A 230686-nucleotide genomic window follows, 5' to 3' on the forward strand; every position below is an offset into this window, starting at 1 on the left:
AAGGATGTCGGCGATCAGGTCGCGAAATACGGTTCGCTCAACAAGGTGCCGGCGGAAGTCGTCGGCAACACCCGCAACGACATGTACCTGACCTCGGAAGCGATCCGCTTCCTGATGAAGGACAAGGAAAACGACCTCAGCAAGGAAGAGGTCGCGACCTTGAACGCCTATAAGGGCGGACTCGACAGCGCGACCAAGTTCATCCCGACCTGGGTAAAGGTCGCGGTCGCCATCGCGCTCGGCCTCGGCACCATGATCGGCTGGAAGCGCATCGTCGTCACCGTCGGCGAGAAGATCGGCAAGACCCATCTGACCTACGCGCAGGGTGCTTCCGCCGAGCTCGTCGCCGCCGCCACGATCGGCGCCGCCGACGTGTTCGGCCTGCCGGTCTCGACCACCCACGTGCTGTCGTCCGGCGTCGCCGGCACCATGGCTGCGAACGGCTCGGGTCTCCAGGTCGCCACCATCAGGAACATGGTGATGGCCTGGGTGCTGACCTTGCCCGTCGCCATCCTGTTGTCGGGCACGCTGTACGTGATCTTCTCGCGGATCTTCTGAAGCCGATCGCCTCACTCCAAGACAAAGGGCCCGTGCGATGCACGGGCCCTTTCCATTTGTGCCTTCGGCTTGGCCTTACACTTGACCTTACGCTGCCGCGAGCGATTCCTCGACCAGCTTGACCCAGTACGACGTTCCGTAAACGATCGCCTCGTCGTCGAAATTGTAGGCGGGGTGATGCAGGCCGGCGCTGTCGCCGTTACCACAGAAGATGAAGGCGCCGGGGCGCGCTTCCAGCATATAGGCGAAATCCTCGCCGCCCATCAGCGGCGACATCTCGAGCACGTTGGCCTCGCCCGCGACTTGCCCCGCGATGCGCCGCGCGATCTCGGTTTCTGCGGCGTGATTGTTCACCACGGGATAATTCCGCTTGTAGTGCAGGTCGATCTTGGCGCCGGTGATCTGCGCCACGCCCGCCACAACCTCGTGCACGCGCTTCTCCACCAGCTTGCGCACCTCCGGCGACAGCGTGCGGATGGTGCCCCTCAGCGTCGCGGTTTGCGGAATGACGTTACGGGCATTGCCCGCGTGGAACTCGCAGATCGAGATCACGGCGGATTCCAGCGGATCGACGCTGCGCGCGACGATCGACTGCAGCGCCGTGATCACCTGTGCGCCGACCAGAACGGAATCGACACATTTGTGCGGCCGCGCGGCATGGCCGCCGAGGCCCTCGATCATGATGTCGACCTCGTCTGTCGCCGCCATGATCGGACCCGGGCGGATCGCGAACGAGCCCACTGGAATGCCCGGACCGTTGTGCATGCCGTAGACCTGCTCGATGCCGAAGCGCTCCATCATTCCGTCCTTGACCATGGCCAGGCCGCCGGCGCCACCTTCCTCGGCAGGCTGGAAGATCACCACCGCATCGCCGGCGAAGTTGCGGGTCTCGGCGAGATACCGCGCAGCACCGAGCAGCATCGCGGTGTGGCCGTCATGGCCGCAGGCGTGCATCTTGCCGGGAGTCTTCGAAGCGTAAGGCAGGTTGGTCTGTTCCTCGACCGGCAGCGCATCCATGTCGGCACGCAGGCCGATGGCCTTGAGGCCTTCGCCGGCCGCCTTGCTGCCCTTGATCACACCGACCACGCCGGTCTGGCCGATGCCCGTCACGACCTCATCGCAGCCGAATTCGCGCAGGCGGTCCGCGACGAATGCTGCGGTGCGGTGGACGTCGTAGAGCAGCTCCGGATGCTGGTGGATGTCCCGGCGCCAAGCCTGAATATCGGGTTGAAGGTCGGCGACGCGGTTCACGATGGGCATGGAGGGGTCTCAAGCTTTGTTGAAAATGTAGGCCTGTCTACCATGCAAGCACCAGTCCACCCAACTGCCGGGGGTCTGGGGTAGCTCTGTCCTCTCGTCATGGCCGGGCTTGTCCCGGCCATCCACGTCTGACACTTAGAACGGAAAGCGCGTGGATGCCCGGGACAAGCCCGGGCATGACGCCTGTTGGGTGGAAGCAGAGAATGCCAAGGCGGCTCGAAGGTGAGTTTGACTATATCGTCGTCGGGGCCGGCACGGCGGGCTGCATCGTCGCCAACCGTCTGTCGGCCGATTCCGGCAATCGCGTCCTCGTCCTCGAAGCCGGCGGCGACGACAACTGGATCTGGTTCCACATTCCCGTCGGCTATCTCTTCGCCATCGGCAATCCGCGCTCAGACTGGATGTTCAGGACCGAGGCCGAGCCCGGGCTGAACGGCCGCTCGCTCGCCTATCCCCGTGGCAAGGTGATCGGCGGCTCTTCGGCGATCAACGCCATGATCTCGATGCGTGGACAGGCAGCGGACTACGATCATTGGCGCCAGCTCGGCATGACCGGCTGGGGTTATGACGACGTGTTGCCGCTGTTCAAACGGCTCGAGGATCATTTCCTCGGCGCGAGCGAGCATCACGGCGCCGGGGGCGGCTGGCGCATCGAGGCGCCGCGGCTGTCCTGGGACGTTCTCGACGCCGTCGGCGATGCGGCCGAGGAGATGGGCATCAAGCGCATCCCGGATTTCAACACCGGCGACAACGAGGGCACCAGCTATTTCCACGTCAACCAAAAGCGCGGCCGGCGCTGGTCGTCGGCGCGCGGTTTCCTCAAGCCGGCGCTGAACCGCCCGAACCTGCGGCTCGAGAAGCACGTGCTGGTCGACCGTCTGATCATCGAGCAGGGCCGCGCCGTCGGCGTGCGCTTCATCCAGAATGGCGAGGTCATCGAGGCGCGTGCGAAACGCGAGGTGATCCTCTCGGCAGGCGCGATCGGCTCAGTGCAGGTGCTGCATCGTTCCGGCATCGGACCTGCCGACTGGCTGTCGCCGCTCGGCATCGACATCGTGATGGACAAGCCCGGCGTCGGCCGCAATCTGCAGGATCATCTCCAGCAGCGCGCGATCTACAAGGTCGAGGGCGTGCGCACCCTGAACGAGACCTATTACAACCTGCTCCGCCGCGGCCTGATGGGCCTCGACTACGCGTTCCGCCGCCGCGGCCCGCTGACCATGGCGCCGTCGCAGCTCGGCATCTTCACCCGCTCCGATGCGACGCGCGCACGCGCCAACATCCAGTTCCACGTGCAGCCGCTGTCGCTCGACAAGTTCGGCGATCCCCTGCACCGCTTCCCCGCGATCACGGTGAGCGCCTGCAATCTCCAGCCGACCTCCCGCGGCACCGTACGTCTACGTTCGGCGACGCCGGACGAGAAGCCGATCATCGCGCCGAATTATCTTTCAACGGATGACGACCGTCAGGTCGGCGCCGATGCCATCCGCACCACCCGTCGCCTGATGCAGCAAAAGGCGCTGGCAAAATATCACCCGAGCGAATATCTGCCCGGCCTTACCGTTGGCGACGACGATGCCTCGCTCGCGAAGGCCGCCGGCGACATCGGCACCACCATCTTCCATCCCGTCGGCACCGCGAAGATGGGCGCGGTGAGCGATCCGATGGCGGTGGTCGACGAACGCCTGCGCTTCTACGGTCTCGACGGACTTCGCATTGTCGATGCCTCGATCATGCCGACCATCACGTCGGGCAACACCAACACGCCGACGGCGATGATCGCCGAGAAGGGCGCAACGATGATTTTGGAAGATGGCAAGTAACGCCCCACGATGATTGATCCGCGCCGCTTTTCGATCGGCCCCGCTGATGCGCAGATCGCCATGTTGCAATGGGGCGAGAGCGGAAAGACGCCTGCGCTTCTGCTTCACGGCACCGGCTTCGTCGCCGATGTCTGGGACGAGGTCGCGCGCGAGCTTGCATCGACCTACACCGTCTATGCGCTCGATCGTCGCGGCCATGGCGCCAGCCACAAGCCCGCAGCCTATCATTTCCTTGATTTTTCCGAGGATGTTTGCCGGGTGATCGATGCACTCGATTTGCGCAACGTCTACGGGATCGGCCACAGCGCAGGTGCGACCGATCTTCTGCTCGCGGCGAAACTATTGCCCGGACGCTTCACGCGCCTGTTCGTGATGGAGCCGACCGTGATGGATCCGCGCGCGGCGCGCTCCGGAGGATTGAACGAAGAGTCCCTTGCGCGCGTGCGTGGCACGCTGCGCCGCCGGGTCGAGTTCGAGAGTGCCGACTCCGTGTTCGAGCGCTACCGCGTGGCGCCAACATTTGCCGATTGGACCGAGACGTCGCTCCGGGCCTATGTCCAGCACGGCTTCGTGTCGCTCGACGATGGCCGCGTGCGGCTCTGCTGCACGCCCGAGATCGAGTACGCGATTCTGCGTCCGATCTATGAGGCGATGGAGCAGGTTTACGTTGGCGATGCGCGCGGCAATCCATTTACCTCGCTCGCCGCGATCGACTGCCCGGTGCGTGTCACGACCGCCGCGAAGTCGGGACCGATCTACAAGGAGATGGCGTCGCGCGCCGTGTCGCTGATTCCGCTCGTCAGCACGCTGGTCTTCGAGCACGCCGGGCACTGCGTGGCGCAGGAAGTGCCGGCGCGCGTGGTCGAGGCCGTGCGGGAATTCACGCGTTCGGGTCCGTAGCCCGGATGGACCGAAGCGCAATCCGGGGCCTATCGCGCCGGGAATCCCGCATTCCGCTGCGCTCCATGCGGGCTACAACGCCCTCACGAAAACGTCATCGCAGCCGGGAATAAGTCCCTCCCTCCCCCAATCACCTCCCCGAAGCCCAATTCCGGGCCAGAGGAGACGCGCGATGAGCGGACATGATCACGGCGAGGACGGCTTAAGCCGCCGCAAGGTGTTGGAATGCATGACCTGGGCCGGCACCGGGGTGCTCTGGACCATCACCGGTGGCGTCCCGCGCTCGCTCGGCATCATCGATTCCGCGCAGGCTGCGACCGCGGCAGCGCCCGGAATGACCTTCCTCCAGATCAGCGACAGCCATGTCGGCTTCGACAAGCCGGCCAATCCCAACGCGCTCGGCACGCTGGAGGAAGCCGTCAACAAGATCAACGCGATGCCGGTCAAGCCGTCGTTCATGATCCACACTGGCGACATCACGCATCTCTCCAAGGCCGCCGAATTCGACAACGCCGATCGCATCATCTCGCAGAGCAAGCTCGACGTGCATTACGTGCCCGGCGAGCATGACTTCCTCGACGAGGACGTGAAGTTCTATCGCGAGCGCTACGGCCGCGGCACCAAGGGCGCGGGCTGGTACTCGTTCGACGCCGGCGGCGTGCACTTCATCGGCCTCGTCAATGTCGTCGACCTCAAGGCCGGAGGCCTCGGCAATCTCGGTGCCGAACAGCTCGCCTGGCTCGAGGATGATCTGCGCGGCAAGTCGAAATCGACGCCGATCGTGCTGTTCGCCCACATCCCGCTCTGGACCGTTTATCCAGAATGGGGCTGGGGCACTGAGGACGGCGCCCGCGCGCTGGACCAGGTGAAAGGCTTTGGTTCGGTTACCGTGCTGAACGGCCACATTCACCAGGTGATGCAGAAGGTCGAGGGCAACGTCACCTTCCACACCGCGCGCTCCACTGCCTTCCCGCAGCCGGCGCCGGGAGCTGCCCCCTCGCCTGGACCGATGAAGGTCGAGGACGCAAAGCTCCGCGCGATGCTCGGTGTTGCCAGCATCAACTTCAAGCAGAACGAGCAGCGGCTCGCGATCATCGACACGCCGCTCCAGGGTTGATGCAGGGCTAACGGAAGCTGACAATGAAGACTCTCAATCGCCGCGACTTCGGTGTCGCTGTGGCCGCGGCCGTCCTGCTGCCCATCACAACCGTCCGTGCCGACGACAACATGGAAATACATATCGACAATTTCGTCTTCCAGCCGGCCGAGCTCAAGATCAAGGTCGGCACCACCGTAACCTGGACCAACCGGGACGACATCCCCCACACCGTGGTGTCGGCCGGCAAGTTCAGGTCCAAGACCCTGGACACCGACGACAAGTTCTCGTTCACCTTCACCAATGCGGGCGACTACAAATATTTTTGTTCTCTGCACCCGCACATGACGGGGATGATCAAGGTTGAGTAACATCTCGAACCAAGGCATCAACGTCTTGCCCGGCCGGTGGTCCCACGCCGGCCGGGCTCATGTGCCTTCCGCCACGCACAGGGACGAAACGAACAGGGACGAGACGAAGCAACGCGCAGAACAAGAGGCAAAGCGAGGAGCGATGCCCGCCAACGACGATTTGCAGAAGGCGCAACGCTTCCGCGAGGCGGCGCTGCCCTATCTCGACGACGTCTACACGCTCGCGCGCTATCTCTTGCGCGATGCCTCCGATGCCGAGGACGCGGTGCAGGAGTGCTATCTGCGCGCTCTGAAGCATTTCGACAGCTATCGCGGGCCGGCGATAAAGCCCTGGCTGTTCGCGATCCTGCGTAACGTCTGCAATGCCGAATATGCACGCCGCGCCCACAGGCACAGCGCGATCGAGGATACGCCCGGCGCTGCCGAGCAGACGCCGATCTGGCAGGAGACGGAGGCCAGCCCCGAAACCGAAGTGCTGCGCAGCCGCGATGCGGGCGCGATCCGCAAGCTGATCGACGCGCTCGCCGAGCCGTTCAAGGAGACATTCGTGCTGCGCGAGATCAACAACCTGTCCTATCGTGAAATCGCCGAGGCCGTCGGCGCGCCCGTCGGCACCGTGATGTCCCGCCTCGCCCGCGCCCGCGCCATGCTGCGCGCGGCCTGGACGGCGGATGAGGAGCAAGCAAGATGACCTGCGACGAAGCAAGGATCCTGCTTCACGCGCTGCTCGACAACGAGCTCGATGCCGGCCATGCGCGCGAGGTCGAAGCCCATATCGCCAGCTGCCCGGCCTGCGCTGCGGAGCTTTCGGCCCAACGCGACATGCAGCGCGTGCTCGCGGACGCCGATTTGCGCTACACCGCACCGGCGAGCCTGCGTGCGCGTATCGAGGCCTCGCTGCCGCAGCCGCAGCGTCAGCAGCCGAGCCGCCGCTCCGTGCTGCGCGGCTTTGCGATGGGCTCGGCAGTCTCCGCGCTCGCCGCCTCCGGCGTCGTCGCATTGGTGCTGCGCCAGGACGACCAGCAGCGTATCCTGTCGGAGGTCGTCTCCGCGCATCTGCGCTCGCTCCAGGCCGGCCACCTCATCGACGTGGTCTCGACCGACCAGCACACGGTGAAGCCGTGGTTCAACGGCAAGCTCGACGTCGCCCCGCCCGTGATCGACCTCACCGCACAAGGTTTTACGCTGGTCGGCGGCAGGCTCGATTATATCGACGCACGTGCCATCGGTGCCGTCGTCTACAAGCGCCGGCAGCACGTGGTCAATCTGTTCGTGTCGCAGACATCGAACGCGGAATACCGCGCGCCCAGGACCGAAACCATGCAGGGCTTCAACTGCCGGCGCTGGGGCAATCGCGGCCTGAACTTCTGGGCCGTCAGCGATCTCGGCGCAGACGAGCTCGCCGAGTTCGTCGACAAGTTCGAGGCGGCGATTAAGACGAATGTGGAGGGGTAGTGGCGCAACATCGCACCACGATGTTGATAGACCGAAGTGCCTCCACTTAGTCGTCCTGGCGAAAGCCAGGACCCATTACCACTGGGCAAAGTATGCACGTGGTACTGGCCCCGAGGTCTATTGATAAATCACGCGGCGTGGGTCCTGGCTTTTGCCAGGACGACACCGAGGGCTTGGAAGCATTGGAGCGGCACGCCAGTCTCGCGCGGCAGACCGCGCATTCGGCCTGAGGTTACGCCGACCGCCGCACCGCGTTGTCCACCAGCGTCTTGCCGAGCGACCAGATCGCGCCGGGGACCTTGTGGCTGCCGGCGATGACGTCGTCGAAGGCGCGCTCGATCCAGCCGCAATCTTCCTCGGTGATGGTGAGCGGCGGCAGAAGCTTGATGGTGTGGCTACCATGGCCGGCGACTTGCGTGAGGATCTTGTGGTCCTTGAACAGCGGCACGGTGATGAGCTGGCAGAACAGGCCCTTGTTGGCCGCCTCCAGCACGTTCCAGGACGCCCGCAGTCGCAGCGATTTCGGCGGGCCGAACTCGACGCCGATCATCAGGCCCTTGCCGCGGACTTCCTTCAACAGCTCGTAGCCGGGCACCATGCGCGTGAGCGCGAGGCGCAGCTCGGCACCGCGCTTGGCGGCGGACTCGATGAGCTTCTCGGACTCCATGATGTCGAGCGTGGCGATGCCCGCGGCCATCGCCAGGTCGTTCTTGGAGAAGGTTGAGCCGTGCACGACCGCACGATCCATCTGGTTGAAGATCTTGTCGAAGATGCTCTTACGCGTCAGCACCGCGCCGACCGGCACGTGGCCGCCGGACAACGACTTCGACAGCAGCACCATGTCGGGCTCGACGTTCCAGTGCTCGACCGCGAGGAAGCGGCCGGTGCGGCCCATGCCGGTCTGGATCTCGTCGGCGACGAACAGCGTGCCGTATTTCTTGCAGAGCGCCGCCGCACCAGGCAGGAACTCGTCGGTGGGCATGTTGACGCCCTTGCCCTGGATCGGCTCGACGACGAAGGCGGCTACCTCGCGCGAGGCCAGCGCCTTTTCGAGCGCCGCGAGATCGTTGAACGGGATCGAGGTGCAGCCCGGCAGCAGCGGCTCAAAGCCGGTGCGGAAGTTCGAATCACCGGTCAGCGACAGCGCGCCATAGGTCAGGCCGTGATAGCCGTGGGCACAATAGACGATGCCCGGACGGCCGGTGGCGCCGCGGGCGAACTTGATCGCGGCTTCGACGCATTCGGCGCCGGAATTGGCGAAGAATGCCTTGTCGAGATAGGGAACGTATTTCAAAAGCCGCTCGGCGAGGACGCCGGCAAGCACCGAGACGTCGAACTGGACGAGGTTGGGCAGGTCGGCATCGAGCACGCTTTTAAGCGCCTCGCGCATGACGGGATGATTGCGTCCGATCGCAAACACGCCAAAACCGGACAAGAGGTCGAGATAGCGCGCCCCGTCGCGGTCGTAGAGGTACTGTCCCTGCCCCTTCTGGAAGCCGACATCGTAGCCGATGGTCTTCAGAACCCGAACGAATTGCTCGTTCAGATGCCGATTATGCAGGACGCTGCGCTGGGCCTGGCGGTCCGCGAACAGCTGAGACATGTCTGGATTTGGGCTGTGCATCCGCTACATACTTCGGTTGAGGGCCGTCTCGTCAACTGAAAACGGACCGTTGCCAAAAACGGTCTGTGCGGCCTTTTGCCCTTTTTCGGACCATCTTCGCAAGCAGAGCTTTAGACCATGTTGCACTGCCAAGGAACTATCATGCGTTTAGCCCTTTACACCGGACTAATACTGGCTGGCGGTTACACCTGCCTGACCCCGGCGCTCGCCGCCGATCCGACCGGCGACTGGCGGGTCGCCGACGGCGTTGCCAACATTCGTGTCGCCCAATGCAATGGCAGCATGTGGGGCGCGGTTTCCTGGGAAAAACAGCCCGGCGGCCGCGACGAGAACAATCCGGACGCATCGAAAAAGACCCGGCCCACGCTTGGCATGGCGACCCTGATCGACATGAAGAAAAAGCCTGGCGCCGATCAGTGGGAAGGTCAGGTCTACAACGCCAAGGACGGCCAGCTCTACAGCGCGACCATCACGCCGGTTGGCACCGACCAGCTCGAAATCAAGGGCTGCGTGATGGGCTTCCTGTGCGGCGGCGAGACCTGGACCCGGGTCAGCCCCCCGATTCCCTTGAGCCCCGCCAACGCCATGGCCAAGGGCGCGCCGAAGCTCACCGGCGCGGCGCCGAAAGCCCCGGGAACGACGGGCGCTACAGCGGCGCAGCCTGCACCCGCAGCCCCGAAGGCCGCCGGCACGGCCAAACCCGGTCAGAAGGGTGCCGCCGACCAGGTCGGCGACATCTGCCTACTCCCTGAGATTGCGGGGTTTGCCCATTAGGGCGGGCTGAAACAGCAGCACGGCAGCGAGCGTTGTCACCAGCGACAGCGCGAGCAGCTTGCCCATGCTGGACGTGCCGGGATGGCTCGACAGCCAAAGGCTGCCGAACGCGGTCGCCGTTGTCAGCGCGCTGAAAAAGATCGCACGCGTCAGGCTGGTCTGGAGCAGGTTTGTCCTGCCCGAGCGCCAAGCCACGACATAGTAGATCTTGAAGGCCACGCCGACGCCGAGCAGCAGCGGGAACGCGACGATATTGGCGAAGTTGAGCGGCAAGCCGATCAGCACGCAGATCTCGAGCGTCACCGCGCCGGCCACCAGCAGCGGCACCAACGTCATCAGCACGTCGACGAACCTGCGCAGCGTGACCCACAGCAACAAGCCGATCACCAGCAGCGCATAGATACCGGCATGGATGAACGCCTTCACCACGGTGTCGCCCGACTTCAGGATCGAGACCGGGCCGCCGATCGCGGTCGGCTCGGCAACGAGCACCGCCGCCGCAAATTTGCGCAGCGTGTCGTTGTCGTTGGGATCGCCCTTCGGCAGCGCCTCGACGCGGATGATGCCGTCCTTGCTCTTCCAGGCGCTGACGAGATCCGCCGGCAATGACTTCAGGGTGACCGGCTCGGCCTGCATCGCGTTCCGGAGCTGGTCGAACACGATCTTCATCGGCGAGACGAACACGTCCTGCGCCTTGTTCCGCGTGGCCTCGTCGCCATTGGCGAGTTTGTCCAGTGCGTCCGCGAGCCGACGCGAGGCGACCGCACCCGGGCCCTTGGCATCGCCTGCAGTCCGGCGCAGATTGTCGACCGAGGATTTCAGCGCATCGACGTTTTCCTTGTCCGACGGCGCGGCGTCGATCTGGTCGGGATTGAGCGCGGGGTTCAGGACCTTGGCGCCCTGCGCGAGCAGCTTCAGCTTCGGCGGCTGGTCTTCAGGAACGAAGCTGTTGAGCGACATCACGCGCAACACCTCCGGCACCTTCTCCAGCTTCGCCTCCACCTGCCTTGCCTGCTCTTCCGACGTGGTCATCACGTTGATGGCATTGGCACCCGTGTTGGGATCCTTGCGCAAATCGAGGAAGGTCGCGATCGACTCTGCCTTCGGGTTGCGCAGGTTCATCGGGTTGAAGTCGAACTTCATGAAATAGAGCAGCGGCAGGCCGGCGACTGCCAGAAACATCGTGCCACCGACGACCAGCACGCGGTGCTTCTCCAGGAAGTGATCGAGCGGCGCCAGGAAGGCGTAGCCGACCGGCTCCTTCTCGCCGGGCGGGTTCAACAGCTTCAGCATCGCCGGCAGCACGGTGATGCTGGTGAGGAACGCGACCAGCATGCCGACGCCGGCGATCTGGCCGAGTTCGGCGATACCCTTGTAGTCGGTGGGGATGAAGCAGAGGAAGCCGGCCGCGGTCGCCATGGCCGCCAGCGACAACGGAATTGCCGAGCGCTTGGCAGCCAGGATCAGCGCACCCGAGAGATCGTTGTGCTTGTAGCGCTCGGAGCGATAGCGGACGCTGTACTGAATGCCGAAATCGACGCCGAGGCCGACGAACAGCACGGCGAACGCGATCGACAGCAAATTGAGCGAGCCCACCATCATCAGGCCGGCGGCGGTGGTCAGCGCAAGACCGACGAAGAGATTGACGAACACCGCGAAGATGATCTTCGCCGAATGCAGCGCCAGCCACAGGATGAGCAGCACGACGAGGACCGTGCCGATGCCGTTGACGACGGCACCTTCCTGGACGGTTGCATATTCCTCGTTGGCGATCGGGACCGGTCCGGTGAGCCGGACCCGCGCCTGGTATTTGGTGGCAAAATCCAGATCGGCTGCGGCCTTGCGGATCGCGTCGGTGGCGCCCTTGCCGGGCTCCAGCGCGTTGTAGTCGAGGACTGGCTTGAACTCGATGAAGGCGCGCTTGTCCGAATCCGTCAGCGGCTCGTCACTGACGAGCTCGCGCCAGGAGAAGGTCGCATTGCCCTTGTTGAGCACGGTCTCGACCGTTTGCGCGATCTGGTTGAAGGGCCGTTCGGTGTTGTCGAGCTTGACCTGGCCGCGCTTGACGCCGGCAAGTCCCGTTTCCAGCGCGCCGGTCAGGCCGCGGATCGAGGGATCGCCCGCCATGATCTCGATCAGGGGCGCGGCGGATTCGAACTGGCTGGTGACCTTGCCGACTTCCTCTGTCGGCAGGAACAACAGGCCATTCCTTTCGAAGAACTCGCCGGTGCCGAGCTGCTGCGTCGACTGGAAGTCGGTCTTGTTGTCCTTCAGCTTGGCATAGAGCGCGTCCGACGCTGCGGTCGCCATCTCCGGCGTCTTGGCTTCGACCACCGCCGTAATCGTGGCATCGCGGTCGAAGGCGCGATCGAACTGCTGGTCGCGTTGGCGCCAGTCCAGATTTTGAGCAATCAGCGAATTGATGTCGGTGTTGATGGCAAAGTGCTGGGACGTGTAATAGCCCGCCCCCACCGCCAGCAGGAGCCCGAGAGCGACGACGAGGGGGGCAAACCGGGTGCAGGCCCTGACGATGGCAACGACTACGCTTTGCAGCACTACTTTTCTTTCTGCGGTTAACAGCTTGCCGGAAACGCCCGCTGTTTAACGGAGTTCCCGGCCGAAACCTATTGCTGTTTTGAGGGTTATCGCCGCCAGAAGGCTGGAGGTAAACGGCGACAGACCGTGGCAAAATCATGCGGGACGGTCGGTATAGCCGGGGAGATGAGGCGGGAAAGTGACGAAGGGGCAAACACCGATGTCACCGTTTTGCTGACCAATCATCCTCTACTATAATACCGCAAAATTGATCCAGCTGGGAACCAAAGTTCATTCCACCTTTCCTTGCTGCCGATTTTTTGACACAAAGTGCTGCGCCTCCATGCACCGGAGGCCGGATAGGGGTGGGCGGCTACCGCGTGCGCGAAACTGATGGTGCGGATATTGCAACTCAGCTTCGTGTCGGGGTGTCCCCTGAGACTTGAGAGCGGATTGGTGCAACTTGCGTGATGGGCGTCCAATGGAAGTTTATCTGGCGCAACCGCGCGGCTTTTGCGCGGGGGTGGTGCGTGCGATCGAGATCGTGGAGCGGGCGCTGGAGAAGTACGGCCCGCCCGTCTACGTGCGCCATGAGATCGTGCACAACAAGTACGTCGTCGAGAGCCTGAAGAACAAAGGCGCGATCTTCGTCGAGGAACTGTCGGAGGTGCCACCGAAGGCTGTGACGGTCTTCAGCGCTCACGGCGTCGCCCGCAGCGTCGAGGAAGAGGCGGCCGCGCGCGACCTTCCGGTGCTCAATGCCACCTGCCCGCTGGTCACGAAAGTTCACAATCAGGGGAAGCGCTACATCGCCAGGGGCCGCACCCTGATCCTGATCGGCCATGCCGGCCACCCGGAGGTCGAGGGTACGATGGGCCAGGTTCCCGCCCCCGTACTGTTGGTCCAAAGCGTTGAAGAGGTTAAGGCCCTTGAGCTGCCGGCGGATACGCCAGTGGCCTATATCACCCAGACCACCCTGTCTGTGGATGACACCAAGGACATCATTTCGGCCCTGCAGGCGCGCTTTACAGATATTCAAGGCCCGGATATCCGGGATATCTGCTATGCGACACAGAACCGCCAATCTGCGGTAAGGGACTTGAGCAAGCTGGTCGACGTGATCTTGGTGGTGGGCGCTGCCAATAGCTCGAATTCGAACCGGCTCCGCGAAATCGGCACTGAGGCCGGTGTCGCGAGTTATCTGATTGCCGACGGCAGCGCGCTCAATCCGGAGTGGTTGAAAGATGCCAGAATCGTCGGCGTCACGGCCGGCGCTTCGGCGCCCGAGGTACTCGTGGATGACGTGATCGAAGCGATGCGGCGGATCGGACCGGTCAAGGTCTCGGTGCTTCCGGGCCGCGAGGAAAACATCGAATTCCGGCTTCCGGCCCAACTGGCTGCGAGCTGACCCACCCGAATTTCAAGCCCAGAAAGAAACTTGTAATGGCTATCCCCTTCTTCAAGGAAATGCGTATCGGCGGCTATTTGATCAAGCAGAAGCTGCTTGGCCGCAAGCGCTATCCGCTCGTGCTGATGCTGGAGCCGCTGTTCCGCTGCAACCTCGCCTGCGTCGGCTGCGGCAAGATCGATTATCCGGATGCGATCCTCAACCGCCGCATGACCGCGCAGGAGTGCTGGGACGCGGCCGACGAGTGCGGCGCGCCGATGGTCGCCATTCCCGGCGGCGAGCCGCTGATCCACAAGGAGATCGGCGAGATCGTGCGCGGCCTCGTGGCGCGCAAGAAGTTCGTCTCGCTCTGCACCAACGCGCTGTTGCTCGAGAAGAAGCTCGATCTGTTCGAGCCGTCGCCCTATCTGTTCTTCTCCGTCCATCTCGACGGCCTGAAGGAGCACCACGACAAGGCCGTGTCGCAGAAGGGCGTGTTCGACCGCGCCGTCTCCGCGATCAAGGCAGCCAAGGCCCGCGGCTTCACCGTCAATGTCAACGCCACCATCTTCGACGGCCACCCGGCAGAGGAGATCGCCAAATTCCTCGACCTCACGGTAGAGCTCGGTGTCGGCGTCTCGATGTCGCCGGGCTATGCCTATGAGCGCGCGCCCGACCAGGAGCACTTCCTCAACCGCACCAAGACCAAGAAGCTGTTCCGCGACGTCTTTGCGATGGGCAAGGGCAAGAAGTGGAATTTCATGCATTCCGGCCTGTTCCTCGACTTCCTCGCCGGCAACCAGGAATATGAGTGCACGCCCTGGGGCATGCCCGCGCGCAACATCTTCGGCTGGCAGAAGCCCTGCTATCTGCTCGGTGAAGGCTATGCAAAAACCTTCAAGGAGCTGATGGACACCACCGATTGGGAAACCTACGGCACCGGCAAGTACGAGAAGTGCGCGGACTGTATGGCCCATTGCGGCTACGAGCCCACGGCGGCGACCGCAGCCATCAACAACCCGCTTAAGGCGATGTGGGTGTCGCTGCGCGGCATCAGGACCACGGGTCCGATGGCGCCCGAGATCGACATGACCAAGCAGCGTCCGGCCCAGTACATCTTCTCGGCGGAAGTGCAGAAGCGCCTGTCGGAGATCCGCAAGGACGAGGCCGCAGCCGCCCAGGAGAAGGCTGCGCGGAAGGCTTCGACCGCCGCGTAAGCGCACTGACCTGTAGCTCGGATGGAGCGCAAGCGAATTCCGGGACGGTCCCTCCGCGTTGAAGACCCTGGATCTCGCTCCGCTCCATCCGAGCTACGCACCTCCGAAACAAAAAAGGCCCGGTCGCCATTGGCGATCGGGCCTTTTGTTTTGTCAGATCGACGACCCCGCTCAGGCCGCCTCGGAGACCAGCGCTTCGCTCTCCACGATCTCGGTGCCGATCAGGAAGTCGCGGCAGCCGCGCAAGGAGCGCAGCGCGCGGTTGAAGTCGAGGCCGGTCGAGACCAGTCCATGCAGCGCGGTCGGATTGCGCGCGATGCCGCGCAGCACGGCCAGCACGTCGATCTGGCCGTTCGGCTTGATGGCGGCGCGGGCGAGCGCCGGCAGCGCGCGATGGGCGGGATCGCTGATGACGCGGACCGCGGCGAACGGCAAGCCGGCCTCGGCGGCGTAGGCGGCTGCGATATGGCTTTCCATGTCGACGGCGGCTGCTCCCGTCTCCGAATGCAGCGCCGCCTTGCAGGAGCGCCCCGTGACCACTTCTTCGGCACCGGCGAGGCTGCCGCGCACCACGCGGCGGCGCCCGGACGTCAGGCGATCGATCAGGTCGTCGCCGAGCGAGAGGCCAGCGGCCCAGCGGGTATCGCCCGCGAGCACCTCGGTCGCCAGCACCACGTCGCCGGAGCGCAGCGTCGGGTCGAGCCCGCCGGCCACGCCAAAGGAGATCACGCCGCGAATCGTCTCGGGATCCAGCACCGTCAGCAGCGCCCGCAACTGGGTGGGGCTGCTCGACGAACAAATGACGGCCATGCCCGGCCCGGCCGCGATGCGGGCCTCCTGGACCAGTCCAGTCACGATCAATATCGGCCTCGGATCAACGGTTTGACCCGCGGTAAGATAGTCCCCCGTCCCCAAAGTCACATTCCGACCCCTACCACCCTGCTATTGGTGTTCCGCAAGTTCCGATACCGCGCCAACGCCCACAGCGGGAAGAACTTCGGATAACCATGGTACCGTAGATAGAATACACGGGGAAAGCCTGTGGCGGTGTACCGCTGTTCGTCCCACAGTCCTTTTTCGTTCTGTGTTGCAATCAGGTACTCCACCCCGCGGGCGACGGCCGGGTGATCAACCTCGCCAGCAGCCATCAAGGCAAGCAAGGCCCATGCCGTTTGCGAGGCGGTCGAGGGGGCAGCCTCCCAGCCCCGGTAGTCCAGCCGGTAGCTGACGGCATCCTCGCCCCAGCCGCCGTCCTGGTTCTGGATCGAGGCCAGCCAGCCGGTCGCCTTGCGCATCATCGGATCGTCATGGCGGACGCCGGCCATGTTGAGGGCGCACAGCACCGACCAGGTTCCATAGATGAAGTTCATGCCCCAGCGGCCGTACCAGGACCCTTCGGGGTGCTGGGTCTTGCGGAGGTAGGCGATCCCGTCCGCGACGTGCTTGCTGGTCTTCGCGGTCTCGCCGAGCTGGGCCAGCATCGAGATGCAGCGCGCGGTGACGTCCTCGGTCGGTGGATCGAGCAGCGCGCCATGGTCCGAGAACGGGATATTGTTCAGATAATATTCGAGGTTGTTGACATCGAAGGCGGCCCAGCCGCCGTCGTCGCTCTGCATGCCCTCGATCCACTCCCGGGCACGGTCGATCGCGGCGTCATAGCCGGTCGCACCGTGCTCCCGGCGCATCCGGTCCATCGACATCACGACCACCGCGGTGTCGTCGAGATCGGGATAATGGGCATTGTTGTACTGGAAGGCCCAGCCGCCCGGGCGCACGTCGGGCCGCTTCACCGCCCAGTCGCCCTTCACCTCGAGCTCCTGCTTCGGGATCAGCCAGTCGAGACCCTGCTTGGCCGCAGGCACCGCTCTGTCACCGCCGGCTTCGAGCAGTGCGTGGGCGGTCAGAGTCGTGTCCCACACCGGCGAGACGCAGGGCTGGCAATAGGCTTCGTCGTCCTTGATCACGAGCAGCTTGTCGATACCCCGGCGCGTGATGGCGCGCGGCGGATAACTCTCATTCTTGCCGAGCGCGTCGTACATCATGACGATGTTGGCCATCGGCGGATAGATCGCGCCCATGCCGTCCTCGCCGTTCAGCCGCTCCTCGGTGAAGGCGAGCGCGGCGTCGATGGCGCGCTTGCGCAGGCTTTTGGGAAACATCGGCTCGACCACGCGCAAAATGCCGTCGAGCGCGCGGAACAGCACGAACCAGGCCATGCTCTGGTGCGGCGCCTTGGCGGTCATGCCGATCGAGCGCGGGTCCTGCAGGAACAGCTCGTCGATGCCGACGCCCTTGGGATTCTTCGCCCGCGGCTTCAGCGCGGCGATGACCATCAGCGGCACCATGGTGGTGCGCGCCCAGTAGGAGATCTTGTTGATGTGGAACGGCGACCAGAACGGCAGCAGCACGATCTCGATCGGCAGCACCGGTACCGCGCGCCAGGTCACGACGCCAAACATCGCAAGCATGAAGCGCGTGAAGACGTTGCTGTGAATGGCGCCGCCGCGGGAATGGATCGCCTCGCGCGCACGCACCATGTGCGGCGCGTCGACGGAATCCCCGATCATCTTCAGCGCGAAATACGCCTTGACGCTAGCGCTCATGTCGAACTCGCCGTCATGCACCAGCGGCCAGCCGCCATGGGCGCCCTGCACGCGTCGAAGATAATTGGCGATCTTGGCTTCGAGCACGGCATCGACCGGCTCGGCGAGATAGTGGCGCAGCAGGACGTATTCGGCCGGAATCGTGCAATCGGCCTCGAGCTCGAACACCCAATGGCCGTCGGATTGCTGGAAGCCGAGGACGCCTTCGGTGGCCGACGCAATGCTCGATTCCAAGCTCCTGAATTCTTGGGCTTCGCGGCTGGTCGCGTTCACGGAATCCATCTCGCTCGATTGCTCCGATAGTCGATTGAATTGGCCGAAATTGACCGGGACAAATGCCCGTCAGGGCCGCCTGTCAGTATCCCTTGGCGGCCAGAACCAGATCGGCGGCGCGATCACCGGATCGGACCGATCCCTCGATGGTTGCAGGCAATCCCGTAGCAGTCCAATCGCCTGCAAGAAACAGGTTTTTCAGCGCAGTGACCGGCCCTGGACGCAGGGCATTCTGCGCCGGCGTCGCCGCAAATGTGGCACGGCGCTCGCGCACAATCTGCCAGGGGGGCAGCTCGCCGGAAACACCGCCCGCCTTGCAGACGTCGTTCCAGATCGCTCGTGCGAGTTCCTCGCGCGGCATGTCGACCAGACGGTCGCCGTTGCTGATGGTGACGGACAGCCGGTTCGGGAACGCAAACAGCCATTCCACGACGCCGCCGATCACGCCGAGGATCGGCGCCGATCCCGCCGGCGGCTCGACGCGGAAATGCGCATTCACGATGGCGCGGAATTCGGTCGGCGTCTTCAGGCCCGGCAGCAGGTTGGAGGCAGCGCGTGGCGGCACCGCCATCACGACGACGTCGCCCGCACCGATCTGGATCACATCCTCGCCGCCGAAATTCAGCGCGCCGACCTTCCCGTCATGGGTCGCAAACGAGCGCAGCTCATGGCCGAGTTGAACGCTGTGCCCGCGCTCCTGCAAGAACGTCACGGCAGGCTCGATCAGCACCGCGCTGAGCCCGTCGCGCGCGATCAGGGGACGGCAGGCCTGCCCGCCGGCGAGCAGCGTCTCGCGGACGATCGCGCCGGCAAGCCCCGCCGAGCCTTCGGGAGGATCGACGTTGAGCGCCGCGAGCAGCAGCGGCTGCACCAGGCGCTGATAGAGAACGCCCTCGCAGGGAATGGACTTGCCGACCAGCGTCTGTTCCGAGGCCCAGATCAGCGGCGCCAGCTTCAGATAATCGGTCAACCCGGTGTCGGGGACGCGGCGGCTCTCGTCGAGCACCCAGGTCGGCAGGCGGCCGTCACCGAGATCGATCTGCCAGCGCTGCCCGGTCGTGAGGTCGACGAAGGGAAACTGCGCGCGCTCCGGACCGACGAGGCCCGCCTCGGTGCCGATCGAGCGCGCATAGGCGCGCGCATGGCTGTTGCCGGACAGCAGCAAATGGTTGCCGTTGTCGATGGTGAGATTGGTGGCGCCGTCGAAATAGGAACGGCAGCGGCCGCCGGCCTGCTGCGTCGCCTCGTGCACGGCGATCTTGAAGCCGGCATTGGCAAGCCGCACGGCGGCGGAGAGGCCGGAGATTCCAGCACCGATGATGTGAGCTGTTTTCTGCATCAGATGAGAGCGTAACGGAGCAGGATGGCGATGCGTGTGATCTTCGACACACGCACCGGCTCGCGCGGCGCGTTGAACCCGCGCGCGATCAGGAGGTCCAGAATGGCGTGATAGTATTTCGACATCATCCGCGGCGCGCGCACCGCGCGGCGCCGGTTGCGGTTCATGATCTCGTCCGACTTCTCGAAATACAGCTTTGCACGCTGCGCCAGCGGCAGGCAGACCTTCGACAGCGCGCGTTCGACGATCACGCGGTCCGGATCGTTGGAGGTGATGCCGGCATGCAGCAGCGCTTCGCGCGGCAGATAGAGCCGGCCGAGGCCTGCGTCCTCGTCGATGTCGCGCAGGATGTTGGTGAGCTGGAGCGCGCGGCCGAGATGATGAGCGAGCTCGATGCCGTCTGCTTCCGGCAGGCCGAAGACCCGAACCGACAGCCGCCCCACGGCACTCGCGACGCGATCGCAATAGAGATCCAGCGTCGCCATGTCGGGCGCGCGGATGTCCTGCGGCACGTCCATCTCCATGCCGTCGACAATCGCGAGGAAATCCTCGCGCTTGAGGCCGAAGGTCTTCACCGAGGCGAGGTAGTCCTTCAGCCGCGGCGGCGGATTGCCCTGGTAGAGCGCGTCGATGTCGTTGCGCCACGCCTGAAGCGCGGCGAGCCGCTCGTCGCGCGGACCATCGGAATCGGCGATGTCGTCGACCTGACGGCAGAAGCTGTAGATCTGGAACATCGCTTCGCGCTGGTCGTGCGGCAGGATGCGCATCGCGGCGTAGAACGAACTGCCGGATGCGGTCGAGCCATAATTGGCGCCGGGCGAGGCCGCCTCAAGCGTCATGTGCAGTCCCCGGTCTGGAAATGGCCTTGCGTCCGACCGCGCGGCGGCCCACTTCGCCGATCATGCCGGCGAGGCTGAAGGTGAGGAGCTCGAACTTGTTCAGGTGCACGCGCTCGCGCAGGGGATCGCGCACCTTCAACAGGCGCACGATGCGGTCGGCATAGGCCTGGATCACCGAGACCTCGACGCCGAGGCGGAAATCCCGGATCTCCGCAGCTAGCGACCTGCCCTCCTCGAGCAGCGCTTCGTTGCGCACGGCGAGAGCCTGAAGGCAGGCCAGCATCGCCGGCGGCGACTGCGCCAGTCCGAGCTGCTCGACCGAGGCGCCACTCGCGGCCAGCGCATCGCGCGGCAGATAGACGCGGTTGAGCTCGCGGAAATCCTTGCCGCAATCCTGAAGGTGGTTGTTGATCTGCAGCGCCGCGCAGAGCGCATCCGACGCGGCCCAGGTCGCGGTGCTCTCACCATGGACGTCGAGCATGAAGCGGCCTACCGGCATCGCCGAGTAGCGGCAATAATGGATGACCTCGTCCCAATTCTCGTAGCGCAACTTGGTCACGTCCATACGGAACGCGATGAGCACGTCGAGCGCGTGGCGCGGCGCCATGCCGCGTTCGGCCAGTGCGTGCCGCAAGCTGACGGCCTCGGCCTGGGTATCGCCCCTGCCGAGCAATTCCGCCTCGAGCAGGTCGAGATAAGCGAGCTTCTCGTCCGGCGGCAGCGTCGCGTGGTCGGCGATGTCGTCGGCGGTGCGGACGAAATTGTAATACGCCAGGATCAGCGCGCGATGACGCGGATGAATGATCCAGGACGCGACGGGAAAATTCTCGTCGCGCTCACCCTTGCCGGATCGCAATTCGCTCGCAGAGGTCATCGAGGGCTGGTCTACAATCGTTTGGACAGGAAGGGCTTTTTGGCTCGCGCTAGCCCGTGCGGGCAATGCCGCCGCGGCCCCCATATAGGGGAATACGGCCGCAAAACCAATCCTGTCTCTCGATGGCTGCCCTTTGCGGATCAGGTCCGAAAAGGCGGCCCCGGAGGCCGCCTTTTGTGGGCCAGTGGCCGAGCTTACTGGTTGTGGTTCTTCAGGACCTGGTCACAGGCCTGAGAGATCTTGGCCCGGTTCTCCTTGAGGCAGGCCAGGATGGTGAAATCGCCCTGGTCAATGACCGGACGGCAGAGCTTCTGCACATCGCGCGAGCAGGCCTTCTGCTCGGCGTCCGTGCCGCGCCCTTGCTGGGCGAACGCTGTGGTCGAGAGGGAGGCCGACAGCAAGGTGAGAGCGACGAGAAGCTTACGCATTGTATTCCTTCATTCTGACGGCAGAATCGCACCGATCCCGGACAGCACAGGGCGACGACCGGAAGGATTGTTCTGATGGCAAGTCGCCGCGGGAGTAGCGGCCTCGGAGAAGGCACAAGCACTGGCAAATGCGGCCAAATTGGCGCCGCGTCCACCAAATCAGGTCTTCCCTGCGCCTTCTCTGGCAAATGTAAGAGACTGATACTACGTCATAATCCAGGCACGCCGCGTTTTGCTGCGCACCTGTTGCAGAGCTGCATCTCTCCATCCCGCCTCGGGCGCCAGAAACATGCCGAAACGCAGAGAATCCGGAGGCCAATCATGGCAAGTGCGCTTCGCGATGCCGACATGTGGGCGGCCGGCCATTGAACCTGACACAGGCTCGGAACACTAAACCTTCGATGTGGCGAGACGTTCTTCGTGATACGCGGACGTCGTTCCAAAACGGGATATTTTGAGATGAAATTCTTTGGACGATCTGAACTGGCAATCAAGGCGGCCGGCATCGGCGCTGTGCTGCTCTTTTCGGTTTCGGCAAGTCAGGCTCAGTCGTCCGGACCGTTTGCAGGTTTTGAGGGCGCGTGGACCGGCACGGGTACGGTATCGCTGTCCGACGGCTCCACCGAGCGCATTCGCTGCAAGGCGGACTACAAGGTTGCCGGCACCGGTCTCAGCCTCAAGCAGGCGCTGCACTGCGCGTCCGACAGCTACAAGTTCGACCTCACCAGCGACGTGACCAGCCAGGGCGAGCGCATCTCCGGCAATTGGAGCGAGACCAACCGCAACATCTTCGGCAATCTGCAGGGCACCGCCGGCGGCGGCCAGATCGAGGTGTTCGTCGAGGCCAACGGCTTTGCCGCTAATTTGTCGCTGCGCACCAACGGCACCAAGCAGACGGTGCAGATCTCATCCAAGGGCGAGATTCGCGGCGTCAACATCACGATGACGAAGGGCTGACAGCTCTTACCGCTTCGAAAGCAGCAAGCCCCGGTTCTCGCGAACCGGGGCTTTGTTGTTTTTTCGGAGACGCGGCGCAGTCGCCCGGACCGCGCCGATTCCATGTCCGATGGATGCAGCCGCTCAGATCGCCGGCTTGTCCGTGCCCTGAAGCTTGGCGTGCAGATTGATCAGCCACATCGCCGTCGGCCGCAGGATGAAGAGGTCGGCGACGAGCGCCATCACCATCGAGAAGGCGCTGAGCCAGCCGAACAGCCGCAGCGACGGCAGGTCGGAGAACACCGTGACGACGAGACCGCAGGCCAGCACCAGCGTGGTCAGGATCAATGCCGGGCCGACCAGCACGGTCGCGCGCTCCACCGCGAGCGCCGAGCCGACGCCCGGCTTGCTCTCCAGCCTGAGGCGGTTGAGGAAGTGGATGGTGGCGCTTAAGCCCAGGCCAAACGAAACGGTCAGAGCCACGACGCTGGCGAATTGCAGCCCCTCGCCCATCGCCCACAGCACCGTTCCCGACATCACGACGGGGAAGATGCCCGGCAGGATGCAGGCGAACATCACCACCCAGGAACGGAAGGCAAGGCCGATGAAGATCGCGACCAGCGCGAATTCGACGGTAAGCCCGCGGTTGAGCTTCTCGATCATGCCGGCCGAGTTGCGCGCGGCAATCGCGGCAAGACCCGTGACCGCCACTTCATAGCCGGGATGCTTCTTGCGGACGGCGTCGAGCTCGGAATCAAGCTTGTCGACGATCGGCAGGAGCTGGCTGGAATCCTTGTCCGGCACGCGGCCTGCGACCACGACGGCGTCCTGCTCGGCATCGATGAATCGGCGCACCAGATGCTCCGGAATGACGCTGACATATTCCTTGAGCGTCGCGACGTCGGCGCTGCCGGCCTTGTCCGCGAGCCAGCGGCGCAGGGTCTCGACCGACCAGACATTGCCGACACCGGCCGCCTTCTCCACCGTCGCGTGCACGTCCGCGATGGTCTGCAGCGTCTCCGGCGAATAGAGCGATTCACCCTTGGGGAACTGGATCAGAACGTTGACCGGGTTGGCGCCGGTGAGCTTGGCGTCGAGCCGGTCGCTGGCGGCGACCGCCTGGCGCTTGTCCGGCACCTGGTCGGCGAGTCGGTAGCGCGGCTCCAGATTGGCGTAGATGACGCCGAGGCCCGCCACGAACACCACGGCGATCAGGCTGAACAGGCCGGGGCGGCCCACCATGCGCACCGCGATCCAGTAGCAGAAATTACGCAGCGCCTGCACGCCGGCATCCGCGCTCTGGAACTTGGTCGCAAAGACCTTTTCGTTGCGCACCAACAGCACGCCGAACACCGGCACCAGCGACAACACCGCGACTAGCGCGATGATGGTGGCGGCGAGACCCGCCTCGCCGAACTTGCGGATCAGATCGGAGTCGGAGAACTGGAGCGCGATGAAGGAAATGCCGGCGGTGCCGTGCGTCAGCACGCAGGCCGGTCCCACCACCAGCACCGCGTTCTTGAACGCGGTGAACTTGTCCTGGCCCGCGATCAGCCGGTCGCGCGCGGCGAAGGTGAGCTGCATCGAGTCCGAAAAGCTGATGACCATGATGAGCGGCGTCATCACGTTCAGGAACATGTTGAGATTGAAATTGGCCCAGCCGAGCGCGCCGAGCGCCAGCAGGATCGCGATCATCGGCGGGAACGCCGCCGCCACCATGAACGAGATCTTGCGGAAGAAGATGATGGCGATGACACAGCCGGCGAGAATGCCGAGGATGTTGTAGGTGAGCCCGTCGCGCTCGACCGCATTGCGGATCTCGAGCTGCATCACCGGCACGCCGGAAAGCTGCACATTGAGGCCGGTGTCGCCAAGGTCTTCCTTCATCAGCGCGCGGATCTCGGCGACGGTCTTGGTCAGCTTATTGGAGGCGACCACCTCCGGATCGAGCGACAGCACGATCAGCGCCAGCGTGCCGTCCTCGGACAACAGCTTGCCGCGGATGATCTCGTTGGCTTTGACGCCCTCGATGAACTTGTTGTAGGCCTCGCCCTCGGGCAGCTCGGGCGGGAACAGCGCGGCGGGAAGCTTGCCCGGCGCCGGCGCCTGACGCGCGGAGAACAGCGAGACCAGTCCGCGCGTACCTTCCACCAGCTGCATGTCGGTGACGAAGTCGCGCAGCTTCTCGAGGTTGTTCCGCGCCAGCAGGGTCTTGCCTTCGACCACGACGAGGACGTCGAATTCCTCGGCCGGGAACTTCTTGGTCACCGCTTCGTACTGGCGGAATTCCGGCGTGTTGGACCGGAACAGCTGCGACAGCGAATCGTCGATCTTGATCCGGTGAATACCGAACACGGCGCCGACGATCAGCACGACCAAAACGATGCAGGAGACGATGGGCGCCCGGACTGCGATCAGCCCGATACGCTCCAGCCCGAAGGCGATCGAGGACGCAGGTCCCTGCTCGACCTTGTCGACATGAACCTCACTCTCGCTGTGCTTTTCGAGCATGCCTTGTCCAGTTCCTAAATCGGCTCGGGTCTGTGAGCTTGTCGCGCCCCGCGAACGGCTTGAAAACGCCATACCAATGGGAGGCTTGCCCTTTGAAAATGCGCAGAAAATCGCCGCGAGGGGTTTAGCAGGTCAATCACCCTTCTCGCAAGCAGGCGGAGTGTGGCTGAATCGATCAAGATGTGGAGATTTTGCCGCAATGCCCCTTCATTCGGGCAAAGCCGTGCCAATTCGACGCGGCGCGCGGTCCGCGCTCTCGTCCTTCAGCGCCACACCGCTCACTTCCCGCGCGAGCCCCTCGCGGACCAGCCAGGCGATCTTGAAGGCAGCCTCGTCATAGCTCAACCCGGCCTTGTGGATGTTCGACACGCAATTGCGCTCGGCATCGGTCCGGCCCGGCTTCGGTGCGAAAGTCAGATAGGCGCCGAGACTGTCGGGCGCCGACAGGCCCGGCCGCTCGCCGATCAGCGTCACGACCATGCGCGCGCCGAGAATGGCGCCGATCTCGTCGCCGAGCGCGACGCGCGCGCCTGAGGCGACGACGACATGGCCGATCGCGACACCATCGTCGGCTGCGAGCAGCGGCAGCAGGCGCATCACCAGCGCGACCGCATGGGCGTGGACCGCCGCCGCCGACAGCCCATCGCCAATCACGACCGCGAGCTGGCACGGCTCCGGCGCGCTCCGCGCCAGAGCCTCGACTGATCCGACATCGAGCCGTCTGCCCAGGTCAGGCCGCCGCAGATAGTCCCTGCGGTCGACCGCCTGGCTGTTCGCCTCGGTGACGACGAGGCCAAGTGCGCGGAGATCCGCGACCAGCCGCGGCGCATCGAAGACGGCATGCACGGCATCGCGGGCGCGGGCGTGGTCCAGCGTGAAATCGAGCAGCGCCCGCGTCGGCAGGCTCGCGCCGCTGCGCCCGAGCGCGACTCGCGCGGGCGTGAGCGACCGCAGGTCGAGGGTCGGACGACGCGGGGTGACCGGATCAGACATGTCGCATCATTCGGCGGGAACGGAGGCCTCGCGTAGCCGGATCGAATAGTTCGAGGCGTTCTGCTGGCCGCTGGATGCTGCCCGCGCAAAGGTGATGAGATGGTGCGCGATCAGGGTGCAGCCGATCAGGCCTTCGAGATCGCCGCGCTTGATGCGGCCCAGCGCGAACTTCCAGAACACGCTCTTGTAGTCGCCGAGCACGCCGACCTTCCAGAAGATGTTCCGTAGCATGACGAGGCCGCGCCTGATGTTGGCCCAGGTCTTCATCTCGTCCGGCGTCGGCATCGTCAGGCGGTGCACGTAAACGTGGTCGCATTGATACTGGAAGCGCGCGAAAACCCTCTCGGGCTCGTAGGCGACGCCCATGGTGTGCTTCCAGGATGCGACGACGTCGTCGTAGGGCAACAGGAAGTTGACATTGGAATCGCGGCCGTCGTCCTCGACCAGGCGCCCTTCCCGCTCCAGCCGGTCCCACAGCGGCGTCTTCGGCAGCGCCTGGAGCAGGTTGATGGTCAACAGCGGAATGCGCGATTCCTCGACAAAGGCGAGCAGCGCCTCGGCGGTGTTCGGCTTGTCGGTGTCGAGCCCCATGATGATGCCGGACACCACCTCCATGCCGTAGGAGTTGATGGTGCGCACGCCCTCCAGGATCGGGACCATCATGTTGTGGTCCTTCTGCATCGCCTTCAGCGCGTCGGGATCGGGTGTCTCGATGCCGCAAAAGATCGTGATGAAGTAGGCCTCGCGCATCTTCTCGAGGATCTCAGGCCGCTTGGCGATGTTGAGCGTCGCCTCGCAGGCGAGCCGCACCACATAGCCGGTCCGCTTCTGCCATTCGATCAGATGCGGCAGGAGGTCCATCGCCGCCTTGCGGTTGCCGATGAAATTGTCGTCGACGAAATAGACCGTGTCGGTCATGCCGCATTCGCGCAGGCGGTCGAGCTCGGCGATGATCTGCTCGGGCGATTTGAGGCGCGGGTTGCGGCCGTAGAGGCCGGGGATGTCGCAGAACTCGCACTGATAGGGACAGCCGCTGGAATACTGGATGCTGCCGAGCATGTATCTCTTCACGTCGGCGAGTTCGTAGGCCGGGATCGGAAACTCCGTCATCGGCACACGGTCCTTGGTGGTCAGCACCACCTGGGTCTCGGGACGCGAGATATCGCGCGACAGGATCTCGATCAGCTGGTTGGTGGCATCGCCCAGCTCGCCGACATGGAGATAGTCGAAGGACGGGTAGTAGTCCGGGCAGGCGCTGACGGAGGGACCGCCGAGCGCGACCGGCAGATCGAACTCGTGGGCGCGGCGGCAGATGTCGTTCATCTGCTGGCGCTGGATGTGCATGCCGCTGACGAAGACCGCCTCCGCCCATTCGAACTCTTCCCTTGTCGTGCGGCGAAGGTTCTCGTCGACGAATTTGACCTGCCATTCCCTCGGAAGATAGGCGGCGAGCAGCAAAAGCCCCTGTGGCGGCATGAAGGCGCGGACGCCATCGGTCAGGGGGTAGGAATGCTCGAACGTCCCGAACGACGATGTGTATCGCGGAAACACGCACAGAATCCGCCGAGACGTACCGTTACTTTCAGCTCGCATCAAAGCTCCCCCGCCACGCTCGACTTAGCTGCGGAAATTGCCAGACAGATAGCGTAATGCTGTCGCCGGAATTTCTCAATATTGTGGCATGAGCTTAATTCCCGGAGGCATCAATGGTTTCCTCGAGCCGCCGGGTGCTTCCGCCGCGTCACGCGATTAGCCGTGAGGCAAAATCGGGCAGCAGGCCTGCATCGCCGGCAAGCCGGAAGTCAGCGCCCGCAATCCCGGACCGCACCAGCCAGTCGTCGAACTCCGGCGCACGGCGCAGTCCGAAGACGTCGCGGACATAGAGCGCGTCGTGAAAAGACGTGGACTGATAGTTCAGCATGACGTCATCGGCGCCGGGAACGCCCATGATGAAGGTGACGCCGGCAGCCGCCAGCAGCGTCAGCAGATTGTCCATGTCGTCCTGGTCCGCCTCGGCGTGGTTGGTATAGCAGATGTCGATGCCAAGCGGCAGGCCGAGCAGCTTGCCGCAAAAGTGATCCTCCAACCCGGCCCGGATGATTTCCTTGCCATCGTAGAGATATTCCGGGCCGATGAAGCCGACCACGCTGTTGACCAGGAGGGGCGCAAAGGCGCGGGCCACCGCATAGGCGCGCGCCTCGCAGGTCTGCTGGTCGACGCCGTGATGGGCATTGGCCGATAGCGCCGAGCCCTGCCCGGTCTCGAAATACATCACGTTCTGGCCGACCGTGCCGCGCCTCTGCGACAGCCCGGCCTCTTGCGCCTCTTTCAGAAGCGCGAGGTCGATGCCAAAACTACGGTTGGCGGCCTCGGTGCCGGCGACCGACTGGAAGACTAGATCGACCGGCGCGCCCTGCCCGATCAGCGACAGCGTCGTGGTGACATGAGTCAGCACGCAGCCCTGGGTCGGGATATTCAGCCGCGCAATGACCTCGTCGAGCAGCCGCAGCAGTTGGCCGATCACGGCCGGGTCGTCGCTCGCCGGGTTGATGCCGATGCAGGCATCGCCCGCGCCGAGCAGGATGCCGTCGAGGATGGAGGCGGTGATGCCCCTGGCATCGTCGAAGGGATGGTTGGGCTGGAGCCGGGTGCTCATCCGGCCCTTCAGGCCGATGGTGTTGCGGAAAGCGGTGGTGATCTCGCATTTCCGTGCCGCCAGGATCAAATCCTGGTTACGCATCAGCTTCGACACCGCGGCTGCCATCTCCGGGGTGATGCCGCCTGCCAGCTTGCGCAAGATTTCGGGCGTCGCGGCATCCGACAGCAGCCAGTCGCGAAAGGCACCGACCGTCAGCGAAGCCACCGGCGCGAAGGCTTTTGCGTCGTGGCTGTCGATGACGAGGCGGGTGACCTCGTCGGCCTCATAGGGGATGACGGCTTCCTGCAAGAATTGCCCGAGCGGGACATCGGCCAGCGCCATCCGCGCCGCGATCATCTGTTCGGCACTGGCGGCGGCGATCCCGGCCAGCCGGTCGCCGGAGCGCGGCGGGGTCGCTTTGGCGAGCAGGTCGCGCAAATCCGGGAACGTGTAGGTCGTGGCGTCGATGGTGTGGCGGTAGACCAAGCGTCTCTCCGGGGTTCGTCGGCCAGCGACCGACTCCAGGGCGATCCAAGACTATACCTTCAGATCAAGACGCTGAAATATCTACCTTTCTTTCGGCCGAGGGAAGGAGGCCAAACTCGGCGTTAACGCCGCGTCCATCTTCATTCTGCATAGTTTTGCAATAATTTGCACGACCGCGCTCTCCGGCCGCTCCCGGCCATTCGGGCCCCTGAAAACCATGACAACTGACCGACCTGGGAATGCCACCGGCCTCGCCGGCCGCTTTACGCTTGCCAACAAGCTCTACGCCATCTTCGCGCTGTTCGCGCTGCTCACCGCGGCGATCGCGATGCTGTCCGACTACAACAGCCGCCGCGGCGCCGACCTGACGAGCGCGATCGAGACCGCGAACGCCGCCGCGCTGAACGTCGAGCGGGTCAACTCGCTGGTCTATGCGGTCGTGATGGAATCGCGCGGCGTCTACATGTCGACCGAGCCGGCCGTGGTGAAGAAATACGGCGAGGGCCTGCTCAAGTTCAACGCCCAGATCCTCGACGTCGTGAAGCGCTGGGAGACCATCGTCAAGGCTGACGATGCCGAGCAGTTCGCCACCTTCAAGAAGCGCATCGAGCAGTTCGTCGAGTTTCGCAAGGAATTGGTGCGCCGCGGCGTCGAGATCAATGCGGCCGCGGGCCGCGAATGGGGCGACAACGACGCCAACCGCGCCGTGCGCTCGGCGCTGAACAAGGATCTCGAGGCGCTGTCCAAGGTCTATGCCGAGCGCGCGAGGCAAATCGCGCACGAGACCGAGACCAATCGCATCCTGTCCTTCGTCCTGACCTGCCTCGGCGGCGTGGCGCTCGCCCTCGTCGTGATCGGCATCGTCATCATCGCCCGCTCGATCGCACGCCCCCTCTCCGCCATCACCGCGACCATCAAGCAGGTCGCTGACGGCGCCGAGAACGTCGTGGTGCCGCACTCTGACCGAGCCGACGAGATCGGCGCACTGGCACGCGCGATCCAGATCTTCCAGGACGCGATGGGGCGTAACCGCAACCTCGCCTCGCAGGTCTCGCAGGACTCCGCCGCGCGCGAGGAGCGCGCCCGCCACATCGAACAATCTGTCGACGCGTTTCGCGAGGCGATCGGCGCGATCATGCGCGGCCTCAGCGACAACGCCTCCGTCATGCGCGAGACCGCGCAGACCATCACCCGCGTCACCGCGGACGCGAGCAGCCGCGCCGGCACGGCGGCGAACGCCACCGAGCAGGCCTCGCACAACGTCACGGCGGTGGCAGGCGCGGCCGAGGAGCTGTCTGCGTCGGTGGTGGAGATCGGCCGGCAGGTGCGGCAATCCGCCAGCGCAGTCGAGCAGACCGGCCAGCGCACCGAGAAATCGATTGCCGAGATCGAGAGCCTGGCGGCCGCCACGCAACGCATCGACGGCGTGCTCAGCCTGATCCAGGCGATCGCCGAGCAGACCAATCTGCTCGCGCTCAATGCCACCATCGAGGCCGCGCGCGCGGGCGATGCCGGCCGTGGCTTTGCCGTCGTCGCACACGAAGTCAAGGCTCTCGCGGGGCAGACCGCGAAGGCGACCGCCGACATCAGCGAAAACGTCTCGATGATCCAGTCCTCCACCCGCAACGCGGTCGACGCCGTCCGCGAGATCGGCGGCGCGGTCCGCGAGATCAACGACGTCACCTCGGCGATCGCCGGCGCCATCGGCCAGCAGGACGCCGCCACGCGCGAGATCTCGTCCAACGCGCAATCGGCCGCCCAAGGCAACGAGACCCTCGTCGCCAACATCAGCTCGCTCCGCGACGCCATCGGCGAGACCGATACTGCGGCCTCCTCGGTGCTAAGGGCTGCGAGCAGCGTGACCGAGACGGCGGAGACGCTGTCGCGCGAGGTGGAGAAGTTCTTCCAGAACCTGCGCTCGGGCGCGGCGGACAGCCGTATCGCCAAGGCCGGATGACGGCGCGTCCATCGCCAACAGAGCCGGTGGTGGGGTCGCTCCATCAAAAAACGCGAAAACAACCCCATGCACAGTAGCCGGGGACAGCGATTTCAACGGCTTGGCCATTGACGCGATATTCTGCGGATTTTACGAATCTATTTGCTCCGTCGGGCAAAACAGGGGCATGATGTCAATGTTGGAGCTTTCCGCGCTGGGCCGGCGGATCGTAGGAAGCCGAAGGCTGGCTGAGGCCGCCTCTCATCGCTTGATGACCCATAGACAATGATCCGGAAATTTTAGCGAAACTATCCAGCCACCTCTGCGTCGGTTAGGTGGAGGGATTACAGCATGTCAACAGAGGGCCAATCCGACGAACAAGAGGTAAGGATCTCGTGCTACAAGGCGTTGGAGCGAGAGGTGACTGATCCGCTTGCCGCCGTGCTACTCCACGACATCGTCCAGGATCTCGAAGCCGATCTTCACAGAGACCGCGCGAAGACTCTCTCCGCAATCCCATCTCCCAAGTCATGATCGCCAATCATGGCGAGTTGATCCGTGTTTCGGGCACGGGGATGTCTGCGCACTGAGGGGCGGCAGCTGACGATATATGTCCAGCCATGGAACCATTGGGTTCCCAGTCTATTGCCTCATTGACGCATCACATTTTGGAGAAACACCATGAAATTTTTAACAGCCGCTCTGACGGCCGCAGCAACCACCCTTCTCGTGACCGCTGCTTCCGCAGCCCCGCTGTCTCCCAACCTGTCCGCCACCCCGGACAGCAACGTTCAAAACGTCCGCATGGTCTGCAACGAAAACGGTCGTTGCTGGCGCGAGCGCAGCGAGCGCCATGTTATCATCCGCGATGGGCGCGATTCCTACGGATATGCGCCTCGCGAGCGCTACATCGAGCGGCGCGGCTATGAAGAGCGCAGCGGCATCGGCTTCCGCGCTCCCGGCGTGAGCGTCGGGATCGGCACTGACCGCTACTGAGATACGCATCCTGTGAATGCAAAAGCCGCGGAGCAATCCGCGGCTTTTTGCTGTCGCCACCATCTGGCTTGATCGGGACGTTGCGATCGCCCGGGCTGCCCTGGAAATAGTTGCTTTCCCCTCGCTATTCTGCGGGCGAAGCACCATATCCCGGATATCACCGCGCGCCCCTCGGCTGTTATCGGTGACTGAGAGCAGCGTGCTCCCGCCGACAAGAGGCGGTCAATATGTCAAGTATATCCAGGTTCAGTGTTCGCGAATGGCTGGTGCACCCGGCGCTGCTACCGGTCGTACTTGTACTGCTGGTCGTCGCTGCGTTGCTCGTTCAATGGTAGTTCGCCTCGACGAACCGGCGCCGTCAGCTCAGGTCGACATTTCGCTGGATCCTATCCAACGAACTCGATCGTCGCTAACGGGCGAGTTGGACATCAGGGCGACGGATGCCTTGGACAAAGCTCGCAACTTGCCAGCTGGAGAGCAGCGCGCGGAAGCGATGCAGGAGGCAACGATCCTCGAAAACGCGGCCCAAATGCTCAGGCTTTTCGGCGGAAAACATGCCGGAAAGATCACACGCTGAGTCGCTATAGCGAGCCCAAGTGGGGCGCCATACCGCGCTCCTGGAGCGGCGCTAGGAACGAAACCCGGCGTGGCTTGTTCATCCTCAACGCGGCTTGGCGCTCCTGATTCAATGCTTTCCGCCGGCGCAACATCGTCTCCGCTCCAGATGCCCACGGCAACGATTGCGTAGCCGTCGGGGATGCATCGACTTCGACAGGTTGCGTCATGTTAAGACTGGACGACCTTCCCAAAGATGTGCCGTCCGAACTCACTGGACGTCAACAAACTCGCCGCTTTTCCCGGCCTAGCGAGGAGCTGTGATCAGGCAGCCATTCAAAGCACGAACACCGGAAGAACTGATTTCCCTGTTGAGCGCCGTGGCGATGGCCATTCTCGCCGCGCTCATTATCATGGTGCTGTATTATGGTCGCGAGATCATTATTCCCATAGCGCTGGCCGTCTTGCTCAGCTTCGTGCTGGCGCCCCTGGTTCGACTGGTTCAGCGTCTGCGCATTCCACGCAGTTTGGCGGTGGTGAGCGTGGTCGTGATCGCCTTCGCATTCATATTTGCGATGGGCAGTCTCCTCGCTACCCAACTCGCGCAGCTGGCCGGCGATTTGCCGCGATATCAGTCCACAATAAGCGAGAAGATCCAATCCTTCCGTGAGACCACCGCCGGTCGAGGCACGCTCGAGCGGGCTTCCAGCATGTTGAAGGACCTCAGCAAGGAGCTCGACAAGCCGAAGGAGGCCGCGAATTCGTTGGGGACCACAGCAGCTCCGAAAGCGACCCCGCCGAAACCCGTTCCTGTGGAAGTGCTTCAGCCCGATCCCGGCGCGCTGGAGAGCTTGCAAACGCTGATTTCACCGTTGCTTCATCCGCTCGCAACGACCGGGATCATCGTCATATTCGTGATCTTCATTCTGCTTCAGCGCGAGGATCTTCGTAATCGTCTGATCAGGCTGGCCGGTTCGGATGACCTGCAGCGCACCACGGCTGCCCTTGATGACGCGGCGAGCCGCCTCAGCCGGCTTTTCCTTATCCAGCTTCTCGTGAACGGGGGCTTCGGCATCATCATCGGAATGGGTCTCTGGCTGATCGGCGTTCCAAGCGCGATCCTGTGGGGTATTCTGGCAGCAGTGCTGCGCTTCGTGCCTTACATCGGGGCGGTCATCGCCGCCGCCTTTCCTCTCGCTCTCGCGGTCGCGGTCGATCCAACCTGGACGATGCTGCTGTGGACGATCGCGCTGTTCGTGGTGGTGGAGCCCGTCGTCGGCCATGTGCTGGAGCCGATGGTCTATGGACACAGCACCGGACTGTCGCCAGTGGCCGTTGTGGCTTCTGCGACGTTCTGGACGGCGCTCTGGGGTCCGATCGGCCTCGTTCTGGCAACACCCCTGACGGTGTGTCTGGTTGTACTGGGCCGCCATGTCGAGCGCCTGGAATTCCTGGACGTCATGTTTGGAGACCGACCAGCGCTCTCTCCGCCCGAGATATTCTATCAACGGATGCTCGCCGGCGATCCGACCGAAGCATCTGCCAAAGCCGAGGAGTTCTTGAAGGAGCGATCTCTCAGCTCCTATTACGACGAAGTCGCCCTGCGAGGACTGCAGCTGGCTCAAGCGGATGCTGACCGCGGCGCTCTGGATCCCGACCGTCTGACCAAAATCAGGGATGCGGTCCAGGAATTTGCCAACAACATTTCGGAACAGGATGAGCGTCAGCCGCCGAAGGTCAACCCGACCACAGATGTCGAAGCTACATCTGCCATAGAGGGCGTGGCTGAGGACGCGCCTTATGAGAGTCTGCGGGTGCTCCGCAAGGAGGACTTGCCCGCTGAATGGCAAGGCGAACATCCCGTCCTCTGCGTGGCCGGGCGAAATCCGATCGACGAAGCCGCTGCGATCATGCTGGCTCAACTGACCGGCGCGCATGGCTTGTCGGCCAGAGTCGAGGCAGCGGAAGCGCTATCGACGGCGAATATCTTCCGGCTGGAGACCGCCGGGGTCGCCATTGTCTGCCTCGTCTATATGGATGCAAGCAGCCCCGCCCATATGCGTTACTCGGTGCGACGGCTTCGCCGTAAATTGCCGAAGGCTACAATCATTCTGGGTTGCTGGATGAAGGACATCGACCCGGCGGCGCTGGAAAGCCTGCGGGAAGGCGCCAAGGCGGATCTGGCTGCTGCAACTCTGGGCGGGGCGCTTAAACTCTGCATAGAGGCGACGGGTGTGGACTCCCTTGGCACAGGAGCCGAAGGCCAGATCTCGAAGATCACGGCCGCTTGATAGTCCGTATGCATAGACACGGCTGCTGCAGGCGCAGCACACCCTGTCGGCTTTCGGAAAGCAGCCCGCTGAGCGCTTGCTGCGCGACCTTCTGATGCGACGGTTCAGCCAACAGGTCCGGGCGTCCAATCGCCGCCGGCAAGCGGCCGAACTTTGACATCAGGAATGACCCCGCGCTCCAGGCTCGGATCGAAATGGCGCATCGTCCGCTCATTGAAGTCGATGATGCGGCCAGGCCTCAGCGGTCCCACGTCATTTATCCTGACGATGACCTTCTTGCCGACGGCCTCGACGAGGGCGTATTTCGGCTTCGCGCCAAATTGGACCCCACCGAATTTCTTGCGCAAACTCGTCTTGATGGCGGCCGACCACACCGAGGGGTCATAGCGCTCGCCGGAAGCCGTCTTCGGGCCGCCCTCCTCCTTGCCTGGCTTGAACGGATTGTACATGGATGCCCCGCCAACGATCGCTTCCCCGGAAGCGGCATTGTCGGCAGCGCTTGAGTCAGCCCCACCAGCTTCACATCGCGCAATAGGAACGGAAACGGCAAGCGTAATCACGGCGCCGCAAATTGCGGCGCTCGAGCGGAACACCATTATATCTCCTGTGATCTTCGATTGATCGGTTCCGATGCCGCAAATCGTTTTGCGAGTCGAGCCAACCCCTGGCCCCGGAACCGTTGTCGGAACCGCAATGGCTCCGGCACGGTGTTTAGTTGCCGCCGTCTAAGACAGACATTGCGTCAACAGCATGACGACGAGAGCCGCGGCGAAATAGCGCGACATGACTCTCACAGCGCCACCAATCAGGATAATCGGTGCGCTCGCCTGGCTGACCTTGTTTTCATTCTCATCGGAGTTGTTGTTCGCAGAAGCGATCATCGCAGCGACGCTGCGGCGGCCGCCGTAGCCCCCTTCTTCCTCAAGCAGAAAAGGAAAGGAGAGATCGTCCCTAAGCCATCACCCCGCCGCGCTTGATCAGCTCCTTCCCTACCGCTGCCAGATGCACCTGATCCGGCCCGTCGCCGATGCGGATGAAGCGGGCGTAGACGTAGGCACGCGCGAGGAAGGTGTCCTGCGAGACGCCGGCGGCGCCGTGGATCTGGATGGCGCGGTCGATAACGCGGGCGGCCATGCTGGGCACCACGATCTTGGCGGCCGCGATCAGGTCGCGCGCGGCCTTGTTGCCTTCGCGGTCCATCCTGTCGGCGGCTTGCAACGTGAGCAAGCGCGCCTGTGCGATCTCGCAGAATGAGTGCGCGATGTCCTCGCGCACCGAGCCCTGCTCTGCGAGCGGCTTGCCGAAGGCCGTGCGGGAGACCGCGCGCTGGCACATCAATTCCAGCGCGCGCTGGGCGCAGCCGATCAGCCGCATGCAATGATGGATGCGGCCGGGACCGAGTCGGCCTTGCGCAATTTCGAAACCGCGGCCCTCGCCGAGCAGGATGTTCTCGGCGGGCACGCGAACGTTCTCGTAGACGATCTCGGGATGGCCGACCGGGGCGTCGTCATATCCGTAAGTGAGCATGTCGCGGACGATGCGCACGCCGGGCGTCGCTCTCGGCACCAGGATCATGGATTGCTGGCGGTGGCGGTCGGGATCGTCGGGCGCGGTCTTGCCCATCACGATCAGGATTTCGCAATCCTCGTTCATCGCGCCGGAGGTGAACCATTTGCGGCCGTTGATGACGTAGTCGCCGCCGTCGCGCCTGATCTCGCATTGAATGTTGGTGGCATCGCTGGAGGCGACCTGCGGCTCCGTCATCGAGAAGCCGGAGCGGATGCGCCCCTCCAGGAGCGGCTTCAGCCAGCGCTCCTGCTGTGCGGGCGTGCCGTAATTCGCCAGCACCTCCATATTGCCGACATCGGGCGCGGAGCAATTGAAGACCTCGGGCGCCCAGAGGATGCGGCCCATGATCTCCTTCACCGGCGCATATTCGAGATTGCTGAGGCCCGGACCGTGCTCACCGGAGAGGAACAGGTTCCAGAGCCCCTGCTCGCGCGCCAGCCGCTTCAGGTCCTGAAGGACCTGCGGCGTCTTGTAGCGCGTCGCTTCCGGCTTCACCTGCTCGTAATAGAGCTCCTCGACCGGCTCGACATGCGTCCGCATGAATCGGCGGACGCGTTCCTGCAGCTCCAGCGAACGTTCGGAGTGGTGAAAGTCCATAGCGGTCTCCTGTTCGCCGAGGGTGATCGCACTTCGTCTTCCGTGGTAGGTGGAGCGCACGCCTCGCCCTTCGAGACGACCGCTGCGCGGTCTCCTCAGGGTGAGGCTAAGCGGCGTTCGCCCGGTTGAACCTGCCGCTACGCATTCCGCCCTCATCCTGAGGAGCCCGCGAAAGCGGGCGTCTCGAAGGATGCGCCATCGTCAACCGCGATAGCCGGCTTGCCATCACGTGCCGCGCAGCAGCTCGCTCGCGACGATCCAGTCGTTGCCGTTGAACTGGAGCATATAGCCGTCCTTGATCGGGCGAAAATCCTGCGGCGTGGTGTTGAGCGTGATGCCGGGCATCAGCAGCGACAGCGGCACGTTTTTCAAATTGGCCGCCTGCGCCATGATGTTCTCGCGCGTCAGATTGTCCTTGCACTGCTTCAGCAAGACCACCAATGCCTCGGCGACGGTGTAGCCGTAGAGACCCGCGACGTTGTTGACGTCGGCATTGGGCAGGCGCTTCTTCATGAAATCGATATAGGCCGTCATCGCCGGATCGTCCTTCGGCGCCTCGACGAACGGCTTGAGCGAACCGAGCGAGAGCACGCCCTTGCCGGCATCGAGGCCGGCCGGGACCATCACGGTGGCCTTGTTGGCGCAGCCCGAGGCGAGGAAGCGCGTCGCCTGCCAGCCGACCTCGTGGGCTTTCCGGATCGCCTGGGCGCAGGCGCGCGGCGTCACCGAATAGATCATGAACACGTCGGCCTTGGTGTTGGCGAGCGTCAGCACCTGGGAATCGACAGTGGGGTCGGCGACCTCGAAGCTCGACGCCATCGCGATCGCCTTGTCGGCGTCGGCACCAAGTGCCTCCTTGACGCCGCGCAGATATTCCTTGCCGGCATCGTCGTTCTGATAGAGCACCGCGAAGCGCGCATTCGGGTTCTTGGCGCGGGCATAGGCGACGTCGATGGCGGCCTCGCTGGTGTAGTTCGGCGCCCACGGCAGCGCCATCGACCACGGCATGTTGGCGGGGTCGTTCCACTTCGAGGCGGAGCTGATCAGAAACAGCTGCGGCACCTTGTTGCTGTTGAGGTATTTCGCGATCGCCGAGCTCGGCGCGGTGCCCATGGTCGCGAAGATGAACGCGACGCCGTCGCCCTCGACCAGCCGCCGCGCCGCTTCCATGGTCTTCGGCGGCGAGAAGGCGTCGTCGAGCGACAGGAGATTGAGCTTGCGGCCGTTGATCCCGCCCTTCTCGTTGACGTCGTCGAAATAGGCCGAGATCACCCTGCCGGTGATGCCGAGCGGCGATGCGGGGCCGCTATAGGGCATGGTGTTGCCGATCTTGATCTCGGTGTCGCTGACGCCGGGACCGTAGGATTTTTGCGCGGAGACAGGCGTGGACAGGCAGGCAGCCAGCGCTGCAGCCAGGACCAAAGCGGCTTTCATGGTTTCTCCCGGTGATGATCGCCACGACTCGCAAGGCGCGACGTGCTGCTTTTTGCCAGCACGTCAGATCAGCGGAGTTCCACAAGACGGTCTTGCGTCGAGTTGCTGATCGGTTAGTGGCGTTGCCGCAAGCTGAAGCCCAAGGAGACCCAACCCGCACCCGCCATGATCAGGTCAATGCCGAGGAACAGGCCGAGGATGTAGACGCTGTTCACCGGCCAACGCGCTACGATCAGCAGACCGAGCAACAACGTGATGGCGCCCGAGAGCGCCACCCAGACCCACGGACTTTCACGTTTCATGCTGAAAGCGAGAAACAGCCGGACGGCGCCGGAGGCGAGCAGCGAGGCACCCAGGAACAGAGTCAGCAAAACTGCAGCAAACAGCGGGTTCTCGAAGGTGAGAAAGCCCGCGATGACATAGAGGACGCCGAGCAAGGCCCAGATCACGAACTTGCCCCAGCTCTTCATCTGAAATGCACCGATGATTTCGGCCGCGCCTGCGATGATCATCATGGCGCCAACCACGAGCACGCTCGCCACCGTTGCCATGACCACGCTGCCGAGCGCGACGAATCCGGCAATGAGATAGACCACGCCGAGAGCGACGATCCATCCCCATTTGCCATGCAAGGCCGCGATGCCGGAGCCCAGGCTGGAAGGATGGGAGATATCCGAGGCATTTGTCATGATGGCCACTCCTGCACGGGAAGCCAGCGAGCACAGGCCAGAATTGGGCGCGCCGCACCGGGAGACAGCCAGCACAGCAGCCCTCGCGGGCAGCAACATTGACGCAAATCAAGTCGGATGCGGTTCCTCAACCGCGCGTCCGTTCCATCTCCAGCTCGGCCTTGAGATTGTCGAGATCGCGATAAATTGAAGCAATCGCAAGGACGCGGCCACCCTTGCGATACTTCAGCAGGCAGTCCTTGCCGGAAATGCTGCCGTCGATCGCGATGTCGTCGAAGCTCTCGGCGTGGCCGACGTAGTTGATCGGCACGTCATAGTGCTGCGACCAGAAGAACGGCACGGCCTCGAAGCGCTCGCGCTTGCCGAGCATGTTGCGCGCAGCGGTCTGGCCCTGCCGCTCCGCCACCACCCAGTGTTCGACGCGGATGGTTTGCCGCGAATGCGGATCGGGCCAGCGCGCGATGTCGCCGGCCGCGAAGATGCCGGATATGCTGGTCTCCAGATATTCGCTGACGCTGACGCCCCGGTCGGCCGCAAGTCCCGCTTGCTCGGCGAGCGCGAGGCGCGGCTTGACGCCGATGCCGACCACGACCAGGTCGGCCTCGATCACGACGCCGCTCTTCAACGTGGCGCGCGTGCCGTCCAGCTTCTCCACCGTGTCCTCGAGATGGAAGTTGACGCCATTCTCCTCATGCAGCGCGCGCACGAAGTCGCCCATCTCGGGACCGAGAACCTTCTGCATCGGCCGTTGGTCCGGCGCGACCACGTGCACCTCGATCTTGCGTGCCCGCAAGGAGGCCGCAACTTCGAGGCCGATGAAGCTCGCGCCGATCACCAGCGCGCGCTTGGCGCTGCCGGCCGCCTTGATGATGGCGCGGCTGTCGGCGACGGAGCGCAGGGTGTAGACATGAGGCTGGTCGGCACCCGGAATCTGCAATCTGACCGGCTCGGCGCCGGTCGCGAGCAGCAGCCGGTCGAACGGCAGCCTGTCGCCGTTGCCCAGCGTCACGCTGCGCGTCTTCGCCTCGATCGCGACGACATTCGTGTTGAGTCTGAGATCGATGCCGGCATCCCGATAGTAATCCTCGCCCCGCAGCGGCAGCCAATCCTCCGGCGCGTTGCCCGCGAGGTAATCCTTGGAGAGATTGGGCCGGTCCACCGGCATCGCGCTGTCATTGCTGAGCATGGTGATGGCGCCGGCAAAGCCCTCGCGACGGAGCGTCTCGGCCGCCGTGAAACCCGCCGCGCCGCCGCCGATGATGACGAATTTTTCCGGCGTTGGCGCTGTCCGGTGAGGCGCCGGAGGCTTCGGCATCTCGCGCTTGCGCTGGACGACGATCTTGTCCTGATCGCGCGAGACCTCCCACACCGCCAGCGCATTCAGCGCGGGCGGACGAGTCGCCTCGCCTGACCGCAAGGAGAAACAGGCGTGATGCCAGGGGCAGCGGATGGTGTCCCCAACCACCAGCCCTTCGGCGAGCGGGCCGTGATAGTGGCTGCAGGTCGGCTCGATCGCAAAGATCTCGCTGCCGGCCTGCACCAGCAGGACGTCTTCCTCGCCGACATGGCCGAGCAATTTGCCGTCCTTGAACGCGGCGAGCGTCACGCCCCGGCTCAGGTCGGGCCCGCTTGGCTTCTTGTCTTCGGTCATGGCGTTACCTCCTTGAGCCGTCGCGGTTCAATCGTCCGAATTAGCCAGCCCCAGCAGTTCCTGGCGTGTCAACGCATTGTCGCGGAATACGCCGAGCATGCGGCTGGTGACGAGATCGGTCCCGGGCTTGTGCGCGCCGCGGGTGGTCATGCAGTGATGCGTTGCCTTGATGATGACCCCGACGCCTTCGGGCCTCAGCACATCGTTGATCGTGTTGGCGATCTGCGCGGTCATCTTCTCCTGGATCTGAAGCCGCTTGGCGTAGATGTCGACGAGACGCGCGAGCTTGGAGATGCCGACGACGCGCCCTTGCGGGATATAAGCGACCCAGGCGCGGCCGACGATCGGTGCCATATGGTGCTCGCAATGGCTTTCGAAGCGAACGCCGCGCAGGACGATCATCTCGTCATAGCCTTCGATCTCCTCAAACGTCTTTTGCAGGATTTCGGTCGGATCCTGCGCATAGCCGGAGAAATACTCCTCGAAGGCGCGCGCGACGCGGTCCGGCGTGTCGCGTAGACCGTCGCGCGCGGGATCGTCGCCGGCCCAGCGGATCATGGTCCGGATCGCCTGCTCGACCTCCGCCCTCTCAGGCCGGTCGCTCGGCGCCTGCGCGACCGCGACACGTTCCAGCCTGCGCGTTTGTGTCTTCATCGAGAACCTCCCCTGCAACGAACCGCATGCAGAAAGCGGCCCCACAGCTTGGACGGCTGCGATTGGAAAAGGTTCCCGGAATCAGGAAAAATTGGAAGCTGCGAGGGCGGCAAGACCGTCGGACGAGAAACCCGGCTCTACGAGGCCGCTTTCCGCACATCGAGCACGGCCTGGGCCCATTCGGTCGGCCGCTCCTGCGGCAAATTGTGACCGGCCCCTGTAAAGACGCGCCGCTCGAAAAAGCCCTCGAATTTGCCTGCGTGGTGAGCGGTGCCGGAATTGACGCCGTCGCTGTCGCCGTCGATCGCGATGGTCGGGACACGAACCGGCGGCTGGGCGGCGAGCTTCGCCTCGATCGCGGCATAGGCGGGATCGCCCGCGACCAGCGCGTAACGATGTCGGTAGGAGTGGATCACGACATCGACGAAATCGGGATTGTCGAACGACATAGCGCTGGCCTCGAACGTCGCGTCGTCGAAGGCCCATGTCGGCGACCACATCGACCAGAGCTGGCGCGCAAAGCCGCGCCGGTTGCGCTCCAGCGCGCGGCGGCCACGCTCGTTGTGGAAGAGATATTGATACCAGAGCGCCGCCTCCTCCGGTGGCGAAGCCGGCTCCATCGAACGCGCGATGTTCTGGATGTTGTAGGAATTGCCCGAGACGAGGCCGATCACGCGCTCCGGATGCAGCACCGAGACCACGCAGGCCGCGCGCCCGCCCCAGTCGTAACCGCCGACCAACGCGCGCGAGATTCCAAGCGCATCCATGAAGGCCAGGAGATCGGCGCCCAGCGCCGCCTGCTCGCCGGAGCGCAACGTCGCAGCGGAGCGGAACCGCGTCGGCCCGTAGCCGCGCAGCCAGGGCACCAGCACCCGCGCGCCCGCTTGCGCAATGATCGGCGCGGTCTCGGCATAGGCGTTCACATCGTAGGGAAAGCCGTGACCCATGATGCAGGGCCAGCCGTCCGGCGCGCCGTATTCGCGATAGGCGATGTCGAGGATATCGGTGGTGATTGTTTTTTGTTGCATTACAAAGCGGAGTTATTTTTGCGGCCCCGATAGCGTGATGTCACGCTCGGCGCGGAACACATTGCTGTAGAGGTTAGCGATCCACTGGCGGCCAATCTCGGTCTTGTTGAGGTAACCGATCTCGGTCTGGATGTGCGGTGCGACGCTGTTCCAATAGAACTGCGGATAGCGGTTCACGATGTCGGCCGGCGAATCGTAGCCGAGCTGACGGTTCATGCCGACTTCTTCGAATTCGTAATAGAGCGCGTTGGCCTTGCGCAGATAGTTGGGATCTCCGAGTTGCCCGATGAAGTCGGCAGCGCGCAGGATCGAGGCGTCATCGTCGTAGTCCTGGCCTTCCCGGGCCGGAAACCGCGTGCCCTCGATGGCGCGGGCGATGCGCTCGCTGTCCACACCTCGAACTTGCGGCAGCCGCCGCCGCACAAAAAGCTTCGAGCGATCGACGTGATACATCATCAGGCTGGCATCCGAAGCGCCACGCGGCAGCGCCACCTTGGTGCCGGAATCATCGATGATGAAACCGTCTTCGTCATCCTCCGGAAACAGACCGCGGACATAGCCGATGTCGTGCGCGAGGCAGGCGATCAGGACGTTGATGTAGTCCTCAGCCGCAAGATGCGCGTGGAGATTACGTCCCATCAGGATCGCCTGAGCGGCCAGCGTCACCAACATCGTATGTTCGATGTTGTGATAGAGTGCGTCGCTATTCCCGATGCATTCCATCGCCGTGCGGGTCGAGCCTTCCAGCACCCTGGCGTAGGACTCGTCGTACCGACGACGCATGAACGAGCCCAGCAACTTCTCCAGGGTCTCCGCCGCCAGTTTCGGTAACGTGATCATGGATGCAGCCCCGCTTGTCGGTGGTGTCCCACATCAACTCCCGACGTCTCATTATTGTCCTCGACGCAAGCGTCAGCATAACCCATCTTGGGCCGACTGGCCAAACCCGGGAACGAAAATACGGAAATATGTTGCGGTTGTGCTCCGCGATATCGCGGTTGCGGTGCCGGTTCGATACACCCGGGCTAGGACGTCGCCGACACGGCAGGACCCGCAATCATTCGACCAGCAGCACGTCGACGGCCACGCCGAGCTTCTGCTTCGGCGAGCCGACGATGATGCCGTCGACCGGCGAAACGTCGGAAAAGTCGCGGCCGACCGCGAGCACGATATGGTCGCCAGCGACCATAAGATCGTTGGTCGGATCGAAATCGACCCAGCCAAGCTCCTCCCCACACCACAGCGACACCCAGGCATGGGTAGCGTCGGCGCCCTGCAGGCGCGGCTGGCCCGCCGGCGGAATGGTGCGCAAATATCCGCTGACATAGGCCGCGGGCAGGCCCAGCCCGCGCAGGCCCGCAATCATCACATGGGCAAAATCCTGACAGACGCCATGGCGCTTGACGAAGACCTCGTTGAGCGGCGTCGAGATCACTGTTGCCTTGGGGTCGTAGCGAAATTCGGTGCGGATGCGATGCATCAGATCGACCGCCCCGGCGAGGATGCCCGCGCCGGCCGCAAAGCTTTCCGCCGCATAGGCGCTGACCGGTCCCAGCACCGGCACCAGCGGGCTCGCAAAGACATAGCCGACCGGCGAGGACGGCCCGAGGCTCGTCGCCTCGAGGGCGATGTCGCGAATGCTCTCCCAGCCCGGACTGTCGGCATCGCGCGCCCGCGGCTGGCGCGAGACCTTCACGCGAGAGCGGGAGTCGATGCGCAGAGTACGGTGCGCGGCCTCGATCACCACGCTCTCGGTCAGGGTGCCGAAGAAATCGCGCCGGACGCTACGCTCCGCGGGGCGCGGACGGATCTCGACATGGTGCGAGATCAGCTCCTGGCCATGGCCGCTCCTCGGCTCCAGCCGCAGCGTGCAGCGGGCGAAGCTGACCGGGCTCTCGTATTCGTAGGTGGTGACGTGACGGATGTCGTAGATCACGCCAACCCCGTCAGCTTTTCCGGCCGGCTCGCATTGGGCCCGTGCGGGAAATAGTGCTGCCCGACCGCCTCGGCGAGGCTGAGCAGATCCTGCTCCAGTGCGAACAACGTCTTGACCTCGAGCTTCTCGGCCTCCGCGGTTGCGAGCATCGCCTGCATCGCGACCGCAAGCCGCTGCGGCTTCTCGATCAGGCCGTGCTCCTTCAGACTCGGCAGTGCGGCGATGTGCTCGTTCAGCGTCGTCACCTGGAACGCCACCGAACGCGGATTGTAGCTGTCGAGCACGGCGAGGTCGCGCACCGGCGCCAGGATCGGCGCCAGCAGATAACGCGAGCGGTAGGTGATCTGGCAATCCACCAGCGTCAGCAGGATATCGAGATCCTCGTCGCCGGCTTCGTCATAGGCGAACTGCCGGGCAAAACGCGTGGTGTTGATGGCGCGCTCGGTACGGCGGCCGATATCGAGGAAGCGCCAGCCGGCGGCGCGGTTCATGTTCTCATGCGCAAGGCCGGCAAAGCTCGCGAGCTCCTGCAAGGTCAGCTCGGCCGCGCTCAGCACGCTGTCGTCGTCCTCGACCTCGAAGGCCAGCCGCTCCGCCATCTCGGTGATGACTTGCCAGGCATCGGGCGACAGCCGCTCGCGCAAGGAGGTCGCCGTGCGCTGGGCCGCACGGACCAGCGACAGTGCCGAGCCGAAACGCTCCGGGCTCTGCAGCGCTTCGGCGACGATGCGGCCGGGCGCCGCGCGCGAGGTCTGCGAGATCGCGCCCCAGGTCACCAGCAGTCGCTGGATACGCTCGGCCGATTGCAGCGAGGCCGCGGTGCCCTTGTTGGGCCCGCTCGGCGAGCCCAGCGCCCGCACCAGCCGCAGCGTCGCCTCGGCGCGTTCGAGATAGCGGCCGAGCCAGAACAGATTGTCGGCGGCGCGGCTCGGCAGCACGCCGGCGATGCGGCGGATGCGCACCTTGTCGATCGCGGGCAGCAGCGTCGCGGTCGAGACCTGCTTCTCCGAGACCACCCAGACGTCGGCGGAACGCGCGCCGTCGCCCATCGACACCGCCCGCGCATCCGGCTGCTCGGCGATCCGGCAGAAGCCGCCGGGCATGATGGCCCAGCCGTCGGGCGTCGCGGCTGCGAACACGCGCAGCACGAAGGGACGGGGCGTGATCTGCCCCTGCTCCCACACCGGCATGGTCGAGAGCCGCACCACCTCCTGGCCGACATAGTCCATGCCCCGCGCGCTGATGGCGTCGCTCAGGCGCCGGCGGCCGGCGGCATCGAGCTCGCTCGCGAGCACCGGACCGTTGCTGTCGAAACCGGGAACGCCGCGCCGATAAGCGCCTTCGATCGCGACCTCGTCGAGCCGCGACAATACCTCGTCGCGCGCCGAGCGCTGGCCGCACCACCAGGTCGCGATGTGCGGCATCTTCAGCTCTTCGCCGAGCAGACGACGGCTGAGCGCCGGCAGGAAGCCGAGCATCGCGCGCGCCTCCAGGACGCCCGAGCCCGGCATGTTGGCGACGACGACGCCGTCCTTGCGCAGCACGTCGATCAGGCCGGGCACCCCGAGCCGCGAGGAGGCATCGAGCTCGAGCGGGTCGAGCGAATTGGAATCGACGCGGCGCAGCAGCACGTCGAGGCGCTTGAGGCCCGCAACCGTGCGGATGTGGATATGGTTGTCGCTGACGGCGAGATCGTCGCCCTCGACCAGCAGGAAGCCGAGATAGCGCGCCAGCGTCGCGTGCTCGAAATAGGTCTCGCTGAAGCTGCCCGGCGTGAGCACGCCGATCCGCGGCTCGTCGCGGTCGGCGCGCGCACGAAGACTGTCGCGAAACGCCTCGAAGAACGGCGCGACGCGCGGCACGTTCATCGACTTGTAGAGATCGGAGAAGGCGCGCGAGAGCACCAGACGGTTCTCCAGCGCATAGCCCGCGCCCGACGGCGCCTGCGTGCGGTCGCCGAGCACCCACCAGCGGCCGTCGGGCCCGCGGCCGACATCGGCGGCATAGAGCGAGAGATAGCGCCCGCCCGGCGGCGGCACGCCGCAGACGGGACGGAGATATTCGGGGCTGCCGGCGATCGCGGCCGCAGGCAACGCGCCTTCGGCGACGAGGCGGCCCTCGCCATAGATGTCGCGCAGCACGAGCTCGAGCAGCTCGGCGCGCTGGGTGATGCCGTCGGACAGCTGCTTCCAGTCGGCCTCGTCGATCAGCAGCGGCAGATGGCTGATCGACCAGGGCCGGTCGGCGCTCTCGCCGGGCGCGCGATAGGTGACGCCGGCCTCGCGGAGATGACGGTCGGCCATGCCAAACCGCCGCTCGATGTCGTCGGGCGCAAGCGCGCCGAAGGCATCGAAGAAGCGGCTCCAGACCGCGCGGGGCTTGCCGTCCGGGCCGAGAAACTCGTCGGGGATGCCGGGCAGGCGCCTGTAGTCGCGGACCCATTGCGCGAAGCGGCGATGGCCATCACGTTGACCTTGCGCCTTACCCGCCTTGTCGTCCTCTTCGGCTGCGCCCTCGGCCATGCGCCTCTCCCTGCCCCCGCATCATACTCATTGCAGGAGCGGGGTCCGCAAGTCGAGGGTCAGCGGAAACTCACTTGTGCGTTCCTCGGGCGGCGGCTGCATCGGGCCCGGCGTATGGCCGTGGTCCTGGAAGCGCGCCAGCCGCCGCGCCTCGGCCTCGTAGGTGTTGACCGGCTTGGTATCGTAGCTGCGGCCGCCGGGATGGGCGACGTGATAGACGCAGCCGCCGAGCGAGCGGCCGTTCCAGGTGTCGATGAGGTCGAAGGTCAGGGGCGCGTGAACGGGAATGGTCGGGTGCAGGCCGGAGGCCGGCTGCCAGGCCTTGAAGCGGACGCCGGCCACGGCTTCGCCGGAGCGGCCGGTGGCGGTCATCGGCAGGCGGCGGCCGTTGCAGGAGACGATATGGCGGCCTTCGACGAAGCCTTCCGCCTTGACCTGGAGCCGCTCGACCGATGAGTCGACATAGCGCACGGTGCCGCCGGCCGAGCCCTCCTCGCCGAGCACGTGCCAGGGCTCCAGCGCCTGCCGCAGCTCCAGCGTCACGCCGCCATGATGGATACGGCCGAAAGCGGGGAAGCGGAATTCGAGCTGGGCCAGATACCATTCAGGCTCGAACGGATAGCCGGACTGCTTCAACTCGGTGAGCACTTCGAGGAAATCCTCCCAGATGAAGTGCGGCAGCATGAAGCGGTCGTGCAGCGCGGTGCCCCAGCGCACGAACTTGCCCTGTTGCGGCTCGCGCCAGAATTTCGCGATCAGCGCGCGGATCAGCAGCTGCTGCGCCAGCGACATGCGCGGATCCGGCGGCATTTCAAGCGCGCGGAATTCGACCAGGCCGAGGCGACCGGTCGTGCCGTCCGGTGAATAGAGCTTGTCGATGCAGATCTCGGCGCGATGGGTGTTGCCGGTGATGTCGACAAGGAGATGCCGGAACAAGCGATCCACCAGCCACAGCGGCGCCTGAACGCCCGGCGGCGGCACGTGGGTGAGCGCGACCTCGAGCTCGTAAATGCTGTCGTGGCGGGCTTCGTCGATGCGCGGTGCCTGGCTGGTCGGGCCGATGAAGAGGCCGGAGAAGAAATAGGACAGCGCCGGATGACGCTGCCAGTGCAGCACCAGGCTCTTCAACAGATCGGGCCGGCGCAGGAACGGCGAGTCCTGCGGGCTCGAGCCGCCGACCACGACGTGATTGCCGCCACCGGTGCCGGTGTGGCGACCGTCGACCAGGAAGCGATTGGCGCCGAGGCGTGTCTTGCCCGCATCTTCATAGAGCCCGGCGGTGATCTCGACCGCCTCGCGCCAGTTCTTTGCCGGCTGGACGTTGACCTCGATCACGCCGGGATCCGGCGTCACCTTGATGACGTCGACACGCGGATCGAACGGCGGCGGATAACCCTCGACATGGATCTGGAGCTGCATCTCCTCGGCCGTCGCTTCGAGCGCCGCGATCATCTCGAGATAATCCTCGATCTGCTCGACCGGCGGCATGAAAGCACAAAGCACGCCGTCGCGGACCTCGACCGACATCGCGGTGCGGACCGGGACCGAGGTGTTGAGCTGTTCGGGCTCGAGCCGCTCCGGCGCGTCCGGACGCGCCGGAAGGCTGAACACCGGCAGCTTGCCGCGGGCCTCCATCGGATCCCGCTCGACGATGTAGGGATATTGATCGGGCGGGACATAGCCGAGCGAGTCCAGCGGCAGACGCAGGCCGAGCGGCGAGTCCCCCGGCATCAGGAACAGATGACTGCGCCGGAGCTGCCAGCGCTCGCTGCGCCAGCGTGGCGGCGCATTCCAGCGCTGCACGGGCAGCACGAAGCCGCGAGGGTTGTTGAGCCCGTGCTCGAACACCCGCGCCATCCGCGCGCGGGCCTCCGGATCGGACAATTTGGAATCGGACGGATCGACGTTGACGGGAAGCTCGGATTCCTTCTGCAGCCAGTACGCGGTGTCCTCATAGGCCGGCATGATGTAGCCGGGATCGAGACCAAGCCGCAGCGCCGCGCCTTCCACGAACGCCTGGACGTCCTTGGCCTGCGCCGGCCGCGGATTTTCGATGCTGGCGATGAGGTCGGCATTCTTCCAGATCGGCACGCCGTCCTTGCGCCAGTACAGGCCAAAGGCCCAGCGCGGCAGGCTTTCACCGGGATACCATTTGCCCTGACCGAAGTGCAGCAGGCCCCCGGGTCCGAAACGCGCGCGGAGGCGGCGGATCAGATCGTCGGCCAGCCCGCGCTTGGTCGGACCGACGGCGTCCGTGTTCCACTCGGCGCCTTCGAGATCATCGACGGAGACGAAGGTCGGCTCGCCGCCCATGGTCAGACGCACGTCCTGCGCCGCAAGATCGCCGTCGACCTGCTCGCCGAGATCGTTGAGCCGTATCCAGGATTCGTCCGAGAACGGTTTTGTGATGCGCGGCGCCTCGCGAATGCGCTTGACGCTCATGTCGAAGGCGAATTCGACCTCGGCGAAGCCGGCGCCGCCGGAGATCGGCGCGGCCGAGCGGTAGTGCGGCGTCGCCGCGACCGGGATGTGCCCCTCGCCCGCAAGCATGCCCGAGGTCGCGTCGAAGCCGATCCAGCCTGCGCCCGGCAGGTAGACCTCGGCCCAGGCGTGCAGATCGGTGAAATCATTCTCGACCTCCGGCGGCCCCTCGATCGGATCGATGTCGGGACGGACCTGGATCAGATAGCCGGAGACGAAACGGGCGGCGAGACCGAGGTGACGGAAGGTCTGGATCAGAAGCCAGGCGGAGTCACGGCATGAGCCGGCTGCCGAGGAGAGCGTCTCCTCCGGCGTCTGCACGCCCGCTTCCATGCGGATGACGTAGCCGATCTTTTTCTGCAGCTCCCTGTTGAGATCGACCAGGAAGTTGACGGTGTTCGGGGCTTCGTGCGGGATCGTGTCGAGATATTTCGCGAACAGCCGATCGGGCTTGACGGTCTCGAGGTAAGGCGCGAGCTCCGTCTTGAGATCTTGCGGATATTCGAACGGAAAGCTGTCGGCATAGGGCTCGACGAAGAAGTCGAACGGATTGACCGTGGTCATCTGCGCCGTGAAATCGACCTCGATCTTGAGCTCGGTCGTCTTCTCCGGGAAGACGTAACGCGCGATCCAGTTGCCCAGCGGATCCTGCTGCCAGTTCACGAAATGATTGGCCGGCGTGACCTTGAGCGAATAACTCAGGATCGGCGTGCGCGTATGCGGCGCCGGCCGCAGGCGGATGGTCTGCGGGCCGAGATCGATCGGGCGGTCGTATTTGTAGTGCGTGACGTGGTGTAATGCGACGTAGATCGACACGGGGTGCGGTACTCCAGCAGCTTTTTTGAGCAGAACACCGCTGGTGACCTCGATCAAGCACTAACAACGGGCAAAGGGTGCCTACGCAAGGTGCGGGCGCCCGCTTTCCTCCTTCTCCCCTTGTGGGAGAAGGAGGCGCGAAGCGCCGGATGAGGGGTATGTCTCCGCAAACTCGGTGCAGGGATCGCTTGCGGAGAGAGATCCCTCACCCGTCTCGCCGCAAACGCGGCGAGCCACCCTCTCCCACAAGGGGAGAGGGTTAGCAGAGTGCGTCTGCATCGAAGGCCTTTACGCCGCTGACGTCAGCCGTTGCAGGAACTGCGTCACCTCGCGCCGGAGCGTCTCGACCTCGCCATGGACGCGTTCGGAGGCGCTGTTGACGCGGCCCGCCACACGGCCGGTGTCGGCGGCGGCTTCGCTGATGCCGGTGACGTTCGAGGACATTTGCGAGGTGCCGGCCGAGGCTTCCTGGACGCTGCGGGCGATTTCACGGGTGGCGAGCCCCTGCTGCTCGATCGAGGTCGCGATCGAGGCGGTGATGCCGTTGATCTCGGTGATGGTCTGTGCGATCGCCTCGACGGCGGCGACCGAATTGGTGGTCGATTGCTGCATTTCGCCGACCTTGGCGCTGATCTCCTCGGTCGCCTTCGCGGTCTGGTTGGCGAGGCTCTTGACCTCGGATGCGACCACGGCGAAGCCGCGGCCGGCCTCGCCTGCCCGCGCGGCCTCGATGGTGGCGTTGAGCGCCAGGAGATTGGTCTGCTCGGCGATCTCGCTGATCAGCTTGACCACGTCGCCGATCCGCATCGCTGCATCCGCAAGCGTGCGAATCTCGCTGCCGGCACGATTGGCTTCGTTCACCGCCCGCCCCGTGCTCGTGGTCGAGCCGGCCACCTGGCGGCTGATCTCGGCGATCGATGACGCAAGCTGCTCCGCGGCGCTGGCGACGGTGGCGACGTTGCGCGAGGCCTGGTCGGACGCACTGAGCACGCCGGAGGTCTGCCGGCTGGTCTTCTCGGCCGCCGCCGCCATCTGGCCGGCGTCGGATTCGAGATCGGTCGCCGCGCCCATGAGAGTGCCGGCGACCTGGTCGAGATGCGTGCCGAACTGCTTTGCGAGGTCCGCGATCTCAACCACGCGACGGCCGAGGCTGTCGGTGCCGGAATTGATGACGGTGGCTGAACGGCGGAACGAGCCGGGTAATCCGCGCGCGAGGATCTTGCGGAAATATTTGCCGCGGCTCGCATAGTCCATCGACGCCGAAGCTTCCCGCAAATAGGCATCGGTGATGTCCAGCATGTCGTTGACCGCCTTCTGAATGGCGCCGATCCGCCCGGCCTGGCGGTTGCTGAGAATGCGCGCCTCGAGATCGCCACGTGCGGCCTTGCGGCATACGTCTGCCACCTCGTCGACGGCCACCGCCGTGCAGTGCTGGCACCAGACGGCGTACCCAAGCAGCACGACCGTAACGCCAGGCAACGCCGCGCCGGAAATTCCAGTCGCACCGGCCAGCGAGAGCGCGAACGCCACGACGGCGAGAACGGATGCGAGCGCGGTCGCTCCCTGCGCCTTAGAGAGAGAGCACAAATTCATCGTAACCGACACCCTGTTGCTTGAGCAGCCCGACCATCACCTCGAAGCTCGCATGCATGCCGTCCTTGGCATTGGCATGCCGCGCCTCTTCCGCGCACAGCGCCTTGTAGATCGGCTTGATGCGCTCGATCTGCGCAGCATCGGGTTTGCGACGGTTGGAGTGATAGCCGACGATATTGCCACGCTCGTCGAATGTCGGCGTGACGTGGGCGAACACCCAGTAATGGCTGCCGTCCTTCGCGAGGTTGACGACGTAGGCGAAGATCTCCTGCCTGGACTGAAGCGTGTCCCACAACAGCTTGAAGACGGAGCGTGGCATCTCGGGGTGGCGGATCAGGCTATGGGGGGCGCCCATCAGCTCCTTCCAGGAGTACTTCGCCATGCGGATGAAGACATCGTTGGCGTAGGTGATGCGGCCCTTGAGATCGGTCTTCGAGACGATCAGCTCCTCCTCTCCGAGGAGATTTTCCACGCCGGTCGGCTGTATCGCACGCGTCATCGTTGACGAACCCTCACGAAGCGCGAACGCCCCAAATGAGTGGAGCTCGCATCCCTCCAGGGATTACGGCAGAAGATGTTAATCAGGTGTGACCGCGGGAAATCCCGTGATCACTTGCCGGCTCCGTATCATTACTGAGGAGCGTCGCTTGTAGTGTTCAGCTACCGCCGAGGCGCAACGAGGGGATTACATCGTCGCGCCCAGCACCCATGGCGCGAACTCGGCGCCGCCGAAATCGAAACTCTCGCTCTTGGTCGGCTGGCCCGACGCAGTCTTGAGGATGAGATCGAAAATGCGCTGGCCGCACTGCTGGACGCTCTCCTCGCCTTCGAGGATGGTGCCGCAATTGACGTCCATATCCTCTTCCATGCGCTTGTACATGGGCGTGTTGGTGGCGAGCTTGATCGAGGGCGCCGGCTTGCAGCCGAACACGCTGCCACGGCCCGTGGTGAAGCAGACCAGATTGGCGCCGCCGGCGACCTGTCCGGTCGCGGCAACCGGATCGTAGCCAGGCGTGTCCATGAAGACGAAGCCCTTCTTGGTGATGGGTTCGGCGTAGCGCAGCACCTCGACGAGATTGGTGGTGCCGGCCTTCGCCATCGCGCCGAGCGACTTCTCCAGAATGGTGGTGAGGCCGCCGGCCTTGTTGCCCGGGCTCGGATTGGCGTTCATCTCGGCGCCTTCGCGCGTCGTATATTCGTCCCACCAGCGCATGAGATCGACCAGCTTCTCGCCGACCTCGCGGCTGACGGCGCGCCGCGTGAGCAGATGCTCGGCGCCATAGGTCTCCGGCGTCTCCGACAGGATCACGGTGCCGCCGTGACGCACGATGAGATCGCTGGCCGCGCCGAGCGCCGGATTGGCGGACACACCGGAATAGCCGTCCGAGCCGCCGCATTGCAGCGCCACGGTCAATTCGCTCACCGGGACGGACTCGCGCTTGACCTTGTTGGACTCCGCAAGTGCCTCGCGTACGAAGGCGATGCCGGCTTCCACCGTCTTGCGGGTGCCGCCGACCTCCTGGATGTCCATTGCGCGCAGGCGGCCGGCGAGCTTCTGCTCTTCCATCAGGCCACCGATCTGGTTCACTTCGCAGCCGAGGCCGAGCACGATGACGTGGGAGAAGTTCACGTGCCGTGCATAGCCGCCGAGCGTGCGGCGGAGCAGCGCTAAGGGCTCGTTCTGCGTCATGCCGCAGCCGGTCTTGTGGGTCAGCGCGACCACGCCGTCGACATTGGGGAAGTCGGCCAGCGGATTGTCGCCGGTGAACGGATTCTTCTTGAAGACGTCGGCGACGAGGCTTGCGACATGCGCGCTGCAATTCACCGAGGTCAGGATGCCGATATAGTTGCGCGTGGCGACGCGGCCGTCCGGGCGGCGGATGCCTTCGAAGCTCGCCGGCAGATCGAAGTTCGGCGTCGGCTTGACGTCGGCGCAATAGGCATAGTCCTTGGCGAAATCGCCCATGCCGCAGTTCTGCACGTGCACGTGCTGGCCCGGCGCGATCGGCACTGTCGCAAAGCCGATGATCTGGCCGTAGCGTATCACCGGCTCGCCGACTGCGATCGGCTTGATCGCGACCTTGTGGCCGGAGGGAATGCGCTCGACCGTGGTTACACCGTCGGCCACCAATGTTCCCGGCGGCAAGCTCGCGCGCGCGATCAGCACGCCATCATCGGGATGCAGGCGAATGACGGGGCTGATGGTCATGGGAGGTCTCCTGTATCGAAACTATCGTGCCCCGGACGCTGCGCAGCGCGAAGCGGTGCGCTGCAGATCCGGGGCCCAGTTGCTTACGTAATGTGCTTCACTGGCTTCTGGGTCCCGGCTCTGCGGAGCGGCATCCGGGACACAGAGAGAGCTCAGGCCTTGCCGCCGGAATCCTTCCGGGTCGCGTTGACCTGCATCTTGGCGTAGGTGGTCATCAGGCCGACCTCGTTCGAGAGCGTCACCAGCTTGAAGCCCATGTTGATGGCGCGCGCGGCACCTTCGGCGCCACTGCAATGGATGCCGGGGTTGAGGCCGCGCTTGCCGCACTCCTTGATGATCTTCTCGTAGATCGCGAGGATCTCCGGCTCGGTGCGATCGAGCTTCGGCTCGAGGCCGTAGGAGAAGCCGAGGTCGGACGGGCCGATATAGACGCCGTCGATGCCTTCGACGTCGAAGATCGCCTCCATGTTCTCGACCGCGGTTTTGGTCTCCATCATCGGCAGCAGCACGATGTCGTCGTTGGCCGTCTTCTGGTAGGAGCCGGCGGTGCCGTACATGCCGGCGCGGATCGGGCCGTTGGAGCGCACGCCCTTCGGCGGATATTTGGCATAGGAAACGAGGTTCCTGGCTTCCTGCGGCGTGTTGACCATCGGGCAGATCACGCCATAGGCGCCACCATCGAGCACCTTGCCGATGATGCCGGGCTCGTTCCAGGGCACGCGGACCATCGGCGTGATCGGATGCTTGTCCATCGCCTGGAAGCACTGCACCATCGACAGATAATCCTGCACGCCGTGCTGCATGTCGACGGTGACGCTGTCGAAGCCGCATTGCGCGATCATCTCGGCCGAGAAGCCGGAGGGAATCGCGAGCCACGCGTTGACCACGGCCTTGCCCGACTTCCAGATTTCCTTGACCTTGTTCGCCACGTTGCCTTCCTTCTTTGTTGTTTGGGCCGTCATTGTTTAAGTCGTCGTTATTTGGACCTTCGTCACCATGACGAGCGTCACGACAGCACAACCGCTGTTACCGCGAACTGGCGCGCCGCGCTACGCTCGCAATGACGCAAGACCTATGCGGTCGCCCTCTGGATGCTGACTTCGCCGACACCGACCTCGCGGGCCGTATTCACTATTGCCGCCCAGGTGTCATCCGGCAAGGGGATGCCGTTTCGGGTGCGCTCCGCCCGGGTTTTCCGCTCGGGGTCGCCGGGAATGAGCACCTGATCGACCCCGGCCACCGGCCTGGTGGCACGGATGAAGTCGGCATAGCGCGACACCTCTGCGTCAAAGACATGGGAGGTATCGACCACTTTCGGATCGATGTAGAACGCCAGCATGCCGTTGGCGAAGCGCCGACCGCCGGACGTGGCCCCGGTTCCGGTCAACGCACCGCCGAGCAGCTCGCACATGAAGGCAAGCCCCGAACCTTTGTGCTCGCCGAAGGCGCGGATCGCGCCCGTTCCCTTGGTGTGGTCGCGCGGCCCGTCCGGCGTGAAGGGCCCGTAGAGCACGGCCGGCTCCTCGCTCAGGCTGCCGTCGGCATCGACCAGCGCGCCCTTCGGCAGCTTCTTGCCGCCGCGGCTTGCGACCAGCACCTTGCCCTCCGCCACCACCGAAGTCGCGAAATCCAGCACGATCGGATCCCGGCCCTCGCGCGGAATGCCGACGCAATAGGGGGCGGTGGAGAGCCGTTTCTCGACACCGCCGAACGGCGCCACCAGCAGCGAGCCCGCAGCATTGACGAAATGCACCGAGATCAGTCCTTCGGCGGCGGCCATTTCGGCCCAGTCGCCGACGCGGCCGATATGGCCGGCATTGCGCAGTGCGACGGCGGCAAGTCCCGCCTTCCTGCATTTCTCGATACCGATCCGGACCGCCTGCGGCGTCACCGTCTGGCCGTAACCGAACTTGCCGTCGACCACCGCGAGCGAGGGCGTATCGAGCACCAATTCCGCGTTCTGGTTCGGCACGACCGCGCCGGACTTCTGCCAACGGATATAGACGGGGACGCGGATCACGCCGTGGCTGTCATGGCCGGTCAGATTCGCCGTGGTCAGGTAGGTGGCGATGCGCCGGGCTTCGTCAGGCAACGACTGCGCATGCTCGAAGACCTCGGTGACGAAGTCGATCAGCTTCTGAACCTGGATGATGACCATGAGGATCTGTTTGCCTCTACCTCGGCGCCGATTTTGCAGCGATCGGCTTGAGCAGCACTTGAGCGAAAAAATGCGGCGGTGTCCATGATTGTTGCCGCGCGCTCGCGCATATCTGCTTTCACTCCTCGGCACTTGCCTCCTCGGCCTTGCCCAGCTCTGCGAGACTCCGTTCGAGCTCGCCAAGCATCTCCTGCAGTTCTACGAGCTTGCGTGCGCCAAAGCGTCGCGTGATCTCCGCATAGATCGCTTCGGAGGACGGCGCGACGGAGGCCATCAGCTTCACGCCCTTTTCCGAGATCGAGACCATGCTGCGGCGCTGGTCCGCCTTCGCGGTCTTGCGCTCGATCAGGTTGCGCGCCTCCAGATCGCGCAGGATGCGCGACAGGCTCGGTCCGAGCAGGAACGCCGTCCGCGCCAGTTCCGTGACTTCGACCGTGTCGATCGCCGCGAGCGCGCGCAGGATGCGCCATTGCTGCTCGGTCAGGCCATGCTCACGCAACGAGGGACGGAATTGCCGCATCACGGCTTCGCGTGCCCGCAACAACGACATCGGCAGCGAACGCGAGAAGTCGCGCATCGGCACCTGCCGCACGGCGGCTGCGCCGTCGTCCGCTGGATCAGCCGGTCTCTTCGTCATGACGCCCTTTCAAGCCGCGAAACGTTTGCAGTGCAGCAAGCCAATTTGCGATTGACGCATTCACTTAACATGTTAAGTATCTTCGGGCACCACGATTTGTAAGATCACGAATGGCGCTTTCCAACGACGATATCCGAGCTTGCGCGAGCCGTCTGCACCAGGCGGAGAAGACCCGTACGCAGATCCGGCAGCTCTCGCAGGACTTTCCCGACATCAGCATCGCTGACGCCTACGCGATTCAGAAGGCCTGGGTCGACGTCAAGATCGCCGAGGGGCGCATCGTCAGGGGACACAAGATCGGCCTGACCTCGAAGGCGATGCAGAGCGCGCTTGGCATCAACGAGCCCGATTCCGGCGTGTTGCTCGACGACATGTTCTTCGCCGATGGTGGCCTCGTCCCGACGGAACGCTTCATCGCGACGCGCGTGGAAGCCGAGCTCGCCTTCGTCATGAGCAAGCGCCTCTCAGGGCCAGACTGCACGCTGTTCGACGTGCTCAACGCCACCGACTTCGTGGTGCCGGCGCTGGAAATCCTCGACACACGCATAGAGCGCGTCGATCCCCGGACCAAGGCGACGCGAAAGATCTTCGACACCATCGCCGACAACGCGGCGAACGCCGGCATCGTGCTCGGTGGACGACCGATCCGACCGCTGGACGCTGATCTGCGCTGGATCGGCGCGCTTTGTTTCAAGAACGGCCAGCTGGAAGAGACCGGCCTCGCCGCCGGCGTGCTCAATCATCCCGCCACCGCCGTTGCCTGGCTCGCCAACAAGATCGCACCGCTTGGCCTTGCGCTCGAGCCCGGACAGGTCGTGCTCGCCGGCTCCTTCATCCGTCCGATCGAGACCCGCAAGGGCGACACAATTCAAGCCGATTATGGCGCCTACGGCTCGGTGAGTTGCTACTTCGCTTAGACGAATAAAAAAGACAGGGAGTGAAACCGCGATGCCGCATTTCACGATCGAATATTCGGCCAATCTCGACGACCGCCTCGACATCGGCGCGGCGTGCGAGGTGGTGCGCAAGGCGGCGGTCGAGACCGGCATCTTCCCGCTCGGCGGCATCCGCGTCCGCGCCATCAGGTGCGAGCATTATGCGATCGCCGATGCGCGGCAGGACTACGGCTTTCTCGACATGGTGCTGCGCATCGGCGAAGGCCGCGATCTGCCAACCCGCAAGACGGCCGGCGAGCATGTCTTCCAGGCGCTCTCCCGGCATCTCGATCCCGTCTTCGCAAGCTCGAAATTCGCCCTGTCGTTCGACATGCAGATCAACGACAAGGACACGAGCTGGAAGCGCAACAACATCCACGATGCCCTGAAAGCGGAGGCCGCCCATGGATAAGTCCACGCCGAAAGCCGATGTGTTCCAGGCCAACCGCGACCGCGTCGCGCCGCTGCTGAAGACGCTGCGCGCCGACGGCATCGGCCACATGATCGACGGCAAGATCGTGCCGTCGATCTCAGGCGAAACGTTCGAGACCAAGTCGCCGGTCGACGGCGCGACGCTCGCAAGCGTTGCCCGCGGCAATGCCGAGGACGTCGATCGCGCCGCCACCGCTGCCGCCCTCGCCTTCAAATCCTGGCGCGACATGGGCCCAGTGATGCGGAAGAAGCTGCTGCATCGCGTCGCCGACGCCATCGAGAACAATGCCGAGGACATCGCGGTGCTCGAATGCATCGACACCGGCCAGGCCTATCGCTTCATGGCCAAGGCCGCGATCCGCGCCGCCGAGAATTTCCGCTTCTTCGCGGACAGATGCGGCGAGGCGCGCGACGGCCAGAACACGCCGAGCGACGAGCATTGGAACGTCTCGACGCGCGTGCCGATCGGCCCGGTCGGCGTCATCACGCCGTGGAATACGCCGTTCATGCTTTCGACCTGGAAGATCGCGCCTGCCCTCGCAGCAGGCTGCACGGTCGTGCACAAGCCGGCGGAGTGGTCGCCGGTCACGGCGGCTATTCTGGCAAAGCTCGTCAAGGAAGCCGGCGTTCCCGACGGCGTGCTCAACACCGTGCACGGATTCGGCGAGGAGGCCGGCAAGGCGCTGACCGAGCATCCCGCCATCAAGGCGATCGGCTTCGTCGGCGAAAGTTCGACGGGCTCGGCGATCATGGTTCAGGGCGCGCCCACGCTGAAGCGCGTGCATTTCGAGCTCGGTGGCAAGAACCCGGTGATCGTGTTCGACGACGCCGATCTAGACCGCGCGCTCGATGCGGTCGTGTTCATGATCTACTCGCTCAACGGCGAGCGCTGCACGTCGTCGAGTCGCCTGCTGATCCAGGCCGGCATCGCGGAAAAGTTCATCGAGAAGCTGACCGCGCGGGTGAAAGCCCTGAAGGTCGGCCATCCCCTCGATCCCGCAACCGAGATCGGACCGCTGATCCACGAACGTCACCTGGCGAAAGTCTGCTCCTATTTCGACATCGCACGCCAGGACGGCGCGAAGATCGCCGTTGGCGGCAAGGCCTATGACGGCCCGGGCGGTGGACATTATGTCGAGCCGACTTTGGTGACCGGCGCCCACGGCAAGATGCGCGTGGCACAGGAAGAGGTGTTCGGCCCCTTCCTCACCGTGCTGCCCTTCCGCGACGAGGCCGATGCCATCGAGATCGCCAACGACATCCGCTATGGCCTGACCGGCTATGTCTGGACCAACGACCTTGGCCGCGCGTTGCGTGTCGCGGATGCGCTGGAAGCCGGCATGATCTGGCTGAACTCGGAAAACGTCCGCCATCTGCCGACGCCGTTCGGTGGGATGAAGGCCTCAGGCATCGGCCGCGACGGCGGCGATTACTCGTTCGATTTCTACATGGAAACCAAGCATGTCTCGGTGGCGCGGGGCACGCACAAGATTCAAAAGCTGGGAATCTAGAACCGCCGTCGTTCCGGGACGGCGCGGAGCGTCGAACCCGGAACCTCGAGATTCCGGGTTCGGCTCTACGAGCCGCCCCGGAATGACGGGGGACCTCAAGAGGGGAAACGCAATGCCCGTACCGCAACATATCTTCGAGCCGCCGTTCAATATCATCCGCTCGAGTCACGTCGTGCTCGACGTGACCGACCTGAAGCTCAGCCGCGCGTTCTACGAGAGCACCGTCGGCCTGCATGTCGAGGACGCCGACGACGAAGTCGTGTATCTGCGCGCTTCTGAAGAGCATCAGCACCACTCGCTGGTGCTGCGGAAAGCCGCCGGTCCCGCCTGCAACCGCCTCGGCTTCAAGGTCGGCAACGAGAAGGATCTCGACAAGGCTGCCGCGTTCCTCTCCGAGAACGGAATGGGCTACGCGTTCGTCGACCAGCCGTACCAGGGCCGCACGCTGCAATTCACCGACCCCTTCGGCTTCCAGATCGAGCTGTATGCGTCGATGGAGCGGCGGCCACATCTGCTGCGCCGCTACGACCTCTACCGGGGCTGCCATCCGCAGCGGCTCGACCATTTCAACGTTTTCGCCGCCGAGGTGCAGGACACCGTCGAATTCTATGCCCGGCTCGGCTTCCGTCTCACCGAATACGCCGAGGAGGACGGACCGAACGGGCGCATCGCCGCTGCCTGGATGCATCGCAAGGGCAATGTCCACGACTTCGCCATCACCAATGGCAAGGGCCCGCGGCTGCACCATTTCGCCTATTGGACGCCGACGGCGATGAACATCATCCATCTCTGCGACGTCATGGCCTCGCAGGGCTTCGTGAAGAACATCGAGCGTGGCCCCGGCCGCCACGGCATCTCGAATGCGTTCTTCCTCTACGTCCGCGACCCCGATGGACACCGGCTCGAACTCTATACCAGCGACTATTTCACCGGCGATCACGACCACGAGCCGCTGCGCTGGTCGCTGCGCGATCCGCGCCGCCAGACATTGTGGGGCGCACCTGCCCCGCGCTCCTGGTTCGAGCAGGGCTCGCTGTTCTCAGGGCAGACCGTGCGCGAGCCGAAGTTCGTGGCCGACGTGCTGGTGGCGGATTGATGCTTGTAGTCGGAAACTCTCAAGCTGTCGTCCCGGCGAAGGCCGGGACCATAACCACAGGGAGACGTTTGACGAAAGTTGGTCGTTCGGGATTGCCACGGCGCACTATCGGTAGATCACGCGGTATGGGTCCCGGCCTTCGCCGGGACGACAAAGGAACAATGAGCAGCCAATGACACTCCCTCGCCTCGCCACCTACTCCGTCAAGGGTGCTATCAGCTACGGCGCCGTCGTCGATGGCGGCATCGTCGATCTCTCCGCGCGCCACGCCAAGGACTATCCGACGCTGCGCGAGGTGATCGCGGCAGGAAAGCTCGCGAGCCTCGCCGAAGAGGCCGCCGGCCGCGCGCCCGATCATGCGCTGAGTGACATCATCTGGCTGCCGCCGGTGCCCGCGCCGGAAAAGATCATCTGCATCGGCGTCAACTATCCCGACCGCAACGCCGAGTACAAGGACGGCCAGGACGCACCGAAATATCCGAGCATGTTCATGCGCTCGCCGCGCTCCTTCGTCGGCCACGACACACCGCTGGTGCGCCCGCGCGCCTCGGCGCAGCTCGACTATGAGGGCGAGATCGTGCTGGTGATCGGCAAGCAAGGCCGGCATATTCCGGAAAGTTCGGCGCTCGATCACATCGCCGCGCTGACGCTCTGCAACGAAGGCTCGGTGCGCGACTGGCTGCGCCATGCCAAGTTCAACGTCACGCAGGGCAAGAACTTCGATTCCAGCGGCAGCCTCGGCCCGTGGCTGGTGCCCTACACGCAGGAATCGCAGGTCGCCGACATCCGCCTCACCACCCACGTCAACGGCGAGTTGCGGCAGGACGACCGCACCAGCCGGCTGATGTTCCCGTTCCGCTATCTCATCAGCTATATCTCGACTTTCGCAACGCTCGTCCCCGGTGACATCATCGTGACGGGCACGCCGACCGGCGCTGGTGCACGGTTCGATCCGCCGCGCTATCTGAAGCCCGGCGATGTCATTGAGGTCGAGGCGGAAGGCATCGGAAAATTGCGCAACGGCGTCGTCGACGAAGCCTGAACAAGAATTGAAATGGAATAGTGCCATGACCACCCTCACCGGCGGCGAAGCGATCGTAAGCGGCCTTGTCGCCCACGGCGTCGACACCGTATTCGGCCTGCCCGGCGCGCAGGTCTACGGCCTGTTCGACGCCTTCCACCAGGCGCAGCTCAAGGTGATCGGCGCGCGGCACGAGCAAGCCTGCGGCTATATGGCGTTCGGCTATGCGCGCTCCAGCGGCAGGCCCGGCGTGTTCAGCGTGGTGCCCGGTCCCGGCGTGCTCAACGCCAGCGCCGCGCTGCTCACCGCCTTCGGCTGCAACGAGCCGGTGCTATGCGTCACCGGCCAGGTGCCGACGCAGTTTCTGGGCAAGGGCCGCGGCCATCTGCACGAGATGCCGGATCAGCTCGCGACCTTGCGGACCTATGTGAAATGGGCGGATCGCATCGAATATCCCGGCAACGCGCCGACGACCGTCGCGCGTGCCTTCCAGGAGATGACATCCGGACGGCGTGGCCCCGCCTCGGTCGAGATGCCCTGGGACGTCTTCACCCAGCGCGCGGACACGGCTGCAGCACAGGTGCTGGAGCCTTTGCCCGCGCCGCAGCCCGACCCCGATATGATCAAGCAGGCGGCCGCGCTGATCAGGAACAGCAAGGCGCCGATGATCTTCGTCGGCAGCGGCGCGATCGAAGCGCGCGAGGAGATTCTCGAACTCGCCGAGATGATCGACGCGCCGGTCGTCGCCTTCCGCAGCGGCCGCGGCATCGTCTCCAATGCGCATGAGCTCGGCCTGACGATGGCGGCAGCCTACAAGCTGTGGCCGACGACAGATTTGATGATCGCGATCGGCACGCGCGCCGAACTGCCGGCATCGGGCTTCCGCTGGCCGTATCAGCCGAAGGGGCTGAAATCCATTCGTGTCGATATCGATCCGGCCGAGATGCGCCGGCTCGCCTCCGATGTCGCTATCGTCGCCGACGCCAAAGCCGGCACGGCCGATCTCGTCGCAGCCGTGAAGAAGGCCGGCTACGCCAGGACCAGCGGCCGGCGCGGAGACATCCGCGAGGCCACGGGATCGGCGCAAGCCGAGATCCAGCGCATCCAGCCGCAGATGGCGTATCTCAACATTCTGCGCGAGGTGCTGCCGGCGAATGCGATCGTGACCGATGAATTGTCCCAGTTCGGTTTCGCATCCTGGTACGGCTTTCCGATCTACGAGCCGCGCACCTTCATCACATCAGGCTATCAGGGCACGCTCGGTTCGGGCTTCCCGACCGCGCTCGGCGCCAAGGTCGCCAATCCCGACAAGCCGGTGGTGGCGATCACCGGCGACGGCGGCTTCATGTTCGGCGTGCAGGAACTCTCCACCGCCGTGCAGTTCAACATCGGCGTGGTGACGCTGGTGTTCAACAACAACGCCTACGGCAATGTCCGCCGCGACCAGCGGGAGCGCTTCGACGGCCGCGTGGTGGCGTCCGATCTGGTCAACCCGGATTTCGTCAAGCTCGCCGAGTCCTTTGGCGTCGCATCCGCGCGCGTCACCGCGCCGGACCAGTTCAAGGCGGCGATGGAGAAGGCGCTGGCCCATGGCGGGCCGTATCTGATCTCCGTGGAAGTGACGCGGGACTCGGAAGTCAGCCCGTGGGCATTCATTCATCCGCCGAAGCCTTGAGGTCGTTCCGGGACGATGCGCAGCATCGAACCCGGAACCGCGAGATTCTCAGGTGCAACTGCGCACCATAGTTCGCGCTAACGCGCGTCCCGGAATGACGAACGCGAACGTCAGCGCGTCCTTCGGAATGTCAAATTGACCCGCTTGCGGCCAAGCAGCGCATGCTCGCCGTCGGCGAGCGGCGCGACGCCGTGATAGGCGAGCCTGCTTGGCCCGCCCCAGACCACGACGTCCCGATGCACCAAGCGGAAGCGGCGCGGCTTGTCGGTGCGCGCCACGCCGCCGAACAAGAACGTCGCGGGCAGGCCGAGCGAGACCGAGACGATCGGCGCCGAGTAATCCAGCTCGTCCTTGTCCTGGTGCAATGACAGCCGCGTGCCGGGCTCGTAGCGGTTGACGAGGCACGCATCGGGCGCAAAGCCGGTAAACCCGCCCTGCTCCGCCGCGCGGCGGGCGATATCGCGGAGCACCGGCGGCATCGCCGGCCATGGCGCGCCGGTACGCGGGTCGATGGGATCATAGCGATAGCCGGTATGATCGGTGATCCAGCCGCGCTCGCCGCAATTGGTCATGGCCACCGACATCAAATGACCGCCAGGCGTGGTCATGCGGCGGAACGGCGACTGCGCCACGATGGCGCGCACGGCTTCGATCAGCTCGCTCTCGATCGGCTTGACGAAACCGCGCAGCAGAACGGCGCCGTCGGCGATCTCCTCGCGTGACGGCTGGGCTTCGGCAACCGTATCAAACAGATCAGCCGTCAATCGCAGCGCTCATTTGGCATCATGAAAGATCACACCCAGCGTGTGGCGCTGGCCGGACCTGATCCTGCTGACGCCGTGGCGCATGTTAACGCGGTAGGTGCCGCGTGTCCCCTGCACAGGGCGGTGATGCACGGCAAAAGTGACGGCGTCGCCCTGCGCGAGCGGAACCACCTCGGCGCGGGACTGCATGCGCGGGCGCTGCTCGGTCAGCACGAACTCGCCGCCGGTGAAATCGCGGCCGGGCTCCGACAAGAGGATCGCGACCTGGAGCGGGAACACGTGCTCCCCATAAAGATCCTGATGCAGGCAGTTGAAATCGCCGGCCTCGTATTGCAGCAGCAGCGGCGTCGGTCGCGCCTGCCCGGCCTCGTGACAGCGCTTCAGGAATCCGGCGTGAGCAGCGGGATAGCGGATGTCGATCCCCATCGCCTCGTTCCAGTGATTGGCGACGGCCTGGAGATGCACGTAGAGCGCCGGCCGCAACTGCGCGATCAGGTCCGGCAGCGGGTAGGAGAAATATTTGTACTCGCCGCGACCAAAGCCGTGGCGGCCCATGACGATGCGGCTGCGGAAGTTGGCGTCGTCGGGATAGAGCATGGCGACGGCGTGGCATTGGTCCGGCGTGAGCAGGCCCCTCAGGACGGCGCAGCCCTGGGCGTCGAGCTCGGCGGTGATCTGGGGCCAGTCGAGGGCATCGACGTAGGTGGCGAGGTCGGCTGCGGAAGATTGGGCTGATTTTCGCGCGGTCATTGTCATAGCGATCACCCTTGCAGTCCGACGTTCACCGCGCCACCCGATTTCCGACGACTATCTCCCCGTCATTGCGAGCGTAGCGAAGCAATCCAGAGTCCCTCCGCGGAACCAGTCTGGATTGCTTCGTCGCAAGGGCTCCTCGCAATGACGGCGGAGAGAGCTTCGCTGCAATGACGGCGGGGAGAGACCTTAGCCCCTCACCGGCAACGTCACCACGTCATAACCGTGCTTGATCGTCCGCTTCAGCACGGGGTCTTCCAGCTCGAACTCGAAACGGTCGGCGGGGCGGATACCGCCCTTCGCCGCAAACGTGCCGCCGAACATGGCGCAGCCGTCGGGGAATTTCCCATCCTCGAAGCCACGCGCGATCAGGTCGGCGACCGGAAGCATCGCGTCGAGCCTGCCCTCCTGATAGAGCACGCGCTCGCCCTTGATGGTGGCCCACGAGCGCAGGATCATCCTGTCCCAATGGCCGATGACGTCCTCAAGCTCCCATAGCCTGGACGCGATCGGCTTGTCGCACATCTGCTTGGACACCGTGACGTTGTAGGCCTCCACCTTGCGGTCGGTGTGGTCAGAGCCGCAGCCGACGAAAATGCGGCCCTGCCAGCCGATCAGCACGAACTCGACCTCGCCGCTGGAATCTCCGCCAGTGCACTCGATGCTATCTTCCATCGTCAGGCGCCGCGCCGAGGCACGGTAGTAGATCGGCGTCGAGGCCGGCGGGGCGATACCCATCTCCTGCAGCTCGGCAATGTGCTTGTCGCGCGCGACCGGATCGCGGCCGGTCCAGCCGGCGATGACCATCTGGTCGATCGCCAGCGTCAGCGGCGTGGTGGTGTCCTGGGCGTCGACGGTGAAAGTCAGGTCAAACACGAATTACGGCCTCCATGCCGGCAGCAAGCTCGAAGATACGGCGGTCTGATCCGCCCGCGCCCGCCAGCATCAGGCCGACGGGAATCTCACCCTCGCGATGCGCCGGCAGCGAGATGGCGCAGCCGTCGATCATGTTGATCAGGGTGCAATTGCGCAGCGCGCGCAGGTTTTGCGTGGTGAACGCCTTGTCGTCGGCAAGATCCGAAATTTTCGGCGGCGTGTTGGCGGTGGTCGGCAGCACCAGCGCGTCATAGGGCGCGATGCGCGCATTGACGCGGGCGATCAGCGAGCGGCGCTCGTGGAGAAGATCGATGTAGTCCGCCGCGCTCTGCGCCTCGCCGCGCATGATGCGCACGAAGACTCGGGGATCGTAAACGTCGCCCTTGGACGCGAGGAGGTAGCGATGCCAGGCATAGCTTTCCGAAGCCGCAAAGCCGCCCTTGGCGTTCATCGGCCCGATGTCGTGGAATTCGGCCATCTCGATGCGCTCGATGACCGCACCGTGATCGGCGAGGCTCTTGAGCGCACGCTCGAATGTCGCCGACACAGCCGCGTCGAGGTCGTCGAGCGCGATCGTGGTCGGCACCGCAAGCCGCATGCCCTTGACCGGCCGCGGCTTCAGCGGAACGGTCGGCTCGTTCGCCAGCACGGCATCGAGAATGGCACAGCAGCTGACCGATCGTGCCAGCGGCCCGATGCTGTCGAGCGAGAATGACAGCGGCACAGCTCCGTCGAGCGGCACGCGCCGCTGCGTCGGCTTGTAGCCGACGATGCCGTTATAGGCCGCCGGAATCCGGCAGGAGCCGCCGGTGTCGGTGCCGAGCGCGCCATGCGCCATGCCGTCGAGCACGGAGACCGCGGCGCCCGAAGACGAACCGCCGGGCACGTGGCCCTCGGCCCGGTTCCAGACGCCCTTTGGCGTGCCGTAATGCGGATTGATGCCGATGCCGGAATAGGCGAACTCGGTCATGTTGGTGCGCCCGATCACGACGAAGCCGGCCTTGCGCAGCCGCGCCACCGTGGGGGCATCCTGTTCGGCCGGCGAGGAATCGTCGAGCGCGCGGGAGCCGGCGCGCGTCACCTGGCCCTTGATGTCGAAGAGATCCTTGATCGAGACCGGGATACCGGCGTAGCGCGACGGCGCCGCCTTCACCTTGCGCAAACCGTCCATCGCATCCGCCGCCGCGAGCGCGGCGTCCTTGTCGACATGGATGAAGGCACGCTGCCCCTCGCCGGCCGGATCGGCGATTTTGGCGATGCAAGCCTCGACCAGCTTGCGGGAGGTGGTGCGGCCGCTTTCGAGGTCTTCGGCGAGCTTCGTCAGTGTCGGAAAATCGGGCATGTCTGTCTCACGGAATATTTGCGCGCAATGTATAGCGCTGCCTCACTTCGACACAAGCATTGTGCGCATGATGGCATGCATGCGCATTGCTGGACCGTTGACGCGCCATGGTCGATTGTCGCATCAAGATCGCAACAGCCGGGCTCAGCTTGGCCTTGGGAGGACCTGCCGAGATGGCCGAACCGCAGCGCGCGCGACCTAAACCGACGCCCGAGACCCAGCATTTCTGGGACGGCACCAAGGCGGGCGAGTTGCGCCTGCAGCGCTGCGACGCCTGTGCGCATGTCTATTTCCCGCCGCGCCCGTTCTGCCCGTCCTGCGCCTCGCGCAAGGTCAGCATCTTCAAGGCGAGCGGCAAGGGCTTCCTCTACAGCTACGTGATCAACCATCGTCCCGCCGCGCCCGGCTTCACGCCGCCTTACGCGATCGCGGTGGTTGAACTTGCCGAGGGGCCGCGGATGATGAGCAACATCATCGACTGCCCGCAGACGCCGGAGGCGCTCGAACTCGACATGAAGCTCGAGGTCGCCTTCGAAGCGCTCGATGACAAGATCACCCTCCCCGTGTTCCGTCCGGCGAAGGGGTAGCCCATGCGCAGCAATCAGGTTGCCGTCGTCGGCGCGGCCGAGACCACCGAACTCGGTGTCATCCCCAACGTCTCGCAGCTCCAGCTTCACGCGGATGCGGCGCTCAATGCCATCGCCGATGCCGGGCTGAAGCTGTCCGACATCGACGGCTTCGCCACGGCGGTCGAAACGCCGCAACAAGTCTGCCACTATCTCGGCATCAAGCCGACCTGGGTGGACGGCACCTCGGTCGGCGGCTGCTCCTTCATGCTGCACGTCCGCCATGCCGCCGCGGCAATCGAGGCCGGCCTGTGCAAGACCGTGCTGATCACGCATGCCGAGAGCGGCAAGTCGATGATCGGCAAGGCGCCGCGCTCGACGGCTCCTGACAGCCTGAACGGCCAGTTCGAGGCGCCGTTCGGCGTCTACGGCCCGCCCAGCATGTTCCCGATCCCCGTGCTGCGCTTCATGAAGACCTACGGCATCACCCACGAGCAGATCGCCTCGGTCGCGGTGGTGCAGCGGGAATGGGCGGCGAAGAATCCGCGCGCGATGATGAAGGATCCGATCACGGTCGCAGACGTCCTCAACTCGCGCATGATCGCCTATCCGTTCCGCCTGCTGCAATGCTGCCTCGTCACCGACGGCGGCGGCGCGCTGATCCTGACCTCTGCCGACCGTGCCAAGGATTTTCCGCGCAAGCCGGTCTACATCATGGGCACCGGCGAGAGCGTGGAGACGCCGATGGTCAGCCAGATGGAGACTTTCAATTCCTCGCGCGCGTTCAAGACCGCGGGGCCGCTGGCGTTCAAGGAGGCCGGCATCGCGCACAAGGACGTCGACCATCTCATGATCTACGACGCTTTTGCGCATCTGCCGCTGTTCGGCCTCGGCGATCTCGGCTTCATGCCGCACGAGGAGACCGGAAAGTTCATCGCCGACGGCAACACGCGGCCGGGGGCTAAGCTTCCGCTCAACACCAATGGCGGCGGCTTGAGCTACATGCATTCGGGCATGTACGGCATGTACGCGCTCCAGGAGAGCGTGCGGCAGATGCGCGGCATCGCGCCGGCGCAGGTGGCGAATGCGAAGATTTCCGTGTGCCACGGCGTCGGCGGCATGTTCGCCGCGTCGGGCACGATCGTGTTTACGAACGAGAGGTAATGAGCTGCTCGCCTCTCCCTCGCCCCGTTCTTACGGGGAGAGGGTTGGGGTGAGGGGCTGCTTCCACACACTCGGACTCGCGGAGAGTCCCCCTCACCCGGATCGCATCTTCGATGCGATCCGACCTCTCCCCGCAAGCGGGGCGAGGTAAGAAAACAGGAGATCCACATGACGAAATCACTGCAAGACAAGGTCATCATCGTCACCGGCGCAGGCCGCGGCATCGGGCGGGAGATCGCGCTGCTCTGCGCTGGCGAGGGCGCCAAGGTCGTCGTCAACGATCCCGGCGTCGCCGCCGACGGCGCCGGCACGAGCGCCGCGCCCGCAGAGGAAGTGGTCGAGGAGATCAAGAAGCGCGGCGGCACCGCCGTCGCCAATTTCGAGTCGGTGGCCGAAGCGATCCCCGCCAGCAAGATCGTCAAGACCGCGACCGATCATTTCGGCCGGCTCGACGGCGTCGTCAACAATGCCGGCATTTTGCGCGACATGATCTTCCACAAGATGAGCGTGGAAGCGTTCGAGGCCGTCATCAAGGTGCATTTGATGGGCTCGTTCTACGTCAGCCACGCCGCGGCGCGGATCTTCCGCGAGCAAGAAAGCGGCTCGTTCGTGCACTTCACCTCGACCTCCGGCCTGATCGGCAACTTTGGCCAAGCCAATTACGCCGCCGCCAAGCTCGGCATCGTCGGCCTGTCGAAGTCGATTGCGCTCGACATGGGCCGCTTCAACGTTCGCTCCAACTGCGTCTCGCCGTTCGCCTGGACCCGCATGATCGGCACCATCCCGACCGAGACCGAAGCCGAGAAGGCGCGCGTCGAGAAGATCAAGCAGATGGGACCGGAGAAGATCGCGCCGATCTGCGCCTATCTGCTCTCCGACGCCGCCAAGGACGTCTCCGGGCAGATCTTCGGCGCACGCATGAACGAGCTGTTCCTGTTTAGCCAGAACCGTCCGCTGCGCTCGGTGCATCGGAGCGAAGGCTGGACGCCGCAATCGATCGCGGAACACGGCATGCCGGCGCTGAAGGGCTCGTTCTACAAGCTCGACCGTTCCGCCGACATCTTCCCCTGGGATCCCGTCTAAGGATTCCGTATAGCCGCATTATCGGCATCCCTGCCCTGCGATCTCCGGTTGTCTGGTCCGGAGATCGCTCCGCTTTATGCCTAATTGCAGGCGGATGGTGGCCTCCCAACACAACTTTGGGAGGAAACCATGACAAGAATGCTGACCAACTCAGACGACACGACTTCAAGCGAGCGTGGCGGCCTTGGCCGCCGCACGCTCCTCAAGGGCGCCGCGACTGTCGCCGCATCTGCCCTGCTCGCCTCACGCGCGGACGCCCGCGACTTCGGCACCAGCGCCGAGCCGCAACGCTATCCCGACCCTGACATCATCCCTATCGATCCCAAGCGCTTCAAGGCCAAGGTCGGCAACACCGCGATCAAGCGGCTCTATACCGGCTGCCTGTGGGCGGAAGGACCGGCGTGGAATGCGCAGGGGCAATATCTCGTCTGGAGCGACATCCCCGCCAACCGGCAGCTTCGCTACCTCGACGACGACGGCCACATCTCCGAGCAGTTCCACAAGCCGTCGAACGAAGCCAACGGCAACTCGTTCGACACCGAGGGACGCCAGCTCAGTGCCGAGCGCACCCGGCTCGTCCGCTACGAGCATGACGGCTCGCTGACGACGCTGGCCGAGCAGGCGGGTGGCAAGCCGCTCAACGGTCCGAACGACATGGTGGTGCATCCCAACGACAAGGCGATCTGGTTCACCGATCCCGGCTACGGCGCGATCAGCATCTACGAGGGCAAGCTTGCCAATACCGGCTCGCTGCAGCCACATCAGAAGGAAGCGGTCTATCGCCTTGATCCGCAGAGCGGCCAGGTCGCGAAGGTGGCCGACGAGCCATTCAAGCCGAACGGCATCGCTTTCAGTCACGACTACAAGAAGCTCTATGTGTGCGACACCGGCATCACGCATTATCCGCAGGCCGAGAATGTGGTGTGGTCCTACGACATCGACGGCGCGAAGCTGTCGAACCCGAAGAAGTTGATCGACATGAAGCTCGAGGGCAAGTCGGGATTCCCCGACGGGCTGCGCGTCGACACCGAGGGCAACATCTGGGTCGGTGCCGGCTGGGTCGGACCCGGCTATGACGGCGTGCAGGTGTTCGCGCCAAACGACGGCGCGCGCATCGGGCAGATCCTGTTGCCCGAGACCTGCGCCAACGTCTGCTTCGGCGGCAAGAAGCGCAACCGGCTGTTCATGACCGCGAGCCAGTCGCTCTATGCGGTGTATGTGGAGACGCAGGGCGCGCATTTTTGTTGAACGACCGCCGTCATTCCGGGGCGGCTCGCAGAGCCGAGCCCGGAATCTCGAGGTTCCGGGTTCGATGCTTCGCATCGCCCCGGAACGACGGGCCTGAATTACCCCGTATTCCTCAGCCCTGCCGAAATGCCGTTGATCGTCAGCTGAATCCCGCGCAGCACCTGTTCGTCCGGGTTCTGCGCGCGGTGCTCTTTCAGCAGCTCGACCTGCACGTGGTTGAGCGGGTCGAGATAGGGGAAGCGGTGGCGCACCGAGCGCTCCAGTAGCGGGTTGCCTTGCAGCAGACGGTCCTGGCCCATGATGTCCAGCAGCGTCTCGATGCAAGAATGCCATTCGCGGCGGATGCGGCCGAAGATTTTTTCACGCAAGGCTTCGTCCGGCACGAGCTCGGCATAGCGCGAGGCGATCGCGATCGAGCTCTTAGCCAGCACCATGTCCATGTTCGACAACAGCATGCGGAAGAACGGCCATTCCTTGTAGAGCTCCTTGAGGAACGGCATGCCCTTGTCGGGATGCTCCGCGATCCACTGCTCGACGGCGCTGCCAAAGCCGTACCAGCCGGGCAGCATCAGGCGGCATTGCGCCCAGGAGAACACCCAGGGGATCGCCCGCAAATCCTCGATCGCCCGGGTCTTCTTGCGCGAGGCCGGACGGCTGCCGATATTCAGCGTCGCGATTTCGTTGATGACGGTGGACGCCCAGAAATAATCGACGAAGCCGTCGGTCTCGTAGACGAGACCGCGATAGGCCTTGAAGGCGAGACTTGAAAGCTCGTCCATCGCGGTCAGGTATTCGCGCCGCGGCGCGCTCTGGCGCGGATGCAGGAGGCTCGCTTCCAGCGTCGCGGCGGCCAGGATCTCGAGATTGTTGCGGCCGACTTCGGCGTTGGAATATTTCGACGAGATGATCTCGCCCTGCTCGGTGATGCGGATCTGGCCGTTCACCGCGCCGCCCGGCTGGGCGATGATGGCGTCATAGCTCGGTCCGCCGCCGCGGCCGACCGAACCGCCGCGGCCGTGGAACAGACGCAGCCGCACGCCATGGCGCTCGAACACGTCGACGAGGCCGATCTCGGCCTTGTAGAGCTCCCAGCCCGAAGTGACGAAGCCGCCGTCCTTGTTCGAGTCCGAATAGCCCAGCATGACCTCCTGCACGCCGCGGCGGCTGTCGACCAGGCGGCGGTAATCATGCAGCGAGAGCATGCGGTCCATGATGGCGCTGGAGGCCTGCAAATCCTCGATGGTCTCGAACAGCGGCACGACGTTGATGGCGCTGCGGCCGGAGGGATGGACGAGACCGACCTCCTTCAGGAGCACCGCGACCTCGAGCATGTCAGACATGCCCTTGCACATCGAGATGATGCATTGGGGAATGGCGTCCGAGCCGAACTTCGCATGCGCCTCCGCGGCGGCATGGAAGACGTTGAGCTCGCCCATCGTCTCGTCGCTGTACTTGACGAACGGCGACACCAGCGAGCGCGTCGAGCGCAGCTCGTTGGTGAGCAGGGAGATGCGCGCGTCCTCGCCGAGCGCGAGATAGGACATCCCGGGGTTGGCGGCGTCCATCAGCTCGGCGATGGTGCGCTCGTGCACCGCCGAGTTCTGGCGGATGTCGAGCCGGGCCAGATGGAAGCCGAAGCAGTCCACCGCACGCCGCAGCAGCCGGAGCCGGCCGCGGGCGATGACGCCGGCATTGTTGGAGATCAGCGAGCGGTGCAGCACGTCGAGATCGGCCTTGAACTCCCCGACGGTGTCATACGGCGCGCCCTTGCCGACCGGCCGGCGCGTGATCTCGACCTGAAGCATTTCGGCCGTGGCGGTGAGGCGCGCATAGATGCCCGAGACCGCGAGGCGATAAGGCTCGCCGCTCCGGTGCGGCGAGGTATCGGGCGAGCGCTCCGCCAGCGTGCGCAGCTCCTCGGACACGTCGGCGAGATGCGCTGCGATCGACAGCTCGGAGCCGAGCACGTGCAGCTCATTGAGATAGAATTGCATCACCCGGCTCGACTGCAGCCGCAGCGTGCCGCGCATGACGTCGGCGGTGACGAAGGGATTGCCGTCGCGATCGCCGCCGATCCAGCTGCCCATGCGCAGGAACGAGGCGAGTTCGCCGGCCGCCTGCTCACCGCCCTCCTCCAGCCGGTCCTCCAGCGCGTTGACCAGCCGCGGCACCTCGCGGAGAAACGTGTAATCGTAGAACGACAGGCCGTTGGCGACCTCGTCGAGCACGGTGAGCTTGGTCCGGCGCAAGAGATTGGTCTGCCACAGCGTCAGCACCTCGCGGCGGAGCTGCTCGTCGCTGGCGGCGGCCTCCTCCGCCGTCAGCGCGACGCGCTCGCGACGATCGAGCAGGGCTGCGACCTCCATCTCGCGGTCCATCGTGCTCTTGCGGCGGACCTCGGTCGGATGCGCGGTCAGCACCGGGCTGACCAGCGCGCTCTTGAAAAAGTTGCGCAGGGCGTCGGCACCGATGCCCGCCGCCCTGGCATGAGCGAGCGTCTCGGCCAGCACGCCGGAGCCGCCGCCCTTGTTGGCGCGCATCTGGCGGATGTTGTTCTGGTCCTCGGCGATGTTGGCGAGGTGGGAGAAATAGCTGAAGGCGCGGACGATGCGCACCGTCTCCGAGGTCGACATGCTGTCGAGGATCTGCTCGAGCTCGCGGCGGGCGAGCCGGTCCTCATCGCGGTGGAACCGGATCGAGGTCTGCCGGATGCGCTCGACCAGGTCGAACAAATCGGCGCCCTCCTGGTCGCGCACGGTGTCGCCAAGGATGCGCCCGAGCAGGCGGATGTCGTCCCGCAGCCGCACATCCGCCTCCAGCGCCTGGACATCCTCGGGGCGGTTGGGGCGAGGCTCAGTAGCGTCGGATGGTAATGTCTGGAGGGACATGGCTCGCTCCCCTGGTTCGAGCTCGCTTGACTGCCCGGCTCAGCCGAGTGTGCGATATTTTTCTGCCGCAGTGCAAGGTGAACTTGGTGGCGGCGCACACTAGGGGCAATGGTTTCGTGCCCCGGACGCAGCGCAGGCGCGCCGCGTCTTCGCGGCGTGATGCGCTGCAGAGCCGGGGCCAGCTGAGAGCCCGGCGTTGATCCGCTTCAGGGTCCCGGCTCTGCGCAGCAGCGCTGGCGCGTTGCAGCGCGTCCGGGACACGAGTCCTCGCGATAAACATGCCTTCGCGATCTCGCGGCGCGAGCGCCCGAGCTTTGCTGTCCGTTTCGCCCTCATCGAGAAGAAAGGGCGCAGGGAAGGCCGGGCGCCGGCTGGCACCCAGGGTCCGCACGCGAAAAACGCACGCGGGGGTGACCACAGGTGATGCCGGAACAGCCGGCCTTCCCTGCGCAATGGTTTTACGGCTTATGGCGCGCTCTCCCCGGGGAGCGATGCACTATTGCCCCCGTCGCCTTGCGGATGATCGATGCACGCACCGGGTCGGGCCGCACATCCCCGCAAGCCTTGACGCACAGACCCCGGGCGTCAGGACCACACGCTTTTGCCGTCCGCGGACGTCCCTCCCCGGACATCCGGAAGCTCGCGCGTGCTCGCCCCCGAAGCCGAAAAGAAACGCTGTGACCGCGCCGGGTCGTTCGCGCGGATCGCGATGGCTCACGGGGGTCGCCCGCCCTGCCACCTCGTCCCACGCCGGCGCTGCCGCGTCCATCGCATCCCGGCTCACGTATCGTGACGATCGCGAAACGCCCTTTTTAGCGGGCCGGGATAGAGTGCGGTTTAACCGAAGAGCTGAATTCGGTCAATCAGAATATTAGAGCACAGATCGATTGACCTTCATGTGGCGTGTTTTGCCCGTCGGGCAACGCGAGGAATCGTGGGCGGAAGCGTTGACTGAGCGCCCGCCCAACTCCGATCTCGGGACAATAGTGGCGCTTACCAGTGGTGATGGTGCCGCCAGCCATAGTGATGGCCTCGGCCTCTGCCCCAGCCGTAATGATGACCACGGCCGCCGTGATGACCCCACCCGTGGCCACCGCCATGTCCGTGGCCGCCCTTGACCTCGATGGTGTCAGTCTGGGACGCGCCCAGTGCGTCCGGCTTGGCAACGGGCATCGCCGAAGAAGATGTGGGTGTTAAAGCAACGGCTACCGCCGCAAAGCCGACCAAGCAAAGCCACTTCATGCAATCGCCTCCCGATAAGAATGAGCCAAGGGCAAGCCAGCCGCGGCACATTCCGCGTTCGCTCCCGCTCGTCAACAATGAGGGCGGGAAAAAGTTGCAATGAATGTGATGCCTTGCGGAGGGGCATGATTCCTATGCCACGTTGAAGCAGCACGCGTAGGATGGGTTGAGCCCTTGCGAAACCCATCATGCTCCGTCATCGGCGGACGGTATGATGGGTTTCGCTGACGCTCTACCCATCCTCCGGGCTGAGCAAGCGCCTCGTCCTTCGAGACGATCGCTTCGCGGTATCCTCAGGATGAGGCTGAGCTACGTCGGGATTCGTTAAAGGTGCAACCACGTGTTCCGCCCTCATCCTGAGGGCCCGCCAACGGCGGGCGTCTCGAAGGATGTGCCGCGGGGACGTTTGCGAGTCTCCTAAGCCGGCACGATCACCTTGCCGATCGGCCAGAGCGCGATGCCCGCGAGCTTCAGATGAGCCCAGGCGAAGGGGATGCCGATGATGGTGATCGCGAGGGCCAGGGCGGTGAGGAGGTGGCCGAGCGCCAGCCACCAGCCGGCGAGCACGAACCAGATGATGTTGCCGATCACCCCGAGCGGGCCGGTGCCGATATCGCTCATGCCGGTGACATCATAGCGGTTGACCGCCCGCGAGCCGAACGGCATCAGCGTGTAGACGGCGATGTTGAACGCCGCCCGCGCCCAGGGCAGACCGATGATGGTGACGGCCATGATGACCGCGGCCACCAGCCAGCCGAACGCCATCCAGGCGCCGCCGATGAGTATCCAGAGCAGGTTGAGCAGGATGGAAACGGGAGCCATGGGATGATCCGTGAGACGTGATCCCGTGAGTATAGCACGATGAGCGAGGTTGCGGTCCATGAAGCCGCTCACGAATTCGCGGGCTCGTGTAGCCGGGATGAGCGAAGCGACATCCGGGTCTTATTATCCCGGTATCGCTTCGCTCACCCGGGCTACGCACGTCAGATCTTCCGCCCCGCCTGCTCCCAATAGGGATCGCGCAGGCGGCGCTTGAAGATCTTGCCGGAATCTTCGCGCGGCAGCCCGGCCCGGATCTCGATGTGCTTTGGGACCTTGTAGTCGGCGAGTGACGCCTTCAGTCGCTTACGAATATCGGTGGCATCCAGCGTAACGTCGGCCTGCGGCTCGACCACCGCCATCAGCGCTTCGCCGAATTCGGCATCGGGGATGCCGAACACCGCGCAATCATGCACGCCGGGCACCGCATGCAGCACGGATTCGATCTCGGCCGGATAGATGTTGACGCCGCCCGAGATCACCATGTCGCGCTTGCGATCGCAGATGAAGACGTAGCCCTCTTCGTCGATATAGCCGACATCGCCCGAGGTGATGAAGCCGTCGCGATCGATCTCGGCGCGTTTCTCCGGCTTGTTGTGGTAGGTGAAATCGGCCATTCCGGCCATGCGCGAGTAGATCTCGCCGATCTCGCCCACGCCGAGCACGCGTCCGTCCTCGCCGATGAAGCGCAGCTCGGCGCCGGGCGAAATCTTGCCGACGGTGCCGGGCTTCCTCAGCGCGTCCTCGGAGGTCGCGAAGGTGACGGCGCTGGATTCGGTCGAGCCGTAGAATTCATAGATCACCGCCCCCCACCATTCGATCATGGCTCGCTTGACGTCCGCCGGACAGGGTGCTGCGGCATGGATGATATGGCGCAGCGAGGAGACGTCGTATTGCTTGCGCACGTTCTCCGGCAGCTTCATCAAGCGGATGAACATGGTCGGCACCATGAAGATGGTGTCGATTTTGTAGCGCTCGATCAGCTCGAGAAATTCCTCGGCCTCGAACCGTGGCATCAGCACAAGTGCACCGCCGAGTTTTCCCGCGCGGATGCCGAACGAGTTCGGCGCGGAATGATAGAGTGGACCCGGCAGGATCGTGCGGGCACCGGGCTTCAGGCCGTAGATCATCGCGCGCATGCGTTCGCCGGCAGCCGCCTGTTCCGGCGTCGGCGCATTGCGCCGTACGCCCTTGGGATGGCCTGTCGTGCCCGAGGTGTAGATCATGTTCGTGGGCTGCGGCACGATCGGGCCGTCATAGCGCTGGAATGCCGCGAGCCATGACTCGAAATCGATCGCGAAGTCCGGCGTCTTCAGATGATCGGGATCGATTCTGTAGCTGGACAGGATCTCCGGCGGCGTCGGCACGCTGAGCACGGTGACGCCTTTCGGGATCGCATCGCGCAAGGCATGCAGCATGTCGGCATGGCCGATCAGCACGGAGGTGCCGGTGTCGTTCAGGATGTAGGTGATCTCTTCCGGCTTGAAGTGCCAGTTGATCGGTACGCCGTAGGCGCCCAGCCGCATCGTGGCATAGGCGGCTTCCAGAAAAGCGATATCGTTGCGCATCAGCATGCAGACGCAATCGCCCTGGCGGACGCCGAGCTTGCTGAGGCCGGCGGCGATGCGGTCGACACGATCAGCGATCTCGGCATGGGAGCGGCTGCGCTCGCCGGAGACGATGCCGAGGAAATTTGAGGTTTCGCTCATTTGTTTTTCTTTGTTGTTCGAAGATGTCCCTCATGGTGAGGAGGTGCAAAGCGCCGTGTCGAACCATGAAGGCCCGTGGCCGATCCCTCGAGACGCCGCTTCGCTGCTCCTCGGGATGAGGTCTGCGCTAATCCGCAAACTTGGGCGCGCGCTTCTCCAGGTTTGCACGCACCGCCTCGGTCTGGTTCGCACTGCCGATCAGCTTCTGCTGCTCGACGGACTCGGCGAGCAGTGCGGGGCCCGGATCGACCGAGAGATTGTTGAGCAGGCGTTTTGCGGCGCGGATCGCATCGGGACTCTTGCCGGCGATCTCGCGCGCGACGTCGAGCGCGGTAGCGCGCGGGTCGTCGCAGATGCGCGTGGCAAGACCGTAGGCCATCGCCTCCTGCGCCGAGAAGATGCGGCCGGTGTAGGTGAGATCCCGCAGAATGTCGTCACGCACGAGCGAGGCCAGGATCGGCGTGCCCGCCATGTCCGGCACCAGCCCCCATTTGATTTCCATCACCGACATTCGCGCATCGGGGGTGAGGAAGCGCATGTCGGCGCCGAGCGCGAGCTGGAAGCCGCCGCCGAAGGCGACGCCCTGGATCGCGGCGATCACCGGCACCGGAAGCTGGCGCCAGCCCCACACCGCCTGTTGCGCAAAATTCGCCTGGCCGTACGTACGCGCTGTGAGATCGCGATTTTCGCCACCCGGAATTCCGTTGCCGCCCTTCTCCTTCATGGCGGCAAAACGCCCCATGTCGAGACCGGCGCAGAAAGCGCGGCCTTCGCCCGACAGCACGACGACGCGCACGCTCTTGTCCTTTGCAAGCCGCTCGGTTGCAGCGACAAGGGCCTCGAACATGGCTTGATCCAGCGCATTCATCTTGTCCGCGCGCACCAGCCGAACATCGGCGACGCCTTCCGAGATCGAGATCGAGACGCGCTCTTCCATGGATCAATTCTCCCGTGGTTCCCGGCTGTTCTTGTTCGGTGCCGCTTTACAGGACGACGGCGGCCGGATTTAGTCAATCGATCAATTAACCGACAATCGCGACGGGGGAAACAGCCATGTTCAAGGAAAATCTTCTGGCGGGACGGCGCATCCTCGTGACCGGCGGCGGCACCGGGCTTGGCAAGTCGATGGCGGCGCGCTTCCTCCAGCTCGGCGCCGAGGTACACATCTGCGGCCGGCGCAAGATCGTCTGCGACGAGACCGCCACCGAGCTGATGGCCGAGTATGGCGGCCGCGTGAGCAGCCACGGCGTCGACATCCGCAACGCGCTCGCGGTCGAGGAGATGATCGAGACCATCTTTCGCGACGGCCCCCTCACCGACCTCATCAACAACGCCGCCGGCAATTTCATCTCGCGTACCGAAGAGCTGTCGCCGCGCGGCTTCGACGCCGTCGCCAACATCGTCATGCACGGCACGTTCTACGTGACGCATGCGGTCGGCAAGCGCTGGATCGCGTTGAAGCAGCCCGGCAACGTCGTCTCGATCACCACGACCTGGGTGCGCAACGGCTCGCCTTACGTGGTGCCGTCGGCGATGAGCAAGTCGGCGATTCACGCCATGACGATGTCGCTCGCGACCGAATGGGGCCGCTATGGCATCCGGCTGAACACGATCGCGCCGGGCGAGATCCCGACCGAGGGCATGAGCAAGCGCATCAAGCCCGGCGACGAAGCCGGTGCACGCACCAAGGCGATGAATCCGATGGGCCGCGTCGGCACCATGGAGGAGTTGCAGAACGTCGCCGTGTTCCTGATCTCCGGCGGCTGCGACTGGATCAGCGGCGAGACCATCGCCATGGACGGCGCCCAGGCGCTCGCGATGGGCGGCAATTTCTACCAGCTCCGCGACTGGAGCGACGAGGACTGGAAAACCGCGCGCGAAAGCATCATGGCGCAGAACGAAAAGGACCGGGCGAAGCGGGGGTGATCTCTTTGTAACGGGAGGCCTGAAGACGTCGTTCCACACTCCGTCGTCGTCCCGGCCCCCGTGCGCAATTGCGCACTAGGCCGGGACGACGTTGTTGAGATAGCGACGCCTCACTTCCCCCTCCCGCCATCTTGTCATCACCCACGGATGACGCCACACTCCGCGGCATAAAAACAAAACGTCACGGGAGAAACATGACCACACAGCCATTGGCCAATCTCGCTGACATGGTGCGCGAGCGCGCCAAGAGCCGCGGCAACGCCATCGCCTATGAGTTCGAAGGCCGCGTCACCAGCTTTGCCGAATTCGACATCAAGACCAATCGCGTCGCCAATGCGCTGATCGCGATGGGTGTGAACAAGGGCGAGCGCGTCGCCTATCTCGGCAAGAACAGCGATATCTATTTCGAGCTGCTGATGGGCGCCATGAAGGCCGGCGTGGTGATGGCACCGGTGAACTGGCGGCTCGCGGGCCCCGAGGTCGCCTTCATCGTGAGCGACTGCAAGGCGCCGGTGCTGTTCGTGGGACCTGAGTTCATCACCCAGGTCCGCCAGATCAGGGACCAGTTGCCGGGCGTGCGCAGCGTCATCACCACCGAGGGCGGCGCGCCGGAATGGCAGGATTTTACGGCCTGGCGCGATGCACAGAGTGACGACGATCCCAAGGTGCCGATCGCGACCCGGGACATCGCGATCCAGCTCTATACGTCGGGTACGACAGGCAAGCCGAAGGGTGCGATGCTGTCGCATGCGAACTTCCTCAACCTCGTGCAAACAGGCAATGCCGAGGACAAGCCCGAGTGGAACCGGTGGTCGACCGACGACGTGTCGCTGGTCGCGATGCCGATCTTCCACATCGGCGGCTCCGGCTGGGGCGTGATGGGGCTCTATCACGGCGCCCGCGGCGTGATCGCGCGCGAGTTCGATCCGACCAAGGTGTTGGATTTCTTCGAGCAGTCGGGCATCACAAAGCTGTTCATGGTGCCGGCCGCGATGCAGTTCGTGGTGCGGCAGCCGCGCGCCAGGACGGTCGATTTCTCGCGATTGAAGTACATGCTGTACGGAGCCTCCCCAATTCCGGCCGCGCTGTTGAAAGAGTGCATCGACATCTTCAAATGCGGCTTCGTGCAGATGTACGGCATGACCGAGACCACCGGCACCATCGTCGCGCTGCCGCCGGAGGACCACGTCGAGGGGCTGGAGCGGATGCGCTCGGCCGGCAAGGCGCTGCCGGGCGTCGAGATCGGAATCCTCGACATCGACGGCAAGCCGCTGCCGCCGCGCGAGGTCGGCGAGATCGCGACTCGCTCGGGCTCCAACATGGCCGGCTATTGGAACCTGCCGGAAGCGACCGCCGCGACGCTGCGCGGCGACGGCTGGCTGCGCACCGGTGACGCCGGCTACATGGACGAGGACGGCTACCTCTACATCCACGACCGCATCAAGGACATGATCATCTCCGGCGGCGAGAACATCTACCCGGCCGAAGTCGAGAGCGCGCTGTGCGATCATCCCGACGTCGCGGAAGCCGCCGTGATCGGCATCCCCGACGACAAATGGGGCGAGGCGGTGAAGGCCGTCGTGGTGATGAAGCCGGGCAAGCAGGCGACCGCCAACGACATCATCAACTTCACCCGCGAGCGCATCGCCGGGTTCAAGACGCCGAAGAGCGTGGAGTTCTTGCCGGCGCTGCCGAGGAATCCGTCAGGCAAGATCTTGCGGCGGCAATTGCGCGAGCCGTATTGGGCGGGGAAGGACCGGCGGGTGAATTAGGCCCGCTCTATCCACATCGTCGTCCCGGCGAAGGCCGGGACCCATAGCCACCGAACGCAGTTCGGCGAAGACTGGCAATTTACCAGTTCATCCCAAACCCCTCCCTGGGGTTATGGGTCCCGGCCTTCGCCGGGACGACTCCGGGGAGAGACCGCGCGCAATATCCCTAATGCTTCCCCGGCCCCATATAGCCGAACAAAAATCCCGCCACCTTGCGGATCTGGATCTCCTCGCTGCCCTCGGTGATGCGATAGCGGCGGTGGTGGCGGTAGATGTGCTCGAACGGCTTGTGGCGTGAATAGCCCATGCCGCCATGGACCTGCATGGCGCGGTCGGCGGATTCGCAACAGAGGCGGTTTGCCCAGTAGTTGCACATGGAGACGCGGTCGGAGAGCGTCCGCTCGATCTGCTCCTCGGTGAGCTTGTCCATTTCCCAGGCGGTCTTGCGGATCAACAGGCGCAGCATCTCGGCCTGCGTCGCCAGCTCGACCAGCGGGAACTGGATCGCCTGGTTCTCGGCCAACGCCTTGCCGAACGGTTTGCGCTCGCGCGCATATTTCACGCTCTCGTTGATGCAGTAGACTGCAGCGCCGAGCGAGCTCGCGGCCTGGCGGATGCGGTTCTGATGGACAAAACATTGCGCCAGCGACAGGCCGCGGCCGACCTCGCCGAACAGCGCGTCCTCCGGCACGAACACGTCGGTGAAGCTGACGCGGGGATGATCGGTCGGCATGTTGAAGGTCCACATGTACTCTTCGATCTTCACGCCGTCGCTCTTGGCCGGCACCAGGAAGCAGGTGATGCCGCGCGCGTCGCCGTCATTGCCGCTAGTGCGCGCGAACAGCGCGCAGTGGGTGGCGACGTGCATGCCGGTCGTCCACATCTTCTCGCCGTTGATGATCCAGCCCTTGACGTTGTCGCGGGTCGCGGGCACCGCGCGCGTTTCCATGTGGGTGGCATCGGAGCCATGATTTGGCTCGGTCAGGCCGAAGGTGATGCGGTACTTGCCCTTGATCGAACCGTCGATCATCGCCTTCTGGTCGTCGCGGCCGTAGCGGTCGAGCATGGTGGCGACGGGAAAATTGCCGACGATGGAATGCTCGTTCTGGAGATCGTTGTGCAGGCCGAGCCCCTTGGCGGCAAAGTGCTCGCGGATGACCGCCATCCAGAGGTTGGAGCCATCCTTGCCGCCATATTGTTTCGACACCGCAAAACGCAAATGACCGGCTGTGTCCGCGAGATCCTTCGCCTTGCGCAGCAGCGCTTCCCATTCGTGGCGCGGCAGGCCGCCATTCTCGAAATCAGTGCGCGCCCATTCGCGGCGATGGTCGAAGAAGCGGACGTTGTCGTCGGCTTCTTCCAGCGGCTTGATCTCGCGCTCGATGAAACGGTCGAGCTCCGCGAGATAGGCGACGAGATCGGCAGGCAGTGAGAAATCCACGAGTCTCTCCCGGATGATTTTTCGTTTTGCGTTAAGGCGCTACGCGCGCTTTTGCTTCTCACGATTAAGGTGAGAAGAGCTCGCGCAAGTCAAGCAATGCGAGGCGTGTCAGAGGCGCAAGGCGCGCCCGCGCAATTCGATGGTGTTGCGGCGCTGGCGCGCGCTAGTATAGCCACAATATTCCTTCACGAGAAAATGCTGGAGCGACCATGGAGCTGAAGTTCTCAAAGGTGGAACGCAAGGGGCCGATCACGATCGTCACGCTGTCGCGGCCCGAGGTCTACAACGCGCTGCACACCGATGCGCATTTCGAACTCCAGAAGGTGTTCGACGATTTCTCCGCTGATGCCGGGCAATGGGTCGCGATCGTCACTGGTAGCGGCGACAAGGCGTTTTGCGCCGGCAACGATCTGAAGTGGCAGGCGGCGGGCGGCAAGCGCGGCTGGGACAAGGGCGGCTTCGCCGGTCTCACCGCGCGCTTCGACTGCGACAAGCCGATCATCGCCGCCGTCAACGGCGTCGCCATGGGCGGCGGTTTCGAGATCGCGCTCGCCTGCGATTTGATCATCGCCTCGGAGAACGCGACCTTCGCCCTGCCCGAGCCGCGCGTTGGGCTGGCCGCACTCGCCGGAGGCGTGCACCGGCTGCCACGCCAGATCGGCTTGAAGCGCGCCATGGGCATGATCCTCACCGCGCGCCATGTCAGCGCCAAGGAAGGCTATGAGCTCGGCTTCGTCAACGAGGTGGTGCCGCAGGGCGAGGCGCTATCCGGCGCGTTGCGCTGGGCCGAGATGATCACCAAGAATTCGCCGATGTCGATCCGCGCCTCGAAGCAGGCGATCCAGAAGGGCCTCGGCGTCTCGCTGGAGCAGGCGATCGAGGAGCAGCGCGAATATCCGGCGGTGAAGGCGATGGTGGCCTCGCAGGATTACATCGAGGGACCGAAGGCGTTCGCGGAGAAGCGGCCGCCGAAATGGGTGGGGAAGTGAAGGGTCGCTCGGCTCATCACCGCCGTCATGCCCCGGCTTGACCGGGGCATCCAGTACGCCGCGGCTTCTCGGCTCGATCACTGCCGTCTCTGGAATACTGGATCGCCCGCCTTCGCGGGCGATGACCGCGGAGAATGTGGCGCCGCTTACCCGCCTCGCGACAGCTCGCGCTTGTACGAGGCGTAGCTCGGCTGATCGACTGCAAGCTTGTCCATCGTGGTCGCCCACAGATGCTCGGCGAGGCCCGGCGTTGCCAGGTCGATCTCGCCCTTGGCGATGCGCTCGGCGAGCGTGCGGTTGAGATCGGTGACCGACCCATCCATGCCCAGCAGCGCGCGCAACCGCTCCACCTCCGCAGCATCGCTCCCCTCTTCCCGCGTCAACTGCCGTGTCACGAGATCGAGGATGTTGATGGCGACGCGCAGCTTGAAGGCCTGGTGGCCGGAGATCAGCGGCGCGATGTCGTTGCGGAGAAAATCGGAGACTGATTTGGTCAGTTCGATCGGGGTCGGCTCGTCCTGCATGGTCAACTCCCCCGCGGCGCCAGCAGCCGCAACAGATCGATCTCCGTCTCGGAAGCGCGACGGCCGATCATGGCGCGTTCCATCGAATGGTCCGGGCTTTCGCGAAACCGCTGCATCATGCCGCCGCACATGATGCCCCAGCGCAGCGTGCCCATCACTTCCCAGAATTTGACCCGCGATGGATCGACCTTGCGCCCCGCGGCCTCATAGCCTGCGAACAGCTCCTCGCGCGAGCCAAAGCCGCCGACGGGCTTGTCGATCTCGCCAAAGCGCCACGAATTGACGCAGACCCAGCCGAGATCCTCCATGGGGTCGCCGAGATGGGCGAGCTCCCAGTCCAGCACCGCGCGGACGCCGTCGGCACCGATGATGAGATTGCCGTTGCGGAAATCGCCATGCACCAGCGTTGTCTCGCTGGCGGGGCCCGGGTCGTGGTCGCGCAACCAGCGCAGCGTCAGCTCGAACACCGGCTTTGGCCAGTCCAGGCTGCGATAGTCGCGCTCGAAATCGCCGATCTCCTTCGCTGCCGTCATGTGGCGCAGCTCGGGCAACTTGTCCTGCGGCAGCCTGTGCAGGCCCGCAAGCACCCCGCCGATCTGCCGCGCGAGATGCGGCCGCGCCGCGGCGAATTCATCGTCGCGCAGAATCTTGCGCGCGATGGTCTCGCCCTCGACCCGCTGCATGATGAAGCCGGTACCGAGATCGTCATCCGGCGTGAGCACATGCATCACGCGCGGCGACGGCACTCCGGCCTCGAATGCGAGCTGCATCAGCTGCGCTTCGGCGGCTAGACCCGCCGCGCGCGTCGGTGCCGCGCCATAGCCCTTCGGCGAGCGGCGCAGGATCGCACCGATCACGCCATCGGGATTGGCGATATCGAAGCGCCAGGTTTCCTGGCTGGCGCCGCCGGACAGCCTTGCCACGCCGGCGACCCCGGTCGCACCCGGGCACCAGCGCGCAACGCTGCGGGAGAGTTCGGCCTCGATCATTTGCCCTTGAACTGCGCCGGGCGCTTCTCCAGGAACGCACCGACGCCTTCACGGAAGTCCTGTGTGTCGCCGGCACGGAGCTGGCACTGGAATTCGAGATTGAGCTGATCCTCGAAGGAATTTTCCGGGCTGTCCCAATAGAGCTTGCGGATCAGCGACAGTGCGACCGTCGGGCCGCTGGCGAGGTCGCGCGCAAGCTTCATCGCCTCCTCCATCAGCACGCCATCATCATAGACGCGGTTGACGAGGCCCCATTCCAGCGCCTTCTCGGCCGGCAGCCGCTCGCCCATCAGCGACAATTCGATCGAACGCGCCTTGCCGATCAGCCGCGGCAAGAGCCAGGTCGAGCCGCAATCCGGCACGAGGCCGATACGGCGGAAGGCTTGAAGAAAGTAAGAGGACCGCGCGCATAAAATCATGTCGCCGAGCAGCGCGAAGCTCATGCCGGCGCCGGCCGCCGGGCCGTTGACCGCGGTCACGATCGGGCAATGCAGATTGCGAATGCGGCGCAGGAAGGGATGGAAGCCGGTCTCGAGCGTCAGGCCGGCCTTGGTCTTCTTCGACTGGTTGTTGCGGCCCTGGAGATTGGCGCCGGTGCAGAACGCCCGCCCCGCGCCCGTCAGCACGACGCAGCGCACCTCGTCCTTCTTCTCCTCGATCGCGTCGAGCGCTTCCGCGAGACCGCCCAGCATATCCACGGAGACCGCGTTCATCACCTCCTGATGGTCGAGCTTGAGGATCGCGACCGAACCATCGAGGTCGAGCGTGACGTGTTTGAACTGCATGGTTTCCTCGTGAGTTGCGGCCTGTGTCAGTTTCGCAGACCGGAATTGCTTTTGCCGGGGCGCATATTTGATTTTTGGCGCGGTCTTGTCCATGGTGATCGGAGCATAGCAAGCAATCTTGCGCGCAGCGGCTGATGCGCCGCATGCCAAGAAACCTTGCCAAGAAACCTCGCCAAAAACAGGAAACGCGCCATGAACCTTTTCGACCTCACAGGCCGGGTCGCCGTGATCACCGGCGGCAATGGCGGTATCGGACTCGGCATTGCACAGGCGCTTGCCGGCCAGGGCTGCAACGTCTCGATCTGGGGGCGCAATCCTGACAAGAACAGCAGCGCTGCCGCGAGCCTGGCGGGGCTATCAGGCAAGGTCGACGCGCGGGTCTGCGACGTCACCGACCCGGCCTCGGTCAATGCCGCGATGAAGGCCACGCTCGACATATTCGGCCGGGTCGACGGCTGCTTCGCCAATGCCGGCATCGGCGGCGGCGGCCGGCGATCGTTTATCGAACGCACCGAGGAGGAATGGCGCACGATGTTCGCGACCAATCTCGACGGCGTGTTCCACGCGTTCCAGGCGGCCGCAAGACACATGACCGCGCGCGCCGAGGCCGGCGATCCCTTCGGCCGACTGGTGGCGACTTCCAGCCTCGCCTCGATCTTCGGCACCGCGCGCAACGAGCACTATGCCGCGACCAAGGCCGCTATCAATGCGCTGGTGCGCGCGCTCGGCGTCGAGCTGGCGCGCCACGGCGTCACCGCGAATGCGATCCTGCCCGGCTGGATCAAGAGCGACATGACCTCGGGCCTGATGGCCAACGAGAAGTTCGTTGCCAACGTGATGCCGCGCATTCCGGTGCGACGCTTCGGCGAGGCCAGCGATTTCGGCGGCATCGCGGTGTATCTGATGAGCAAGGCGTCGTCGTACCACACCGCGGATACGTTCGTGATCGACGGCGGTTATACGGCGTTTTGAGTCTCGTAGCCCGGATGGAGCGCTGCGCAATCCGGGACGGCCAAAAGTAAACAAGACGCGGATTGCGCTGCGCTCCATCCGGGCTACAAACCATAACAAGGGGAACGGGCAAAATGTTTTCACACGTGATGATCGGCACCAACGACCTCGACAAAGCCAAGGCATTCTACGACAATTTGCTGACCACGCTCGAAGTGCGGCCGGCGCGCGTCGATGGCCATCGCATCTTCTACATCACCAAGACCGGCGTGTTCTCGGTGACGAAGCCGATCAACGGCGAGGCCGCGACGCCTGCGAATGGCGGCACCATCGGCTTTGCCGCCAACTCGCCGGAGCAGGTCAACGCCTGGCACGCGGCCGGAGTCGCCGCCGGCGGCATCCCTTGCGAAGATCCTCCCGGCATCCGCCAAGGCCCCGGCGTCAACCTCTATATTGCGTATTTGCGTGACCTCGACGGCAACAAGATCTGCGCGATGCATCGGATGGCGAACTAGGCCGGCATATTCAGTGTCGTCCCGGCGAACGCCGGGACCCATAACCACAGGGAGTGGTTGTAGCGCAAACTCGTAACTCCGAGTCTTCGTCAAACTGCTCCCTGTGGTTATGGGTCCCGGATCTGCGCTGCGCTTGTCCGGGACGACGCTGGAGAGAGTGTTCGCCCCGCATTCAAACAACATTTCAAACGCCCTCGCGATATTCCATCGCATGGCATGGCTCGCGTTGGAAAATGCGCGCTCGCACTTTGGCGACGCTGCGACTATTCTCCGGCGCAACGCGATCTCAGCGCCCCCGGGAGGAACAATGACAAAACACACCTATATTCCCCGCACCACCAACTACACCCTCAATCCCGGCGACGAGCTCAACGACCTCAGGATGTCGGACCAGGTCCGGCCGCTCTATGATCACGTCAGGAAGTTCATCCGCGATACCGTCGAGCCGATGTCGATCGAGTTCGCCAAGGCCGGCGAGGGCAAGGAAGACCGCTGGAGCTTCACGCCGAAGCAGCTCGAGGTGCTGGAGAAGGCCAAGAACAAGGCCAAGCAGGAAGGCCTCTGGAACTTCTTCCTGCCCGACGACGAGACCGGCCAGGGCCTGAAGAATCTCGACTACGCCTATATCGCATCCGAGCTCGGCAAGAGTCCGCTGGCCTCGGAGAGTATGAACTGCTCGGCGCCTGATACCGGCAACATGGAGGTGCTGGAGCGCGTCGGCACCAAGGAGCAGAAGGAGAAGTGGCTAAAGCCGCTGATGAACGGCGAGATCCGCTCGGCCTATGTCATGACCGAGCCGAACGTCGCCTCCTCCGACGCCAAGAACATCTCGACGAGCGCAAAGCTCGTCGGCGACGAATGGGTCATCAACGGCGAGAAGTATTACATCTCCGGTGTCGGCGATCCCCGCTGCAAGATCCTCATCGTGATGGTGAAGACCAATCCGGATGCGGCGCCGAGCAAGCAGCAGTCGCAGATCCTGGTGCCGCGCGACACCCCCGGCGTCGAGGTGCTCGGCCCCATGTACGTGTTCGGCCAAGACCACGCGCCGCGCGGGCACATGCATATGCGCTTCAACAACGTCCGCGTCCCCAAGGAGAACATTCTGCTCGGCGAAGGCCGCGGCTTCGAGATCTCGCAGCTTCGGCTAGGCCCGGGCCGCATCCATCACTGCATGCGCACCATCGGCAAGGCCGAGAAGGCGCTCGATTTGATGGTGCAGCGTGGCCTCACCCGCGAGGCCTTCGGCAAGAAGATCGCCCATCTCGGCGGCAACATGCAGATCATCGCGCAGGCGCGCTGCGAGATCGAGGCGATGCGGCTGATGGTCTTGAAGGCCGCCAAGGCCATGGACGTGCTGGGCAACAAGGAAGCTCGCGTCTGGGTCTCCATGGTCAAGGCCATGGTGCCGGAGCGCGCCTGCAAGATCATCGACCAGTCGATCCAGATGCACGGCGCCACCGGCATCTCGCACTGGACCCCGCTCGCCGAAATGTACCAGGACGTCCGCCATCTCCGTTTCGCGGACGGTCCGGACGAGGTGCACTGGATGGTGGTAGGACGCCACGAGCTGAGCATGGCGTGATCTTTCTTCCCCTTCTCCCCGCCTGCGGGGAGAAGGTTGGGATGAGGGGGAGTCTCCGCGGGGACGCTGTCAGTCGGACTCGCGGAGACTCCCCCTCACCCGGATTGCATCTTCGATGCAATCCGACCTCTCCCCGCAACCGGGGCGAGGTGAAGAAAAGCACACCCGCTTACGTCGCCACCTCGCCGATCTTGTCCTGCGTCTTGGTCTCGAAATCGCCGGCGTCGTGCCGCTCGTGGAGCTGGCTGGCGGGATCGCCGGAGACGCGGTTGACCATGCGGCCGCGCTTGACGGCCGGGCGCTTGGCGATCTGGTCGGTCCAGCGCTGCACGTGCTTGTAGTCCTGCACGGACAGGAATTCGCCCGCGCCGTAGACCAGCCCCTTGGCGAGCGCGCCGTACCAGGGCCACACCGCCATGTCGGCGATGGTGTAGTCGCTGCCGGCGAGATATTCGTTGTCGGCGAGCCGGCGGTCGAGCACGTCGAGCTGGCGCTTGGTCTCCATCGCAAAACGGTCGATGGCATATTCGATCTTGGTCGGCGCGTAGGCGTAGAAATGGCCGAAGCCACCGCCGAGATAGGGTGCGCTGCCCATCTGCCAGAACAGCCACGACATCGCCTCGGTGCGGGTCTTGATGTCCTTGGGCAGGAAGGCGCCGAACTTCTCGGCGAGGTAGAACAGGATCGAGCCGGATTCGAACACCCGGATCGGCTCCGGGCCGGAACGGTCCATCAGCGCCGGGATCTTGGAATTCGGATTGATGTCGACAAAGCCGCTGCCGAACTGGTCGCCATTGCCGATCTTGATCAGCCAGGCGTCGTACTCGGCGCCCTTGTGCCCGAGCGCCAGAAGCTCCTCCAGCATCACGGTGACCTTGACCCCGTTGGGCGTCGCCAGCGAATAGAGCTGGAAGGGATGCTTGCCGACCGGCAGCTCCTTGTCGTGGGTGGGACCGGCGATCGGCCGGTTGATGCTGGCGAACTGCCCGCCGTTCTCCTTGTTCCAGGTCCAGACTTTCGGCGGCACGTAGGCGGGGGCGTCGGTCATCATGGGGCTCCGGCGAAAAAGATGCGCCTGCATTAATTAGCCCACGGACGGCCGATGGCAAGCCCTGCCGGCCCTGCGTCCGGCGCGGGCCTCGATGCCGCGTCATGCGATCAGCCGTCACCATACCCTCGCGGGCTCTCCAATTGATGACGCCTGCACGCAAGAACAGCGGGGAAATCCGGCATGGGATCGCCGACGGTGATGAGTTAGCTTCGTCGCCGCTTCGCCAGCGAAAGCAACGAGATGCGCCGGCCGCCGGGAGAGAACGATGAAATCGCCGATCTGCGACATGCTGGGCATCGAGTTCCCGCTGCTCGCTTTCAGCCATTGTCGCGATGTCGTCGCCGCCGTCAGCCGTGCCGGCGGGTTTGGCGTGTTAGGCGCGACCGTACACACGCCTGATACGCTGGAGCGCGAGCTGAAATGGATTGATGAGCACGTCGACGGAAAGCCCTACGGCGTCGACGTGCTGATCCCCGAAAACATGTCGACCGCAGGCGAGAAGGACGTCACCTGGAAGAGCCTGGAGGCGCGCGTGCCGCAGGAGCACCGCGACTACACGCGCGATCTGCTGAAGAAATACGACATCGAGCTGACCGCGACCAACGTGGCCGACAACCAGCCGCAGCCGTTCGATGCGAAGACGGCGCTGCAACTCCTGGAGGTCTCGTTCAACCACCCGATCCGCCTGATCGCCAATGCCCTGGGCGTACCGCCGAAGGCGATGATCGAGATGGGCAGGAAACACGGCGTGCCGGTCGCGGCGCTGGTCGGGGCCAAGGAGCACGCGCTGCGCCAGGTCGCGGCCGGCGTCGATATCCTCGTGGTCCAGGGCACCGAAGCCGGCGGTCATTGCGGCGAGGTCTCGACCATGGTGCTGGTGCCGGAGGTGATCAAGGCGATCAAGAAGATCCGCGACGTGCCGGTGCTGGCGGCCGGCGGCATCATGACCGGACGGCAGATGGCGGCCTGCATGGCGATGGGCGCGGCCGGCGCCTGGACCGGCTCGGTGTGGCTTGCCACAGTCGAGGCCGAGACCACGGAGATCTTTCGCGAGAAGATGATCGCGGCATCGTCGCGCGATGCCGTGCGCTCGAAGGGCCGCACCGGAAAGCCGGCACGGCAGCTTCGTTCGGTCTGGACCGACGCCTGGGATCGCGCAGCCGAGAGCCCCGGCGCCTTGCCGATGCCGCTGCAAAGCATCGTCAGCCGCGACGCCTTCAACGCGATCGACCGCGCGGCGGCGGGTGGCAACGCCAAGGCGCGCGATCTCGTGAGTTACTTCGTCGGCCAGGGCGTCGGGCTGATCGACAGCGTGAAGTCGGCCGGCGCGGTGGTGCAGGAGTTCAAGGAAGAGTTTGCCGAAGCCGTCGAGCACATGAATGCACTGGTGGCGGAGTGATTGCCACACACCGTCATTGCGAGCGCAGCGAAGCAATCCAGACTACCACCGCGGAACGACCCTGGATTGCTTCGCTGCGCTCGCAATGACGAAACAACTGACATCGTGAATTGAAGCATGACCGATAAGAAATACATCCCCGAAGACCGCATTCCCGTCATCGTCGGCGTCGGCGAGATCGTCGACCGCCCGAGAGAGTTCACCGACGGCCTTGAGCCGCTCGACCTGCTCGAACAGGCCTTGCGGCGCGCGGAAGCAGATGCCGGCGCAAAGCTGCTCGGCGAGGTGCAATCGCTCGACGTCGTCAACTTCCTGAGCTGGCGTTATCGCGATCCGGAGAAGCTGCTGGCGCAACGGCTCGGCATCACGCCGTCGCATTGCTATTATGGCCCGGTCGGCGGCGAGAGCCCGATCCGCTACATCCACGAGGCAGCAAAGCGCATCGCGCGCGGCGAATGCGATGTTGCCGCAGTTTGCGGTGCGGAAGCACAGTCGACGGCGACCAAGGCGGAACGCGCCGGCGCGAAGCTGCCATGGACGCCGTTCGCCCATGACGTCGAGGAGCCGAAACGCGGCGCGGCGTTCCAGAAACCGTTGGCCGTGAAGCTCGGCGTGTTCCGGCCCGTGACCGTCTATCCGTTCTATGAAGCGGCATCATCCGCCCATTGGGGCCAGACGCCGCGCGAGGCAATGGCAGAGTCGGGTACATTATGGTCACGCTATTCCGAGGCCGCCGCGCAGAATCCCAACGCCTGGCTGAAGCGGCGCTATGCGCCTGACGAAATCACGACGCCGACCGCGGACAACCGTCTCATCGCGTGGCCCTACAACAAGCTCATGGTTGCCAATCCGAGCGTCAACATGGGCGGCGCGCTGCTGCTCACCAGCCTCGCCAAGGCGCGTGCGGCCGGCATCGCCGATCACAGACTGGTCTATCCGCTCGGCGGCGCATCGGCCGAGGAGCCGCGCGACTATCTCCTGCGCGACCAGTTTTACGAGAGCCATCCGCAGAACGCCGTTTTGAAAGCCGCGATGGATCTCGCTGGCGGCGACGGCAAGACGTTCGACGCGATCGAGCTCTATAGCTGCTTCCCGTGCGTGCCCAAGATGGCGCGGCGGACGCTGGGCCTGGGCGCGGACGTGCAGCCGACCGTGACCGGCGGCCTCACCTTCTTCGGCGCGCCGCTCAACACCTACATGACGCATGCGGCCTGCGCGATGGTGCGGCGTGTGCGCGACGGCGCAAAGCTAGGCCTGCTCTACGGCCAGGGCGGCTTCGTCACCAAGCATCATGCGCTGGTGGTGTCGAAGGTGCCGCCGCGTGAAGCATTGGCACAGGAGACGAGCGTGCAGGCGGCGGCGGACAGCAACAAGCGCGCGGTGCCGGAGTTCGTCACGGATGTCTCGGGCAAAGGCAAGGTCGAGAGCTTTACGGTGCTCTACGGCCGGGTCGGCGATGTCGAGCACGGCGTGGCCATGCTGCGGACGGACGACGACAGGCGCACGCTGGCGCGGATTCCCGCCAGCGATACGGCGACGCTGGCGCATCTGCTGAACACGGACCGCACGCCGGTGGGCTCGCTCGGCGAGATCACGATGGCCGCCGATGGCGTGCCGGAGTGGTGGGTGGCGTAGCTCTCGTGTCCCGGACGCGGTGCGGCATGCAATGCCACTCCGCAGAGCCGGGACCCAGAAAGCAACACCGCCGGCAGGGAGAGATGGGCCCCGGCTCAGCAGCGCACCACTACGTGCTGCGCCGCGTCCGGGGCACGAGAGCGCCCTACCCCTTCGGCGCCTGCTTTTCCGACGCCGTCGCGGGCTTGCCGTTGGCGCCGGCGCCGGTCACGCGGACCTGGTCGCCGTCGGAAAGGCCGTCCGGCGGTGCCGTGATGACGCGGTCGTCCGCCGCAAGTCCCGAGGCGAGCTCGATCTCGCGGCCGAGGTCGCGGCCGATGGTCACGGGCTTGAACAGGACCTTGTCGTCCGCACCGACGGTGGCGACGCGCAGGCCGCTGCCGTTGAAGATCAGCGCGCTGGCGGGAATGCTGAGCGGCGCGGTGTCGCGCTGCAGGCTGAGCTTCACGCTGGCGTAACCGCCGGGCATCAGTTCGCCTGAGGCATTGTCGAGACCAAGTTGCATGCGCGTCGTGCCGGAGGCGACGTCAACCGCCTGCGAGGACGCTTCCACCGTCGCCTGGAAGGTCCGGTTCGGATACTCCGGCAGCACGATGGCGGCCTTGGCGCCCATCTTGATCGCGGGCACGTAGTTCTGGGGCACGTTGATATAGACGCGCAGCTTGGTGATGTCGGAGACCACGAACATCGCCGGGCCCGAGCCGCCGCCTGAATTGATCAGGGCACCGACGTCGGTGTCGCGCGCCGTGACCACACCGTCAAACGGTGCGGTGATCTTCTTGTAACCGGCCAGCGCTTCGAGGCGCTCGACATTGGCCTGGCCCGAGCGAACCGCCGCGTTCTTGTTGGAGAGATCGGCGGTACGCTCGTCGATCTCCTGCGCGGAGACGAAGTTGGAGGCGACCAGCGTCTTGCGGCGGTTGAGGGTGGCTTCCGACAGCCTGGCGCTGGACTGCTGGCTGGCAAGGTCGGCGCGGGCCTGAAGCAATTGCTGGTCGAGGTCGGGCGCCTCGATCTCTGCGATCACCTGACCGGCCTTCACCCGCGCGCCGATATCGGCGCTCCAGCTTTTGAGATAGCCGGGAACGCGGGCAAAGATCGGCGCGCGATAATAGGCTTCGAGACGGCCCGGCAAGTCGATGGTCGAATTGAGAGCCTTGGCATTAGGCAGCGTCACCGCGACGCTGGGAATAGCCTGGTCGTCGGTCCACGCCTTCAGTTTGGAGCCCTGCTCCTCGCGGGCGCGGATGCCGGTGCCCACGACCAGGCCTGCCGCGATCAGCGCCACCACGCCGAAAATGCCCAGTTTCCGGTGCGACACCGGGGAGCGGGATTCAGTGGGCGACATGCGGAGTCTCCAAGGGGGCGGCGGCTTTGGCGCCTTGCTTCTTGTGTACCATGCTGAACACCACGGGAACAAACATCAGCGTGGCGAAGGTTGCAAAGATCAGGCCGCCGATCACGGCACGGCCGAGCGGCGCATTCTGCTCGCCGCCCTCGCCGAGCCCCAGCGCCATGGGCGCCATGCCGATGATCATGGCGAGCGCGGTCATCAGCACCGGGCGGAACCGGACGAAGCCGGCTTCGAGCGCCGCGGCGATGGGATCGCCAAGCTCCTCGTAGCGCTCGCGCGCGAAGGAGATCACGAGCACGCTGTTGGCGGTGGCAACGCCCATGCACATGATGGCGCCGGTCAGCGCCGGCACCGACAGCGTCGTCTCCGTGACGAACAGCATCCAGACGATGCCGGCGAGCGCGGCAGGCAGCGCCGTGATGATCACGAAGGGATCGGACCAGGACTGGAAGTTCACGACGATCAGGAAATAGATCAGGACCACCGCCCCGAGCAGGCCGAACAACAAGCCGGTGAAGGCGCTGTTCATGGTCTGCACCTGGCCGAGCAGCACCACGGAAGAGCCTTTCGGCACCTCCTTGGCGGTGTCGGCGATCACCTGGCGGATGTCGGTCGCAACCGCACCGAGATCGCGGCCCGAGGTCGTGGCGAAGATCTGCACCATCGACTGGATGTCGTATTGCGAGACCACCGCGCTCGAGGTCGAGCGCTTGATGTCGGCGATGCCGCCGAGGATCGGCGACTGCGAATTGCCGGCGGCCGTGATCGGCAACGTCTGCAGCGCGCTGAGCGAATCCATCTGGTATTGCGGCGTCTGCATCACGATCGAATAGGACACGCCGTTATCCGGATTGAGGTAGTAGGTCGGCGCCACCTGCGAGGAGCCGGCAAGGTTGACCACGAGACTGTTGGTGACATCGCGCTCGGTCAGGCCGACATATTGCGCGCGGGTGCGGTCGACATCGATGTTGAAGGTCGGATTGTTCGGCGATTGCTGGATGCGCGCATCGGCGACGCCGGGAATCCTGCGGACCCTGGCCAGCAGATTGTTGGCATAGGCGAAGTTGGCGCCGATATTGGCGCCGCGGATCTGCAGGTCGATCGGCGCCGGCGCGCCGAAGTTCAGGATCTGGCTGACGATGTCGGCCGGCAGGAAGGCGAAGCTGACGCCGGGGAATAGCCGTGGCAGCTGCTCACGCAGCACGCGCACATGCTCCTCGGTCGGCTTGTGGCCTTCCTTCAGCTTGATCTGGATGTCGCCATCCTGCGGGCCGATCACGCCGGTGTTGTTGTAGGTCATGTTGATGCCGGAGATCGGCATGCCGATGTTGTCGGTCAGCGTTTCGATCTCGCCCGGGATCAGCTTGCGGATCGCCTTCTGCACGTCGGCGAGCTGGTTGGCGGTCTCCTCCACACGGGTGCCGACCTGGGTGCGGACGTGCATCAGGATGTTGCCGGCATCGACCGCGGGGAAGAAGTTGCGCCCGAGGAACGGCACCAGCGCGAAGGACGCGCCGACCACGCAGAGAAAGCAGATCACGAACACCGGACGGTGCGCGAGCGCGAGCCCGAGGAAATTGTGGTAGCCGCCGCGAATACGCTCGAAGCGAGCCTCGAAGCCGCGCTGGAACCACACCAGGGGATTACGCGACTTCGGCGGGCCGTCCTCGTGGTGGACATGTGCCTGCAACAAATAGTTCGCCATGGTCGGCACCAGCGTGCGCGACAGCAGGAACGACCAGATCATCGCGAACATCACCGCTTCCGCCATCGGCACGAACAGGAAGCGCGCCACGCCGGTGAGAAAGAACATCGGCACGAACACGATGCAGATGCAGAGCAGCGAGACGAAGGCCGGCGTCACGATCTGGTTGGCACCGTCGAGGATCGACTGCTCGACCGGCTTGCCCTGCTCCAGATGGTAGTTGATGTTCTCGATCGTGACGGTGGCGTCGTCGACGAGAATGCCGACCGCGAGCGCCAGGCCGCCGAGCGTCATGATGTTCAGCGTCTCGCCGATCGCCGCCAGCATGATGATGGCGCCGAGCACGGAGAGCGGGATAGAGACCGCGATGATGACGGTCGAGCGCCAGCTGCCGAGGAACAGCAGGATCATGATGCTGGTGAGCAGCGCCGCGATCACGCCTTCGAACGCGACGCCTTCGATGGCGCCGCGGACGAACACCGACTGATCGCCGATGAAGCCGATCTTGAGCGCGTCCGGCAGCTGGTCCTTGACGTCGATCACCTTCTGCTTGATGCCCGCGATGATGTCGAGCGTCGAGGTCGCGCCCGCCTTCAGCACCATCATCAGCACCGAGCGGTTGCCGTCGACATGGACGATGTTGGTCTGCGGCGGGTTTCCGTCGCGCACGGTCGCGACGTCGCGCACATAGACCATCGCGCCGTTGACGGTCTTGATCGGCAGATTGCCGAGCTCGTCGATCTTCAGCGGCGAGTTGTTGAGCTGGATGTTGTATTCGAACTGCCCGATCTTCTGGGTGCCGACAGGCGTGATCAGGTTCTGGGCCGCGAGCGCGTTGGCGACGTCCTGGCCGGACAGGCCCCTAGCCTGGAGCGCGGTCGGGTCGAGATCGATCTGGACCTGGCGCTGCTTGCCGCCGAACGGGTACGGGATCGCGGCGCCGGGCACGGTGACCAGCGGCGTACGCAGCTGGTTGATGCCGATATCGGCGAGGTTCTGCTCGGTCAGTCCATCGCCCGATAGCGCCACCTGGACGATCGGCACGGTGGAGGCGGAGTAGTTCAGGATCAGGGGCGGCGTCGCGCCCGGCGGCATCTGCTTGATCAGCGTCTGCGAGATCGCGGTGACCTGCGCATTGGCGGTGCGGATGTCGACGTTCGGCTGGAAGAAGATCTTGATGATGCCAAAGCCGTTATAGGAATTGGCGGAGATGTGCTCGATGTCATTGACCGTCGTCGTCAGTGCGCGCTGGAACGGCGTGGTGATGCGGCCCGACATCTGGTCGGGCGGCAGGCCAGTGTACTGCCAGACCACCCCGATCACGGGGATGCGGATGTCCGGAAAGATGTCGGTCGGCGTCCGCAGCGCCGCCAACGGTCCGATGATCAGAAGCAGGAGCGCGAGCACGACAAACGTGTAGGGCCGGCTCAGGGCAATACGGACCAGAGCAATCATTCGCCGGGAAATTCCAGGTCAAGCGAGGATACGGGATCCGCCCCCACGGGGATCCCCTCCTCCCTTTACCCGAGCACCGCCGGAAACGCCAATCTCCGGCGCCTTTCCGGCATTCACTTCCGTGCTACCGCACTGCGGAACGCGCACTGCGGCCATGCGGCCGCCTCATGCGGCGCGGACCGAGTCCAGGAACTTGCCGACCTCGAGCTTGAGGCGGCTCGAATCGCGCGAGAGCATCTGCGCCGCCGACAGCACTTGCGAGGACGCCGAGCCGGTTTCGGAAGCACCGTGCTGTACCTCGCCGACATTGGCCGACACCTGCTGGGTGCCTTGGGCCGCCTGCTGCACGTTCCGAGCGATCTCCTGGGTCGCCGCGCCCTGCTGCTCCACCGCCGCCGCGATCGCCGAAGAGATCTCCGACAGGCGGGCGATCGTGCCGCTGATCTGGCCGATGGCACCAACCGAATCCTGCGTCGCCGTCTGGATGCCGCCGATCTGCTGGCCGATTTCGCCGGTGGCCTTGGCCGTCTGCTCGGCGAGCGCCTTCACCTCCGAGGCAACCACCGCAAAGCCGCGGCCGGCCTCGCCGGCACGAGCCGCCTCGATCGTCGCATTCAGCGCCAGCAGATTGGTCTGCCCGGCGATAGCGTTGATGAGCTCGACGACGTCGCCGATCCGGGACGCCGCCCGCGACAATTCACTGACCCGCTCGGTGGTGGATTGCGCCTGGCTGACTGCCTCCCCCGCGATCCGGGCGGATTCCTGCACCTGCCGGCTGATCTCACGCACCGAGGAGGACATCTCTTCGGCCGCCGACGCCACTGAATGGACGTTGGTGGTGGCTTCTTCCGAGGCGGACGCGACCACCGTCGCCAATTCCTGCGCCCGACCGGCGGTCGAGGTCAGCGTCGAGGCCGACGCCTCGAGCTCGGTCGCCGCCGAAGACACGGTCTCGACGATTTCGCCGACCGCGGCCTCGAAGCCGTCGGCAAGCTTTGTCATGTCGGCCTTGCGCTGTCCTTCGGCGCGGCGCTGCACCGCCTGCACCTCGTCGCGGCTGAAGCGGATGATCGTCTGCACCGTCTGCAGATTGCGCAGCGCCTCGCCGATCTCGTCGTCACGCTGGATCAGGATGCGGTTGTCCAGCTTGTCCTGGACGAGGTTGACCAAGGTGTCGTTGAGCTGCTGCATAGGCCCCTGGATCGCGCGCATGGTCGTGAGGCCGGCGAAGCCGAGGACGGCAGCGCCGGCGACGGCCAGCAGCGCCAGGCTCAGGCTGGTCGTACCGCCGGTCGAGAGCGCTCCGCCGATGCCAAGCGCGAGCACGAACAGCAACTGGAGCGCCATCGTGGTGACCAGGCGCGCTTTCAGCGTCCTGGTGAAGATCGCAAAATGGTCGAGCAGCGAGCGGCGGCGGATGATGCCGGCGTCGACGCGATAACCATGCGGCTTCTTCTCGCGGATCGCCGCGTAGACCTCTTCGGCCAGCTTGCGCTGGTCGGCCGGCAGCTTGGTGCGGATCGACGTGTAGCCGGTAACCTGGCCGTTCTCCCGGATCGGAGAGGCCGTCGCCAGCACCCAGTAGAAATCGCCGTTCTTGCGGCGGTTCTTCACCGCGCCGAGCCACGGCTTGCCCGCCTTGAGCGTGTCCCAGAGATTGTCGAACGCCTCCGGCGGCATGTCGGGATGGCGGACGATGTTGTGCGGCTGACCCATGAGCTCCGCGGACGTGAAGCCAGCAGCGGCGATGAAGTCCTCGTTGAAGTAGGCGAGCTTGCCCTTGAGATCCGTCTTCGAAACGATGAGGGTCTCATCGCTTACGGGATATTCGATTTCGGTGACGGGAAGATTCTTGCGCATTGCGGGCCCCCAAAGACCAGATGAAATGTCAGTTGATTCCAATCAGGGCTGCGACCGGCGGTCCTTGGGCTATTCTTCTAAGCCGAAATTAACTATCGATGAAACCGCGTCCCGTATGACTACGGGCGCCACCTCATGATGCTACCTGCAGGCGACATCAGGCTACCGGCGCGGCAAAAAAGAGCGGCGCTTGCGGCGCCGCTCTTTCGTCGATGGATGTTGATGCGGAGGTTTACGCCCTGCGCGTGGGCAGTCGTTACGCAGCGCGAACGTTGGTCAGGAACTTGCTGACCTCGGTCTTGAGCCGGCCCGAGTCGTTGGACAGCATCTGCGCCGCCGACAGTACCTGCGAGGAGGCCGTGCCGGTCTCGGTTGCGCCGCGCTGCACGTCGGTGATGTTGGAGGAAACCTGCTGAGTGCCCTGCGCCGCCTGCTGGACGTTGCGGGCGATCTCCTGGGTCGCAGCGCCCTGCTCTTCCACGGCCGCCGCGATCGCCGACGAGATCTCCGACAGACGCTCGATGGTCGACGAAATCTCCTTGATGGCGCCGACCGAGTCGTTGGTCGCCGCCTGGATGCCGGAGATCTGCTGGCCGATCTCGCCGGTCGCCTTCGCGGTCTGCTCGGCGAGCGCCTTCACCTCGGAGGCCACGACCGCGAAGCCGCGGCCGGCTTCACCGGCGCGTGCGGCTTCGATGGTCGCGTTCAGCGCCAACAAATTGGTCTGGCCGGCGATGGTGTTGATGAGCTCGACCACGTCGCCGATGCGCGAGGCCGCCTTCGAGAGCTCGCTGACGCGCTCGGTGGTGGCGCGCGCCTGGCCGACGGCGTCGCCCGCCATGCGGGCGGATTCCTGCACCTGGCGGCTGATCTCGCTCACCGAGGAAGCCATCTCCTCGGTCGCCGAGGCCACCGACTGCACGTTGGTCGAGGCTTCCTCCGACGCTCCGGCAACGGTGGTCGCCAGCCGCTGCGAGCGGTCGGCGGTCGAAGTCAGCGTCGAGGCCGAGGCCTCCAGCTGGGTCGAGGCCGACGACACGGTCTGGACGATCTCGCCGATCATGGTTTCGAATTCGCGGGTAATGTTGTCGACGCGGCGGCCGCGCTCGATCTTGGCTTCGGCATCGGCGGCGGCAGCCTCGTCGGCGGCCTTCTTCGCGATCAGCGCTTCCTTGAATATCTGGAGCACATCGGCCATGGCGCCGATCTCGGTCTTCTCACCGCGATGAGGGACTTCGGCGGAAAGCTCGCCCTTGCCCAACGCCTGCATCGGCTCGATGATCGAATTGATGCCGCTGGAGACGTCCTGGACAAGGTAGAAGCCGACGCCGATGCCGATAATCACGGCCGCGCCGAGGATGATCGAGACGAGCATGAAAGCGAAGGAATAGCTGTCGGCGGCATCCTGAGCAGCCTGGTCGCCGCCCTTGGTATTGAGCTCGATGTCCTTGGTCAGGATCGCGTCGGCCTCAAGGCCGATCTTGTTGACCGTCTTGGTGTTCAGCTCCTGGGCCTCATGCGGGACCTTGCCGGCCTCCTTCCGCGAGAGCGCCATGACGTCTTCGGTGCCCTTCTTATAGTCGTCCCAGAGCTTGGCCCAGTCGTTGTACAGCTTCCGCTCTTCAGGCGAGGTGATCATCGGCTCGTAGGACTTGCGCGCCTTGGAAAGGGCCTCGATCACGGTGCCGGCGGTCTTCTCGTTCGCGAGCTTGTCCTCGAGGGTTTCGGACAGCATGTGCTGACGAACCACGTTGCGATAGGTGATCACGCTGGCCCGGAGCTCGCCGAGCACCCGCACGCTGGGCATCCAGCTCGTGGTGATTTCGGTGGTGTTGGCATTCATCGACCGCATCTTCGTGACGGCGAGCAGACCCATGCCGGCCATCGCGACCAGCAGGAACGCCACGACACTGATGATCTTGGCGCGAATGGAAATGGTGGCGAGCATAATCGGGTCTCTTTGTGCTGGCGCGGCGGCGCGTCCGGAAATTTACGAATCAACCTAAGGGAGCAGCACCAACATCCAACACGAGAGCACCTGAGCAGATGTTAACGACGACTCCGTACGAGTACGAAGCCCGAAACAAATGAACAGGGCGCTAAAAATGCCCTGCGCTCAGCGCATGAGCCCAAGCGCGTCGGAGAAAAACTCCGCGCCGCCGAAGTTTCCGGACTTCAAGGCAAGCAACATGGCGCCTTTTTCAGCACCGACCGCGCGCAGCACCGGGACGCCGGCCGCGATCTCTGCTCCCACGAGAAATCCGGGAATCTTCAACCGGTCGACCACGGCGCCGGATGTCTCCCCGCCGGCGACGACCAGGCGCTTCACGCCGGCCAGCACCAGCCCCTCGGCGATGTCAGCCATCGCTTGTTCGATGGCGTGGCCGGCCGCGTCGCGACCATGGCGCGCCTGGAGCGCGGCAACCTGATCGGGCGTCGAGCTCGATGCGATCAGGACCGGACCGTCGGCCAATCGCGGCTTCGCCCATGCCAGCGCGCGCTGCGCCTCGTCCTCGCCCGTAGTAATACGGTCCGGATCGAGATGCAGCACCGGCATGACACGCTCGGCACTGTCAATCTGCTGAAGCGTCGCCTGCGAGCAGCTTCCGGCCAGGCACGCCGCCGGTCCGCCGACCGCAGCCCCCACCTCGCTGCTCGCCGCTGTCGATGTGACCTTGCCTGTCGACACCAGCGCCCGCGCTAGCCCAAGACCCATGCCCGAGGCGCCGACCGACAGCCGATGCTGGACAGCGACGAGGCCGATGGTCTCGAGGTCGCGATCGAACACGGCGTCGATGATCGTCGCGCCGACGCCCTTGCCCGCGAGTTCGGCCAGCCGCGCCCGCACGGCATCCGCGCCGCGCGTGACGGTGGCGAGGTCGACGAGGCCGATTTGCGTCTTGCTCTGGCGCGCCAGGACGCGCACCAGGTTGGAATCGTGCATCGGGTTGAGCGGATGGTTCTTCAGCGGGCTCTCGTTCAGCGGCACGGCGCCCACGAACAGATTGCCCTGGTAGACGGTGCGGCCGGTCTCCGGGAAGGCCGGCGTCACCAGCACGGCCGCCTCGCCGCAATCGGCGCGCAGCGCGTCCATCACCGGGCCGATATTGCCGGCATCAGTGGAATCGAAGGTCGAGCAGATCTTGAACAGCACGTGGCTCGCGCCGCGGCCGCGCAGCCATGTCTCGGCCGCGCGAGAGCGTGACACGGCAAGGCCGGCCTCGATCGAACGGCTCTTCAAGGACACCACGACGGCGTCGACCTCGGGCAGCGCGAGATCGTCCGCGGGCACACCGATGGTCTGCACCGTGCGCAGGCCCGCGCGCGTCAGCGTATTGGCGAGGTCGGAGGCGCCGGTGTAGTCGTCGGCAATGCAGCCAAGGGATATTTTCGCTGCAAGTGTCACGGTTTCACTCCCGCATAGGGCCTGAACCAGGCAAGGCCGTCGGTGGTCTTGCCGCGCGGATTGTATTCGCAGCCGACGAAGCCGGCATAGCCGAGCCGGTCGAGCTCGTCGAACAGGAACGGATAGTTCAGCTCCTCGCCATCAGGCTCGTTGCGAGAGGGGATGCTGGCGATCTGGATGTGGCCGATCAGCGGCATCATCTCGCGCAGCCGCATCGTGACGTCGCCATGGATGATCTGGCAGTGATAGATGTCGAACTGGAGTTTCAGGTTCGGAACCCTCAGCTCCTGGATCAGGTCGCGCGCGAAGCCGAAATCGTTGAGGAAATAGCCGGGCACGTTGCGCGCATTGATCGGTTCGAGCACGATGTCGATGCCGTGCGGCGCAAAGAACTCGGCGGCCCAAGCTACCGATTTGTAGAACGCCTCGATGGCGACGCGCTCGCCACGGTTGGCGATGCCCGCCATCAAATGCAGCCGCTTGACGCCGGTCGCCTTGGCGTAGGGCAGCGCGGTCTCCAGGCTCGCCTTGAGCTCGGCGAAGCGCGACGGGAGTGCCGCAAAACCCTTCTCGCCGGCATTCCAATCGCCCGGCGGCAGGTTGAACAGCGCCTGGGTCAAGCCGTTGCGCTTGAGCCGCTCGCCGACCGCCTCGGCCGGATGCTCATAGGGAAAGAGAAACTCGACGGCGGTGAAGCCGGCTGCCGCAGCGGCGTCGAAGCGGTCGAGAAACGGCACCTCGGTGAACATCATCGAGAGATTGGCGGCAAAACGGGGCATGGGAATCCTCTTGTCTATTTGTCGCCAGGCAGCTTGACGCCCGTGACCTGCGCATACATCCGCGCCACCGACGCATCGTCGTCGCGGCCCATGCCGGCGGCTGATGTCATCAAGAACATCTGAAGTGCTGCGGCGGAGACCGGAACCGGAAATCTGGCACTGCGCGCCATGTCCTGGATGATGCCAAGGTCCTTGACGAAGATCTCGACCGCACTGCGCGGCGTGTAATCGCCGTCGAGCACGTGCGGCATGCGGTTTTCGAACATCCAGGAATTTCCGGCGGACGCCGTGATCACCTCGTAGACCTTGCGGATGTCGAGACCCTGCTTGGCCGCGAATGCGATCGCCTCGCTGGCAGCGGCGATGTGCACGCCGGCGAGCAACTGGTTGATCATCTTGAAGGCGGCGCCCTGGCCTGCGGCATCGCCAAGCTCGTAGAGCTTTGCGGCCATGGCATCGAGCGCGGGTCGCGCCTTCTCAAACGCAACCGGACTGCCCGAGGCGAGAATCGTCAGTTCGCCCTGCGCCGCGCGCTGCGCCCCGCCGGAGATCGGCGCATCCAGATAGTGCCGGCCGGTCGCCTCCAACTGCTTGGCGAGACGCCGCGCCACATCGGGATCCATGGTCGCCGACGACAGGAAGACGCTGTCCTTGGCCATGGTTTCGGCGACGCCATCCTTGCCGAACAGGATGGTCTCGGTCTGCGCGGCATTGACGACGACGCTGACGACGATGTCGGCGCCCTTGGCAGCTTCAGCCGGCGTCTTGGCACCCAAGCCGCCCTCCGTCACGAAACGCGCGACCGCGTCAGCCGAGACGTCGCAGCCGGTGACGACATGATCGGCGCGCTTCAGCGAGGTCGCCATGCCGAACCCCATCGAGCCGAGCCCGATGACGGCGATGCGCTGATTCTGTGACGTGGAGGCGGACATGCAACTGATCCTTGCGACGTTTCCCGGACGGCCGCCCTTTGCGGCAGCTTGGCAACCGAATAACACGGCTTGGCCGCGCTGCCAAAGCGTGAGACAAACGGACATGACGGCCATGAGCAACGAGACGCGGCTGCGCGAAGACATTTGCCGCTTCGGACGGTCCCTGTTCGAGCGTGGGCTGACGCCCGGCTCCTCCGGCAATATCAGCGTCAGGTTGGACGGCGGCGGCTGGCTGGTGACGCCGACCAATGCCTCGCTCGGCTTCCTCGATCCCGCAAAACTGTCGCGGCTGGACGATCAGGGCCGACTGGTTTCGGGCGATGCGCCGACCAAGGAAGTTCCGCTGCACACCGCGCTCTACGCCACGCGCGGGAGCGCAAGGGCGATCGTGCATCTGCATTCCACCCATTCGGTCGCGCTGTCGATGCTCCCGGAGATCGACCCGCACGCCGCGCTGCCGCCGATGACGGCCTATTATCTGATGAAATGCGGCGCCACCGCACTCGTGCCCTATTACCGCCCCGGCGATCCCGCGGTCGCGGATGCGATCAAGGGGCTGGCGGGGAAGTACTCAACCGTGCTGCTCGCCAATCACGGCCCCGTCGTCGCCGGTGACACGCTGGAGGCAGCGGTGTTCGCGACCGAGGAACTGGAGGAAACGGCGAAGCTGTATCTGCTGCTGCGTGGGCTGAACCCGCGCTATCTGTCGCCGGAGCAGGTGACGGATCTGGTGAGGGTGTTTGGGGTATCGCTGCCGGAGCAAGGGCACGAGCATTGAGCCTCGTGCAGCTGTGGGCGAACTACACCGCCCTACTCACCGCTGTCATTCCCCGCGAAGGCGGGGAATCCAGTACGCCGCGGCTTCTCGGCTCAATCACAACGGCCTCTGGAATACTGGATCGCCCGCCTTCGCGGGCGATGACGTCGAGTGTGTTGCGCGAGCGTGCCCAACACTTCGCGGCTACAGCCCCAGATACGCCTTGCGCACATCCGGATTGCCCTTGATCTCGCTTGCTGCGCCCTGCATCAGCACGCGGCCGGTTTGCAGGATGTAGGCGCGGTCGGCGATTTCCAGGCACTCCGCCATGCGCTGCTCGACGATCAAGACGGTCATGCCGGCATCGCGGATGCGCTTCACGGCCTGGAAGATCTCGTCGACCAGCTTCGGCATGATGCCCTGCGAGGGCTCGTCCAGCATCAACAGCCGCGGGCGCGTCATCAGCGCGCGACCGATCGCGAGCATCTGCTGCTCGCCGCCGCTTAGCGTCTCGGCGCGCTGTTCGAGCCGTTCGGAGAGGCGCGGAAACAGCTGGAACACGAGATCGAGCGGACTCTCGCGGTCGGCCTCGCCGCGATAGAGATAGCTACCGAGGCGCAGATTGTCGCGCACGGAGAGGCGCGGAAACAATCGGCGGTTCTCCGGCACATAGGCGATGCCGGTGGCGGTGATATGGTGCTGCGCCATGCCGTCGAGGCGCTTGCCGTCGAACGTCACCGTGCCCGAGCGCGGGCGCTCGGCGCCGGCGATGGATTTCAGCAGCGTCGACTTGCCCGCGCCGTTGGCGCCGGCGACGCAGACGATCTCGCCCTTGGCGACCTCGATGCTGACCGCGGAGATCGCGACCAGGCCCTGATAGGCGGTCGTGACTTCACGCACCGACAGCATGACGATCTCCCAGATATGCGCTGATCACCTTGGGATCGCGGACGATTTCAGTGGGCTTGCCCTCGACCAGCACCTTGCCGAGGTCGAGCACGATGGCGCGGTCGACCAGCGGCATCACGATCTCCATGACGTGCTCGACCATCAGCACGGTGATGCCGGCGTCGCGCACCTTGCGCACCAGCGCCACGCCTGTCTGCGCCTCGGTCGGCGTCAGGCCGGTGAGGACTTCGTCCAGCAGCAGCAGCTTTGGTTCGGTCGCAAGCGCACGCGCGACTTCGAGGCGGCGCTTTTCGGCCGGCACGAGGTCGCTCGCGAGCACGTTGGCGCGCGCGGCAAGGCCGGTGAACTCCAGCACCTCATGCGCCTTGCGCCGTGCCTCGCGCATCACGGTGTTGCGCACGAGAGCACCGACGATGACGTTGTCGATAACAGTCATGGTCTCGAAGCTCTTGACGACCTGGAAGGTGCGACCGACGCCGCGCTGGCAGCGCTCGGCTGCCGGCATGCTGGTGACATCCTCGCCGTCGAACCAGATCGAACCTTGCGTCGGCGGCAGCACGCCGGCGATGAGATTGAAAAGCGTCGACTTGCCGGCACCATTCGGACCGATCAGGCCGACGATCTCGCCGCGGCCGACCGAGATCGAGACGTCGCTGTTGGCGACGAGGCCGCCGAACCGCTGCCAGACGCCACGGGTTTCAAGCAGCGGGGTCATCGCGTGGCTCCCTTCCGCTTCGCACGAGAGAACAGACTCACCAGACCCTGCGGCAGGGCGAGCGAAATCAGCACGATCAGCGTGCCGTAGACGATGAGGTCGACGCCGCGGCCGGAGCCGCCGATATAGGAGCGCGTCAGCTCCGTCATCGGGATCAGGATGGCCGCCCCTAACACGGGCCCCCAGAGAGTGCCGATGCCGCCAAGCACGGCCGGCAATGCCATCAGCAGCGAGAACTGGAAGCCCATGACGCTTTCAGGATCGATATAGGCGAGAAACTGCGCGTAGAAGGCGCCGCCGATGGCAACGAGGAAAGCGGAGACGGCGGCCGCGCCCATCTTGGAGTTGAACACGACGACACCGAGGCTCTCGGCCGCTTCCGGATTGTCCTTCACCGCGCGCCACCAGAAGCCCCATTTGGAGTCCTCGAGCCACCAGGTGACGAACCAGGCGAGGCTGCACAGCACCAGTGCGAAATAGAAGTACGGCAGCTTGCTGCGCATGAACTGGAATTTCAGCCAGCTGTCGCCGCGCACCGGAATGGTGATCCCCATCGCGGCCCCCGCCCATTCCCAGTTCTGGAACAAGAGCAAGCCGATCTCGGCGATGACGATGGTCGCGATCACGAAGTAATGGCCGCGCAAGCGGAAGAAGGGATAGCCGAGCCCCATCGCGATCGCGGCCGCGACTGCGCCGCCGGCGAGCATGCCGAACCATGGCAGTACGCCGAACTTGGTGAACAGAAGCTCGGTGGTGTAGGCGCCGATGCCGAAATAGAGCGCATGTCCCAGCGAGATCTGCCCGCAATAGCCGGAGAGAATGTTCCAGCTCTGCGACAGCGCCGCATACATCAAGGTCAGGATCAGGATGTTCTGGACGTAGACGTCCTTGATGAACAGCGGAGCGAGCGCCGCCAGGGCGGTCAGCACCGCGGCGATGATGAGGTCGCGGCGGCGCCGCGCGGCAAAATCCTTGTCCATCACATCGATCCGAACAGGCCGCGCGGCCGGATGAAGACCACCAGCAGGTAGACGGCGTAGATGCCGACCGATTTCAGCGACGGCGGCAGCACCAGCGCGGTGGTGGCCTCGACGAGGCCGACGATGATCCCGCCGGCGAAAGCGCCGAACACGCTGCCGAAGCCGCCGAGTGCGACCGTGACATAGGCGATCAGTGCAAAGGACGCGCCGACGTCGGGATAGATATAGAAGAAGCTTGCCATGATCGCTCCGGCGAGGCCGACCAGCGCGGCACCAAGCCCCCAGCCGAGCGCGAACACGCGATTCTTGTCGATGCCGACGAGGGCCACCGCACCGGGATCTTCACGGGTGGCCTCCAGCGCGCGACCGAAATCGGTGCGATGGATGAAGAAGTAGAGGCCGGCAAAGGCCAGGATCGCAACCAGCGCACCCATGAGCTGCGGCTCGGGCAGGAAGACGCCGGCGATCGAGATCGTCTTGCCGCCGAGCCAGGAATGCGGAACGCTGCGATAATCCGGCGTGAAGAAGAACTGCGCTAGGCCGCGCATCACGATGGCGAGGCCGAAGGTGGAGAAGATCTGCACCATGCCGGCATTGGCCTTGGCCCGCATGGCGAAGCGTACGATCAACAAATAGACGACCGCCCCGAATACGAACAGCGCGGCGGCCACCAGCGGCGCCGACAGCAAGGGGTCGATGGCGAAGAACGTGAACAGGAAGAAGCTCACATACATCGCGATCATCAGGAACTCGCCATGCGCGAAGTTCACGACGTCCATCAGGCCGAAGATCAGCGCGAGGCCGACGGCGATCAGTCCGTAGAGCAGGCCCATGAGGAGGCCGCTCGCGAGACTTTGGATAATGGTTTGGGCTGTCAAAAGTCTGTCCCCCGAACTACGTCCTCATCCTGAGGAGCGCGCACCGCGCGCGTCTCGAAGGATGGCCCAGCCCTCGTCCTTCGAGACGCGGGCTGCGCCCGCTCCTCAGGATGAAGGCGGGAGCTACAACTGTGCTCCCGCTCGCCGCTTACTTCATCGGCCAGACCGCTTCGGCGATCGCGGCCTGCGGCGGGAAGATGGTGACGAACTTGCCGCCGACATATTGCAGCAGCACCGGGTCGGCGTCGTTGTTCTGGCCCATCTCGTCGAACTTGACGCGCTTCCAGGGCATGATGGTCTGCTCGCCCGGGATGTCGGTGGCGGCCAGCGCGTCGCGGATCTTCTCGCCGTCGGTCGACTTGGCGCGGCTGATGGCGTCGGCGAGGATGATCAGGCCCATGAACTGACGCGAGGTGAGATCGTTGAAATCCTTGCCCGACCGCGTCTTGAACATGTCGTTGATCTTGCCGACCATCGGGCGCTTCTGCGCGAGATCGAGCGAAAAGGTACCGCGCGAGATCACGCCTTCGAGCTTGTCGCCGACGGCGTCGTAGAGCGCCTTCTCGGAGAAGCCGGCGTCCTGCGCCACGATCGCGTTCGGCTTGTAACCGAGCTCGCCCATGGTCTTCACCAGCAAGATGCCGTCAGTGGTGTAGCTCGAGGGCATCAGCACGTCGGCGTTCGCGCTCTTGAGCTGCTGCACCTCGGCCGAGAGCGAGGGCGAGTTGGCGCGATATTTGATGTCGGAGACGATCTTGTAGCCGCGCTCGCCGGCGATCTTGGCCTGGGCGTTACCAGAATCGGTGCCGAAGATGGTGTCCTCGTGGAACAGCGACAGCGTCTCGATCTTGGTGCCCTTCTTCTTCAAGGCATCGAAGAAGTCGAACATCGCGGCCGAGTACATCTCGTCATGCGGTGCGGCGCGGAAGTAATATTTCAGGCCACGGCGATGCAGGCTGGGCGAGGAATTGTCGGCGGAGACGAACGGGATCTGATAGCGCTCGCAGATCTGGCTGACGGTAACGGCGACCGCGCTCTGATAGGTGCCGATGATGGCGGAGACCTTCTCCTGCGTGATCAGGCGCTCGGCTTCGGCGCGGCCTTTCTGCGGATCGGCCTGGTGGTCGGCGAAGACGAGCCGCACTTTTGCCCCGCCGAGACCCGGCAGACCCTCGCCCTTCGCCAGCGGCAGGTCGAAATCGGTGTCCTTGTTGATGACCTCGAGCGCGGTCTCGTAGGCCTTCTGCGCGTCGACGCCCTGCTGCGCGCTGCCGCCGGAGAACGGATAGATCACGCCGATCACGACTTCAGAGGTCTGTGCGCGCGCTGCCAGCGGCACGAGCGCAGCCGTAGCGGTGGCTCCCAACAATACGTCGCGGCGAGTGATCTTCATGGCAAAGTCCCCTGTTACTGAATTTCGGCTGATCGAATGAAGCGATTGATGGATGCGGTAAAGCTCGAAGAAGCAGCAAATGCTGCCCACTAAATCACGGCCATGGTCCTGTTCTTGAGATCCGTCACCAGCATCAGGCCCGGCGAATGCGTGATCGCGAACGGCAGCCTGGCAGCGTTGATGACCGATTGCGGTGTCACGCCGCAGGCCCAGAATACCGGAATCTCGTCGTCGGCGACCGGCACCGGATCGCCGTAGTCGGGCTTGGCGATGTTCTTGATGCCGATCAGATGGGGATGGCCGAGATGCACGGGCGCGCCGTGCACGGCCGGATAGCGCGAGGTGATCTGCACCGCGCGGATCGCATCCGCCGGCTTGAACGGACGCATCGACACCACCATGGGACCGGCGAAGGGACCGGACTCGCCGCAGGCGATGTTGGTGCGGTACATCGGCACGCGGACGTTCCGCTCGATGTGGCGGATCGGCATTCCCTCGTCGAGCAGCGCCTCTTCGAACGAGAACGAGCAGCCGAGCACGAAGGTCACGAGATCGTCGCGCCAGTACTTGCTCACATCGGTCGGCTCGTCGACCACCTCGCCGTCGCGCCAGATGCGATAGCGCGGCACGTCGGTGCGGATGTCGAGGTCGGTGCCCAGCGCCGGGATGTACGGACTGCCGACGTCGGACATGCCGATGATCGGGCACGGCTTGGGATTGAGCTGGCAGAAGCGGTGAAAGGCGCCGGCATATTCCGCCGGCAGGATCGCCAGATTGCCCTGGACGAAGCCGGGGGCAACGCCGGCGGTGGAGGCGACCAGCCCCTCGCGATAGGCGAGCCGCGCCTTGCGGCTCGGGAGGGCGTCGGGCGTTTCAGTTTGCTGCACTGCCACCAAAACAGTCATGAGATCGACCTGCCTATAAACTCGACAAAGACAAGCCAACACCACGCGTGCTATAAAGTCTAATCTTCCTTTCTAATCAATATCAATAATTTTCATTTATCGGTCAGGAAAATCGTTCCAATGCTGGACTTCAGATCGATCGAGACATTTCTTTGGGTTGTGAAGCTCGGCAGCTTTCGCGGCGCCGCAGCACGCCTCAACACGACCCAGCCGGCGATCTCCCAGCGCATCGCCCAGCTCGAGCGCGAGATGGGGGTGAAGCTCTTGAATCGCGACCACCGCGTGGCCTCGCCGACACCGAGCGGCCGGCAGATGATGGTCTATGCGGAGAAGCTGATTGGCCTGCGCGCCGCGATGATCGCCGAGATCGGCGATCGCTCGGCGATGCGCGGGGTGATGCGGCTCGGCGTTGCCGAGACCATCGTGCACACCTGGCTGCCGCGGCTGGTGAAGAGCATGAACGAGGTCTACCCGAACCTGTCGCTGGAGATCGAGGTCGACATCACGCCGAACCTCACCGCGCGCCTGCTTGCGCAGGAGATCGAGCTCGCTTTTGTCGTCGGTCCGCTGTCGGCCTCCGGGGTGCACAATCGCGTCCTCGCCGACTATCCGATTGGCTTTCTCGCCAGCCCCTCGCTCGGCCTCGGCAACGGACCGGTCACGCGGGCCGAGCTCGCCCGGTTTCCGATCATCACATTTCCGCGCAAGACGCGGCCCTACGAGGTCGTGCGCGAAGTGTTCGACCGGCCGGAGCTGCCGCCGATTCGGCTGCACGCCTCCGCCTCGCTTGCGACCGTCATCCACATGGCGGTCGAGGGCCTCGGCATCGCCGTGATCCCCGACGCCATCGTCGAGAACGAGCTCGCAGACGGGCGGCTGCAACTGCTCGACACCGATCTCAAAATCGCGCCGCTGACATTCACGGCCAGCTGGCTCGCCTCGCCCGACGTCGTGGCGGTGGAGCGGGTCGCAGAGCTTGCATGTCAGATTGCGCAGAGCAGCCTCGCAGTTGACGCGCCCGCGCCGGCGCGTCATTGAAACAGGCGCCGGATTTTCTTTCGTCATTCCGGGGCGCTCGAAGAGCGAACCCGGAATCTCGAGATTCCGGGTTCTCGCTTCGCGAGCCCCGGAATGACAGCTAAGATGGACCGACCGCATGAGCCGAGCCGCCACCAATCTGCAAATCGATTCCGCCCGCCTCTGGGGCTCCATCCACGACACCGCGCAGTTCGGCGCGACGGCCAAGGGCGGCGTGCGGCGGCTGACGCTGAGCGCGGAGGACAAGCTGGTGCGCGACTGGTTCCGCAAGGCCTGCGAGGATGCCGGCTTAGAGGTGCACACTGATGCGCTCGGCTCGCAGTTCGGCCTGCGCAAGGGACGCGACATGTCGAAGCTGCCCGTCGGTATCGGCTCGCATCTCGACACGCAGCCCACCGGCGGCAAGTATGACGGCATTCTGGGAACGCTCGGTGCGCTGGAAGTGATCCGCACGCTGAACGACGCCGGGATCGAAACCGAGGCGCCGATCTGCGTCGTCAACTGGACCAACGAAGAGGGCTCACGCTTCGCTCCCGCGATGATGGCCTCCGCCGCCTATGTCGGCGACTTCACCACGGACGACATCCTGTCGCGCAAGGACGCCGATGGCACCACCGTCGGCCAGGCGCTCGACGGCATCGGCTATCGCGGCGACAAGCCGGTCGGCTTCCAGAAGCTCGGATGCTTCGTCGAGTTACACATCGAGCAGGGCCCGATCCTGGAAGCCGAAGGCAAGACCATCGGCGTGGTCGATTCCGGTCAGGGCGTGCTCTGGTACGACGGCAAGATTTCCGGCTTCGAGAGCCATGCCGGATCGACGCCGATGCCGCTGCGGCGCGATGCGCTGGCGACGCTGTCCGAGATCGTGCTGGCGATGGAGGCCATTGCGAGGAAGCACGGGCCGAAGGCAGTCGGCACCATCGGCGAGGCCGTGATCGCAAACCCGTCGCGCAACGTCATTCCCGGCGAGATCGCCTTCACGATGGATTGCCGCAGTGCGGATGGCGCGATCATGGATGCGCTCGATCGCGATCTTCGCAGCGCGATTGCCGAGATCGCCGCACGCCGCAAGGTCGAGGTGACGATCGACCTCGTCTGGCGCAAGCCGCCGACGCATTTCGATCCCAAGTTGATTGCGGCCGTCGAGAACGCGGCGAAGACGCTCGGCTACTCCTCTCGCCGCATCACCTCCGGCGCCGGCCACGACGCCTGCAACCTCAACACAATCATGCCGGCCGCAATGGTGTTCGTGCCCTGCAAGGACGGCATCAGCCATAACGAGCTGGAGGACGCCACGCAGCCCGATTGCGCCGCGGGCACCAACGTCCTCATGCACACAGTGCTGGCGATCGCCGGCGTCGCATCCTGACCGGAGAGAGCCATGCGCGGAGTTTTCGTCGACGCCAATGAAGCCTTGGCCGTAATCATGGAGCGGCTGGAGAAGCCCGGCGACCCCAAGGTACGGATTCACAGGGATCCCGACATCAAGCCCGAGCAATATCCTGAGATTCTCGACGGCGCCGAGATCGCGATCGTCGACCACACCGCGCTGCCGACCGAGGTCGCGAAGAAGTGCGCGGGACTGAAGCATGTCGTGTTCCTCGGCACCGGTGCACGCAGTTACATGAACCCGGAGGAGCTCGCTGAGCTCGGCATCTCCGTGCACCTGATCAAGGGCTATGGCGACACGGCGGTCGCGGAATGCGCGATCGCGCTGATGTGGGCTTCAGCCCGTGTCATCGCGATGATGGACCGCGAAATGCGCGGCGGGAGCTGGCTGCGCGAAGACGGCATGCAGCTCACCGGCAAGACGCTCGGCCTGATCGGATTCGGCGGTATTGCCGCGGAAGTCGCGCGCATTGCCTCGGGCAGCGGCATGAAGGTGATTGCCTGGAACCGCTCGCCGAAGAGCTATCCCGGCGTGGAATTCGCCGATCTCGACACGGTATTGGCGAGAGCAGACGTCGTATCGCTGCATCTGCTGCTCAACGACGAGACCCGCGGCATGATCACCCGCGAGATGATCGCGAAGATGAAGCCAGGCGTCATCCTCATCAATACCGCCCGCGCCGCCGTCGTCGACGAGGCCGCCATGATCGACGCGCTGAAGTCGGGCCACATCCGCCATGCCGGCCTCGACGTGTTCAATGTCGAGCCATTGCCCGGCGATCATCCGCTGACAAAACTGCCGAACGTGACGTTGTCGGCGCATTCTGCGTTCCGCACGCCCGAGGCGAGCGAGAACCTCATTCATGCGGCGTGGGAGCATTGCCGCCGCATCGTGAAGGGATAAGAGCAACAACAATGGCCGACTATCGCACCATCAAGGCACAGCCGCTCATCCAAGCCATCAGTGCCATCGTCAAGGCCGGCGGCTCCACGGATCGCGAGGCCGAGCTCGTATCGACCAACCTCGTCGAGGCCAACCTCAAGGGACACGACTCCCACGGCGTCGGCATGATCCCGCGCTATGTCCAGAGCGTCACCACGGGCGGCCTCGCCGTGAACCAGCACGTCAAGATCGTGCTCGACACCGGTCCGCTGCTCACCCTCGACGGCCTCACTGGGTACGGCCAGGTGATCGGCCATGAAGCGATGGAGCTGGCGGCCGAGCGCGCCAAGCGCAACGGCGTGTGCCTCGTCGGCCTTTCGAACTCGCACCATATCGGCCGCATCGGCCACTGGGCCGAGCAGTGCATCGGCCATGGGCTGGTCTCGATCCACTTCGTCAACGTGATCTCGCGCCCGATCGTAGCGCCCTGGGGCGGCAGCGATGGACGCCACGGCACCAACCCGTTCTGCGTCGGCATCCCGCGCGCGGGCAAGGACCCCATCGTGCTCGACTTCGCCACCAGCAGGATCGCACAGGGCAAGACCCGCGTCGCCCACAACAAGGGCGTCGAGCTCGAGCCCGGCACCATCATCGACAACGAGGGCAAGCCGACCACCAACCCGCGCTACACCGTGATCCCGCCGCACGGCGCCATCCTGCCGTTCGGCGAGCACAAGGGTTCGGGGCTCGCGCTGGTGTGCGAAATCCTCGGCGGCGCGCTCTCCGGCGGGCAGGTGGTGAAGGGCCCGTCCGACGGCAAGCACAACGTCCTCAACGGCATGCTCTCGATCATCATTGACCCCGAGAAGCTCGGCACCGGTGAAAATCTCGCGCGCGAAGTCGAGAGCTTCGTCGCCTGGCACACCGGCTCACCGCCCGCCGCCGGCGTCGACAAGGTGAAGATCGCCGGCGAGCCCGAGCGCGAGACGAAGAAGAAGCGCCTGGCTGAGGGTATTCCGGTCGATCCGACCACTTGGCAGGAGATTCTGGAGGCCGGGAAGAAGTTCGGGCTGGATCACGCGGCGATTGAGAAGATCGCGGGCTAAGCCATTATAAACCGGTGTCGTCCCGGACAAGCGCAGCGCAGATCCGGGACCCATAACCACAGGAAGTGGTTTGGCGAAGACTCGCGGTTACCCGCGAGTACCGCAACTCCTCCCTGGGGTAATGGGTCCCGGCCTTCGCCGGGACGACGCGTGGTTGGTGGCCTGCCCTAATCCACCATCTCAGCGACTGCCCTGCCGCAGGCGGTCGTATCCGCATTGCCGCCGAGGTCCTTGGTGCGGAGCGTGCGCTCTGCCAACGTGCGCTCGATCGCATCGACGATCGACTTGCCCGCTTCCTTCTCGCCGAGATGCTCGAGCATCATCGCGCCTGACCAGATCGCGCCGATCGGATTGGCGATGCCCTGCCCCGCGATATCCGGCGCCGATCCGTGCACCGGCTCGAACACCGACGGGAAATTGCCCTCGGGGTTGATGTTGCCTGACGGCGCGATGCCGATGGTGCCGGTGCAGGCCGGGCCGAGATCGGACAGGATGTCGCCGAACAAATTGGAGCCGACCACGACGTCGAACCAATCCGGGTGCAGCACGAAGTTCGCGGTCAGGATGTCGATGTGATACTTGTCCCACTTCACGCCTGGATACTTCTTCGCCATCGCCTCCACGCGCTCGTCCCAATAGGGCATGGTGATGGAGATGCCGTTCGACTTGGTCGCCGAGGTCAGGTGCTTCTTCGGCCGCGACTGCGCGAGCTCGAATGCGAACTTCAGGATGCGATCGACGCCGATGCGGGTCATCACCGTCTGCTGCGTCACGAACTCACGGTCAGTGTCCGGGAACATGCGGCCGCCGACGGAGGAATATTCGCCTTCGGTGTTCTCGCGCACCACCCAGAAATCGATGTCGCCGGGCTTGCGGTTGGCCAGCGGCGACGGCACACCCGGCATCAGCCGCACCGGGCGCAAATTCACATATTGGTCGAACTCGCGGCGGAATTTGATCAGCGAACCCCAGAGCGACACGTGGTCCGGAATCTTGGCCGGCCAGCCGACCGCGCCGAAATAGATGGCATCGTGCTTGCCGATCTTATCCTTCCAGTCGTCCGGCATCATCTGGCCGTGCTTCTCGTAATAGTCCCAGGACGAGAAGTCGAAATGATCGAAATGAAGGGACACGCCGTGCTTCTTCGCCGCGGTCTCCAGAACGCGCAGACCTTCGGGCATCACTTCCTTGCCGATGCCGTCGCCGGGAATGACCGCGATCCGGTATTGTTTCTTGCTCATCGAAAACGTCCTTGATTGGTCCGGCAGCCGCCGCCTTTTTGACCGCACTGCAATGGACCAAACGCGGCGGCAGTGCAACGCTGCACTGCAATGTTGACCATGGCGCGGCCGACGGCCTACTGATTTTATTCCCGTTCCTCTCCTGCGAGTAACTCCCATGGATCTGCATCTGCGTGGCAAGCGCGTCCTGATCACGGGCGCGTCCAAGGGCATAGGCGCAGCTGCCGCCGAGGCCTTTGCCGAGGAAGGCTGCCATCTCCTGCTCGCCGCCCGCAACGGCGATCAGCTCAAGGCTCTGGCCGAGCGCTTGCGCTCGACGCACCAGATCGATGCCGCCACGAGCATCGTGGATTTGCGCAAGAACGAGGATTTGGCGCGGCTGGCCAAGGAAGCCGCCGACATCGACGTGCTCGTCAACAATGCCGGCGACATTCCCGGTGGTTCCATCGACAAGATCGACGAGGCGACCTGGCGGCACGCCTGGGAATTGAAAGTGTTCGGCTACATCAACCTCACGCGCATGATCTATGCGCAGATGAAGGCGAAGGGCGGCGGCGTGATCGTCAACGACATCGGCGCCGCCGGCGAGAAATTCGACGCCAACTACATTTGCGGCAGCGCCGGCAATGCCGCGCTGATGGCCTTCACCCGCGCGCTCGGAGGCAAGAGCCTCGCCGACAACATCCGCGTGGTCGGCATCAATCCCGGCCCTGTTGGCACCGACCGTCACGTCACCCTGCTGAAGACGCGGGCAAAGCACCAGTTCGGCGACGAGAGCCGCTACAAGGAATTCCAGAAAAGCCTGCCGCTCGGCAGGCCTGCGCATGCGCGCGAGATCGGCGACCTCATGGCGTTCCTGGCGTCGGATCGCGCCGGTTATACGTCCGGCGTGATTTACACGGTGGACGGCGGCATCAGCGCGGGATGGGGTTAGTTAACCTCGTCATTGCGAGCGCAGCGACTTGTCCGCCGAAGCTTTAGCGAAGGCGGAAGCAATCCAGGAATGTATCTGCGGCAAAAGTCTGGATTGCTTCGTCGCTTCGCTCCTCGCAATGACGGAGCCTAGAATAAGCACAGGAGTAAAATAATTGTCTCAAGACCTGATCCGCGAAACCGCCTGCGCCGTCGTCGACAAGCTCCGCTCCGGCGATGTCTCGCCGCTCGAGCTTCTGGATGTGCTGGAGAAGCGCATCGCTGAGGTTGACGGTAAGGTCAACGCGCTGCCGACGCTGTGCTTCGATCGCGCGCGGGATAGCGCAAAGGCGCTGATGCAGAAGCCGGCTGGGGCGCGCGGATTGCTCGCAGGCTTGCCGCTGCCGATCAAGGATCTGACCGATGTTGCTGGCGTGCTGAACACCCAGGGCTCGCCGATCTTCAAGGACAATGTGCCCAAACAGTCCGACCTCATGGTGGAGAACCTCGAAGGGAACGGCGCGGTCGTCTACGCCAAATCCAACACGCCGGAGTTCGGCGCCGGTGCCAACACGTTCAACGAGGTCTTCGGCGCAACCCTCAATCCCTGGGATACATCCAAATCCGCCGCGGGCTCCTCGGGTGGAGCGGCGGTGGCGCTCGCGACCGGCATGGCCTGGCTCGCGCAGGGCTCCGACATGGGCGGCTCCTTGCGCAGTCCCGCGGCGTTCTGCGGCGTCGTCGGCATGCGGCCGAGCATCGGCCGCGTCGCGCACACGCCGAAAGCGGCCATCGACCGCAATCTCGGCGTCGTCGGCCCTATGGCCCGCAACGTCGAGGATCTCGCGCTGCTGCTGGATGCCATGAGCGGCGATTATGCAGCCGACCCGCTGTCGCTGCCGGCGCCCTTGACGTCGTTTCTCTCGGCGGCGCAGTCAGGCAGCAAACCGAAGCGCATCGCCTACTCGCCGGACCTCGGCATCACGCCGGTCGATCCCGAAGTCAAAGCGATCACGCGGAAGGCGGCGGAACGCTTTGCCGAAGCCGGCGTCATCGTCGAGGACGCGCATCCGGACTGGCGCGAGGCGCACGAGTGCTTCCACGTGCTGCGCGCGTTCGACTTCGCGATCAGCAAGGCGCAGCTGCTGCGCACCAAGCGCGACCTGCTCAAACCCGAAGTGATCTGGAACATCGAGGAAGGCCTCAAGCTCACGATCGAGCAGCTCGAACGCGCCGAGGCGCAGCGCGTCGGCATGACCGCGCGCGCGATCGAGTTCTTCAAGAGCTACGATCTGCTGCTGGTACCGACCACGATCGTGCCGCCCTTCCCGATCGAGCACCGCTATGTCGCCGAATGCGCGGGCAAGAGGTTCGACAATTACGTCGAATGGCTTGGCATCGTCTATGCCATCACGCTCGCCTGCTGTCCCGCATTGTCGCTGCCGTGCGGCTTCAGCGCATCGGGACTGCCGGTCGGCCTGCAGGTCGTCGGAGCTCCGCGAGCGGATGCGCAGGTGATCGCCGGCGCCAAGACGCTAGAGGATATTCTGGGCGTGCGCGGCACGACGCCGATTGATCCGCGGGTGAAGAACTAGGACGCGGAGGGCGCAGCGCACTCGGTAGACTCCCTCGCCCCGCTTTTGCGGGGAGAGGGTTGGGGTGAGGGGCTGCTTCCGCGAAGACGGTGGCAGTTCAACTCGCGGCGATTCCCCCTCACCCGATCGCTTCGCGATCGACCTCTCCCCGCAAGCGGGGCGAGGTGAAGAAGCATCACCTTTCGCTCGCCGCCTCCAGGCTCCGGCTATACCGCGACATCGCAAAGCAGAAGACAAAATAGATGCCGGCGATGAAGATGTAGACTTCGACGGAGAATTGCTGCCACGCCGGATCGATGATCGCGGTCTTGGCCGTCGTCAGCAGGTCGAAGATGCCGATGATCAGGACCAGGCTGGTGTCCTTGAAGAATGCGATGAAGGTGTTGACCAGCGGCGGGATGACGTGACGGATCGCCTGCGGCAGGACGATCAGCCTGTTCTTGCGCCAGTAGGACAGGCCGAGCGCGTCGGCGGCCTCGTATTGCCCGCGGGGCACGGCCTGGAGGCCGCCGCGAATGACTTCGGCAAGATAGGCACCCGCGAACAGAATGATCGCGACCTGCGCGCGCAGGAGCTTGTCGATGTTGAACCCGTTCGGCATGAACAGCGGAAACATCACGCTCGCCATGAACAGCAGACTGACCAGCGGCACGCCACGGATCAGCTCGACATAGAGCACGCTGAGCGAGCGGATCGCCGGCAGTCTTGAGCGCCGGCCGAGTGCGACCAGGATGCCGAGCGGGAAGCCGAAAGCCAGACCAAAGGTCGCCAGGATCAGCGTCACCGGCAAGCCGCCCCAACGGTCCTGCGAGACGAACGACAATCCGAGTAAGCCGCCCCACATCAGCAGGCTGATCAGCGCGAGCGCTCCGATCCAGAGATAGGCCAGTTCGCGCCGCCATAAGGCGCGGCGGCTGGAGAGATAGAACAGGGCGATGAACAGCAGCACCGCCAGCGCCGGCCGCCACTGCTCGTCGAACGGATAGGTGCCAAACAGGATGAAACGATATTTTTCGGGGATGATCGCCCAGCATGCACCGACACCGCGTACCGCGCGGCAGGCACTGGAATCGTTCGCCGGGGTGAGCCAGACCGCGTTGGCGATGCCCCATTGCGCGAAGCTGAAGATGGCTTTTGCGAGCACCGCCAGCAACACGACCGAGACGATGCCGTTCGGGATCGACGAGAACAAATTGGTGCGCAGCCAGCGCAGCACCGGGTTGCCAATCTGCGGACGGCGGGCGGCGCGCGGTGCTTCCGGAATGTCGGCGATCGCCGTCATGGTCAGCGCTCCACCAGCGCGATGCGCGAATTGTACCAGTTCATGAAGAAGCTGATGCCGAGGCTGATGGTGAGAAACACCGCCATGATCAAGGCAATGGCCTCGATCGCCTGCCCGGTCTGGTTCAGCGTCGTGTTGGCGATCGAGACCACGTCCTGATAGCCGATCGCCACCGCGAGCGAAGAGTTCTTGGTCAGGTTGAGGTACTGGCTCGTCATCGGCGGCACGATGACGCGCAGCGCCTGTGGCAGGATGATCTGCCGCAGCATGAAGCTGCGGCGGAGGCCAAGCGCATTGGCGGCATCCCACTGGCCGCGCGGCACCGACTGGATGCCGCTGCGCACGATCTCGGCGATGAAGGCCGAGGTGTAGGTGACGAGCGCGATCAGCAGCGCGAAATATTCCGGCGCGAGCGTCAGCCCGCCAACGAAGTTGAAGCCGCGCAACTCAGGCCATTCGATCGTCCAGGGCACGCCGAGCAGCACGGACACCGCCGCAGGCAGCACAACGAGCAACCCGAGCACAAAAGGCCAGGCCGGCCGCGGCTGGCCGTCGCGCATTTGCTGCGCGATGAGCCTCCGCCGGATGACGTAGAACACCACAAGCCCGAGCACTGCCGTGCCGAGCACCCAAAGCTGCGGCGTCCCGATTGGAATCGCCGGCAGGATCAACCCGCGATTGGACAGGAACACGCCCTCGATCGGCCGCCATGCCGCGCGCGCGGCCGGCAGCGCTTGCATTAGCACGTACCAGAACAGGAGCTGGAGCAGCAGCGGGATGTCGCGGAGCGTTTCGACATAGACCGCGGCGAGCCGCGACAGCAGCCAGTTGGCCGACAGCCGCGAGATGCCGATCACCGTGCCCAGGATGGTTGCAAGCACGATTCCGATCACGGCGACGCGCAGCGTGTTGGCGATACCGACGACGAAGGCCCAGAGATATGAGTCTCTTGGATTGTAGGCGAGCAGGCTGTCGGCGATGGGCATGCCGGCCTCACGGCCGAGGAAGGCAAATCCGGTCGTGATGCGGCGCGCGGAGAGATTGGTGACCGTGTTGGACCAGAGAAAGACGATGACCGCGACTGCGATCCCGACCACCAGGGCCTGCCAGAACAGGCCTTTCAGCTCGCGTTGTCCGAAAGCGCCGAAGAAGCGGCGGCGCGGCGGCGGTCTCGGAGCGTCTGACGTCACAGCACAAAAATCCTTCTCAAGACGGCGATTTCCGGCGGCGTACGTCAACTGTTGCACCAAACTCTACTTCGTGCAACAAATGTTTCATGGCCGAGCCCGCGAAATCCTCGCCGCTGAGCGAACTGCGCATTGCATTGCCATCGCTTCCGATGCGGTTGCAGCAGGTCGGGCGCTTCGTCGCGGCCAACGATTACGACGCCACCACGCGTTCGATGCGCGATCTCGCGGCGGTTGCCGGCGCCGATCCCGCCGCCTTCACGCGGCTTGCCAAGGCGATCGGCTATTCGGGCTGGGAGGAATTGCGTGCGGCGTTGACGGAGGCGCGGCGGCCTTCGCAGATTGCGCCCTTCTCCGGCCGCGCCAAGAGCCGCCGCCACGGCCCGAACGCCGACGTCGCGCTGGTCACCGAAAAGCTCGAGGCCGAGGCCGCCGGCCTTCCGCGCATCCCGGCCCAGCCGATTGCGGAGGCGGCGCGCGCGCTCCACGACGCCAAGCGAATCTGGATCACCGGCTACCGAAGCTGCCGCAGCGTCGCTGAGCTGCTGAACTACGAACTCCGGCTGTTTCGTCCCGAACAGGTGCAACTCGTCGGCGCGTCCGGCCCCGACGATCTCGACCTCGGCGCGTTCCGGCCCGGCGAAGCCGTCATCGTCATCGGCTTCATGCCCTACACCCATGCGAGCGTCCGGGTCGCGCAAGCCGCCTATCGTGCCGGCGCGGCCCTGATCGCGATCGCCGACAGCCCTTCGGCGCCGATGGCTGAAGGCGCGGACCACGTGCTGCTGTTCGAGGCGGCCTCCTCTCCCGGCTTTTTCCCCAGCCTCACCGGCGCAATTGCGATCGCGCAATCGCTCGCCGCCGTGACGTTTTCGCTCGGTGGCACGGCCGCGAAGAAGCGCCTCGAGAATACCGAGGCGCGGCTGGCCGCGGCTTCAACTTACGTTTCAGAGAAAGGTTGACCCATGGCCGCTCGCACCAGCCGCGTGCTGCATCGCTCGCTGCGCGAAACGCCGCCGAAGGCGATCGGCGGCGAAGGCGTCTATCTCTTTGCCGAGGACGGACGCCGCGTGATCGACGCCTCCGGCGGCGCGGCGGTCTCTTGCCTTGGCCACCAGCATCCGCGCGTCATCGCGGCGATGACGAAGCAGGCCTCGACGTTGGCGTACGCCCACACGGCCTTCTTCACGTCCGAGCCGGCGGAGGCGCTTGCCGAGACGCTGGTCGGCCACGAGCCCGGTGGCCTCGCCTACGCCTATTTCGTCAGCGGCGGATCGGAAGCGATCGAAGCCAGCATCAAGATCGCCCGGCAATATTTCATCGAACGCGGCGAGCCGCAGCGGCAGCATTTCATCGCCCGGCGCCAGAGCTATCACGGCAACACGCTGGGCGCGCTGGCCGCCGGCGGCAATGCCTGGCGCCGTGCGCCCTATGCGCCGCTGCTCTCCGACGCCTTCAGCCACGTGACCCCGGCCTTCGCCTACCACGAGAAGCACGATGGTGAATCGGACGCGCAGTTCGTGGCGCGGCTCGCCACTGAGCTCGAAGTCGAGTTTCAGCGGCTTGGCCCCGACACCGTCGCGGCGTTCCTCGCCGAACCCGTCGTCGGCGCGACCGCCGGCGCCGTCACCGCACCGGACGGTTATTTCAGGGCGGTGCGCGAGATCTGCGACCGACACGGCGCCCTGCTCATCCTCGACGAGGTCATGTGCGGCATGGGCCGGACCGGCACCACGCATGCATGGGAGCAGGAAGGCGTGGCGCCCGACATCCAGGCGATCGCAAAGGGCCTCGGCGGCGGCTACCAGCCGATCGGTGCAATGCTCACCAGTGGCAAGATCATCGACGCCATCCGCGCCGGATCGGGCGCCTTCCTGCACGGCCACACCTATCTGGCGCATCCGCTCGCCTGCGCTGCTGCGCTCGCGGTGCAGGACGTGATCCGCGAAGACGGCCTGCTCGAGCGGGTCAAGGAGCGCGGCAAGCAGCTCGAGCAGCGGCTCACCGAGCGCTTCGGCAATCACCGTCATGTCGGCGACATCAGGGGCCGCGGCCTGTTCTGGGCGATCGAGCTCGTCGCCGATCGCGCCAGCCGGACCTCGTTCGATCCCGCGCTGAAGCTGAACCAGAAGATCAAGGCGGAGGCCTTCGCCAACGGTCTCGGCTGCTATCCCGGCGGCGGCACCGTGGACGGCGTCCGTGGCGACCATGTGCTGCTGGCGCCGCCCTATATCGCTTCGCCGGACGAGATCGACTTGATCGTCGACAAGCTCGGCACGGCCGTCGACAACGTATTGCGTAGTGTCAATCACTGAGGGGAAAGTCACATGATGAGGAAAGTGGTTATCGCAGCGAGTGTCCTCGCGGCATCGACAGTCGTCGCGTCGGCGGCAACACTCGACACGGTGAAGAGCCGCGGCACGCTGATATGCGGCGTCAGCGCCGGTTTTGCCGGCTTCTCCGCGCCGGATTCGCAAGGCAACTACAAGGGTCTCGACGTCGACTATTGCCGCGCGCTCGCCGCCGGCGTGCTCGGCGATGCCAGCAAGGTGCGTTACGTCTCGCTGACCGCGCAGAACCGCTTCACCGCGCTCCAGTCCGGCGAGATCGACGTGCTCTACCGCAACTCGACGCAGACCTATCTGCGCGGCGTCACGCTGGGCCTGCGGCAGGGTCCAATCAACTTCTACGACGGGCAGGGCTTCGTGGTGAAGAAAGAGCTCGGCGTGAAGGAGATCAAGGACCTCAAGGGCGCCACCGTCTGCGTCGCGCAGGGCACCACGCATGAGGTCACGCTCGGCGACTACGGCCGCGCCAACGGCATCGACTGGAAGCCGCTGGTGTTCGACCGCGTCGACACCATGTACCAGACCTTCTTCGGCGGGCGTTGCGATGCCATGACCCAGGACGCTTCCGCGCTCGCAGGCGCCGTGACGACCGCGGCGCCGAACGCGGCCGAGTACGTCGTGCTGCCGCAGACCATCAGCAAGGAGCCGCTCGGCCCCTTCACCCGCAATGGCGACGAGGTCTGGAGCGACATCATCACCTGGCTGCATTACGGCTTGATCGAGGCCGAAGAGCTCGGCGTCACCCAAGGCAATGTCGACGAGATGGCGAAGTCGCAGACGCCCGCGATCCAGCGCCTGCTCGGTGCCTCCGGCGATCTCGGCTCGCGGCTCGGGCTCGACAACAAATGGCTGGTCACGGTCATCAAGGCCACCGGCAATTACGGCGAGATCTACGAGCGCAATGTCGGCAAGGCGAGCCCGCTCAAGCTCGACCGCGGCCTCAACGGTCTCTGGAGCAAGGGCGGCTTGATGTACGCGGTGCCGTTCAAGTAAACGTCTCTCGCGTCCCGGACGCGCTGCAGCGTGCAACGCTGCTGCGCAGAGCCGGGACCCAGCGGCCACAACGGGCCCCGGCTCTGCAGCGCAATACTACGCATTGCGCCGCGTCCGGGGCACGAGACCTACCAGGTAGTAACGTTCAATGACGACGTCTCCTCGCATCGCCCTGATCCACGCCCTCAAGCATTCCATCGCCCCGATCGAAGCTGCGTTCGCGAAGGCGTGGCCGGAAGCGCGGCTGATGAACCTGCTCGATGACAGCCTTTCGGCGGATCTGGCGCGTGACGGCAAGCTCAATGATGCCATGACCAAGCGCTTTCTTGCGCTCGGCCACTACGCCGCGGCGACAGGCGCGGATGCGATCCTGTTCACCTGCTCGGCCTTCGGTCCCTGCATCGAGGCGGTTGCGCGCGCGCATGCGCCGATGCCGGTGCTCAAGCCGAACGAAGCCATGATCGAACGGGCGGTGACGATGGGCCAGCGCATCGGCCTGCTCTCGACTTTCGCGCCGACCCTGGCCTCGATGCCGCCGGAATTTCCGGCCTCCGTCCAGATCGTACCGAAACTTGCCGAAGGCGCGCTGGCCGCGCTCGACCGCGGCGACCGCGCTACGCATGACCGGCTGATCGTGGAAGCCTCACGCGATTTGCGCGATTGCGACGTCGTCGCGCTCGCGCAGTTCAGCATCGCGGGGACGGCGTCTCTCGTGGCAGAAGCCACCGGCCGCCCTGTCGTGACCACGCCTGACAGCGCGGTCGAGAAGCTGATGAAGCTGCTGGCGGCGAGGGCCTAAGTGCCGGCCTTTTTCCGGCGCCGCGCGCCCTTGATCGCCGCCGCAAGCGCGGCCTTCGTTTCGTTGACAAAATCCTCGACCAGGTCTTCGCGCGTGGCATGGGCCGCCTCGCCGGTGAACAGTCCCTGCTCGGCCAGCATCACCACGCCGTGCACCGCCGCCCAGATCTTGAGCGCTTGCCGCTCGCGCAAGAAGCCGACCGCCGGCGCTTCCAGCGCTTCGATCACGAGCCCAAATGTCTCGCGTGTGGCCTCGTGCAGCTCGCTGCCCTTGGCCGCGCATGACACGGTTCGGGATGCGAACATCAGGCGATAGATGCCATTGCGGCGCAGGCCGAAGTCGAGCGTCGCCTGCGCCAGCCGCGACAGTTTCGATTGCTTCGAAGGCTTCGCCATCGCCTCGCGCAGGAGTGCACTAAGCTGCCGGAACGCCTCCGCCGTCACCGCCGTTAGCAGCGCATCACGGTCGGCAAAATGCCGGTACGGCGCCGGCTGCGAGACGCCCAGCTGCTTTGCCAGCGCCTTGATGCTGATCGCCTCCGTTCCGCCCTGCTCGGCTTCGCGCAGCGCGGCCTTGATCAAGGCGTCGCGGAGATCGCCATGGTGGTAGGTGTTCTCGGGCTTGCGAGCAAATTGTGAACGCATGTTGCGCAGAGCGTATAAGTTTGCGCTTGACAGGGGAAGCCCGCCGCGAATGTAATAGTCTATAACTTGAACAAAAACTGAGATGGGAGCGCGCGCCGCCTTCGGGTCGGAGCGCATACGACCGAGGAAGCCGCCATGACAAAGCGACTGAGGGTTCACGTCGATCCGGACAAATGCCAGGGGCACGCGCGCTGCAAGGCGCTGGCGCCGGAGCTGTTCGAGCTGGACGAATACGGCAACGCCCACGAAGCCGGTGACGGCACCGTGCCAAGCGGCCTCGAAGACAAGGCCTGGCTCGCCAAATCCAATTGTCCGGAAATCGCAATCGACGTGATCGAGGAGTAGCGCAGCCGCCGCGCCCCGCGTGCCTTCCGAGAACACGAGCCCTAAGGGATTTCGAGATGTCCGACATCAGCCAGCCCGCCGCCCATCCGCCCGTGACCGACTGGGTCCATGATTTCGACCACACCGATCCGCAATGGACGGAAGATCCCTTCCCGATCTGGGACGAGCTGCGCGCCGCAAGCCCGGTCGTGCACACCGAACGTTTTCTCGGCTGCTATATGCCGACGACCTATGATGCGGTGCGCGAGATCGCCAACGACAGCGAGCATTTCTCCTCGCGTCGCATCATCGTCCGCGATGTTCGGCCGGAGATCACCAGCAGAAACGCCGCCCCGCCGATCACGTCCGATCCGCCGGTGCACAAGCCAGCCAAGCAATTGCTGCTGCCGCCGTTCACGCCCGACGCGATGAAGAAGCTGGAGCCGCGGGTGCGCGCGATCTGCAACGAGTTGATCGACGGCTTCATCGCTGAAGACCGACTGGACGCGGCAGAGCGCTACACCAAGCACATTCCGGTTCGCGCGATCGCCCACATGCTCGGCATCCCCGAGACAGACAGCGATCTCTTCATCCGCTGGATCCACATGATCCTGGAACTTGGCATCAAGGACGAAAACACGCTGCTCCAGGCGGTGCAGGAGATGACCGTCTATTTCAGTGCCCATATCGAGGCGCGCAAGAACAAGCCGACCGACGACCTCATTTCCTACCTGATGAATGCCAGGGACAAGGACGGCAATCCGCTCGAGGATTCGCATGTGCTGGGCTCGCTGCGCCTGCTCCTGATCGCCGGCATCGACACCACCTGGAGCGCGATCGGCTCCTCGCTCTGGCACCTTGCCCGGACGCCCGCCGACCGCGAGCGCCTGGTCGCCGAGCCCGGGCTGATCCCGACCGCGGTAGAAGAACTGCTGCGCGCCTATTCGCCGGTGACGATGGCGCGCGAAGTGGTCAAGGAGACCACGATTTCCGGCTGCCCGGTCAAGGCCGGCAACATGGTGCTGCTGTCCTTCCCGGCGGCCAACCGTGACCCGAAAATGTTTCCGGATGCTGACAAGGTCGTGATTGACCGCCGCGAGAACCGCCACGCCGCCTTCGGCCTCGGCATCCACCGCTGCGTCGGCTCGAACCTTGCGCGCATGGAGATGCAGGTTGCGCTGGAGGAATGGCTGAGGCGAATTCCGGACTTCGCCCTCGATCCGGCGGGCGCAGTGACCTGGTCGCAGGGAACCGTCAGAGGCCCCCGCCAGTTGCCATTTTTGCTTGGAAAGGCGATGTAGACCTCTCCAAACAGCGATACGGAAGGCCGGACGTGACTGCGCAAATAACCCAACCCGCCTCCGACCACATCGACGTCGCCGACGCCAAGCGCCGGATCAAGGCGATCTTCATCGGCTCGATCGGCAATCTGGTCGAGTGGTATGACTTCTACGCCTACACCGCGTTCGCGCTCTATTTCGCTCCCGCCTTCTTTCCCGGCAGCGACCCTGTCGTCCAGCAATTGAATGTCGCCGTCGTATTCGCGGCGACCTTCCTGATGCGGCCCCTGGGCGGCTGGCTGTTCGGCTATATCGCCGATCATTACGGGCGGCGCATCTCGCTGACGCTGTCGGTCGTCTTCATGTGCTTCGGCTCGCTGATCATCGCGTTGACGCCGACCTACGCCACGATCGGCTTCGCCGCGCCGGTGATCCTGGCGCTCGCCCGCGTCATCGAAGGCTTGAGTCTCGGCGGCGAATACGGCGCCAGCGCCACCTACCTCAGCGAAGTCGCCGACCCCAAGCACCGCGGCTTCTATTCGAGTTTCCAATACGTCACCCTGATCGGCGGCCAGCTCACCGCGATCATCGTGCTGCTACTTCTGCAAAAAATCTTCCTCACGCCGGAGGAGCTGAGAGCCTGGGGCTGGCGCATCCCGTTTGCGATCGGTGCGGCGCTCGCGATCTTTGCCGCGGTGATGCGACGCAGCTTGCACGAGACCGAGGCCTTCGAAGAAGCCAAGAAGGTGGTGAAGCCGACGGGCTCGCTCACCAATTTGCTGCGCTATCCCCGCGAGTTGCTTCTGGTGGTCGGCCTGACCGCGGGCGGCACTGCGGCGTTCTACACCTTCACCACCTACATGCAGACCTTCGTCAAGCTCTCGGTGGGGTTGACGGAGGACCAGACCACTTTCGTGATCTTCGGTACGCTGATCTTCGCGACCATCCTGCAGCCGATCTATGGCGCCATCTCCGACAAGATCGGCCGCAAGCCGCTGCTGATCTTCTTCGGCGTCGCCGGCACGCTCGCAACCGTGCCGCTGCTGATGACGTTGAAGGAGACCAAGTCGCCCTTCATCGCGTTCATCCTGATCTGCGCTGCCTGGCTGTTCGTCGCCGGCTACACCTCGATCAACGCCGTGGTGAAGGCCGAGCTGTTCCCGACCAATGTCCGCGCCTTGGGCGTCGGCCTGCCCTACGCGATCACCGTCTCGCTGTTCGGCGGCACGGCGCCGGCGATCGCGCTCTATTTCAAGAGCATCGGGCATGAAGAGTGGTTCTACTACTATCTCGCTGGTATCATCTGCCTGTCGCTGATCATCTATTCCACCATGCGCGACACCAAGCACGCCTCCGCGATGCATCGCCACGAGTAGCCCATGGCCGACGAGACGCCAACCGACAGCAAGCTGACGCGCACCAAGGAAAAATGGGCGCGCGAGGGCCGCTTTTTGACCGGCAAGATCACGCGCCCGGAAGATCAGCGCCTGCCGCCCGGCCAGCATCTGACAAAAGACTGGCCGGTGCTCGATCTCGGGGTCGTGCCGCCGGTTTCGCGCGAGCGCTGGCGGCTCGACGTCTACGGCGCGATCGAGACCCCCGTGTTCTGGACCTTTGCCGAGTTCGCCGCCCAGAAGCAGGTGCGGTTCACCTCAGACATCCATTGCGTCACCACCTGGTCGCGCTACAACAACGAGTGGGAGGGGCTCGCTACGCGCGAACTGCTCGCAGCCTGCCAGCCGCGCGAGGATGCGCGCTTCGTCGTGCTGCATTCCCATGACGGCTACACCACCAACCTCGCGCTGGACGACTTTGCCGCCGAGGACGCATTGCTCGCCCATAGCTGGTCCGGTGAGCCATTGTCGGCCGAACATGGCGGCCCGGTGCGGCTGGTCGTGCCGCATCTGTATTTCTGGAAGAGCGCCAAATGGCTCCAGGCCATCGAGTTCCTGACCGAGGACGCACCGGGCTTTTGGGAAGTCCGCGGTTATCATAATCGCGGCGATCCCTGGGCAGAGCAGCGCTATTCGGACGATTAGGTTCTAGCAACAACGGGGGAAGCCGATGCCCACAGAGCGCTTTCAATTCACCGGCGAAGGCGGACATCAACTTTCGGCCGCGCTGGAGCTACCCGATGGCGAGCCCGGGGCCTTCGCGCTGTTCGCGCATTGCTTCACCTGCGGCAAGGACACGCTGGCCGCCAAACGCATCTCGGTCGCGCTGGCAGCCAAGGGCATCGCGGTGCTGCGCTTCGATTTCACCGGACTCGGCTCCAGCGAGGGGGATTTCGCCAATTCGACGTTTTCCTCCAATGTGGCCGATCTCGTGCGCGCCGCCGATCATCTGCGTAGCGTCCGCAAGGCGCCGTCGATTCTGATCGGTCACAGCCTTGGCGGCGCCGCGATCCTTGCGGCAGCAGGACAAATCCCGGAAGCCAAGGCGGTTGTGACCATTGCGGCCCCATCCGATCCCGCCCACGTCACCGGCCTGTTCAAAGAGCATCTCGACGACATTCGCACCCAAGGTGAGCTCGAAGTCTCGCTCGCGGGACGCCCGTTCCGGATCAAGCGCGAATTCCTCGACGACGTCGCCGAGCACGAGCTGATGAAGGACGTCACCGGCCTGCACAAGGCACTGTTGGTGATGCATTCTCCGGTCGACGATACCGTCGGCATCGACAATGCGACGAAGCTCTTCGTCTCCGCCAGGCATCCCAAGAGCTTCGTTTCGCTCGATCATGCCGATCATCTCCTGACCAAGCCGGCCGACGCGTTCTACGCAGCCGAAATGATCGCGGCCTGGACGAGCCGCTACATCGACATGGCCAAACCAGCGAAAGCAACGGATCTCCCTGAGGCGCCGCGCCAGGTCGTGGTGCGGGAGACCCGCAAGAGCAAGTTCAACCAGGCCATCTCCGTCGGTCCGCATCAGCTCATCGCGGACGAGCCGGTCGCTGCCGGCGGCGAGGATGCCGGCCCTGGTCCCTACGATCTCCTGCTCGCTGGCCTCGGGGCCTGCACCTCGATGACCATGCGCCTCTATGCCGACCGCAAGTCGCTGCCGCTCGATCGTGTCACCGTCACGCTGAAGCATTCCAAGATCTACGCAAAAGACTGCGCGGAGTGCGAGACGCGCGATGGCATGCTCGACCAGATCGAGCGTGACATCGCGATGGACGGCGCGCTCGATCCCGAGCAACGCAAGAAATTGATGGAGATCGCCGACAAGTGCCCGGTGCACCGGACGCTGACCTCGGAAATCCGCATCGTGACCAAGGCTGTGGAGTAGCGCGCTTGCGCCAGAGCATTTCTGATTGAATCAGAACCGAAGCTCTAGATTCTTGCTTTGACGGGTTGTCTTAACGCGAACCGGCATCCACTTCGCTCGAAAACGCTCTAGAAGCACGACTCCATCGTCCGAACCGCCGCAGTGATCTCGCTTTCACGCCAGGCCGCGAAGCCGAGCAGAAGGCCGTGATCGCAGGGACGGCCGAGCGCAAGGCTGGACAACGCCCGCGTTTCAACCCCTGCGGCGACCAGCCGCTTGACCGCCGCCTGATCGGCGCGACCGCGCTTGAGGCGGGCGACGAGCTGGATGCCGCCCGGGGGCGCTTCGACCGAGAGAACCTCGCCGAGATGACGCTCGAGCCCTTCGACGAGGTGATCGCGGCGGCCGTGATAGATCCGGCGCATGCGGCGCAGATGCGCCAGGAAATGCCCATCGGCAATGAACTCGGCCAGCGCTTCCTGGATGTGGCTCGCGGCGATCAGCCCAATGTGCCGCTGTGCGATCTCGAGGGTGTTGACCAGTGCCGGCGGAACAACGAGATAGCCGAGCCGGATGTCCGAGGTCGTGGCCTTGGAGAACGTGCCGACATAGAACACGCGGCCATGGGCATCGAGCCCCTGCAAGGCCGGCACCGGCCGGCTGTCATAGTGGAATTCGCCGTCGTAATCGTCCTCCACGATCCAGGTCTTGCCGGGCCTGCTCAGGCCAAGAAATTCCGTGCGGCGCGAGAGCGACATCAGGCGGCCGGTCGGGTGCTGGTGCGACGGCGTCATGAAGATCAATTTCGGGGCTGCCAGTCCCGGAATCCGCTGCATACCCTGCTCGTCCAACCTCATCCCGATCACGTTCGCACCGGACGTGCGGAAGGCGGCCGCAGCACCGGGATAGCCGGGATCCTCGACCCAGACGTCGTCGCCGGGCGTGATGACGGCGGCCGCAATCAAGGTCAGCGCGGCCTGCGCGCTCGGCAGAATCAGGATCTGATCCGCCGTCGCGCGCACGCCCCTGCTGGTCGCGAGATAATGCGCCAGCGCCTCACGCAGGCGCGTCCGGTTGACCGGTCCGAGCTCGCGCTTGGCCGCGCGCACAGCGCTGCGGCGCAGGCAGCGCGCCCAGACCTCGTTCGGAAACTCCCTGAAATCGCCGTGCCCGGGACGCAAGGGTCTTAGTCGCGCCTGATAAGACATCGGCCAGTCGGTCTGCGTGAGGCTCGAAGCCCAGGGCGAAAGGCGCGGCTTGCCAGGGCGCATGCGAGATACCACGGCTCCCGCGTCTTCGACCCGCCCGCCGCCGTCGACCGTGACCATCGGACGGCGGCCGTGCGAGGCCTCGAGATATCCCTCGGCGGCAAGCTGCTCGAACGCATAGGTGACGGTGTTGCGCGAGACGCCGAGATCGCTCGCAAGCCGGCGGCTCGACGGCAGCGTGCGGCCTTTGCCGAGACGGCCGGTCGCGATCAAGTTTCGGAGCTGGCTCGTCAGTTGAGCCACCAGCCCCTCGTCGTCGGCCCGGTTCAGGTCGATCAGGGCGGAGATCATGCTTTCCGAAACTGGCACCTTGATCCTTTATGATCTGGCACTTTTTCAGGTGCCAGACAAAATGCTATCCGCCGGACTGGACTGCTTCAAGGATTTTTCGATGAACTCCCTCTCACCCCGCGCGGCCGTCGGCCTATTCCTCATCGTCGTGCTGGCCTGGGGCGTGAACTGGTCGGTGACGAAGCAGCTCGTCCAGTTCCTTCCGCCCCTGTGGACTTCGGCGATCCGCAGCTGGATCGCTCTGGCAGCATTATTCGTGATTTTGGGGCTCAGCAACAATCTGGTGATCCCGAAGCGGCGCGACATTCCGGTGGTCCTGAGCGTCGCGCTGCTGCACATGACGATATTTTCTGTCCTGGTGGCGGCCGGTGTGCGCTTCCTGCCCGCGAGCAAGGCCATTGTGCTCGGCTACACCACGCCGCTCTGGGTCGCGATCGCAGCGCCCCTGCTGGGGCAGGATACGCTGACAGCGCCAAAACTTGCCGGCGCCCTGCTCGGGCTGATCGGCCTTGCCGTGATCCTGAACCCCACCTCGATCGACTGGACGAATGCCAACGTCGTGCTCGGCGCCGGCATGGTGATCCTGGCTGCGATCTCATGGGCTGCGAATATCATCTATATCCGCGCGCATCGCTGGATCGCATCCCCACTTCAGCTCCTGATCTGGCAGGTGCTCGTTGCCACGATCGTGCTGTCAGGGGCTGCGATGATTGTGGAGGGGCTGCCGCACGCGGAATGGTCATGGAAACTCGTCCTGCTGTTCCTGTACTCCGGTCTGATCGGGACGGCGCTGGCTTATTGGGCCATGTCGATGGTCAACAAGAGCATCTCGGCTCTGACGACGGCGCTCGGAACCACCGGAACGCCGCTCGTCGGGATTGCCTGCGCTGCGATCCTGCTGGGCGAGCCGATTGATACTAGCCTTGCCGTTGCGGCCGGACTGATCATCGCCGGCATTGGCTTTGCGACGCTGGGCGACCGGTTGCTGCGCAGTCAGGCCACCGCGAGCGGCTGAACGCGCAGCATCCCGCGCAAGCCCGCCGTCGCGCCGAGCAGGATGCCGGCGACGGCGACGAAGGAGCCCAGCGCGAGCGTCGACACGCCGGTGAGCCCCTGGCCGATCGAACAGCCGAAGGCCATCACGCCGCCGGTGCCCATCAGCGCGGCGCCACCCGCCGATCGCAGCATGTGGCTTGGCGAGGAATAGCCTTCGAGATGGAAACGGCCCGTAGCAAGCGCGGTGGCCAGACTGCCAGCGAAGACGCCGGTAACTGTCGCAATGCCGAAATTCAGCGTCAGGCCGGTCGAGAGCATGGCGTATTGCAGGCTGTCCGCTATCGGCGCGATGAAGGTGAGCGAGGTCACCGGGACGGGGTTGAAGTCATCCGCGCCGAGATAGCCGGTCACGAACCAGCCGCCGGCGACGAGGAGACCGACGATGACACCGGCCGCAATCTGGCCGGGCGAACGCCGGAACGCCGGGTGCGCGAAAGCAAACAGGATCAGCACAACGACGATGACAGCAGCAGCCATCGCGCGCGAAAGCGCTTCAGCCGTTCCGAACATGGCCAACAGCGACGGCAGCGAATTGACGTTCATCGTGGCTTGCGAGGCCTGGACCAGCGCGATGCGCGCCGGCGCGATCAGGCCCTTGAGCGTCATCTGCGCGGCGATGGCGAGCACGACCACCACGACGAAGGAGCGGAGATTGCCGCGACCGAGCAGCACCAGGGCGCGCGAGCCGCAACCGTTCGATAGCACCATGCCGTAGCCGAACAACAGGCCGCCGAGAAACAGCACCGGCACCGAAAAGGACTGTTGCAGGTAGATCGACTTGCCGAGATCGACCATGCCGTTGCCGGCAAGGAATTGGCTCGCCGCGGTCGCAACCGCGATCGCCAACGCATAGGTTCGTACCAACCGCCCATCCCCCTCCGACAACCAGCCGCGCATGCTGCTCATCAGGCAGAAGCCGCTGAGCAGGCCGACGGCACCGTAGACCAGGCCAATGACGAGGCCGGCGAGGATGACGAGCTGGGGGGACGACTCCATGATCAAGGCTTCAGGATCACGCGGTCCCGCGACGAGCCGGCAACGGCGACATAGGCCTCCTTCGCGCGCTCGAGCGGATAGACGGCGTTCGCCTTGATCAGGAACGGTTTCAGGTGCCCGCTCGCAAAGCCGGAGCCGAGCTCGCGCAGCACCGCGCCTGTTGCCGCCGACGACAGGCCGAGCGTGTCGATGCCGACATAGGTGTGTTGCCCGCGGTAGAATTCGAGGATGTTGAACTGCACGATACGGTCGATCGCGGCGATCAGGATCTGACGGCCGCGAAGCGCGAGCGACTTGTGCGCGGCCTGGAAATAGGGATCGCCGACCGTGTTGAAGACGATGTCGGCGCCCTTACCGTCGGTCAACTCGCGCACACGCGTGGCAACATCGGTCGCGGAAGCGTCGATCACCTCGATGGACGCGTTGGTATGGCCCTCGTAAGCTTCCGCCTTGCGCACCACGCCGATGACACGCGCGCCCTGCCAGGTCGCGATCTGCACCGCCGCTTGGCCGACCTTGCCGTTGACGCCGAACACCAGCACCGTTTCCCCGGGCCTTGGAATGCCGGCGCGGCGAAAGCCCTCCATGGCGGTAACGAAGGGCACGCCGATGCCGGCGGCCTCGTCCCAGGACACCGTCTTCGGCTTGTCTACCACCGCGTCGGATTCAACGACGAGATGGCTGGCGTGAGTGCCGTCGCGGCGGATGCCGAGATCGCCGGAGGAGCCGAACACCTCGCGGCCGATCGTACCGGCCGGCCCGTCAATCACCACACCCGCGTAATCGCGACCCGGCGTGCGCGGGAAGACGGCATAGGGCATCAGCCCGCTCGCGGCCTTGACATCGGACGGATTGACCGCGGCGGCCTTGACCTCGATCAGGAGATCATGCGGACCACGCGTGAGCGTATGACGCTCGACGGCAGGCGCAAGCGCGGCGGCGTTCTCGGCCTTGGCATTGAGGCGCACGCAGCGCGCGTCGACGGCTTTGGTATCGGCTGTTGACATGGAAAGACCCGCGATTTCTCGCGGGCCTTGTCGCCCTTGGAGGGACCCAAGTCAACCTGCCTCCCCTCATCCTGAGGAGCCGCGCCAGCGGCGTCTCGAAGGATGAAGGCCCGCGTTGCAGCATCCTGGCCTGCATGGTTCGAGACGGCGCTACGCGCCTCCTCACCATGAGGCGTAAGACCTAATCCTTCGGCCGTTTGTCGTAGAGGCGCTTGGCCTTGCCGAGCGAGCGTTCCAGCGTGGCCGGCGCAACCACGCTCACCCTGGAGCTGATGCCGATGGTGTTCTTGATATGGGTCGAGATCCGGCTCGCATGGTCGAGGAGACCCCGGCCGTCCCAACTCTCCGGCCGTGCTTCGGCAATGATGGTCAGCTCGTCCATGCGGCCTTCGCGGGTCAGTTCCAGAATGAAATGCCCGCCGCACCAGTCGGTGGCAAGCAGAACCTCCTCGATCTGGGTCGGGAACAGATTGACGCCGCGCAGGATGATCATGTCGTCGGAACGGCCCGTGACCTTCTCCATCCGCCGCATGCCCGGCCGCGCCGTGCCCGGCAACAGCCGCGTCAGGTCGCGCGTGCGATAGCGGATCACCGGAAATGCTTCCTTGGTGAGCGAGGTAAAGACCAGTTCGCCCTTCTCCCCGTCGGGCAGCACCGCACCGGTCTCGGGGTCGATGACTTCAGGATAGAAATGATCCTCCCAGATGTGCAGGCCGTCCTTGGTCTCGATACATTCCTGCGCGACGCCCGGCCCGATCACCTCGGAAAGACCGTAGATGTCGGTCGCGTCCATGTCGAAAGCGTCCTCGATCTCGCCGCGCATCGCATTGGTCCAGGGCTCGGCGCCGAAGATGCCGACCTTGAGCGAGCATTGGCGCGGATCGAGCTTCTGGCGCTTGAACTCGTCGAGGATCGCCAGCATGTAGCTCGGCGTTACCGTGATGATGTCGGGCCGGAAATCGTTGATGAGCTGCACCTGCCGCTCGGTCATGCCCCCGGAGATCGGCACCACGGTGCAGCCGAGTTTTTCGGCGCCATAGTGCACCCCTAACCCGCCGGTGAAGAGGCCGTAGCCATAGGCATTGTGGATGATCATGCCGGTGCGACCGCCGGCGGCGCGGATCGAGCGCGCCATCACGTCCGACCATGTGTCGATGTCGCGTTGCGTATAGCCCACCACGATCGGCTTGCCCGTCGTGCCGGAGGACGCATGCACGCGCACCAGTTTTTCACGGGGCACTGCAAACATGTTGAAGGGATAGTTGTCGCGCAGGTCGGTCTTCACCGTGAACGGAAATTTCGCAAGGTCCGAGAGCTCTCGAAAGTCCGACGGATGCACGCCGACCGCGTCGAAGGCCTTGCGATAATGCGCGACGTTGTCGTAGGCGTGCTTCAGCGACCAGGCCAGCCGCTCCGTCTGGAGCGCCTTGATCTCGTCGCGCGACGCGCGCTCATGCGCATCCATTTCGGCGCGATAGGTGTTGCCACCTTCCTTGAGCCTCGTCAGAGCCATCCTCGTTTCCCCGTATCATTGCTTTTCTTTATTGATCCTGCGCCGGCAGCCAATTGCCGGGAATGACCCGCGAATGCCCGCGAAATTCGGCGATGACTGTATCGCCGGCGGTGACGCGCACGTCATAGATGCCGGAGCGGCCGCCACGCGTAACCTCGCGCGCTTTTGCGACGAGGCGATCGCCGAGCTTGCCCGGCCTGATGAAGGTGATCTGGCCCTGCGCCGCCACGACGCGGTCGTTGTGCGAGTTGCACGCGAAAGCGAAGGCGGAATCGGCGAGCGTGAAGATGAAGCCGCCATGGGCGATGCGCTGGCCGTTGACCATGTCCGGCCGCACGATCATAGCGAGCGTCGCATAGCCCGGCCCGATCTCGACGATCTCCATGCCGAGGCCCTTGGAGGCGTCGTCCTCCGCCCACATCGCGTCGGCGCAGGCGCGGGCAACATCCTCAGGCGACAGGGCGGCTTTGACGTTCACGCGCTTCTCCCGTCGATTGTTTGGACACGATGTTCTGCTGCCTGGCTAAAACTGTCAAACGTGGTCGTAATCGACCACAACCCGCTCCGACGATGGCTTGGCCTGACAGGTCAGGACAAAGCCGGCCTTCAGCTCCCAGGGTTCCAGCGAGTAGTTGATGTCCATCGGCGCCTCGCCTTCGACCAGTTTTGCACGGCAGGTCGAGCACATGCCGCCCTTGCAGGCGAAGGGCAGATCGACGCCGGCGCGCAGCGCGGCATCGAGGATAGCCTCGTCCTCGGCCACCGGCACGTCGCGGCGCTTGCCGTCGATGATCAGCGACGCGATCGCCTTTGGCGGCGCATCCGGCGCGACGATCTTCTTCGGCCGCGGCTTGCCGCCGAACTCGGAAACGAAGCGCTCGACATGGATGCGCTCGTCCGCGATGCCGAACCCTCGGCAGGTCGCCTCGATGTCCTCGCTCATGCCGGACGGACCGCAGATGAAGACGTGATCGACGCTTTCCGCCGGTACCAGCGAGCGCAGCAGCACCCTCACCTTGTCGCCGTCGAGTCGGCCGTGCAGGATCGGAATGTCTTGTTCCTCGCCGGAGATGACGTGGAAGATCGAGAGGCGGTCGATGAAGCGATCCTTGAGCTCTTCGAGCGCCTCGAGAAACATGATGTTGTCGGTCGTGCGATTGCCGTAAAACAGGAAGAAGTGGCTGTCCGGTTCGCGCGCAAGCGTGCCCTTGACGATCGACAGGATCGGCGTGATGCCGGAGCCCGCGGCAAAGCCGACCTGGATGCTGCCGGCGCCGGCCGGTGGGATCACGCCGAAGCGTCCCGTGGGCGTCATCACATCCAGCGCGTCGCCACACTTCAAATCGTCCGCTGCCCAGCTCGAAAACGCGCCACCATCAACCTTCTTGACCGCGATGCGTATCTCGCCGTCGTCGGGGCCGGAGCAGATCGAATAGGAACGGCGCACTTCCTCGCCATCCAGCATGGTGCGGAGTGTGAGGTATTGGCCGGGTGTGAAGGCGTAGTCGGTCGCAAGCTCCGTCGGGATGGCAAATGTCAACGATACGGCGTCCGACGCCTCGCGACGGAGGTCGTTGACGGCCAGACGATGGAAGCGCGGTGCGGCTGCTGACATTACGTGCACCCTGGATTTGAGCCACTACCGTCATTGCGAGTAGCCCTTGCGACGAAGCAATCCAGACTGCTTATACAGAGGCAGTCTGGATTGCTTCGCTGCGCTCGCAATGACGGTGGGGTTGGCATCATGCGTCTCAATGACACTTGAAATAATCGAAAGGTTCGCGGCAGGCCCTGCAGCGCCAGAGCGCCTTGCAGGAGGTGGAGCCGAATTCGGACAGCAGCTCGGTATTCGCCGAGCCGCATTGCGGGCACGCAACGGCCTGCTCGCCGAACAGCGCGCGGCGTGAATTCGAGGCCTGCGGCGGCGCGATGCCGTAGGCGTGAAGCTTCCGGCGGCCCTCTTCGCTCATCCAATCCGTGGTCCAGGCCGGCGACAGCACGGTGCGGACCTTTGGACGGGAGAAACCTGCGCGCTCCAGCGCGACCTCGATTTCCAGCGCGATCATGTTCATGGCCGGGCAGCCCGAATAGGTCGGGGTAATCGCGACCTCGACCCGATCGCCGTCGACAACGACATCACGGAGCACGCCGAGATCGGCGATGGTCAAAACCGGAATTTCGGGATCGACCACGCTCGCCGCGGCATTCCAGGCCCGTTGGCGCAGGTCACTATGGGGCTCCAGGACCGTCACCATGTCTGCCCCGGGAATGTTCGCTGCATCGACTGCAGCTCGGACAGAAGATGGCCAAGATGCTCGCTGTGCCGCCCGGAGCGACCGCCTTGCTGCATCCAGTCGGTCTGCGGCAGCTCGAGCGTGGCTTCACTGACGACACCCGAGAGCGTCGTCAGCCAGCGACCGCGCAAGCTTGCGGGATCGATGGCGATATCGGCATGGATCAAGGCGCGCTCGCCTTCATCGACGGCAAACATCTCACCGGTGAAAGCCCAGAGATGATCGATCGCGGCCTGCGCGCGGGCGTGGCTTTCAGCCGTGCCGTCGCCCAGCCGGATGATCCACTCCGAGGCATGGCGAAGATGATAGGCGCTCTCCTTCTCGGACTTGGCGGCAATGGCCGCAAGCGCCGCGTCGCGCGAAGCCATCATCGCACGCCAGTAGAGATCAGCGAAGGCGGAATAGAAGAACTGCCGCACCAGCGTCTGGGCAAAATCGCCATTGGGCTGCTCGACCAGCAGCAAATTGCGGTACTGCCTGACATCGCGAAGGTAGGCGAGCTTGTCTTCGTCGTTGTCCTTGCCTTCGGCTTTGGCTGCGTAGGTGTAGAGCTCGCGGGCTTGGCCGATCAGGTCGAGCGCGATGTTGGAGAGCGCCATGTCCTCTTCCAGCATCGGCGCATGTCCGCACCATTCCGACAGCCTGTGCCCGAGGATCAGCGCGTCGTCGGCGCGGCGCAAAGCGTAGAGCACCAGCGGCGTCTCTGAGACCTGAATGTTCGCGACGGGCATCTGTCCTATCCACTTGTTCCGACCTCATCCTGAGGAAGCGCGAAAGCGCCGTCTCGACGGATGGGTCGCGGGTCACGGGCCTTCATGGTTCGAGACGCCGCTTCGCGGCTCCTCACCATGAGGAGAGAGAGCTACATGTGTCCCACTTCCTCAGGCACTTCATAGAACGTCGGGTGCCGGTAGATCTTCGATTCCGCCGGCTCGAACATCATGCCCTTGTCGGCGGGGTCGCTTGCGGTGATCGCCGTCGACGGCACGACCCAGATCGAAAGACCTTCGCCGCGACGGGTGTAGATATCGCGGGCGGCTTGCAAGGCCATCGTGGCGTCGCTCGCATGCAGCGAGCCGACATGCTTGTGCGCGAGCCCGTTGCGGCTGCGAATGAAGACTTCCCACAGCGGCGTGTTCGGCGTGGCCATCTCGATCTCCCTACTCTGCTGCTTGTGCAGTCCGACGCTGCGCGCGCTTTGCGGCATAGGCCGCGGCCGCATCGCGCACCCAGACGCCCTCGTCGTGCGCCTTGCGGCGCGCAGCCATCCGGTCACGGTTGCACGGGCCGTTGCCGGCGAGCACCTGCTTGAACTCGGTCCAATCGATCTCGCTGTAACGCCAGTGCCCGTCCGCATCCTGAACCATGCCGGGATCGGGAATGGTGAGGCCGAGATATTGCGCCTGCGGCACCGTGGCGTCGACGAACTTCTGGCGCAGCTCGTCATTGGAGAAGCGCTTGATCTTCCACTTCGACGAGGTGTCGCTGTGCTGGCTGGTGGCATCGGGCGGCCCGAACATCATCAGCACCGGCCACCACCACCTGTTCAAGGCATCCTGCGCCATCGCCTTCTGCTCGTCCGAGCCATGGCACAGCGTCAGCATGATCTCATAGCCCTGGCGCTGGTGGAACGACTCTTCCTTGCAGACGCGGATCATCGCGCGGGCATAGGGACCGTAGGAGCAGCGGCACAGCGGGATCTGGTTCATGATCGCGGCGCCGTCGACCAGCCAGCCGATGGTGCCGATGTCGGCCCAGGTCAGCGTCGGATAGTTGAAGATCGAGGAATATTTCGCCTTGCCCGCGAGCATGGCGTCGACCAGCTCTTCGCGCGAAGTGCCGAGCGTCTCGGCCGCGGCATAGAGATAAAGCCCGTGGCCGCACTCGTCCTGCACCTTGGCGAGCAGCGCGGCCTTGCGGCGCAAGGACGGCGCACGCGTGATCCAGTTGCCCTCGGGCAGCATGCCGACGATTTCGGAATGAGCGTGCTGGGAGATCTGGCGGGTCAGCGTCTTGCGATAGGCCGCCGGCATCCAGTCGTTCGGCTCGATGCGCTCCTCGGCATCGATGCGGGCCTGAAACTGCGCAGCCTTGGCCGCGTCCTCAAGACCGCGATCATCTGTCTCGGCCGTGTTCAGCGCCTGGGTGTACATGCGCGTCCTCCCGTTTTATTGGGAGGTAATATATAACAAGAATTATCTCATGCAAGATATTTCTGTAACATAACGATCAAGTCTCGAATCTCCTTTCCAGGAGTTTTCGCGCCGGCGGCAATGGCCCCTTTTCATTTGTTCCATGGCCATCAAGCCATTGTTCCGATGGAGCAAGCAGCGCGCGATAGATTTCGCCGCACAGCGCGCGGGCGGCCCTGCCCGGCCAGTCGGCCGGAAGCAGGCTTTCGGGCAGCAGCGGATCGCGCAGCACGACGCGGCGGTAATGGTGGATCAGGAGGATACGCGCCGTAAAGGCGTCGGCCTCGGACAAGTCCGTGCCGCGCGCGATCGCGGCGCGCAGCGGCTCGAACGTCTTCATGAACTTGAGATAGGCGTCCGCGGTGCGATCCAGCGGCCAACTCGCACTGAGCAGCCGGCGGCCGCTGTCATCCTCGGCGGAGACTTCCAGACGGATGGCGCCCGCGGCCTCGTCCGGCACTGGCACGCCTGACGGCGCGACCCACACGCCGGGCAGCGGACTGCCGAAGCCGGCATTGCGGAGCGCCTCGCGCGAGGCATCGCGATCCTCGCCATTGCCGATCAGCAGCAGCTCGAAGCGCCCGGTCCAGTCGGATGGCGGCGGATCGTAGATATGGCGCGTCGCGGCCTCGAAGATCTGGCGGCCCTTGTCGGCCAAGCGATAGAAACTGTTGCGGCCGACCTTTTCGCGCGTCAGCCAGCCATCGGCGGCAAGCCGCGACATCGCGGTACGCACCACGCCGCTGTCGATGTCCAGGCTCTCGAAGAATCCCAGCAGCGTTCCCAGCCATACCGAGCCGCCACGCGGCACGATGGCATCGCCGAACACGGTGATGACGATGGAGCCGGTGCGCGACGGCTCGCGCTTGAGCTGCTCGATGATGCGGGACAACGGATGCGCCATGCGCGAGGCATAGCGCGTTTGGTGCGGGCGCGACAATGGACGGGTGCGACAATGCAAGAGCCGGGCTCCATCCTTCGAGGCGGCGCTTCGCGCCTCCTCAGGATGAGGTCAACTACTTACGCGCGGCGCCACGTGGTCTCAATCCTCATGGTGAGGAGCGCGGCAAAGCCGCGCGTCTCGAACCATGCAGGCCCGGCTACCGATGCGGATCGGGATAGACCACGCTGCGCCAGCCGCTGCGGTCGAAGGCTCGCCAGCTGCCTTCCTTCTGCGCAAGGCGATCAGCCACCGCGAAGACAGCAGCGGGATGATGGCCCATGCCGCAATGGCTGCTCTCGATCTCGATGCTCTCGGTCTGCGTGCCCGACTTCTCCATGCAGCCCTGCCAGGCGCAGACACCGTCGGTGCGGCTGAAGATCGCTGTGGTCGGCACCGGCGGCGGGACGGCGAGATCGCCGCCGAACTGCGGATCGACCTCGTCGGACTTCCGCCCGCTCGCCCATTCATAGACGCGCCAGGCATTGGTCGAATGCGGATCGCCGGCAAAGGGGCTGCCGAGCGTGATCACCTGGCGTACGCGGTCGGGCATCATCTTGGCGAGCTGGCGCGCATAGAGACCGCCGAGGCTCCAGCCGACCAGGCTGATCTTGCGGCCATGCTTGTCGCTGAGTTCCCGAACCAGATCCACCATCGCGTGCTGCACGCCCTCGCGCAGGCCGTAATTGCGACCCTGGCGCCAGCCGCTCACCGCATAGCCCTTGCCCGACAGAAAGGTGCGCAACGCGCGCGTCGATGCATCGGAGGCCACGAGGCCCGGCAGAATCAGCACCGGATGCCCATCGCCGCGCGGCGCGAGGCTGAGCAGCGGCAGCGCGCCGAGGAATGCGCCGAACTCGTGGATCGCTCGCCCTTCCAGGAACATCAGGGTACGGGACGGCGGGCTCAGCGTCTGGGCAGTAGCGGTCATCAATGGTCCCCTGGGAGAATTGCTGAAAAGGCTACCGGTCGCGTGCCGGCAAAACGGGTATGGGATTCCAACACGCCGGCTTCTTGATCGTTCCGCAATGCAACATGAATCAGCTAGGCAGCGGGTTCCCGACATTCAAGCGGTAGAGCCACCCGGCCACAATAGGCCCGCGCGTTAATGCTGACGTCCGTGACGCAAAAGTCACAACAATCGAAGCAGGAACTCTACGGAGTAAAGCGCAAGACCTGCGAGCCCGCCGATCAGCGAGCCGTTGAAACGGATGTATTGCAGGTCGCGGCCGATGTTGATTTCGATCAGCGAAATCAGCTGCGCCATGTCCCACGATTTGACCTGGTCGGAGATGAAGGTCGAAACGCCGCTCTTCTGGTCCGCGACGAAACTGCGCAGCACCGCGACCAGACCCTTGTTGATCTCACCGCGCAGCTCGGCATCGCCGGCAAGCGCTTCGCCCGCCGCGACACACATGCCGGCGAGATGATGCTGCAGCACCTGCGTCTCGCCGCTTGCACTACGCTCGATGAAGGACCGCGTGTTGGCCCAGACGGTACGGGCGAGATCGGCGAGCTCGGGACGCGCGAGCAGATCGCGCTTCAAACCGTCGATGCGGTCGATATAGGCCTGGTCGGTGCCAAGACGATCGACGAAGCTCAGCACCATGCGGTCGAACTCGCCGCGGAACGGATGCTTGGGATCGCTGCGCACCTCATTGAAGAAAGCGGTGGCGGAGGCCACGATCTTGTTCACCAGAAATTTGTCGGCGCGGTAGAGCCTGAGCAGGGTCGGCAATTCCGCGCGAACCTTCTCGCGGATCATCGCCATCGTCTCGTTCTGGTTCAGCGTCTCGTGCATGATGCGCAGGAGATCGTCGAACAGGATCTGGTGCCGTCCCTCCGCCACGAAGCCGCGCAGCGTTCCGGCCGCGAGCGGCGCCAGGTCGATCGCCTGGAGCTGCGAGGACATGCGGCGGATGATGAAGGTCATCAGACCGGAGCTCTCGGTCGCGGAAACGGCCTCCGGCAGCAGGCGGAGCGCAAAGCGCGCGAGGTCATCGCTGCGCTTGCGATCGCGCAGCCAGTCGGCGACGAAGGAGCCGAAATCGATCTCCTTCAGCTTGGCCTCGACGGGACCAACTTCGAGGAAATGCACCTGGATGAATTCGCCGAGCTTGTCGGCGATACGGGCCTGGTTGCTCTGGATGATCGCGGTGTGCGGGATCGGCATGCCGAGTGGACGCTTGAACAGTGCCACCACCGCATACCAGTCGGCGAGCCCGCCGATGGTCGCGGCTTCCGCAAAGGCCGCGATGAATCCGAATACAGGATGCACGGGCAGAAGCCATTTCGCAACGACGAACAGGACAAGCGTCGAGCCCAGCACCAGCGTCGCCAGCGCTTTGACGCGTCGCAATTCTACCGCGCGTTCGGCATCGCCGGGAGTGTCGAAAGAGAAAGTGCCTGATGGAGTCATCACAGCATCACCCTATCCGTCATTGCGAGCGAAGCGAAGCAATCCAGAGTCTCTCCAAGGAGGCGGGGACTGGATTGCTTCGCTTCGCTCGCAATGACGGCTGCGGCGGAATAACAAAAGGCCCGCCGAAGCGGGCCTCAAATTCAGTTTTTCGTCTCAGGCAGATCAGGCGGTCTTGTTGTAGACCTTGGCAAAATTGTCCTGAGCGGACTTCGCACCGTTGGCGGCGAGCTTGCCGAAATAGTCGGTGGTCGCCTTGGCGCGCGAGACGAACGCTTCGCCACGGGCACGGAGCAGGCCGGACTGGATTTCGACAGCTTCGCTGAACGACTTGGCGGACGCGAGCTTGTCGATGCCCGCAAAGAATGCCTCGGCGTCTTCGTAGATCGCCTGCTGGATGTTGCGGCTGATCTTGCCGGCCTCGGTAACGGACTCGGTCACCGCGTTCTCGACGGCGGCGGTCACGCGCTCGGAGCCAGCGAACACCTCGGCAGCACGGTCCTTGGCGGTATTGGCGGACTTCTTGACGAACTCGCGGGCGGCCTCGGGAACTTCCAGGTTCTGGATGTTCTTGAACGCGTCCTTGAAGCCTTCGAAAGCGGTGTTGGTTTCGGTGGTCATTGGGGTCTCTCCATCCTCATTGGGTTGAGCTATGGGCTCACCCCGTCCGGTTTTGGCCCGGGGCACGGCTTATATGGCATAGTTAATGGTGCGATGCAACATGCATATTGCAGTGCGGTATCACGAAACCGTGAATAGCCTTATTGAGAGGCAATCTGGCGCCTCCCTGACCATCCGGGTTCCCGACCACCCGTCCGGCGGTTCTCAGTGCTGGACTGCACCCGGCAGCCCATAGGCCTCCATCTGGGCCTGGACCTGCGCGATGTTATGACCGAGGACCACGATGTCGTGGGTCTTGCCTTCGACGTCCCGGACATGATCGCGCAGCAGCGCCTCGGCCTTGAAGCCGAGGCTCTCGAACAGCGTGATCGCCGCCTGCTGATCGACCGTCATCTGGACCGAGAGCTTCTCGAGGCCGGCGCCGAGCGCGAGTGCGAAGGTCTCCTGTGACAGCGTCCGTCCCACCCCCTTTCCACGCACGTCGAGCGAAACCACCATCCGGATCTCGCCGACATGGGGCGACCAAGAGTGCGGATCGCGCACCAGCGTGCCGCAGCCGACGACCGTGCCACCCCTGACCGCGAGCAGGCTCGTGATCGCGCCGCGCTCGATCTCCTTGACCCATGCGGAGAGCACCTTCGGCTCACTGATGTTGCGCGGCAGGAACAACAGGTCGTGGGTCGGCAGGCCCTTGCCGAAGGCGAGCACCGCGGCTTCGTCCGCGGGCGACATCAGGCGGATCTCGATATCGCCAGCGTCCGTCTTGACGTGACGCGGATAGGAACGCTGCTCACTCATGTCGATCTCTTCCCCAGCCAGGAATCCAGTTTCGGCCACAGCCGCTTTACGGCATTGGCGCCGGCGACGAGCGAGACGTGCCCGCCTTTCAGCATCACCTCTTCCTTGTCCTCCGAGCCAATCTTGGCGATCAGGTGTTTTGCGGCCTCATAGGGCACGATGTGATCATGCTCGGCGACCGCGTGCAGGAACGGCACCTTGATGTCCTCGAGCTTCGCCGCGCGGCCGCCGACCGACATGGTGTCGTTGAACAGCTTGTTGTCCCACATCAGGTCCTTGGTGATGGTGCGGAAATATTCGCCCGCCAGCGGCAGCGTGTCGGTCGCCCAGCGGTCGAACATCCGGTACGATTTGACGAACTCGTCGTTCCAGATGTTCTCCCAGAGCTGGATCTGGCTCGCCGCGCGCGAGGCCGGGCGCAGCATCTCGAACGAGGACAGGATCATCTCCGGCGGCACATTGCCGACGCTGTCGACGAGGCGATCGACGTCGAAATAGCGGCGGTCGGAGAAGTTCGAGAACAGCTTCATCTCGCGAAAGTCGATCGGCGTGGTGAAGCAGATCAAATTCTTCATCGGCCCGTCCTTGTGGATCGAGCCGTAGAGCAGCGACAGGACGCCGCCGAAGCAATAGCCGATGACGGAGACGTCCTGTTCGCCGGAATCCTGCTGCACGCGGCGGATGCAGTCCGGGATGAAGTCGAGCACATAGTCCTCCATGCGGAGGCTCTTTTCCTCCGGCCGAGGCGCGCTCCAGTCGAGCATGTAGACGTCGTAGCCGCGCTTCAAGAGGAACTCGATGAAACTCTGGCCGGGCACGAGGTCGAGAATGTAACCGCGATTGGTGGTCGCCATCACGATCAAGATCGGAATTCGATAGATCTCGTCGGACATCGGCCGATAATGGTAGAGGCTCATCGTGCCGCGCGAATGCAGCACGTCCTTCGGAGTCGAGCCGAGCGTGGGACCGGACGTCGAGAAATATTCGACGCCCTTGATGCTGCGCTGGATGGCGCGTTGCACCTCGGACTGGATGCGCTCCGGGATCCCTGCGAAATCTAATCCGGTGGGTGCATTCATGTCTGCTCTCCGCCTTCAGATGGCGGGCGCTTGGTGCGCGGCGGGCGCAATGCGGCATCGGAGCCCTGAGACACGCCGGAACTTGCGGCCATCTGGCTCAGCATCGACTTGATCTCACCGATCTGTCCTTCGATGGACTGTAACCGTTCCGCAAGGCCGATGACCTGCTCCCGGCTCGGCAGATTCATGGATACCAGATATTTCTCCATGAGCTCGCCGAGCTGCTTCTGAGCACCTGCAGCAACGCCGCCGGCCCGGTTCACGGCTTGCGAAAATTCGGGCGACGACATGGCCTGATTGGCGAAGGAGTTGAACCCCTTTTCCATCTCGCCAACCATCTTCTGCCAGACGGCAATGGGGTCGTTGCTCTTGTCGGTCATCGGCGTCCTCCTGAAATCGAGAGCTTCGATGCCCTTCCTTTTTTCGCCATACCACACCGTTGCGTGGTGCCGGTCAACCGGCAAGCAGCGGGTCCGGTGTCGCGGACGCGGCTTCATTACGAGGCGAAACCGTGCGATACAGCATTGATCAAAAGCCGAGGGAACGCAGCCGTGAACGCCTATCAGCCGCCGCAAACCGTCCGCGCCAACGGCATCGACATCTGTTACGAGATTTTCGGCAACGACAATGCCGAGCCGCTGCTGCTGATCATGGGGTTAGGCGCCCAGATGATCCACTGGGACGATGCGTTCTGCGAGCAGCTCGCCGCGCACGGCTTTCGCGTCGTTCGGTTCGACAATCGCGACATCGGCAAGTCGAGCCATCTCACCGGCGGCAAGCGTCTGACACCGCTCGAGCTGTTGAAGCTCCGCTTCCTCAGGATTCCCGTGGCCGCAACCTACAAGCTGATCGACATGGCGAAAGACACTGTCGGGCTGATGGATGCGCTCGGCATCAAGTCGGCGCATCTGGTCGGGGCGTCCATGGGTGGCATGATCGCGCAGGAGGTGACGCTGTCGTTTCCCGAGCGCGTGCGCTCGCTGACCTCGATCATGTCGACGACCGGCAATCCGCGCGTGCCGCCGCCGACACGCGAGGCCGCCGCGATGCTGATGGCGCCGCCGCCGCGCAGCAAGGAGGAGTTCATCGTCCGCTACGGCCAGACCTGGAACGTGTTGCGGGCCGGGTCCTTTCCTGAGGAAGAGGCGCTCGATCCCGGTCGCGCCGAACGCGTGTTCGCGCGCGGGCTCAATCCGGCCGGCGTTGGCCGGCAGCTCCGTGCGGTGCTCGCCTCCGGCAGCCGCAAGGAGCGGCTGCATGGCGTCAAGACACCGACGCTGGTCATTCACGGCACCGTCGATCCGCTGGTCCGCCCCGAGGGCGGCAGGGATACGGCAGAGTCAATTCCGGGCGCCAAGCTGCTGATGATCGACGGCATGGGCCATGCGCTGCCGATGCGCTTCTGGCCGGAGATCATCGGCGCCATCGCCCAGCACGCACATGGCGCGGCGGCGCGGGCAGCGTAGGCCGACGCAGAAGGTCTCCTCACGGTGACCATGTGAGCTGCCGGTTACTCTCTTAACGCGAGCCGGTGCGAAAGTTATACAGGGCCTCCTTCAAGCGCCGAGAACCTCAATCGCCAACAAAGAGGCTACCGCCTCTCGGAGTCCACATGCATCACATCGTCCGGTCGGCCGCGATCGTCGCTGCTTCAGTCCTCACGCTGTCCCTCGCCAGCGGCGCCGCGATGGCGGGCAGCGCGCAAGAAGAAGCCAATCGCAAGACTGTCCTTGCGTTCTACGAGAAGGGGCTCAACCAAAAGGACGCCGATGCAGCCCTCGCCTATGTCGGCGACCGCTACGTCCAGCACAATCCAAACGCGGCCGATGGTCCGGACGGCTTCCGAAAGTTCATCGGCTTCCTGCGCGAGAAATTCCCGAACTCGCACAGCGAGATCAAGCGCAGCTTCGTGGATGGCGACTACGTCATCCTGCACGTTCACGCCGTTCGCGAGCCCGGCAGCAGGGGCAACGCGATCGTCGACATCTTCAAGCTGGAGAACGGCAAGGTCGTCGAACACTGGGACGTCGTGCAGGCCATCCCCGAAACTCCCGCGAACAACAACACGATGTTCTGAGGGATTGAACTGGTGGCTGCGCAGAGGGCCTAGCTCTTCCTGGCCATCCAGATCACGTGACGCGCGCCGCCGCCTCTTCCGGTGGCGCGGATATTGACTTCGTTGACGTCGAAGCCGGCGCTCCCGAGCCGCTTGGTGAAGGCCGGATTGGGTCCCGAGGACCAGACCGCGAGCACGCCGCCCGGCCGCAGCGCCGTCTTCGCCGCCTTCAACCCGCTCGCATTGTAGAGCGCATCGTTGCCTTTCCGGGTCAGCCCTTCCGGCCCGTTGTCGACGTCGAGGAGAATGGCGTCGAAGGCCGACCGCTTCGCCCGGATGATGTCGCCGACGTCGGTTTCCCGGATGCTCACCCTGACATCATCGAGGCTGTCGCCGAACACCTGCGCCATCGGGCCCCGCGCCCAGGCGACCACCGCCGGCACGAGCTCGGAGACCACGACCTTCGCCTGGCTTCCGAGCACGGTGAGCGCCGCGCGCAGCGTAAAGCCCATGCCGAGGCCGCCGATAAGGACGACGGGTTTTGCGACCGCCTCGATCTGCTTCGCCGCAAGCGTCGCGAGCGCGGCTTCCGAGCCCGACAGGCGGTTGTTCATCAGCTCGTTGGTGCCGAGCTTGATGGAAAACTCCTTGCCTCGCCGCATCAGGCGAAGCTCTTCATCGGAGCCGGGGATTTTGGCCGTATCGATCTTTTCCCAGGGAATCATGCGAGAGCTTTAGCACGATCGGGCGAACAATCACCCTCCCGCCCAAACGTCCAGCACATAGCGGTTCTTGGCGCCCATTTCTTCGATCCAGCGCGCAGCCGTCGCGGCATCGCTGCCGCTCTTCTCGCGATGGATCGCGACCAGCGCCGCCTTTACGTCGGGCTCCATCTTGCTGCCGTCGCCACAGACATAGACGATCGCGCCCTGCTCGATCAGCGGCCAGACCTTGTCCTTCTGCGCAGCGAGGACGTGCTGCACATAGGTCTTCGGGCCCTCCGCGCGCGAGAACGCCGTGAACAGCTCGGCGATGCCGCTCGCCGCCAGCGCATTCAGCTCGTCCGCATAGAGAAAATCCTGATCGGGATGACGGCAGCCGAAAAACAGCATGGCGGGACCGAGCGCGGCGCCCTTCGCCTTGCGCGCGGCGCGCTCCTGGAGGAAGCCGCGGAACGGCGCCAGTCCCGTGCCCGGGCCGATCATGATGATCGGCACGGATGGATCGTCCGGGAGCCGGAAGCCGGCCTTGGTCTCACGCACGGTTGCATGGATGACGTCGCCCGCGCGCCGATTGGCGAGATAGTTCGAGCAGATACCCTTGTAAATGCCGCGGCCGGAGGCGGCCGGTCCTTCAACCACGCCAACCGTGACGCTGCACCGAACCGGGTCGACCGACGGCGAAGACGAGATCGAATAATAACGCGGCGCCAGCAGCGAGAGCATCTCCAGATAGACATGGAACGGCAATTCGCAGGCCGGATATTCGAGCAGCAGATCGAACACCGATTTTCGCCTGCCCAGAATCTCGCTGCGATAGCGCTCGAGTGTTTCAGGCTCCTCGCCAACGAAGGCAAGCAGTTTTGGTTTCGTGACCGGACAACGCGTGTGCTCCGCCATGATCTGGATCTGCTTCCGCGTCGCCACTTGCTGGAGCTCGACGAACTCGCTGAGCAGGCGGCCGACCGACACGGCATCGCCGACCGGCAATTGCGCGCGGCGGCCTTCGGCGACCTGAAGCCTGATCTGGTTGGCCGGCAGGAAGCCGAACCGGCGGGCAACCGAATCCACCAGCGTCGGATCGTTGCGCGGAACCACGCTCAGATGATCGCCGACGCGGTAATTGATGTTGGACGGCAGCTGCACCTCGATGTGGCGCGTCGAGCGCTCCGACGGATTGGAACCGGCCTTGTTCTGGAGCTCGTCATTGACCAGCACCTTCATTGCCACCGCGCCACCCTGGGCGACGATGGTGTTGACGGCGGTCACCGCGACCGGCTCGATCGCGTAGAGCGGATCATCCTCCGCGGTACGGGTGAAATTCCAGTCGATGCCGAATTCCTTGGTCGCGACCTGGGCGGCCGCCGGGAACCATTTCTGAAATTGGCCGTCGAGATCGCTGCGCGCATCGCCCTCGCCGCGCGGATAGACCGCGCGCGCGCCGCGCGCCGACAATTGCTCATCGATGAAGCGCGGCACCGACTGGTAGGTCGCGGCCCAGTCGCTGTTGCCGCAGCCGAACACGGCGTAGCGCACATTGGCAAACACATCCTTCGGCAGTTCGTCGCCGAGCCATTTGACGAATTGCGTCGCATTGTCCGGCGGCGCACCGTTGTAGGAGGCGCAGATGATCAGTACGCCGCCCTCCCGCGGCAGCTTGCCGACGTAATCGTCAAGCGGCCCCAGATGCGCGGCAAAGCCGTTGATCTCGGCAAGGTCGGCCATCCGCGTCGCCAGCTCCTCGGCGGTGCCGAGATTGGAGCCGTAAAGCACCAGCATCGGCGTATTGTGGCCGGGACGCGCGGTGGGCTGACGCGGAGCCTTCGGCGCCGAGGACACCGCCACGGGGCCGCCATAGGCACCGCGCTCGCGATCGGCGCGCGGACGGACCTTGATCTTGAAGCCTTCCGGCTTCATCGTCAGCGTTTCCTTCAGATGCATCTGGTAGCGCTGGTGGTCGATCAGCTTGAAGCGCTGGAGGATCATGCCGAGCGCGAGCGCTGCCTCGTGCATGGCGAAGCCGCGGCCGATGCAGGCGCGCTGGCCGTTGCCGAACGGTTTCCAGGCATTGATCGGCCGCTTGGCTTCCGCCTCACGACTGAAGTTCTCGGGGTCAAAAGCATCCGGGTTCGGACCCCAGACCGAGGGATCGCGATGCAGCGCGGTCACCAGGATGGTGGTGAACGTACCCTTTCGAAGCTTGTACTTGCCGCCGCCGATCGTCTCGTCGTTCAGCGGCGAGATGCCATAGGCCGGCGCCGGCGGCCACAGCCGCAGCGCTTCCTTGAGGATCTGCGTGATGTAGGTGAGCTGCGTGACCTGTTGATAGGTCGGACGCACGTCGACATTGGGACCGAGGACGCGATCGACCTCGTCATAGGCCTTCTTGAGAATATCGGGGTGCTTGAGCAGCGCATAGAGCGTGCAGGACAGCAGGCCGCTGGTGGTCTCGTGGCCTGCGATCAGGAACGTGTTGATCTGATAGCGGATGTTGACGTCGTCGAGTTGCTCGCCGGTCGAGCGATCGACGCCCGTCATCATCGCCGCAAGCATATCCTTCTTGTCGTCGGTCGCCTCGCCTCCCTTGCGGCGCTCCGCAATGATCTCGTCGACCATCTTGTTCATGAAGTCGACGTCGTCAGCCATGGTCTTGCGCCGCTTCTGCATCCAGAGCTGCTCGAACGGCAGGCCGCGCGTCATCATGATCGTTTCGAGCGAACGTACCAGCGACTCGACGAAGGGATGGTAATCGCGCCGGTAGAACGAATTGAAGCGGTAGTCGAAGCCGCACAGCCCGATCGTATCCAGCGTCAGCGCCGTCATGTCGTGGACGACGTCGATCTCGTCGTCGGCGTTGAGCCGTTCCCATTTGCCGACGAGCTGCTCGGCGATGTCGACCATGCTCGGGTGATAGGATTGCATGGCGCGGTTGCCGAAGGGCTGGAGCAGGATGTTGTGCGCCTTGCTCCAGTTCGGCTCCCTGGTGTCGGCCGTGAACAGGCCGTCGCCCCCGACCGCGCGCACCCGCCGCAGCGCGCCGCGCACCGTCTTGTCGAAACGCTTCTCGTCGGAGAGCTCGTCGACAAGATCGTGGCCGGAGACGACCACGATCGGCGAACCCATCATGTCGAGCCAGAAGATCGGACCCAGCTCCTTGGCAAGCCGGGTCAGATGCTGCACCGGTGCTGCCGAATCCAGCGACAGCATGTTGCCGACCACCGGCTTGGTCGGCGGCTGCGGGATCGGGTCCAGACGGTTCTTCGATGACATTAAAAGTGCTTCCCCTGCCTCGTATTCAACGCCGTCGTTGCGAGCTAACCAAACCGCCTTCTACGCCATTCGATCAGCTTCGCGCTGACCTCCTCCGGCTTCTCCTGCTGCGTCCAATGGCCGCTATCGCGGACCAGGTACTTTTCCAGATCGGGAATGAATTTCTCCATGCCATCTGCGGACGACGGCGGCAGCACCGCATCATTCTCGGCCATGATCATCAACGACGGCACGCGCACCGTATGATCGAGCCCCTCCGAGCGCACCCAATTGCGCGACATGTTGCGGTACCAGTTGATGCCGCCGGTAAATCCGGTCCTGGTGAAGGCATCGACGAATACCTTCTTCTCCTCCGCCGATAGGATCGGTATCCGGGGATCGTGCTTCGCATCGTAGCCCGCGATCATCTGCGGGAATGCCAGGTTCAGTCGCGGCGAGGCACCGACACCCGCGACGACTTCCTCCGCCGGAGCATCTGCCGGGCGCGGCGCAGGCTTGCGCATGAAGGCATCGAAGGTCTGCTCGACGCGGCTGCCAAAGATCTTGTCGGGCTCACGCGCCGAGTCCTGGAACTGCACGATATACATCTTTTCGCCGAAGCGCGCGCGCAGGAGCTCGATCGGATCAGCCCAGGCGCGGTTGGTATGAGGCGTATTGATGCCGACCACGCCGGCGACCCGGTCGATGTGCCGGAGCGGCATCTGCCAGACGATGAAGCCACCCCAGTCATGGCCGACGAAGATCGCCTTGTCGATGTGAAGATGGTCGAGCAGTCCGATCAGATCGCCGGTCAGGTGCTCGATGTCGTAGTCCTCGACCGGCTCGGGCCGGTCGGTCGCGCCGTAGCCGCGCTGGTCCGGTGCGATCACGCGGATGCCGGCCTCGCTCAGCGCCTTGATCTGGTGGCGCCAGGAAAATGCGAGCTCGGGCCAGCCATGGCACAGCACGATCGGCGGCTTGTCCGTGACCGGGCCCGCCTCGTAGTAGCCCATGCGGATTCCGTTCGTCTGCACGAACTTGAGCGGTGGCATTTCAATCATCGGAACATTCCTACTCAGCGGCGCCCTTGATGTCCGCCGCGGGCGAAGCATAGGCCGCCTCCAGCGCGGCAAACTCCTCCGGCAGCATGTCGCACATCACCTGTACGTGCGGAATGATGTTGGCGCCGACAATGAAGCCGAAATCGAGCTGGTCGCGATAGCTCTGCACGGTGATGTTGAGCGCCTGTCCGTGCGTCGAGATCGACACCGGGAAGATGTGCAACAGCTCCGCGCCCGCGGCGTAAAGCGTCTGCCGCGGCCCCGGTACGTTGGACACCGTGATGTTCGCAGCCGGCGGCAACACGTCCGACAAATCGGAGCGGCTGTAGAGCAGCGCCATGATCTGCACGACGATCGGCGCGCCCAGCATCGAGATATTGGATATCTGCGGCATCAGTGCCCGCAGCGGATGCGACATCTCCTTGGACTTGGTCGATTGCGCGATAATGGCTTGCAGCCGCTCCTTGGGATCGTCGATGTTGGTCGCGATCGAGCAGATCATGCCGAACACCTGGTTGTTGGCCTCGGTGTTGCCCTCTTCGCGTAGCGAGATCGGTACCGCGGCCGTCAACGATTTTGCCGGCAGCGTGGCATATTGCTGGAGGTAGCGCCGGACCACACCGGAGGCGAGCGCCAGCACGACGTCGTTGAGCTTGCCGCCAGCCTGCTTGGCCAGCGCCTTGGATCGCGACAGCGAGATCGAGACGCCGGCGAAGCTGCGCTCGGACGAGATCGACTTGTTGAGCATGGTCGGCGGGGACACCATGCTGGCGAGGCTCTCGCGCGATTTTGGATCGGATATCTTGCCGAGCACGTCCGAGACGCTCTTGACCATGGTCGGGATGTTGCCGGCAAAGCGCACCGCACTCTCGATCTGGTACATCGCATTGTCGAACAGGATCGAACCAATGTCGCTCTTGCCGGTGCGCGGCAGTTGCAGGTTCTTCGCGGCCGCCGATGCATCGAGCGGCTGGGTGAAGAGCTGCTGGTAGGAATCGACCAGGTTCGCTGCGATGTCGCGCGGCTCCTGCCCGGGCTTCGCTCCCGCGGTCGGCGGATCGACCTTCCGCGGGATCGGCGAGATATCGTAGATCATGTTGGTCAGCGCCGCACCGGCGCCGCCGTCGATGGCGGCATGATGCATCTTCGAATAGAGTCCGACCTCGTTGTCCTTCATGCCCTCGAACACGTAAAACTCCCAGAGCGGGCGGGCGCGGTTCAAGAGCTTGGCGTGCATCCAGCCGACGATGCGTTCGAGCGTGGCGCGGTCGCGCGGCTGCGGCAGGCTGGCGCGGAAGATGTGACGGTCGATGTCGAACTGATCGTCCTCGACCCAGGAGGGATGATCGATGTCGAGCGGCGCCTTCTCCAGCCGTGCTTTGAGGATCGGCGCGATGTGCAGGCGCGAGACGATCATCGCCTTGAAATCTTCGAAGAAGTCGCCCTTGTAGTCGTCCGGCAGGCGAAAGATCGCCATGCTTCCGACATGCATCGGCATTTCCGGCGTTTCCAGATAGAGAAACGACGCGTCCAGCGACGACAGCTTCTTACCGTCAGCCATAGTTCCCTCCCGAGTATTTGACGGGCGCCTTTGGCGGCGCTTCTCGTCAGGCCGATACTGCCTGTTCCGGCGGGGCATATGCAACGGCAAACGGCCCTGCCCTGTCAAATGGCCAGAACTCCCCCTCCGGTTGCGCAAGGCGGTCCGCCACGGCCCACAGCGCTGCGGGATTCACCCCAAGTCCGATATGGCTCGCCAGGTGCACCTCGATGTTCTCGGCACGATCGGAGGGACGCAGCAGGCAGGTCCGCCAGTTCACGATGCCGTCGGCGCGCGAATAGATCGACGTCGCCGGCACCGGAAGATCGCCGGCGATCGCTGCGCGCAGCTCGGCGAAATCCTCCACTCGCTCGCCGGACATCATCTCGTAGAGCCGCGTCGCATTGGTCGCTCGTATGTCATTTGCAAAGGGGCTGCCGAGCGTGATGACGTTGCGGACCATGTCGGGCGCCTGGAGCGCGAGATCGCGCGCATAGATGCCGCCGAGACTCCATCCGACCAGGCTGACCTTGCGTCCGCTCGCGGCGTGGATTTCGGCGAGACGGGCGCGCAACGAATCCCGCATCCGTCCGAGCCCGCCGAAATTGCGGCCCATCCGCCAGGCATGTGCCTCATAGCCGAGCTCGCTGAGATAGCGCCGCATCGGCGCCATCGAGAGGTCGCTGGCGAGGAAGCCCGGCAGCGCCAGCACCGGATGGCCGTCGCCCTTGAGCGCCCGCATCAGGACCGGCGACAGCAGCAGGCTGGCGTTGAGTTCGAGCAACCCACGGGCTTCGGCGAGCAGCAAAGCAAGGCCCGGCGGACGAAGCCGGCCTGGGGTCTGCGGCCCGTCCGGACCGGGCGGCATTATTTCTTCTTATCGCCGCTACGCGTGCCGCCGAGGCCGGCCATGGTGACGAACATGTCCTGAAACCGCTCGGCAAGCTTCGGATCGAAGGTGAACCAGCTCTGGATCAGCGATTCCGGCGAGACCTTGTCGATATTGCTCAGAACCTGCTGCTGCAGCTTGTCCATCACCGCCGTCTGCATCGGTGCCAGATCGGGCAATCCGATGAACTGACGGGCTTCGAGGGGGGTGCAGTCGATTTCGATGTTAACTTTCATGTCCCCTCCAGATGAGATTCGAGCGCCCGGCCGCAGTATCGCCGCGACACGGTGTGCAAGGCAAGCGACCTGAGGCCGGAGGCGGCGCTCCGGCTTCCGCGATCGGCGGATATGGTCAATCAAAATCGCTCGCGTCCGCGCCCATCCACCCGTCAATGCCGGTCAGCATTGCTGCACAGCGGTGCAACTTGGCGCGTTCCTTGCTGGAATGGCGCTTGCACGGGTCGAGAACTCTGGGCAACATGGTTCGATCAGCCCCGCCGAACAATCAAAAATGACGGTGCGGGCGAGTGGAGAGGTCAAGAATGTCAGTCGGACGAAGTCTGTTTGCGGCGACGCTCGCCGGTATGCTCGCGTTGGCGGTCTCGCCGGCGTCGAGCCAGACGCTGCGCTACGCCAACCAGGGTGAGCTCAAGTCGCTCGACCCGTACACGCTGAACGAGTCGACCACCAGTGCGCATCTCGGTCATGTCTATGAGGGCCTGGTTGCCCGCGGCAAGGACCTGAAGATCGTCCCGGCACTCGCCGAAAGCTGGGAGACGCCGGAGCCGACACGCTGGCGCTTTCACCTGCGCAAGGACGTCAAATTCCACAACGGCGACCCCTTCACCGCGGACGACGTGGTGTTCTCGGCCGAACGCGTGCGGGCGAAAGGTTCGAATTTCCAGAGCCGCGTTCCCGCCGATGCCAAGGTGGTCAAGATCGACGATTACACCGTCGATTTCATCCTGACCTCGCCCAATCCCATTCTGACGGCGCTGTGGGCGACCTGGTACATCATGGACAAGAAATGGGCAGAGGCGAACGATGCGGTGGCACCGACGCCCGCCGCCGCGACGACCCCGAGCTACGCCTCGCTCCATGAGAACGGCACCGGCGCCTTCACGATCGACAGCCATCAGCCGGGCGTGAAGACCGTCTTCAAGGCCAATCCGAACTGGTGGCGCAAGCCGGAACATAATCTGAAGGAGATCATCTTCACGCCGATCGCCAACCCCGCCACGCGTGTTGCGGCGCTGTTGTCCGGCGAGGTCGACGTGATCGAGCCGGTTCCGGTCCAGGACATCGAGCGCGTGAAAGCGAGTCCGAACGCCACCGTGCTGACGGGACCTGAACTCCGCACCATCTTTGTCGGCATGGATCAGGTGCGTGACGAGCTCTTGTACTCCAACGTCAAGGGCAAGAACCCATTCAAGGACGTTCGCGTCCGCGAAGCCGTCTACCGGGCAATCGACATCGACCTGATCAAGAATCGCGTCATGCGCGGACTGTCTACGCCGTCCGCATTGATGGTCGCACCAGAGATCTTCGCCTCGAAGGATTTCACCCGGCCGAAGCTCGATCCCGACGCCGCCAAGAAGCTCCTGGCTGACGCCGGCTATCCCGAGGGTTTCGAAGTCACGATGGACTGCCCCAACGATCGCTACGTCAATGACGCCGCGATATGTCAGGCGGTCGTCGGCATGCTCGCCCGCATCGGCCTCAAAGTGGAGCTGCTGGCGCAACCCAAGGCCCTGTATTTCGCCAAGGTGCTGAAGCCCGGCGGCTACAAGACTTCGCTGTTCATGCTGGGCTGGACCCCGGATACCCTCGACTCCCATAACGTGCTGCACGACATCATGGGCTGCCGGGACGATCCCAGGGATCCGAACCGCGGCGAAGCCAATCTCGCCGGCTATTGCAACAAGCAGTTCGACGAGCTCGCCGATAAGGTTCTCGTGGAACCCGATACGGGCAAGCGCGATCTCCTGATCAAGCAGGCCTTCGAGATCTCGATGAAGGACTGGGCCTACGTCCCCCTGCACCAGCAGGCGCTCGCCTGGGGCGTCTCGAAGAAGGTGAAGTTGACCCAGCGTGCGGACAACATGGTCATGCTCTACTGGGCGACCAAGCAGGACGAGTAGGCGTCGACAAGTTGTGAAGTCCCGGAAGCCCTCGCTTCCGGGACTTGCTGTTTCGGGCTAACGCAATGATGCGTGCCACTGAAGATATGTGAAAGGAACAGATGCTCGCTTTCACACTGCGCCGGGCCATTCAGGCCATTGGTGTCATGATCGCCGTCGGGATCATCTCCTTCTCGATGTTTCGTTTCGCCGGCGATCCCGTGAACCAGATGGTTGGGATGGACACGTCCGGCGCCGAACGCGCCGCTATCCGCAAATCGCTCGGCCTCGATGATCCCGTGATCGTGCAGTTCGGCCGCTATATCGGCAATGCTGCGCAGTTCAAGTTCGGCGTCTCCTACCAGTTCCGCCTGCCTGTCTCCAATCTTCTGATGGAGCGAATGCCCGCGACCCTGGAGCTCGCGGTCTGCGCCACCATCTTCGCGATGCTCTGTGGCATCCTGATGGGCGTCTATTCGGCGCTTCGCCGCGACAGCTGGCTCACACACGCGTTCCAGGCAATCTCGCTGATCGGCATCTCGCTGCCGACCTTCCTGATCGGCATTCTCATGATCTACCTGTTCTCGGTGACGCTCGGTTGGCTGCCCTCGTTCGGGCGCGGCGACGTCGTACATATCGGCTGGTGGACGACGGGTCTGCTGACGCTATCAGGACTGAAGGCGCTGATCATGCCTTCGATCACGCTGGGTTTATTCCAGATGACGCTCATCATGCGGCTGGTCCGCACCGAGATGCTCGAAGTCATGCGCACCGACTACATCCGCTTCGCCCGTGCCCGCGGCCTCACCACCCGCGCCATCCATTACGGTCATGCGCTGCGCAACACGATGATCCCCGTCATCACGGTGGCCGGCCTGCAATTTGGCTCGGTAATTGCATTCGCGATCATCACCGAGACCGTGTTCCAGTGGCCCGGCATGGGGTTGCTGTTCGTGCAGGCCGTGCAGAATGTCGATATCCCGATCATGGCCGCCTATCTGATGATGGTGTCCCTGATCTTCGTCACCATCAATCTCGTGGTTGATATCCTCTACACCATCGTCGATCCGCGGCTGCGCTCGACGATCAGCCGGGCACATTGAATGAGCGAAGCCGTCGTCCCGCACAAGGTCGAAGAACGCGGCCCGCGCGCCGACGCGCCGGGTTGGTTCAAACGCGCGCTCGACAGCGACCTGTTCTATTCATTTCGCCGCTCCAAAATCACCATGGTCGCAGCGGCGGTGACGCTGCTGTTCTTCCTGCTCGCGATCCTCGCCTCGGTGCTATCGGTCCAGAATCCCTTCGACCCGGCGCAGCTCCAGCTGATGAACTCGCGCATCTCGCCATTATGGACCTCAGACGGCCAGAGCCCGTTCCTGCTCGGCACCGACGAACAAGGCCGGGACGTATTGTCCGCGATCCTTTACGGCATGCGCATCTCGCTTCTCGTCGGCGTGCTCGGCGTCGTCTTCTCCGGCGCGATCGGCATCCTGCTCGGGCTGACGGCCGGTTATTTCGGCGGTGCCGTCGACGGGCTGATCATGCGCATCGCCGACGTGCAGCTTTCATTCCCGGCGATCCTGATCGCGCTGCTGATCAACGGCATCGCCAAATCGGTTTTCGGCAACAAGCTCGACGAGATGAGCATGCTGGCTGTCTTGGTCTTCGCGATCGGGTTGAGCTTTTGGGTGCAATATGCCCGCACCGTGCGCGGCTCCGTCATGGTCGAGAAGAACAAGGACTATGTCGCCGCCGCCCAGCTCATTGGCCTGCCCGCCCCGGTGATCATGTTGCGCCACGTTCTGCCGAACACGATGGGGCCGATTCTCGTCATCGCCACCATCAATCTCGCGCTCGCTATCATCACCGAAGCGACGCTGTCGTTCCTCGGCTCGGGGATGCCCGAGACCATGCCATCGCTGGGCACGCTGATCCGCATCGGCAACAACTATCTCTTCGCGGGCGAATGGTGGATCGTCGCCTTCCCTGGAATCGCACTCGCGGCGCTGATCCTGTCGATCAATCTGCTCGGCGACTGGCTGCGCGACGCGCTTAACCCGAAACTCCGATGAGTATGCAGCGTTCATGACCGAGCCCGTTCTCTCCGTTCGTAATCTTCAGGTCGAGTTCGCCTCCCGCCGGGGCACGCTGCGCGCGATCGATAGTGTCTCCTTCGACATCGCCAAAGGCGAGGTGCTCGGTGTTGTCGGCGAGTCCGGCGCCGGCAAATCGGTCACCGGGCTCGCGGTCATTGGCCTGATCGATTCCCCGGGCCGCATCTCGGGCGGCGAGATCCGCCTGTCCGGCCTGCGCATCGACGATCTGCCGCCGGAAGAGATGCGCCGCGTGCGTGGAAAACGCATCGGCATGATTTTCCAAGACCCCCTCACCTCGCTCAATCCGCTGTACAAGATCGGCGACCAGCTCATCGAGACGATCAGAACGCATCTGAACCTGTCCGAGACCGCCGCCCGCCGCCGCGCCATCGACCTGCTCGCCGAAGTCGGAATCCCGGCTCCAGAAAAGCGCATCGACGGCTATCCGCACGAATTCTCCGGCGGCATGCGCCAGCGCGTGGTGATTGCGCTCGCGATCTGCGCCGAGCCGGAGCTGATCATCGCCGACGAGCCGACCACCGCGCTCGACGTTTCCGTGCAGGCGCAAATCATCTCGCTCATCAAGCGACTCGGACGCGACCACGGCACTGCGGTGATGCTGGTGACCCACGATATGGGCGTGATCGCCGAGACGTCCGACCGGGTTGCGGTGATGTATGCCGGCCGCGTCGCCGAGATCGGTCCGGTGCAGGATGTCGTGCAGAACGCGCTGCATCCCTACGCCAAGGGCTTGATGGGCGCGATCCCGACGCTCGCGGGCGACGACAAGCGCCTGGTGCAAATTCCCGGCTCGATGCCGCGATTGTCGGCGATTCCGCGCGGGTGCTCGTTCAATCCACGCTGCGCGTTGGCGTTCGATCGCTGCCGTGTCGAGCGACCGGAGCCGCTGCCACGGGGCGCGCAATCGGTCGCCTGCCATCTCTACGACAGCGTGCCGGCGGAGAGCGCGGCATGAGCACTCCCTTCGTCCAGGCCACGAATCTGCGCCGCGTCTTCGACGTCTCGAAACCCTGGCTCAACCGCATGCTCGAAGGCGGGCAGCTCGAATATCTCAAGGCCGTCGATGGCGTCACCTTCGACATCAGGAAAGGCGAGACCTTTGCACTGGTCGGCGAATCCGGCTCGGGCAAGACCACGGTGGCGCGGATGGTCGTCGGCTTGCTGCCGCCAAGCTCCGGCAACGTCTTGATCGACGGCATCTCGATGACCGATCCGCGGCAGGCCCAGGCGCGGCGGAAACTGCGCCGACGCATCCAGATGATCTTTCAGGATCCCTATGCGAGCCTGAACCCACGCTTCCCGGTCGACGCCATCATCTCCGAGCCGATCCGCGCGTTCGACCTGATCGAGGGTGAGCGCGACATCCAGGCGCGGATCGGCGAATTGCTCAGCCTTGTCGGCCTGCATCCCGACGACCGGCTGAAATTTCCGCACGAATTCTCGGGCGGCCAGCGTCAGCGCATCGCGATCGCTCGCGCGCTCGCCTCCGACGCGGAGTTCATTGTCTGCGACGAGCCAACCTCCGCGCTCGACGTCTCCGTGCAGGCGCAGATCCTGAACCTGATGCGCGACCTCCAGGACAAGTTCGGCCTGACCTACATGTTCATCAGCCACAACCTCGCCGTGGTCCGCCACATGGCGAGCCGCGTCGGCGTGATGTATCTCGGCCGCATCGTCGAGATCGCGGAAGGGCGCGAGCTGTTTGCCCGTCCGCGCATGCCCTACACCAAGATGCTGCTCGGCGCCGTGCCCGATCTTGCCATGAGCGGCCGCCAGCGCATTCCTGTGAAGGGCGAGATCCCGAACCCGATCAATCCGCCGTCCGGGTGCGCCTTCAATCCGCGCTGCCCGCTGGCGTTCGATCTCTGCCGCAAGGAAGCACCGAGCCTGATCGACGGCGTCGCCTGCCACGCCGTCAACACCGCGCCGGTACCGGCGTGACGCGCGCGTGCCATGCAGCCTGCGCATTTGGCGGCGGCCTGGCCCTGTGATCAATTGCGCGCGCCGCAAATGAGGTAGTCCATGGCCACCATCGTCAATCCCGATCCCTTCACGACACGCCCCGAGATCGAGGGCACCTTCGGGGTCGTCGCGACCACGCACTGGATCGCGACCGCTATCGGCATGGCCATCCTGGAAAAGGGCGGCAACGCCTTTGACGCCGGTGTTGCCACCGCTTTCACGCTCCAGGTGGTCGAGCCGCATCTGAACGGCCCCGGCGGCGACGTTCCGATCATCGTGCACGACGTGAAGCGCGGCCGCACCGAGGTGATCTGCGGCCAGGGTCCGGCACCAGCCCGCGCCACCATCGCGCATTACAAGAGCGAAGGCCTCGACATGGTGCCCGGCACCGGCCTGCTCGCGGCCTGCGTCCCCGGCACCTTCGAATCCTGGATGATGCTGCTGCGTGACTACGGCACGATGCGCGTGCGCGACGTGCTGGAGCCCGCGATCTCCTATGCGCGCGACGGCTATCCGCTGGTCGAGCGCGCCTGCGCCACGATCCAGACCGTCGAGCAACTATTCCGCAAGCACTGGCCGACCTCAGCCGCCGTCTATCTCCCGAACGGCGAAGTGCCAAAGCCCGGCACGCTCTTCACAAACAAGACACTTGCGGCGACCTACGCGCGCATCCTGAGCGAGGCCGAAAGCGGCGGCGGCGGCCGCGACGCCGAGATCGAGCGCGCACGCAAAGCGTGGTCGCAGGGTTTCGTCGCGGAAGCCATCGACAAATTCTGCCGGACGCAGGACGTGATGGACGTCAGCGGCTCGCCGCATCGCGGCGTGCTGTCGGCCGATGACATGGCGCGCTGGCAGCCGACGGTCGAGGCCCCGCTCACCTACGATTATGGCCGCTACACCGTCTGCAAGGCCGGGGTCTGGAGCCAGGGTCCGGTGACGCTGCAGCAACTCGCGCTGCTGAAGGGCTTTGCGCTCGATGGGCTCGATCCGACCGGACCGGAGTTCATCCATCTCCAGATCGAATGCGCAAAACTCGCCTTTGCCGATCGCGAAAAATTCTACGGCGACCCCAAGTTCAGCGAGATCCCGATCGCAACGCTGCTATCGGATGCCTATAACGACGAACGCCGTAAGTTGGTGACCGAGAAAGCTTCGCTCGATCTCCGGCCCGGCACGGTCGAGGGCTTTGGCGGCGTGGTCAAGCTGCGCCGCGCCGAGGGGCAACGCGAGGCCGTCGGCGCGCTCGGTGCCGGCGAGCCGACGGTGGGTCGCTTCGGCGAGGTGCGCGGCGACACCGTGCATTTCGACATCATCGACAAGGCCGGCAACATGGTGTCCTCGACGCCGTCCGGCGGCTGGCTGCAATCATCGCCGATCATTCCCGAGCTCGGCTTCTGCCTCGGCAGCCGCGCGCAGATGTTCGACCTGGAGGAGAACCAACCGAGCTCGCTCGCGCCCGGCAAGCGGCCGCGCACCACGCTGTCCCCTACCATGGCATTGCGCGACGGCGAGCCCTATCTCGCCTGGGGCTCGCCCGGCGGCGACCAGCAGGATCAGTGGATCACGCAGTTCTTCCTGCGGCACGTCCATTGCAACCTCAATCTCCAGGAGGCGATCGACGCCCCGGCCTGGCACTCCGAGCATTTCCCGATCTCGTTCTGGCCCCGCACCGCGCGCCCCGGCGTGCTCGTGGTCGAGAACCGCGTGCCGAAGGCGACGATCGAGAATCTTCGCGAACGCGGACATATCGTCGAGGTCGGACCGGACTGGTCCGAAGGCCGCCTCACCGCGGCCTCGCGCGTCGGTCCGCGCCGCCGCGCCGCCGCCAATCCGCGCGGCATGCAGGGCTACGCCGCAGGGCGCTAAAGGCAGCACATGACCTGGTCGATCATCGCGCGCGATTCTGCTACTGGCCAGTTTGGCATCGCCGTTGCCACGCGCTTCTTCGCCGTCGGCGCGCGTGTGCCCTACATCGCGGCGGGCCTTGGCGCCATCGCGACGCAGGCCTTCGTGAATCCCTACTATGGCATCGACGGCGTCAAGCTGCTGCGTCAAGGTCTCAACGCGCACGACGCGCTGGCCGCCCTGCTCGCGACCGACGATGGCCGCGAGAGCCGCCAGATCCATATCATGGACGCAAGCGGCGCGATTGCCGCGCATACCGGTCGCGACTGCGTCGATTGGTGCGGGCACATTGCAGGCAGCGGCTTCTCGATCGCCGGCAATATGCTTGCGGGCGCCGATGTGCTCGACGAGACCGCAAAAACCTATATCGCCAATGACAGCCTGCCCTTCCCGCGGCGCCTGCTCGCCGCGATGCGCGCGGGCGAAGCCGCCGGCGGCGACAAGCGCGGCAAGCAGTCCGCCGCGCTCCTGATCCACGGCGAGGAGGAATGGCCGGCATTGGACCTGCGCGCCGACGATCATCCCGATCCGCTCGGCGAGCTCGAGCGGCTCGAGCGCGTCAGCCAGGAGCTCTGGGTACACTTCCGCGCCTCCATGCCGACGCGGCAGAACCCGGCCGGCAACACCGATCGCAGCGTCATCGACGCCAGCATCGCCGCAGCGCGCGCAAGACAATCATGAGCGCAAGCCCTCTCATCGAAATCAAGGATCTGCGCATTCGTTTTCACGGCGACGACGGCCGCATCACCTACGCGGTCGACGGCGTCGATCTCAGCGTCGCCAATGGCGCGACGCTCGGCCTCGTCGGCGAATCCGGCTGCGGCAAGAGCGTGACGTCGCTGGCCATCATGGGCCTGCTGCCGAAACAGAGCGCGGAAATCTCCGGCGCGATCCGCTTCGACGGTTTCGACCTGCTTAAGACGTCGGACCAGACGCTGCGGGACCTCCGCGGCAACCGGCTCGCGATGATCTTTCAGGAGCCGATGACCTCGCTCAATCCGAGCTTCACCATCGGCGATCAGATCGTCGAGACGATTTTGCGCCACCGCGGCGGCTCGCGCAGGAGTGCGCGCGAGCGGGCGATCGATCTGCTGCGTCGCGTCCACATCCCCTCGCCCGAGCGGAGGATCGACGAATATCCGCACAAGCTCTCCGGCGGCATGCGCCAGCGCGTCATGATCGCGATGGCGCTCGCTTGCGACCCGCGGCTGCTGATCGCGGACGAGCCGACCACCGCGCTCGATGTCACCCTGCAGGCGCAGATCCTGGAGCTGATGCGCGAGTTGAAGGCGGCGAGCGGCGCTGCCATCATCCTGATCACCCACGATCTCGGCGTCGTCGCCGAGGTCTGTGACGAGGTCGCGGTGATGTATGCCGGCGAGATCGTCGAGCGCGCGCCGGTGGACGAATTGTTCTCGGCGCCGCAACATCCCTACACCGTCGGCCTGCTCGGCTCGATCCCGCGGCTCGACCATCGCGCCGAACAGCTGGCCACGATCGAGGGCATGGTTCCGAACATGGCGCAGCCGCCGGCTGGCTGCCGCTTCGCCGCACGCTGCCCTTTCGTGCTCGATGCCTGCACCAAGGCGCCGCCGCCGCTGGTCGAAGTCAGTCCCGGCCACCTCTCGCGCTGCATCCGCGCGCCGCTCGAACGTCTGGTATCGTGATGGCGCTGCTCGAGGTCGATGGCCTGGTCAAGCATTTCGTCGCCGAGCGCTCGCTGTTCGGCCGGGCGCTGGCGCATGTCAAAGCCGTTGATGGCGTTTCGTTCTCGCTCGATGCCGGCAAGACGCTGGCACTGGTGGGCGAATCCGGTTGCGGCAAGTCCACCGTCAGCCGCCTGGTGCTGCGGCTGATCGAGCCGGATGCAGGCAAGATCCGTTTCGAAGGCCGCGATCTCCTCTCGCTCGACGCCGGCGCGCTTCGCGCCTTTCGCCGCGAGGCGCAGATCATCTTCCAGGATCCCTACGCCTCGCTCAATCCGCGCATGACCGTCGGCCAGATCCTGACCGAGCCGCTGGCGCTGCACAATCTGGCGCCGCCCGCCCGGCGGCGCGAACGCGTCGAGGAGATCCTGCGGCTGGTCGGGCTGGAGCCGCGGCTGGCGCGGCGTTACCCGCACGAATTCTCCGGCGGCCAGCGCCAGCGTATCGCCATCGCCCGCGCCCTCGCGGTCGAGCCGAAACTGATCATCTGCGATGAGCCGGTCTCGGCGCTGGACGTCTCGATCCGCTCGCAGATCCTCAATCTGCTGCGCGAGCTCCAGGACCGGCTTGGGCTGGCCTACATTTTCGTCTCGCACGACCTCGCGGTGGTTAAGCACATCGCCGACCACGTGGCGGTGATGAATCTCGGCCAGATCGTCGAGACGGCGGCGGCGGACGCGCTGTTCGCCGCACCCAACCATCCCTATAGCCGGGCCCTGCTCTCCGCGATCCCGGTGCCTAAACCGCGGGCAAAGCGCAGCCGGATTGTGCTGCAGGGAGAGATCCCCAGCGCGCTCAATCCGCCGCCGGGATGCCGCTTCCACACCCGCTGCCCCTACGTGGTGGACCGTTGCCGCAGCGAAATGCCTCAGCTCGTGCAGGATGGCATCGGACATGCAACGGCATGCCACCGAACGTCGGAACTGCCGTCATCAGAGGCGATCGTCCCAACGGACGGCGGCTTCTCCCCGGTTCTCGAAAAATTGGTCGCCGCCTTTAGTGGCGGCCCGGAAGCAGTCCGCGGCAGCGGGGTTAGTTCATTGGGGACGAACCCGGCACAGCCGTAAAACAGAGGTTGAGAGCGATGAGTTCTATGCGTTTGGCACTCCTGGCGTCGGCATTGCTGACGTCGATCGTAGGCGCGGCCCAGGCCCAGACCACGCTTCGCATCGGCATCGGCGAAGACCCCGATATCCTCGACCCCAGCATCGGCCGCACCTATGTCGGCCGCATCGTGTTCTCCGCCTTCTGCGACAAGCTGTTCGACATCGACGAGAAGCTCAACATCGTGCCGCAGCTCGCGCTGTCCCACGAGACCTCGGCCGACGGCAAGGAGATGACGATCAAGCTGCGGCCGAACGTGAAATTCCACGACGGCGAGCCGCTCGACGCAGAAGCTGCAAAGTTCTCGATCGAGCGTCACATGACGCTGCCGACCTCGTTCCGCAAGTCCGAGCTCGCCAGCGTCGACCATGTCGAGGTCGTCGATCCCCTGACCATCAAGCTGGTGCTCAAGACGCCTTATTCCCCGCTGATCGCCCAGCTGACCGACCGCTCCGGCATGATGGTGTCGCCGAAGGCCGCCAAGGAAGCCGGCGACAAGTTCGGCCTGCATCCGGTCTGCGCCGGTCCCTACAAGTTCGTCGAGCGCGTGCAGCAGGACCGCATGGTCTTCGAAAAATTCGCCGACTACTGGAACAAGGACAACATCCACATCGACCGCGTCGTGTTCCTGCCGATTGTGGACGCCACGGTGCGCCTCGCCAACCTGAAGTCCGGCGGACTCGATCTGATCGAGCGCGTGCTCGCCACCGACATCAAGGACGTGCGTGCCGACCCCAAGCTGGTGCTGTCGACCGCGCCGGAGCTTGGTTATCAGGGCCTGACCATCAACATCGGCAATGACAAGGCCAAAGGGCCGCTGAGCCAGTCCGCGAAGGTACGTCAGGCGCTCGATCTCTCCATCGATCGCGAAGCGATCAACCAGGTCGTGTTCAACGGCGAGTTCACCCCCGGCAATCAATGGGTCAGCCCGACGCATCCCTACTATCAGAAGGCATTCCCCATTCACGGTCGCGACATCGCAAAGGCCAAGGCGCTGTTGAAGGAGGCTGGCGTCAGCCTGCCCGTGACCGTCGATTACATGGTGCCCAAGGGGACCGAGTACGAGGCCGTCGCCCAGGTCGTGCAGTCCATGGCCGCCGAAGCAGGTTTCGACATCAAGGTCCGTGTCGTCGAATTCGCGACCACCTTCAAGCAGGCCCAGGCCGGCGAGTTCCAGGTCTTCCAGATCAACTGGAGCGGCCGCATCGATCCCGACGGCAATTCCTACATCTTCATGCGCAGCAAGGCGCCGCAGAACGATGGCGGGTACTCGAACCCGGAAGCCGACAAGCTGATGGAAGAAGGGAGGGCGACATCCAACGTCGAGGAGCGCAAGGCGATCTACGCCAAGCTGAACAAGATCCTGCTCGACGACCTGCCGATCATCTATATCTATCACCGCACGCTCCTGATCGCGCATACGACCAAGCTCCAGGGCTATAAGCAGATGCCAGATGGCCTCGTGCGCGTGGTCGGGCTGAAGTTCAAGTGATGGCGGCTGCGCCCGGGACGCGCGTGCGACCATGCTGAACTTCCTCGCCCGCCGTATTGTGCAGATCGTGCCGACACTGTTCTTCGTGTCGTTGCTGATCTTCTCGCTGCAGCAATTGCTGCCGGGTGATCCCGCACTGGTGATGGCCGGCGAGGAGCGTGATCCCGCGGCAATCGAGCAGATCCGCCATCAATACCGGCTCGATCAACCGATCCCCGTGCAGTACGTCTATTGGCTCAAGGGCGTGCTGACCGGCAATTTCGGCGAATCGCTGCGCAACAAGATGCCGGTGCGCGAGCTGATCGCGCAGAAGCTGCCGGTGACGCTCCAGCTCGGCTCGATGGCAATGTTGATCGCGCTCCTGATCGGCATTCCCGCCGGCATCGTCTCCGCCGTGAAAAAGGGCACCGTCTGGGACTATGCCGCCAATTTGTTCGCGCTGTGGGGCATCTCGACGCCGAATTTCTGGCTCGGCATCATGCTCATCTTCCTGTTCTCGATCGAACTCGGCTGGCTGCCGGCGTCCGGCTACGTGCCGCTGACCGAGAACTGGCGCGCGAGCCTCGCCGCCACCATCATGCCGGCCTTCGTGCTCGGCAACGCGATTTCCGCGGTCCTGATGCGGCATACCCGGAGCGCCATGCTCCAGGTGCTGGAAAGCGACTACGTCCGCACTGCGCGCGCCAAGGGATTGTCCGAACGCTCGGTCATCCTCAAGCACGCCATGCGTAACGCACTCACGCCGATCATCACGCTCGGCGCGCTCGAGCTCGGCACCCTGTTGTCGGGAGCGGTCCTGACCGAGCAGATCTTCTCCATTCCCGGCTTCGGCAAACTGATCGTGGACGCCGTGTTCAACCGCGACTATGCGGTCGTACAGGGCGTCGTGCTGGTGACGGCGACGGTCTACATCACGCTGAACCTGGTCGCCGATGTCGCCTACATCCTCGTCAATCCGCGGCTGCGGGGCTAGACTCATGACCGATGCCGCCCTGCCCGCCGCCGCTCCCATCGCGCAATCTGACGAGCTGGACAGCCCGGCGCGTCGCGCCCGGCGGCGCCTGTTCAAACGCAAGGCCGCAGTGTTCGGACTTGTCATGATCACGTTGTTCGTCGGCCTCGCGCTGCTCGCGCCGCTCGTCGTGCCCTACGATCCCATCGCGACGAGCTGGAGCCTGGTCCGCAAGCCGCCCACTGCGGCGCACTGGTTCGGCACTGACGAGCTCGGTCGCGACATTCTGAGCCGCGTCGTCTACGGCGCCCGCGCGTCGCTGCTCGCGGGCCTCATCTCGGTCGCGATCGCGCTGGGCGTCGGCGTTCCGCTCGGCCTGCTTGCCGGCTATCGCGGCGGCTTCGTCGATGCGCTGATCAGCCGGATGACCGACGCGATGCTGGCCTGCCCATTCCTGATCCTGGCGATCGCGCTCGCCGCATTCCTCGGTCCGAGCCTCGGCAACGCCATGATCGCGATCGGCATCTCGGCAACCCCGATCTTCATCCGCCTGACCCGCGGCCAGGTGTTGAACGTCAAGGCCGAGGACTATGTAGAGGCGGCGCGCGCGCTCGGCAATCCGCCGTGGCGGATCGCGTTCTCGCACATCCTGCCGAACATCCTGCCGGCGCTGCTGGTGCAGGCGACGCTGTCGATTGCGGCCGCCATCATCGCCGAGGCCGCGCTGTCCTTCCTCGGCCTGGGCCAGCAGCCGCCGGCGCCATCCTGGGGCAGCATGCTCAACGCAGCGCAGCGCTTCCTGACTCAAGCGCCGTGGATGGCGATCTGGCCGGGGCTGGCGATCTTCCTCGTGGTGCTGTCGCTGAACCTGCTCGGCGACGGCCTGCGCGACGCGCTCGATCCCAGGCAGCGTTAGAGCGCAATGAGAATAGGTTGAATTAAGCGGCTCCAGGCTCGGTGCACCTCTCCCGCTTGCGGGAGAGGTCGGCGCAACGCGCCGGGTGAGGGCTCTCTCCTCTTGGGGGTTCTCGATTGCGGAAATACCCCTCTCCCCAACCCTCCCCCGCAAGCGGGGGAGGGAGCACACCTCCCCCGTTGCAGCAAACGAGCCTGATCTCACCGGTCCTTGGTCTAGCTAGATCACGGTCTCGCGCATCACGCGGCGGCAATCCATCTCGTATTCGAGATCGACCACCGGCGGACGGGCATAGTGCCAGGTCAGGCCGGACCGCAACGCCCCGCGGCGGACGAGCTCGTCGACCAGCGCGTGGTGGAAGTCGTGCACGGAATAGGCCTGCACGCCGGTCGTGTCCTTCCAGCCGAAGCCGAAGGCCGTCATCCTGTTCTCCATCTGGGAGGTCGTTGTGAAGCGCACCTTCTCGCGAAGGCCTTCCGGGCTGAGGTCGCGGTAGCGCACCGTGCGCTCGACATAGGTCCCACCGCCCTCGCGCGCCTCGGCACCGCCTGATATCACGAAGCTCGGCGCCTTCGAGCCTGTCGGCCGCGTGAAGGAGAACGCGTAGAACGACGGCTCGGCCGGCGGATCGATCTCGGGACAGACATTGCTGCGCGCCACCGGATTGGTGGTGCCGTCGAAGATACCCCATTCGGACAGCGTCTTGACATAGTGCAGGTTGAACGCGCGAAAGCCTTCCTCGCTGAAGGCCGCCGGTGAGCGCAGCTCGCAGGCGCAGAACGCCGTCAGCCGCCGCCCCGCCTCCTGGATATACTTCGCGGCAAGCGCAAACCCTTCCGCGAGCGGCACCAGCCGGTCGAAGCGGACGCGCTCGATCTCGTAGCCGTCGTCCGCGGCCGCACCGGCCGAATACTGGAATACGGACGGAATGAAACGGTAATTGCCGGCGGAGAATTCACCAATCATGTCGGACTCCTATTCCAGTTGCATGCGAATGCCCTTGGCGCCGTTAAGCAGGCGCTTCAGGTGAAAGCCGGCCAGGGAATCGTCGGCATGCATGCCGACCAGCGCGGCGAAGGTCGGCATGGCCGCGGCATCACCAGCCTCCATCTTGGCAAAAGCCCCGGAATACAGCGCCGTTTCCGGCGCAGCGAATTGGGCCGGCGTCAGCGGCTCGAACGCGCGCAACGGCTCGCTGCGTCCGCGCAGCATCAGCTCACCGACGGGGCGACCTCGGAAATTCTCGGCCGCCTCCGCAATGCTGCCACTGACGCAAATCCGCGTGCCCAGATGCTTGTTTGCGGCTTCCAGCCGCGCCGCAATGTTGATGGAGTCGCCATACGCGGTGTAGTCGAAAAACCGGTTGCCGCCGAAATTTCCGACCAATGCCGGCCCGGCGTGAATGCCGATACGGGTGGTGCCGAAATTCACGCCTATCGCCTTCCAACGAGCGGAAAAATCCTCCGCCCAGGCGTCGAGATCGTGCGCGCAGGCGACCGCACGCGTCGCATAGTCGGTCTGGTCGCCGGGCGCGTTGAAGAGCACCTGGATTGCATCGCCAATGATCTTGGCAACCGTCCCCTCATGCGCGAAGACGATTTCGGTCATGCCGCCGACATACTCGTTGAGAAGCGCGCCCAGCGTCTCCGGCGGCGCACTCTCGACCAGCGAGGTGAAGCCGGTGATATCCGTGAAGATGGTCGCGATATCGCGCCACTGCACTTCGATTCCCTCGCTCTCGCCGCTGGCTGCCAGACGCTTGGCGAGCTCGGGCGAGAAATGACGCGAGAGCGCCGCGTGAGCGCGCTCGGCTTCCGTCTGGCGGCGCCGCACCTCCCGCAGCATCTCGATATGGCGGATGGTCTTCTCGATCGTCATCTCCAGGTCGGCGAAATCGATCGGTTTGGTCAGAAAGTCGAACGCACCACGGTTCATCGCAGTGCGGATATTGCTCATGTCGCCATAGGCCGACACGATGATGGTGGACTTCTTGTCTTCGGCTTCCTGGAGCTTCTCCAGCAGCGACAACCCGTCCATCCGGGGCATGTTGATGTCGGAGACCACCATATCCACATGCGGGTTTTGCTCGAGCGACTGCAGCGCCTCGAGGCCGTCGCGCGCGAACATGATGGTCACCAACCCATCGCGAATCTGCCTGCGGAATTTTTGCAGGACCAGCGCCTCGAGATCCGGCTCGTCGTCGACGAAGAGGATGGTCGCGGTCATGCGGCTTGCCCGAGCCTCGTGTCGATTTCCTGCCGCAGCAACGCGAAATCGATCGGCTTGGTGAGAAGCCCGACTGCACCGCGCTCGATCGCCTTCCGGCGCGTCTCGGCGTCGCCATAGGCGGTGATCATGATGACGGGAACATCCGGATGCGCGGCGCGTACTTTCGGCAGCATGTCGAGCCCGCTCATGCCGGGCATGTTGATGTCGGACAGAATCAGGATCAACGAGGGATCGTGCACCTCGGCGGCGAGCTTCAGCGCATCGGGCGCGGACGACGCGAATTCCATCTGGAAGCGTCCGGCGCGCAAATCGCGCCGAAACTGCTGCCGGAACAGCGCCTCGACGTCGGGCTCGTCATCGACGACCAGGATGTAAACGTTCAAGTCTTGCCTCCGGAAGTGCCGCCCGCCGCCATCATGCGCGGCAGGGTGATGATGAACTCGGTGAATACGCCGGGTGCGGTGTTCACGTCGATGGTGCCGCCGTGCTGTTTCACCACGATGTCATGGCTCATGGAAAGGCCGAGCCCGGTGCCCTCGCCGGCCGGCTTGGTGGTGAAGAAGGGATTGAACATCTTTTCCTTCACCTCGGACGGGATGCCGGTGCCGTTGTCGCGAATGCGGATCTCGACCCTGTCGCCGAGAGTTTTGGTGGCCGCGCGCAGGGTTGGCTCGAAGGCATCTGCCGCGCTCTCCTTGCGCTTGGCCGTGGCGTAGAAGCCGTTCGAGATCAGATTGAGGAAGACTCGCGTAATCTCCTGCGGATAGATATCGACCATGCCTGCGGCGGGGTCGAAGCCGCGCTCGATCGTGACGTTGAAGCCGGGCTTCTCGGCGCGCGCGCCATGATAGGCGAGGTTGAGGCTTTCCTCGACGATGGCATTGATGTCCGCCGGACGGTGCTCGCCCGAGCCTTCGCGCGAATGCAAGAGCATGTTCCTAACGATGGAGTCGGCGCGCTTGCCGTGCTGCACCACCTTTTCGAGGTTGGTCCTGAGCATCCCGGTCAGCTCTTCGACCTCCTCCTTCGTCTTGCCGTCGAGCGGGGCCGCTTGCAGGGCCTCGTTGAGCTCGTCGATCAGCTCGGTCGACACCGCCGAGAAATTGTTGACGAAATTGAGCGGGTTCTTGATCTCGTGCGCGATTCCCGCCGTCAGTTGGCCGAGGGACGCGAGCTTCTCGGTCTGGACCAGGCGGTCCTGCGCGGTGCGAAGATCGTCGAGGGATTGCCGGAGCTCTGCGGTCCGCTGCTCCACCTTGTTCTCGAGGTCTGCATACGATTCCTGCAAACGCGCGCCCATGTCGTTGAACTGGTCGGCGAGCCCTTCGAGCTCGTCACCCGTCTTGATCGAGATACGCTGGGCGAAGTCGCCGCCCCCGATCCGCTCGGCGCCGCTGCGCAACGCCTGGATCGGACCGACCATGCGGCGCGCCAGAAAAACCCCCGCAAGCACCGCGAAAATCGACGCGGCAAGCAGCACGATCGCGAGCCGCTGCAGCGAGGCGTAGAGGGAGGCGTAGGCTTCCTCGACCGGCAATTCCACGAACATAGTCCAGCCGAGCGGTGGGATCGGGGCGGACGCCGTCAAGACCTTCTGCCCCTGGATATTGGTCGCCTCCTGTAGCGCGTCCGGCATGGTGCCGCCGCCGGTCTGCGCGGCCCTCACCTGCGCGAGCCTGGACATGTCGGTGTTGCGCAGGACCAGGCTGATGTCGGGGTGCGCGATCAGGCGTCCCTCCGGACCGACCACGTAGGCGTGTCCGTGCTCGCCGACCTTGATCTGGGACACGACGTCCCAGATCAGCTTGAGATTGACTTCCGCGATGCTGACGCCGGCATCCTTGCGCGACCCGGCCTGCGCCAGCGTCATGTACGGCTCGGACTCCCTGCGGAAATAGACCGGGCCGTAAAAAACCTTGTGCGCGACCGCCTCGGTGAACTTCGGATCGCCCGACAGATCGATGCCGCTGTCGATCGCGTCCATGGCGAGCCGCGAGACCCGCAGCCGCTCCTTACCGGTCGCATCGACCTGGGCGAGCTCGGTGACCGCGGGCACCTGGCGCAGCAGCCGCAGCGCATCGAACCGGCGCTGCTCGATCGAGCCCGTCGACCAGGGCAGCTGCGTGGTCCAGCCGAGCTGGCTCTCGATCTCCTTGACGAACTGACCGATCTTTGCCGCGGCCGCCTCGGCCTGTTCATGCTGGACCCGGATCAGCGCGGCCTTGTGCTCGCGATAGTAGAAGAAGACCTCGAACAGGCCGTTGGCCAGCAGCGCGATCGCGACGACGGCCACGAACAGCGCGACATATTTGGCGAACAGTCGGCTCCTGATCCCTTGCCCCGGCGTCGCACCGGGCTCGACGCCATCCCGCGCCGCGTTTGGCAGCGTCCGTGCTTGCGGGGTGTCGGGATGGAGGGAAAGGCTCATCCCGCCGAACCTAGCAAGAAGACCGAACTTTGTCTCTCGCGAGCGCGGGAAAGCCTGATGGCAATCGGGGGACCCCGGGGCAAATAGAAAAGGGCGGCAGCGGATTTGGCCGCCGCCGCCCTCGGTTCGCTTTATCCGTGGCCTCAGGTCGGCCGCAGCGCCTTGTTGTTGAGGTCGAGGTCGTTGACCTGCTTATTCCGCTCGGAATCGGCCGCCGCGCGATGGTCGGTCGCCAGCACCACATAGACCGCCGGCAGCACGAACAATGTGAACAGGGTGCCGATCGACATTCCGGCGACGACCACCAGACCGATCGAGAAGCGGCTGGCCGCGCCTGCGCCGGTCGCGGTCAGGAGCGGGATCAGGCCCGTCACCATCGCGGCCGTGGTCATCAGGATCGGCCGCAGACGAATGCGGGCCGACATTTCGATGGCGGAGCGGCGATCGAGCCGCTCGTTGATCTGGAGCTCGTTGGCGAACTCCACCATCAGGATGCCGTGCTTGGTGATCAGGCCCACCAAGGTCAGCAGGCCGACCTGGGTGTAGATGTTCATGGTCGCCACGCCGAAGAACAGCGGGATCAGCGCGCCAACGATCGCCATCGGCACCGAGATCATGATGACCAGCGGATCGCGCAAGCTCTCGAACTGCGCCGCCAGCACCAGGAAGATGATGATCAGCGCGAAGCCGAAGGTGATCGCGAGCTGGTTGCCTTCCTGCACATATTGCCTGCTGTCAGCGAGATAATCATGGCTGAAGCCTTGCGGCAGGTTCTTGGCCTCGCTCTCGAGGAAGTCGACCGCCGCACCGACGGTCACGCCGGGCATCGGCACCGCCGAGAAGGTCGCCGAATTGAGCTGATTGTAATGCGTCAGCGAATTCGGCTCGGTCTTGGTCTCGATCGACACCACCGTCGAGAGCGGAAGCTGCTGGCCGGTGTTGGTCGTCACGTAGTAGCCGGCAAGCGATTCCGGCGAGAGCCGCTGGCCGCGCGGCACCTGCGGGATGACCTGATAGGAACGGCCCTCGAGGTTGAAGCGGTTGATGTAGTTGCCGCCGAGCAGCACTGCGAGCGTGCTGCCGAGGTTCTGCATGTTGACGCCGAGATCCTGCGCCTTGGTGCGGTTGATCGTCACCTTCACGTTCGGCTGGTTGTAGGCAAGATCGCTGTCGGAGACGATGAACATTCCGCTCTTGCGGGCGGCAGCCTTCAGCTTCTCCATCTGTTCATAGACAGTCTGGAAGCTGGCGGTGGAGTTGATCACCATCTGCACCGGCAGGCCGCCCGGGCCGCCCGGCAGCGGCGGCAGGTTGAACGCGAACGCCTGCACGCCCTCGATCTTGGAAAGCTCGCCCTGCACCAGCGACTTCAGCTGGATCGACGAGCGCTTGCGCTCCTCCCACGGCTTCAACAGCATGCCGGCGATACCGCCCTGCGGGCCGTTGATGCCGTTCAGCACGAAGCGCAGATCGGTCTCGGGGAATTTCTGGAATTCCTTGTCGAGCTTCTCGCCGTAAAAGTCGACATAGTCGATGTTGGCGTATTTCGGCGCCTTGGTCACCGCGAACACGATGCCCTGGTCCTCCTCAGGCGCCAGCTCCTTCGAGGTGTGCATATAGAGGAAGCCGACGAGCCCGAGGATGGTCACCGCAAACAGGCCGGTGATGGCCTTGTAGTCGAGCGAGCGGTCGAGCCTGCGCCCGTACCACCGCGTCAGCGCGCCAAACACCTTGTTGACGAGCTTGGCGAAGCGCCCCTCTTCGGTGTTCTTCAGCAGCACCGAGCACATCATCGGCGACAGCGTCAGCGCGATCACGCCGGACACGATCACCGAGCCCGCAAGCGTGAAGGCGAATTCGCGGAATAGCGAGCCGGTCAGGCCGCCGAGGAAACCGATCGGGGCGTACACGGCCGCGAGCGTGATGGTCATCGAGACGACGGGACCCACGATTTCTCGCGCGCCTTCCAGCGACGCCTGGACCGGCGTTTTCCCTTCCTCCAGATGACGATGGATGTTTTCCACCACGACGATGGCGTCGTCGACCACGAGGCCGATCGCGAGCACCATCGCCAGCAGGGTCAACAGGTTGAAGCTGAAGCCCAGCGCAAGCATCAGCGTGCAGACGCCGATCATCGACAGCGGGATGGTGACGACGGGAATGATCACCGAACGGAACGAGGCCAGGAACAGGAAGATCACCACGATCACGATGATCACGGCTTCGCCCAGTGTCTTCTCGACCTCGTCGATCGAGGATTGGATGAACTTGGTCGAATCGTAGGCGACCTTCATCTTCATCGACGGCGGCAGATTGCGTTCCAGCTCGGGGAACAGCGCCCGCACGCCCTTGACCAGCGTCAGCGGGTTGCCCTGCGGCGTTGCCTGCACACCGATGAAGATCGCGTGCTCGCCGTTGAAGGCGACGCTCGCATCCGTGCTTTGGGCCGCAAGCTCGACGGTGGCGATGTCCTCCATCCGCACGAAGCCGCCGTCCTTGGCCTTGACGATCATCTTCTTGAACTGGTTGACGTCGGTCAGGCCCGTATTCGTCGATACGTTCGAGACGATGAGATAGCCCTTGGTCTGCCCCGCCGCGGACTGGAAGTTGTTGGCGGTAATCGCGGTCGCGACATCCGCAGGCGACACGTTGCGGCCCGCCATCTTCAGCGGATCAAGCCACAGCCGCATCGCAAAGGTCTGCCCACCGAGAATGTCGGCGGAGGCCACGCCATCGACGGTCGACAGCACCGGTTGCACAACGCGCGTCAGATAGTCCGAGATCGCCGAGCCCGACAGCTCTTCGGAGGAGAATCCGAGATACATCACGGCCGTGGTCTGTCCCGTGGTCTTGGTGACGATCGGATCGTTGGATTCCTTCGGGATCAAATATTTGACCGAGTTCGTCTTGGCCAGAACCTCGGTCAGCGCCTGGTTCGGATCGAAATTCAGCTTGATGTAGACCTGGATCGTCGAGGTGCCGAGCACCGAGGACGAGGTGATGTAATCGACACCTTCGGCGGAAGCGACCGCCTGCTCGATCGGCGTGGTGATGAAGCCCTGGATCAGGTCCGCGGACGCGCCCGGATAGACCGTCGTGATGTTGATGACCGTGTTCGACAGCTTCGGATATTGCCGGATCGGCAGCGTCGTCGCCGCGCGCAGGCCGATCAGCAGGATCAGCAGGCTGACGACGACCGACAGGACCGGGCGTTTGATGAAAATATCAGTAAAGCGCATCGCGGCGATCTCGATTTCTTTGACTTGCAAAGCGCATGATCCGGCCGTGCCGGATCATGCTGCAACGTGTACGATGTCAGTAGCGCGGCGGCTGCGCCGGGATTTGCGGGGCCGGGTCGGTCGAAATCGACACCGCCGCGCCCGATTGCAGCTTGAGCTGGCCGACGGCGACGACCTTGTCGCCCGGTTTCACGCCCTTGACGATTTCGACGCGGCCTTCGACCCGGCTGCCGGTCTGCACGAAAGTACGCACCGCGCTCAGGCTGGTCTTGCCGTCCGCTTCCTTCTTCTCGGTGATCACGAACACCGAGTCGCCGTACAGCGTGTAGTCGACCGCCGTCTCCGGCACGGTGACCACGGCCGGCTTGTCCGGCAGCACCACCGTGGTGGTCACGAACATGCCGGGCTTCAGGATCTTCTCCGGATTGGAGATGGTCGCCTGCACGCGGATGTTGCGGGTGTCGGTCGAGATCTGCGGCTCGATCGTGGTGATCTTGGCGTCGAAGGTGCGGCCCGGATAGGCGTCGACCTTCAGCCGGACCGGCTGACCGACCTTGAGGTTGCCCGAGTCCTTTTCCGTCACCGTGAAGTTGGCCCACAGCTCCGACAGATCCGTCAGCGAAACGATGGCCGTGCCGGCTGTCAGATACTGGCCGACCTCGACCTTGCGGACGCCGAGATCGCCGGAGAACGGCGCGCGGACCAGCTTCTGCGAGATCAACGCTTCGGTCTTGGCGATACCCGCCAGCGCCTGATCGTACGCGGCCTGCGCGGTGTCGACGGTTGCCTGCGGGCCGAACTGGCGCGACGCCAGTTGCTTGGCGCGGTCGAGCGACAGCTGTGCGACGGTGGACTGCGCCTTGTAATTGGCGAGGTCGCCCTGCTCCGGCGCGTCGAACATCTGCACCAGCGGCGTGCCGGCCTCGACATGCGAGCCCGGCTCGAACTTGATCTCGGTGACGCGGCCGTTGACGTCGGCGCTGACGTCGACCTGGTGCACGGCGGCGAGCCCGCCGACGGCGGTCAACAGGTTCGGCACCACCTCGGACTTCGCCTCGGCGGCGCTGACCGCGACCGGCGGCGGCTTGTTGTTGGCGAAGAACTGCTTGATCATCTGGCCGCGGAAATAATTGAACCAGACGAGGCCACCGACGAGCACGGCCAGAAGCGCGCCGACGATGATGAACCAGAGCACCGGCCGGACCGGACGCTTGGGAGCCTTGTTGTCGATCGGTTCGCCCGAAATCTTGTGTTCGGTGACGATGTTCATGTCATGCACTCTCTGCAATCGCCGTCTTGCCCGCACACGCGGCCTGATCGCGGCCCAAATGCGAAGCAATTGCGGCGTCGTTAAGTCCGATACCCCTCAGGAGAAACTCACAGAGCTGCCGCTCGAGGTCGTTCGCCTTGCCGTAAGCGAGACACGGCGTGGCCGGCAGCCTGGTCAGCGCAGCCGTCATTACGGTGTGATGCGCAAACCAGAACAGGTTGAGCGGTTCCCCGTTGTATGGCCGCGCGTCCCCCGCGGCAACCGCCCGATCGAGCGAGGCGACGAAGGCCGCCCCGATCAGCGTCTCGATCTTGGCATATAGCAAGCGAGCGAATTCGCCATCATCCAAATGACTCGTGGTCATCAGTCGCAGGCGCTGGGCCTCTTCCTGGTCGGGCCCGTCGGCGATGTGCATGAAATGCCCGACCATGCCGCGGATCACTTCAACCAACGTGGCGGTCGACGGCTGACGTTCGAGCAGCTCCATGAGCGCCGGGTCCGCCTCGCATTCGTCGCTGAGAATTTCGGCGTAAAGCGCGGCCTTGGACGGGAAATGCTTGAACAGCAGCGCTTCGGAAATGGCAGCGGCGGCCGCCACGCTCTTGGTCGTGGTGCCGGTATAGCCATGTCGGGCAAAGCAACGCTTTGCGGCGCCGAGGATCAATTGACGCCTCAGGTCGCTCGTCATACGCAATGAGCTCATGCTAGTGAGTAAGCACTCACCCACGCAAAAGTCAAGCACTATGCTGCATCGCAACCTGGGTGGGCTGTAATTTCAGTGGAAATTCGCCGCGCCCACACGGCCCCCCGCGTGGGACGGGGCGCAGGGAAGGCCGCCTAGATCGGCTGGAAGCCGAGGTCGCCGCGGATCCGGTTGAGAATGTAAGTCCCATCCCGGCTCGGCAAAATCCGCTCCAGATTGGCGCTGTCGATCTTCACACTGGCAAAGCGCGGCCCGGCCGTGAGGTCGTGGACGGCTTTGGCGAAGGCCTCGACCTCGGCCATGGTCGTCACAGACCGGCTATCCCCGATGCCGCAGGCCCTTGCGACGCCGACGAGGTCGGCGGCCACGGCCGTGTGGCTGGTCTGGCCCCCGGTCTCGCCATAGGCCTCATTGTCGAGCACCGCGATCGAGAGATTGGACGGCTTCTGGAGACCGATGGTGGCAAGGCTGCCCATGCCCATCAGCATCTCGCCGTCGCCAGTGATGACCAGCACCGGCAATTTTGGCTGCGCCAGGGCGAGCCCGAGACCGATCATGGCGGCGCCCCCCATGCCGCCCCAGAGATAGAAATTGCGCGCATGGTCGCCGGCCGCGCACATGTCGTTGGTGGAGGCCCCGAGGCCGCCGATCGCAACCACATCCTTGCGGTCCGCGAGAAGCGTGGACACCGCCTGACGGCGGTCGAGGAGATTGCCTTGCTCATTTGGTGAAAACCTTGGCGCCGATCAGGCGCTGCGACAGCAGGACGGCGGTGGGCGTGAGCGCGTTATAGGCCTGCGCGGCCGCCGCCTCGAGCACGGCCGGCACCTCGGCTGCGGTCGAAGCCCGCAGCACCTTGACGCCCGATAGCTCGAACACGCCCTGCGTGGTCGATCCCATCGGCACCTGCCACGGATTGAACTCGCCCCACTCGCCACGCATGGTCACCAGCGTGAGGAAGGGAAAGCGCAGGATCGGGATCAGCGACAGCATGTTGATGCAATTGCCGACCCCGCTCGACTGCATCAACAGCACGCCGCGTTGACCACCCGTCCAGGCGCCGGCGAGAAGCGCCACGCCCTCTTCCTCCGTCGTCAGCGGAATGCCGCGCATCGTCGACGAGGTCAGCACGCGCTGGATCAACGTCGAATGGCCGGCGTCCGGCACGTAAGGCACCTGCCGGACGTCGAAGCGTTGCAAGGTCGCGAAGATATCGTCTGGCCATGAAAGAGCCGTGTCGGCAGCGTCAGAGCGGGCGTGCATTTTCCTGTCCGGTCGGCTTGCAAATCACGGCTCGACTGTAGACGGTGAACCGAGCCGCTCAAAAGAGCGAATACAGCATATCGGACTCAACCGGCGAGTATGGCGGCATGAACGCAAGTGCGAATGAACTGGCGGCCAGTTTCGATCTGGAGAAGCTGACGCCGGAATTCTACGACGATCCCTACCCGACCTATCGTGCACTGCGGGAGAACGAGCCGGTCAAGCGCCTGCGCAACGGCACCGTGTTCCTGACCCGCTATGACGACCTCGTCACGACCTACAAGAACACAAAATCGTTCAGCTCGGACAAGAAGCGCGAGTTCGCGCCGAAATACGGCGACACCCCGCTCTACGAACACCACACCACGAGCCTCGTCTTCAACGATCCGCCGGCGCATACGCGCGTGCGGCGCCTGATCATGGGCGCGCTGTCGCCACGTGCGATCGCGGGGATGGAGCCTGATATCGTCAAGCTGGCCGACGGCCTGCTCGATGCCATCGCCACCAAGGGCAGCTGCGAGCTGATCGAGGACTTCGCCGCCTCGATTCCCATCGAGGTGATCGGCAATCTGCTCGACGTGCCCCATGACGAACGCGCGCCGCTGCGCGACTGGTCGCTCGCGATCCTGGGCGCCCTCGAACCGGTGGTGTCGCCTGAAGTCGCTGCCCGCGGCAACAAGGCGGTGACGGATTTTCTCGCCTATCTCGAAACGCTGGTCGTGCGCCGACGAGCGAAGCCCGGCAACCCCGAACGCGACGTGCTGACACGCCTGATACAGGGTGAGGACAACGGCGAGCGGCTGACCGAGAAGGAGCTGCTGCACAACTGCATCTTCCTGCTCAATGCCGGCCATGAGACCACCACCAACCTGATCGGCAACGGCCTCGTGGCGCTCGACCGGAATCCGGATCAGAAGCGGCGGCTGATCGACAACCCCGAGCTGATCAAGACGGCGGTCGAAGAGATGCTGCGCTACGAGAGCTCGAACCAGCTCGGCAACCGCATGACCACAGAGCGGGTCGAGCTCGGCGGCGTCATGCTCGATGCCGGCACGTCGATCACGCTGTGCATCGGCGCTGCCAACCGCGATCCGGCGCAGTTTCCCGACCCCGAGAGCTTCGACATCGCGCGCACGCCGAACCGGCATCTCGCCTTCGCCACCGGGGCGCATCAATGCGCCGGCATGGCGCTGGCGCGGCTGGAAGGCGCCATCGCGGTCTCACGCTTCTTGGCGCGCTTCCCGAACTATGCCGTGAGCGGCCAGCCGGTGAGGGGTGGACGGGTGCGGTTCCGCGGATTTTTGAACGTGCCTTGCGCGATCGGCTGAGGCCTCAAAACAAAAAAACGCGAAAAAAACCCCATGCACAGTAGAAGGTTACCGCCGCGCGATGCCCGGTGATCCCGCCCAACCATTTGACATTTCAGGCCATCGGCCCCGCCGCGCGCAACAAAATCCGGAAGGCCTAAACCATCGTTTTGTGCCTCGCGATGCAGGTTTGCAGCACCTCGTCGATCGGTTTACTCCACCAGTCGTTGGAGAAGATTTCGATCTCCGAATAGCCGGCAAAGCCCTGTGCTTCGACCGCGTCGCGCACCGATTTGATGTCGATCACGCCGTCGCCCATCATGCCGCGGTCGTTGAGAACGTCCTTGGTCGGCACCAGCCAGTCGCAGACATGGAAGGCGAGCAGGCGATCTCGGCCAGCGCGCGCGATCTGCCCCATCAGCTCCGGATCCCACCAGATGTGATAGACGTCGAGTGCGACGCCGAGCATGCCGCTGCGATCAGGATCAAGCCGGTCGCAGATGTCGAGCGCCTGCTTCGTCGTGTTGACGCAGGCGCGGTCCGCCGCATAGGCCGGATGCAGCGGCTCGATCGCCAGCGGCAGCTTTGCCTGTTTGGCATAGTCGAGCATATCGGCGAGCGCTTCCTCGACCTGCGTCCGCGCGCCGGAGATGTCCTTCGACGCCTCGCTGCCCGGCCGCGAATATTGCGGCAGGCCGCCGACGACGAGAACGATGCAGGGCGCGCCCAGCGCCTTGGCTTCGTCGACGCAGCGCCGGTTGTCGTCACGCACCTCGCCCCGGCGCGGTGCGTCGGAGGTGAACATGCCGCCACGGCAATATCCCGACAGGTCGAGACCGGCATCGCGCACCGCACGCGCGGCGCGATCGAGGCCCACGGCTGCGACCTGGTCGCGCCAGGGGTCGATGGCGCGGATGCCGTGCCTGGCACAGGCGTCGATGATTTCGACGAGGTCACCCTGCTTGCGGATTGTCGCCGTGTTGAGCGACAGCCAGCGATGGTCGGACGAAAAATCACGCATCAGGATTCGATCCCGCGCGTTGAGAGCACCGCCTTCATCCGCCGCGTTGCCAACTCCGGATCGGCAAGCAGCCCGGCCTTGTCGGCCAGCCGGAACAGCTCGGCCAGATGCAGCGTCGAGCGCGTGCTCTCCTGCCCGCCGACCATGGTGAAGTGGTCCTGGTGGCCATTGAGATAGGCCATGAACACCACGCCGGTCTTGTAGAACCGCGTCGGCGCCTTGAAGATGTGGCGTGACAGCGGCACGGTCGGCCCCAGCACGTCGTGGAAGCCGGCCTCATCGGAAGCAGCCAACCGCGACAAGGCGTAGGAAGCCGCCGGCGCGATCGCATCAAAAATGCCGAGCAGCGCGTGCGAAAAGCCCTGCTCGTCGCCGGCGATCAGCTCCGCATAATTAAAATCGTCGCCGGTATACATCTTGATGCGCTTGTCGAGACGACGGCGCATGTCGATCTCGCGCTGCTTGTCGAGCAGCGAAACCTTGACACCGTCGACCTTCGCGGCATTGCCGTTGATGATGGCGACCGCAATATCCATTGCCTTGTCGAGATCGCTGGTGCCCCAATATCCCGTCAGGGCCGGATCGAACATGTCGCCGAGCCAGTGGATGATCACGGGCTCGCCAACCTGCGACAGCACCCGGTCGTAGACCTTGGCGTAGTCGTCGGCGTTACGGCCCAGCTTCGCCAGTGCGCGCGACGCCATCAAGATGATGCGGCCACCGACCTTCTCGACCGCCGATATCTGTTCCTCATAGGCGCGAATGACGTCGTCGAGATTCCTGGCGTCCTCGACCGCGAGATGATCGGTGCCGGCGCCGGAGAACACCAGCGCGTTGCGTTGCTTCGCGGCAGACACCGAGCGCGTGATCAGCTCCAGCGAGGTCGGCCAATCCAGCCCCATGCCGCGCTGCGCAGTGTCCATGGCCTCCGCAACGCCGAGCCCGAGGTCCCAGACGTGCTCGCGGAAGGCAATGGTCTTGTCCCAGTCGACGGCGGCGGAGAGCCACGGGTCGTTGTCGGCGAAGGGATCGGTCACGGTATGGACGGCCGAGAACGCAATGCGGTTCAGCGGCCCCTCGAGCTTTGCGGGAAACGTTCGCGAGGCCGCGAGCCGGTAGGTCTCGATCGAGCGATCGGCCTTCGGCAGCTTGAGCGACAGGGACGACATCGGCTGGACGGGCTTGTTCATGATTTCAGACCTCTCCCCGTCATTGCGAGGAGCGAAGCGACGAAGCAATCCAGACTCTCGCCGCGGAGGCACTCTGGATTGCTTCGCTTCGCTTGCAATGACGGCTCAATAACATCGACACTTGTCCAATAGACCTCAGACCTTGATCGGGGCGACGTCGATCCAGCGCCGCTCCTTCCAGCTCTTCAGCGCACATTCGGCGAGCTGTACGCCCTTCACGCCTTCGAGCAGCGTGAACTTGTAGGGCGCATCCTCGTAGACGTGGCGGATGAACATCTCCCACTGCTCTTTAAAGCCGTTGTCGTAAGTGATGTTGTCAGGCAGCTTCTGCCAGTCGCCGTAGAAATCGTGCAGCCGCTTCTCATCGGGATTCCACACCGGCCGCGGCGTCGCCTGCCGCGCCTGGATCATGCAGTCGGAGAGGCCGGCGACGGCCGAGCCGAGCGTGCCGTCGACCTGGAAGGTGACGAGATCGTCGCGATAGACGCGCGTCACCCAGGACATGTTGATGTGGGCAATGGCGCCGCCCTTGAGCTGGAACGTCGCATAGGCGGAGTCGTCGGCGGTCGCCTTGTACTTCTTGCCCTGCTCGTCGAAACGCTCGGGAATGTCGGTGTTGCCGATGCAGCTCACGCTCTCGACCTCGCCGAAGAGATTGTCGAGCACGTAGCGCCAGTGGCAAACCATGTCGAGGATGATGCCGCCACCGTCCTCGTCGCGGTAATTCCATGACGGCCGCTGCGCCTCCTGCCAGCCGCCTTCGAACACCCAATAGCCGAACTCGCCGCGCACTGAGAGGATGCGGCCGAAGAAGCCGGAGTCGCGCAGGAAGGCAATCTTCTTCAGGCCGGGCAGGAACAGCTTGTCCTGCACCGTGCCGTGCTTGATGCCCTTGGAATTGGCGAGCTTGACGACCTCGAGCGCCGCCTCGAAATTCGTCGCGATCGGCTTCTCGCAATAGACATGCTTGCCGGCATTGATGGCCTGCGTGAGCAGACCGGGCCGTGCCTGCGTGGTCGCGGCATCGAAGAACATGGTGTCGTTCTTGTCGGCGAGGGCCGCATCGAGGTCGGTGGTCCAGCGCGCAACGTTGAATCGCTTCGCGAGCGCCTCGACTTTCTCGGCGCTGCGGCCGACCAGGATCGGATCGGGCATCACGCGGTCGCCGTTCTTCAAGCGGACGCCGCCCTGCTCGCGGATCGCGACGATCGAGCGGATCAGATGCTGGTTGAGCCCCATGCGGCCGGTGACGCCGTTCATGATGAGGCCGAGGCGTTGGGTGGTCATGCCGATTGCTCCTGAAGTGATTTTGGCTGTTCGAGCGGGCGAAGCGCCGACCAGTCCGGATGGACCGACGTCGCAAAGCCCATTGCATTGAGCGATCCCGTCAGGAGATCGCCGTCGTGGATGGAGAGCCGGATGCCCTGCCCAGCATCGGCATAGAGATCGGGATGTGCGGCGGCGAAGGCCTGGGCTTCAGCGGCAGGCGTGTCACCGAAGCCGTCGACGTAATGATGGCCGTTGCGCTCGGCATGCGCGATGCCAATGAACGCGCCGAGCGCGAGATCCTGCTGCACGGCGAGGCCCGCCTGGCAGGTGAGGTCCTCGCCGGTCACGAAAAATCTTTCGCCGGCCGTGCTCCATTTCGCCGAGCGCGTCGCGTTGACGATGGACTTGTAAAGCCCTTTGCAGGATTTCGAGGAGATGCCGCAATAGCCGAGCGCCCGTGCCGCGGGAAACGCGTCATAGGAATCGTCGGCTTCGTCGATGATGAAGCCGCGCACCGCGAGCGAGCCGAGCGGCGACTGCCTCGTGACATCGCGCGGCATCGGCTGCTCGACATAGAGCAGCCTTGATGAAATCGATCGCAGCGCGGGATCGTGGTCGAGCCGGTCGATCAATGCATGCAACGCCGCAAGATCGGCATATTGCTCGTTGGCATCGAGCGTCACCTTGTAGTCACGCGCCAGCGCATCGAGCTCCTTGCCGATGCGCGCCAGCCGCGCTGCATCGGCGACGGGGTCCCCCGACAGCTTCAGCTTGAAGTATCTTGCACCGGAGTTCTCGCGGGCATCGGCAACCCCGCCCTCACCTTCAATGGGATCGTCGAGACCGACGGTATGCCTGATGGCAACACGCGGCAGCGGCTTCCGGCGGGATAGAAACGTCGTGAGATCCGCTTCCTTCAGGTCGGGTGACAACCGCGCATCGATGCCGGCAATGTTGCCGGCCATGCCGTCAAAAAAATTGGTCTCGGCGGCACGGAGCAGCGCATCGAGGATCGCTTTGTCGATTTCCGCGGGGCCGTAAGCCGCCGCAAGCGCCGGAATGTTCTTTTTCGCGCAAGTTGCGATCTGGGCACCGATGCAGGAGGCATGCAGATCGAATGCCGTCAGAAATCCGGTTCGCGCAAGATAAAGCCCCCGCGCGATCTCCAGCGAACGGCGCAGATCATCGACGGTCTGCGCCGGCGACAGCTCCGGCCGCTTGTCGAACCATTTCGGCACCAGCAATTCGGCGCTGGCGCCGACCGCAGCGCCTCTGCCCTCGACCTCGATCTCGACCCGCACGAACAGCTGGGGCGTCGCGTTGATCGTGATCGCGCCAAAGCGGAACGGTCGCGCGAAATGCACGGGTCGTTCGAAGAAGGTGATGTCTCGCAGCTTCAGGCGCGGCGCCATGATCCTAGTCCAACGCCCCTTGCGAGAAGAAATGCTTGCGGATGCGCTGCACGAGCTCGGTGAAAACAGGATCGGCCATCACGTCGAGCGAGCGCGGGCGCGGCAGCGGCACGTCGTAGATCGCGGCGATCGCGCCTGGCCGCTCGGTCATGACCAGCACGCGATCGGCGAGGAACACGGCCTCGGGGATCGAGTGCGTGATCAGCAGCACCGTCTTCCTGGTCTCGCGCTGGATCCGCATCAGCTCGACATTCATGCGCTCGCGCGTCAGTGCATCGAGCGCGCCGAACGGCTCGTCCATCAGCATGATTCTGGGATCATGCACCAGCGCGCGGCAGATCGAGGCGCGCTGCTGCATGCCCCCGGAGAGCTGCCACGGCAGCTTCCTCTCGAAACCTTCGAGCCCGACCATCTTCAACAGCGCCTTGGCGCGATCGAGATATGTCTGCTGCGGCAGCCGCTTCATGTCGATCGGCAGCATGACGTTGGACAGGATGTTGCGCCACGGCAGCAGCAGCGCATTCTGGAACACGATGCCGACATTGCCGTGTGGCGCCGTCACCTTCTCACCCTCGACCAGGATTTCGCCCGTCGTCGGCGGCAGCAATCCCGAGATCAGCTTGAGCAGCGTGGACTTGCCGCAACCGGATGGGCCGACCACGACGAAGAACTCGCCGTCGTTGATATGGAAGTCGAGCGGCCGCAACGATGGCACATCGCCGTCGCGCGTCCGGTATGTCTTCGACACGCCGGACAGTTTGATGCCCGACGCATCGCCCGCGGCCCGGTCGCTCACCAGTCTCAGATGCGCGGCCGGCTGCGCTTCGATTGGTTTGGTCGCAGCGTTCATCCCAGCTCTCTCCGACCGTCGTCCCGGCAAAAGCCGGGACCCATACGCCGTCCCGGATCGTTTGGGCACACGGGTGAGGACCTTTCGCAACAAGTGTGGCCGGTGGTTATGGGTCCCGGCTTTCGCCGGGACGACAGCGGAACTTTATGGCTCACGAACCGCTCTTCGGCAGGTAGTCGTTGGTGTAGAACGCCTTCGGGTTGTCCTTCGCCTTGGCGTCGAGCCCGCCATATTCGACCATCAGGTTGACGGTATCAGTCATGTTCTGGTCGGTGACCTGGAACGGCCGCTTTCCCTTGGTCTCCGCGGTCCGATAGAGCGGAATTGTCAGCTCAAAGCCCTGCGTCAGCGTATCGATCTTGCCGCCCTTGGGGTTGGCATCGAGGATCGATTGCGCCGCCGCCTTCGGCTCCTTCTCGGCGGCCTCGACCGCCTTGGTCGTCGCCGACATGAAGCGGCGGACGAGATCGGCATTGGCTTTCACATAGTCGGCGTTGGCGATGATGCCCGAGGAGACCATGTTGATGCCGTAGTCGGCGAACTTGATCGGATAGACGTCCTTGCCGGTGGCGTCCTTGATCTTCATCGACTGGTCCATGACGTAACCGAGCAGGAGATCGGCCTGGCCGTTGATGACCGCGTTGAGCTTGGTCTGGCCGTCGCCGGCAACGGTCTGGAAGTCGCTCTCCTTCAGGCCGGTCTTCTTCAGGAACAAGGGCCAGATCTGGGTCATGGAATCGGCCGGCGTGATCGCGACCGTCTTGCCCTTGATATCCTCAGGCTTCTTGATGTTCTTGTCGACGAAACCCATGGCGGACATCGGGCTGGTCTGGAGCAGCACGCCGGTTGCGACCACTGGCGCACCCTTGATCGCGGCGCGCATCATGGTGGGCACGTCGACATAGCCGAAATCGGCGGTCTTGGCCGCCACCGCCTGCGTGGTCGCGGCCGAGCCGCGACCTTCCTGAATCTCGAGATCGATGCCCTCGGCCGCGTAGATGCCCTTGGCCTTGCCGTAATAGAACGGCGCGTGCTCGCCATAGACGTACCAGTTGAGCATCAGCACGACCTTGTCGGCCGCCTGCGCCGGCATGGCCGCAAACACCATCAGCGCCGCCGAGACAGCTCCTATCCACCGCTTCATCGTCACTCTCCCTTGCCGTTGTTGCGTCGGCCGTTGGCGGCCGTTCGTTGCTTTGGTTGGTGTTAAGAGGCGAAAATCACGTCTTCGCGCTGGCTGACATGCCAGGGAATGACCAGCTTCTCGATCCGGTCCACAATCCAGAACAGGATGACGCCGAGCAGCGCGAGGATCACCAGCGCTGCGAACATCGTCGGCAGGTCGAAGGTTCCGATCGAGCGCTGCATCACATAGCCGATGCCGGAATTGGAGCCGACGAACTCGCCGACGACGGCGCCGACGACGGCGAGCGTCACCGACACTTTGAGGCCCGAGAAGATCGCCGGCAGCGCATGCGGCAGGTTCACCGCGCAAAACACCTGGAAGCGGCTGCCCTGCATGGCTCGGGCGAGATCGACCATATCCGGATCGACCGATTTGAAGCCCTGCACGGCGGAGACCACCACCGGGAAAAACCCAAGCAGGAACGCCGAGATCACTTTCGGAATGATGCCGAAGCCGAACCACACCACGAACAGCGGCGCGATCGCGATCTTCGGCACGGATTGCGAGAACACCAGCAGCGGATAGACGTAGCTCTCCACCGTCTTGGATCCCGCGATCAGCATCGCGATGGGGATACCAAAAAGCGCCGAGAGCGCGAAGCCGCAGACGGTGGCATAGGTCGTCGGCCAGGACTGGCGCAGCAGTTCCGGCCAATCGGTGCGCAGCACCGCAATGACATCGCCCGGCGACGGGATCTGATAGGCGGGAATCTTGAACAGCCGGATCGCGAAATCCCAGGCCACGACGATGAACACCAGGAACAAAAACGGCCGGATCCAGGCCGCGTTCAGCATCTTGGACACCGCACTCTGCGGCTTCAGCTCAGCCACGTCTCACTCCCGGCAGTCTTGTTCGTTGGGAGAGAAATTAACCCGTTGGATAAATACTGTCCAGCGGTTTTGCTGCGACGTTTTGGGTGGGGTTCCGGAAGTTGGAAGTCGTGACGGGGAGCGTGTCGGATCATCGCGCCACCCCGCTCGGTGTCATTCCCCGCGAAGGCGGGGAATCCAGGACGCCGCGGCCCATCGGTTCGACCACAACCGTCTCGAAGTACTGGATCGCCCGGTCAAGCCGGGCGATGACAGCTGAGATTTGGGGGAGCGGGGAAGTATCCGTCGAGCGGCGCGCGAACTGCCGCTAAACCGTCTGCGCCACCGCGGCGCGCGACTTCGGCGCCTTCGTCATGGCTAACAGCGCGGCCGACTGCCCCGTCAGCGCGGCCAGCACGAGGCCGACCATGTGGTCCAGCCGCTCGTCCTTGGCGTCCTTGGCGAGCAAATCGCGACCGAAGATCACGCTGAGCGTCGCCGAGTTCGACAGATAGAAGAAGCACAGTCCCGCGATCGAGATGTAGAGCTGGACAGGATCGACCGCGACCTTGAAGTCGCCGCTGGACACACCGCGCCGCACCACGGTGCCGATCATCTCGACGAAGGGCGAGTGCATCGACTTGACCTTGGTCGAGCGCTTCAGGTGCTTTGCGCGCGCGAGGTTCTCGGTCTGGAGCAACGACAGGAATTCGGGATTGCGCAGGAAATAATTCCAGGTGAACTCGATCAGGCGGCGGATGGCCTCGGGCGGGTCGAGATGTTCGAGATCGAGCCCGCGCTCTTCGCTGCGGATCTTGTCATAGGCGCCTTCGAGCACGGCGAGATAGAGTTCGTCCTTGTTGCCGACGTGATAATAGAGCATCCGCTTGTTGGCACCGGCGTTGGCCGCAATGCGGTCGACGCGCGCGCCGGCGAGCCCATGGGCCGAGAATTCCTGCTTGGCGGCTTCGAGAATGCGCAGCCGCATCCCTTCAGGATCGCGCTGCCATTTCAGAGTTCGCTTTGCCTTTGCCAAACCGGTTGCTCGCTGGGTGCTCACAAAACGCATGTAACACGCCGGCGCCGTCATTGCGAGGAGCCCTTGCGACGAAGCAATCCAGAATGTCGCCGCGGAGGGATTCTGGATTGCTTCGCTACGCTCGCAATGACGGAAGAGAGACGCCCCCTAATCCACCGGCTTCGGCGAGCGCTCCAGCAGCACGGTCTGGATGCCGCAGGTGCCGGTCCGCACCGTCATCACCCGCGTGCCCGGCTTGCGGCCGTTGCGCACTTCGGTGACGTCGAGACCGGCGGCGATCAGGCGCGCGCGCGTGGCGTCGATGTCGGCCACCCGCCAGCTCAGGCCCCAGAGGCGGTCATGCAGGAGATCGCCGCCCGCAACGGGGCGGCGCACGACCTCGACGACGAGATCGCCGCAGCGGAAGAACATCAGCTGGCCCCAATCCTGGTGCGAGCGGTCGAGCGCCAGATCGAGCCCGAGCCGCGCGCCATAGAGCGCGGCGGCGCGATCGGACTCCTCGGTGGTGATCACGACGTGGTCGAGCGCGTCGATCGGCGCGATATCGGTCGCCGGCGAGAGCGGACGCTCATCAGCCAGTTCGAGGAAGAACATGCGCACGCCGCGCGTGAGCTCCGTGGCGGCGCGCGTCCGTTTCCAGTGCAGGACCGCACCGCTCTCCGCGTCGCTGCTTTCGACCTCGGCAACCGGATCCGGCTTGAGCGCCACCCGCTCCAGCCGCCGGTGCATTTTGCTCATGTCCGCGACACGAAAGCACAGGCTGGCGAGCACGCCTTCGTGGTCGTCGAGCAGCGCGCGCATGCGGTCGGCGGTCACGCTGAAGCCGATCGGCGCCATCAATTCGATCGTCATATTTTCGAGGGTGAACAGCACCCGGTCGGCGCCCTCGCCCGAGTTCTGCCAGGCCGGCGCGCGCCCGAGCAGCGTCTGATAGGCCGCCTTGGCCGCACCGATATCCCTGACCAGTGCGACGACGTGATCGAGGCCGGTGATCATGCTTCCCCCCTGTTGATCGGCCCGGAACCGTGGACCGAGAGACGGCGTTTGTCCGGACTTGGCATTGCCCGGTGATGGTCGTATTCCGGCCGCATGCCGACCTCAAGCACTCCGAGCGGCGGTTTTGCGAATAATTTCAGCGGTCCCTCGGCGGAACCGGTGTTACAGTAAGCACGCCGGCCGGGACCACAAGCGCATCACGGACAAGCAATGCAGGCTCTCTTCATCGGACAGACCTATATCGACGTCGTCTTCATCACCGACCACATGCCGACCGGCGACGAGAAGCACGTGGCCTCCGACTACGCGGTCTCCTTCGGCGGCAATGCGGTGACGGCAGCGTTCTGCTGCGCCAAGCTCGGCATCGTCCCCGATCTGATCGCCACCGCGGCCAATGACTGGCTCGGCCGCATGTTCATGGACATGTGCGCGAAGTACGCGATCTCACTCCACGGCCGGAAGGTCAATCAGTCCTCGCTGTCCTTCATCATGCCGAAGGACGGCAAGCGCGCCATCGTCCGCTGCCGCGACGACGACCACATCCATCCGTTCCCGATGCTCAATCTCGGCGGCTGCCGCGCGCTGCATGTCGACGGTCATCAGCCCGATGCCGCGCTCCACTACGCAAAAGTCTGCCGCGAGGCCGGCATCCTGACCTCGCTCGACGGTGGCGGCCTGCGCACCAACACCCATGAGCTATTGGAATTCATCGACGTCGCCATCGTCGCCGAGCGCCTGTGCGAACAGATGGATCTGACGCCGGAGAAGATGCTGGACTATCTCAAGAGCCGCGGCTGCAAGATCGGCGGCATCACCATGGGCGAGAAGGGCCTGCTCTGGTACAACGAAACGGGCGCAGTCGAGATCATGCCGGCGATGCCGATTCCGCGCGAGCGCGTGATCGACACCAACGGCGCCGGCGACGTCTTCCACGGCGCCTATGTCTATTCCTATCTCGCCCATCCCGGCAAAAGCTGGCGCGAGCATTTCGATTTTGCCCGCGCCGCCTCGACCTTCAAGATCCAGCGCCTTGGCAACGAAGCCGGCCTGCCGACGCTTGTCGACATCGCCAAGGTCAGGCACGAGTTCGAGGTCAGGGTCTAGCGTTCGCCGAGGTTTCTCATCTGAGGTTTCTCATGGGGCGCGTCTTCGTCGCCGGCAGCATCAACATGGATGTCGTGGCGACAGCCGATCGCCATCCGAAAGTCGGCGAGACCGTCGCCGGCAAGCAGGTGCTGTATTTCCCGGGCGGCAAGGGCGCCAACCAAGCGGTCGCGGCATCACGGCTTGGGGCGAGGACCACGCTGATTGGGCGGCTGGGCAACGATTCGTTCGGCGGTGAGCTGAGGACGTTCCTCAGCGCGCAAGGCATCGATATCGGCGCGATCCGCGAGACGGCCGAGGCGCACACCGGCACGGCCATCATCACGGTGGCGGAGGCCGACAACACCATCGTCGTCATTCCCGGCAGCAATGCGCTCGTCGGTCTCGATGACGTCGCGTCCGTCCCGCTGACGAAGGGTGATGTCGCGGTCAGCCAATTCGAGATCCCGCTGCCGACGATCGCCGCCTTCTTCCGGCGCGCCCGTGCGGCCGGCGCCACGACGCTGCTCAATCCGGCCCCGGCACAAACCATGTCGGGCGAATTGCTCGCGCTCGTCGACATCCTCGTGCTGAACGAGACCGAGCTCGGTCTCCTCGCCGGCGTCGAGTTGTCCGACAGTGACGAGGCTGCGCGGATCATCGACGTTGCGCGAAAACTTCAGGCGCGCGAGGACCAGACCATCTGCGCGACCCTCGGCAAGCGCGGCGTGCTGGCGCTCGCCGGACGCGAGGAGATTTCGGTGCCCGGCCGCGTGGTGAAGGCGGTCGACACCACAGGCGCAGGCGACTGTTTTGTGGGAGCGCTCGCGGCGCAACTTGCCGACGGCGCAGCACTGCGCGTAGCACTCGCGTTCGCCAATGCCGCCGCCTCGATCTCCGTGCAGCGCATGGGCGCGGGGCCGTCGATGCCGACGGCGGAGGAAGTCGCGGCAGTTCTCAATGCGAACTGATGCCTTTCTTACCTCGCCCCGCTTGCGGGGAGAGGTCGGATTGCATCGAAGATGCAATCCGGGTGAGGGGGTAGGGGTTTCAGGCTCATCTCATTTGCGGAGAGAGCCCCTCACCCCGACCCTCTCCCCGCAAGCGGGGCGAGGGAGAAGAGATCACGCCAGCGCGCCCTTCAGGTCAAAGCTTTCATCGGCGGCCTGCTCCGGCGTGATTGAGCGATCCAGGCCGAACAGGCGGCGGCCGAACATGTGGTCGCCGGCACGGTTGATCGATTCGATGCCGAGCAGACTGTCGCCCTTATAGCAGAACGCCGAGAACGCCTTCTTGGCGGGATCGCCGCGCAGTACGACGCGGTCGTAGCCGGTGGTAAGGCCCGCGATCTGGAGCTTGTCCTCGCCCTGGTCGCTCCAGAACCATGGATGGCTGTCATAGGCCTTGCGGTCGCCAGTCAGCCGCGCCGCGAGGCAGCGCGCGTGATCGGTGGCATTCTGCACCGATTCCAGCCGCTGCGATCCGCCGAAGCGCGGGCTTTTGAACAGCGCGCAGTCGCCGATCGCGGAGATATCGGGATCGGCCGTCGAGAGATATTCGTCGACGATGATACCGGCCGCGACCGGCAGCCCCGCCTCCGCCGCAAGCTCGATGTTCGGCAGCACGCCGACGCCGACCACGACGAGATCTGCCGGCAGATGCCTTCCGTCGCTCAAGGAGACGCCGGTGACCTTGCCATCCTTCGCTTCGATGGACGTTGCCTGCACGCCGAGGTGAATGCGGATGCCGGCCTCGCGATGCCGCGCCTGAAAATACTCCGAGACCTCCGCCGTCACCGCGCGTGCCATCACGCGCGGGGCGAGTTCGAGCACGTCGACCTCGAGGCCCTTGATGCGCGCGGTGGCTGCGAATTCGAGGCCGATGAAGCCGGCGCCGATCACCACCACCCGCGTCTTCGACGGTATGATCTTTCGCAGCGCCTCGCTCTCGTCGAGGATGCGCAGATATTTCACGTCGGGAAGGTTCGCATTGGGCAGATCGAGCAGCCGGTTGCGCGCGCCGGTCGCCAGCACGAGGTGGCCGTAGGGCAGCGTCCTGCCCGAGGCGAGCAGCAATTTGCGCCCCGCGCGGTCGATCGACACGGCGCGGCCCGCGACCAGCTCGATGGTCTGGTCCTGGTAGAATTTCTCCGGCCGGAACATCAGGCTCTCCGGCCCGGCCGCGCCCTTGATGTAGGCCTTGGACAACGGCGGCCGCTGATAGGGCAGATGCGCCTCGTCATTGATCAGGCAAATGGGCGCGGAAAATCCCGCCTGGCGCAGCGATGCCGCGACCTGGTAGCCGCCATGGCCGGCACCGATAATGACCACCGGACCATCCGTCATTGGACAGCCCATTTCCGCAAGACACGAGCGTCACCCATGTCGTCTCCCCTCTCTGATTTTGGCTTGGCTTACCCAGGAGGAGCCGGCGCTCGTGTCCGTCCCTGACGAAGGCACCCCATTTGAACCGAACATTCCGCTCGGCGCAAGGGCCGCAGGCGGGGATTGTCACCCCCTGGCTTCTGCGATTTAGTTGCAGCAACAAACCTCATGCCGGGGATATTCCAGATGCCAGCTCCCGTCTCCCAGCCCGATGATCCCGCCCTGCTGCGGATCGACGGCCCGATCGCGACCATCACGCTGAACCGGCCCGCTGCGTTCAATTCGATCAACCTTACAATTGCACAAAAGCTCGAACAGCTCGCAGCCTACATCGAGGGCGCCGACGACATCAGGGTCATGGTGATCGAGGGCGAAGGCCGCGCCTTCTCGGCCGGCGGCGATTTGCAAACGATTGGCGCAGCCTCCGAAGCGGGCACGGTGACGCCGGTCGTCGGCGAGCTGTTGAAGCACTATCACGCCTTCATCGAGATCATCCGGCGCATGCCGAAGATCTCGCTGTCCAGCGTGCACGGCTCGGCCGCCGGTGCCGGCATGGGCCTCGCCTTGGTCACCGATCTCTGCATCGCTGCGGAGGATGCCAAGTTCACACCGGCCTATGCCAAGATCGGCGTGTCGCCCGATGGCGGATCTACGGTCGGCATCGTCAACACGGTCGGCTCCCGCCGTGCACTGCAGATTTTCCTGGCCGAGGACAATTTTACCGCGCAGCAGGCCCATGAATGGGGCCTGGTTGCGAAGGTCGTTCCCGCCGCCGAGCTGAAGGCAGCAACGCGAACCCTCGCCGAGCGGCTGGCGCAGAACCCGCCCGCAGCGATTGCGGGCACGAAATCGCTGGTCTACCAGGCCGCCACGACCCCGGTGAAGCAGCAGCTCGACGCCGAGGAGCACAAGATCATCATGGCGATGAACACGGAGGAGTTTCGCGCCGCCGTGAAGAAATTCACGAGCAAGAGCAAGTGACACCCGCGCGCACCTTCTGCGGCCTTCGTCACGGTGCGACCGACTGGAATCGCAACGGGCTCTTTCAGGGCCGGACGGACAACCCGCTGAACGAGGATGGTCTGCGGCAAGCGCACGAGGCAGCTGGCATGTTGCGCGGCGCCGGCATCAGCCGCATCGTCGCAAGCCCGCTGGTGCGCGCGGCGCGAACGGCCGAGATCATCGCCGACGCGATCTCGGTGCCGCTCACGATCGACGACGGCATCATCGAGTTCGATTTCGGCAGCTTCGAGGGCTTGCCTGTCCGCGACCTCATGATCAAGCACGGCGTCACTTCCGCGACCGGCCTCGTCTCGATCCTGCCCACCGACGGCGAGAACTGGGACGCCATGACCGAACGGTCGCTGGCTTGCGTTTCCACATGGCTCGACCGTCATCCCGGCGACGATCTGCTGTTCGTCTGCCATGACGCGGTGATGCAAGGCATGGCGAACGCGCTCTCTGGCGGCTACTTCAAGAACAGCCACGGCACGCCGTTCCGCTACCTGCACGAAGCCGGACAATGGCGGATCGAGGAAGTCGCTACTGCGGGCAGATGTAGCCCGTCCCCGCCGGCGACTTGAAGCAGCCGACCGACTCGGGGAGCACCTGCCGCGGCAGCCACAGCACCACGCTCGGAAAGTAGATCGCGAACGCGATCGTCCCGAGGAAGACCAGATAGATCGGCAACGCGGCGCGCAACGCCTTCGCAAAGCTCACGCCGACGAATTTCGACGCCATCAGCAGCACCAGTCCATAAGGCGGCGTGATCAGGCCGAAGGCCAGCGTGGCAATCAGCACCACGCCCATATGCACGGCGTTGATATCGCCGGCTTCCGTCAGCGTGTTGACCAGCGGCATGAAAATGATGATCGTCGGCACCGGCTCGATGAAGTCGCCAACCACGGTGAACAATAGCACCATCAGCAGCATGATCAGATGCGGGTCGTTGCCGGCGAGCGAGGTGATGACTTCGGCGATGTAGCTCGCACCGCGCAAATAGGCGAGCATCCAGCCGAACGCATTGGCGGCGCCGATCGTGATCAGCGGCAGCGAGAAGATCAGGCCGGCAAGACAGAAATCGTACGGGATCTTCCTGATATGCCCGCGATTGAGCGCGGGAATCACGACGACGACGATCCAGACCACGGCGACGACGCCGGCTTCCGTCGGCGTGAACCAGCCGGTCAGAATGCCCCCTAACAGGATCACGGGGATCATCAGCGGTAGCGCCGCATCGCCGGCCGCGAACACCACCTGCCGCAGCGGCGCGCGCGGCTTGCGCAGGCCGGACGGCCCGAAGAAATAGCAGTAGATCATCAGCCCGAAGCCGATCATCAGGCCCGGCACGACGCCTGCCATGAACAGGCCGGCGATCGAGACGTTGCCGACCGCGCCATAGACCACCGCGGTGATGCTTGGCGGCACCAGCGCCGCAATGGTCGAGGCGGATGCGATGATGGCGGCGATGAAGGCGGGCTCATAACCCTCGCGCTTCATCGGGCCGCCCAGCGCGCGGCTCATCACGGCGACGTCGGCGGTGGTCGAACCCGACATTTCCGAGAAGAACATGCTGAAGACCACCACGACCTGCGACAGGCCGCCTCTGATGTGGCCAACGAGCGACACCGAGAGGTTGGCTATTCGCACCACCACATTGGCCGAGCTCATGAGCTCGCCGACCAGCAGGAAAAAAGGGATCGCCAGCAGCGCCTCGGAATCGACGCCGTCAAAAACTTTCTGGATGATCGCGGCGAGCGAGACGTCCGACAGCAGCGCGCCGATGAAGACGCCGGCCATCAGCGAGAACGGCACGGGCACGCCGAGATAGCCGAAGGACAGGAAGCAGACAGTCATCAACGCCAGGACAATAGGTGCGCTCACGGTTGCACCCTCATCTGTACGTCCGTGATGACAGGCGCCCCCTCATCCTCTTCGGGCGGCTCGGGATGGTCAAAGCCGTTGCGCAGGCCGTTGACGAGCTGCTCGATGGTGAACAGGCCGACCAGCACGCCCGACAACGGAATGATCGCGTAGAGCGAGGCGATCGGCGTGCCCGACGGCAGGCGAAAACTGCCGAAGCCGCGAAGATAGTTCTGATAGCCGTACAAGATCAGGCAGAAGGCGACGCCGAGCACCACGATCCGGATGATGACTTCGACGATCAGACGCGGCGTGCCGTGCATCGCCTCGGAGATCGCGGTGAGATAGAGGTGGTCGTTGCGCCGGGTCGCAGCCGCGGTCCCGACGAAGATCGCATAAATGAACAGCGTCGACGTCACTTCCTGGAGCCACAGCCAGGGATGGCCGATGGTGCGGGTGACGATGTCGGCGGTCACCGACAGCGAGAAGCCGAAGCAGAGCACGCCGCAGAGGATCATCAGCGCAAGCTCGAGCCAGTCGAGCCCGCGCCATTTGAGGTGACGCTGGCGTTGAACGAGCAGTTTGTCGGCGATGGCCATCACTATTCCTGTCGTCCCGGCGAAAGCCGGGACCCATACCCCCAGCTGCGTGTAATCAAAGCAAGCTCGCGGCTATCCTGCCCCAACCTCCGCCGCGGAGTATGGGTCCCGGCTTTCGCCGGGACGACTCGTGGAGGCACGGACATTTCCCCGGCGGCCTAATTAATCGAGCGGATCAAATCCTTGATCTTCTCTGCGTGCGGGCCGAGCTCCTTGGCGAGCTTGTCGAGATAGGGATCGGCGATCGCCGTGAAGGTCTTCTTGTCGACGTTGTCGACGATCTTCACGCCCATCTTCTTCAGCTTCTCTGCCGCGGTGCGTTCGAGGTCGAAGGCCTTCTGCGGCTCCTTGGAGCTGACCTCGTTCCCTGCCGCCTGCACCCAGCCTTTCTGCTCGGCCGACAGGCTCTGCCAGAGCTTGTCGGAGATGAACACCAGCGCGTTGTTGGCCTCGTGCTCGGTGATGTTCAGGACCGGAGCGACCTCATAATGCTTGTTGACGAGGTAGACGTTGATGCTGTTCTCGGCGACGTCGACGACACCGGTCTGCAGGCTCGTGTAAACACTGCCGAACGGCATGTGCACGGTCTGGGCGCCGTAGGCCGGGAACATGGTGTCCTCGGTCGCGGTTGCCTGCACCCGGATCTTCAGGCCCTTGATGTCGCCGACATTGTGGATCTCCTTCTTGGAGTACATGTGGCGCACGCCCTGCGAGCCGGTCGCGATCACATGCAGGCCCTGCGTGGTCTCATCGATCATGGTCTTGAGCGCCTCGAACACTTTTGAATCTGCCAGACCCTTGACCACGTGGCTCTCGTCGCGGAAGAGGAAGTGCAACGACATCACGCCCGCTTGTGGCGAGATCGTCGCGGTGTTTGCCGAGGAGATGATCGCAAATTCGACGTCGCCCGCCTTCACGAGCTGGAGCACCTGCGGCTCCTGTCCGAGCTGCGCGCCCGGATATTGATCGATGATCATGGTGCCTTTGCTCAATTCCTTGAGCTTTTCGGCAAAGAGGTCGCCCGCGATGGAATAGCCGGTGTTGCGCGGCTGGTCATAGGCGAAGCGATAATGCTTCACTTCCTGGGCCGATGCGCCCGAGACGAAAAGAACAGCGGCCGTTGCCGCCAGCCAACGCATGGATCGTGCAATCATCGTTTCCCCCTGTTTCAACGCCCGCCGCTTCAGCGGTCTGGGCTACGCTTCCGGGTGGTTGTCACCCCTTTTCAGTCTGCTTCCCAGTCCTCTGCATGAAATCGAAATCGCAGCCCTCGTCGGCCTGCATGATGGTCTCGTTGAACAGCCAGGCATAGCCGCGCCGCGCCTCGTCCGGCGCAGCCGCGGGTTTCAATGCCGTACTCCGCCGTTCCAGCTCGGTAGCATCCACCAGAAGCTCGATGCTGCGCTTGGCGACGTCGAGCCGGATCATGTCGCCGTTCATCACCAGCGCCAGCGGCCCGCCGACGGCGGATTCCGGCGTGATGTGCAGCACGATGGTGCCGAACGCGGTGCCGCTCATGCGCGCGTCCGAAATGCGCACCATGTCCTTGGTGCCGGCGCGCGCGAGCTTCTTCGGGATCGGCAGATAGCCCGCCTCTGGCATGCCGGGCGCCCCCTTGGGGCCGGCATTGCGCAGCACCAGCACATCATCGGCGGTGACGTCGAGATCGGGATCGTCAACCCGGAGCGTCATGTCCTCGACGGATTCGAACACCACCGCACGGCCCGTATGCTGCAACAGTTTTGGGCTCGCGGCGGATTGCTTGATCACCGCGCCGCGCGGAGCGAGGTTACCGTGCAGGACGGCGAGGCCGCCTTCCTTCTTGATCGGATTGTCGCGCGGGCGGATCGCGTCCTGGCCGGGCACGTCCTCCGCATTGGCCACGACATCGCGCAGGCTCTCGCCCGTGATGGTCTTGGCATCGAGGTCGACGAGATCGCCGAGCTGCGCCAGCAGTTTCGGCACGCCGCCGGCGTGATGGAAATGCTCCATATAATGCTCGCCCGACGGCTTGAGATCGATCAGCACCGGCACCTCGCGGCCGATCTGGTCGAAGACGCCGAGGTCGAGCCGGTGCGGCGAGCGATGCGCCATCGCGGTCAGATGGATCAGGCCGTTGGTCGAGCCGCCGATCGCCTGGAGCACGACCTGCGCGTTCTTGAAGGAGGCCGGCGTCAAGAGTTCGCTCGGCTTCGGCCCCTTGGTCTTGGCCATCTCGGCCGCAACCCGGCCGCTCGCTTCAGCCAGACGGAAGCGCTCGGCATGCGGCGCCGGGATTGTCGCGCTCATCGGCAGCGACAAGCCCATGGCTTCGATCATGCAGGCCATGGTCGAGGCGGTGCCCATGACCATGCAGGTGCCCACCGACGGCGCCAGGCGGCCGTTCACCGCTTCGATCTCGACATCGTCCATTTCGCCGGCGCGATACTTGCCCCAGAGGCGACGGCAATCGGTGCAGGCGCCCAGCACCTCGCCCTTGTGATGACCAACCACCATGGGGCCAACGGGAATGACCACCGTCGGCAGATCGGCGCTGATTGCGGCCATCACCTGCGCCGGCAGTGTCTTGTCGCAGCCGCCGATGACGATCACCGAATCCATCGGCTGGGCCCGGATCATCTCCTCGGTGTCCATCGCCATCAGATTGCGCAGATACATCGAGGTCGGATGCGCAAAGCTCTCCGCGATCGAGATGGTCGGGAACACGAACGGCATCGCGCCCGACAGCATCACGCCGCGCTTGGCGGCCTCGATGATCTGCGGGACGTTGCCGTGGCAGGGATTGTAGTCGCTATAGGTGTTGGTGATGCCGACGATCGGGCGCTCGAGCGCGTCGTCTGAATAGCCCATGGCCTTGATGAACGCCTTGCGCAGGAACAGCGAGAAGCCGGCATCGCCATAGCTCGTCAGCCCTTTGCGCAACCCACTCGTCATCATACCACTCCCATCACCGGGCCATTGTCGTACAGCGTGCCCCTTGATTGTCAATAAGGCAGACGCCCAACCTGCCATTTTCCGGGATCTGCGTACTGGTAAGCCACCCGATTATTGACAATCCGAGCCTTCCCTGCTCCACAGGATGGACCGGCCAAGCGCCGGGAGGCCGAGGGCATGTCCGACACTCACACCGCAGACGCCGTGACGGTCCGGCGCGACGATCCGGACGACATCGTCGCGCGGCTCGAAGAGGACATCATCTTCGGCCGACTGGCGCCAGGCGCGCGCCTCACCGAAGACGCGCTGATGTCGGCTTACGGCACCTCGCGCCACTTCGTGCGCCAGGCGCTGGTGGATGCGGAGCGCCGCGGCATCGTCCGCCGCGAGAAGAATGTCGGCGCCACCGTGCGGTTCTACTCGGCCGAGGAGGTCCGGCAGATCTACGAGGTCCGTGAGATGCTGACGCGGCAGGCGGCGCTGATGATCCCCCTGCCCGCACAGCAAGGCCTGATCGACGAGCTCTCCGCATTGCAACGGCAATATTGCGCCAGAGCGGATTTGCAGGACCTGCGGGGCATCCACGAGACCAACGACGCCTTCCACCTCGCGCTGTTCTCGGCCTGCGGCAATCCATATCTGGTGCGCTCGCTGCAGGACTATATGAACCTGACCCTGCCGATGCGCGCAAAGAATCTCGCCGACCGAGACGGCCTCGCGCAATCACGGCGCCAGCACGAGTTGATGATCGAGCTGTTGAAGGGCCGCGATAGCTGGGCGCTGGCGCAGCTGTGTGTGGATCACATGCAGTTCAGCAAGAAGGATTACCTGGCGCGGATTGCGGGTGAGCAAGCCGAACAGCAGGGCCCGCGTTCATAGATGGGAGACGTTCGCTTCTCGCGGTGCTGCAGTTTACGCGGTAAGGGCGCGCTGGATTGCTCGCAATTGCTGGCCGCACGAGCCCATTCGGGCAACAACGCCCGCAGTCCACAATTTCTGGGGAACCTATGGTCGGCTTGGTACTTGGTCCTGCACCAATCCCCCACCATAGGAGCTGTCATGATTTGCCGTTTAGTCGGAGCCGCCGCTGTTGCCGTCGCCGTCCTGCTTCCCGTAACGACCCAGGCCCAGGGCGTTCCCGGAGGCGTCGAACGCGGTGCGCGGGATGGTGAGCGAGCGGCAGGGCCTGTCGGTGCAGTTGTGGGTGGCGTCGTCGGCGGCGTCGTTGGCGGCGTGGCGGGAGTCCTTGGTGTCGATCAACGTCCTCGCTTTCACTCCTACGTCGTCGAACAGCGGCGGCCCTCATATCAGTACCGCGAGGATGTGAGAGTCGGGGCGGTTCTTCCGGAAGAGGGCGTTACCTATTACGAGGTGCCGCCTGAGTACGGCGCCCGTGAGTACCGTTATACAGTGGTGAACGGTCGCACGGTTCTGGTCGAACCGCGAACCCACCGGATCGTCGAGATTGTCGAATAACAACCAAGGGCCGTCTTTCGAGACGGCCCTTTCGTTTGCGCAGATCTAAATCCCTCAAGTCCCGGTTCAGTACCGCCTCAGCAGACCGCGATCCACGCCGGCATCGCCGTAGTCGGCGCAGGCTCTCTTCGGGTTTCTGATCAGATCGGTCCGGACGCGCCTGAACGTTTTGGCGGCCACGTCGGACACTTCGGGGCGAAATTTACCGGGATCGGAGGTCTCGCCATCGCGGACCTTGATGGCCGCCGCATAGGCGTCGATCATGGCCATCGCGGCATCCGTGCTGCCGAGAAGTCGGGCGCCTAGCTGGACACTGCCGGCACCATTGACCTCGTAGCCGACGCATCGTTGCTCCAGCACCACGGAGGCGGTGACGAGCTGGTCGAGGAACGTCGCCTCAGCGTCGGTGAGCGTTGCGCTCCGCGCCGGTCCCGACATGATCAGCGCGAGCAGTACGACGGCTGGCAATTCGATTTTCATTGTCCTGACTCGCGCTGCCGCCGTTGAACATTAATCAAGGCACCGATGTCGAGTAGCGGCCTTGCGGATCGAGAGCCAGACGACCAGAGCAACGTTGATCTGGATCAATGGGCGGAACGGCCAAGGCGAGGCTCAGGCCGTTGCGTCGCTCGCCTTCTGTGAATCGAGGTACCGCGGCGGGACGGATACTAAAACTGTTTGTCAAGCCATCGAAATTTCGCAGAGCAGGAAATAAATATCGCCCGGGCTCCGGCGCCACGTCGCGCGCCCTCCTCCACTTCCCTCCCGACTGAAATGGCATGACCGAACAAATCCTGACCGAGCCGATCGACCAACGGCCAGAGCTGTCCCGCGGCTTCTCGCGCTACCAGGCGATCCTCGTTGCGCTGCTGGCGCTGGTCCAGTTCACGATCATCATCGATTTCATGATCATGTCGCCGCTCGGCGCCATCATGATGCCGGCGCTTGATATTTCGGCCGCACAGTTCGGGGTGGCGGTCTCGGCCTATGCGTTCAGCGCGGGGATTTCCGGCATCCTGGCGGCCGGCTTTGCCGATCGGTTCGACCGCAAGCGGCTACTGTTGTTCTTCTATGCCGGCTTCACCCTTGGCACGGCGCTGTGCGCGATCGCGCCCAACTATCATCTGTTGCTGCTGGGGCGGATCGTGACCGGCCTGTTCGGCGGCGTGATCGGCTCGGTCGTGCTCGCCATCGTCACCGATTTGTTTACGCTGCAATTGCGCGGCCGCGTCATGGGTTTCGTGCAAACCGCCTTCGCTGCAAGCCAGGTGCTGGGCATCCCGGCCGGTCTTTTCCTCGCCAACCAGTGGAACTGGCACGTCGCGTTCGGCGCACTGGTCGGCCTGTCGGTGATCGGGATGGCCGCCGTGATGTTCCTGATGAAGCCGGTGAACGGCCATCTGGGGCTGAAGCAGGATCGAAATCCGTTCCTGCATCTGATCGCAACGGTCTCGCAGCCGCGTTATTGGATGGCGTTTTCGGTGACGACCCTGCTGGCGACCGGCGGCTACATGCTGATGCCGTTCGGCAGCGCCTACACCGTGCACAATCTCGGCATCGACATCGTGCATCTGCCGACGATCTATCTCGTCTCCGGCCTGTTCAGCATTGTCATCGGCCCGCTGGTGGGACGCGCCAGCGATGCCTTCGGCAAATACCCCACCTTCGTCTTCGGCAGCGCCATGTCCATCGTCATGGTGCTGATCTACACCCATCTCGGTCAAGTGAGCCTGACGGTCGCGATCCTGGTCAACGTCCTGATGTTCGTCGGCATCTTCTCTCGCATGATCCCGTCGCAGGCGCTGATTTCCGCAATCCCCGAGCCGGCGCAACGCGGTTCCTTCAGCGCGGTCGGCGCGTCGCTGCAACAGCTCTCCGGCGGACTCGGCTCCGTGCTCGCCGCCGCGCTCATCGCGCAGGACGCCGACGGTACGCTCCGGCATTTCGACCGGCTGGGATACGTCGTCGTGACGACGGCGGTGATTTCTCTGATCCTGATGTACTTCGTGCAAAGGCCCATCGCGGCTCAGGCCGGCAAGCGCGTGGTCTAGGGCGTCGATTCCGACGCCCTAGATTTGCGAATGCGCTCCTACCGCTTATTCCAATCGATGATGCGGTTCGCATCACCGTCGAACTCGTTGCTGCAGAACGCGCCGCCCTGATAGTGATCGCCGACCGGATCGGGCTTCAGCTTGGCCTGCTCGGCCATCGCATGCGCCACGTGGTCCTCGGAGCGCCCCGTGGGACGGTAGCCGAACTCGTAGGCGCGGTGGTTGTCCCACCACGCGCGCTCGTTCAGGGACACGCCGTAGAAGATCTCGAAATGAATGTCGGGATGCTCGAGCCCGATCTGGCAGAGCTGCACCAGATCTTCCGGCTTCAGCCAGATCGAGATCCGGCGAAGGTCCAACGGCACGTCGCCGAAATTGCCAATGCGAAGGCAAGTCACCTTCAGGCCATGCTTGTCGGCATAGAGCGCGCCGACCGCTTCGCCGAACACCTTGCTGACGCCATAGCGGCCGTCGGGGCGCGGGGTCACGTCGGTGCCGATCTTGTGGTGGCGCGGATAAAATCCGACGGCATGGTTCGAGGAGGCGAACACCACGCGCTTGACGCCCTTGCGGTACGCGGCCTCGAACAGATTGTAGCCGCCGATGATGTTGGCCTGGAGGATGTCGTTCCAGGGACCTTCGACCGAATAGCCGCCGAAATGGATGATGCCGTCGACGCCCTCGCAGATCGCTTCGCACTGCGCGAGGTCGGACAGATCCGCCGCCTTGAATTGCTCGTTCGGGCCGAGATCGGCCGGCGGGCGGATGTCGCTGAGCAGCAGGTCCGGATAGATCGGCGGCAACAGTTTTCGCAGACGCGTTCCAATCCCGCCCGAAGCTCCCGTCATCAAGATGCGCGCCATGTCTTTCCTCACCATTCGTGACCGATTTGCCGTCACGTGTCTCTAATGATAGCAGCATTGTCCAGAGGGAACGAAACGAGAGAACCGACATGAATGAGGCATTGTCCCACACCCAGGAGCGGTCAGGCTGGCGGCCGGCGAGCTACTATCCCGATCCAGCCATTCACGCACTCGATCCCCGCTTCGAAAAATACTGGCTGAAGCTCTCGGCGGTGGAGCGGCTGACGACCGGCCTGCGCTGGGCCGAGGGTCCGGTCTGGTTCGGCGATGGTCGTTACCTGTTGTGCAGCGACATCCCCAACCAGCGCATCGTCAAATGGGAAGAGGAGACCGGCGCTGTCAGCGTGTTCCGCAAGCCCTCCAATTTTGCCAATGGCAACACCAGGGACCGCCAGGGCCGGCTCGTCACCTGCGAGCATGGCGGGCGACGCGTCACCCGCACCGAATATGACGGCACCATCACCGTGCTGATGGACTCGTTTGGCGGCAAGAAGCTCAACTCACCGAACGACGTCGTCGTGAAGTCCGACGGCGCGGTCTGGTTCACCGATCCCACTTTCGGCCTGCTCGGCAATTACGAGGGCTACAAGGCCGAGCCCGAGATCGAGCCGAACGTCTACAGGTTCGATCCCGCGACCGGCAAGGCGACCATCGTTGCCGAAGGCATGCTCGGCCCGAACGGGCTGTGCTTCTCGCCGGACGAGAAAATCCTCTATGTCGTGGAATCACGCGGCGTGCCCAACCGCAAGATCCTCGCCTATGACGTCTCGGCGGATGGCACCACGATCTCGAACAAGCGCGTCTTCATCGACGCAGGTCCAGGCACGCCCGACGGCATGCGCTGCGACATCGACGGCAACCTCTGGTGCGGCTGGGGCATGGGCGACCCCGAGCTCGACGGCGTGGTGGTGTTCGCGCCCGACGGCGTCATGATCGGCCGTATCGCACTGCCCGAACGCTGCGCCAACCTCTGCTTCGGCGGCGTCAAGCGCAACCGCCTGTTCATGGCGGCGAGCCAGTCGATCTATGCGCTGTATGTGAACACGCAAGGCGCGGTGGGGGGATAGTTACTCCTCTCTCCATCGTCATTGCGAGCGAAGCGAAGCAATCCAGAGTCTCTCCGCGGAAGGAGTCTGGATTGCTTCGTCGCTGCGCTCCTCGCAATGACGATGGAGCAAAATAAAACGCCGGAGCGGTTTCCCGCTCCGGCGCTTTGTTCGTCAGCTGATAAAGCCTACGCCGCGTTGAAGCCGGCGACGGCCTTCACTTCGAGGAAGTCCTCGAGGCCGTACTTACCCCATTCGCGGCCGTTGCCGGACTGCTTGTAGCCGCCGAACGGCGCGGTGCGGTCGTTGGGCACGCCCTGGAGGTTGACGTTGCCGGCGCGGATCTGGCGGCCGACCCGCTTGGCGTCCTCGACGGACGCACCCGTGACGTAGCCCGCGAGGCCATACGGCGTGTCGTTGGCGATGTGCACGGCTTCGGCTTCGTCCTTCGCGCCGATGATGGTCAGCACCGGTCCGAAGATCTCTTCGCGCGCGATCGTCATGTCGGGGGTGACGTCGGCAAAGATGGTCGGACGGACATAGAAGCCCTTGTTGACGCCCTCGGGCAGGCCCGGGCCGCCCGACACGAGCGTTGCGCCCTCGTCGATGCCCTTCTTGATCAGGCCCTGGATCTTGTCCCACTGGCCGCGGTTGACGACCGGGCCGATGGTGGTGCCTTCGGCGCGCGGATCGCCCGCCTTGGTCTTGTCGGCGACAGTCTTCGCAATCGCGGCGACTTCCTTCATCTTCGACAGCGGCACGATCATGCGCGAGGGCGCGTTGCAGGACTGGCCGGAGTTGTTGAACATGTGCATCACGCCGCCGGTCACCGCCTTCGTGAGGTCGGCGCCTTCGAGGATGACGTTCGGCGACTTGCCGCCGAGCTCCTGGCTGACGCGCTTCACGGTCGGTGCCGCACGCTTGGCCACGTCGATGCCGGCGCGGGTCGAGCCGGTGAAGGAGATCATGTCGATGTCGGGGTGCTCGCTCATGGCGGCGCCGACCTCGGGGCCGAGACCGTTGACGAGGTTGAACACGCCCTTCGGCACGCCGGCTTCATGGAGGATTTCGGCGAAGATCAGCGCCGAGGTCGGGGTGAACTCCGACGGCTTCAGGATCATGGTGCAGCCGGCGGCGAGCGCGGGCGCGACCTTGCAGGCGATCTGGTTGAGCGGCCAGTTCCAGGGGGTGATCATGCCGACCACGCCGACCGGCTCGCGCAGCACCATGGCGGTGCCGACCGGCTCCTCGAAATGATAGTTCTTGAGCACGTCGAGCGTGGTCATGAGATGGCCGAGACCGGCACCAGCCTGCAGCTTTTCGGCCATCGGCAGCGGCGCGCCCATCTCGTCGGAGACGGCAGCGCCGATCTCCTTGAGGCGGCCCTTGTAGATCTCGATGACCTTGGTGAGCAGCGCCACACGCTCGTCACGGCTGGTCTGGGAGAATGTCACGAACGCGCGCTTGGCGGCGGCAACGGCTTTGTCAACGTCGGCCTTGGAGCCCAGCGCAACCTCGTACATCGCCTCTTCCGTCGCCGGATTGACCACGGCGGTGGACTTCTTGACGGCGGGATCGACCCAGGCGCCGTCGATGTAGAATTGCATGCGATTGACCATAGTGAACCTCTTCTTGGGGGCTTGGGGGGCGTTTCGGCAGGCATCCTTGCACGAAAGCGCCAGCAATTGAACCCGCCATATGCGGGGCCAGCGTTGCAGCGGACGGAGGGTATATGAGCCGATGGCGGAGTGGTGGCAAGGCCGTCATGGTCGTCCTGGCGAAGGCCAGGACCCATTACCACAAACGTCGGTTGGCTTGCTCAGACGTCTACGACCTGCGGCCACAACAATCGCTGCGGCGTATGGGCCCCGGCCCCCCGTGCGCAATTGCGCACTAGGCCGGGGCGACGAATTAAACCGCCATCTTCCGATGCAGCACCGGCGCGCCGGTGGTGAGGCTTTCAGCCGCATCGATGATGGCGTTGGCGTCGATGCCGTGGTGGCGGTAGAGGTCGGCGATGGTGCCGGTCTGGCCGAACTGCTCAACGCCGAGCGCCTCGACACGATGGCCGCGGACACTGCCGAGCCAGCCCAGCGCCGCCGGGTGGCCGTCGATCACGGTCACGATGCCGCAGTCGCGTGGCAATGGCGCGAGCAATTTTTCGATGTGGCTGAGATGCTGCACGCCTCTCCGATCACGGCGCAATTTCCGTGCGGCGGTCCAACCCGCATGCAGACGATCCGCGGACGTGATCGCGAGCAGGCCGATGTCGCGCCGGCTCTCGCCGATAAAACCGGTCGCTTCGATCGCTTCCAGCGCGACGGCGCCGGTATAGGCGATGACGAGTTCGGCATTGGGGCCCGGCTTGCGCAGCCAATAGGCGCCGTCGGTGATGCCCTCCGCAAGCTCGGGCGTCATGATCCGCTGCGCCTGCTCGATGCTGCGCGTCGAGAGTCGCAAATAGACCGAGCCGCCCTCGCCCGGATCGCGCTGCATGTGGTTGAAGCCCCACCCCATGATCACGGCGAGCTCGTCGACGAAGGCCGGCTCGAACGAGGCGAGGCCGTCCTGCGCCATGCCGATCAAAGGCGTTGCGATCGACTGGTGCGCGCCGCCTTCGGGTGCCAGCGTGATGCCCGACGGCGTCGCCGCCACCATGAAGCGGGCATCCTGGTAGCAGGCATAGTTCAGCGCATCGAGACCGCGCTCGATGAAGGGATCGTAGAGCGTGCCGACCGGCAATAGCCGCTCGCCGTTGATCTGGTGCGACAGGCCGAGCGCCGAGAGCATGATGAACAGGTTCATCTCGGCGATGCCGAGTTCGAGATGCTGGCCCTTTGGCGAGAAGTCCCAGTTGAAGGTGGATGGAATTTTCTCGCTACGGAATAAGTCCGCCTTCTCGCCACGCGCAAACAGACCGCGCCGGTTCACCCACGGACCGAGATTGGTCGAGACGGTGACATCAGGGGATGTCGTGACGATGCGTCTTGCGAGCTCGCTGTCGGCGCGCGCGATCTCGTTCAGCACCAGCCCGAAACCCTGCTGGGTCGACATCTGCGGCGACGGCTTGAAGGCGAGCTGCGACGGCACCTCGATAACCGGCGCGGTGAGCCGGCGGCCGTCCTGGTTGAACGGCACGCGCGCGAGGAAGGCGTCGAGTTCGGCGGCACTTTGCGCGAGGCCCTCGTATCTGTCCCATTCGTGTCCCGGCCGGATGTTCTGGCTGCCCCGGTATTTCTCCATCTGCGTGACCGTCATCAGGCCGGCGTGATTGTCCTTGTGGCCCTGGAACGGCAGGCCGACGCCCTTGATGGTGTAAGCGATGAAGCAGACCGGGCGATCGTGATCGATGGATTCAAAGGCGTCCAGCATGCTCGCCATATCATGGCCGCCGAGGTTCGACATCAGCGCCAGCAATTCGTCGTCGCTGCGCTTGTCGATCAGTTTCGTGATCGGGCCCTGATCGCCGATCTCGTCGTGAAGATATTTGCGGAACGCAGCGCCGCCCTGGAAACACAGTGCGGCGTAGAGCGCGTTCGGGCAATTGTCGATCCAGCGCTTCAACGCCTCGCCGCCGGGCTCGGCAAAAGCTTCGCGCATCAGCCGGCCGTATTTCACGATCACCACGTCCCAGCCGAAATTGCGGAACACGGTCTCGAACTTTTCCCAGAGACCTTCGCGGACGACGGCGTCCAGCGACTGCCTGTTGTAGTCGACCACCCACCAGGTGTTGCGCAGGCCGTGCTTCCAGCCTTCCGCCAGCGCCTCGAAGATGTTGCCCTCGTCCATCTCGGCGTCGCCGACCAGGGCGATCATCCGCCCCTCGCGGCGATCCTTCATCCAGCCATGCGCCTTGACGTAGTCCTGCACCAGCGAGGCGAACAGTGTCTGCGCAACGCCGAGGCCGACCGAGCCGGTCGAGAAATCGACGTCGTCGACGTCCTTGGTGCGCGAGGGATAGGACTGCGCGCCCTTGAAGCCACGAAAATTCTCCAGCTTCTCGCGACTCTGCCGGCCGAACAGATACTGGATGGCGTGGAACACCGGGCTCGCATGCGGCTTCACCGCGACGCGATCTTCGGGCTTCAGCACGTGGAAATACAGCGCCGACATGATGGTAGCGAGCGAGGCCGACGAGGCCTGATGTCCCCCGACCTTCAGGCCGTCCGCATTCGGGCGGATGTGGTTGGCGTGATGGATGGTCCATGACGACAGCCACAGCGCCTTGCGGGCGAGCGCGGTCAACGTGTCGAGGCGGGTGGTATCAACGGGCATGGCAATGCTCCCGGAAAACAGGTGAGCAATAATACCCCTGCGAGAAGCGCCAAACTTCTCAATCTTTCGCGCAATACCGGCGTATATTGGGATAGATTACCAAGTAATCGCTCAGAACGACAGGTTCATCCCAATGCCCGACCTCGACGCCATCGACCGAAAACTCCTCGCTCTGCTCCAGAACGACAGCCGGCTGACCATGCAGGAACTCGCCGACAAGGTCGGGCTGTCGGTGTCGCCCTGCCATCGCCGGGTCAAGCTGCTCGAGGAACGCGGCGTCATCTCGCGCTACATCGCGACTGTCGACCAGAAGGCGCTGGGGCTGCATGTCAGCGTCTTCATCTCGATCAAGCTGGCGCGGCAGAAGGAGGAGGATCTCAACCGCTTCGCGCGCGCGATCTCGAAATGGGACGAGGTGCTGGAGTGCTATCTGATGACAGGCAACCGCGACTATCTGCTGCGCGTGGTCGCGGCAGACCTCGCCTCCTATGAGACTTTCCTGAAAACCAAGCTGACCCGGCTCGACGGCATCGCCTCGATCGAGTCCAGCTTTGCGCTCAGCCAGGTGAAATATTCGATCGCGCTGCCGGTGTAAGGCATCACCGCCACGGCTGCACGATGATCTTGGTGTGGGCCTCAGGGTTGGCGAGGTCGGCGAAAGCCCTTGCGACGCCGTCGATGCCGACTTCCGCCGTCACCATGGCCGCCGCATCCACCTGCCCTTCCGCGATCAGGCGCAATGACGCTGCGAATTCGTCCGGCGTGTAGCCGAGCACATACTGGACGTTGAGTTCCTTCATGATGCCGAGCATGGGCTCGCTTGTGTCAGTCTCCATGCAGACACCGACCACGACGATCCTGGCATCGCGCGGCGCGCCTTCGAACACCTGCTGCAACAGACCGGGCACGCCGACGCATTCGAAGATGATCGCGGGCTTCAGCGCGGGCAGCATCGCCTGGAACGGCGGCCGCGCCGCCTTCTCCGCCGCCGACATCTGCGCGTGCTCGGCCCAGGTCGCATAGGGCTGCGACACCCTTGGATCCACGACGATATCGGCGCCGAGTTTTGCCGCAAGCGCGCGCCGCGCCGGCGAATAGTCCGCCGCGACGACCGGATGCAGGCCCTTGAGCTTCAGCGCCGCAATCACCGCGAGCCCGACCGGGCCGCAGCCGATCACGAGCGGCACTTCGCCGCCCCGGATGTTGGCCTTGGCGACGGCGTGAACGCCGACCGCGAGCGGTTCGGTGAGGGCGGCATGCTCCGGCGCGAGACCGTTGGGCACCTCGAGCAGCAGCGCTTCGCTCAGCAGCATCGCCTCGGCATAGCCGCCAATATTATCGTTGGAATAGCCGATGCCCTCGATGCCCTGCGGCGTCACCAGGGCCGGGAGCGAGCAGACACGCGTGCCCGGCTGGAGCTTGCGCACAGTCCCCGGGCCGAAGTCGACGATCTCACAGCAGAACTCATGGCCGAACACGACGTCGCGGGCGAGGTCCATCGGCTTGCGCCCGGTCTTTCGCGCCATCTCCACCATGCGGTGGGCGTGCTGGCGTGCGTGCAGATCGGAGCCGCAGATGCCGCAGGCGAGCGTCTTGACCAGGACCTGGCCGGGGCCCGGCTTTGGCTCGGCCATCCGGTCGACGACAATCTCACCGTTCCTGAAAATCGCAGCGCGCATCCGGCTCCTCCCGTCTTGTTGGAGCCATTGATAGCACGAAGCGGACGCGGGAACTTGCGTCAGGGGTTCGGGGAGCGCTCTTCCATGATCAGGAGCTGGGCGCGGCGGATGCGCTCGCGATGGGCGATGTAGAGGCCGCTGGCGACGATGAAGGCCGCGCCGGTTACGGTCCAGACATCAGGAACTTCGCCGAACAGGAAAAAGCCAAGAATGCTGACCCACAGCAACTGCGTATAGGAAAACGGCGCCAGCACGGAGGCATCGCCGTAGCGATAGGCCAGCACGATGATCCACTGGCCGACGGTGGAGGCGACGCCGATCACGATGCCAAGCCCGATCGCCGTCCAGGTCGGCGTGACCCAGACGAACGGGACCATCAGAGAGAGGATCGCAACGCCCGTCAGCGCCGAATAGGCCATCGTGGTGAGGACGGCTTCGCGCCCGCTCATCATGCGCGTCAGGATCAGCGCCGCTGCCCAGCAGAACGCAGAAACGATCGGGAAGAACGCGGCGGCGTGAAACGCGCTGGAGCCCGGACGCAGGATGATCATCACGCCGGTCAAGCCGATCGCGGTCGCGATCCAGCGGCGCATGCCGACCTTCTCGCTCAGGAAGACGATCGAGAGCGCGGTGACGAACAGCGGCGAGACGAAGCCCGTCGCGGACGCTTCCGCGATTGGCAGGAAGCTCAGGCCGGTGATGAAGAACAGCGAAGAGCCGAGCAACGCCGCGCCGCGCATCAGCTGCAGGCCGAGGCGTTCGGTGCGCATGGCATGAAGCGGCGAGCCCGGCAGCATCACCGGCGTGAACATCAGCGCGAACGTCACGAAGCGGATCCAGGTGATCTCGATCGACGGCAGGCTCGACGAAAGATATTTCGCGGTGACATCGGAGCAGCCGAGAAAGATCGTCGACAGCAGCACCAGCGCGATGCCCTTGAAGGGATGATCGACGCGCGCCGGCGCGCGGCGCGCCTGCGGCTTCTTTTCGGGCATGGACATGGGAATACTGTCGAGCCTTGCGGCTGCGGCGGGCGGCGGGGTCACGGCTGGAACCTAGAAATGCGAATCGGGAATGATCGTAAAAAACGATAATTGCGCCGCTTTCACAACTTCCGAAAACAGGATGCCGATATGCGCTCACGTCCGCGCGCGTCAAGACTCCATTAATAATAGGCGTTTGTGCACTACAGCATGGGCAGGCCGCGCGGCTTCGGACCGCGCGGAAACGCCGCATCGAGCGCCGCAATCTCGTCTTTCGTCAGCACGAGATCGCCGGCCGCGGCGTTTTCGCCGGCATGTTCCGCGGACGACGCCTTCGGGATCGCTAACACCGTAGTCGCACGGGTGAGGAAGCTTAGCGCAACCTGGCGCGGTGTCGCGCGACGCGCTTCCGCGATGCGCGCCAGTACGGCGCCGGCTTTGCTGGTGCTCGCAGGGAAATCGTCGTGGCCGAACGGCGAATAGGCGACCACGGCGACACCATGCTGTTCGCACCACGGGATCACCGCGTGCTCGATCGCACGTTCCTTCAGATGATAGAGCACCTGATTGCAGGCGATGCGGCCTTCGCCGGCAGCGTCGAGCATCTCGTCGAGATCATCGGCGTCGAAATTGGAGACGCCCCAGGATTTGATCTTGCCGGCCTTCACCAATTCCTCGAACGCAGCCACGGTGTCCTCCAGCGGATACGAACCGCGCCAATGCAGCAGATAGCAGTCGAGCCGATCGGTCTTCAGGCGTTTCAGCGAGCGCTCACAGGCGGTGATGGTTCCGCGGCGCGAGGCGTTGCTCGGCAGCACCTTTGACACGAGGAACACCTCGTCGCGTCGGCCCGCGATCGCATCGGCGATGACAAGCTCGGCATCGCCATACATCTCGGCGGTATCGATGTGGGCCATGCCGAGATCGAGCCCGCGCTGCAGCGCCGCGACCGCGCGCTTGCGATCGCCATGGTCGAGATACCAGGTGCCCTGCCCGATGACGGAGACGCTAGAGCCGGTTTTGCCGAAGGGTTTTGTGTTCATATTTGTCTCCGATCTCCCGTGTCGGTTCTCCCTCTCCCCGTTCTTACGGGGAGAGGGTTGGGGTGAGGGGCAGCGTCCGCAATCAAGATAGCAGTTGGACTCGCGGAGAGTCCCCCTCACCCGCATTTGCGCTTCGCGCAACTGCGGCCTCTCCCCGCACGCGGGGAGAGGCGAAGAGCCGCGCCCTTTATGAATTCAGTTCGCCGATGTCAGCGACCAATACGCTACCGGTTGCGGACTCCGTGATGTAAAGCCGATCTTTCTTCGCGCCACCAATCGCGACGTTGGTGCAATTCGGCCCTGCACACGATTTGACCCGCGCGATCAATTCGCCATTGGGCGCGAACACGAAGACATGGCCGAGCGAGGCGTGACCGACGAACAGGCGGCCCTTGGCATCCATGGTCATGCCATCGGGACCGCTGGTACCGAACAGCGAGCAGAAGCGGCCGACCTTCGAAACGCTGCCGTCCTTCATGAACGGCAGCCGCCACACCGCGTTGTCGCGCGTCATCGCGACGAACAGCACGGTCTCGGTTGAATCGAGCACCAGGCCGTTCGGGCTGATGCCGGTATCGAGCAGGCAATCCAGCCGCCCGCTTGGCGTCAGGCGATAGACACGTCCGCTGGGGTCATGCAGGCCGGTCTGACCCTGGTCGGTGAAAAAGATGTCGCCGTTGGAAGCCAGATGCAGGTCATTACAACCGCGAAAGGACTCCGAGTTGCGCGAGGTCAGCACCGGCGCAATGCGCACCGCTTTGACGTCGAACTCCATGATGCCGTGTCTGTAGTCGGCGACCAGGATGCGGCCGTCCGCCGCAATCTTCAGTCCGTTCGGCCAGCCCTCATATTCAATCGCCAGCGACCATTCGCCGTCAGGCGCAATGCGGAAGATCCGGCCGAAGGGAATGTCGACGATGTAGAGATTGCCATCCCCGTCGAACGACGGCCCTTCGATGAAGGAGTCTGTCGGCACGCCCGGCCGGTTGGCATCGGCCCAATCCGTCCGCTCGCCCTTGCGGCGGAATTTGTCGGGCATGGCGGAGAAGAGCCTGGTCTCGATCAGGCGCGGCGGCGTTTCCAGGTACATCATTGTTGTTTTTGTCGTTGTTGATGGGAGAGCGCCGCAACATAGGACACAATCGCGGGAACGTCGATTGGTGCGAAGGGCATGGCTGCGTGCGAGTACGAGCACCCATCCCACGCCACCCTCGTGTCCCGGACGCGCTGCAACGCGTCAGCGTTGCGGCGCAGAGCCGGGATCCAGAAGGCCAAACACTCCGCTGTTGGATGGGCCCCGGCTCTGCAGCGCATCACTTCGTGCTGCGCAGCGTCCGGGGCACGAGAGCCAGCCGGCCTACCCCGCCGCGCTAACGCGCTTGGCCTGCTTCGCCGGCGCGATTTCGGTCGTCGCGATCAGGCGCTTCAGCTCGGGGATGCAGGAGCCGCAATTGGTGCCGGCCTTGAGCTTGGCGCCGATCTCGGCCGCCGTGCGCGCGCCTGCGACGATGGTGTCGCAGATGGTGCCGCGGCCGACGCCGAAGCAGGCACAGACGACGGGACCGGTCGAAGCCGCGCCCTCGCTGGACTTTCCGGACAACAGCATGCGGCGCTGCTCGTCGGTGACATGGTCGGCCACGAACAGGCTCTTCACCACCTCCCAGTCGCCGGCATCATGCGCGGGGCCGACGAACAGGCAGGTCTCGATGCGATCGCCATCAAACGAAGCCGCGCGAAAAACGCCGCCGCCGAAGTCGCGATAGTCGGCGACGTCCTCGCCGGCAACGCCGCCGAGCCACGCCGGCCAGCGCGACAGATCCGCATTGTCGGCGAAGAGATAGCCGAAACCGCCGGTAAAAGTGACGCGGGTCCACATCAGGTTCGGCGGCAGTTCCAGCTGCTTGCGCGACAACGCAAAGCCGCGGAAGACATATTCATAGGGGGAGATCGCCGCCGGTGTCGCTTTGGACTCCGGCTGCCCCGAGAACGGATCGGTGAACGGTGCGACCAGCGCCCCGACGCGACCGTGCGAGGCGTTCATCGCACTCCAGTGGATCGGCGCGAACAGCGTGCCGCGCTGCTGGCGGTCGCTGACGACGACCTTGAGTGTGCACTGGCCGTAGTCGGTGGTGATGCGGGCATAGCCGTCATGGACGATGTTGTATTTGTTGGCGTCATCGGGATGAATCTCGACGAACGGCTCGGGCAGATGCGCGCCGAGCCGTTGGCTGAGACCCGTGCGCGTCATGGTGTGCCACTGGTCGCGGATGCGTCCGGTGTTGAGCCGCAGCGGCCGCGACGGTCCGGTCTCGCCACGCAGCGCCGGCACCTCCGGCGCGACGAAGCGGCCCTTGCCGTCATTGGTGAAGAACCCGCCCTTGGCGAAGAAGCGCTCGCCCGGTGCCTCGCCTTCACGTGCGGGCCACTGCACAGGTTGCAAGGCGTCGAAGGCTTCGTCGGAGAGCGAGGTCAGCGCGCCGATATCGAAGTCACGGCTGCCATCGTTCTCGAACGCCGAGAGCGCGGCGTGCTCGCGAAAAATGTCGGCGGCGGATTTGTAGCCAAAGCTGTCGCCGAAGCCGAGGCGTTTTGCGGTTTCGCTCACGATCCACCAGTCCGGCCGCGCCTCGCCAGGCGCCGGCAGGAACGAGCGCTGGCGCGAGATGCGGCGCTCGGAATTGGTCACGGTGCCCGACTTCTCGCCCCAGGCGAGCGCGGGCAGCAGCACGTGCGGGCCGGCATCGACGGTGTCGTTGGAGAGCACGTTCTCGGAGACCACGAACAGCTCGAGCTTCTTCAGCGCCTCGCGCACGAAGTCCGCGTCGGGCAGCGAGACCGCGGGGTTGGTGCCCATCACCCAGAGCGCCTTGACCTCGCCGCGATTGATGGCTTCGAACAGCTGCACCGCCTTCAACCCTTCATGGGTGGCGATGCGCGGCGCCTTCCAGAACCGCCGCACGCGATCGATGTCGGGCGGCGTGAAGTTCATATGCGCGGCGAGCTGGTTGGCGAGGCCGCCGACCTCGCGGCCGCCCATCGCGTTGGGCTGGCCGGTGAGCGAGAACGGTGAGGCACCCGGCTTGCCGATGCGCCCCGTGGCGAGATGGCAGTTCAGGATCGCGTTGACCTTGTCGGTGCCCTGCGCCGACTGGTTGACACCTTGCGAGTACAGCGTGACGACGCGGGGCGTGTCACGGAACATCTTGAAGAAGGTCGCAACGTCCTGCTCGGAGAGGCCGGTCGCCAGTGCGGTCGCGGTGACGCCGCCGGCGATGCTCCGTGCGCGCGCCAGCGCGTCGTCAAAGCCGGACGTGTTTTGCGCGATGTAGTCCTGATCCAGGGCCCCATTGTCGGCGAGGTGAACGAACAGGCCGGAGAACAGCGCCGTGTCGGTGCCGGGCTTGAGGCCCAGGAACAGATCGACATCGGTCGCGGTGTCGGTGCGGCGCGGATCGATCACGATCATGCGGGCGCCGCGCTCCTGCCGGTTCTTCAACATGCGCTGGAACAGCACGGGATGGCACCATGCGGCATTCGAACCAACGAACACCAGCAGATCGGCCTGGTCGAGATCCTCGTAGCATCCGGGCACGGTGTCGGCGCCGAAGGCGCGGCGGTGACCGGCGACCGAGGACGACATGCAGAGCCGCGAATTGGTGTCGACGTTCGCCGTGCCGACAAAGCCCTTCATCAGCTTGTTGGCGACGTAATAGTCCTCGGTCAGCAACTGACCGGAGAGATAGAATGCGACCGCGTCGGCGCCGTCGCGCGCGACGATGTGCTGCATGCGGTGGGCGACGTGATCGAGCGCATCGCTCCAGGCGACGCGTTCGAGCACGCCCTTGCAGCGGATCATCGGATAGAGCAGCCGGCTTTCCAGCCCGACAGTCTCGCCGAGCGCCGAGCCCTTGGAGCACAGCCGGCCGAAATTGGCGGGATGATCGGGATCGCCCGCGATCGCCGCGCCGCCGTTACCGTCTGGCGTCGCCAGCACGCCGCAGCCGACGCCGCAATACGGGCAGGTCGTTTTGGTGGCGCGGAGCGTGGCATCGATCGCCGTCATATCAAGCTGCCTCTATCAAGCCGCCTTGGGGGGCCCCGCGAGCGCGCGGCCGAACATCATGTCGGCGCGGATCGCCGCCACCTTTTCGCGGTTGCGGATCAGCTCGAGATACCAGAGCGCATCGACGGTATCGCCGATCAGCAGAGCGCCGGTGAGCCGGCCCTCGGCGATGACGAGCTTCTTGTAGGTGCCGCGCCTGCGGTCTGACAGCACGAGGCTCTCGCTGCCCTCCCCGCCCATGAAGTCGCCGGCGGAGAACACGCTGACGCCCGACACCTTCAGATTGGTCGAGACCACGCTGCCCTGATAGGCCGCGGGACGACCGGAGAGATGCCGCGCCAGCACGCGCGCCTGCTCGTAGGCGGGCTCGACGAGGCCGTAGCAGGTGCCGCGATGCTCGGCGCATTCGCCAAGCGCGTAGATATCGGGTGACCCCGTCTGCATCTCGTCGTTGACGACGATGCCGCGGTTGACTGCGATGCCGGCGTCCTTTGCCAGCGCAATGTTGGGCCTGATGCCGGCGGCGAAGATCACGGCATCGGCCTCGATGCGGCTGCCGTCGGCAAGCTCGACCCCTTCGACATGGCCCTCGCCGTGGATGCGGGCTGTGGATGCATTGAGCAGGATGCGAATGCCCTTGCGCTCGACCAGCGTCTTGAGCAGGTCGGCGGCGGGGCCATCGAGCTGGCGCTCCATCAGCCGGTCCATCAGGTGCAGCAGCGTCACGGGCGCTCCGGCCTTGGCGAGGCCGTAAGCCGCCTCGAGACCGAGCAGGCCGCCGCCGACCACGACGACGCGCTTCTTCGCCGCCGCAAGAGTAAGCAGCAGGTCGACGTCGCGGGTGTCGCGGAAGGTGTGCACGCCGGCGAGATCGGCGCCGGGCACGTTGAGCCGCAGCGGCGTCGAGCCGACGGCGAGCACGAGCTTGGAATATTCCATGCTCTCTTCGCCTTCGATCTTGAGCTCGCGTCGGCCGGTGTCGATCTCGCTGACGCGATAACCGTAGCGCACCGTGACGCCGCGATGGCGCCACCAGTCGGCGGGCCGGAGCTCGATCTCGTGCGAACCGGTTTCGCCGGCCAGCACCGAGGAGAGCAGAACGCGGTTGTAAGCGAGCCGCGGCTCTTCGCCGATCACGGCGACCGCGTAGCGGCCGAGCGAGGTCTTGGCGAGCTCGTCGACCAGACGCGCGGCCGCCATACCGTTCCCGACGATGACCAGCGGCTCACTCACAACGCATCTCCTATTCAGCGGCCTGCGACTGCGCGCCGTAGGCCTCGGAAATCATGTAGCCGGACAACACGCCGTAGGCGTCAGTCCAGGCCGTGGCGAGTTCGGGCGTCCAGGCCTCGCCGAGCCCCTTCTCCAGCGTCCACAGCAAGGTCGCGCCGACCACGGGGTAGTGCTCGGCCTTGGCGCCGTAGGCGACGTGACGCTTCGCAAGCGCCGAGGCCGCGGGAAGAATCGAGTCCAAGTTCGACAGGCCGCCGACGACGGCGGCGAGCATGCCCATCAGCTTCTTGCGCTGCTCAGTCATGTCCTCGGGAAACATCGCGCGCACGGATGGCGCGACCTCGAACAGGCGATCGTAGAACAGCACCGCGGCCTGCGCGGAAATCGGCGCCACCTTGGCAAAGCTCTGCTGGACGAGGGTGATCTGTTCTGGCGTCATGATGTTCTCCTGCCTGTTGGGTTTGCCTTGGTGCGCGCCATTGCGAACCAGGTTCATGGTCAAACTGTCGGGCAATGCTTCTCCCCGCGTAATGGGAGAAGCGAGATTCGTACCAAGTGTTATACCCTTGCTCCGGCGAGGCTTGACGCGCCCTCACCCTGCGGGCTGCGACGCAGGTAGAACCACCAGGTCAGCGCGAGGCAGGAGGCGTAGAAGCCGAGATAGATCGCGAGCGCGAGCTGCGGCCCGCCGGTCAGCGCGATCGACTTGCCGAACCCGGTCGGGATCAGATAGCCGCCCACGGCGCCGACCGCGCCGATGAAGCCGACCGCAGCACCGCTCTCGATGCTCGCCGTCTTCAAGGCGACCGCGCGCTCCGCATCGCCCTTGCCGCGCACCCTGAACAAATTCTGCTCGCGGAAGATCGAGGGGATCATGCGGTAGGTCGATCCGTTGCCGATGCCCGTCGTCACGAACAGGACCAGGAACATCGACAGGAAGCCGATGAAATCCTTGTGCCCGACGAAATAGAGCACGCCGATCGTGGCGCCTGCCATCACGATGAAATTCCAGAACGTGATGACCGAGCCGCCGATCCTGTCGGCAAGCCAGCCGCCGAGCGGCCGCGACAGCGAGCCGACCAACGGCCCCAGAAACGCGATCGCAATCGTGACTTGCGGGAACTGGGTCTTGATCAGCAGCGGAAATGCAGCCGAGTAGCCGATGAAAGAGCCGAACGTACCGATATAGAGATACGCCATGATCCAGGTGTGCTTGCGCTTGACCACGGCGAGCTGATTGTTGATCGACGACTTGGCCGTGGTCAGGTTGTTCATGAAGAACACGGCGCCGAAGACCGCGATCGCGATCGGCAGCACCCACATCAGGCCGGCGTTTTGCAGGAAAACACCGTCGACCGGCGATGCCTGGAACAGGTTGATGACCGCGAGCGTCATCAGGATCGGGGTCAACAGCTGTACGCTTGAGACGCCGATATTGCCGCCGGCGGCGTTGAGGCCGAGCGCCCATCCCTTCATCCGGTCGGGAAAGAAGAACGAGATGTTGGTCATGCTGGAGGCAAAATTGCCACCACCGAGACCGGCGGTCGAGGCAATCAGCAGCATCAGCCAGAACGGCGTGTCGGGCTGGCCGACGAAATAGGCGAGCGAGAGCGTCGGAATAAACAGGATCGCCGCACTGAAGATGGTCCAGTTGCGGCCGCCGAAGGTCGTCACCGCGAAGGTGTAGGGAAAGCGCATCAGCGCGCCGATCAGCCCGGGCACCGCGACGAGCTGGAACAGCTGGTCGGTGGTGTAGTGGAAGCCCGCCTGCGGCAGCTTGGTGGTGACGATGCTCCAGATCAGCCAGACCGAGAAGCCGATATGTTCGGCCACGATCGACCAGATCAGGTTGCGTCGCGCGATAGTCTTGCCAGTCGCATTCCAGAACGCCTCATCTTCGGGGCGCCAGTCTGAAATCCAAGTCGGACTCCTGGTCATTGCAAAATCCCTTCTAGGCTCACCGCTGCGTCGTTGCAGGCTCAGCCTCCGGCCACGGAGGCGCGCTCCGAGGCTTCACCCCGGTGGCGAGTTACGATGCTGATTGATGATGTTGAGGGACGTCGTCGTTGGCGTCGCGATTGCTGTTTCAATTTCCGTGCCAACTGCGCCCATTCCGGAAACGCAGGAAATTCAGGAGCTTGTTCGTCGTGCTCCAAATTCTTGCAGGACTATTTCGCACGCAAATTTTGCGATTCGCTCAATCCCTGTGCGGCGCACAAGGATTGAGCTTGATGATTCAAAATTAGGCGTGGCGTTAGCACCCGTTGGTAACGCGCTTACGCGGCTTCGACGAAGCGATGACGCTCATAGAGGAATTCGAGCACGCGCTGCCGGCACTTCAGATAAGTGGCGTTGGTCGCGAGCTCGAGTCGCTTGCGCGGGCGCGCCAGCGGCACCTCCAGCACCTCGCCGATGCGCGCGCTCGGCCCGTTCGTCATCATGACGATGCGATCGGACAGCAGCACCGCCTCGTCGACGTCGTGGGTGATCATCAAAATGGTGTTGCCGAGCTTCTGATGCAGCGCCATCACCGAATCCTGCAGATGCGCGCGGGTCAGGGCATCGAGCGCGCCGAAAGGCTCGTCGAGCAGCAACACTTTCGGCTCCATGGCAAGCGCGCGGGCAATGCCGACGCGCTGCTTCATGCCGCCAGAGATCTCCGAGGGCCGCTTGTCCTTGGCATGGGCCATCTGCACGAGGTTGAGATTGTGCATCACCCATGCGTCGCGTTCGGCGCGCTTCTTGGTCTTGGCGAAGACCTTGTCGACGCCAAGCCTGACGTTCTCGTACACGGTCAGCCATGGCAGCAGGCTGTGGTTCTGGAACACCACCGCGCGGTCGGGTCCCGGCGAGTTCACCTCGCGGTTCTCGAGCAGCACGCCGCCGGTGGTGGCATTGGTCAGGCCTGCGATGATGTTGAGCAGGGTCGACTTGCCGCAACCGGAATGGCCGATGATCGAGACGTATTCGCCCTTCTCGATGGTGAGATTGATATCCTTCAGCACCTCCGTGGAGGCCGCGCCGCGGGTAAAAATCTTGTCGATGTGGTCGAGCTTCAGATAAGCGGTCATGTGCTCCCCCTTCAGTTCAGCGCGGTGCCGCGGGTGACGATCTTGCCGGCGCCCGCGATCAGGCGGTCGAGCACGAAGCCGATGATGCCGACATAGAACAGCGCCAGGATGATCTCGCTGATATGCGAGGAGTTCCAGGCGTCCCAGATGAAGAAGCCGATGCCGACGCCACCGATCAGCATTTCCGCGGCGACGATGGCGAGCCAGGACAGGCCGATGCCGATGCGGAGCCCCGTGAAGATGTAGGGGGCGGCGGCCGGGATCATGATCTTGGCGAAGAACTCGAGCGGGTTGAGCTGCACCACCGCCGCGACGTTGCGATAATCCTGCGGGATATTGCGGATGCCGACCGCGGTGTTGATGATGATCGGCCAGATCGAAGTGATGAAGATGACGAAGATCGCGGACGGCTGGCCGTCGCGGAACGCGGCGAGCGACAGCGGCAGCCAGGCCAGCGGCGGGATCGTGCGCAAGACCTGGAACAACGGATCGAGCCCGCGCATCGCCCAGACCGACTGGCCGACCAGGACGCCAAGCGCGATGCCGGCGATGGCCGAGAGCGAATAGCCCAGCGCGACGCGCTGGAGACTGGCGGAGAGATGCCAGAACAGACCCTTGTCGATGCCGCCATGGTCGAAGAACGGATCGAAGATCAATTCCTTGGTGTCCTTGAACACCTTCGACGGCGGCGGCAACGCCGAGCCGGCGCGGCGGCAGACCAGCTCCCACACCAGAAGCAAGAGCGCGATCACGACCAGCGGCGGGATCACGCGCACGGCGGTCTCCCGCGCCATCCGCGCGTAAGTCTCCGAACGCGGCGGCCGCTTCGGCGTCATCGCGACGACCGGCGCGGCGGTGCCCGCGGGGGTCGCGGTCTCAATGTCCATCTTGGTGGCAGGCATGTTCATCGCAATCTCTCCGGCTCAAGGACGATGCGGCCGCCTCACGGCGACCGCAGGCTCCATCAGACTTCGACGCGCTTGATCGCGAGCGACTTCAGATAGGCGGCCGGATTTTCCGGGTCGAACACCTTGCCGTCGAAGAACGTCTCCTTGCCGCGCGAGGTGGAGGTCGGGATCTCCGCGCTTGCGACGCCGAGCGTCTTGGCCGCGTCGCGCCACATGTCCTCGCGGTTGACCTTGGCGATCAGCGCCTTGGTGTCGAAATTCGCCTCGTACTTGCCCCAGCGAATGTCCTCGGTGAGGAACCAGAGGTCGTGGCTCTGGAAGGGATAAGAGGCGAAGTCGCGCCAGTACTTCATGATGTGCGGCGAATTCTCGACCACCTTGCCGGGAAGGCCGTAGTCGAACTTGCCGGCGGTGCGGTCGAGCACGTCTTCCACGGGGCAGTTCATCCACTGCCGCTTGCCCATGATGGCGGCGAGTTCTGCCTTGTTCTCGGCCTTGTCGGACCATTGCTGCGCTTCCATCACCGCCATCAGCAGCGCCTTGGCGGCCTTGGGATATTTGTCGACGAAGGCGGCGCGCATGCCGAAGGATTTTTCCGGGTGCTTGTTCCAGAGTTCGCCGGTCGTGACCGCGGTGTAGCCGATGTTCTGGTGGATCAGCTGGAGGTTCCAGGGCTCGCCGACGCAGAAACAGTCCATCGTGCCGACCTTCATGTTGGCCACCATCTGCGCCGGCGGCACCACGATGGTCTCGATGTCCTTGTCCGGATCGATGCCGCCGGCGGCGAGCCAGTAGCGGATCCAGAGGTCATGCGTGCCGCCGGGGAAGGTCATCGCCGCCTTCACGGCCTTGCCCGAGGCCTTCTTTTTCTCCAGCGCCGCCTTGAAGGGCGAAGCATCGACGCCGAGCTTCAGGTCGGCATATTCACTGGCAACGGAGATGCACTGGCTGTCGAGATTGAGCCGCGCCAGGATGTACATCGGCGTCGGCTGGTTGTTCTGCGTCACCTTGCCTGCCGAGATCAGATACGGCATCGGGGTCAGGATGTGTGCCCCGTCGATGCCGTTGCCTTCGGAGCCGAGCACGAGATTGTCCCGCGTGGTGCCCCAGGAGGCCTGCTTCTGCACGTCGGTGTCAGGCATGCCGTATTTGGCGAACAGGCCCTTGTCCTTGGCCACGAACAAGGGGCCGGCATCGCTCAGTGCGATGAAGCCGAGCTTGGCGCCCTTGACCTCCGGGCCTGAGTCCTGCGCGAAGGCGCCGGCGGGGAAATTCAGTTTTACGGCGGCCAGGAGTGCGGCGGTCGAGCCGGCGGCCTTCAACAATTGACGGCGGCTGAGGCCAGTGTCCGACGGCCGGCGGGTGCGCTTGGTCATAGGCGGTATCGTCCTTTGCGTCGTTGCAGAATGATGGCGTCAGTGCACACGAGCAGCCCGTCCGTCCGGCGACGCCTGAAGCAGCGCATGCGAACGCGCGACGGGGAGACCCCCGTCTGGTGGCGTCGGCAATTCGGATGAGAAGTCTCGCGGGACGGCTTCAATGGCGTCGGCTGGAACTATTCAAGCTTCATGCCAAGCGCCACAGCGCAGAAAGTCTCAAAATATCAATATGCTACAGGCAGCGCGCCAGTCTGTCGCAGGCCCGTTCCGCTCGCGAAATTTGCGGCTTGCCCAATACTTGTGCGACGCACAAGACTTGTGCACCCGCTCAAGCAAAAGGCTGCACCAAGCGCAAAAGCCGGCTCAGTCGATGTCCCATCGTATTGTTATTGCTGGATTTTTATCGAACCGACCGACGGCACGCGACTTGCATTTCACTTCGCGTCAACGACGACTGCGGCTTGACCGCAATACTGCAGCCTGTGGCGGCTGCAGTCCGGAAGCTCACCTGCTTCGCGGCCCCATCCTCGTGACGCGATTCCCACGGCTTCCAAATTCTCCCGGCCCACGCGCGGCAGATACCCCGCACGGCCAATAACTTTCAGTGGCGCACTCCAGGGCGCCTCGATCTCTCTTACGAAGCAAAAGGAACATCGATGTCGTATCTCGCGCCTTCGGAATTCGTCACCAAGATGGTGGATGCGGGCGAGTCCAAAGTCTTCATGTCCACCCGGGATACCATCATCCGGGCCTACATGGCCGGCGCCATCCTGGCGCTCGCGGCATGGTTCGCCGTCACGATCAACGTGAATACGGGGCAGCCGCTGATCGGCGCGTTGCTGTTCCCGGTCGGATTCTCGATGCTCTATTTGTTGGGCTTCGACCTTTTGACCGGCGTGTTCGTGCTGGCGCCGCTGGCGCTGATCGACAAGCGCCCAGGCGTCACCATCGGAGGCGTATTGCGGAACTGGGGCCTCGTCTTCATCGGCAATTTCGCAGGAGCCCTCACGGTGGCCTTCATGATGGCCTTCGTCACGACCTTCGGCTTTACGCAGGATCCGGACAAGGTCGGCGCGGCGATCGGCAATATCGGCGAAGGCCGCACGCTCGGCTATGCAGCGCACGGCGCGGCCGGCATGGCGACGCTGTTTATCCGCGGAATGCTCTGCAACTGGATGGTCTCGACCGGCGTCGTCGGCGCCATGATCTCGACCTCCGTCCCCGGCAAGGTCATCGCGATGTGGATGCCCATCCTGGTGTTCTTCTACATGGTGTTCGAGCATTCCGTCGTGAACATGTTCCTGTTCCCGTCGGGGCTGATGCTGCACTCAAAATTCTCGATCATGGATTATCTGATCTGGAACGAGATCCCGACCGTGCTCGGCAACCTCGTGGGCGGCCTCGCCTTCACCGGCATGACTCTCTACGCCACGCACGTCTTGACCCAGCCGAAGCGCCAGGCCGGCAAGGCCACGTCGCCCCGCGTCGCAGCCTGATACGTCTCGACAGGAGAGCCTCGCCCGATCAGGGTGAGGCTCTCCTTTGCCGGTGATGACGATGACCCGCGGACTTCAGATTTCGGTCGGCCAGCACTCCGACAAGGGTCGCAAGCCCATCAACCAGGATTTTCACGGCGTCCTCGTTCCGGACGAGCCGATGCTCAGCCTGAAGGGCATTGCGGCCGTTCTCGCCGATGGCATCTCGAGCAGCACGGTGAGCCAGATCGCCAGCGAGTCGGCGGTCAAGAGCTTCCTGATGGACTATTACTGCACGTCGGAATCCTGGACGGTGAAGACCTCCGCACGCCGCGTGCTGGATGCGACCAATTCCTGGCTGCACGCGCAGACGCGCAAGAGCCAATATGCCTATGACCGCGACAAGGGTTATGTCTGCACGCTGAGCGCCATGGTCATCAAGGCGACCACCGCGCACATCTTCCACGTCGGGGACTGTCGCATCTACCGCGTGGCGGGCAAGGCGCTCGAGCAGCTGACCGACGATCACCGGATCATCGTGTCCTCGGAGCAGACCTATCTCGGCCGTGCGCTCGGCATCAATCCGCAGCTCGAGATCGACTACCAGAGTTTCGAGATCGAGACGGGCGACACTTTCCTGCTGGCGACCGACGGCGCCTATGAATTCGTCGACGCGCGCTTCATCACGAGCGCGCTCAGCGAGCATGCAGCCGAGCTCGACGGGGCGGCGAAGGCGATCGTCGAGGAAGCCTACCGGCGCGGCAGCGACGACAACATCACGGTCCAGATCCTCCGCATCGATGCGGTGCCGCAGCGCGAGCCGGCCGGCATCTTCAACCAGACTTCCCAACTGCCGCTTCCCCCGCTGCCGGAGCCGCGGGCAATCTTCGACGGCTACAGGATCGTCCGCGAAATCCACGGCAGCAACCGCAGTCACATCTACCTTGCCGTCGACGCAGTGACCGAGGAGCCGGTCGCGCTGAAGCTTCCGTCGATCGATTTGCGCGACAATGCCGCCTACCTGAAGCGCTTCCTGATGGAGGAGTGGATCGCGCGCCGGATCGACAGCCCGCACGTGCTGAAGCCGTTGTCGCAGTCGAAACGGCGCAGCTACCTCTACGTCGCGACCGAAT

The 230686-nt window shown here is 64.4% G+C and carries 196 protein-coding genes (2 of these 196 only partly in view); 75 read left to right on the forward strand and 121 right to left on the reverse strand.

Annotated features, from left to right (window positions below; genetic code table 11):
- Window positions 1-558: the 3' end of an inorganic phosphate transporter gene (locus C7G41_RS10645; protein WP_106942517.1), read on the forward strand. The gene continues 1071 nt to the left of window position 1, outside the view; 558 of the gene's 1629 nt are visible here — the last part of the coding sequence; its start codon lies beyond the left edge, outside the window; the stop codon is at window positions 556-558.
- Between the two features lie 87 nt (window positions 559-645).
- Here C7G41_RS10645 and C7G41_RS10650 read toward each other — a convergent pair whose 3' ends face one another.
- Entirely contained in the window at window positions 646-1818 is a 1173-nt protein-coding gene (locus C7G41_RS10650) for a M20 aminoacylase family protein (RefSeq protein WP_106942518.1), read from the reverse strand.
- A 203-nt stretch (window positions 1819-2021) separates the two neighbouring features.
- Here C7G41_RS10650 and C7G41_RS10655 point away from each other — a divergent pair, with 203 nt between their 5' ends.
- From C7G41_RS10655 to C7G41_RS10680, 6 genes are all read left to right on the forward strand, one after another.
- Entirely contained in the window at window positions 2022-3641 is a 1620-nt protein-coding gene (locus C7G41_RS10655) for a GMC family oxidoreductase (protein ID WP_106942519.1), read from the forward strand.
- A gap of 9 nt (window positions 3642-3650) precedes the next feature.
- Entirely contained in the window at window positions 3651-4541 is an 891-nt protein-coding gene (locus C7G41_RS10660) for an alpha/beta fold hydrolase (RefSeq protein ID WP_106942520.1), read from the forward strand.
- A 172-nt stretch (window positions 4542-4713) separates the two neighbouring features.
- The gene (locus tag C7G41_RS10665; RefSeq protein WP_106942521.1) at window positions 4714-5658 is read left to right on the forward strand and encodes a metallophosphoesterase; all 945 of its coding nucleotides are present in this window, start codon (window positions 4714-4716) and stop codon (window positions 5656-5658) included.
- Window positions 5659-5681: 23 nt separating this feature from the next.
- Window positions 5682-6008, forward strand: a complete 327-nt coding sequence (locus C7G41_RS10670) for a cupredoxin family copper-binding protein (RefSeq protein ID WP_106942522.1) — start codon at window positions 5682-5684, stop codon at window positions 6006-6008.
- A gap of 142 nt (window positions 6009-6150) precedes the next feature.
- The gene (locus C7G41_RS10675; protein ID WP_199198296.1) at window positions 6151-6699 is read left to right on the forward strand and encodes a sigma-70 family RNA polymerase sigma factor; all 549 of its coding nucleotides are present in this window, start codon (window positions 6151-6153) and stop codon (window positions 6697-6699) included.
- Window positions 6696-7463 (forward strand): anti-sigma factor, encoded by a 768-nt coding sequence (locus tag C7G41_RS10680; RefSeq protein ID WP_106942523.1) that lies wholly within the window; start codon window positions 6696-6698, stop codon window positions 7461-7463. Before C7G41_RS10675 ends, C7G41_RS10680 begins: the two co-directional genes overlap by 4 nt.
- 232 nt (window positions 7464-7695) lie before the next feature.
- Here the strand turns inward: C7G41_RS10680 and hpnO are convergent, their stop codons facing one another.
- On the reverse strand, window positions 7696-9087 hold the full coding sequence (hpnO, locus tag C7G41_RS10685) for an aminobacteriohopanetriol synthase HpnO (RefSeq protein ID WP_106942524.1): 1392 nt from the start codon (window positions 9085-9087) through the stop codon (window positions 7696-7698).
- 141 nt (window positions 9088-9228) lie between these two features.
- Here hpnO and C7G41_RS10690 point away from each other — a divergent pair, with 141 nt between their 5' ends.
- On the forward strand, window positions 9229-9861 hold the full coding sequence (locus tag C7G41_RS10690) for a DUF2147 domain-containing protein (protein WP_199198297.1): 633 nt from the start codon (window positions 9229-9231) through the stop codon (window positions 9859-9861).
- On the opposite strand, the gene C7G41_RS10695 is transcribed toward C7G41_RS10690, so the two are convergent.
- A complete protein-coding gene (locus tag C7G41_RS10695) occupies window positions 9829-12417 on the reverse strand; it encodes an MMPL family transporter (protein ID WP_106942526.1) in 2589 nt (862 codons plus the stop codon). The genes C7G41_RS10690 and C7G41_RS10695 overlap by 33 nt on opposite strands.
- 460 nt (window positions 12418-12877) lie before the next feature.
- Between C7G41_RS10695 and ispH the strand changes: the two genes are divergently transcribed.
- Both ispH and hpnH read left to right on the forward strand, forming a co-directional pair.
- Window positions 12878-13804, forward strand: coding sequence for a 4-hydroxy-3-methylbut-2-enyl diphosphate reductase (gene ispH / locus C7G41_RS10700; RefSeq protein ID WP_027516858.1), 927 nt, complete (start codon window positions 12878-12880; stop codon window positions 13802-13804).
- Between the two features lie 35 nt (window positions 13805-13839).
- On the forward strand, window positions 13840-15000 hold the full coding sequence (gene hpnH / locus C7G41_RS10705; RefSeq protein ID WP_106942527.1) for an adenosyl-hopene transferase HpnH: 1161 nt from the start codon (window positions 13840-13842) through the stop codon (window positions 14998-15000).
- A gap of 171 nt (window positions 15001-15171) precedes the next feature.
- On the opposite strand, the gene C7G41_RS10710 is transcribed toward hpnH, so the two are convergent.
- The 6 genes from C7G41_RS10710 to C7G41_RS37735 all read right to left on the reverse strand — a co-directional run bounded on the left by C7G41_RS10710 (window position 15172) and on the right by C7G41_RS37735 (window position 21356).
- Window positions 15172-15921: a phosphorylase gene (locus C7G41_RS10710; protein WP_027516857.1), complete on the reverse strand. Its 750-nt coding sequence runs from the start codon at window positions 15919-15921 to the stop codon at window positions 15172-15174.
- On the reverse strand, window positions 15918-17885 hold the full coding sequence (gene shc, locus C7G41_RS10715; protein WP_106942528.1) for a squalene--hopene cyclase: 1968 nt from the start codon (window positions 17883-17885) through the stop codon (window positions 15918-15920). Before shc ends, C7G41_RS10710 begins: the two co-directional genes overlap by 4 nt.
- 73 nt (window positions 17886-17958) lie before the next feature.
- Window positions 17959-19215 (reverse strand): hydroxysqualene dehydroxylase HpnE, encoded by a 1257-nt coding sequence (hpnE, locus tag C7G41_RS10720; RefSeq protein WP_106942529.1) that lies wholly within the window; start codon window positions 19213-19215, stop codon window positions 17959-17961.
- A complete protein-coding gene (gene hpnD / locus C7G41_RS10725; RefSeq protein ID WP_106942530.1) occupies window positions 19215-20054 on the reverse strand; it encodes a presqualene diphosphate synthase HpnD in 840 nt (279 codons plus the stop codon). The genes hpnE and hpnD overlap by 1 nt, the downstream gene beginning before the upstream one ends.
- On the reverse strand, window positions 20044-20928 hold the full coding sequence (gene hpnC / locus C7G41_RS10730) for a squalene synthase HpnC (protein ID WP_199198298.1): 885 nt from the start codon (window positions 20926-20928) through the stop codon (window positions 20044-20046). Before hpnC ends, hpnD begins: the two co-directional genes overlap by 11 nt.
- 194 nt (window positions 20929-21122) lie before the next feature.
- Window positions 21123-21356, reverse strand: coding sequence for a hypothetical protein (locus C7G41_RS37735; RefSeq protein WP_199198299.1), 234 nt, complete (start codon window positions 21354-21356; stop codon window positions 21123-21125).
- Between the two features lie 459 nt (window positions 21357-21815).
- Here C7G41_RS37735 and C7G41_RS10745 point away from each other — a divergent pair, with 459 nt between their 5' ends.
- Window positions 21816-22313, forward strand: a complete 498-nt coding sequence (locus C7G41_RS10745) for a hypothetical protein (protein ID WP_106942534.1) — start codon at window positions 21816-21818, stop codon at window positions 22311-22313.
- Window positions 22314-22436: 123 nt separating this feature from the next.
- Here the strand turns inward: C7G41_RS10745 and C7G41_RS10750 are convergent, their stop codons facing one another.
- From C7G41_RS10750 to C7G41_RS10765, 4 genes are all read right to left on the reverse strand, one after another.
- Entirely contained in the window at window positions 22437-24803 is a 2367-nt protein-coding gene (locus C7G41_RS10750) for an RND family transporter (RefSeq protein WP_106942535.1), read from the reverse strand.
- A gap of 207 nt (window positions 24804-25010) precedes the next feature.
- Window positions 25011-25796: an ethanolamine ammonia-lyase subunit EutC gene (gene eutC, locus C7G41_RS10755; RefSeq protein ID WP_106942536.1), complete on the reverse strand. Its 786-nt coding sequence runs from the start codon at window positions 25794-25796 to the stop codon at window positions 25011-25013.
- Between the two features lie 6 nt (window positions 25797-25802).
- Window positions 25803-27389, reverse strand: a complete 1587-nt coding sequence (locus C7G41_RS10760) for a B12-binding domain-containing radical SAM protein (RefSeq protein ID WP_106942920.1) — start codon at window positions 27387-27389, stop codon at window positions 25803-25805.
- A gap of 148 nt (window positions 27390-27537) precedes the next feature.
- Window positions 27538-28920: an ethanolamine ammonia-lyase subunit EutB gene (locus C7G41_RS10765; protein ID WP_106942537.1), complete on the reverse strand. Its 1383-nt coding sequence runs from the start codon at window positions 28918-28920 to the stop codon at window positions 27538-27540.
- Between the two features lie 217 nt (window positions 28921-29137).
- On the opposite strand from C7G41_RS10765, the gene C7G41_RS10770 reads away from it, so the two are divergent.
- The 3 genes from C7G41_RS10770 to C7G41_RS10790 all read left to right on the forward strand — a co-directional run bounded on the left by C7G41_RS10770 (window position 29138) and on the right by C7G41_RS10790 (window position 34698).
- Window positions 29138-30877, forward strand: coding sequence for a methyl-accepting chemotaxis protein (locus tag C7G41_RS10770; protein ID WP_106942538.1), 1740 nt, complete (start codon window positions 29138-29140; stop codon window positions 30875-30877).
- 660 nt (window positions 30878-31537) lie between these two features.
- A complete protein-coding gene (locus C7G41_RS10780) occupies window positions 31538-31852 on the forward strand; it encodes a hypothetical protein (protein WP_106942540.1) in 315 nt (104 codons plus the stop codon).
- 875 nt (window positions 31853-32727) lie between these two features.
- The gene (locus tag C7G41_RS10790; RefSeq protein WP_373681109.1) at window positions 32728-34698 is read left to right on the forward strand and encodes an AI-2E family transporter; all 1971 of its coding nucleotides are present in this window, start codon (window positions 32728-32730) and stop codon (window positions 34696-34698) included.
- 104 nt (window positions 34699-34802) lie between these two features.
- Here C7G41_RS10790 and C7G41_RS10795 read toward each other — a convergent pair whose 3' ends face one another.
- From C7G41_RS10795 to hpaR, 17 genes are all read right to left on the reverse strand, one after another.
- Window positions 34803-35294 (reverse strand): septal ring lytic transglycosylase RlpA family protein, encoded by a 492-nt coding sequence (locus tag C7G41_RS10795; protein WP_106942542.1) that lies wholly within the window; start codon window positions 35292-35294, stop codon window positions 34803-34805.
- 355 nt (window positions 35295-35649) lie between these two features.
- Window positions 35650-36864, reverse strand: coding sequence for an acyl-CoA dehydrogenase family protein (locus C7G41_RS10800; RefSeq protein ID WP_106942543.1), 1215 nt, complete (start codon window positions 36862-36864; stop codon window positions 35650-35652).
- A gap of 225 nt (window positions 36865-37089) precedes the next feature.
- Window positions 37090-38298 (reverse strand): ABC transporter substrate-binding protein, encoded by a 1209-nt coding sequence (locus C7G41_RS10805; protein WP_106942544.1) that lies wholly within the window; start codon window positions 38296-38298, stop codon window positions 37090-37092.
- A gap of 113 nt (window positions 38299-38411) precedes the next feature.
- The gene (locus tag C7G41_RS10810) at window positions 38412-38987 is read right to left on the reverse strand and encodes an HdeD family acid-resistance protein (RefSeq protein WP_199198339.1); all 576 of its coding nucleotides are present in this window, start codon (window positions 38985-38987) and stop codon (window positions 38412-38414) included.
- A 127-nt stretch (window positions 38988-39114) separates the two neighbouring features.
- Window positions 39115-40638 (reverse strand): FAD-dependent oxidoreductase, encoded by a 1524-nt coding sequence (locus C7G41_RS10815; RefSeq protein WP_106942545.1) that lies wholly within the window; start codon window positions 40636-40638, stop codon window positions 39115-39117.
- Window positions 40639-40665: 27 nt separating this feature from the next.
- Window positions 40666-41292: a GTP cyclohydrolase I FolE gene (gene folE / locus C7G41_RS10820; protein ID WP_106942546.1), complete on the reverse strand. Its 627-nt coding sequence runs from the start codon at window positions 41290-41292 to the stop codon at window positions 40666-40668.
- Between the two features lie 137 nt (window positions 41293-41429).
- Window positions 41430-42320: an alpha/beta fold hydrolase gene (locus C7G41_RS10825; RefSeq protein WP_106942547.1), complete on the reverse strand. Its 891-nt coding sequence runs from the start codon at window positions 42318-42320 to the stop codon at window positions 41430-41432.
- Window positions 42321-42332: 12 nt separating this feature from the next.
- Complete coding sequence (locus tag C7G41_RS10830; RefSeq protein WP_106942548.1) at window positions 42333-43160, reverse strand: HD domain-containing protein; 828 nt, start codon at window positions 43158-43160, stop codon at window positions 42333-42335.
- A gap of 217 nt (window positions 43161-43377) precedes the next feature.
- Entirely contained in the window at window positions 43378-44256 is an 879-nt protein-coding gene (locus tag C7G41_RS10840; RefSeq protein ID WP_106942549.1) for a transglutaminase family protein, read from the reverse strand.
- Window positions 44253-46778, reverse strand: coding sequence for a circularly permuted type 2 ATP-grasp protein (locus tag C7G41_RS10845; protein WP_106942550.1), 2526 nt, complete (start codon window positions 46776-46778; stop codon window positions 44253-44255). The genes C7G41_RS10840 and C7G41_RS10845 overlap by 4 nt, the downstream gene beginning before the upstream one ends.
- A 27-nt stretch (window positions 46779-46805) precedes the next feature.
- Window positions 46806-50075 carry a DUF2126 domain-containing protein gene (locus C7G41_RS10850; RefSeq protein ID WP_106942551.1) on the reverse strand — a complete coding sequence of 1090 codons (3270 nt, stop codon included), beginning with the start codon at window positions 50073-50075 and terminating at the stop codon, window positions 46806-46808.
- 288 nt (window positions 50076-50363) lie between these two features.
- Window positions 50364-51668, reverse strand: coding sequence for a methyl-accepting chemotaxis protein (locus C7G41_RS10860; RefSeq protein ID WP_199198300.1), 1305 nt, complete (start codon window positions 51666-51668; stop codon window positions 50364-50366).
- Window positions 51646-52167, reverse strand: a complete 522-nt coding sequence (locus C7G41_RS10865) for a PAS domain-containing protein (protein ID WP_106942554.1) — start codon at window positions 52165-52167, stop codon at window positions 51646-51648. Before C7G41_RS10865 ends, C7G41_RS10860 begins: the two co-directional genes overlap by 23 nt.
- A gap of 186 nt (window positions 52168-52353) precedes the next feature.
- Window positions 52354-53877, reverse strand: a complete 1524-nt coding sequence (locus C7G41_RS10870; protein ID WP_106942555.1) for a UxaA family hydrolase — start codon at window positions 53875-53877, stop codon at window positions 52354-52356.
- Window positions 53878-54029: 152 nt separating this feature from the next.
- Window positions 54030-54806 (reverse strand): HpcH/HpaI aldolase/citrate lyase family protein, encoded by a 777-nt coding sequence (locus C7G41_RS10875; RefSeq protein ID WP_018456947.1) that lies wholly within the window; start codon window positions 54804-54806, stop codon window positions 54030-54032.
- Between the two features lie 143 nt (window positions 54807-54949).
- A complete protein-coding gene (locus C7G41_RS10880; RefSeq protein WP_106942557.1) occupies window positions 54950-56035 on the reverse strand; it encodes a malate/lactate/ureidoglycolate dehydrogenase in 1086 nt (361 codons plus the stop codon).
- A gap of 118 nt (window positions 56036-56153) precedes the next feature.
- Entirely contained in the window at window positions 56154-56672 is a 519-nt protein-coding gene (hpaR, locus tag C7G41_RS10885) for a homoprotocatechuate degradation operon regulator HpaR (RefSeq protein WP_106942558.1), read from the reverse strand.
- Window positions 56673-56782: 110 nt separating this feature from the next.
- Between hpaR and hpaH the strand changes: the two genes are divergently transcribed.
- The 6 genes from hpaH to C7G41_RS10915 all read left to right on the forward strand — a co-directional run bounded on the left by hpaH (window position 56783) and on the right by C7G41_RS10915 (window position 63342).
- Window positions 56783-57589, forward strand: coding sequence for a 2-oxo-hept-4-ene-1,7-dioate hydratase (gene hpaH / locus C7G41_RS10890; protein WP_106942559.1), 807 nt, complete (start codon window positions 56783-56785; stop codon window positions 57587-57589).
- Between the two features lie 31 nt (window positions 57590-57620).
- The gene (locus C7G41_RS10895) at window positions 57621-58019 is read left to right on the forward strand and encodes a 5-carboxymethyl-2-hydroxymuconate Delta-isomerase (RefSeq protein WP_106942560.1); all 399 of its coding nucleotides are present in this window, start codon (window positions 57621-57623) and stop codon (window positions 58017-58019) included.
- Window positions 58012-59550 (forward strand): 5-carboxymethyl-2-hydroxymuconate semialdehyde dehydrogenase, encoded by a 1539-nt coding sequence (hpaE, locus tag C7G41_RS10900; RefSeq protein ID WP_106942561.1) that lies wholly within the window; start codon window positions 58012-58014, stop codon window positions 59548-59550. The genes C7G41_RS10895 and hpaE overlap by 8 nt, the downstream gene beginning before the upstream one ends.
- A 112-nt stretch (window positions 59551-59662) precedes the next feature.
- Window positions 59663-60646 carry a 3,4-dihydroxyphenylacetate 2,3-dioxygenase gene (gene hpaD, locus C7G41_RS10905; RefSeq protein ID WP_106942562.1) on the forward strand — a complete coding sequence of 328 codons (984 nt, stop codon included), beginning with the start codon at window positions 59663-59665 and terminating at the stop codon, window positions 60644-60646.
- A gap of 172 nt (window positions 60647-60818) precedes the next feature.
- Complete coding sequence (locus tag C7G41_RS10910) at window positions 60819-61688, forward strand: fumarylacetoacetate hydrolase family protein (protein ID WP_106942563.1); 870 nt, start codon at window positions 60819-60821, stop codon at window positions 61686-61688.
- A 25-nt stretch (window positions 61689-61713) separates the two neighbouring features.
- Entirely contained in the window at window positions 61714-63342 is a 1629-nt protein-coding gene (locus tag C7G41_RS10915) for a thiamine pyrophosphate-dependent enzyme (RefSeq protein WP_106942564.1), read from the forward strand.
- Between the two features lie 110 nt (window positions 63343-63452).
- Here the strand turns inward: C7G41_RS10915 and alkB are convergent, their stop codons facing one another.
- The 4 genes from alkB to C7G41_RS10935 all read right to left on the reverse strand — a co-directional run bounded on the left by alkB (window position 63453) and on the right by C7G41_RS10935 (window position 67077).
- Entirely contained in the window at window positions 63453-64106 is a 654-nt protein-coding gene (alkB, locus tag C7G41_RS10920; protein ID WP_106942565.1) for a DNA oxidative demethylase AlkB, read from the reverse strand.
- Between the two features lie 9 nt (window positions 64107-64115).
- On the reverse strand, window positions 64116-64862 hold the full coding sequence (locus C7G41_RS10925) for a 2OG-Fe(II) oxygenase (protein ID WP_106942923.1): 747 nt from the start codon (window positions 64860-64862) through the stop codon (window positions 64116-64118).
- A gap of 186 nt (window positions 64863-65048) precedes the next feature.
- Window positions 65049-65735 (reverse strand): DUF2848 domain-containing protein, encoded by a 687-nt coding sequence (locus tag C7G41_RS10930; protein ID WP_106942566.1) that lies wholly within the window; start codon window positions 65733-65735, stop codon window positions 65049-65051.
- A complete protein-coding gene (locus C7G41_RS10935; RefSeq protein WP_106942567.1) occupies window positions 65728-67077 on the reverse strand; it encodes an amidase in 1350 nt (449 codons plus the stop codon). Before C7G41_RS10935 ends, C7G41_RS10930 begins: the two co-directional genes overlap by 8 nt.
- A gap of 173 nt (window positions 67078-67250) precedes the next feature.
- On the opposite strand from C7G41_RS10935, the gene C7G41_RS10940 reads away from it, so the two are divergent.
- From C7G41_RS10940 to C7G41_RS10955, 4 genes are all read left to right on the forward strand, one after another.
- Window positions 67251-67664 carry a Zn-ribbon domain-containing OB-fold protein gene (locus C7G41_RS10940; protein ID WP_027568974.1) on the forward strand — a complete coding sequence of 138 codons (414 nt, stop codon included), beginning with the start codon at window positions 67251-67253 and terminating at the stop codon, window positions 67662-67664.
- A 3-nt stretch (window positions 67665-67667) separates the two neighbouring features.
- Window positions 67668-68807, forward strand: coding sequence for a thiolase (locus C7G41_RS10945; protein WP_106942568.1), 1140 nt, complete (start codon window positions 67668-67670; stop codon window positions 68805-68807).
- Between the two features lie 168 nt (window positions 68808-68975).
- Window positions 68976-69890: an SDR family oxidoreductase gene (locus C7G41_RS10950; RefSeq protein ID WP_106942569.1), complete on the forward strand. Its 915-nt coding sequence runs from the start codon at window positions 68976-68978 to the stop codon at window positions 69888-69890.
- Between the two features lie 129 nt (window positions 69891-70019).
- On the forward strand, window positions 70020-71138 hold the full coding sequence (locus C7G41_RS10955; RefSeq protein WP_106942570.1) for an SMP-30/gluconolactonase/LRE family protein: 1119 nt from the start codon (window positions 70020-70022) through the stop codon (window positions 71136-71138).
- A 98-nt stretch (window positions 71139-71236) separates the two neighbouring features.
- Here the strand turns inward: C7G41_RS10955 and ppc are convergent, their stop codons facing one another.
- The 4 genes from ppc to C7G41_RS10985 all read right to left on the reverse strand — a co-directional run bounded on the left by ppc (window position 71237) and on the right by C7G41_RS10985 (window position 78733).
- On the reverse strand, window positions 71237-74026 hold the full coding sequence (gene ppc / locus C7G41_RS10965; RefSeq protein ID WP_106942571.1) for a phosphoenolpyruvate carboxylase: 2790 nt from the start codon (window positions 74024-74026) through the stop codon (window positions 71237-71239).
- 1659 nt (window positions 74027-75685) lie between these two features.
- Entirely contained in the window at window positions 75686-76090 is a 405-nt protein-coding gene (locus tag C7G41_RS10975; protein ID WP_106942573.1) for a YccF domain-containing protein, read from the reverse strand.
- A 161-nt stretch (window positions 76091-76251) separates the two neighbouring features.
- Window positions 76252-77796: an acyl-CoA synthetase gene (locus tag C7G41_RS10980; RefSeq protein WP_106942574.1), complete on the reverse strand. Its 1545-nt coding sequence runs from the start codon at window positions 77794-77796 to the stop codon at window positions 76252-76254.
- Window positions 77797-77923: 127 nt separating this feature from the next.
- On the reverse strand, window positions 77924-78733 hold the full coding sequence (locus C7G41_RS10985; protein ID WP_106942575.1) for a crotonase/enoyl-CoA hydratase family protein: 810 nt from the start codon (window positions 78731-78733) through the stop codon (window positions 77924-77926).
- A 116-nt stretch (window positions 78734-78849) separates the two neighbouring features.
- Between C7G41_RS10985 and C7G41_RS10990 the strand changes: the two genes are divergently transcribed.
- Both C7G41_RS10990 and C7G41_RS10995 read left to right on the forward strand, forming a co-directional pair.
- On the forward strand, window positions 78850-79722 hold the full coding sequence (locus tag C7G41_RS10990) for an SDR family oxidoreductase (RefSeq protein WP_106942576.1): 873 nt from the start codon (window positions 78850-78852) through the stop codon (window positions 79720-79722).
- 194 nt (window positions 79723-79916) lie between these two features.
- A complete protein-coding gene (locus C7G41_RS10995) occupies window positions 79917-81494 on the forward strand; it encodes a fatty acid--CoA ligase (RefSeq protein WP_106942577.1) in 1578 nt (525 codons plus the stop codon).
- A 166-nt stretch (window positions 81495-81660) separates the two neighbouring features.
- Here the strand turns inward: C7G41_RS10995 and C7G41_RS11000 are convergent, their stop codons facing one another.
- The gene (locus C7G41_RS11000) at window positions 81661-82935 is read right to left on the reverse strand and encodes an acyl-CoA dehydrogenase family protein (protein ID WP_106942578.1); all 1275 of its coding nucleotides are present in this window, start codon (window positions 82933-82935) and stop codon (window positions 81661-81663) included.
- A gap of 209 nt (window positions 82936-83144) precedes the next feature.
- Here C7G41_RS11000 and C7G41_RS11005 point away from each other — a divergent pair, with 209 nt between their 5' ends.
- Window positions 83145-83924, forward strand: coding sequence for an enoyl-CoA hydratase-related protein (locus tag C7G41_RS11005; RefSeq protein WP_106942579.1), 780 nt, complete (start codon window positions 83145-83147; stop codon window positions 83922-83924).
- A gap of 146 nt (window positions 83925-84070) precedes the next feature.
- Here C7G41_RS11005 and C7G41_RS11010 read toward each other — a convergent pair whose 3' ends face one another.
- The 3 genes from C7G41_RS11010 to C7G41_RS11020 are packed head-to-tail and all read right to left on the reverse strand — an operon-like array spanning window position 84071 to window position 86222.
- On the reverse strand, window positions 84071-84448 hold the full coding sequence (locus C7G41_RS11010) for a DUF6285 domain-containing protein (protein ID WP_106942924.1): 378 nt from the start codon (window positions 84446-84448) through the stop codon (window positions 84071-84073).
- A gap of 2 nt (window positions 84449-84450) precedes the next feature.
- Window positions 84451-85437 (reverse strand): phosphotransferase family protein, encoded by a 987-nt coding sequence (locus tag C7G41_RS11015; RefSeq protein WP_106942580.1) that lies wholly within the window; start codon window positions 85435-85437, stop codon window positions 84451-84453.
- Window positions 85434-86222, reverse strand: coding sequence for an enoyl-CoA hydratase/isomerase (locus tag C7G41_RS11020; protein WP_106942925.1), 789 nt, complete (start codon window positions 86220-86222; stop codon window positions 85434-85436). Before C7G41_RS11020 ends, C7G41_RS11015 begins: the two co-directional genes overlap by 4 nt.
- 192 nt (window positions 86223-86414) lie before the next feature.
- Here C7G41_RS11020 and C7G41_RS11025 point away from each other — a divergent pair, with 192 nt between their 5' ends.
- From C7G41_RS11025 to C7G41_RS11035, 3 genes are all read left to right on the forward strand, one after another.
- Window positions 86415-87194 (forward strand): SDR family NAD(P)-dependent oxidoreductase, encoded by a 780-nt coding sequence (locus C7G41_RS11025; RefSeq protein WP_106942581.1) that lies wholly within the window; start codon window positions 86415-86417, stop codon window positions 87192-87194.
- Between the two features lie 113 nt (window positions 87195-87307).
- Window positions 87308-87688, forward strand: coding sequence for a VOC family protein (locus tag C7G41_RS11030; protein ID WP_106942582.1), 381 nt, complete (start codon window positions 87308-87310; stop codon window positions 87686-87688).
- Window positions 87689-87995: 307 nt separating this feature from the next.
- Complete coding sequence (locus tag C7G41_RS11035; RefSeq protein WP_027516797.1) at window positions 87996-89273, forward strand: acyl-CoA dehydrogenase family protein; 1278 nt, start codon at window positions 87996-87998, stop codon at window positions 89271-89273.
- A gap of 169 nt (window positions 89274-89442) precedes the next feature.
- Here the strand turns inward: C7G41_RS11035 and yghU are convergent, their stop codons facing one another.
- Window positions 89443-90321 carry a glutathione-dependent disulfide-bond oxidoreductase gene (gene yghU, locus C7G41_RS11040; protein ID WP_106942926.1) on the reverse strand — a complete coding sequence of 293 codons (879 nt, stop codon included), beginning with the start codon at window positions 90319-90321 and terminating at the stop codon, window positions 89443-89445.
- A 268-nt stretch (window positions 90322-90589) separates the two neighbouring features.
- Here yghU and C7G41_RS11045 point away from each other — a divergent pair, with 268 nt between their 5' ends.
- Both C7G41_RS11045 and C7G41_RS11050 read left to right on the forward strand, forming a co-directional pair.
- Complete coding sequence (locus C7G41_RS11045) at window positions 90590-91723, forward strand: nitronate monooxygenase (protein ID WP_106942583.1); 1134 nt, start codon at window positions 90590-90592, stop codon at window positions 91721-91723.
- A 117-nt stretch (window positions 91724-91840) separates the two neighbouring features.
- Window positions 91841-93358 carry an acetyl-CoA acetyltransferase gene (locus C7G41_RS11050; protein ID WP_106942584.1) on the forward strand — a complete coding sequence of 506 codons (1518 nt, stop codon included), beginning with the start codon at window positions 91841-91843 and terminating at the stop codon, window positions 93356-93358.
- A 145-nt stretch (window positions 93359-93503) separates the two neighbouring features.
- Here the strand turns inward: C7G41_RS11050 and C7G41_RS11055 are convergent, their stop codons facing one another.
- The 7 genes from C7G41_RS11055 to ltnD all read right to left on the reverse strand — a co-directional run bounded on the left by C7G41_RS11055 (window position 93504) and on the right by ltnD (window position 104849).
- Complete coding sequence (locus C7G41_RS11055; protein WP_106942585.1) at window positions 93504-94706, reverse strand: efflux RND transporter periplasmic adaptor subunit; 1203 nt, start codon at window positions 94704-94706, stop codon at window positions 93504-93506.
- On the reverse strand, window positions 94693-97872 hold the full coding sequence (locus C7G41_RS11060) for an efflux RND transporter permease subunit (RefSeq protein WP_106942586.1): 3180 nt from the start codon (window positions 97870-97872) through the stop codon (window positions 94693-94695). The genes C7G41_RS11055 and C7G41_RS11060 overlap by 14 nt, the downstream gene beginning before the upstream one ends.
- Before the next feature lie 165 nt (window positions 97873-98037).
- Window positions 98038-99732: a methyl-accepting chemotaxis protein gene (locus tag C7G41_RS11065; RefSeq protein WP_106942587.1), complete on the reverse strand. Its 1695-nt coding sequence runs from the start codon at window positions 99730-99732 to the stop codon at window positions 98038-98040.
- A 256-nt stretch (window positions 99733-99988) separates the two neighbouring features.
- Window positions 99989-101680: a methyl-accepting chemotaxis protein gene (locus C7G41_RS11070; RefSeq protein WP_106942588.1), complete on the reverse strand. Its 1692-nt coding sequence runs from the start codon at window positions 101678-101680 to the stop codon at window positions 99989-99991.
- Window positions 101681-101848: 168 nt separating this feature from the next.
- Window positions 101849-103138 carry a 3-oxo-tetronate kinase gene (otnK, locus tag C7G41_RS11075; protein ID WP_106942589.1) on the reverse strand — a complete coding sequence of 430 codons (1290 nt, stop codon included), beginning with the start codon at window positions 103136-103138 and terminating at the stop codon, window positions 101849-101851.
- Window positions 103135-103917: a 2-oxo-tetronate isomerase gene (gene otnI / locus C7G41_RS11080; RefSeq protein WP_106942590.1), complete on the reverse strand. Its 783-nt coding sequence runs from the start codon at window positions 103915-103917 to the stop codon at window positions 103135-103137. The genes otnK and otnI overlap by 4 nt, the downstream gene beginning before the upstream one ends.
- A gap of 14 nt (window positions 103918-103931) precedes the next feature.
- Complete coding sequence (ltnD, locus tag C7G41_RS11085; RefSeq protein WP_106942591.1) at window positions 103932-104849, reverse strand: L-threonate dehydrogenase; 918 nt, start codon at window positions 104847-104849, stop codon at window positions 103932-103934.
- A gap of 103 nt (window positions 104850-104952) precedes the next feature.
- Here ltnD and C7G41_RS11090 point away from each other — a divergent pair, with 103 nt between their 5' ends.
- The gene (locus C7G41_RS11090; protein ID WP_199198301.1) at window positions 104953-105627 is read left to right on the forward strand and encodes an aldolase; all 675 of its coding nucleotides are present in this window, start codon (window positions 104953-104955) and stop codon (window positions 105625-105627) included.
- 183 nt (window positions 105628-105810) lie between these two features.
- Here C7G41_RS11090 and C7G41_RS11095 read toward each other — a convergent pair whose 3' ends face one another.
- The 6 genes from C7G41_RS11095 to C7G41_RS11120 all read right to left on the reverse strand — a co-directional run bounded on the left by C7G41_RS11095 (window position 105811) and on the right by C7G41_RS11120 (window position 111386).
- Window positions 105811-106515: an ABC transporter ATP-binding protein gene (locus tag C7G41_RS11095; protein WP_007607963.1), complete on the reverse strand. Its 705-nt coding sequence runs from the start codon at window positions 106513-106515 to the stop codon at window positions 105811-105813.
- Window positions 106499-107230 (reverse strand): ABC transporter ATP-binding protein, encoded by a 732-nt coding sequence (locus C7G41_RS11100; RefSeq protein ID WP_007593737.1) that lies wholly within the window; start codon window positions 107228-107230, stop codon window positions 106499-106501. Before C7G41_RS11100 ends, C7G41_RS11095 begins: the two co-directional genes overlap by 17 nt.
- On the reverse strand, window positions 107227-108210 hold the full coding sequence (locus tag C7G41_RS11105) for a branched-chain amino acid ABC transporter permease (RefSeq protein ID WP_007593738.1): 984 nt from the start codon (window positions 108208-108210) through the stop codon (window positions 107227-107229). Before C7G41_RS11105 ends, C7G41_RS11100 begins: the two co-directional genes overlap by 4 nt.
- Entirely contained in the window at window positions 108210-109088 is an 879-nt protein-coding gene (locus C7G41_RS11110) for a branched-chain amino acid ABC transporter permease (protein WP_007593739.1), read from the reverse strand. Before C7G41_RS11110 ends, C7G41_RS11105 begins: the two co-directional genes overlap by 1 nt.
- 148 nt (window positions 109089-109236) lie before the next feature.
- Window positions 109237-110481, reverse strand: coding sequence for an ABC transporter substrate-binding protein (locus tag C7G41_RS11115; protein ID WP_199198302.1), 1245 nt, complete (start codon window positions 110479-110481; stop codon window positions 109237-109239).
- 89 nt (window positions 110482-110570) lie between these two features.
- Window positions 110571-111386 (reverse strand): putative hydro-lyase, encoded by an 816-nt coding sequence (locus C7G41_RS11120; protein WP_106942593.1) that lies wholly within the window; start codon window positions 111384-111386, stop codon window positions 110571-110573.
- 120 nt (window positions 111387-111506) lie between these two features.
- Here C7G41_RS11120 and C7G41_RS11125 point away from each other — a divergent pair, with 120 nt between their 5' ends.
- From C7G41_RS11125 to C7G41_RS11140, 4 genes are all read left to right on the forward strand, one after another.
- The gene (locus tag C7G41_RS11125) at window positions 111507-112424 is read left to right on the forward strand and encodes a LysR family transcriptional regulator (RefSeq protein WP_106942594.1); all 918 of its coding nucleotides are present in this window, start codon (window positions 111507-111509) and stop codon (window positions 112422-112424) included.
- Window positions 112425-112542: 118 nt separating this feature from the next.
- Window positions 112543-113793 (forward strand): Zn-dependent hydrolase, encoded by a 1251-nt coding sequence (locus C7G41_RS11130; protein WP_106942595.1) that lies wholly within the window; start codon window positions 112543-112545, stop codon window positions 113791-113793.
- A gap of 12 nt (window positions 113794-113805) precedes the next feature.
- A complete protein-coding gene (locus tag C7G41_RS11135) occupies window positions 113806-114717 on the forward strand; it encodes an NAD(P)-dependent oxidoreductase (protein WP_106942596.1) in 912 nt (303 codons plus the stop codon).
- A gap of 11 nt (window positions 114718-114728) precedes the next feature.
- Window positions 114729-115802 carry a malate/lactate/ureidoglycolate dehydrogenase gene (locus tag C7G41_RS11140; protein WP_106942597.1) on the forward strand — a complete coding sequence of 358 codons (1074 nt, stop codon included), beginning with the start codon at window positions 114729-114731 and terminating at the stop codon, window positions 115800-115802.
- Between the two features lie 167 nt (window positions 115803-115969).
- Here the strand turns inward: C7G41_RS11140 and C7G41_RS11145 are convergent, their stop codons facing one another.
- Entirely contained in the window at window positions 115970-117043 is a 1074-nt protein-coding gene (locus tag C7G41_RS11145; RefSeq protein WP_106942598.1) for a tartrate dehydrogenase, read from the reverse strand.
- Window positions 117044-117200: 157 nt separating this feature from the next.
- Here C7G41_RS11145 and C7G41_RS11150 point away from each other — a divergent pair, with 157 nt between their 5' ends.
- Together C7G41_RS11150 and C7G41_RS11155 are read left to right on the forward strand one after the other, a co-directional pair.
- Complete coding sequence (locus C7G41_RS11150) at window positions 117201-117977, forward strand: SDR family oxidoreductase (RefSeq protein ID WP_106942599.1); 777 nt, start codon at window positions 117201-117203, stop codon at window positions 117975-117977.
- Window positions 117978-118131: 154 nt separating this feature from the next.
- Complete coding sequence (locus tag C7G41_RS11155) at window positions 118132-119550, forward strand: amidase (RefSeq protein ID WP_106942600.1); 1419 nt, start codon at window positions 118132-118134, stop codon at window positions 119548-119550.
- A gap of 175 nt (window positions 119551-119725) precedes the next feature.
- On the opposite strand, the gene C7G41_RS11160 is transcribed toward C7G41_RS11155, so the two are convergent.
- Together C7G41_RS11160 and C7G41_RS11165 are read right to left on the reverse strand one after the other, a co-directional pair.
- A complete protein-coding gene (locus tag C7G41_RS11160; RefSeq protein ID WP_106942601.1) occupies window positions 119726-120832 on the reverse strand; it encodes an amino acid ABC transporter permease in 1107 nt (368 codons plus the stop codon).
- Window positions 120833-120834: 2 nt separating this feature from the next.
- Complete coding sequence (locus tag C7G41_RS11165) at window positions 120835-122022, reverse strand: amino acid ABC transporter permease (RefSeq protein WP_106942602.1); 1188 nt, start codon at window positions 122020-122022, stop codon at window positions 120835-120837.
- 86 nt (window positions 122023-122108) lie between these two features.
- Here C7G41_RS11165 and C7G41_RS11170 point away from each other — a divergent pair, with 86 nt between their 5' ends.
- The 4 genes from C7G41_RS11170 to C7G41_RS11185 all read left to right on the forward strand — a co-directional run bounded on the left by C7G41_RS11170 (window position 122109) and on the right by C7G41_RS11185 (window position 126159).
- Window positions 122109-122981: a MurR/RpiR family transcriptional regulator gene (locus C7G41_RS11170; RefSeq protein WP_106942603.1), complete on the forward strand. Its 873-nt coding sequence runs from the start codon at window positions 122109-122111 to the stop codon at window positions 122979-122981.
- 3 nt (window positions 122982-122984) lie between these two features.
- Window positions 122985-124334, forward strand: coding sequence for an aspartate aminotransferase family protein (locus tag C7G41_RS11175; RefSeq protein ID WP_106942604.1), 1350 nt, complete (start codon window positions 122985-122987; stop codon window positions 124332-124334).
- Window positions 124335-124346: 12 nt separating this feature from the next.
- Window positions 124347-125360: an amino acid ABC transporter substrate-binding protein gene (locus C7G41_RS11180; RefSeq protein WP_106942605.1), complete on the forward strand. Its 1014-nt coding sequence runs from the start codon at window positions 124347-124349 to the stop codon at window positions 125358-125360.
- Window positions 125361-125508: 148 nt separating this feature from the next.
- Window positions 125509-126159: an aspartate/glutamate racemase family protein gene (locus C7G41_RS11185; RefSeq protein WP_106942606.1), complete on the forward strand. Its 651-nt coding sequence runs from the start codon at window positions 125509-125511 to the stop codon at window positions 126157-126159.
- Here C7G41_RS11185 and C7G41_RS11190 read toward each other — a convergent pair.
- Window positions 126156-126803: a TetR/AcrR family transcriptional regulator gene (locus C7G41_RS11190; RefSeq protein WP_106942607.1), complete on the reverse strand. Its 648-nt coding sequence runs from the start codon at window positions 126801-126803 to the stop codon at window positions 126156-126158. The genes C7G41_RS11185 and C7G41_RS11190 overlap by 4 nt on opposite strands.
- Window positions 126804-126938: 135 nt before the next feature.
- On the opposite strand from C7G41_RS11190, the gene C7G41_RS11195 reads away from it, so the two are divergent.
- The 5 genes from C7G41_RS11195 to C7G41_RS11215 are packed head-to-tail and all read left to right on the forward strand — an operon-like array spanning window position 126939 to window position 131695.
- The gene (locus C7G41_RS11195; RefSeq protein ID WP_106942608.1) at window positions 126939-127148 is read left to right on the forward strand and encodes a ferredoxin; all 210 of its coding nucleotides are present in this window, start codon (window positions 126939-126941) and stop codon (window positions 127146-127148) included.
- Window positions 127149-127204: 56 nt separating this feature from the next.
- A complete protein-coding gene (locus tag C7G41_RS11200) occupies window positions 127205-128428 on the forward strand; it encodes a cytochrome P450 (RefSeq protein WP_106942609.1) in 1224 nt (407 codons plus the stop codon).
- 32 nt (window positions 128429-128460) lie between these two features.
- On the forward strand, window positions 128461-129783 hold the full coding sequence (locus C7G41_RS11205; RefSeq protein WP_106942610.1) for an MFS transporter: 1323 nt from the start codon (window positions 128461-128463) through the stop codon (window positions 129781-129783).
- Between the two features lie 3 nt (window positions 129784-129786).
- A complete protein-coding gene (locus tag C7G41_RS11210) occupies window positions 129787-130446 on the forward strand; it encodes a sulfite oxidase-like oxidoreductase (protein WP_106942611.1) in 660 nt (219 codons plus the stop codon).
- Between the two features lie 25 nt (window positions 130447-130471).
- Window positions 130472-131695 (forward strand): bifunctional alpha/beta hydrolase/OsmC family protein, encoded by a 1224-nt coding sequence (locus C7G41_RS11215; protein WP_106942612.1) that lies wholly within the window; start codon window positions 130472-130474, stop codon window positions 131693-131695.
- Window positions 131696-131802: 107 nt separating this feature from the next.
- On the opposite strand, the gene C7G41_RS11220 is transcribed toward C7G41_RS11215, so the two are convergent.
- A complete protein-coding gene (locus C7G41_RS11220) occupies window positions 131803-133233 on the reverse strand; it encodes a PLP-dependent aminotransferase family protein (protein WP_199198303.1) in 1431 nt (476 codons plus the stop codon).
- A 100-nt stretch (window positions 133234-133333) separates the two neighbouring features.
- Here C7G41_RS11220 and C7G41_RS11225 point away from each other — a divergent pair, with 100 nt between their 5' ends.
- On the forward strand, window positions 133334-134248 hold the full coding sequence (locus C7G41_RS11225) for a DMT family transporter (protein WP_106942928.1): 915 nt from the start codon (window positions 133334-133336) through the stop codon (window positions 134246-134248).
- Here the strand turns inward: C7G41_RS11225 and C7G41_RS11230 are convergent.
- The 16 genes from C7G41_RS11230 to C7G41_RS11305 form a co-directional block, all read right to left on the reverse strand.
- Window positions 134227-135285: a YeeE/YedE family protein gene (locus C7G41_RS11230; protein WP_199198304.1), complete on the reverse strand. Its 1059-nt coding sequence runs from the start codon at window positions 135283-135285 to the stop codon at window positions 134227-134229. The genes C7G41_RS11225 and C7G41_RS11230 overlap by 22 nt on opposite strands.
- Before the next feature lie 2 nt (window positions 135286-135287).
- Complete coding sequence (locus C7G41_RS11235) at window positions 135288-136292, reverse strand: zinc-binding alcohol dehydrogenase family protein (protein ID WP_106942615.1); 1005 nt, start codon at window positions 136290-136292, stop codon at window positions 135288-135290.
- A 181-nt stretch (window positions 136293-136473) separates the two neighbouring features.
- Window positions 136474-137805 carry a phenylacetate--CoA ligase PaaK gene (gene paaK / locus C7G41_RS11240; protein ID WP_106942616.1) on the reverse strand — a complete coding sequence of 444 codons (1332 nt, stop codon included), beginning with the start codon at window positions 137803-137805 and terminating at the stop codon, window positions 136474-136476.
- 28 nt (window positions 137806-137833) lie between these two features.
- Entirely contained in the window at window positions 137834-138283 is a 450-nt protein-coding gene (paaI, locus tag C7G41_RS11245) for a hydroxyphenylacetyl-CoA thioesterase PaaI (protein WP_106942617.1), read from the reverse strand.
- 54 nt (window positions 138284-138337) lie between these two features.
- Window positions 138338-139420, reverse strand: a complete 1083-nt coding sequence (paaE, locus tag C7G41_RS11250) for a 1,2-phenylacetyl-CoA epoxidase subunit PaaE (protein WP_106942618.1) — start codon at window positions 139418-139420, stop codon at window positions 138338-138340.
- Between the two features lie 136 nt (window positions 139421-139556).
- Window positions 139557-140060 (reverse strand): 1,2-phenylacetyl-CoA epoxidase subunit PaaD, encoded by a 504-nt coding sequence (paaD, locus tag C7G41_RS11255; RefSeq protein ID WP_106942619.1) that lies wholly within the window; start codon window positions 140058-140060, stop codon window positions 139557-139559.
- Window positions 140054-140830, reverse strand: a complete 777-nt coding sequence (paaC, locus tag C7G41_RS11260) for a 1,2-phenylacetyl-CoA epoxidase subunit PaaC (protein WP_106942620.1) — start codon at window positions 140828-140830, stop codon at window positions 140054-140056. The genes paaD and paaC overlap by 7 nt, the downstream gene beginning before the upstream one ends.
- A gap of 131 nt (window positions 140831-140961) precedes the next feature.
- Window positions 140962-141249, reverse strand: coding sequence for a 1,2-phenylacetyl-CoA epoxidase subunit PaaB (paaB, locus tag C7G41_RS11265; RefSeq protein WP_106942621.1), 288 nt, complete (start codon window positions 141247-141249; stop codon window positions 140962-140964).
- A gap of 10 nt (window positions 141250-141259) precedes the next feature.
- Complete coding sequence (gene paaA / locus C7G41_RS11270) at window positions 141260-142252, reverse strand: 1,2-phenylacetyl-CoA epoxidase subunit PaaA (protein ID WP_106942622.1); 993 nt, start codon at window positions 142250-142252, stop codon at window positions 141260-141262.
- A 76-nt stretch (window positions 142253-142328) separates the two neighbouring features.
- Window positions 142329-143195 (reverse strand): phenylacetic acid degradation operon negative regulatory protein PaaX, encoded by an 867-nt coding sequence (gene paaX, locus C7G41_RS11275; RefSeq protein ID WP_106942929.1) that lies wholly within the window; start codon window positions 143193-143195, stop codon window positions 142329-142331.
- A 196-nt stretch (window positions 143196-143391) separates the two neighbouring features.
- On the reverse strand, window positions 143392-144162 hold the full coding sequence (locus C7G41_RS11280; RefSeq protein ID WP_106942623.1) for a triacylglycerol lipase: 771 nt from the start codon (window positions 144160-144162) through the stop codon (window positions 143392-143394).
- Between the two features lie 201 nt (window positions 144163-144363).
- The gene (locus C7G41_RS11285; RefSeq protein WP_106942624.1) at window positions 144364-145650 is read right to left on the reverse strand and encodes a DUF445 domain-containing protein; all 1287 of its coding nucleotides are present in this window, start codon (window positions 145648-145650) and stop codon (window positions 144364-144366) included.
- Between the two features lie 165 nt (window positions 145651-145815).
- Window positions 145816-146271 carry a phasin gene (locus C7G41_RS11290; RefSeq protein ID WP_027568907.1) on the reverse strand — a complete coding sequence of 152 codons (456 nt, stop codon included), beginning with the start codon at window positions 146269-146271 and terminating at the stop codon, window positions 145816-145818.
- A gap of 204 nt (window positions 146272-146475) precedes the next feature.
- Window positions 146476-147069 carry a GNAT family N-acetyltransferase gene (locus tag C7G41_RS11295; RefSeq protein ID WP_199198305.1) on the reverse strand — a complete coding sequence of 198 codons (594 nt, stop codon included), beginning with the start codon at window positions 147067-147069 and terminating at the stop codon, window positions 146476-146478.
- Window positions 147066-148148, reverse strand: a complete 1083-nt coding sequence (locus C7G41_RS11300) for an alpha/beta hydrolase (protein WP_106942626.1) — start codon at window positions 148146-148148, stop codon at window positions 147066-147068. Before C7G41_RS11300 ends, C7G41_RS11295 begins: the two co-directional genes overlap by 4 nt.
- Complete coding sequence (locus C7G41_RS11305) at window positions 148145-148528, reverse strand: hypothetical protein (protein WP_106942627.1); 384 nt, start codon at window positions 148526-148528, stop codon at window positions 148145-148147. Before C7G41_RS11305 ends, C7G41_RS11300 begins: the two co-directional genes overlap by 4 nt.
- Window positions 148529-148699: 171 nt before the next feature.
- Between C7G41_RS11305 and C7G41_RS11310 the strand changes: the two genes are divergently transcribed.
- Together C7G41_RS11310 and C7G41_RS11315 are read left to right on the forward strand one after the other, a co-directional pair.
- A complete protein-coding gene (locus tag C7G41_RS11310; protein ID WP_106942628.1) occupies window positions 148700-149614 on the forward strand; it encodes an alpha/beta fold hydrolase in 915 nt (304 codons plus the stop codon).
- 146 nt (window positions 149615-149760) lie between these two features.
- The gene (locus C7G41_RS11315; protein WP_106942629.1) at window positions 149761-150225 is read left to right on the forward strand and encodes a nuclear transport factor 2 family protein; all 465 of its coding nucleotides are present in this window, start codon (window positions 149761-149763) and stop codon (window positions 150223-150225) included.
- A gap of 29 nt (window positions 150226-150254) precedes the next feature.
- On the opposite strand, the gene C7G41_RS11320 is transcribed toward C7G41_RS11315, so the two are convergent.
- Genes C7G41_RS11320 through C7G41_RS11345 form a run of 6 tightly spaced genes read right to left on the reverse strand, consistent with a single transcriptional unit; the run spans window position 150255 to window position 157898 of the window.
- Window positions 150255-150929 (reverse strand): spermidine synthase, encoded by a 675-nt coding sequence (locus C7G41_RS11320; protein ID WP_106942630.1) that lies wholly within the window; start codon window positions 150927-150929, stop codon window positions 150255-150257.
- A gap of 30 nt (window positions 150930-150959) precedes the next feature.
- Complete coding sequence (locus tag C7G41_RS11325; protein WP_106942631.1) at window positions 150960-154193, reverse strand: bifunctional cytochrome P450/NADPH--P450 reductase; 3234 nt, start codon at window positions 154191-154193, stop codon at window positions 150960-150962.
- A gap of 44 nt (window positions 154194-154237) precedes the next feature.
- Window positions 154238-155233: an alpha/beta fold hydrolase gene (locus C7G41_RS11330; protein ID WP_199198306.1), complete on the reverse strand. Its 996-nt coding sequence runs from the start codon at window positions 155231-155233 to the stop codon at window positions 154238-154240.
- Window positions 155234-155243: 10 nt separating this feature from the next.
- Entirely contained in the window at window positions 155244-156794 is a 1551-nt protein-coding gene (locus C7G41_RS11335; RefSeq protein WP_106942633.1) for a wax ester/triacylglycerol synthase family O-acyltransferase, read from the reverse strand.
- Window positions 156795-156840: 46 nt separating this feature from the next.
- Entirely contained in the window at window positions 156841-157641 is an 801-nt protein-coding gene (locus C7G41_RS11340; protein WP_106942634.1) for an alpha/beta fold hydrolase, read from the reverse strand.
- Window positions 157641-157898, reverse strand: coding sequence for a DUF6489 family protein (locus tag C7G41_RS11345; RefSeq protein ID WP_007593837.1), 258 nt, complete (start codon window positions 157896-157898; stop codon window positions 157641-157643). Before C7G41_RS11345 ends, C7G41_RS11340 begins: the two co-directional genes overlap by 1 nt.
- Window positions 157899-158203: 305 nt before the next feature.
- On the opposite strand from C7G41_RS11345, the gene C7G41_RS11350 reads away from it, so the two are divergent.
- From C7G41_RS11350 to C7G41_RS11405, 12 genes are all read left to right on the forward strand, one after another.
- Window positions 158204-159802, forward strand: a complete 1599-nt coding sequence (locus C7G41_RS11350) for an ABC transporter substrate-binding protein (RefSeq protein WP_106942635.1) — start codon at window positions 158204-158206, stop codon at window positions 159800-159802.
- Window positions 159803-159903: 101 nt separating this feature from the next.
- Window positions 159904-160884 (forward strand): ABC transporter permease, encoded by a 981-nt coding sequence (locus C7G41_RS11355; protein ID WP_106942636.1) that lies wholly within the window; start codon window positions 159904-159906, stop codon window positions 160882-160884.
- Window positions 160885-161853 carry an ABC transporter permease gene (locus C7G41_RS11360; protein WP_106942637.1) on the forward strand — a complete coding sequence of 323 codons (969 nt, stop codon included), beginning with the start codon at window positions 160885-160887 and terminating at the stop codon, window positions 161851-161853.
- A 13-nt stretch (window positions 161854-161866) separates the two neighbouring features.
- Window positions 161867-162853 (forward strand): ABC transporter ATP-binding protein, encoded by a 987-nt coding sequence (locus C7G41_RS11365; protein WP_106942638.1) that lies wholly within the window; start codon window positions 161867-161869, stop codon window positions 162851-162853.
- Window positions 162850-163839, forward strand: coding sequence for an ABC transporter ATP-binding protein (locus C7G41_RS11370; protein WP_106942639.1), 990 nt, complete (start codon window positions 162850-162852; stop codon window positions 163837-163839). The genes C7G41_RS11365 and C7G41_RS11370 overlap by 4 nt, the downstream gene beginning before the upstream one ends.
- A gap of 81 nt (window positions 163840-163920) precedes the next feature.
- Window positions 163921-165726: a gamma-glutamyltransferase family protein gene (locus C7G41_RS11375; protein WP_106942640.1), complete on the forward strand. Its 1806-nt coding sequence runs from the start codon at window positions 163921-163923 to the stop codon at window positions 165724-165726.
- Window positions 165727-165735: 9 nt separating this feature from the next.
- Window positions 165736-166446, forward strand: a complete 711-nt coding sequence (locus C7G41_RS11380) for a DUF1028 domain-containing protein (protein WP_106942641.1) — start codon at window positions 165736-165738, stop codon at window positions 166444-166446.
- A complete protein-coding gene (locus C7G41_RS11385) occupies window positions 166443-167432 on the forward strand; it encodes an ABC transporter ATP-binding protein (protein ID WP_106942642.1) in 990 nt (329 codons plus the stop codon). Before C7G41_RS11380 ends, C7G41_RS11385 begins: the two co-directional genes overlap by 4 nt.
- Window positions 167432-168538 carry an ABC transporter ATP-binding protein gene (locus tag C7G41_RS11390; protein WP_199198307.1) on the forward strand — a complete coding sequence of 369 codons (1107 nt, stop codon included), beginning with the start codon at window positions 167432-167434 and terminating at the stop codon, window positions 168536-168538. Before C7G41_RS11385 ends, C7G41_RS11390 begins: the two co-directional genes overlap by 1 nt.
- A gap of 17 nt (window positions 168539-168555) precedes the next feature.
- On the forward strand, window positions 168556-170067 hold the full coding sequence (locus tag C7G41_RS11395; RefSeq protein ID WP_106942644.1) for an ABC transporter substrate-binding protein: 1512 nt from the start codon (window positions 168556-168558) through the stop codon (window positions 170065-170067).
- A gap of 31 nt (window positions 170068-170098) precedes the next feature.
- The gene (locus C7G41_RS11400) at window positions 170099-171040 is read left to right on the forward strand and encodes an ABC transporter permease (protein ID WP_106942645.1); all 942 of its coding nucleotides are present in this window, start codon (window positions 170099-170101) and stop codon (window positions 171038-171040) included.
- A 4-nt stretch (window positions 171041-171044) separates the two neighbouring features.
- On the forward strand, window positions 171045-171935 hold the full coding sequence (locus C7G41_RS11405) for an ABC transporter permease (RefSeq protein ID WP_106942646.1): 891 nt from the start codon (window positions 171045-171047) through the stop codon (window positions 171933-171935).
- A gap of 219 nt (window positions 171936-172154) precedes the next feature.
- Here C7G41_RS11405 and C7G41_RS11415 read toward each other — a convergent pair whose 3' ends face one another.
- The 9 genes from C7G41_RS11415 to C7G41_RS11455 form a co-directional block, all read right to left on the reverse strand.
- Window positions 172155-172901 (reverse strand): hypothetical protein, encoded by a 747-nt coding sequence (locus tag C7G41_RS11415; RefSeq protein ID WP_106942648.1) that lies wholly within the window; start codon window positions 172899-172901, stop codon window positions 172155-172157.
- A gap of 9 nt (window positions 172902-172910) precedes the next feature.
- Entirely contained in the window at window positions 172911-174161 is a 1251-nt protein-coding gene (locus C7G41_RS11420) for an adenylate/guanylate cyclase domain-containing protein (RefSeq protein WP_106942649.1), read from the reverse strand.
- The gene (locus C7G41_RS11425) at window positions 174158-174547 is read right to left on the reverse strand and encodes a response regulator (RefSeq protein WP_106942650.1); all 390 of its coding nucleotides are present in this window, start codon (window positions 174545-174547) and stop codon (window positions 174158-174160) included. Before C7G41_RS11425 ends, C7G41_RS11420 begins: the two co-directional genes overlap by 4 nt.
- Window positions 174544-176592 (reverse strand): sensor histidine kinase, encoded by a 2049-nt coding sequence (locus C7G41_RS11430; protein WP_106942651.1) that lies wholly within the window; start codon window positions 176590-176592, stop codon window positions 174544-174546. Before C7G41_RS11430 ends, C7G41_RS11425 begins: the two co-directional genes overlap by 4 nt.
- Before the next feature lie 143 nt (window positions 176593-176735).
- The gene (locus C7G41_RS11435) at window positions 176736-179831 is read right to left on the reverse strand and encodes a MexW/MexI family multidrug efflux RND transporter permease subunit (RefSeq protein ID WP_106942930.1); all 3096 of its coding nucleotides are present in this window, start codon (window positions 179829-179831) and stop codon (window positions 176736-176738) included.
- A 76-nt stretch (window positions 179832-179907) separates the two neighbouring features.
- Window positions 179908-181101: an efflux RND transporter periplasmic adaptor subunit gene (locus tag C7G41_RS11440; RefSeq protein ID WP_106942652.1), complete on the reverse strand. Its 1194-nt coding sequence runs from the start codon at window positions 181099-181101 to the stop codon at window positions 179908-179910.
- A gap of 1 nt (window position 181102) precedes the next feature.
- Window positions 181103-181804 carry a TetR/AcrR family transcriptional regulator gene (locus C7G41_RS11445; protein ID WP_106942653.1) on the reverse strand — a complete coding sequence of 234 codons (702 nt, stop codon included), beginning with the start codon at window positions 181802-181804 and terminating at the stop codon, window positions 181103-181105.
- Window positions 181805-181938: 134 nt separating this feature from the next.
- Complete coding sequence (locus tag C7G41_RS11450) at window positions 181939-182493, reverse strand: thiamine pyrophosphate-dependent enzyme (RefSeq protein WP_106942654.1); 555 nt, start codon at window positions 182491-182493, stop codon at window positions 181939-181941.
- A gap of 31 nt (window positions 182494-182524) precedes the next feature.
- Window positions 182525-183067, reverse strand: a complete 543-nt coding sequence (locus C7G41_RS11455) for a phosphonopyruvate decarboxylase (protein ID WP_106942655.1) — start codon at window positions 183065-183067, stop codon at window positions 182525-182527.
- 107 nt (window positions 183068-183174) lie between these two features.
- Here C7G41_RS11455 and C7G41_RS11460 point away from each other — a divergent pair, with 107 nt between their 5' ends.
- A complete protein-coding gene (locus tag C7G41_RS11460) occupies window positions 183175-184395 on the forward strand; it encodes a cytochrome P450 (protein WP_106942656.1) in 1221 nt (406 codons plus the stop codon).
- 136 nt (window positions 184396-184531) lie between these two features.
- Here C7G41_RS11460 and C7G41_RS11465 read toward each other — a convergent pair whose 3' ends face one another.
- From C7G41_RS11465 to C7G41_RS11505, 9 genes are all read right to left on the reverse strand, one after another.
- Window positions 184532-185395, reverse strand: coding sequence for a sugar phosphate isomerase/epimerase (locus tag C7G41_RS11465; protein ID WP_106942657.1), 864 nt, complete (start codon window positions 185393-185395; stop codon window positions 184532-184534).
- On the reverse strand, window positions 185395-186585 hold the full coding sequence (locus C7G41_RS11470; protein ID WP_106942658.1) for a dihydrodipicolinate synthase family protein: 1191 nt from the start codon (window positions 186583-186585) through the stop codon (window positions 185395-185397). Before C7G41_RS11470 ends, C7G41_RS11465 begins: the two co-directional genes overlap by 1 nt.
- A 135-nt stretch (window positions 186586-186720) precedes the next feature.
- Window positions 186721-187872 carry a Gfo/Idh/MocA family protein gene (locus C7G41_RS11475; protein WP_106942659.1) on the reverse strand — a complete coding sequence of 384 codons (1152 nt, stop codon included), beginning with the start codon at window positions 187870-187872 and terminating at the stop codon, window positions 186721-186723.
- Complete coding sequence (locus tag C7G41_RS11480) at window positions 187869-189266, reverse strand: hypothetical protein (RefSeq protein ID WP_106942660.1); 1398 nt, start codon at window positions 189264-189266, stop codon at window positions 187869-187871. Before C7G41_RS11480 ends, C7G41_RS11475 begins: the two co-directional genes overlap by 4 nt.
- Window positions 189267-189270: 4 nt before the next feature.
- Window positions 189271-190116 (reverse strand): ABC transporter ATP-binding protein, encoded by an 846-nt coding sequence (locus C7G41_RS11485; protein WP_106942661.1) that lies wholly within the window; start codon window positions 190114-190116, stop codon window positions 189271-189273.
- 151 nt (window positions 190117-190267) lie between these two features.
- Window positions 190268-191260 (reverse strand): ABC transporter substrate-binding protein, encoded by a 993-nt coding sequence (locus C7G41_RS11490; RefSeq protein ID WP_199198308.1) that lies wholly within the window; start codon window positions 191258-191260, stop codon window positions 190268-190270.
- 62 nt (window positions 191261-191322) lie between these two features.
- Window positions 191323-192132, reverse strand: coding sequence for an ABC transporter permease (locus tag C7G41_RS11495; protein ID WP_106942663.1), 810 nt, complete (start codon window positions 192130-192132; stop codon window positions 191323-191325).
- 307 nt (window positions 192133-192439) lie between these two features.
- On the reverse strand, window positions 192440-193147 hold the full coding sequence (locus C7G41_RS11500; RefSeq protein WP_199198309.1) for a TetR/AcrR family transcriptional regulator: 708 nt from the start codon (window positions 193145-193147) through the stop codon (window positions 192440-192442).
- 150 nt (window positions 193148-193297) lie between these two features.
- Window positions 193298-194146 (reverse strand): VOC family protein, encoded by an 849-nt coding sequence (locus C7G41_RS11505; protein ID WP_106942665.1) that lies wholly within the window; start codon window positions 194144-194146, stop codon window positions 193298-193300.
- A 210-nt stretch (window positions 194147-194356) separates the two neighbouring features.
- Here C7G41_RS11505 and C7G41_RS11510 point away from each other — a divergent pair, with 210 nt between their 5' ends.
- A complete protein-coding gene (locus C7G41_RS11510) occupies window positions 194357-195250 on the forward strand; it encodes a sugar kinase (RefSeq protein ID WP_106942666.1) in 894 nt (297 codons plus the stop codon).
- Between the two features lie 32 nt (window positions 195251-195282).
- The gene (locus C7G41_RS11515; RefSeq protein WP_106942667.1) at window positions 195283-196200 is read left to right on the forward strand and encodes a ribokinase; all 918 of its coding nucleotides are present in this window, start codon (window positions 195283-195285) and stop codon (window positions 196198-196200) included.
- A gap of 153 nt (window positions 196201-196353) precedes the next feature.
- Here the strand turns inward: C7G41_RS11515 and C7G41_RS11520 are convergent, their stop codons facing one another.
- On the reverse strand, window positions 196354-197574 hold the full coding sequence (locus C7G41_RS11520; protein ID WP_106942668.1) for an NAD(P)/FAD-dependent oxidoreductase: 1221 nt from the start codon (window positions 197572-197574) through the stop codon (window positions 196354-196356).
- A gap of 225 nt (window positions 197575-197799) precedes the next feature.
- Here C7G41_RS11520 and C7G41_RS11525 point away from each other — a divergent pair, with 225 nt between their 5' ends.
- Entirely contained in the window at window positions 197800-198594 is a 795-nt protein-coding gene (locus tag C7G41_RS11525; protein WP_106942931.1) for an enoyl-CoA hydratase/isomerase family protein, read from the forward strand.
- A complete protein-coding gene (locus C7G41_RS11530) occupies window positions 198591-199196 on the forward strand; it encodes a histidine phosphatase family protein (protein ID WP_106942669.1) in 606 nt (201 codons plus the stop codon). Before C7G41_RS11525 ends, C7G41_RS11530 begins: the two co-directional genes overlap by 4 nt.
- Here the strand turns inward: C7G41_RS11530 and C7G41_RS11535 are convergent.
- The 4 genes from C7G41_RS11535 to C7G41_RS11550 form a co-directional block, all read right to left on the reverse strand.
- The gene (locus C7G41_RS11535; protein ID WP_027568862.1) at window positions 199156-200496 is read right to left on the reverse strand and encodes a TRAP transporter large permease; all 1341 of its coding nucleotides are present in this window, start codon (window positions 200494-200496) and stop codon (window positions 199156-199158) included. The genes C7G41_RS11530 and C7G41_RS11535 overlap by 41 nt on opposite strands.
- Window positions 200493-201074, reverse strand: a complete 582-nt coding sequence (locus C7G41_RS11540; RefSeq protein WP_106942670.1) for a TRAP transporter small permease — start codon at window positions 201072-201074, stop codon at window positions 200493-200495. Before C7G41_RS11540 ends, C7G41_RS11535 begins: the two co-directional genes overlap by 4 nt.
- Window positions 201075-201232: 158 nt before the next feature.
- Window positions 201233-202228: a TRAP transporter substrate-binding protein gene (locus C7G41_RS11545; protein WP_106942671.1), complete on the reverse strand. Its 996-nt coding sequence runs from the start codon at window positions 202226-202228 to the stop codon at window positions 201233-201235.
- Window positions 202229-202289: 61 nt separating this feature from the next.
- A complete protein-coding gene (locus tag C7G41_RS11550; RefSeq protein WP_199198310.1) occupies window positions 202290-204008 on the reverse strand; it encodes an IlvD/Edd family dehydratase in 1719 nt (572 codons plus the stop codon).
- Window positions 204009-204185: 177 nt separating this feature from the next.
- Here C7G41_RS11550 and C7G41_RS11555 point away from each other — a divergent pair, with 177 nt between their 5' ends.
- Together C7G41_RS11555 and C7G41_RS11560 are read left to right on the forward strand one after the other, a co-directional pair.
- Entirely contained in the window at window positions 204186-204887 is a 702-nt protein-coding gene (locus tag C7G41_RS11555; protein WP_106942673.1) for a GntR family transcriptional regulator, read from the forward strand.
- Between the two features lie 180 nt (window positions 204888-205067).
- Entirely contained in the window at window positions 205068-205484 is a 417-nt protein-coding gene (locus C7G41_RS11560; RefSeq protein ID WP_026233295.1) for a DUF1236 domain-containing protein, read from the forward strand.
- A gap of 66 nt (window positions 205485-205550) precedes the next feature.
- Here C7G41_RS11560 and C7G41_RS11565 read toward each other — a convergent pair whose 3' ends face one another.
- Complete coding sequence (locus C7G41_RS11565; protein WP_106942674.1) at window positions 205551-205964, reverse strand: hypothetical protein; 414 nt, start codon at window positions 205962-205964, stop codon at window positions 205551-205553.
- Window positions 205965-206263: 299 nt separating this feature from the next.
- Here C7G41_RS11565 and C7G41_RS11570 point away from each other — a divergent pair, with 299 nt between their 5' ends.
- Window positions 206264-207535, forward strand: coding sequence for an MFS transporter (locus C7G41_RS11570; RefSeq protein ID WP_106942675.1), 1272 nt, complete (start codon window positions 206264-206266; stop codon window positions 207533-207535).
- 38 nt (window positions 207536-207573) lie between these two features.
- On the opposite strand, the gene C7G41_RS11575 is transcribed toward C7G41_RS11570, so the two are convergent.
- Window positions 207574-208398 carry an NAD(P)-dependent oxidoreductase gene (locus C7G41_RS11575; protein ID WP_106942676.1) on the reverse strand — a complete coding sequence of 275 codons (825 nt, stop codon included), beginning with the start codon at window positions 208396-208398 and terminating at the stop codon, window positions 207574-207576.
- An 89-nt stretch (window positions 208399-208487) separates the two neighbouring features.
- Here C7G41_RS11575 and C7G41_RS11580 point away from each other — a divergent pair, with 89 nt between their 5' ends.
- Window positions 208488-209465, forward strand: a complete 978-nt coding sequence (locus C7G41_RS11580) for an SMP-30/gluconolactonase/LRE family protein (protein WP_106942677.1) — start codon at window positions 208488-208490, stop codon at window positions 209463-209465.
- Window positions 209466-209632: 167 nt separating this feature from the next.
- Here the strand turns inward: C7G41_RS11580 and C7G41_RS11590 are convergent, their stop codons facing one another.
- Both C7G41_RS11590 and C7G41_RS11595 read right to left on the reverse strand, forming a co-directional pair.
- Entirely contained in the window at window positions 209633-211063 is a 1431-nt protein-coding gene (locus C7G41_RS11590) for an aldehyde dehydrogenase family protein (RefSeq protein WP_106942679.1), read from the reverse strand.
- A gap of 292 nt (window positions 211064-211355) precedes the next feature.
- Complete coding sequence (locus C7G41_RS11595; RefSeq protein ID WP_106942680.1) at window positions 211356-213719, reverse strand: transketolase; 2364 nt, start codon at window positions 213717-213719, stop codon at window positions 211356-211358.
- 133 nt (window positions 213720-213852) lie between these two features.
- Here C7G41_RS11595 and C7G41_RS11600 point away from each other — a divergent pair, with 133 nt between their 5' ends.
- Window positions 213853-214314, forward strand: coding sequence for an Lrp/AsnC family transcriptional regulator (locus tag C7G41_RS11600; RefSeq protein ID WP_106942681.1), 462 nt, complete (start codon window positions 213853-213855; stop codon window positions 214312-214314).
- 4 nt (window positions 214315-214318) lie between these two features.
- Here the strand turns inward: C7G41_RS11600 and C7G41_RS11605 are convergent, their stop codons facing one another.
- The 11 genes from C7G41_RS11605 to C7G41_RS11655 form a co-directional block, all read right to left on the reverse strand.
- Entirely contained in the window at window positions 214319-215398 is a 1080-nt protein-coding gene (locus tag C7G41_RS11605; protein ID WP_106942682.1) for a zinc-binding dehydrogenase, read from the reverse strand.
- A gap of 59 nt (window positions 215399-215457) precedes the next feature.
- On the reverse strand, window positions 215458-216399 hold the full coding sequence (locus C7G41_RS11610) for a DMT family transporter (RefSeq protein ID WP_199198311.1): 942 nt from the start codon (window positions 216397-216399) through the stop codon (window positions 215458-215460).
- A 185-nt stretch (window positions 216400-216584) separates the two neighbouring features.
- On the reverse strand, window positions 216585-217424 hold the full coding sequence (locus C7G41_RS11615) for an aldo/keto reductase (RefSeq protein WP_106942684.1): 840 nt from the start codon (window positions 217422-217424) through the stop codon (window positions 216585-216587).
- A gap of 187 nt (window positions 217425-217611) precedes the next feature.
- Complete coding sequence (locus C7G41_RS11620; RefSeq protein ID WP_106942932.1) at window positions 217612-218514, reverse strand: SMP-30/gluconolactonase/LRE family protein; 903 nt, start codon at window positions 218512-218514, stop codon at window positions 217612-217614.
- 267 nt (window positions 218515-218781) lie between these two features.
- Window positions 218782-221487 carry a nitrate reductase gene (locus C7G41_RS11625; RefSeq protein ID WP_106942685.1) on the reverse strand — a complete coding sequence of 902 codons (2706 nt, stop codon included), beginning with the start codon at window positions 221485-221487 and terminating at the stop codon, window positions 218782-218784.
- Window positions 221488-221502: 15 nt separating this feature from the next.
- A complete protein-coding gene (locus C7G41_RS11630; protein WP_199198312.1) occupies window positions 221503-222720 on the reverse strand; it encodes an NAD(P)/FAD-dependent oxidoreductase in 1218 nt (405 codons plus the stop codon).
- 10 nt (window positions 222721-222730) lie between these two features.
- Window positions 222731-223159, reverse strand: coding sequence for a globin family protein (locus C7G41_RS11635; protein ID WP_106942933.1), 429 nt, complete (start codon window positions 223157-223159; stop codon window positions 222731-222733).
- A 119-nt stretch (window positions 223160-223278) separates the two neighbouring features.
- Complete coding sequence (locus C7G41_RS11640; protein ID WP_106942687.1) at window positions 223279-224658, reverse strand: MFS transporter; 1380 nt, start codon at window positions 224656-224658, stop codon at window positions 223279-223281.
- A gap of 338 nt (window positions 224659-224996) precedes the next feature.
- Window positions 224997-225791, reverse strand: a complete 795-nt coding sequence (locus C7G41_RS11645; protein WP_027568839.1) for an ABC transporter ATP-binding protein — start codon at window positions 225789-225791, stop codon at window positions 224997-224999.
- A gap of 11 nt (window positions 225792-225802) precedes the next feature.
- The gene (gene ntrB / locus C7G41_RS11650; protein WP_106942688.1) at window positions 225803-226699 is read right to left on the reverse strand and encodes a nitrate ABC transporter permease; all 897 of its coding nucleotides are present in this window, start codon (window positions 226697-226699) and stop codon (window positions 225803-225805) included.
- A gap of 56 nt (window positions 226700-226755) precedes the next feature.
- Entirely contained in the window at window positions 226756-228075 is a 1320-nt protein-coding gene (locus C7G41_RS11655; protein ID WP_106942689.1) for a CmpA/NrtA family ABC transporter substrate-binding protein, read from the reverse strand.
- Window positions 228076-228734: 659 nt separating this feature from the next.
- Between C7G41_RS11655 and C7G41_RS11665 the strand changes: the two genes are divergently transcribed.
- Both C7G41_RS11665 and C7G41_RS11670 read left to right on the forward strand, forming a co-directional pair.
- Complete coding sequence (locus C7G41_RS11665; RefSeq protein ID WP_106942690.1) at window positions 228735-229574, forward strand: formate/nitrite transporter family protein; 840 nt, start codon at window positions 228735-228737, stop codon at window positions 229572-229574.
- A gap of 55 nt (window positions 229575-229629) precedes the next feature.
- Window positions 229630-230686 carry the 5' portion of a bifunctional protein-serine/threonine kinase/phosphatase gene (locus tag C7G41_RS11670; protein ID WP_199198313.1) on the forward strand. It continues 680 nt past the right edge of the window, so only the first 1057 of its 1737 coding nucleotides appear in the window; its start codon is at window positions 229630-229632; its stop codon lies beyond the right edge, outside the window.

It is taken from the genome of Bradyrhizobium sp. MOS002 (genome assembly GCF_003020115.1).
Lineage (GTDB): Bacteria > Pseudomonadota > Alphaproteobacteria > Rhizobiales > Xanthobacteraceae > Bradyrhizobium.

Excerpts from the sequence above, each read along its gene's own strand:
- C7G41_RS10650 (WP_106942518.1), bottom strand. The coding sequence starts at position 1,818 with ATGCCCATCGTGAACCGCGTCGCCGACCTTCAACCCGATATTCAGGCT.
- C7G41_RS10655 (WP_106942519.1), top strand. The coding sequence starts at position 2,022 with ATGCCAAGGCGGCTCGAAGGTGAGTTTGACTATATCGTCGTCGGGGCC.
- C7G41_RS10660 (WP_106942520.1), top strand. The coding sequence starts at position 3,651 with ATGATTGATCCGCGCCGCTTTTCGATCGGCCCCGCTGATGCGCAGATC.
- C7G41_RS10665 (WP_106942521.1), top strand. The coding sequence starts at position 4,714 with ATGAGCGGACATGATCACGGCGAGGACGGCTTAAGCCGCCGCAAGGTG.
- C7G41_RS10670 (WP_106942522.1), top strand. The coding sequence starts at position 5,682 with ATGAAGACTCTCAATCGCCGCGACTTCGGTGTCGCTGTGGCCGCGGCC.
- C7G41_RS10675 (WP_199198296.1), top strand. The coding sequence starts at position 6,151 with ATGCCCGCCAACGACGATTTGCAGAAGGCGCAACGCTTCCGCGAGGCG.
- C7G41_RS10680 (WP_106942523.1), top strand. The coding sequence starts at position 6,696 with ATGACCTGCGACGAAGCAAGGATCCTGCTTCACGCGCTGCTCGACAAC.
- hpnO (WP_106942524.1), bottom strand. The coding sequence starts at position 9,087 with ATGCACAGCCCAAATCCAGACATGTCTCAGCTGTTCGCGGACCGCCAG.
- C7G41_RS10690 (WP_199198297.1), top strand. The coding sequence starts at position 9,229 with ATGCGTTTAGCCCTTTACACCGGACTAATACTGGCTGGCGGTTACACC.
- ispH (WP_027516858.1), top strand. The coding sequence starts at position 12,878 with ATGGAAGTTTATCTGGCGCAACCGCGCGGCTTTTGCGCGGGGGTGGTG.
- hpnH (WP_106942527.1), top strand. The coding sequence starts at position 13,840 with ATGGCTATCCCCTTCTTCAAGGAAATGCGTATCGGCGGCTATTTGATC.
- shc (WP_106942528.1), bottom strand. The coding sequence starts at position 17,885 with ATGGATTCCGTGAACGCGACCAGCCGCGAAGCCCAAGAATTCAGGAGC.
- hpnE (WP_106942529.1), bottom strand. The coding sequence starts at position 19,215 with ATGCAGAAAACAGCTCACATCATCGGTGCTGGAATCTCCGGCCTCTCC.
- hpnD (WP_106942530.1), bottom strand. The coding sequence starts at position 20,054 with ATGACGCTTGAGGCGGCCTCGCCCGGCGCCAATTATGGCTCGACCGCA.
- hpnC (WP_199198298.1), bottom strand. The coding sequence starts at position 20,928 with ATGACCTCTGCGAGCGAATTGCGATCCGGCAAGGGTGAGCGCGACGAG.
- C7G41_RS37735 (WP_199198299.1), bottom strand. The coding sequence starts at position 21,356 with ATGCGTAAGCTTCTCGTCGCTCTCACCTTGCTGTCGGCCTCCCTCTCG.
- C7G41_RS10745 (WP_106942534.1), top strand. The coding sequence starts at position 21,816 with ATGAAATTCTTTGGACGATCTGAACTGGCAATCAAGGCGGCCGGCATC.
- C7G41_RS10750 (WP_106942535.1), bottom strand. The coding sequence starts at position 24,803 with ATGCTCGAAAAGCACAGCGAGAGTGAGGTTCATGTCGACAAGGTCGAG.
- eutC (WP_106942536.1), bottom strand. The coding sequence starts at position 25,796 with ATGTCTGATCCGGTCACCCCGCGTCGTCCGACCCTCGACCTGCGGTCG.
- C7G41_RS10760 (WP_106942920.1), bottom strand. The coding sequence starts at position 27,389 with ATGCGAGCTGAAAGTAACGGTACGTCTCGGCGGATTCTGTGCGTGTTT.
- C7G41_RS10770 (WP_106942538.1), top strand. The coding sequence starts at position 29,138 with ATGACAACTGACCGACCTGGGAATGCCACCGGCCTCGCCGGCCGCTTT.
- C7G41_RS10780 (WP_106942540.1), top strand. The coding sequence starts at position 31,538 with ATGAAATTTTTAACAGCCGCTCTGACGGCCGCAGCAACCACCCTTCTC.
- C7G41_RS10795 (WP_106942542.1), bottom strand. The coding sequence starts at position 35,294 with ATGGTGTTCCGCTCGAGCGCCGCAATTTGCGGCGCCGTGATTACGCTT.
- C7G41_RS10800 (WP_106942543.1), bottom strand. The coding sequence starts at position 36,864 with ATGGACTTTCACCACTCCGAACGTTCGCTGGAGCTGCAGGAACGCGTC.
- C7G41_RS10805 (WP_106942544.1), bottom strand. The coding sequence starts at position 38,298 with ATGAAAGCCGCTTTGGTCCTGGCTGCAGCGCTGGCTGCCTGCCTGTCC.
- C7G41_RS10810 (WP_199198339.1), bottom strand. The coding sequence starts at position 38,987 with ATGACAAATGCCTCGGATATCTCCCATCCTTCCAGCCTGGGCTCCGGC.
- C7G41_RS10815 (WP_106942545.1), bottom strand. The coding sequence starts at position 40,638 with ATGACCGAAGACAAGAAGCCAAGCGGGCCCGACCTGAGCCGGGGCGTG.
- folE (WP_106942546.1), bottom strand. The coding sequence starts at position 41,292 with ATGAAGACACAAACGCGCAGGCTGGAACGTGTCGCGGTCGCGCAGGCG.
- C7G41_RS10825 (WP_106942547.1), bottom strand. The coding sequence starts at position 42,320 with ATGCAACAAAAAACAATCACCACCGATATCCTCGACATCGCCTATCGC.
- C7G41_RS10830 (WP_106942548.1), bottom strand. The coding sequence starts at position 43,160 with ATGATCACGTTACCGAAACTGGCGGCGGAGACCCTGGAGAAGTTGCTG.
- C7G41_RS10845 (WP_106942550.1), bottom strand. The coding sequence starts at position 46,778 with ATGGCCGAGGGCGCAGCCGAAGAGGACGACAAGGCGGGTAAGGCGCAA.
- C7G41_RS10860 (WP_199198300.1), bottom strand. The coding sequence starts at position 51,668 with ATGAATTTGTGCTCTCTCTCTAAGGCGCAGGGAGCGACCGCGCTCGCA.
- C7G41_RS10865 (WP_106942554.1), bottom strand. The coding sequence starts at position 52,167 with ATGACGCGTGCGATACAGCCGACCGGCGTGGAAAATCTCCTCGGAGAG.
- C7G41_RS10870 (WP_106942555.1), bottom strand. The coding sequence starts at position 53,877 with ATGACCATCAGCCCCGTCATTCGCCTGCATCCCGATGATGGCGTGCTG.
- C7G41_RS10880 (WP_106942557.1), bottom strand. The coding sequence starts at position 56,035 with ATGGTCATCATCCAGGTTCAGAAGCTGATCGACTTCGTCACCGAGGTC.
- hpaR (WP_106942558.1), bottom strand. The coding sequence starts at position 56,672 with ATGACGAAGAGACCGGCTGATCCAGCGGACGACGGCGCAGCCGCCGTG.
- hpaH (WP_106942559.1), top strand. The coding sequence starts at position 56,783 with ATGGCGCTTTCCAACGACGATATCCGAGCTTGCGCGAGCCGTCTGCAC.
- C7G41_RS10895 (WP_106942560.1), top strand. The coding sequence starts at position 57,621 with ATGCCGCATTTCACGATCGAATATTCGGCCAATCTCGACGACCGCCTC.
- hpaE (WP_106942561.1), top strand. The coding sequence starts at position 58,012 with ATGGATAAGTCCACGCCGAAAGCCGATGTGTTCCAGGCCAACCGCGAC.
- hpaD (WP_106942562.1), top strand. The coding sequence starts at position 59,663 with ATGCCCGTACCGCAACATATCTTCGAGCCGCCGTTCAATATCATCCGC.
- C7G41_RS10910 (WP_106942563.1), top strand. The coding sequence starts at position 60,819 with ATGACACTCCCTCGCCTCGCCACCTACTCCGTCAAGGGTGCTATCAGC.
- C7G41_RS10915 (WP_106942564.1), top strand. The coding sequence starts at position 61,714 with ATGACCACCCTCACCGGCGGCGAAGCGATCGTAAGCGGCCTTGTCGCC.
- C7G41_RS10925 (WP_106942923.1), bottom strand. The coding sequence starts at position 64,862 with ATGACAATGACCGCGCGAAAATCAGCCCAATCTTCCGCAGCCGACCTC.
- C7G41_RS10935 (WP_106942567.1), bottom strand. The coding sequence starts at position 67,077 with ATGCCCGATTTTCCGACACTGACGAAGCTCGCCGAAGACCTCGAAAGC.
- C7G41_RS10940 (WP_027568974.1), top strand. The coding sequence starts at position 67,251 with ATGGCCGAACCGCAGCGCGCGCGACCTAAACCGACGCCCGAGACCCAG.
- C7G41_RS10945 (WP_106942568.1), top strand. The coding sequence starts at position 67,668 with ATGCGCAGCAATCAGGTTGCCGTCGTCGGCGCGGCCGAGACCACCGAA.
- C7G41_RS10950 (WP_106942569.1), top strand. The coding sequence starts at position 68,976 with ATGACGAAATCACTGCAAGACAAGGTCATCATCGTCACCGGCGCAGGC.
- C7G41_RS10955 (WP_106942570.1), top strand. The coding sequence starts at position 70,020 with ATGACAAGAATGCTGACCAACTCAGACGACACGACTTCAAGCGAGCGT.
- ppc (WP_106942571.1), bottom strand. The coding sequence starts at position 74,026 with ATGTCCCTCCAGACATTACCATCCGACGCTACTGAGCCTCGCCCCAAC.
- C7G41_RS10975 (WP_106942573.1), bottom strand. The coding sequence starts at position 76,090 with ATGGCTCCCGTTTCCATCCTGCTCAACCTGCTCTGGATACTCATCGGC.
- C7G41_RS10980 (WP_106942574.1), bottom strand. The coding sequence starts at position 77,796 with ATGAGCGAAACCTCAAATTTCCTCGGCATCGTCTCCGGCGAGCGCAGC.
- C7G41_RS10985 (WP_106942575.1), bottom strand. The coding sequence starts at position 78,733 with ATGGAAGAGCGCGTCTCGATCTCGATCTCGGAAGGCGTCGCCGATGTT.
- C7G41_RS10990 (WP_106942576.1), top strand. The coding sequence starts at position 78,850 with ATGTTCAAGGAAAATCTTCTGGCGGGACGGCGCATCCTCGTGACCGGC.
- C7G41_RS10995 (WP_106942577.1), top strand. The coding sequence starts at position 79,917 with ATGACCACACAGCCATTGGCCAATCTCGCTGACATGGTGCGCGAGCGC.
- C7G41_RS11005 (WP_106942579.1), top strand. The coding sequence starts at position 83,145 with ATGGAGCTGAAGTTCTCAAAGGTGGAACGCAAGGGGCCGATCACGATC.
- C7G41_RS11010 (WP_106942924.1), bottom strand. The coding sequence starts at position 84,448 with ATGCAGGACGAGCCGACCCCGATCGAACTGACCAAATCAGTCTCCGAT.
- C7G41_RS11015 (WP_106942580.1), bottom strand. The coding sequence starts at position 85,437 with ATGATCGAGGCCGAACTCTCCCGCAGCGTTGCGCGCTGGTGCCCGGGT.
- C7G41_RS11020 (WP_106942925.1), bottom strand. The coding sequence starts at position 86,222 with ATGCAGTTCAAACACGTCACGCTCGACCTCGATGGTTCGGTCGCGATC.
- C7G41_RS11025 (WP_106942581.1), top strand. The coding sequence starts at position 86,415 with ATGAACCTTTTCGACCTCACAGGCCGGGTCGCCGTGATCACCGGCGGC.
- C7G41_RS11030 (WP_106942582.1), top strand. The coding sequence starts at position 87,308 with ATGTTTTCACACGTGATGATCGGCACCAACGACCTCGACAAAGCCAAG.
- C7G41_RS11035 (WP_027516797.1), top strand. The coding sequence starts at position 87,996 with ATGACAAAACACACCTATATTCCCCGCACCACCAACTACACCCTCAAT.
- yghU (WP_106942926.1), bottom strand. The coding sequence starts at position 90,321 with ATGACCGACGCCCCCGCCTACGTGCCGCCGAAAGTCTGGACCTGGAAC.
- C7G41_RS11045 (WP_106942583.1), top strand. The coding sequence starts at position 90,590 with ATGAAATCGCCGATCTGCGACATGCTGGGCATCGAGTTCCCGCTGCTC.
- C7G41_RS11050 (WP_106942584.1), top strand. The coding sequence starts at position 91,841 with ATGACCGATAAGAAATACATCCCCGAAGACCGCATTCCCGTCATCGTC.
- C7G41_RS11055 (WP_106942585.1), bottom strand. The coding sequence starts at position 94,706 with ATGTCGCCCACTGAATCCCGCTCCCCGGTGTCGCACCGGAAACTGGGC.
- C7G41_RS11060 (WP_106942586.1), bottom strand. The coding sequence starts at position 97,872 with ATGATTGCTCTGGTCCGTATTGCCCTGAGCCGGCCCTACACGTTTGTC.
- C7G41_RS11065 (WP_106942587.1), bottom strand. The coding sequence starts at position 99,732 with ATGCGCAAGAATCTTCCCGTCACCGAAATCGAATATCCCGTAAGCGAT.
- C7G41_RS11070 (WP_106942588.1), bottom strand. The coding sequence starts at position 101,680 with ATGCTCGCCACCATTTCCATTCGCGCCAAGATCATCAGTGTCGTGGCG.
- otnI (WP_106942590.1), bottom strand. The coding sequence starts at position 103,917 with ATGCCCCGTTTTGCCGCCAATCTCTCGATGATGTTCACCGAGGTGCCG.
- ltnD (WP_106942591.1), bottom strand. The coding sequence starts at position 104,849 with ATGTCCGCCTCCACGTCACAGAATCAGCGCATCGCCGTCATCGGGCTC.
- C7G41_RS11090 (WP_199198301.1), top strand. The coding sequence starts at position 104,953 with ATGACGGCCATGAGCAACGAGACGCGGCTGCGCGAAGACATTTGCCGC.
- C7G41_RS11095 (WP_007607963.1), bottom strand. The coding sequence starts at position 106,515 with ATGCTGTCGGTGCGTGAAGTCACGACCGCCTATCAGGGCCTGGTCGCG.
- C7G41_RS11100 (WP_007593737.1), bottom strand. The coding sequence starts at position 107,230 with ATGACCCCGCTGCTTGAAACCCGTGGCGTCTGGCAGCGGTTCGGCGGC.
- C7G41_RS11105 (WP_007593738.1), bottom strand. The coding sequence starts at position 108,210 with ATGGACAAGGATTTTGCCGCGCGGCGCCGCCGCGACCTCATCATCGCC.
- C7G41_RS11115 (WP_199198302.1), bottom strand. The coding sequence starts at position 110,481 with ATGAAGATCACTCGCCGCGACGTATTGTTGGGAGCCACCGCTACGGCT.
- C7G41_RS11120 (WP_106942593.1), bottom strand. The coding sequence starts at position 111,386 with ATGACTGTTTTGGTGGCAGTGCAGCAAACTGAAACGCCCGACGCCCTC.
- C7G41_RS11125 (WP_106942594.1), top strand. The coding sequence starts at position 111,507 with ATGCTGGACTTCAGATCGATCGAGACATTTCTTTGGGTTGTGAAGCTC.
- C7G41_RS11130 (WP_106942595.1), top strand. The coding sequence starts at position 112,543 with ATGAGCCGAGCCGCCACCAATCTGCAAATCGATTCCGCCCGCCTCTGG.
- C7G41_RS11135 (WP_106942596.1), top strand. The coding sequence starts at position 113,806 with ATGCGCGGAGTTTTCGTCGACGCCAATGAAGCCTTGGCCGTAATCATG.
- C7G41_RS11140 (WP_106942597.1), top strand. The coding sequence starts at position 114,729 with ATGGCCGACTATCGCACCATCAAGGCACAGCCGCTCATCCAAGCCATC.
- C7G41_RS11145 (WP_106942598.1), bottom strand. The coding sequence starts at position 117,043 with ATGAGCAAGAAACAATACCGGATCGCGGTCATTCCCGGCGACGGCATC.
- C7G41_RS11150 (WP_106942599.1), top strand. The coding sequence starts at position 117,201 with ATGGATCTGCATCTGCGTGGCAAGCGCGTCCTGATCACGGGCGCGTCC.
- C7G41_RS11160 (WP_106942601.1), bottom strand. The coding sequence starts at position 120,832 with ATGACGGCGATCGCCGACATTCCGGAAGCACCGCGCGCCGCCCGCCGT.
- C7G41_RS11170 (WP_106942603.1), top strand. The coding sequence starts at position 122,109 with ATGGCCGAGCCCGCGAAATCCTCGCCGCTGAGCGAACTGCGCATTGCA.
- C7G41_RS11175 (WP_106942604.1), top strand. The coding sequence starts at position 122,985 with ATGGCCGCTCGCACCAGCCGCGTGCTGCATCGCTCGCTGCGCGAAACG.
- C7G41_RS11180 (WP_106942605.1), top strand. The coding sequence starts at position 124,347 with ATGATGAGGAAAGTGGTTATCGCAGCGAGTGTCCTCGCGGCATCGACA.
- C7G41_RS11185 (WP_106942606.1), top strand. The coding sequence starts at position 125,509 with ATGACGACGTCTCCTCGCATCGCCCTGATCCACGCCCTCAAGCATTCC.
- C7G41_RS11190 (WP_106942607.1), bottom strand. The coding sequence starts at position 126,803 with ATGCGTTCACAATTTGCTCGCAAGCCCGAGAACACCTACCACCATGGC.
- C7G41_RS11195 (WP_106942608.1), top strand. The coding sequence starts at position 126,939 with ATGACAAAGCGACTGAGGGTTCACGTCGATCCGGACAAATGCCAGGGG.
- C7G41_RS11200 (WP_106942609.1), top strand. The coding sequence starts at position 127,205 with ATGTCCGACATCAGCCAGCCCGCCGCCCATCCGCCCGTGACCGACTGG.
- C7G41_RS11210 (WP_106942611.1), top strand. The coding sequence starts at position 129,787 with ATGGCCGACGAGACGCCAACCGACAGCAAGCTGACGCGCACCAAGGAA.
- C7G41_RS11215 (WP_106942612.1), top strand. The coding sequence starts at position 130,472 with ATGCCCACAGAGCGCTTTCAATTCACCGGCGAAGGCGGACATCAACTT.
- C7G41_RS11220 (WP_199198303.1), bottom strand. The coding sequence starts at position 133,233 with ATGATCTCCGCCCTGATCGACCTGAACCGGGCCGACGACGAGGGGCTG.
- C7G41_RS11225 (WP_106942928.1), top strand. The coding sequence starts at position 133,334 with ATGAACTCCCTCTCACCCCGCGCGGCCGTCGGCCTATTCCTCATCGTC.
- C7G41_RS11230 (WP_199198304.1), bottom strand. The coding sequence starts at position 135,285 with ATGGAGTCGTCCCCCCAGCTCGTCATCCTCGCCGGCCTCGTCATTGGC.
- C7G41_RS11235 (WP_106942615.1), bottom strand. The coding sequence starts at position 136,292 with ATGTCAACAGCCGATACCAAAGCCGTCGACGCGCGCTGCGTGCGCCTC.
- paaK (WP_106942616.1), bottom strand. The coding sequence starts at position 137,805 with ATGGCTCTGACGAGGCTCAAGGAAGGTGGCAACACCTATCGCGCCGAA.
- paaE (WP_106942618.1), bottom strand. The coding sequence starts at position 139,420 with ATGTCAGCAGCCGCACCGCGCTTCCATCGTCTGGCCGTCAACGACCTC.
- paaD (WP_106942619.1), bottom strand. The coding sequence starts at position 140,060 with ATGGTGACGGTCCTGGAGCCCCATAGTGACCTGCGCCAACGGGCCTGG.
- paaC (WP_106942620.1), bottom strand. The coding sequence starts at position 140,830 with ATGCCCGTCGCGAACATTCAGGTCTCAGAGACGCCGCTGGTGCTCTAC.
- paaB (WP_106942621.1), bottom strand. The coding sequence starts at position 141,249 with ATGGCCACGCCGAACACGCCGCTGTGGGAAGTCTTCATTCGCAGCCGC.
- paaA (WP_106942622.1), bottom strand. The coding sequence starts at position 142,252 with ATGTACACCCAGGCGCTGAACACGGCCGAGACAGATGATCGCGGTCTT.
- paaX (WP_106942929.1), bottom strand. The coding sequence starts at position 143,195 with ATGGCGCATCCGTTGTCCCGCATCATCGAGCAGCTCAAGCGCGAGCCG.
- C7G41_RS11280 (WP_106942623.1), bottom strand. The coding sequence starts at position 144,162 with ATGACCGCTACTGCCCAGACGCTGAGCCCGCCGTCCCGTACCCTGATG.
- C7G41_RS11285 (WP_106942624.1), bottom strand. The coding sequence starts at position 145,650 with ATGACTCCATCAGGCACTTTCTCTTTCGACACTCCCGGCGATGCCGAA.
- C7G41_RS11290 (WP_027568907.1), bottom strand. The coding sequence starts at position 146,271 with ATGACCACCGAAACCAACACCGCTTTCGAAGGCTTCAAGGACGCGTTC.
- C7G41_RS11295 (WP_199198305.1), bottom strand. The coding sequence starts at position 147,069 with ATGAGTGAGCAGCGTTCCTATCCGCGTCACGTCAAGACGGACGCTGGC.
- C7G41_RS11300 (WP_106942626.1), bottom strand. The coding sequence starts at position 148,148 with ATGAATGCACCCACCGGATTAGATTTCGCAGGGATCCCGGAGCGCATC.
- C7G41_RS11305 (WP_106942627.1), bottom strand. The coding sequence starts at position 148,528 with ATGACCGACAAGAGCAACGACCCCATTGCCGTCTGGCAGAAGATGGTT.
- C7G41_RS11315 (WP_106942629.1), top strand. The coding sequence starts at position 149,761 with ATGCATCACATCGTCCGGTCGGCCGCGATCGTCGCTGCTTCAGTCCTC.
- C7G41_RS11320 (WP_106942630.1), bottom strand. The coding sequence starts at position 150,929 with ATGATTCCCTGGGAAAAGATCGATACGGCCAAAATCCCCGGCTCCGAT.
- C7G41_RS11325 (WP_106942631.1), bottom strand. The coding sequence starts at position 154,193 with ATGTCATCGAAGAACCGTCTGGACCCGATCCCGCAGCCGCCGACCAAG.
- C7G41_RS11330 (WP_199198306.1), bottom strand. The coding sequence starts at position 155,233 with ATGATTGAAATGCCACCGCTCAAGTTCGTGCAGACGAACGGAATCCGC.
- C7G41_RS11335 (WP_106942633.1), bottom strand. The coding sequence starts at position 156,794 with ATGGCTGACGGTAAGAAGCTGTCGTCGCTGGACGCGTCGTTTCTCTAT.
- C7G41_RS11340 (WP_106942634.1), bottom strand. The coding sequence starts at position 157,641 with ATGCCGCCCGGTCCGGACGGGCCGCAGACCCCAGGCCGGCTTCGTCCG.
- C7G41_RS11345 (WP_007593837.1), bottom strand. The coding sequence starts at position 157,898 with ATGAAAGTTAACATCGAAATCGACTGCACCCCCCTCGAAGCCCGTCAG.
- C7G41_RS11350 (WP_106942635.1), top strand. The coding sequence starts at position 158,204 with ATGTCAGTCGGACGAAGTCTGTTTGCGGCGACGCTCGCCGGTATGCTC.
- C7G41_RS11355 (WP_106942636.1), top strand. The coding sequence starts at position 159,904 with ATGCTCGCTTTCACACTGCGCCGGGCCATTCAGGCCATTGGTGTCATG.
- C7G41_RS11360 (WP_106942637.1), top strand. The coding sequence starts at position 160,885 with ATGAGCGAAGCCGTCGTCCCGCACAAGGTCGAAGAACGCGGCCCGCGC.
- C7G41_RS11365 (WP_106942638.1), top strand. The coding sequence starts at position 161,867 with ATGACCGAGCCCGTTCTCTCCGTTCGTAATCTTCAGGTCGAGTTCGCC.
- C7G41_RS11370 (WP_106942639.1), top strand. The coding sequence starts at position 162,850 with ATGAGCACTCCCTTCGTCCAGGCCACGAATCTGCGCCGCGTCTTCGAC.
- C7G41_RS11375 (WP_106942640.1), top strand. The coding sequence starts at position 163,921 with ATGGCCACCATCGTCAATCCCGATCCCTTCACGACACGCCCCGAGATC.
- C7G41_RS11380 (WP_106942641.1), top strand. The coding sequence starts at position 165,736 with ATGACCTGGTCGATCATCGCGCGCGATTCTGCTACTGGCCAGTTTGGC.
- C7G41_RS11385 (WP_106942642.1), top strand. The coding sequence starts at position 166,443 with ATGAGCGCAAGCCCTCTCATCGAAATCAAGGATCTGCGCATTCGTTTT.
- C7G41_RS11390 (WP_199198307.1), top strand. The coding sequence starts at position 167,432 with ATGGCGCTGCTCGAGGTCGATGGCCTGGTCAAGCATTTCGTCGCCGAG.
- C7G41_RS11395 (WP_106942644.1), top strand. The coding sequence starts at position 168,556 with ATGAGTTCTATGCGTTTGGCACTCCTGGCGTCGGCATTGCTGACGTCG.
- C7G41_RS11400 (WP_106942645.1), top strand. The coding sequence starts at position 170,099 with ATGCTGAACTTCCTCGCCCGCCGTATTGTGCAGATCGTGCCGACACTG.
- C7G41_RS11405 (WP_106942646.1), top strand. The coding sequence starts at position 171,045 with ATGACCGATGCCGCCCTGCCCGCCGCCGCTCCCATCGCGCAATCTGAC.
- C7G41_RS11415 (WP_106942648.1), bottom strand. The coding sequence starts at position 172,901 with ATGATTGGTGAATTCTCCGCCGGCAATTACCGTTTCATTCCGTCCGTA.
- C7G41_RS11420 (WP_106942649.1), bottom strand. The coding sequence starts at position 174,161 with ATGACCGCGACCATCCTCTTCGTCGACGACGAGCCGGATCTCGAGGCG.
- C7G41_RS11430 (WP_106942651.1), bottom strand. The coding sequence starts at position 176,592 with ATGAGCCTTTCCCTCCATCCCGACACCCCGCAAGCACGGACGCTGCCA.
- C7G41_RS11435 (WP_106942930.1), bottom strand. The coding sequence starts at position 179,831 with ATGCGCTTTACTGATATTTTCATCAAACGCCCGGTCCTGTCGGTCGTC.
- C7G41_RS11440 (WP_106942652.1), bottom strand. The coding sequence starts at position 181,101 with ATGAACATCGTCACCGAACACAAGATTTCGGGCGAACCGATCGACAAC.
- C7G41_RS11445 (WP_106942653.1), bottom strand. The coding sequence starts at position 181,804 with ATGAGCTCATTGCGTATGACGAGCGACCTGAGGCGTCAATTGATCCTC.
- C7G41_RS11455 (WP_106942655.1), bottom strand. The coding sequence starts at position 183,067 with ATGCACGCCCGCTCTGACGCTGCCGACACGGCTCTTTCATGGCCAGAC.
- C7G41_RS11460 (WP_106942656.1), top strand. The coding sequence starts at position 183,175 with ATGAACGCAAGTGCGAATGAACTGGCGGCCAGTTTCGATCTGGAGAAG.
- C7G41_RS11465 (WP_106942657.1), bottom strand. The coding sequence starts at position 185,395 with ATGCGTGATTTTTCGTCCGACCATCGCTGGCTGTCGCTCAACACGGCG.
- C7G41_RS11470 (WP_106942658.1), bottom strand. The coding sequence starts at position 186,585 with ATGAACAAGCCCGTCCAGCCGATGTCGTCCCTGTCGCTCAAGCTGCCG.
- C7G41_RS11475 (WP_106942659.1), bottom strand. The coding sequence starts at position 187,872 with ATGACCACCCAACGCCTCGGCCTCATCATGAACGGCGTCACCGGCCGC.
- C7G41_RS11480 (WP_106942660.1), bottom strand. The coding sequence starts at position 189,266 with ATGGCGCCGCGCCTGAAGCTGCGAGACATCACCTTCTTCGAACGACCC.
- C7G41_RS11485 (WP_106942661.1), bottom strand. The coding sequence starts at position 190,116 with ATGAACGCTGCGACCAAACCAATCGAAGCGCAGCCGGCCGCGCATCTG.
- C7G41_RS11490 (WP_199198308.1), bottom strand. The coding sequence starts at position 191,260 with ATGAAGCGGTGGATAGGAGCTGTCTCGGCGGCGCTGATGGTGTTTGCG.
- C7G41_RS11505 (WP_106942665.1), bottom strand. The coding sequence starts at position 194,146 with ATGATCACCGGCCTCGATCACGTCGTCGCACTGGTCAGGGATATCGGT.
- C7G41_RS11510 (WP_106942666.1), top strand. The coding sequence starts at position 194,357 with ATGCAGGCTCTCTTCATCGGACAGACCTATATCGACGTCGTCTTCATC.
- C7G41_RS11515 (WP_106942667.1), top strand. The coding sequence starts at position 195,283 with ATGGGGCGCGTCTTCGTCGCCGGCAGCATCAACATGGATGTCGTGGCG.
- C7G41_RS11520 (WP_106942668.1), bottom strand. The coding sequence starts at position 197,574 with ATGACGGATGGTCCGGTGGTCATTATCGGTGCCGGCCATGGCGGCTAC.
- C7G41_RS11525 (WP_106942931.1), top strand. The coding sequence starts at position 197,800 with ATGCCAGCTCCCGTCTCCCAGCCCGATGATCCCGCCCTGCTGCGGATC.
- C7G41_RS11540 (WP_106942670.1), bottom strand. The coding sequence starts at position 201,074 with ATGGCCATCGCCGACAAACTGCTCGTTCAACGCCAGCGTCACCTCAAA.
- C7G41_RS11545 (WP_106942671.1), bottom strand. The coding sequence starts at position 202,228 with ATGATTGCACGATCCATGCGTTGGCTGGCGGCAACGGCCGCTGTTCTT.
- C7G41_RS11550 (WP_199198310.1), bottom strand. The coding sequence starts at position 204,008 with ATGACGAGTGGGTTGCGCAAAGGGCTGACGAGCTATGGCGATGCCGGC.
- C7G41_RS11555 (WP_106942673.1), top strand. The coding sequence starts at position 204,186 with ATGTCCGACACTCACACCGCAGACGCCGTGACGGTCCGGCGCGACGAT.
- C7G41_RS11560 (WP_026233295.1), top strand. The coding sequence starts at position 205,068 with ATGATTTGCCGTTTAGTCGGAGCCGCCGCTGTTGCCGTCGCCGTCCTG.
- C7G41_RS11565 (WP_106942674.1), bottom strand. The coding sequence starts at position 205,964 with ATGAAAATCGAATTGCCAGCCGTCGTACTGCTCGCGCTGATCATGTCG.
- C7G41_RS11570 (WP_106942675.1), top strand. The coding sequence starts at position 206,264 with ATGACCGAACAAATCCTGACCGAGCCGATCGACCAACGGCCAGAGCTG.
- C7G41_RS11575 (WP_106942676.1), bottom strand. The coding sequence starts at position 208,398 with ATGGCGCGCATCTTGATGACGGGAGCTTCGGGCGGGATTGGAACGCGT.
- C7G41_RS11580 (WP_106942677.1), top strand. The coding sequence starts at position 208,488 with ATGAATGAGGCATTGTCCCACACCCAGGAGCGGTCAGGCTGGCGGCCG.
- C7G41_RS11590 (WP_106942679.1), bottom strand. The coding sequence starts at position 211,063 with ATGGTCAATCGCATGCAATTCTACATCGACGGCGCCTGGGTCGATCCC.
- C7G41_RS11595 (WP_106942680.1), bottom strand. The coding sequence starts at position 213,719 with ATGCCCGTTGATACCACCCGCCTCGACACGTTGACCGCGCTCGCCCGC.
- C7G41_RS11600 (WP_106942681.1), top strand. The coding sequence starts at position 213,853 with ATGCCCGACCTCGACGCCATCGACCGAAAACTCCTCGCTCTGCTCCAG.
- C7G41_RS11605 (WP_106942682.1), bottom strand. The coding sequence starts at position 215,398 with ATGCGCGCTGCGATTTTCAGGAACGGTGAGATTGTCGTCGACCGGATG.
- C7G41_RS11610 (WP_199198311.1), bottom strand. The coding sequence starts at position 216,399 with ATGTCCATGCCCGAAAAGAAGCCGCAGGCGCGCCGCGCGCCGGCGCGC.
- C7G41_RS11615 (WP_106942684.1), bottom strand. The coding sequence starts at position 217,424 with ATGAACACAAAACCCTTCGGCAAAACCGGCTCTAGCGTCTCCGTCATC.
- C7G41_RS11620 (WP_106942932.1), bottom strand. The coding sequence starts at position 218,514 with ATGTACCTGGAAACGCCGCCGCGCCTGATCGAGACCAGGCTCTTCTCC.
- C7G41_RS11625 (WP_106942685.1), bottom strand. The coding sequence starts at position 221,487 with ATGACGGCGATCGATGCCACGCTCCGCGCCACCAAAACGACCTGCCCG.
- C7G41_RS11635 (WP_106942933.1), bottom strand. The coding sequence starts at position 223,159 with ATGACGCCAGAACAGATCACCCTCGTCCAGCAGAGCTTTGCCAAGGTG.
- C7G41_RS11640 (WP_106942687.1), bottom strand. The coding sequence starts at position 224,658 with ATGACCAGGAGTCCGACTTGGATTTCAGACTGGCGCCCCGAAGATGAG.
- C7G41_RS11645 (WP_027568839.1), bottom strand. The coding sequence starts at position 225,791 with ATGACCGCTTATCTGAAGCTCGACCACATCGACAAGATTTTTACCCGC.
- ntrB (WP_106942688.1), bottom strand. The coding sequence starts at position 226,699 with ATGAACATGCCTGCCACCAAGATGGACATTGAGACCGCGACCCCCGCG.
- C7G41_RS11655 (WP_106942689.1), bottom strand. The coding sequence starts at position 228,075 with ATGACCAAGCGCACCCGCCGGCCGTCGGACACTGGCCTCAGCCGCCGT.
- C7G41_RS11665 (WP_106942690.1), top strand. The coding sequence starts at position 228,735 with ATGTCGTATCTCGCGCCTTCGGAATTCGTCACCAAGATGGTGGATGCG.